General features: G+C 70.5%; 207 protein-coding genes, 3 tRNA genes, 5 pseudogenes and 1 riboswitch (2 of these 216 only partly in view). Of the genes and pseudogenes, 117 read left to right on the forward strand and 98 right to left on the reverse strand.

Annotated features, from left to right (window positions below; translation table 11 throughout):
* From D1369_RS23615 to D1369_RS23635, 5 genes are all read left to right on the forward strand, one after another.
* Window positions 1-554 carry the 3' portion of an MFS transporter gene (locus tag D1369_RS23615; protein WP_007382685.1) on the forward strand. Its footprint begins 970 nt before the window's first position, so the window shows 554 of its 1524 coding nt (coding positions 971-1524); the start codon falls outside the window, past its left edge; it ends in the stop codon at window positions 552-554.
* Between the two features lie 176 nt (window positions 555-730).
* Window positions 731-1492, forward strand: coding sequence for a DeoR/GlpR family DNA-binding transcription regulator (locus D1369_RS23620; protein ID WP_007382684.1), 762 nt, complete (start codon window positions 731-733; stop codon window positions 1490-1492).
* Complete coding sequence (gene pfkB / locus D1369_RS23625; protein ID WP_007382683.1) at window positions 1489-2436, forward strand: 1-phosphofructokinase; 948 nt, start codon at window positions 1489-1491, stop codon at window positions 2434-2436. Before D1369_RS23620 ends, pfkB begins: the two co-directional genes overlap by 4 nt.
* A 178-nt stretch (window positions 2437-2614) precedes the next feature.
* Window positions 2615-4666 carry a fructose-specific PTS transporter subunit EIIC gene (locus D1369_RS23630; protein WP_118082595.1) on the forward strand — a complete coding sequence of 684 codons (2052 nt, stop codon included), beginning with the start codon at window positions 2615-2617 and terminating at the stop codon, window positions 4664-4666.
* A 98-nt stretch (window positions 4667-4764) separates the two neighbouring features.
* Entirely contained in the window at window positions 4765-5019 is a 255-nt protein-coding gene (locus D1369_RS23635) for a hypothetical protein (RefSeq protein WP_007382681.1), read from the forward strand.
* A gap of 18 nt (window positions 5020-5037) precedes the next feature.
* On the opposite strand, the gene D1369_RS23640 is transcribed toward D1369_RS23635, so the two are convergent.
* The 5 genes from D1369_RS23640 to D1369_RS23660 all read right to left on the reverse strand — a co-directional run bounded on the left by D1369_RS23640 (window position 5038) and on the right by D1369_RS23660 (window position 10895).
* Complete coding sequence (locus tag D1369_RS23640) at window positions 5038-5784, reverse strand: DUF6227 family protein (protein ID WP_118082596.1); 747 nt, start codon at window positions 5782-5784, stop codon at window positions 5038-5040.
* 177 nt (window positions 5785-5961) lie between these two features.
* Window positions 5962-7185, reverse strand: coding sequence for an Ig-like domain-containing protein (locus D1369_RS23645; RefSeq protein WP_007382679.1), 1224 nt, complete (start codon window positions 7183-7185; stop codon window positions 5962-5964).
* A 348-nt stretch (window positions 7186-7533) separates the two neighbouring features.
* Window positions 7534-8342, reverse strand: a protein-coding gene (locus D1369_RS23650; protein ID WP_106433498.1) for an IS5 family transposase whose coding sequence is annotated in 2 segments (ribosomal slippage) — window positions 7534-7992 and window positions 7995-8342 — 807 coding nt in all. Because the reading frame shifts where the segments join, the coding sequence is not laid out codon by codon here.
* A gap of 224 nt (window positions 8343-8566) precedes the next feature.
* The gene (locus D1369_RS23655) at window positions 8567-9592 is read right to left on the reverse strand and encodes a P1 family peptidase (protein WP_037900437.1); all 1026 of its coding nucleotides are present in this window, start codon (window positions 9590-9592) and stop codon (window positions 8567-8569) included.
* Between the two features lie 85 nt (window positions 9593-9677).
* Window positions 9678-10895, reverse strand: coding sequence for a low temperature requirement protein A (locus D1369_RS23660; RefSeq protein WP_037900434.1), 1218 nt, complete (start codon window positions 10893-10895; stop codon window positions 9678-9680).
* Between the two features lie 137 nt (window positions 10896-11032).
* On the opposite strand from D1369_RS23660, the gene D1369_RS23665 reads away from it, so the two are divergent.
* Window positions 11033-11215 (forward strand): hypothetical protein, encoded by a 183-nt coding sequence (locus tag D1369_RS23665; RefSeq protein WP_007382674.1) that lies wholly within the window; start codon window positions 11033-11035, stop codon window positions 11213-11215.
* Window positions 11216-11243: 28 nt separating this feature from the next.
* Here the strand turns inward: D1369_RS23665 and mscL are convergent, their stop codons facing one another.
* From mscL to D1369_RS23695, 6 genes are all read right to left on the reverse strand, one after another.
* Window positions 11244-11711 carry a large conductance mechanosensitive channel protein MscL gene (gene mscL / locus D1369_RS23670; protein WP_007382673.1) on the reverse strand — a complete coding sequence of 156 codons (468 nt, stop codon included), beginning with the start codon at window positions 11709-11711 and terminating at the stop codon, window positions 11244-11246.
* A 138-nt stretch (window positions 11712-11849) separates the two neighbouring features.
* Window positions 11850-12383 (reverse strand): hypothetical protein, encoded by a 534-nt coding sequence (locus tag D1369_RS23675; protein ID WP_007382672.1) that lies wholly within the window; start codon window positions 12381-12383, stop codon window positions 11850-11852.
* 186 nt (window positions 12384-12569) lie between these two features.
* Window positions 12570-13403, reverse strand: coding sequence for an S-methyl-5'-thioadenosine phosphorylase (locus tag D1369_RS23680; RefSeq protein ID WP_007382671.1), 834 nt, complete (start codon window positions 13401-13403; stop codon window positions 12570-12572).
* Between the two features lie 98 nt (window positions 13404-13501).
* Window positions 13502-13822, reverse strand: a complete 321-nt coding sequence (locus tag D1369_RS23685) for an FmdB family zinc ribbon protein (protein WP_007382670.1) — start codon at window positions 13820-13822, stop codon at window positions 13502-13504.
* Window positions 13823-13889: 67 nt separating this feature from the next.
* The gene (locus tag D1369_RS23690; protein ID WP_007382669.1) at window positions 13890-15158 is read right to left on the reverse strand and encodes an MFS transporter; all 1269 of its coding nucleotides are present in this window, start codon (window positions 15156-15158) and stop codon (window positions 13890-13892) included.
* 206 nt (window positions 15159-15364) lie between these two features.
* Window positions 15365-16900, reverse strand: a complete 1536-nt coding sequence (locus D1369_RS23695) for a potassium/proton antiporter (RefSeq protein WP_037903400.1) — start codon at window positions 16898-16900, stop codon at window positions 15365-15367.
* Between the two features lie 268 nt (window positions 16901-17168).
* Here D1369_RS23695 and D1369_RS23700 point away from each other — a divergent pair, with 268 nt between their 5' ends.
* Window positions 17169-20003 (forward strand): penicillin acylase family protein, encoded by a 2835-nt coding sequence (locus D1369_RS23700; protein ID WP_007382667.1) that lies wholly within the window; start codon window positions 17169-17171, stop codon window positions 20001-20003.
* A 43-nt stretch (window positions 20004-20046) separates the two neighbouring features.
* On the opposite strand, the gene D1369_RS23705 is transcribed toward D1369_RS23700, so the two are convergent.
* Window positions 20047-20670 carry a 5-formyltetrahydrofolate cyclo-ligase gene (locus tag D1369_RS23705; protein WP_118082597.1) on the reverse strand — a complete coding sequence of 208 codons (624 nt, stop codon included), beginning with the start codon at window positions 20668-20670 and terminating at the stop codon, window positions 20047-20049.
* Window positions 20671-20761: 91 nt separating this feature from the next.
* On the opposite strand from D1369_RS23705, the gene galU reads away from it, so the two are divergent.
* The 7 genes from galU to D1369_RS23740 all read left to right on the forward strand — a co-directional run bounded on the left by galU (window position 20762) and on the right by D1369_RS23740 (window position 26302).
* Window positions 20762-21664, forward strand: a complete 903-nt coding sequence (galU, locus tag D1369_RS23710; RefSeq protein WP_007382665.1) for a UTP--glucose-1-phosphate uridylyltransferase GalU — start codon at window positions 20762-20764, stop codon at window positions 21662-21664.
* Window positions 21665-21668: 4 nt separating this feature from the next.
* Window positions 21669-22991 (forward strand): gephyrin-like molybdotransferase Glp, encoded by a 1323-nt coding sequence (gene glp / locus D1369_RS23715; protein ID WP_118082598.1) that lies wholly within the window; start codon window positions 21669-21671, stop codon window positions 22989-22991.
* Window positions 22992-23053: 62 nt separating this feature from the next.
* Window positions 23054-23533, forward strand: coding sequence for a cyclic pyranopterin monophosphate synthase MoaC (gene moaC, locus D1369_RS23720; protein ID WP_007382662.1), 480 nt, complete (start codon window positions 23054-23056; stop codon window positions 23531-23533).
* Window positions 23530-24036: a MogA/MoaB family molybdenum cofactor biosynthesis protein gene (locus tag D1369_RS23725; protein WP_007382661.1), complete on the forward strand. Its 507-nt coding sequence runs from the start codon at window positions 23530-23532 to the stop codon at window positions 24034-24036. Before moaC ends, D1369_RS23725 begins: the two co-directional genes overlap by 4 nt.
* Window positions 24033-24671 carry a GNAT family protein gene (locus D1369_RS23730; protein WP_007382660.1) on the forward strand — a complete coding sequence of 213 codons (639 nt, stop codon included), beginning with the start codon at window positions 24033-24035 and terminating at the stop codon, window positions 24669-24671. The genes D1369_RS23725 and D1369_RS23730 overlap by 4 nt, the downstream gene beginning before the upstream one ends.
* A 205-nt stretch (window positions 24672-24876) precedes the next feature.
* Window positions 24877-26139, forward strand: coding sequence for a gephyrin-like molybdotransferase receptor GlpR (glpR, locus tag D1369_RS23735; protein WP_007382659.1), 1263 nt, complete (start codon window positions 24877-24879; stop codon window positions 26137-26139).
* 89 nt (window positions 26140-26228) lie between these two features.
* Window positions 26229-26302 (forward strand) — tRNA-Ala (locus D1369_RS23740).
* Between the two features lie 60 nt (window positions 26303-26362).
* On the opposite strand, the gene D1369_RS23745 is transcribed toward D1369_RS23740, so the two are convergent.
* A complete protein-coding gene (locus tag D1369_RS23745; protein WP_037900431.1) occupies window positions 26363-26839 on the reverse strand; it encodes a GNAT family N-acetyltransferase in 477 nt (158 codons plus the stop codon).
* A gap of 29 nt (window positions 26840-26868) precedes the next feature.
* On the opposite strand from D1369_RS23745, the gene D1369_RS23750 reads away from it, so the two are divergent.
* Window positions 26869-27672 carry an exodeoxyribonuclease III gene (locus D1369_RS23750; protein WP_037900428.1) on the forward strand — a complete coding sequence of 268 codons (804 nt, stop codon included), beginning with the start codon at window positions 26869-26871 and terminating at the stop codon, window positions 27670-27672.
* On the opposite strand, the gene D1369_RS23755 is transcribed toward D1369_RS23750, so the two are convergent.
* Window positions 27669-28316, reverse strand: coding sequence for a MerR family transcriptional regulator (locus tag D1369_RS23755; protein ID WP_007382656.1), 648 nt, complete (start codon window positions 28314-28316; stop codon window positions 27669-27671). The genes D1369_RS23750 and D1369_RS23755 overlap by 4 nt on opposite strands.
* Window positions 28317-28466: 150 nt before the next feature.
* Between D1369_RS23755 and D1369_RS23760 the strand changes: the two genes are divergently transcribed.
* The 4 genes from D1369_RS23760 (at window position 28467) to D1369_RS23775 (ending at window position 32032) form a co-directional block, all read left to right on the forward strand.
* Complete coding sequence (locus D1369_RS23760) at window positions 28467-29963, forward strand: NAD(P)/FAD-dependent oxidoreductase (RefSeq protein ID WP_037900426.1); 1497 nt, start codon at window positions 28467-28469, stop codon at window positions 29961-29963.
* On the forward strand, window positions 29960-30877 hold the full coding sequence (locus tag D1369_RS23765) for an alpha/beta hydrolase (RefSeq protein WP_007382654.1): 918 nt from the start codon (window positions 29960-29962) through the stop codon (window positions 30875-30877). Before D1369_RS23760 ends, D1369_RS23765 begins: the two co-directional genes overlap by 4 nt.
* A complete protein-coding gene (locus D1369_RS23770; protein ID WP_007382653.1) occupies window positions 30874-31758 on the forward strand; it encodes an SDR family oxidoreductase in 885 nt (294 codons plus the stop codon). Before D1369_RS23765 ends, D1369_RS23770 begins: the two co-directional genes overlap by 4 nt.
* An 88-nt stretch (window positions 31759-31846) precedes the next feature.
* Window positions 31847-32032, forward strand: a complete 186-nt coding sequence (locus tag D1369_RS23775) for a hypothetical protein (protein WP_007382652.1) — start codon at window positions 31847-31849, stop codon at window positions 32030-32032.
* Between the two features lie 132 nt (window positions 32033-32164).
* Here the strand turns inward: D1369_RS23775 and D1369_RS23780 are convergent, their stop codons facing one another.
* On the reverse strand, window positions 32165-35374 hold the full coding sequence (locus D1369_RS23780) for a S41 family peptidase (protein ID WP_007382651.1): 3210 nt from the start codon (window positions 35372-35374) through the stop codon (window positions 32165-32167).
* Between the two features lie 185 nt (window positions 35375-35559).
* Here D1369_RS23780 and D1369_RS23785 point away from each other — a divergent pair, with 185 nt between their 5' ends.
* A complete protein-coding gene (locus D1369_RS23785; protein ID WP_007382650.1) occupies window positions 35560-36165 on the forward strand; it encodes a TetR/AcrR family transcriptional regulator in 606 nt (201 codons plus the stop codon).
* A 112-nt stretch (window positions 36166-36277) separates the two neighbouring features.
* On the forward strand, window positions 36278-38527 hold the full coding sequence (locus tag D1369_RS23790; RefSeq protein WP_007382649.1) for an MMPL family transporter: 2250 nt from the start codon (window positions 36278-36280) through the stop codon (window positions 38525-38527).
* Window positions 38528-38569: 42 nt separating this feature from the next.
* Here the strand turns inward: D1369_RS23790 and D1369_RS23795 are convergent, their stop codons facing one another.
* Entirely contained in the window at window positions 38570-39211 is a 642-nt protein-coding gene (locus D1369_RS23795) for a GNAT family N-acetyltransferase (RefSeq protein ID WP_037900423.1), read from the reverse strand.
* Window positions 39212-39312: 101 nt separating this feature from the next.
* Here D1369_RS23795 and D1369_RS23800 point away from each other — a divergent pair, with 101 nt between their 5' ends.
* The 6 genes from D1369_RS23800 to D1369_RS23825 all read left to right on the forward strand — a co-directional run bounded on the left by D1369_RS23800 (window position 39313) and on the right by D1369_RS23825 (window position 46216).
* Entirely contained in the window at window positions 39313-39822 is a 510-nt protein-coding gene (locus tag D1369_RS23800) for a YbaK/EbsC family protein (protein ID WP_037900421.1), read from the forward strand.
* Window positions 39819-40664 carry a DMT family transporter gene (locus D1369_RS23805; protein ID WP_007382646.1) on the forward strand — a complete coding sequence of 282 codons (846 nt, stop codon included), beginning with the start codon at window positions 39819-39821 and terminating at the stop codon, window positions 40662-40664. The genes D1369_RS23800 and D1369_RS23805 overlap by 4 nt, the downstream gene beginning before the upstream one ends.
* Window positions 40665-40839: 175 nt before the next feature.
* Window positions 40840-41781 carry an ABC transporter ATP-binding protein gene (locus tag D1369_RS23810; protein ID WP_007382645.1) on the forward strand — a complete coding sequence of 314 codons (942 nt, stop codon included), beginning with the start codon at window positions 40840-40842 and terminating at the stop codon, window positions 41779-41781.
* Window positions 41778-43133 (forward strand): ABC transporter permease, encoded by a 1356-nt coding sequence (locus tag D1369_RS23815; RefSeq protein WP_007382644.1) that lies wholly within the window; start codon window positions 41778-41780, stop codon window positions 43131-43133. The genes D1369_RS23810 and D1369_RS23815 overlap by 4 nt, the downstream gene beginning before the upstream one ends.
* A 4-nt stretch (window positions 43134-43137) precedes the next feature.
* Window positions 43138-45876: a bifunctional YncE family protein/alkaline phosphatase family protein gene (locus tag D1369_RS23820; protein ID WP_007382643.1), complete on the forward strand. Its 2739-nt coding sequence runs from the start codon at window positions 43138-43140 to the stop codon at window positions 45874-45876.
* Between the two features lie 64 nt (window positions 45877-45940).
* Window positions 45941-46216, forward strand: a complete 276-nt coding sequence (locus tag D1369_RS23825) for a DUF1876 domain-containing protein (RefSeq protein WP_007382642.1) — start codon at window positions 45941-45943, stop codon at window positions 46214-46216.
* A 3-nt stretch (window positions 46217-46219) separates the two neighbouring features.
* On the opposite strand, the gene D1369_RS23830 is transcribed toward D1369_RS23825, so the two are convergent.
* The 6 genes from D1369_RS23830 to D1369_RS23855 form a co-directional block, all read right to left on the reverse strand.
* Window positions 46220-47380, reverse strand: a complete 1161-nt coding sequence (locus D1369_RS23830) for a serine hydrolase domain-containing protein (protein ID WP_037903396.1) — start codon at window positions 47378-47380, stop codon at window positions 46220-46222.
* Between the two features lie 34 nt (window positions 47381-47414).
* Window positions 47415-47861: an organic hydroperoxide resistance protein gene (locus D1369_RS23835; RefSeq protein ID WP_007382640.1), complete on the reverse strand. Its 447-nt coding sequence runs from the start codon at window positions 47859-47861 to the stop codon at window positions 47415-47417.
* 139 nt (window positions 47862-48000) lie between these two features.
* Window positions 48001-48462: a MarR family transcriptional regulator gene (locus D1369_RS23840; protein ID WP_007382639.1), complete on the reverse strand. Its 462-nt coding sequence runs from the start codon at window positions 48460-48462 to the stop codon at window positions 48001-48003.
* Entirely contained in the window at window positions 48459-49217 is a 759-nt protein-coding gene (locus D1369_RS23845) for an ABC transporter ATP-binding protein (RefSeq protein ID WP_082319409.1), read from the reverse strand. Before D1369_RS23845 ends, D1369_RS23840 begins: the two co-directional genes overlap by 4 nt.
* Complete coding sequence (cbiQ, locus tag D1369_RS23850) at window positions 49205-49966, reverse strand: cobalt ECF transporter T component CbiQ (RefSeq protein ID WP_007382637.1); 762 nt, start codon at window positions 49964-49966, stop codon at window positions 49205-49207. Before cbiQ ends, D1369_RS23845 begins: the two co-directional genes overlap by 13 nt.
* 1 nt (window position 49967) lies before the next feature.
* Complete coding sequence (locus tag D1369_RS23855; protein ID WP_007382636.1) at window positions 49968-51008, reverse strand: energy-coupling factor ABC transporter permease; 1041 nt, start codon at window positions 51006-51008, stop codon at window positions 49968-49970.
* A gap of 168 nt (window positions 51009-51176) precedes the next feature.
* On the opposite strand from D1369_RS23855, the gene D1369_RS23860 reads away from it, so the two are divergent.
* Window positions 51177-51524, forward strand: a complete 348-nt coding sequence (locus D1369_RS23860) for an SsgA family sporulation/cell division regulator (RefSeq protein WP_007382635.1) — start codon at window positions 51177-51179, stop codon at window positions 51522-51524.
* Between the two features lie 13 nt (window positions 51525-51537).
* Here D1369_RS23860 and D1369_RS23865 read toward each other — a convergent pair whose 3' ends face one another.
* The 3 genes from D1369_RS23865 to D1369_RS23875 all read right to left on the reverse strand — a co-directional run bounded on the left by D1369_RS23865 (window position 51538) and on the right by D1369_RS23875 (window position 56789).
* Window positions 51538-53205: a penicillin-binding transpeptidase domain-containing protein gene (locus D1369_RS23865; protein ID WP_007382634.1), complete on the reverse strand. Its 1668-nt coding sequence runs from the start codon at window positions 53203-53205 to the stop codon at window positions 51538-51540.
* 96 nt (window positions 53206-53301) lie between these two features.
* Complete coding sequence (locus tag D1369_RS23870) at window positions 53302-54924, reverse strand: penicillin-binding transpeptidase domain-containing protein (RefSeq protein ID WP_007382633.1); 1623 nt, start codon at window positions 54922-54924, stop codon at window positions 53302-53304.
* Window positions 54925-55049: 125 nt separating this feature from the next.
* A complete protein-coding gene (locus tag D1369_RS23875; protein ID WP_007382632.1) occupies window positions 55050-56789 on the reverse strand; it encodes a phospholipid carrier-dependent glycosyltransferase in 1740 nt (579 codons plus the stop codon).
* 86 nt (window positions 56790-56875) lie between these two features.
* On the opposite strand from D1369_RS23875, the gene rsmI reads away from it, so the two are divergent.
* The 8 genes from rsmI to D1369_RS23915 all read left to right on the forward strand — a co-directional run bounded on the left by rsmI (window position 56876) and on the right by D1369_RS23915 (window position 65482).
* On the forward strand, window positions 56876-57736 hold the full coding sequence (gene rsmI, locus D1369_RS23880; protein WP_037900417.1) for a 16S rRNA (cytidine(1402)-2'-O)-methyltransferase: 861 nt from the start codon (window positions 56876-56878) through the stop codon (window positions 57734-57736).
* Between the two features lie 234 nt (window positions 57737-57970).
* Window positions 57971-58366, forward strand: coding sequence for a hypothetical protein (locus tag D1369_RS23885; protein ID WP_037900415.1), 396 nt, complete (start codon window positions 57971-57973; stop codon window positions 58364-58366).
* A 46-nt stretch (window positions 58367-58412) separates the two neighbouring features.
* Window positions 58413-59297, forward strand: a complete 885-nt coding sequence (locus D1369_RS23890) for a TatD family hydrolase (RefSeq protein WP_007382629.1) — start codon at window positions 58413-58415, stop codon at window positions 59295-59297.
* A gap of 100 nt (window positions 59298-59397) precedes the next feature.
* Window positions 59398-60774 (forward strand): resuscitation-promoting factor, encoded by a 1377-nt coding sequence (locus tag D1369_RS23895; RefSeq protein ID WP_037900414.1) that lies wholly within the window; start codon window positions 59398-59400, stop codon window positions 60772-60774.
* Window positions 60775-60939: 165 nt separating this feature from the next.
* Entirely contained in the window at window positions 60940-61830 is an 891-nt protein-coding gene (rsmA, locus tag D1369_RS23900; RefSeq protein WP_007382627.1) for a 16S rRNA (adenine(1518)-N(6)/adenine(1519)-N(6))-dimethyltransferase RsmA, read from the forward strand.
* Complete coding sequence (locus tag D1369_RS23905; protein WP_007382626.1) at window positions 61827-62726, forward strand: 4-(cytidine 5'-diphospho)-2-C-methyl-D-erythritol kinase; 900 nt, start codon at window positions 61827-61829, stop codon at window positions 62724-62726. Before rsmA ends, D1369_RS23905 begins: the two co-directional genes overlap by 4 nt.
* 49 nt (window positions 62727-62775) lie before the next feature.
* Window positions 62776-64578, forward strand: coding sequence for an ABC-F family ATP-binding cassette domain-containing protein (locus D1369_RS23910; RefSeq protein ID WP_007382625.1), 1803 nt, complete (start codon window positions 62776-62778; stop codon window positions 64576-64578).
* 217 nt (window positions 64579-64795) lie between these two features.
* Window positions 64796-65482, forward strand: coding sequence for a response regulator transcription factor (locus D1369_RS23915; RefSeq protein ID WP_007382624.1), 687 nt, complete (start codon window positions 64796-64798; stop codon window positions 65480-65482).
* A 377-nt stretch (window positions 65483-65859) separates the two neighbouring features.
* Here D1369_RS23915 and D1369_RS23920 read toward each other — a convergent pair whose 3' ends face one another.
* The gene (locus tag D1369_RS23920; RefSeq protein ID WP_007382623.1) at window positions 65860-66147 is read right to left on the reverse strand and encodes a hypothetical protein; all 288 of its coding nucleotides are present in this window, start codon (window positions 66145-66147) and stop codon (window positions 65860-65862) included.
* A 20-nt stretch (window positions 66148-66167) separates the two neighbouring features.
* Entirely contained in the window at window positions 66168-67865 is a 1698-nt protein-coding gene (locus D1369_RS23925) for a sodium:solute symporter family protein (protein WP_007382622.1), read from the reverse strand.
* A 111-nt stretch (window positions 67866-67976) separates the two neighbouring features.
* Between D1369_RS23925 and galT the strand changes: the two genes are divergently transcribed.
* The 4 genes from galT to D1369_RS23945 all read left to right on the forward strand — a co-directional run bounded on the left by galT (window position 67977) and on the right by D1369_RS23945 (window position 72058).
* Window positions 67977-69062 carry a galactose-1-phosphate uridylyltransferase gene (galT, locus tag D1369_RS23930; RefSeq protein ID WP_007382621.1) on the forward strand — a complete coding sequence of 362 codons (1086 nt, stop codon included), beginning with the start codon at window positions 67977-67979 and terminating at the stop codon, window positions 69060-69062.
* The gene (gene galE / locus D1369_RS23935) at window positions 69059-70027 is read left to right on the forward strand and encodes a UDP-glucose 4-epimerase GalE (RefSeq protein WP_007382620.1); all 969 of its coding nucleotides are present in this window, start codon (window positions 69059-69061) and stop codon (window positions 70025-70027) included. The genes galT and galE overlap by 4 nt, the downstream gene beginning before the upstream one ends.
* Window positions 70027-71181, forward strand: coding sequence for a galactokinase (gene galK / locus D1369_RS23940; RefSeq protein WP_007382619.1), 1155 nt, complete (start codon window positions 70027-70029; stop codon window positions 71179-71181). Before galE ends, galK begins: the two co-directional genes overlap by 1 nt.
* 88 nt (window positions 71182-71269) lie before the next feature.
* On the forward strand, window positions 71270-72058 hold the full coding sequence (locus D1369_RS23945; RefSeq protein WP_007382618.1) for a hypothetical protein: 789 nt from the start codon (window positions 71270-71272) through the stop codon (window positions 72056-72058).
* On the opposite strand, the gene D1369_RS23950 is transcribed toward D1369_RS23945, so the two are convergent.
* The gene (locus D1369_RS23950; RefSeq protein ID WP_007382617.1) at window positions 72048-72506 is read right to left on the reverse strand and encodes a GNAT family N-acetyltransferase; all 459 of its coding nucleotides are present in this window, start codon (window positions 72504-72506) and stop codon (window positions 72048-72050) included. The two genes, D1369_RS23945 and D1369_RS23950, sit on opposite strands and share 11 nt — an antisense overlap.
* 274 nt (window positions 72507-72780) lie before the next feature.
* Between D1369_RS23950 and D1369_RS23955 the strand changes: the two genes are divergently transcribed.
* On the forward strand, window positions 72781-73548 hold the full coding sequence (locus D1369_RS23955) for a response regulator transcription factor (protein ID WP_037900409.1): 768 nt from the start codon (window positions 72781-72783) through the stop codon (window positions 73546-73548).
* Here the strand turns inward: D1369_RS23955 and D1369_RS23960 are convergent.
* A complete protein-coding gene (locus D1369_RS23960; protein ID WP_007382615.1) occupies window positions 73507-74004 on the reverse strand; it encodes a MarR family transcriptional regulator in 498 nt (165 codons plus the stop codon). The genes D1369_RS23955 and D1369_RS23960 overlap by 42 nt on opposite strands.
* A gap of 89 nt (window positions 74005-74093) precedes the next feature.
* Here D1369_RS23960 and D1369_RS23965 point away from each other — a divergent pair, with 89 nt between their 5' ends.
* The 3 genes from D1369_RS23965 (at window position 74094) to D1369_RS23975 (ending at window position 75368) form a co-directional block, all read left to right on the forward strand.
* Window positions 74094-74894, forward strand: a complete 801-nt coding sequence (locus D1369_RS23965) for a trans-aconitate 2-methyltransferase (protein ID WP_037900406.1) — start codon at window positions 74094-74096, stop codon at window positions 74892-74894.
* Complete coding sequence (locus tag D1369_RS23970; RefSeq protein WP_050789710.1) at window positions 74894-75130, forward strand: hypothetical protein; 237 nt, start codon at window positions 74894-74896, stop codon at window positions 75128-75130. Before D1369_RS23965 ends, D1369_RS23970 begins: the two co-directional genes overlap by 1 nt.
* 64 nt (window positions 75131-75194) lie before the next feature.
* Window positions 75195-75368 (forward strand): CsbD family protein, encoded by a 174-nt coding sequence (locus D1369_RS23975; protein ID WP_082319408.1) that lies wholly within the window; start codon window positions 75195-75197, stop codon window positions 75366-75368.
* A gap of 65 nt (window positions 75369-75433) precedes the next feature.
* Here the strand turns inward: D1369_RS23975 and D1369_RS23980 are convergent, their stop codons facing one another.
* The 4 genes from D1369_RS23980 to D1369_RS23995 all read right to left on the reverse strand — a co-directional run bounded on the left by D1369_RS23980 (window position 75434) and on the right by D1369_RS23995 (window position 77846).
* The gene (locus D1369_RS23980) at window positions 75434-75730 is read right to left on the reverse strand and encodes a hypothetical protein (RefSeq protein ID WP_007382611.1); all 297 of its coding nucleotides are present in this window, start codon (window positions 75728-75730) and stop codon (window positions 75434-75436) included.
* A gap of 28 nt (window positions 75731-75758) precedes the next feature.
* On the reverse strand, window positions 75759-76049 hold the full coding sequence (locus D1369_RS23985; protein WP_007382610.1) for a hypothetical protein: 291 nt from the start codon (window positions 76047-76049) through the stop codon (window positions 75759-75761).
* A gap of 109 nt (window positions 76050-76158) precedes the next feature.
* On the reverse strand, window positions 76159-76839 hold the full coding sequence (locus D1369_RS23990) for a TetR/AcrR family transcriptional regulator (protein WP_037900403.1): 681 nt from the start codon (window positions 76837-76839) through the stop codon (window positions 76159-76161).
* The gene (locus D1369_RS23995) at window positions 76836-77846 is read right to left on the reverse strand and encodes a fatty acid desaturase (protein WP_007382608.1); all 1011 of its coding nucleotides are present in this window, start codon (window positions 77844-77846) and stop codon (window positions 76836-76838) included. The genes D1369_RS23990 and D1369_RS23995 overlap by 4 nt, the downstream gene beginning before the upstream one ends.
* Before the next feature lie 308 nt (window positions 77847-78154).
* Between D1369_RS23995 and ppc the strand changes: the two genes are divergently transcribed.
* The gene (gene ppc / locus D1369_RS24000; protein ID WP_007382607.1) at window positions 78155-80896 is read left to right on the forward strand and encodes a phosphoenolpyruvate carboxylase; all 2742 of its coding nucleotides are present in this window, start codon (window positions 78155-78157) and stop codon (window positions 80894-80896) included.
* A 61-nt stretch (window positions 80897-80957) separates the two neighbouring features.
* On the opposite strand, the gene D1369_RS24005 is transcribed toward ppc, so the two are convergent.
* From D1369_RS24005 to D1369_RS24035, 7 genes are all read right to left on the reverse strand, one after another.
* On the reverse strand, window positions 80958-81647 hold the full coding sequence (locus tag D1369_RS24005) for an LPXTG cell wall anchor domain-containing protein (protein ID WP_007382606.1): 690 nt from the start codon (window positions 81645-81647) through the stop codon (window positions 80958-80960).
* Between the two features lie 138 nt (window positions 81648-81785).
* Complete coding sequence (locus tag D1369_RS24010; protein ID WP_161263272.1) at window positions 81786-82277, reverse strand: hypothetical protein; 492 nt, start codon at window positions 82275-82277, stop codon at window positions 81786-81788.
* A gap of 64 nt (window positions 82278-82341) precedes the next feature.
* Complete coding sequence (gene pth, locus D1369_RS24015; protein WP_007382604.1) at window positions 82342-82944, reverse strand: aminoacyl-tRNA hydrolase; 603 nt, start codon at window positions 82942-82944, stop codon at window positions 82342-82344.
* A gap of 228 nt (window positions 82945-83172) precedes the next feature.
* Window positions 83173-83766: a 50S ribosomal protein L25/general stress protein Ctc gene (locus D1369_RS24020; protein ID WP_007382603.1), complete on the reverse strand. Its 594-nt coding sequence runs from the start codon at window positions 83764-83766 to the stop codon at window positions 83173-83175.
* 184 nt (window positions 83767-83950) lie between these two features.
* Window positions 83951-84931 carry a ribose-phosphate diphosphokinase gene (locus D1369_RS24025; protein ID WP_007382602.1) on the reverse strand — a complete coding sequence of 327 codons (981 nt, stop codon included), beginning with the start codon at window positions 84929-84931 and terminating at the stop codon, window positions 83951-83953.
* Between the two features lie 133 nt (window positions 84932-85064).
* Window positions 85065-86513, reverse strand: coding sequence for a bifunctional UDP-N-acetylglucosamine diphosphorylase/glucosamine-1-phosphate N-acetyltransferase GlmU (gene glmU, locus D1369_RS24030; RefSeq protein WP_007382601.1), 1449 nt, complete (start codon window positions 86511-86513; stop codon window positions 85065-85067).
* Between the two features lie 111 nt (window positions 86514-86624).
* A tRNA-Gln gene (locus D1369_RS24035) sits at window positions 86625-86699 on the reverse strand.
* 207 nt (window positions 86700-86906) lie between these two features.
* Between D1369_RS24035 and D1369_RS24040 the strand changes: the two genes are divergently transcribed.
* Window positions 86907-88214, forward strand: coding sequence for a histidine kinase (locus D1369_RS24040; protein WP_007382600.1), 1308 nt, complete (start codon window positions 86907-86909; stop codon window positions 88212-88214).
* A 29-nt stretch (window positions 88215-88243) separates the two neighbouring features.
* Here D1369_RS24040 and D1369_RS24045 read toward each other — a convergent pair whose 3' ends face one another.
* Both D1369_RS24045 and D1369_RS24050 read right to left on the reverse strand, forming a co-directional pair.
* Window positions 88244-88738 (reverse strand): SUKH-3 domain-containing protein, encoded by a 495-nt coding sequence (locus D1369_RS24045; protein ID WP_007382599.1) that lies wholly within the window; start codon window positions 88736-88738, stop codon window positions 88244-88246.
* Between the two features lie 92 nt (window positions 88739-88830).
* Window positions 88831-89403, reverse strand: coding sequence for a YwqJ-related putative deaminase (locus D1369_RS24050; protein WP_202477013.1), 573 nt, complete (start codon window positions 89401-89403; stop codon window positions 88831-88833).
* Between the two features lie 325 nt (window positions 89404-89728).
* Here D1369_RS24050 and D1369_RS24055 point away from each other — a divergent pair, with 325 nt between their 5' ends.
* From D1369_RS24055 to D1369_RS24065, 3 genes are all read left to right on the forward strand, one after another.
* Window positions 89729-90724: an SMI1/KNR4 family protein gene (locus D1369_RS24055; RefSeq protein WP_007382597.1), complete on the forward strand. Its 996-nt coding sequence runs from the start codon at window positions 89729-89731 to the stop codon at window positions 90722-90724.
* 9 nt (window positions 90725-90733) lie between these two features.
* Window positions 90734-93163 (forward strand): SUKH-4 family immunity protein, encoded by a 2430-nt coding sequence (locus D1369_RS24060; RefSeq protein WP_007382596.1) that lies wholly within the window; start codon window positions 90734-90736, stop codon window positions 93161-93163.
* A 219-nt stretch (window positions 93164-93382) separates the two neighbouring features.
* Window positions 93383-94270: a cellulose-binding protein gene (locus D1369_RS24065; RefSeq protein ID WP_118082599.1), complete on the forward strand. Its 888-nt coding sequence runs from the start codon at window positions 93383-93385 to the stop codon at window positions 94268-94270.
* A 229-nt stretch (window positions 94271-94499) separates the two neighbouring features.
* On the opposite strand, the gene D1369_RS24070 is transcribed toward D1369_RS24065, so the two are convergent.
* The 3 genes from D1369_RS24070 to D1369_RS24080 all read right to left on the reverse strand — a co-directional run bounded on the left by D1369_RS24070 (window position 94500) and on the right by D1369_RS24080 (window position 98271).
* On the reverse strand, window positions 94500-96107 hold the full coding sequence (locus tag D1369_RS24070; RefSeq protein WP_007382594.1) for a cation acetate symporter: 1608 nt from the start codon (window positions 96105-96107) through the stop codon (window positions 94500-94502).
* Window positions 96104-96511, reverse strand: coding sequence for a DUF485 domain-containing protein (locus D1369_RS24075; protein WP_007382593.1), 408 nt, complete (start codon window positions 96509-96511; stop codon window positions 96104-96106). The genes D1369_RS24070 and D1369_RS24075 overlap by 4 nt, the downstream gene beginning before the upstream one ends.
* Window positions 96512-96762: 251 nt before the next feature.
* Window positions 96763-98271, reverse strand: a complete 1509-nt coding sequence (locus D1369_RS24080; RefSeq protein WP_086023205.1) for an MFS transporter — start codon at window positions 98269-98271, stop codon at window positions 96763-96765.
* Between the two features lie 414 nt (window positions 98272-98685).
* Here D1369_RS24080 and D1369_RS24085 point away from each other — a divergent pair, with 414 nt between their 5' ends.
* The 4 genes from D1369_RS24085 to D1369_RS24100 all read left to right on the forward strand — a co-directional run bounded on the left by D1369_RS24085 (window position 98686) and on the right by D1369_RS24100 (window position 106864).
* On the forward strand, window positions 98686-99474 hold the full coding sequence (locus D1369_RS24085) for an ABC transporter ATP-binding protein (RefSeq protein WP_007382591.1): 789 nt from the start codon (window positions 98686-98688) through the stop codon (window positions 99472-99474).
* A complete protein-coding gene (locus D1369_RS24090) occupies window positions 99471-102050 on the forward strand; it encodes an ABC transporter permease (protein WP_037900390.1) in 2580 nt (859 codons plus the stop codon). Before D1369_RS24085 ends, D1369_RS24090 begins: the two co-directional genes overlap by 4 nt.
* Before the next feature lie 472 nt (window positions 102051-102522).
* Window positions 102523-106053: a transcription-repair coupling factor gene (gene mfd / locus D1369_RS24095; protein WP_037900388.1), complete on the forward strand. Its 3531-nt coding sequence runs from the start codon at window positions 102523-102525 to the stop codon at window positions 106051-106053.
* A 202-nt stretch (window positions 106054-106255) separates the two neighbouring features.
* Window positions 106256-106864, forward strand: a complete 609-nt coding sequence (locus tag D1369_RS24100; protein WP_007382588.1) for a nucleotidyltransferase family protein — start codon at window positions 106256-106258, stop codon at window positions 106862-106864.
* A gap of 90 nt (window positions 106865-106954) precedes the next feature.
* Here the strand turns inward: D1369_RS24100 and D1369_RS24105 are convergent, their stop codons facing one another.
* Window positions 106955-107140 carry an antitoxin gene (locus tag D1369_RS24105; RefSeq protein ID WP_037900386.1) on the reverse strand — a complete coding sequence of 62 codons (186 nt, stop codon included), beginning with the start codon at window positions 107138-107140 and terminating at the stop codon, window positions 106955-106957.
* A 188-nt stretch (window positions 107141-107328) separates the two neighbouring features.
* Between D1369_RS24105 and D1369_RS24110 the strand changes: the two genes are divergently transcribed.
* The 4 genes from D1369_RS24110 (at window position 107329) to D1369_RS24125 (ending at window position 120620) form a co-directional block, all read left to right on the forward strand.
* Window positions 107329-107517 carry a hypothetical protein gene (locus D1369_RS24110; RefSeq protein ID WP_007382586.1) on the forward strand — a complete coding sequence of 63 codons (189 nt, stop codon included), beginning with the start codon at window positions 107329-107331 and terminating at the stop codon, window positions 107515-107517.
* A gap of 7 nt (window positions 107518-107524) precedes the next feature.
* A complete protein-coding gene (locus tag D1369_RS24115; RefSeq protein WP_240436092.1) occupies window positions 107525-108328 on the forward strand; it encodes an HNH endonuclease family protein in 804 nt (267 codons plus the stop codon).
* A 626-nt stretch (window positions 108329-108954) separates the two neighbouring features.
* Window positions 108955-119955, forward strand: a complete 11001-nt coding sequence (locus D1369_RS24120) for a LamG-like jellyroll fold domain-containing protein (protein WP_162951033.1) — start codon at window positions 108955-108957, stop codon at window positions 119953-119955.
* Complete coding sequence (locus tag D1369_RS24125; protein ID WP_007382584.1) at window positions 119952-120620, forward strand: hypothetical protein; 669 nt, start codon at window positions 119952-119954, stop codon at window positions 120618-120620. Before D1369_RS24120 ends, D1369_RS24125 begins: the two co-directional genes overlap by 4 nt.
* 207 nt (window positions 120621-120827) lie before the next feature.
* Here the strand turns inward: D1369_RS24125 and D1369_RS24130 are convergent, their stop codons facing one another.
* A complete protein-coding gene (locus tag D1369_RS24130) occupies window positions 120828-121136 on the reverse strand; it encodes a transposase (protein ID WP_007382583.1) in 309 nt (102 codons plus the stop codon).
* A 19-nt stretch (window positions 121137-121155) separates the two neighbouring features.
* A pseudogene (locus D1369_RS24135) lies at window positions 121156-121487 on the reverse strand (integrase core domain-containing protein); the annotation flags it as partial.
* Between the two features lie 167 nt (window positions 121488-121654).
* On the opposite strand from D1369_RS24135, the gene D1369_RS43055 reads away from it, so the two are divergent.
* The gene (locus D1369_RS43055; protein ID WP_158680132.1) at window positions 121655-121909 is read left to right on the forward strand and encodes a hypothetical protein; all 255 of its coding nucleotides are present in this window, start codon (window positions 121655-121657) and stop codon (window positions 121907-121909) included.
* 277 nt (window positions 121910-122186) lie between these two features.
* Here the strand turns inward: D1369_RS43055 and D1369_RS43975 are convergent.
* Window positions 122187-122343, reverse strand: a pseudogene (locus D1369_RS43975) (transcriptional regulator); the annotation flags it as partial.
* A 69-nt stretch (window positions 122344-122412) separates the two neighbouring features.
* Here D1369_RS43975 and D1369_RS43060 point away from each other — a divergent pair.
* The 3 genes from D1369_RS43060 (at window position 122413) to D1369_RS43065 (ending at window position 125008) form a co-directional block, all read left to right on the forward strand.
* Window positions 122413-123000, forward strand: a complete 588-nt coding sequence (locus tag D1369_RS43060) for a hypothetical protein (RefSeq protein ID WP_158680131.1) — start codon at window positions 122413-122415, stop codon at window positions 122998-123000.
* A 529-nt stretch (window positions 123001-123529) separates the two neighbouring features.
* Complete coding sequence (locus tag D1369_RS24150) at window positions 123530-124108, forward strand: suppressor of fused domain protein (RefSeq protein WP_007382581.1); 579 nt, start codon at window positions 123530-123532, stop codon at window positions 124106-124108.
* A 429-nt stretch (window positions 124109-124537) separates the two neighbouring features.
* A complete protein-coding gene (locus D1369_RS43065) occupies window positions 124538-125008 on the forward strand; it encodes a hypothetical protein (RefSeq protein WP_158680130.1) in 471 nt (156 codons plus the stop codon).
* A 264-nt stretch (window positions 125009-125272) separates the two neighbouring features.
* Here D1369_RS43065 and D1369_RS24155 read toward each other — a convergent pair whose 3' ends face one another.
* From D1369_RS24155 to D1369_RS43980, 3 genes and pseudogenes are all read right to left on the reverse strand, one after another.
* Window positions 125273-126304, reverse strand: coding sequence for a hypothetical protein (locus D1369_RS24155; RefSeq protein WP_037900374.1), 1032 nt, complete (start codon window positions 126302-126304; stop codon window positions 125273-125275).
* Between the two features lie 90 nt (window positions 126305-126394).
* A complete protein-coding gene (locus D1369_RS24160) occupies window positions 126395-126628 on the reverse strand; it encodes a DUF397 domain-containing protein (protein WP_007382579.1) in 234 nt (77 codons plus the stop codon).
* 8 nt (window positions 126629-126636) lie between these two features.
* A pseudogene (locus tag D1369_RS43980) lies at window positions 126637-126753 on the reverse strand (transcriptional regulator); the annotation flags it as partial.
* On the opposite strand from D1369_RS43980, the gene D1369_RS44560 reads away from it, so the two are divergent.
* Window positions 126709-126843, forward strand: coding sequence for a hypothetical protein (locus tag D1369_RS44560; protein WP_272920903.1), 135 nt, complete (start codon window positions 126709-126711; stop codon window positions 126841-126843). The pseudogene D1369_RS43980 and the gene D1369_RS44560 overlap by 45 nt on opposite strands.
* A gap of 156 nt (window positions 126844-126999) precedes the next feature.
* A complete protein-coding gene (locus D1369_RS24170) occupies window positions 127000-127266 on the forward strand; it encodes a hypothetical protein (protein WP_007382578.1) in 267 nt (88 codons plus the stop codon).
* A gap of 308 nt (window positions 127267-127574) precedes the next feature.
* On the opposite strand, the gene D1369_RS24175 is transcribed toward D1369_RS24170, so the two are convergent.
* The 4 genes and pseudogenes from D1369_RS24175 to D1369_RS24190 all read right to left on the reverse strand — a co-directional run bounded on the left by D1369_RS24175 (window position 127575) and on the right by D1369_RS24190 (window position 129360).
* Window positions 127575-127769, reverse strand: coding sequence for a hypothetical protein (locus D1369_RS24175; RefSeq protein WP_240436093.1), 195 nt, complete (start codon window positions 127767-127769; stop codon window positions 127575-127577).
* 359 nt (window positions 127770-128128) lie between these two features.
* A pseudogene (locus D1369_RS43985) lies at window positions 128129-128266 on the reverse strand (transcription termination/antitermination protein NusG); the annotation flags it as partial.
* Window positions 128267-128307: 41 nt separating this feature from the next.
* Window positions 128308-128517 (reverse strand): DUF397 domain-containing protein, encoded by a 210-nt coding sequence (locus D1369_RS24185; protein ID WP_007382575.1) that lies wholly within the window; start codon window positions 128515-128517, stop codon window positions 128308-128310.
* 6 nt (window positions 128518-128523) lie between these two features.
* Entirely contained in the window at window positions 128524-129360 is an 837-nt protein-coding gene (locus tag D1369_RS24190; protein ID WP_037900371.1) for a helix-turn-helix transcriptional regulator, read from the reverse strand.
* 216 nt (window positions 129361-129576) lie between these two features.
* Here D1369_RS24190 and D1369_RS24195 point away from each other — a divergent pair, with 216 nt between their 5' ends.
* On the forward strand, window positions 129577-129993 hold the full coding sequence (locus D1369_RS24195; protein ID WP_007382573.1) for an ATP-binding protein: 417 nt from the start codon (window positions 129577-129579) through the stop codon (window positions 129991-129993).
* 45 nt (window positions 129994-130038) lie between these two features.
* Here the strand turns inward: D1369_RS24195 and D1369_RS24200 are convergent, their stop codons facing one another.
* Complete coding sequence (locus tag D1369_RS24200) at window positions 130039-130482, reverse strand: hypothetical protein (protein ID WP_007382572.1); 444 nt, start codon at window positions 130480-130482, stop codon at window positions 130039-130041.
* Between the two features lie 173 nt (window positions 130483-130655).
* On the opposite strand from D1369_RS24200, the gene D1369_RS24205 reads away from it, so the two are divergent.
* The 16 genes from D1369_RS24205 to D1369_RS24280 all read left to right on the forward strand — a co-directional run bounded on the left by D1369_RS24205 (window position 130656) and on the right by D1369_RS24280 (window position 148693).
* The gene (locus D1369_RS24205) at window positions 130656-131612 is read left to right on the forward strand and encodes a hypothetical protein (protein ID WP_007382571.1); all 957 of its coding nucleotides are present in this window, start codon (window positions 130656-130658) and stop codon (window positions 131610-131612) included.
* The gene (locus D1369_RS24210; RefSeq protein ID WP_007382570.1) at window positions 131609-133366 is read left to right on the forward strand and encodes an insulinase family protein; all 1758 of its coding nucleotides are present in this window, start codon (window positions 131609-131611) and stop codon (window positions 133364-133366) included. The genes D1369_RS24205 and D1369_RS24210 overlap by 4 nt, the downstream gene beginning before the upstream one ends.
* Before the next feature lie 416 nt (window positions 133367-133782).
* Window positions 133783-134607 (forward strand): glycoside hydrolase domain-containing protein, encoded by an 825-nt coding sequence (locus D1369_RS24215; RefSeq protein WP_007382569.1) that lies wholly within the window; start codon window positions 133783-133785, stop codon window positions 134605-134607.
* An 84-nt stretch (window positions 134608-134691) separates the two neighbouring features.
* Window positions 134692-135159: a hypothetical protein gene (locus tag D1369_RS24220; protein WP_202477012.1), complete on the forward strand. Its 468-nt coding sequence runs from the start codon at window positions 134692-134694 to the stop codon at window positions 135157-135159.
* A 6-nt stretch (window positions 135160-135165) separates the two neighbouring features.
* The gene (locus D1369_RS24225; RefSeq protein ID WP_063649613.1) at window positions 135166-135816 is read left to right on the forward strand and encodes a hypothetical protein; all 651 of its coding nucleotides are present in this window, start codon (window positions 135166-135168) and stop codon (window positions 135814-135816) included.
* A gap of 295 nt (window positions 135817-136111) precedes the next feature.
* Window positions 136112-136747, forward strand: coding sequence for a SurA N-terminal domain-containing protein (locus tag D1369_RS24230; RefSeq protein WP_118082602.1), 636 nt, complete (start codon window positions 136112-136114; stop codon window positions 136745-136747).
* A gap of 76 nt (window positions 136748-136823) precedes the next feature.
* Window positions 136824-137828 carry a nucleoside triphosphate pyrophosphohydrolase gene (locus D1369_RS24235; protein ID WP_007382566.1) on the forward strand — a complete coding sequence of 335 codons (1005 nt, stop codon included), beginning with the start codon at window positions 136824-136826 and terminating at the stop codon, window positions 137826-137828.
* Window positions 137829-138151: 323 nt separating this feature from the next.
* Entirely contained in the window at window positions 138152-139438 is a 1287-nt protein-coding gene (locus tag D1369_RS24240; RefSeq protein WP_007382565.1) for a cytochrome P450, read from the forward strand.
* Between the two features lie 192 nt (window positions 139439-139630).
* Window positions 139631-140608 carry a transglycosylase family protein gene (locus tag D1369_RS24245; protein WP_007382564.1) on the forward strand — a complete coding sequence of 326 codons (978 nt, stop codon included), beginning with the start codon at window positions 139631-139633 and terminating at the stop codon, window positions 140606-140608.
* Window positions 140609-140767: 159 nt separating this feature from the next.
* A riboswitch (cyclic di-AMP (ydaO/yuaA leader) is annotated at window positions 140768-140980 on the forward strand.
* A gap of 3 nt (window positions 140981-140983) precedes the next feature.
* Window positions 140984-141676 (forward strand): transglycosylase family protein, encoded by a 693-nt coding sequence (locus D1369_RS24250; RefSeq protein ID WP_007382563.1) that lies wholly within the window; start codon window positions 140984-140986, stop codon window positions 141674-141676.
* A gap of 292 nt (window positions 141677-141968) precedes the next feature.
* The gene (gene eno, locus D1369_RS24255; protein ID WP_007382562.1) at window positions 141969-143255 is read left to right on the forward strand and encodes a phosphopyruvate hydratase; all 1287 of its coding nucleotides are present in this window, start codon (window positions 141969-141971) and stop codon (window positions 143253-143255) included.
* A 101-nt stretch (window positions 143256-143356) separates the two neighbouring features.
* Complete coding sequence (locus tag D1369_RS24260) at window positions 143357-143833, forward strand: septum formation initiator family protein (protein ID WP_007382561.1); 477 nt, start codon at window positions 143357-143359, stop codon at window positions 143831-143833.
* Between the two features lie 64 nt (window positions 143834-143897).
* Window positions 143898-144503 carry a DUF501 domain-containing protein gene (locus D1369_RS24265; protein ID WP_007382560.1) on the forward strand — a complete coding sequence of 202 codons (606 nt, stop codon included), beginning with the start codon at window positions 143898-143900 and terminating at the stop codon, window positions 144501-144503.
* On the forward strand, window positions 144500-145441 hold the full coding sequence (locus D1369_RS24270; RefSeq protein WP_007382559.1) for a Ppx/GppA phosphatase family protein: 942 nt from the start codon (window positions 144500-144502) through the stop codon (window positions 145439-145441). The genes D1369_RS24265 and D1369_RS24270 overlap by 4 nt, the downstream gene beginning before the upstream one ends.
* A 432-nt stretch (window positions 145442-145873) precedes the next feature.
* A complete protein-coding gene (locus D1369_RS24275; protein ID WP_082319404.1) occupies window positions 145874-147250 on the forward strand; it encodes an NAD(P)/FAD-dependent oxidoreductase in 1377 nt (458 codons plus the stop codon).
* 144 nt (window positions 147251-147394) lie between these two features.
* The gene (locus tag D1369_RS24280) at window positions 147395-148693 is read left to right on the forward strand and encodes a class I SAM-dependent methyltransferase (protein ID WP_082319563.1); all 1299 of its coding nucleotides are present in this window, start codon (window positions 147395-147397) and stop codon (window positions 148691-148693) included.
* A 69-nt stretch (window positions 148694-148762) separates the two neighbouring features.
* On the opposite strand, the gene D1369_RS24285 is transcribed toward D1369_RS24280, so the two are convergent.
* Complete coding sequence (locus tag D1369_RS24285; protein WP_007382556.1) at window positions 148763-151291, reverse strand: FtsX-like permease family protein; 2529 nt, start codon at window positions 151289-151291, stop codon at window positions 148763-148765.
* On the reverse strand, window positions 151291-152061 hold the full coding sequence (locus D1369_RS24290) for an ABC transporter ATP-binding protein (protein WP_007382555.1): 771 nt from the start codon (window positions 152059-152061) through the stop codon (window positions 151291-151293). The genes D1369_RS24285 and D1369_RS24290 overlap by 1 nt, the downstream gene beginning before the upstream one ends.
* 390 nt (window positions 152062-152451) lie before the next feature.
* On the opposite strand from D1369_RS24290, the gene D1369_RS24300 reads away from it, so the two are divergent.
* Window positions 152452-152535: transfer RNA gene (locus tag D1369_RS24300), tRNA-Leu, on the forward strand.
* A gap of 49 nt (window positions 152536-152584) precedes the next feature.
* Here D1369_RS24300 and D1369_RS24305 read toward each other — a convergent pair.
* Together D1369_RS24305 and D1369_RS24310 are read right to left on the reverse strand one after the other, a co-directional pair.
* Window positions 152585-152845, reverse strand: coding sequence for a hypothetical protein (locus D1369_RS24305; protein ID WP_240436094.1), 261 nt, complete (start codon window positions 152843-152845; stop codon window positions 152585-152587).
* Between the two features lie 679 nt (window positions 152846-153524).
* On the reverse strand, window positions 153525-153920 hold the full coding sequence (locus tag D1369_RS24310; protein ID WP_007382553.1) for a helix-turn-helix transcriptional regulator: 396 nt from the start codon (window positions 153918-153920) through the stop codon (window positions 153525-153527).
* A 229-nt stretch (window positions 153921-154149) separates the two neighbouring features.
* Here D1369_RS24310 and D1369_RS24315 point away from each other — a divergent pair, with 229 nt between their 5' ends.
* The 6 genes from D1369_RS24315 (at window position 154150) to D1369_RS24340 (ending at window position 160072) form a co-directional block, all read left to right on the forward strand.
* Window positions 154150-154368 (forward strand): hypothetical protein, encoded by a 219-nt coding sequence (locus D1369_RS24315; protein ID WP_033415699.1) that lies wholly within the window; start codon window positions 154150-154152, stop codon window positions 154366-154368.
* A gap of 52 nt (window positions 154369-154420) precedes the next feature.
* Complete coding sequence (locus D1369_RS24320) at window positions 154421-154639, forward strand: hypothetical protein (RefSeq protein WP_007382551.1); 219 nt, start codon at window positions 154421-154423, stop codon at window positions 154637-154639.
* A gap of 108 nt (window positions 154640-154747) precedes the next feature.
* Window positions 154748-156676, forward strand: a complete 1929-nt coding sequence (locus D1369_RS24325) for a membrane protein (RefSeq protein WP_037900364.1) — start codon at window positions 154748-154750, stop codon at window positions 156674-156676.
* A gap of 337 nt (window positions 156677-157013) precedes the next feature.
* Window positions 157014-157688 carry a hypothetical protein gene (locus D1369_RS24330; RefSeq protein WP_037900362.1) on the forward strand — a complete coding sequence of 225 codons (675 nt, stop codon included), beginning with the start codon at window positions 157014-157016 and terminating at the stop codon, window positions 157686-157688.
* Between the two features lie 166 nt (window positions 157689-157854).
* Window positions 157855-159030 (forward strand): 4-hydroxybenzoate 3-monooxygenase, encoded by a 1176-nt coding sequence (locus tag D1369_RS24335; protein WP_007382548.1) that lies wholly within the window; start codon window positions 157855-157857, stop codon window positions 159028-159030.
* Window positions 159031-159178: 148 nt separating this feature from the next.
* Window positions 159179-160072 carry a Bax inhibitor-1/YccA family protein gene (locus tag D1369_RS24340; protein WP_007382547.1) on the forward strand — a complete coding sequence of 298 codons (894 nt, stop codon included), beginning with the start codon at window positions 159179-159181 and terminating at the stop codon, window positions 160070-160072.
* Between the two features lie 74 nt (window positions 160073-160146).
* On the opposite strand, the gene D1369_RS24345 is transcribed toward D1369_RS24340, so the two are convergent.
* A complete protein-coding gene (locus D1369_RS24345; RefSeq protein WP_007382546.1) occupies window positions 160147-160377 on the reverse strand; it encodes a DUF4287 domain-containing protein in 231 nt (76 codons plus the stop codon).
* A 104-nt stretch (window positions 160378-160481) separates the two neighbouring features.
* Here D1369_RS24345 and D1369_RS24350 point away from each other — a divergent pair, with 104 nt between their 5' ends.
* Window positions 160482-160793 carry a hypothetical protein gene (locus D1369_RS24350; RefSeq protein WP_082319403.1) on the forward strand — a complete coding sequence of 104 codons (312 nt, stop codon included), beginning with the start codon at window positions 160482-160484 and terminating at the stop codon, window positions 160791-160793.
* An 11-nt stretch (window positions 160794-160804) separates the two neighbouring features.
* Here D1369_RS24350 and D1369_RS24355 read toward each other — a convergent pair whose 3' ends face one another.
* The 3 genes from D1369_RS24355 to D1369_RS24365 form a co-directional block, all read right to left on the reverse strand.
* A complete protein-coding gene (locus D1369_RS24355) occupies window positions 160805-161596 on the reverse strand; it encodes a hypothetical protein (protein WP_007382544.1) in 792 nt (263 codons plus the stop codon).
* A 278-nt stretch (window positions 161597-161874) separates the two neighbouring features.
* Window positions 161875-163095 carry an acetyl-CoA C-acetyltransferase gene (locus tag D1369_RS24360; RefSeq protein WP_007382543.1) on the reverse strand — a complete coding sequence of 407 codons (1221 nt, stop codon included), beginning with the start codon at window positions 163093-163095 and terminating at the stop codon, window positions 161875-161877.
* A gap of 156 nt (window positions 163096-163251) precedes the next feature.
* The gene (locus tag D1369_RS24365; protein WP_007382542.1) at window positions 163252-164280 is read right to left on the reverse strand and encodes an SGNH/GDSL hydrolase family protein; all 1029 of its coding nucleotides are present in this window, start codon (window positions 164278-164280) and stop codon (window positions 163252-163254) included.
* Window positions 164281-164441: 161 nt separating this feature from the next.
* On the opposite strand from D1369_RS24365, the gene D1369_RS24370 reads away from it, so the two are divergent.
* Complete coding sequence (locus tag D1369_RS24370) at window positions 164442-165830, forward strand: cystathionine beta-synthase (RefSeq protein ID WP_007382541.1); 1389 nt, start codon at window positions 164442-164444, stop codon at window positions 165828-165830.
* A gap of 350 nt (window positions 165831-166180) precedes the next feature.
* Here the strand turns inward: D1369_RS24370 and D1369_RS24375 are convergent, their stop codons facing one another.
* Window positions 166181-167035, reverse strand: a complete 855-nt coding sequence (locus tag D1369_RS24375; protein WP_007382540.1) for a helix-turn-helix transcriptional regulator — start codon at window positions 167033-167035, stop codon at window positions 166181-166183.
* A 150-nt stretch (window positions 167036-167185) separates the two neighbouring features.
* On the opposite strand from D1369_RS24375, the gene D1369_RS24380 reads away from it, so the two are divergent.
* Window positions 167186-167950, forward strand: a complete 765-nt coding sequence (locus tag D1369_RS24380) for an SDR family oxidoreductase (protein WP_007382539.1) — start codon at window positions 167186-167188, stop codon at window positions 167948-167950.
* An 8-nt stretch (window positions 167951-167958) separates the two neighbouring features.
* Here the strand turns inward: D1369_RS24380 and D1369_RS24385 are convergent, their stop codons facing one another.
* The 5 genes from D1369_RS24385 to D1369_RS24405 form a co-directional block, all read right to left on the reverse strand.
* Complete coding sequence (locus tag D1369_RS24385; protein ID WP_007382538.1) at window positions 167959-168402, reverse strand: hypothetical protein; 444 nt, start codon at window positions 168400-168402, stop codon at window positions 167959-167961.
* Window positions 168403-168478: 76 nt separating this feature from the next.
* On the reverse strand, window positions 168479-169414 hold the full coding sequence (locus D1369_RS24390; RefSeq protein ID WP_007382537.1) for an ABC transporter substrate-binding protein: 936 nt from the start codon (window positions 169412-169414) through the stop codon (window positions 168479-168481).
* A gap of 11 nt (window positions 169415-169425) precedes the next feature.
* Window positions 169426-170088: an ABC transporter permease gene (locus D1369_RS24395; RefSeq protein ID WP_007382536.1), complete on the reverse strand. Its 663-nt coding sequence runs from the start codon at window positions 170086-170088 to the stop codon at window positions 169426-169428.
* Window position 170089: 1 nt separating this feature from the next.
* On the reverse strand, window positions 170090-170731 hold the full coding sequence (locus D1369_RS24400) for an ABC transporter permease (protein ID WP_007382535.1): 642 nt from the start codon (window positions 170729-170731) through the stop codon (window positions 170090-170092).
* Window positions 170728-171762, reverse strand: a complete 1035-nt coding sequence (locus D1369_RS24405) for an ABC transporter ATP-binding protein (protein WP_037900355.1) — start codon at window positions 171760-171762, stop codon at window positions 170728-170730. Before D1369_RS24405 ends, D1369_RS24400 begins: the two co-directional genes overlap by 4 nt.
* Window positions 171763-171903: 141 nt before the next feature.
* Here D1369_RS24405 and D1369_RS24410 point away from each other — a divergent pair, with 141 nt between their 5' ends.
* From D1369_RS24410 to D1369_RS24420, 3 genes are all read left to right on the forward strand, one after another.
* The gene (locus D1369_RS24410) at window positions 171904-173421 is read left to right on the forward strand and encodes an aromatic amino acid ammonia-lyase (protein WP_007382533.1); all 1518 of its coding nucleotides are present in this window, start codon (window positions 171904-171906) and stop codon (window positions 173419-173421) included.
* Window positions 173422-173438: 17 nt separating this feature from the next.
* On the forward strand, window positions 173439-174290 hold the full coding sequence (locus tag D1369_RS24415; RefSeq protein ID WP_037903384.1) for a MurR/RpiR family transcriptional regulator: 852 nt from the start codon (window positions 173439-173441) through the stop codon (window positions 174288-174290).
* 83 nt (window positions 174291-174373) lie between these two features.
* The gene (locus D1369_RS24420) at window positions 174374-174967 is read left to right on the forward strand and encodes a hypothetical protein (protein WP_007382531.1); all 594 of its coding nucleotides are present in this window, start codon (window positions 174374-174376) and stop codon (window positions 174965-174967) included.
* A 22-nt stretch (window positions 174968-174989) separates the two neighbouring features.
* Here D1369_RS24420 and D1369_RS24425 read toward each other — a convergent pair whose 3' ends face one another.
* The 5 genes from D1369_RS24425 to D1369_RS24445 form a co-directional block, all read right to left on the reverse strand.
* Window positions 174990-175364 (reverse strand): hypothetical protein, encoded by a 375-nt coding sequence (locus D1369_RS24425; protein ID WP_007382530.1) that lies wholly within the window; start codon window positions 175362-175364, stop codon window positions 174990-174992.
* A gap of 20 nt (window positions 175365-175384) precedes the next feature.
* Window positions 175385-175906, reverse strand: coding sequence for a roadblock/LC7 domain-containing protein (locus tag D1369_RS24430; protein WP_007382529.1), 522 nt, complete (start codon window positions 175904-175906; stop codon window positions 175385-175387).
* 34 nt (window positions 175907-175940) lie between these two features.
* Complete coding sequence (locus D1369_RS24435) at window positions 175941-176888, reverse strand: hypothetical protein (protein WP_037900349.1); 948 nt, start codon at window positions 176886-176888, stop codon at window positions 175941-175943.
* Window positions 176885-177301 carry a hypothetical protein gene (locus D1369_RS24440; RefSeq protein ID WP_007382527.1) on the reverse strand — a complete coding sequence of 139 codons (417 nt, stop codon included), beginning with the start codon at window positions 177299-177301 and terminating at the stop codon, window positions 176885-176887. Before D1369_RS24440 ends, D1369_RS24435 begins: the two co-directional genes overlap by 4 nt.
* 169 nt (window positions 177302-177470) lie before the next feature.
* Window positions 177471-178904 carry a diaminopimelate decarboxylase gene (locus tag D1369_RS24445; protein WP_037900346.1) on the reverse strand — a complete coding sequence of 478 codons (1434 nt, stop codon included), beginning with the start codon at window positions 178902-178904 and terminating at the stop codon, window positions 177471-177473.
* A gap of 189 nt (window positions 178905-179093) precedes the next feature.
* Here D1369_RS24445 and hutU point away from each other — a divergent pair, with 189 nt between their 5' ends.
* Genes hutU through hutI form a run of 4 tightly spaced genes read left to right on the forward strand, consistent with a single transcriptional unit; the run spans window position 179094 to window position 184658 of the window.
* Window positions 179094-180758, forward strand: a complete 1665-nt coding sequence (hutU, locus tag D1369_RS24450) for a urocanate hydratase (protein ID WP_007382525.1) — start codon at window positions 179094-179096, stop codon at window positions 180756-180758.
* Window positions 180759-180814: 56 nt separating this feature from the next.
* Window positions 180815-182017 carry an allantoate amidohydrolase gene (locus D1369_RS24455; protein ID WP_106433595.1) on the forward strand — a complete coding sequence of 401 codons (1203 nt, stop codon included), beginning with the start codon at window positions 180815-180817 and terminating at the stop codon, window positions 182015-182017.
* Window positions 182014-183375 carry a formimidoylglutamate deiminase gene (locus D1369_RS24460; protein ID WP_007382523.1) on the forward strand — a complete coding sequence of 454 codons (1362 nt, stop codon included), beginning with the start codon at window positions 182014-182016 and terminating at the stop codon, window positions 183373-183375. The genes D1369_RS24455 and D1369_RS24460 overlap by 4 nt, the downstream gene beginning before the upstream one ends.
* Window positions 183372-184658, forward strand: a complete 1287-nt coding sequence (gene hutI / locus D1369_RS24465) for an imidazolonepropionase (RefSeq protein ID WP_007382522.1) — start codon at window positions 183372-183374, stop codon at window positions 184656-184658. Before D1369_RS24460 ends, hutI begins: the two co-directional genes overlap by 4 nt.
* A 25-nt stretch (window positions 184659-184683) precedes the next feature.
* Here hutI and D1369_RS24470 read toward each other — a convergent pair whose 3' ends face one another.
* Both D1369_RS24470 and D1369_RS24475 read right to left on the reverse strand, forming a co-directional pair.
* Window positions 184684-186189 (reverse strand): RICIN domain-containing protein, encoded by a 1506-nt coding sequence (locus tag D1369_RS24470; RefSeq protein ID WP_118082603.1) that lies wholly within the window; start codon window positions 186187-186189, stop codon window positions 184684-184686.
* A gap of 166 nt (window positions 186190-186355) precedes the next feature.
* Window positions 186356-187270 (reverse strand): RNA polymerase sigma factor SigF, encoded by a 915-nt coding sequence (locus tag D1369_RS24475; protein ID WP_007382520.1) that lies wholly within the window; start codon window positions 187268-187270, stop codon window positions 186356-186358.
* A gap of 238 nt (window positions 187271-187508) precedes the next feature.
* Between D1369_RS24475 and D1369_RS24480 the strand changes: the two genes are divergently transcribed.
* The 5 genes from D1369_RS24480 (at window position 187509) to D1369_RS24500 (ending at window position 192095) form a co-directional block, all read left to right on the forward strand.
* Window positions 187509-187889 (forward strand): STAS domain-containing protein, encoded by a 381-nt coding sequence (locus tag D1369_RS24480; RefSeq protein WP_007382519.1) that lies wholly within the window; start codon window positions 187509-187511, stop codon window positions 187887-187889.
* 225 nt (window positions 187890-188114) lie between these two features.
* Entirely contained in the window at window positions 188115-188609 is a 495-nt protein-coding gene (locus tag D1369_RS24485; protein WP_118082604.1) for an ATP-binding protein, read from the forward strand.
* A gap of 174 nt (window positions 188610-188783) precedes the next feature.
* Window positions 188784-189476 (forward strand): LPXTG cell wall anchor domain-containing protein, encoded by a 693-nt coding sequence (locus tag D1369_RS24490; protein WP_007382517.1) that lies wholly within the window; start codon window positions 188784-188786, stop codon window positions 189474-189476.
* 259 nt (window positions 189477-189735) lie between these two features.
* Window positions 189736-190794 carry a hypothetical protein gene (locus D1369_RS24495; protein ID WP_202477659.1) on the forward strand — a complete coding sequence of 353 codons (1059 nt, stop codon included), beginning with the start codon at window positions 189736-189738 and terminating at the stop codon, window positions 190792-190794.
* Entirely contained in the window at window positions 190791-192095 is a 1305-nt protein-coding gene (locus D1369_RS24500; RefSeq protein ID WP_162951035.1) for a hypothetical protein, read from the forward strand. Before D1369_RS24495 ends, D1369_RS24500 begins: the two co-directional genes overlap by 4 nt.
* 98 nt (window positions 192096-192193) lie before the next feature.
* Here the strand turns inward: D1369_RS24500 and D1369_RS24505 are convergent, their stop codons facing one another.
* Window positions 192194-193738, reverse strand: coding sequence for an oligopeptide:H+ symporter (locus tag D1369_RS24505; protein WP_007382514.1), 1545 nt, complete (start codon window positions 193736-193738; stop codon window positions 192194-192196).
* A 296-nt stretch (window positions 193739-194034) separates the two neighbouring features.
* On the opposite strand from D1369_RS24505, the gene D1369_RS24510 reads away from it, so the two are divergent.
* Complete coding sequence (locus D1369_RS24510; RefSeq protein ID WP_007382513.1) at window positions 194035-194712, forward strand: response regulator transcription factor; 678 nt, start codon at window positions 194035-194037, stop codon at window positions 194710-194712.
* Between the two features lie 44 nt (window positions 194713-194756).
* Window positions 194757-196031 (forward strand): ATP-binding protein, encoded by a 1275-nt coding sequence (locus tag D1369_RS24515; RefSeq protein WP_007382512.1) that lies wholly within the window; start codon window positions 194757-194759, stop codon window positions 196029-196031.
* A gap of 177 nt (window positions 196032-196208) precedes the next feature.
* Here the strand turns inward: D1369_RS24515 and D1369_RS24520 are convergent, their stop codons facing one another.
* Window positions 196209-196724, reverse strand: a complete 516-nt coding sequence (locus tag D1369_RS24520) for a GtrA family protein (RefSeq protein WP_037900334.1) — start codon at window positions 196722-196724, stop codon at window positions 196209-196211.
* A gap of 178 nt (window positions 196725-196902) precedes the next feature.
* Between D1369_RS24520 and D1369_RS24525 the strand changes: the two genes are divergently transcribed.
* The 4 genes from D1369_RS24525 (at window position 196903) to D1369_RS24540 (ending at window position 201010) form a co-directional block, all read left to right on the forward strand.
* Entirely contained in the window at window positions 196903-198042 is a 1140-nt protein-coding gene (locus D1369_RS24525) for a 5-(carboxyamino)imidazole ribonucleotide synthase (protein ID WP_037900332.1), read from the forward strand.
* A gap of 20 nt (window positions 198043-198062) precedes the next feature.
* On the forward strand, window positions 198063-198560 hold the full coding sequence (purE, locus tag D1369_RS24530) for a 5-(carboxyamino)imidazole ribonucleotide mutase (protein ID WP_037900329.1): 498 nt from the start codon (window positions 198063-198065) through the stop codon (window positions 198558-198560).
* Window positions 198557-199744 carry a dipeptidase gene (locus D1369_RS24535; protein WP_007382508.1) on the forward strand — a complete coding sequence of 396 codons (1188 nt, stop codon included), beginning with the start codon at window positions 198557-198559 and terminating at the stop codon, window positions 199742-199744. The genes purE and D1369_RS24535 overlap by 4 nt, the downstream gene beginning before the upstream one ends.
* A 153-nt stretch (window positions 199745-199897) precedes the next feature.
* Entirely contained in the window at window positions 199898-201010 is a 1113-nt protein-coding gene (locus D1369_RS24540) for a dipeptidase (protein WP_118083151.1), read from the forward strand.
* A gap of 258 nt (window positions 201011-201268) precedes the next feature.
* Here D1369_RS24540 and D1369_RS24545 read toward each other — a convergent pair whose 3' ends face one another.
* Both D1369_RS24545 and D1369_RS24550 read right to left on the reverse strand, forming a co-directional pair.
* Complete coding sequence (locus D1369_RS24545) at window positions 201269-201652, reverse strand: VOC family protein (RefSeq protein ID WP_007382506.1); 384 nt, start codon at window positions 201650-201652, stop codon at window positions 201269-201271.
* A gap of 28 nt (window positions 201653-201680) precedes the next feature.
* Window positions 201681-202040, reverse strand: a complete 360-nt coding sequence (locus D1369_RS24550; RefSeq protein WP_007382505.1) for a VOC family protein — start codon at window positions 202038-202040, stop codon at window positions 201681-201683.
* 117 nt (window positions 202041-202157) lie between these two features.
* Between D1369_RS24550 and D1369_RS24555 the strand changes: the two genes are divergently transcribed.
* Window positions 202158-202661 (forward strand): CGNR zinc finger domain-containing protein, encoded by a 504-nt coding sequence (locus D1369_RS24555; protein WP_007382504.1) that lies wholly within the window; start codon window positions 202158-202160, stop codon window positions 202659-202661.
* A 9-nt stretch (window positions 202662-202670) separates the two neighbouring features.
* Here D1369_RS24555 and D1369_RS24560 read toward each other — a convergent pair whose 3' ends face one another.
* The 6 genes from D1369_RS24560 to D1369_RS24585 form a co-directional block, all read right to left on the reverse strand.
* On the reverse strand, window positions 202671-203339 hold the full coding sequence (locus tag D1369_RS24560; protein ID WP_007382503.1) for a cupredoxin family copper-binding protein: 669 nt from the start codon (window positions 203337-203339) through the stop codon (window positions 202671-202673).
* Window positions 203336-203794, reverse strand: coding sequence for a hypothetical protein (locus D1369_RS24565; protein ID WP_007382502.1), 459 nt, complete (start codon window positions 203792-203794; stop codon window positions 203336-203338). The genes D1369_RS24560 and D1369_RS24565 overlap by 4 nt, the downstream gene beginning before the upstream one ends.
* A 111-nt stretch (window positions 203795-203905) precedes the next feature.
* A complete protein-coding gene (locus D1369_RS24570; RefSeq protein WP_118082606.1) occupies window positions 203906-204904 on the reverse strand; it encodes a cupredoxin family copper-binding protein in 999 nt (332 codons plus the stop codon).
* A 27-nt stretch (window positions 204905-204931) separates the two neighbouring features.
* Window positions 204932-206230, reverse strand: a complete 1299-nt coding sequence (locus D1369_RS24575) for a copper resistance protein CopC (RefSeq protein WP_118082607.1) — start codon at window positions 206228-206230, stop codon at window positions 204932-204934.
* The gene (locus D1369_RS24580) at window positions 206227-206874 is read right to left on the reverse strand and encodes a hypothetical protein (RefSeq protein WP_007382499.1); all 648 of its coding nucleotides are present in this window, start codon (window positions 206872-206874) and stop codon (window positions 206227-206229) included. Before D1369_RS24580 ends, D1369_RS24575 begins: the two co-directional genes overlap by 4 nt.
* Window positions 206875-207181: 307 nt before the next feature.
* Complete coding sequence (locus D1369_RS24585) at window positions 207182-208525, reverse strand: UDP-glucose/GDP-mannose dehydrogenase family protein (RefSeq protein ID WP_007382498.1); 1344 nt, start codon at window positions 208523-208525, stop codon at window positions 207182-207184.
* Window positions 208526-208703: 178 nt separating this feature from the next.
* On the opposite strand from D1369_RS24585, the gene D1369_RS24590 reads away from it, so the two are divergent.
* From D1369_RS24590 to D1369_RS24600, 3 genes are all read left to right on the forward strand, one after another.
* The gene (locus D1369_RS24590; RefSeq protein ID WP_007382497.1) at window positions 208704-209861 is read left to right on the forward strand and encodes an acyl-CoA dehydrogenase; all 1158 of its coding nucleotides are present in this window, start codon (window positions 208704-208706) and stop codon (window positions 209859-209861) included.
* A gap of 193 nt (window positions 209862-210054) precedes the next feature.
* Window positions 210055-210417 carry a four-helix bundle copper-binding protein gene (locus tag D1369_RS24595; protein WP_007382496.1) on the forward strand — a complete coding sequence of 121 codons (363 nt, stop codon included), beginning with the start codon at window positions 210055-210057 and terminating at the stop codon, window positions 210415-210417.
* 351 nt (window positions 210418-210768) lie between these two features.
* On the forward strand, window positions 210769-211032 hold the full coding sequence (locus tag D1369_RS24600; RefSeq protein WP_007382495.1) for a hypothetical protein: 264 nt from the start codon (window positions 210769-210771) through the stop codon (window positions 211030-211032).
* A gap of 53 nt (window positions 211033-211085) precedes the next feature.
* Here D1369_RS24600 and D1369_RS24605 read toward each other — a convergent pair whose 3' ends face one another.
* Window positions 211086-212390, reverse strand: a complete 1305-nt coding sequence (locus D1369_RS24605) for an LCP family protein (RefSeq protein ID WP_037900328.1) — start codon at window positions 212388-212390, stop codon at window positions 211086-211088.
* Window positions 212391-212508: 118 nt separating this feature from the next.
* Here D1369_RS24605 and D1369_RS24610 point away from each other — a divergent pair, with 118 nt between their 5' ends.
* A complete protein-coding gene (locus D1369_RS24610) occupies window positions 212509-213072 on the forward strand; it encodes an acyl-CoA thioesterase (protein ID WP_007382493.1) in 564 nt (187 codons plus the stop codon).
* Between the two features lie 20 nt (window positions 213073-213092).
* A pseudogene (locus tag D1369_RS24615) lies at window positions 213093-213278 on the forward strand (acyl-CoA thioesterase); the annotation flags it as partial.
* Window positions 213279-213328: 50 nt separating this feature from the next.
* Here the strand turns inward: D1369_RS24615 and D1369_RS24620 are convergent.
* On the reverse strand, window positions 213329-214789 hold the full coding sequence (locus D1369_RS24620; protein ID WP_050789708.1) for an LCP family protein: 1461 nt from the start codon (window positions 214787-214789) through the stop codon (window positions 213329-213331).
* A gap of 132 nt (window positions 214790-214921) precedes the next feature.
* On the opposite strand from D1369_RS24620, the gene D1369_RS24625 reads away from it, so the two are divergent.
* Window positions 214922-215950, forward strand: coding sequence for a glycosyltransferase family 2 protein (locus D1369_RS24625; RefSeq protein ID WP_007382490.1), 1029 nt, complete (start codon window positions 214922-214924; stop codon window positions 215948-215950).
* A 6-nt stretch (window positions 215951-215956) separates the two neighbouring features.
* On the opposite strand, the gene D1369_RS24630 is transcribed toward D1369_RS24625, so the two are convergent.
* The 6 genes from D1369_RS24630 to D1369_RS24655 form a co-directional block, all read right to left on the reverse strand.
* The gene (locus tag D1369_RS24630) at window positions 215957-217498 is read right to left on the reverse strand and encodes an LCP family protein (RefSeq protein WP_037900324.1); all 1542 of its coding nucleotides are present in this window, start codon (window positions 217496-217498) and stop codon (window positions 215957-215959) included.
* Between the two features lie 165 nt (window positions 217499-217663).
* The gene (locus tag D1369_RS24635; protein WP_082319402.1) at window positions 217664-219397 is read right to left on the reverse strand and encodes an LCP family protein; all 1734 of its coding nucleotides are present in this window, start codon (window positions 219395-219397) and stop codon (window positions 217664-217666) included.
* A 161-nt stretch (window positions 219398-219558) separates the two neighbouring features.
* A complete protein-coding gene (locus D1369_RS24640) occupies window positions 219559-221163 on the reverse strand; it encodes an LCP family protein (RefSeq protein ID WP_037900322.1) in 1605 nt (534 codons plus the stop codon).
* Between the two features lie 100 nt (window positions 221164-221263).
* Window positions 221264-223009 (reverse strand): LCP family protein, encoded by a 1746-nt coding sequence (locus tag D1369_RS24645; protein ID WP_082319401.1) that lies wholly within the window; start codon window positions 223007-223009, stop codon window positions 221264-221266.
* Window positions 223010-223162: 153 nt separating this feature from the next.
* A complete protein-coding gene (locus D1369_RS24650; protein ID WP_007382485.1) occupies window positions 223163-224347 on the reverse strand; it encodes an LCP family protein in 1185 nt (394 codons plus the stop codon).
* Window positions 224348-224553: 206 nt separating this feature from the next.
* Window positions 224554-225288 carry a TIGR03089 family protein gene (locus D1369_RS24655; protein ID WP_037900317.1) on the reverse strand — a complete coding sequence of 245 codons (735 nt, stop codon included), beginning with the start codon at window positions 225286-225288 and terminating at the stop codon, window positions 224554-224556.
* A gap of 129 nt (window positions 225289-225417) precedes the next feature.
* Here D1369_RS24655 and D1369_RS24660 point away from each other — a divergent pair, with 129 nt between their 5' ends.
* Together D1369_RS24660 and D1369_RS24665 are read left to right on the forward strand one after the other, a co-directional pair.
* A complete protein-coding gene (locus tag D1369_RS24660) occupies window positions 225418-226875 on the forward strand; it encodes a peptidoglycan recognition protein (RefSeq protein ID WP_037900314.1) in 1458 nt (485 codons plus the stop codon).
* A gap of 187 nt (window positions 226876-227062) precedes the next feature.
* A complete protein-coding gene (locus D1369_RS24665) occupies window positions 227063-228145 on the forward strand; it encodes an NDP-sugar synthase (RefSeq protein ID WP_007382482.1) in 1083 nt (360 codons plus the stop codon).
* Between the two features lie 199 nt (window positions 228146-228344).
* Here the strand turns inward: D1369_RS24665 and D1369_RS24670 are convergent, their stop codons facing one another.
* Entirely contained in the window at window positions 228345-229352 is a 1008-nt protein-coding gene (locus D1369_RS24670; RefSeq protein ID WP_007382481.1) for a DNA-3-methyladenine glycosylase, read from the reverse strand.
* A 108-nt stretch (window positions 229353-229460) separates the two neighbouring features.
* Window positions 229461-230686, reverse strand: partial view of a coenzyme F420-0:L-glutamate ligase gene (locus D1369_RS24675; RefSeq protein ID WP_007382480.1) — the 3' portion only. Its footprint extends 91 nt past the window's final position; the window shows 1226 of its 1317 coding nt (coding positions 92-1317); the start codon falls outside the window, past its right edge — the gene reads right to left on this strand; the stop codon is at window positions 229461-229463.

Consider the following 230686-nt stretch of genomic DNA (forward strand, 5'->3'; position numbering starts at 1 on the left):
CCGGGGTGCCGTTCTCGCTCGCGGTCTCCACGGCGGCGGGGCTGTCGGTCCAGAAGCTCGTGCCGCGGTTCGGGCGCGGGGTGCTCCAGGCCGGTGCGCTGCTGATGGCGGTCGGTGTGCTGCTCTACCTCTGGGAGGCCGAGCGGTACGGCATGTCGATCAGCTCGTGGCAGATGGCGCTGCCGCTGGTCGTGATGGGCGTGGGCATGGGGCTGATCGTCGCGCCGCTCACCGACGCGGTGCTCTCGGAGGTGCCGCGCGAGCACGCCGGTTCGGCGTCGGGGCTGATCAACACCGTGCAGCAGATGGGCAACGCGCTGGGGCTCGGGCTGGTGTCGGTGGTGTTCTTCGGGGTCATCGGCGACGACCTGAGGCCGGAACAGGTGGGCCCGGCCTTCGTGGACGCCTTCCAGCACGCGCTCGGGTGGGTCGCCGCGGTGATGGGCGTGATCTTCCTGCTGATGTTCGCGCTGCCGAAGCGGCCCGTGTTGCAGGGGGAGGGGGCCGCCGGGCTTCCCGCGGTGGAGGAGAAGGAGCCGGAGCTCGTGTCCTGAGGCACGGGGTGAAGGGCCCGGTACCCGCTGGGGTACCGGGCCCTTTTCCGTACTCACCCCCCCCGGGAAGTCCGTTCATGCCCGGATGGGGTCCGAAACTGTTTACTTTCTGGAAATCCGGGCGTAGCCTCCCCACTGAAACCACACGTTCGGGCATCAGTCGGAGGTGAGCGGACATGTACGCACCGGAGCGACAGCAGGAGATCCTCCGGCTCGCCCGCGACGGCGGGCGGGTGGACGTCGTCTCGCTGGCCGAGGAGTTCCAGGTCACCGCCGAGACCATCCGGCGCGACCTGAAGGCCCTCGACCGCGCGGGACTGCTGCGCCGGGTGCACGGCGGGGCCATCCCGGCCGGACGTCTCGACTTCGAGCCGGACCTCGCCGAGCGCGAGACGACCGCGGCCGACGAGAAGGACCACATCGCCAAGGCGGCCCTCGCCGAACTGCCGACCGAGGGCACCCTGATCCTCGACGCCGGCACGACCGTGGCCCGCCTCGCCGCCGCCGTCCCGCTGGAGGCCTCGCTCACCGTCGTCACGCACAGCCTGCCGATCGCGGCCCGCCTCGCGGACCACCCCGGCATCCAGCTCCACCTCGTCGGAGGGCGGGTACGGCACCGTACGCGCGCCGCCGTCGACGCCTGGGCGCTGCGGGCGTACGGCGAGATCCGGGCCGACGTCCTCTTCGTGGCGGCCAACGGCTTCTCCGCCGAGCACGGCCTCACCACCCCCGACCTCGCCGAGGCCGCGGTCAAGCGCGCGGCGATCGCCGCCGCCCGCCGCGTGGTGCTGCTCGCCGACTCCGCCAAGCACGGCCAGGAGCACTTCGCCCGCTTCGGTGACCTGAGCGATGTGGACCTGCTGATCACCGACAGCGGGCTGAGCCCCGAAGACACCGTCGCCATCGAGCGTGGCGGCACGGAAGTAGTGCGCGCATGATCCTCACCGTCACCCCGAACCCGTCCCTGGACCGTACGTACGAGGTCCCGTCCCTGGAGCGCGGCGAGGTCATCCGCGCCACCGGTGAACGCATGGACCCCGGCGGCAAGGGCGTCAACGTCTCGCGGGCCGTCACGGCCGCCGGACAGCGCACGGTCGCGGTCCTGCCCCTGGGTGGGGCGCCGGGGGCCCTCGTCGCCGACCTGCTCGACGCGCAGGGCATCGAGGTCGCCCCGGTCCCGGTCGCCGGGGCGACCCGGTCGAACATCGCGCTCGCCGAGTCGGACGGGGTGCTCACGAAGATCAACGCGCCGGGCCCCGAACTGTCGGCCGCCGAGCAGGAGTTGCTGCTGGAGACGGTCCGCACGCAGTCGCGTGACGCCGCGTGGATCGCGTGCTGCGGAAGCCTGCCCCGGGGCCTCGCGCCCTCCTGGTACGCCGAGGTCGTCGCGCGGGCGCACGCCGGTGGTGCGCGGATCGCGCTGGACACCTCGGGGCCCGCGCTCCTGGCGGCACTGCGCGAACGGCCCGACGTGGTGAAGCCCAACGCCGAGGAGCTCGCGGAGGCCGTCGGGCGCCCCCTGTCCACGGTGGGCGACGCGGTGAAGGCGGCCGAGGAACTGCGGGAGATGGGTGCGCGGGCGGTCCTCGCGAGCCTGGGTGCCGACGGACAGCTGCTCGTGGACGGCTCGGGCGCCTGGTTCGCCAGCGCGCGCGTGGCGGCCGTACGCAGCAATGTCGGCGCCGGCGACTCGTCGCTGGCCGGCTTCCTGATCGCCGGCGGCAGCGGCCCCGAGGCGCTCGCCTCCGCGGTCGCGCACGGCGCGGCGGCCGTCCAGCTGCCCGGCAGCGTCATGCCGACGCCGGACGACCTGGACCCGGCCGCGGTGACGGTCACGGCCGAGGTGCCGGTGGACCGGGTGCTGAAGGAGCCGGTGTCATGACCGGCCCGGTCAAGGTGGCGTCCGGTACGACGGACCTGCGTGCTGTCGGTACGGCCGGGTCGGCGCTGTTACTCCCCGCCCGCACCCCCCTCCCCCCGAACCCCCACCGCACCATCCCCGTCCCCACCCCTCCCGCCCATCCCACCCCCCGGGCGATACGCGTGCGAAGGAGCCCGCGATGAGCGACATGATCACCGCGGACCTGGTCGATCTCGACCTGTCCGCCGACACCAAGGAAGCGGCGGCCCGTGCCCTCGCCGAGCGCATGGTCGCCCTGGGCCGGGTGACCGACCTGGAGGGCTTCCTCGCCGACGTGGCCGCCCGCGAGGCCCAGATGCCGACCGGCCTCGACGGCGGCATCGGCATCCCGCACTGCCGCAGCGAGCACGTCACCGAGCCGACGCTCGCCTTCGGACGCAGCTCCGCCGGGATCGACTTCGGCGCGCCGGACGGACCCGCCGACCTGATCTTCCTGATCGCCGCACCGGCCGGCGCGGACGACGCCCACCTGACGATCCTGTCCTCCCTCGCGCGGCAGCTGATGAACGCCGAGTTCACGGAAGCGCTGCGGTCGGCCGGGGACGCGGCGGGCGCGGCGGCACTGATCCGCGGCGACGAGGCACCGGCGGCCGCCGAGGCCACGCCGGGTGCCACCGAAGACTCCGTTGCGGCATCGGCGGCGGCCTCCGCCGATGCCGCAACGGCCACTCCCCACGTTCCCGAGGCCCCCTTCCGGATCGTCGCCGTCACCTCCTGCCCGACCGGTATCGCCCACACCTACATGGCGGCCGAGTCGCTGGAGAACGCCGGCCGCGAGGCGGGCGTCGAACTCGTCGTCGAGACCCAGGGCTCGGCCGGATTCGAGCGGCTGGACCCGGCGGCCATCGCGGCGGCGGACGGCGTGATCTTCGCCCACGACGTCCCCGTACGCGACAAGGACCGCTTCGCCGGCAAGCCCACCGTCGACGTCGGTGTGAAGGCGGGCATCAACCGCGCCGCCGAACTCATCACCGAGGTCCGCGGGAAGGCGGAGCGCGGCGAGGTGACGGCGGGCGCCGGCGCGGGTGCGGGGACGCCGGTCGAGCGGGCCGGCGAGTCCGGCGACAGCTACGGCACCAAGCTCCGCAAGTGGCTGATGACCGGCGTGAGTTACATGGTCCCGTTCGTCGCAGCGGGCGGCCTGCTGCTCGCCCTCGGGTTCGCCGTCGGCGGCTGGCAGATCGCGAGCGCGCCCTCGGTCATGAAGCACTTCTCCTGGACCGAGATCGACAGCTGGGGCGCCCTGCTGTTCCAGATCGGCCAGGTCGCCTTCGGCTTCCTCATCCCGGTGCTCGCCGGATACATCGCCTACGGCATGGCGGACCGCCCCGGTCTCGTCCCCGGCTTCGTCGGCGGAATGATCGCCTCCAACATCGCCGCGGGCTTCCTCGGCGGTCTGGTCGCCGGTCTGCTGGCGGGTGCCGTGGTCCTCTCGATCCAGCGGATCAAGATCCCGCCGGTGCTGCGGGGCATCATGCCGGTGGTCGTGATCCCGCTGATCTCCTCGCTGATCGTCGGCTTCCTGATGTTCGTCGTGATCGGCAAGCCCATCGCCGAGGCCCAGAAGGGCATGACGGACTGGCTGAGCGGCCTCTCCGGCACCAACGCGATCCTGCTCGGCGTCCTCCTCGGCCTGATGATGTGCTTCGACCTCGGCGGCCCCGTCAACAAGGTCGCGTACGCCTTCGCCACCGCCGGAATCGCCGTGCAGGACCCGAGCGACTCCGCGATGAAGGTCATGGCCGCCGTGATGGCCGCGGGCATGGTCCCGCCGCTGGGCATGGCTCTGGCCACCACCGTCCGCAAGAAGCTCTTCACCGAGACCGAGCGCGAGAACGGCAAGGCCGCCTGGGTTCTGGGCGCGTCCTTCATCTCCGAGGGCGCTATCCCGTTCGCGGCGGCCGACCCGCTGCGGGTCATCCCGGCCTCGATGGCGGGCGGCGCGGTCACCGGCGCTCTGTCGATGGCCTTCGGCGCCACCCTGCGCGCCCCGCACGGCGGCATCTTCGTGGTCCCGCTGATCGGCAGCCCGTTCCTCTACCTGATCGCCATCGCGGCAGGCGTGTGTGTCACGACCGCACTGGTGGTCGTCCTGAAGAGCATGCGCAAGCCGGCACCGGGAACGACGGCCACCGCGGCCCCGGATGCCGCCGCTCCGGCGGCCGAGCACAAGCAGCCGATAGCCGCCTGACGCTGCCCCTTTGGGGCGGCTGTGAGCTGTTCACGGCAACTGCGAGATACGTCACGGTCCGGGACCAAAGTCCCGGACCGTGGTGTCTACTGGAACGCATGCCTGAGCACGTCTCCGTCTACCAGTTGCTTGGTGTCACGCTTCTCGTCCTGGTGGCCTTCGCCTGGACGGCGGGGTTGGCCTACCTGCTGCGGCACGGCCGCCACGAGGCCGTCGCGTGGCGCGTCGACCACGGCCTGCCCGCCTTTCCCCGCCAGCGCCAGGCCGCTCCCGGCCACGAGTCCGTCCAGCTGACCCCGGCCGAGGAGGACGCGTTCGCGGGTCTGGTACGACAGCTCGGCGGCCGTCGCTGAGCGGAACCGCCGGCCCGCTCAGGAGACCCGAGCAGCGCGCCGCTCCATGGCGTCGCGGGCCGCGTCCTCGGTGACGTACACCTCGCACATGTGCCGCCCGTCGGGCGTCGCCGTGTGCTCTACCTCCCACAGGGAGATCTCCGCCCCGTCGCGCAGCAGGAACGCGTGCTCGTAGAGCGAGAAGCCCAGCCCGGCGCGCCCCGCCCGGCACGGGCGCCCGAACGCCTGCGTGATCCGGTGCGCGAACGCCTCCGCCAGCAGCGCGGCCGTCTTCGGGCCGGGCCGGTCCGTGTTCTCCGCGCGGCGCAGCAGCCGGCGCGCGTGGTCCGCCGAGTCGTCCGGGACGTAGGCGTGCCGTGGCAGGTGCACGGGCGAGAGCTGCACCGTCACCGGCAGCTCGAAGTCCGGGGTGTCCGGCGGCAACGGCAGCCGCGCGGTCGCCGCACGCAGCTCCTCCTCGTCGACGTACACCTCGTGCTGCGGGACGCTGTCCCGCCCGGTGTTGTGGACGAGCTCCCACAGAGTCAGCGCCGAGCCGTCGGCGAGCAGCCAGGTGTGCCGGTACGTCTCCCGGTGCAGCCCCGCGCTGTGGTGCGCGGAGTGCAGCGAACTGTCGTACGCCAGCGCGCAGTCCAGTCTGCGGATCGTCTCGTCGGGCAGCTCGAAGGAGTTCAGGGCACGGCCGAGGAGCCGCGCGAGGTGCTCCTCCGGAGACTCGGGCGACTCGGGTGGTTCGTACGCTGCCGTCTCGTACGGAACGCTCAAGGTTTCTCCCGGCGTTGCTGCATGTCACCTTGTGGGTGCATACCGTAGCCCCTCGGTCGGACATCATGTCCGGGAACCGAGAAAACGTACGCCCGGAAAACGTCCGGGCCGCGCAGGATGTTCCCGCGCGTCCCGACGAACCGTCAAAACCCCCCGGTCAGAGGCTGCTTGGAGCGATCAGGAGGTACCGGCGGCACTCCCCGCGACCCACTCGTTCCATGACATGTTCCAACCGTTCAGCCCGTTGTCGGGGGCCACCGTCTTGTCCGGGGAGTTCTTCACGATCACCACGTCCCCGACCAGCGAGTTGTCGTAGAACCACTTGGCCGGGGTGTTCGCCTGCCCGCCCTTGACGTCCCGCAGTCCGACGCATCCGTGACTGGTGCCGGTGCGTCCGAAGGGCGGATTCCCCTGGTTGTACCAGTAGTTGCCGTGGATGAAGGTCCCCGACTGCGTCAGCCGCATCGCGTCCGGGACATCAGGAATGTCGTACGCGTTGGCCAGCGCGACCGTCCGGCTGTCCATGCGGATCTTCTTGTACTTCTCGGAGATCACCATCTGCCCGTTGTAGGTGGTGAACTCGGGGCTGCCCGTCGAGATCGGCACCGACTTCACGGTCCGCCCGTCCCGCACGACCTTCATGGTCTGGGTGTCGGCGTCCACGGTGGACACCTGCGAGCGCCCGACCGTGAAGCTGACGGTCCTCTCCTGCACGCCGGTGACGCCGTCGGCGGCCTTGACCCCGTCCAGGTCGATCTTCATCGTGACCTTGGAGCCGGCCTTCCAGTACTCCTCGGGCCGGAAGTCGAGCCGCTGCGCCCCGAACCAGTGCCCCACCACCTGCTGCCCGCTGCTGGAGCTGACGGTGATGTGCGACTGCACGGCCTTCTTGTCGCTGATCGCCTTGTCGAAGCTGAACGACACCGGCATCCCCACACCGACCGTCGTCCCGTTGTCCGGCGTGTACGTCCCGATGAAGCTGTTCGCCTTCGAGACGGTCGTGAACACCGACTTCGCGGTCACGGCCTTGCCGTCCGAGTCCTTGGCCGTCGCGGCTATCTCGTACTTCGTCCCCCGCTCCAACTGCTCCTCGGGCTTCCAGCTCCCGCCGCCCGCGGCCAACGCCCCCGGCACCTCCTGCCCCGTGCCCGCCACGGTCATCTTCACGCCGGTCAGCGTGCCGTCGCTGACCTTCACGCCGGTCCTGTTGATCGACGCACCCGTCGAACCGTTCTTGGCGGAGATGGCGATCTCCGCCGCGGACGTCTTCGCGGGGTCCTTGCCGCCCTTGCCTTCACTCTTGTCGGAGTCGCCTCCGCACGCGGTGAGGGTGAGGGCACCGACCATCAGGACGGCACAGGCCCCCAGTGCGCGCCGCGCTGCTATGTCCGGCGATGTCACTGGCTGCTCCAGATTCATGCGATATGCGTGGCCCGCTCCACCCGGTGAAGAAAGAGGGACCCGGTCCCTGCCCGGGTTCCCTGACAGCGAGACGAATGCGCTTGAGTTGGGGCGTGGCGCCTACGAGGGTGCCGGGTTCGGTTGTGGGGCGGCTGCGGGCCGGTGGGGGCTGGTCGCGCAGTTCCCCGCGCCCCTGGGTGGGTGCAGTCGCCGACGCCACGATGGACCGTTTGCCGGACCGCGCGCCACGGTGGGCCGTTGGCCGCGTACGGCGGGAAGGGGACGGGGTGGGGGGTGTCCGCCCGCAGCGGCCGGCGTCCGTTACAGGGCACCGTTTAAGAGGTCATTTCAGTTGGTGAGTCGGCGGTGACATATGAGTGTCGCGGCGATGGCGGTGAAGGCGAGGAAGTGTTCAGGCTTGCGCTCGTAGCGGCGGTGCAGGCGTCGGCAGCCGGACAGCCAGGACACGGTCCGCTCCACGACCCAGCGGTGCCGGCCCAGGCGTTGGGATGACTCGATGCCTTTACGGGCCAGGCGGTGCCGGATGCCACGGGACGCCAGCCATCGTCGCAGGTGGCGGTAGTCGTAGCCCTTGTCCCCGTGCAGCTTGCCGGGCCGTCGGCGGCGGGGACCGCGACGTGAACGGATCGGCGGGATGCCGCGGACCAGCGGTATCAGTGCCTGGCTGTCGTGGAGGTTCGCCGCGGAGATGCCGATCGACAGAGGCAGACCACGGCGGTCCACGATCAGGTGGATTTTCGAACCCTTCTTGCCGCGGTCGGTCGGATTCGGTCCCGTCAGCTGCCCCCTTTGAGGGCCCGGACGCTGACGGAGTCGATCGCGCACCGCGACCAGTCCAGTCCGCCGCGGGAACCAAGTTCGTCCAGGACCAGCCGGTGGAGCTTGGCCCACACCCTGGCCTCGGTCCACTCGGTGAACCGGCGAAAGGCGGTCACGCCCGACAGGCCGAAGCCCGGCGGCAGTTGGTTCCAGGTGCAGCCCGAGGTGGCCACGAAGATGATCGCGGCCAGCACTTCACGGTCCCCTCGCCGCCGATGCCCTCCACCCTGCGGGCGTTCCGGGGCCGGCGGGACCACCCGCTGGAACAACTCCCACAGGTCCTCCGGCGCCAACCGTTCGACAAGCGCAGCAGTCATCACCTCAGACTGCCGCAAGATCACACCAACTGAAATGACGTCTAAGCAGCAGCAACCGCCGGACCGAGGACGGATACCCCCCACCCCGGCCCCGACCCACCCACCAAACCCGAAGCGCTACACACGCCCCCACCGAAGCCGCAGCTGCGCCGCAGGCATCCAGGGGCGCGGGGAACTGCGCAACAACGCCCGCCCCCACCAACCCGCACAGGCCGCCGCGGGCATCACTCCCCGTACAACTCCCTATACGCCGGCCACACCCCACCCACCCCCTCCACCGACTCCGCCGCCCACACCGCCCGCACGATCGCCCGGGTCACCACATCCGCCCCCGCCGCGAGCACGGAGTTGAGCGCGAGCGGATCCCCGGCGTCGAGCGCCCGCACCCCCGTGGCCAGGGCGAACACCGTGTCGCCGTCATGCAACAGGTGCACCGGCCGCACGGCACGCGCGATGCCGTCGTGCGCGGTGCCCGCGACCTTCTGGGCCTGGGCCTTCGACAGTTCCGCGTCCGTGGCCACCACAGCGAGCGTGGTGTTCAGCGGCGGCGCCGCGTTACTCGCCGCGGTCTCGGCGAGCCGCCGGCACGCGGCCTCATGCACCCGCTGCTCCGGATACCGCACCCGCCCCTGGAACAACTCCCCGTACAGAACCCCCGTCTCCGGATCAACCACCGCCCCCGCCGCGTTGGCCACCACCAACGCCGCCACGGTGATCCCCGAGGGAAGAACGACACTCGCCGTCCCCACCCCGCCCTTCATCGCCCCGACCGCGGCGCCCGTCCCCGCCCCCACGCACCCCTGCGCCACCTCCGCACCGAAGGCACTCGCCGCGGCGGCCTCGACGGCGGACCGCCCGGTCGCCGCGTCCGGCCGGGCCCGGAAGTCGCCACCCCGACCGAGATCGAAGACGCAGGCGGCAGGCACGACCGGCACGACATGCGAGGGATCCGGCCCGACCCGCACCCCGCGCCCCTGCTCCTCCAGCCAGGCCATCACCCCGGAGGCCGCGTCCAACCCGTACGCGCTGCCCCCGGTCAGCACGATCCCCTCGACCTTCTGCACCAGGTTGCGCGGATCGAGCGCGTCGGTCTCCTTGGTGCCGGGACCTCCGCCGCGCACGTCCACCGCGGCGACGGCCCCGCCCTCCGGGGCGAGCACGACGGTGGTACCGGTGAGCCAACCGCCGCCGGTGCGCGTCGCATGCCCCACGCGCACCCCGGCCACATCCGTCAGAGCGTCAACTGTCATGGGACCAGTTTCGTCCAACCACCACCCCGCCCACCGAGGCCACGTGACCACACGGTCACACGGTCGCACGGCACGCGGCGCACGATCACCCCGCCCGAACCGACCCCCCACGCTCCCGCGCCACCCGCGCCACCCGCGCCACCGTCCGCGCGGTCAGCGTCGTCCCCGTCACCACGGCCAGCGCCGCCACGATGCCCGCCGCGAGCACCGCCCAGTCGCCCAGGAAGGTGCAGCAGATCACCAGCAACGCCGTGACCGGCAGCACCAGTTGCTGGGCGATGCCCACCTTGAAGTACCGCGAGTGCAGGAGCCAGACCGTGAGCAGGTAGAGCGAGGTCGGCAGGGTCACCGCGGCCGACGCGGCCAGGGTCGAGATGTGCGCCTTGCCGACGGCCTGCTCCACGGCCACCTCCAGGCCTGCCCCGATCGCGGCGGCCGGGGCGAACACCAGATAGTGGCCGTAACCCCACAGGAACGCCTGCTTGTTGGAGCGCAGATGGCCGTGGATGGGAACCACGAAGTAGATCCACCAGGCGGCGAAGATGATGAGCAGTCCGCCCGCGGCGATCGGCAGCAGCTCGCCCAGCGCGTCGTGCTCGTCGATGCCGGTCTTCACGGCGACCGTCGCGGCGGCGATGGTCTCGCCGAGCACGATGATCGTGAACAGCCCGTACCGCTCCGCGATGTGGTGCGGATGCCACGAGGTCGGATGGTCCCTCTCGGCGAAGGGCGGCACGCACATCTCCAGCACCGCCATCACCAGGAAGACCCAGGCCCGCCCGCCCTCGGGCAGCACCAGCAGCCCCAGCCAGCCGACCTGGCACAGCAGCACGCCGAACACGTACCGCAGGGCCATCGTCCGCTCCGCGCCCTGCGTCGAGCGCGCCACCCGCAGCCACTGCGCGATCAGCGCCAGCCGCATGATCACATAGCCCAGCCACACGGCCAGGAACTCGTGGTCCTCGAACGCCCGGGACACCCCGGCCGCCAGCACCAGGACACCGGCGATCTGGATCAGGGTGACGACCCGGTAGAGCGCGTCGTCGTTGTCGTACGCCGAGGCGAACCATGTGAAGTTCATCCACGCCCACCAGATGGCGAAGAAGAGCATCGCGTAGTTGAGGATCCCCTCGCCGGCGTGCCCCTCGGCGACCGCGTGCACCAGGCCCACGCCCGCCTGGGCGATGGCCACGACGAAGCACAGGTCGAAGAAGAGCTCCAGCGGCGAGGCGACCCTGTGGGCCTCGTCCCTGCCGCGGGCGGTGAGTCTGCGCAGTGGACTGCGCGTCGTACTGGACGTCATGGGGCCAAGCACAGCAGAAACCGTTCGGAAACGCTTGCGGTCCGGTCACCGGCGACGGCGGGCCGGGAAGCCGGGCCGGGACCGGGGTGGGTGGCCGCTCCCACGGTGGGCGCCCGGCCGGGCCGTACCCTGGGTGCATGAGTAGCGCCCCCCGCCCCGAGCCCCGCGAGCCGAAGCCCGCGCTGGTCTTCGACGATCCGCTGGACCAGCAGTCCTCGGACGACACCGACCGCGGCTGGGGCGACCGGCCGCGCTCCGAAAGCGACAGCGCGGCCGACCTGAAGCGCTTCCTCGACGAGAAGCCGCCCCACCACCTCTGAGCGAGGCGCACGGCCGTGATCGATACAGCTAGCGCCCGTCGTGGCCCGAGCCCCGCTGGGCGATCAGGGCGTCGCGGATCTCCTTGAGGACCTCCAGCTCGGTCACCTCCATGACCTCCTGCGTGCCCTCCTTCGCCTTCCGGCGGGCCTCCATCCGGGCCAGGTACTTGGACATCGGCAGGACCATCAGGAAGTAGACGACAGTCGCGGTGATCACGAAGGTGAGCGTGGCGCCGAGGACCGAGCCCCAGAGGATCCGGACGCCCGTCGCGTTGTCGCCGACACCGGTGCACGGGCCCTTGATGCACGAGTTGTAGGTGTCCAGGTTCTTGGTGCCGATCGTCCCCACCAACGGGTTGATGATCCCCTTCACCACCGAGTTGACGATGTTGGTGAAGGCGGCGCCGATGACCACCGCGACTGCCAGATCGACGACGTTCCCGCGCATCAGGAAGGCCTTGAAGCCCTCCCAGACGCTCGGCTTCTTCTCGCTCACCCAGAGGCCTCTTCTCGCACGAACAGCTTGTGGAACAAACAGCTCCGCAACCTACGTCAACGCGAGGTGACCCTGTCCAATGGGGTAGCTCGAAAGGGGGCCTTGACAGAGTTCCCCGCAACACAGGGGCAGCACGGTTCAACACAACGTCACCGCCAGCCGGGCCGTCGCGCTCGCGCCCGCGAGGCGTGCCGCCGTCGACCGCGGCACCGAGAGCACGACGAGCGCCCCGCCCTCGGTCGCCCCGTCCACGGGCTCCGGCACCTTCGTCACCCGGGCCCCGCGCGCCACCACCCGGGCGTCACCGCCCAGCGCCGACTCCTCGGCGGCGATGACGTCGACCCGGTCCCCGGGCCGCAGCAGCCGGACCGTCGCGGCGTCGGCGATCCGTACCGGCGCGGACACCGTCCGCACGGCCCGGTGCTCGCGCACGGACTCCGTCGCCGGATGCCCCCGCGCCCCGTCGTCGCCCCCCGGGCCCGCCGCCACCAGCGCGGCCGCGGTGACGGCCAGCCCGAGGGCCACGGCACGCCTCCGGTGCCGTACGAACCGACGCAGCTGATGGCCGCCGCGCACCCGCACCGGGGCGAAGTGCGGGACCTCGCAGGTCGGGGGAGCGTCGGTGCCGGGCGGGCACGGAACGAGGGGAGAGGGGGACGGAGCGAAGGACATGAGGACCACCACCGGCGACGAGACATCGGCTTGCGCTGCCAACGATGAGGCTTCGCGCCGCATCCCGCCGAGGCCGGTGGACTACCGCCCGGTTGTGGAAAACTCCCTCACCCGAACGGGAACGTCCGCCCAGAACATCCGTCGAGAACGTCCGCCCAGAACGTCCGTCGCGAACGTCCCTCCCCGCTACGGCAGTTCGAACCCCGGATCCATCCCGCCCAGCGCGTTCACGCACAGACAGTCCCGCTCCCCGTCCGAAGGCAGTGCCGCCACCGCGTCGAACAGGACACCCCGCAGCCGGTCCACGTTCGCCGCGAACACCCGCAGCACCTCGTCGTGCGAGACGCCCTCACCGGTCTCGGCACCCGCGTCGAGGTCGGTGACCAGGGTCAACGACGTGTAGCAGAGCTCCAGTTCACGGGCCAGGGCCGCCTCGGGGTGGCCGGTCATGCCCACCACCGACCAGCCCTGCGCCTGGTGCCACACCGACTCGGCGCGGGTCGAGAAGCGCGGCCCCTCGACCACGACCAGCGTGCCGCCGTCCACCGCCTCCCAGTCCCGTCCGCGGGCCGCCTTCAGCGCGGCCGCCCGCCCGACCGGGCAGTACGGGTCGGCCAGGGACACGTGCACCACGTTCGGCACGGTGCCGTCCGGCAGCGGCAGCCCGTCGAAGTACGTCCCCGCCCGCGACTTCGTGCGGTCGACCAGCTGGTCCGGCACGAGCAGCGTGCCCGGGCCGTACTCGGGACGCAGACCGCCCACCGCACACGGCCCGAGGACCTGCCGCGCCCCCACCGACCTGAGCGCCCACAGATTGGCCCGGTAGTTGATCCGGTGGGGCGGCAGATGATGGCCGCGTCCGTGCCGGGGCAGGAACGCGACCCGCCGGCCGGCCACCTCGCCGAGGAAGAGGGAGTCGCTGGGCGGGCCGTAGGGGGTGTCCACCTGGACCTCGGTCACGTCCTCGAGGAACGAGTAGAAGCCCGACCCGCCGATTACGCCGATCTCTGCGTTCGCCATGCCCAGCACAGTATCCGGCCCTGAAAACCCCCGGCGACCGGCTCGGGGAACGCCGAGAACCCCGCCGTCCTAGGACGGCGGGGTTCCGGAAGTGAGACCTACGCTGCGGAGCTGCTGCTGGACGAGGACGAGCTGCCCGAGCTTGACGACTTCGTTTCCGAGGAGGACGACTTCGACTCGGACGACGAGGTGGACGTCGACGGCTTCGAGGACGACGACGCCGGCGAGGTGCTCGACGAGGAGCCACGGCTGTCGTTGCGGTAGAAGCCGGAGCCCTTGAAGACGATGCCGACCGCGGAGAACACCTTCTTGAGGCGACCCTGGCAGTTCGGGCACTCGGTCAGAGCGTCGTCGGTGAACTTCTGCACCGCCTCGAGGCCCTCGCCGCACTCGGTGCACTGGTACTGATAGGTGGGCACTGTCTTCCTCCTGGCACTCTCACTCAATGAGTGCTAACGATGGTCCATAGTGACGTATTCCTGAGAATCAGTCCACTGCCACCGGCACTCGGTGACCGACGCCACGCGCGACGGTACGGCCGCGGGGCCGCGTCGCGAGGCGGGAACGCAGCGCCACCAGGGTCACCAGGGCGAGCAGGGTGCCGCCCATCGGCACCAGGAACCCGGCGCCGCCCCAGAATCGGTCCTCCAGCTGCCCGGCGATCGTGACGGCGGCCGCCTGGCCGAGCGCCACCGCTCCGGTCAGCCAGGTGAAGGCCTCGGTGCGGGCGCCGGCCGGGACCAGGTTCTCGACCAGGGTGTAGCCGGTGATCAGGGTGGGCGCGATGCACATGCCGACCAGCAGGCCGAGACCGGCCAGGACGAGCACCGAGTGCGCGGCCCACAGGCCGGAGGCCGTCAGCGCGAGGGCGCCGTAGCCGACGAGCAGGCGTCGCTGGGGGGCCACCTTCCAGGCGATGGCACCGCAGACCAGGCCGGAGAGCATGTTGCCCGCGGCGAAGACGCCGTACAGGACACCGTTCAGGCCGGGCTCGCCGATCGACGCGCTGAAAGCGGCCAGGGAGACCTGCATGCCGCCGAAGACGGAACCGATGCCCAGGAAGGTCACGATCAGGACGCGCACCCCGGGGACGCGCAGCGCCGAGGTGTGCTCCACGCGTGCGTGCCCTTCGGCCGCGGCGACCGTCGGCTGGGTGCTCTTCTGCGCGGCGAACAGCAGACCGCCCAGCAGTGTCAGCGACGCCTCCGTCAGCAGTCCCGCGGCGGGGTGGACGGCGGTGCACAGGGCGGTGGCCAGCAGTGGGCCGAAGACGAAGGTCAGCTCGTCCGTGACGGACTCGAAGGCGGCCGCCGTGGTGATCAGGGGGGAGTCCTGGAGCTTGACGCCCCAGCGGGCGCGCACCATGGGCCCGATCTGCGGCACGGAGGCGCCGGTGGGCACGGCCGCGACGAACAGCGCCCACAAGGGCGCGTGGGTGAGGGCGAGAGCCGTCAGGGACAGGCCCGCCAGAGTGTGCGCCAGGACCCCGGGGATCAGCACGGCGCGCTGCCCGTAGCGGTCCGCGAGACGGCCGCTGTAGGGCGCGAACACCGCCATGGAGACACCGGTGACGGCCGCGACGGCGCCCGCCGCGCCGTACGAGCCGGTGGTGTGCTGCACGAGCAGCACGAGGGAGAGGGTGAGCATCGCGAACGGCTGGCGTGCCGCGAAGCCGGGGAGCAGGAACGTCCAGGCGCCGCGGGTGCGCAGCAGCTGTCCGTATCCCGGGCGGGAGGAGGTGACCGTGGATGCCACGGCCCGTGCCTTTCTGCCGCCTGGTAGCGCGGCCCCTTGGCAAAGGGGGCGCCGAGAGCTGTCCTCTTGCGCGGACTGCGGTAGATGCCGAAGACCACGTCACGAGGGACGTCCCGGCCGCCATACGGTCGCGCCAGCTCTGCGTCAGGCAGAGTTGGTTCGATCAGGAGTGCGCCCCCATCGTACAGGGGGCGCGAAACACGCTGTTAACGAGCGCTGTCGGTGCCGCCCGTGCCGAGCCAGTCGGCCAGCTTGCCGCCGTGGCCCACCGCGCGCAGGCGCCGTTCGGCGGCGTCGCGCACCGGGTCGGTGGCGACGACGAGCAGTTCGTCCCCACGCCGCAGCACGGTCGTGGGCAGCGGAACGAACGATTTTGCATCGCGCACGACCAGGGTGACCGCGGCCCCGGCCGGCAGCCGCAGCTCGTTGACCTCGACGCCGTGCATCCGGGACCCCTCGGGGATCGCGACGGACAGCAGGTGCCCGCGCAGCCGCTCCAGGGGCGCCGACTCGATGCCGAGGTCGGCGGCCTCGGAGTCCCCGCCCAGGCTCAGCTTGCGCGCCAGCCAGGGCAGCGTCGGGCCCTGCACGAGGGTGTAGACGACGACCAGGACGAAGACGATGTTGAAGACGCGACGGCTGCCCTCGACGCCGCTCACCATCGGGATCGTCGCCAGGATGATGGGAACGGCGCCGCGCAGCCCGGCCCAGGACATGAGCGTCTGCTCCTGCCACGGCACCCGGAACGGCGTCAGGCACAGGAAGACGCTCAGCGGCCGCGCCACCATGGTCAGCACCAGCCCTATGACGAGCCCGGGCAGGACGTCGTCGCCCAGCTCGTGCGGGGTGACCAGCAGGCCGAGCAGGACGAACATGCCGATCTGGGCGATCCAGCCGAGTCCGTCGGCGAAACCGCGGGTGGCGGGCCAGTGCGGCAGCTTGGCGTTGCCCATCGCCATGGAGGCGAGATAGACGGCGAGGAACCCACTGCCGTGCGCCAGCGCGCCCGCCGCGTATGCGGTGACGGCGATCGCCATGACCGCGATCGGATAGAGGCCGGAGGCGGGCAGGGCGACGTGCCTGAGACCCCAGGAGCCCAGCCAGCCCACCGCGATGCCGAGGGCGGCGCCGATGGCCAGTTCAAGGGTTATCTCGGCGATCAGCGTGTACCAGTGCTCGACCGGACCGGTCTGGGAGAAGGCGACCACCAGGATGACCACCGGGGCGTCGTTGAAGCCGGACTCGGCCTCCAGCGTGCCCGTCACGCGCGCGGGCAGGGGGATCTTGCGCAGCACCGAGAAGACCGCCGCCGCGTCCGTCGAGGAGACGACCGCGCCGATGATGAGCGCCTGGCGCCATTCCAGCCCGATGAGGTAGTGCGCCGCCGTCGCCGTGACCCCGACGCTCACCGCGACCCCGACCAGCGCCAGCGCGGTGGCGGCCGGCAGGGCCGGCTTGATCTCCTTCCACTTCGTGCCGAGCCCGCCCTCGGCCAGGATCACGACCAGGGCCGCGTACCCGATGACCTGGGTCAGCTCGGCGTTGTCGAAGTGGATGTCGCCGATGCCGTCCTGGCCCATGGCGATGCCGATCCCCAGGTACACGAGCAGGCTGGGGAGCCCGCTGCGCGAGGAGATCCGGACCGCGGCCACGGCGACGAGCAGGACGAGCGAGCAGACGAGCAGGAGCTGGTTGAGATGCTGGACAGTCAGTGGCCGTTCCCTTCCCTGGCTCACTCGCATCACGCGCGCGTGAGTCATGTACATAGGACACGAAGCGGTGAGGCTCCGCATCCAAGTACTTCGTTACCTTACCTAACTCTTGACGATTTCTTGACGCTTCGCGAGGCAAGATCGAACGCTCGTCCGCGTTCGTTCCCCACTCCGCGTCAAGTCCGCCTGGGCCCTGCGCCTATGGTTGCTCCAGCGCGCAGAGCCTGCGTCACATCCCAGGCTCCCCGCCCACAGCACAGCCCGCCCTGCCGCTCGCGTTAGGACAGCAAGGACAGCGATGCCCCCCACCACCACCGCCTCATCGGGTCAGCAGCCCGGCAAGTCCGGCAGGAAGAAGGGGCGCAGAGCCCGCCTGATCGTTCTCGTGCTCGTACTGGCCCTCGTCGGCGCGGTCGCCTACGGCGGGTACTGGTCGGTGAGCACCGTCCGCGCGTCCTTCCCGCAGACCAAGGGCTCGATCGAACTCGAGGGCCTGTCGGGCCCCGTGGACGTCAAACGCGACAGTTACGGCATCCCGCAGATCTACGCCTCCTCCGACGCGGACCTGTTCATGGCGCAGGGCTACGTCCAGGCGCAGGACCGGTTCTACGAGATGGACGTACGCCGGCACATGACCTCCGGGCGTCTGTCGGAGATGTTCGGCAAGGGCCAGGTCGACGACGACGAGTTCCTGCGCACGCTGGGCTGGGACCGGGTGGCGAAGAAGGAGTACGACACCAAGCTGTCGGCCTCCACCAAGAAGTACCTCCAGGCCTACGCCAAGGGAGTCAACGCCTACCTCCAGGGCAAGAGCGGCAAGGCGATCTCCCTGGAGTACGCGGCGCTCGGCTTCAGGAACGACTACAAGCCCGAGAAGTGGACCCCGGTCGACTCGGTGGCGTGGCTGAAGGCGATGGCCTGGGACCTGCGCGGCAACATGCAGGACGAGATCGACCGCGCCCTGATGACCAGCCGCCTCGGCCCGAAGCAGATCGCCGACCTGTACCCGCAGTACCCGTACAGCCGCAACCAGGCGATCGTGCAGGAGGGCCAGTACAACGAGCTGACCCAGACCTTCGAGCAGAACGGCAGCTCGCAGGAGAACGGCCTGTCCGGCACCGGCACCGGCACCTCGACCGGCGGCACCGGCACCTCCACGAGCGGCTCCGGAACGTCCACGGGCGGCACCGCGACGGGCACGTCGGCCTCGACCTCGTCGTCGACCGCCTCGGCCCTGCAGAGCCAGCTCTCGGGCCTCTACAACGTCCTGGACGACGTCCCCACCGCCGTCGGCGTCAACGGCCAGGGCATCGGCTCCAACTCCTGGGTCGTCGACGGCTCGCACACCATCACCGGCAAGCCGCTGCTGGCCAACGACCCGCACCTGTCGGCCTCCCTGCCGTCCGTCTGGTACCAGATGGGCCTGCACTGCCGGACCGTCTCCAGCAAGTGCCAGTACGACGTCTCCGGCTACACCTTCGCGGGCATGCCCGGCGTGGTCATCGGCCACAACGCGAAGATCGCCTGGGGCATGACGAACTCCGGCGTCGACGTCACCGACCTCTACCTGGAGAAGCTCTCCGGCGACGGCTACCTCTACGACGGCAGGACCAAGCCCTTCACCACGCGCGAGGAGACCATCAAGGTCGCCGGCGGCACGTCCAAGAAGATCGTCGTGCGTGAGACGAACAACGGCCCCCTGCTCTCCGACCGCTACGACGAACTCGTCAAGGTCGGAAAGAAGGCCACCGTCGACAACGCGGCCCCTGACCGCGGCGACGGCTACGGCGTCGCCCTGCGCTGGACCGCGCTCGACCCCGGCACCTCCATGGACGCCGTGTTCGCGATGGACAGGGCGTCGAACTGGAGCGAGTTCCGCGCGGCGGCGGCCCTGTTCGACGTGCCCTCGCAGAATCTCGTCTACGCCGACTCCGAGAACATCGGCTACACGCTGCCCGGCCGCATCCCGATCCGCGCCAAGGGCCACACCGGCGCCATCCCGGCCCCGGGCTGGGACCCCAAGTACGCCTGGACCGGCAAGTACATCAAGCAGGACGAACTGCCCTACGAGTACAACCCGGAGCGCGGCTACATCGTCACCGCCAACCAGGCCGTGGTCGACAAGGACAAGTACCCCTACACGCTCACCACGGACTGGGGCTACGGCACCCGCAGCCAGCGCATCACCGACCTGATCGAGCAGAAGATCAAGGGCGGCGGCAAGATCTCCACCGACGACATGCGCCAGATGCAGCTCGACAACAGCAGCGAGATCGCCAAGCTGCTGGTGCCCAAGCTGCTGAAGATCGACGTCGAGGACAAGGACGTCCGGCAGGCGCAGGAGCTCCTGGAGGGCTGGGACTACACCCAGGACGCCGACTCGGCCGCGGCCGCCTACTTCAACGCCGTGTGGCGCAACATCCTCAAGCTCGCCTTCGGCAACAAGCTGCCCAAGGAGCTGCGGGTCAAGGGCCAGTGCCTGTGGGTGGACCCGGTCAACACCGTCGGGCCGGCCGACGAGGCGGACAAGGTCCGCGAGTGCGGTCAGCGCGACGCCGACCAGGCGCAGCCCGACGGCGGTGACCGCTGGTTCGAGGTCGTGCGCAAGCTCATGGACGACGAGAACAGCGACTGGTGGAAGACCCCCAAGGGCGTCGGTGACCGCCCCGCGGCCACCAACCGCGACGAGCTGTTCAAGCGCGCCATGATCGACGCCCGGTGGGAACTGACCGCCAAGCTCGGCAAGGACATCGACACCTGGAGCTGGGGCCGGCTGCACCGCCTGTTCCTGAAGAACCAGACGCTGGGCATCGAGGGCCCCGGCTTCCTCCAGTACATGCTCAACCGCGGCCCCTGGAAGCTCAGCGGCGGCGAGGCGACGGTCAACGCGACCGGCTGGAACGCCGCGGGCGGCTACGGCGTCGTCTGGGTGCCGTCGATGCGCATGGTGGTCAACCTCGGCGACCTCGACAAGTCGAAGTGGATCAACCTCACCGGCGCCTCCGGGCACGCCTACAGCGCGCACTACACCGACCAGACCGGCAAGTGGGTCAAGGGTGAGCTGCTGGACTGGTCCTTCTCGGACGAGGCCGTCGACAAGAACACGACCGACAGCCTGGTGCTGAAGCCGTAGGCCGAAGAAGGGCCCCTCCACGCGTGCGTGGAGGGGCCCTTTCTCATTCCGGGTCCTGGAAGCGGCGCACGCCCGACGGCGTCACCACCGCGTGCACCGGGCGGTCGTGTGTCTCCTCCGGGACCTGCGCGACGACCTCGGAGTCGTACAGGAGCACCACCAGCGCCGGCCGTGCGCCCGCGCGCTCCAGGCGCGCGAGCACCCGGTCGTACGACCCCCCGCCGCGCCCCAGCCGCATCCCGCGCCCGTCCACCGCGAGGCCGGGCAGCAGCACCACGTCGGCGCCGGTCACGGCGTCCGGGCCCAGACGCTCGCCGGAGGGTTCGAAGAGGGTCATCTTCCCGCCGTGCTGGACGCGCGCGAGAGAGCCCTCGCCGGTGTAGGCGCCCCAGTCCAGGTCGTTGTCCGGCAGCAGCGCCGGGAGCAGGACCCGCACGCCCCGCTCGCGCAGCGCGTCCAGGAGCGCGAGCGTGCCGGGCTCGCTCCCCACGGAGACGTACGCCGCCACCGTGCGCGCACGCGCCAGCTCGGGCAGTCCAAGGGCCCGGCCGGCCAGCGCGGACGCCGCTTCCCGCACGTCATCGGCCGTCAACCTGTTCCTCACCGCCAGGTACGCTCGACGCAACGTTCGCTTGTCAGGCTTGGTGGGACGTCCGACATGACTCAAAGTCTGCACCCGTACCTTTCAATACGCTCATATAAGAGCTTATTAACCGGATCCCCAGATTCCAGGCAAAGGCACCGGATAAGGTGCGGACATGACTCAGTCGCACCCTCGGATCAGCAAGGCTGTCATTCCGGCAGCAGGGCTCGGCACCCGCTTCCTGCCGGCCACCAAGGCCACTCCCAAGGAGATGCTGCCGGTGGTCGACAAGCCGGCGATCCAGTACGTGGTCGAGGAGGCCGTCTCGGCGGGTCTCGACGACGTCCTCATGATCACGGGACGCAACAAGCGCCCCCTGGAGGACCACTTCGACCGCAACTACGAGCTCGAGTCCGCCCTCCAGAAGAAGGGCGACGCCGGTCGCCTCGCCAAGGTCCAGGAGTCCAGTGACCTCGCCACCATGCACTACGTGCGGCAGGGCGACCCCCGCGGCCTCGGCCACGCGGTCCTGTGCGCGGCCCCCCACGTGGGCCACGAGCCCTTCGCCGTCCTCCTCGGCGACGACCTGATCGACGCCCGCGACCCCCTGCTCAAGCGGATGATCGAGGTCCAGGAGCAGCACGGCGGCAGCGTCATCGCGCTGATGGAGGTCGCGCCGGAGCAGATCCACCTCTACGGCTGTGCCGTCGTCGAGGAGACCGAGGACAGCGACGTCGTCAGGGTCAGCGGCCTCGTCGAGAAGCCGGACGCCGCCGACGCCCCGTCGAACTACGCGGTCATCGGCCGCTACGTCCTCGACCCGCGCATCTTCGACGTACTCCGCAAGACCGAGCCCGGCCGGGGCAACGAGATCCAGCTCACCGACGCCCTCCAGCAGCTCGCACAGGACGAGAAGGTCGGCGGCCCGGTGCACGGCGTCGTCTTCAAGGGCCGCCGCTATGACACCGGAGACCGCGGCGACTATCTGCGTGCCATTGTCAGACTCGCGTGCGAACGTGAAGACCTGGGCCCGGACTTCCGGACCTGGCTTCGCAGTTACGTAGCCGAGGAGATGTAGGCATTTGAGCAGCGCCGCGCCCCGCCCCGCCGACCAGGACCACCTCTGGTCGGTGGACGAACACCTGGAGGACATCCTCGCGACCGTCCGCCCCCTCGAACCCATCGAGCTGCAACTGCTCGACGCCCAGGGCTGCGTCCTGGTCGAGGACGTCACGGTCCCGGTGTCCCTGCCCCCGTTCGACAACAGCTCCATGGACGGGTACGCGGTACGGGTCGCGGACGTGGCGGGCGCGAGCGAGGAGTTCCCAGCTGTCCTCGACGTCGTCGGGGACGTGGCGGCGGGCCAGGCCGAGCTGCTGCACGTCGGCCCCGGGCAGGCCGCCCGCATCATGACCGGCGCCCCGCTGCCGCCCGGCGCCGAGACCGTCGTCCCCGTCGAATGGACCGACGGTGGCCTCGGCGAGGGCCCGGTCAGCGGGATGCGCGCCCGCAGCCTCGCCCCCGAGGGCGCCGAAGGGCAGGTGCACGTGTACCGGCCCGCCGAGGCACGCGCGCATGTGCGCGCCCAGGGCAGCGACGTCCGGGCCGGCGACCGCGCCCTGGACGCCGGCACCGTCCTCGGCCCGCCGCAGATCGCCCTGCTCGCCGCCATCGGCCGCGGCACCGTACGCGTGCGCCCGCGCCCGCGCGTGGTCGTCATGTCCACCGGCAGCGAACTCGTCCAGCCCGACGAGGGCCTCGGCACCGGCCAGATCTACGACTCCAACAGCTTCGCCCTCACCGCGGCCGCCCGGGATGCCGGGGCCATCGCCTACCGGGTGGGCGCCGTCGCCGACGACGCCGAGACCCTGCGCTCCACCATCGAGGACCAGCTCGTCCGCGCCGACCTCATGGTCACCACGGGCGGCGTGAGCGTCGGGGCGTACGACGTCGTCAAGGAGGCCCTGTCCTCCGTCGCCGACGAGGACGAGCCGGGCAGCGGCGTCGACTTCCGCAAGCTCGCCATGCAGCCCGGCAAGCCCCAGGGCTTCGGCTCCGTCGGCCCCGACCACACCCCGCTCCTCGCCCTGCCGGGCAACCCGGTGTCGTCGTACGTCTCCTTCGAGCTGTTCGTCCGCCCCGCGATCCGCACACTGATGGGCCTCGACGACGTCCACCGGCCGCGGACCAGGGCCACGCTGACCGCGAAGAAGGCGCTGACCTCGCCCAAGGGCCGCCGGCAGTTCCTGCGCGGTACGTACGACGACGGCTGCGTCAGCCCGGTCGGCGGCGCCGGCTCCCACCTGGTGGCCGCCCTCGCGCAGGCGGACGCGCTGATCGTCGTACCGGAGGACGTGGAATCCGTCGAGCCCGGTACCGAGGTCGAAGTGGTCCTGCTCGGCTGAGCACCCCTGGTTGGCGGTACCGTGTCGCGCACAACAGGCCGGACCGGGAGCGCCGCACAACCATGAGTACGCAGGACCGACTGACGCACATCGACGAGGCGGGGGCCGCCCGCATGGTCGATGTCTCCGGCAAGGACGTCACCGCACGCACCGCGCGCGCGAGTGGACGCGTCCTCGTTTCGCCCCGAGTGATCGAGCTGCTGCGCGGCGAGGGTGTCCCCAAGGGCGACGCCCTGGCCACCGCGCGGATCGCGGGCATCATGGGGGCCAAGCGCACCCCCGACCTGATTCCGCTGTGCCACCCGTTGTCGGTGTCCGGTGTGACACTGGACCTGTCGGTCGCGGACGACGCCGTGGAGATTGCGGCCACCGTGAAGACGACGGACCGCACGGGCGTCGAGATGGAAGCCCTCACCGCGGTCTCCGTCGCCGCGCTCACCGTGATCGACATGGTCAAGGCGGTCGACAAGGGAGCGGTCATCACGGACGTACGGGTCGAGGAGAAGACGGGCGGCAAGTCGGGCGACTGGAGCCGGGCATGACGTATCGCGCTCTTGTGGTCACCGCCTCCAACCGGGCCGCCGCCGGGGTCTACGAGGACAGGGGCGGCCCGCTGATCGCCGAGGGCCTCGGCGGTTTCGGCTTCACCGTCGAGGGGCCGCAGGTCGTCCCGGACGGGGACCCGGTCCGCGACGCCCTGCGTGCGGGCGTCGCCGCCGGATACGACGTCGTCGTCACCACCGGCGGCACCGGCATCTCGCCCACCGACCGCACCCCCGAGGCCACCCGCGAGGTGATCGAGTACGAGGTGCCGGGCATCGCGGAGGCCATCCGGGCGTTCGGACGGGACAAGGTGCCGACCGCCGCGCTCTCCCGGGGCCTGGCCGGGGTGGCGGGACACACGCTGATCGTCAACCTGCCGGGTTCCAGTGGCGGGGTGAAGGACGGACTGGCCGTCCTGGAGCCCCTGTTGATCCACGCCGTCGACCAGATCCGCGGCGGCGACCACCAAAGACCCGATGCCGGCAGTGGGGGTGCGAGCTGAACAGCCCGTCCTGGCCCGCCGTACTGGCGGACGGCGATGTCGTCCTGAGGCCGATAAAGATGCGCGACCAGCGGGTCTGGCGCGAGGTGAACCGGCGCAACCGGGACTGGCTGCGCCCCTGGGAGGCGACCATTCCGCCGCCCACCCCGAGCGGCCCGATCGCACACCGGCCGACCTACCGCCAGATGGTCCGGCACCTGAGGTCCGAGGCGAACGCGGGACGGATGCTGCCGTTCGTCATCGAGTACCGGGGCCAGTTGGTCGGGCAGTTGACGGTCGCCGGGATCACCTGGGGCTCGATGTGCTCGGGACACGTCGGCTACTGGGTGGACCAGTCGGTGGCCGGGCGCGGAGTGATGCCGACCGCCGTGGCGCTTGTCGTGGACCACTGTTTCCGCACTGTTGGTCTGCACCGCATCGAGGTCTGCATTCGTCCCGAGAACGTGCCCAGCCGACGCGTCGTGGAGAAACTCGGATTCCGCGAGGAGGGGCTGCGGCCGCGCTATCTCCACATCGACGGGGCCTGGCGGGACCATCTCGTGTTCGCGCTCACCGCGGAAGAGGTGCCCGAAGGGTTGCTCAGGCGCTGGCAGCGGGCACGCTCCCGCAGTACGCCGCACGACAATCCCGCATAGCGGTCCGGCGGACCCCAGGAACACAGAAATTGAATAAGTGTTCGAAAATGATCGGTGCATGACCGTCTCAGGGCATTGAATTCGCGACTGAGGTGGCCTGCTGATCGGATCGATCACAAAAAAAGCTCGAAATATCAGCCAGATCGTGCGACACACCGGCGCAATTGGCAGATGGCCTCACGCAAACCCCTCTACCGTGTGAGGCGTGAGCAGCAGCGGCCTCATCTACGCAGTCATTGTCGGGGCCTGGGCCGCCTACTTGGTGCCGATGTGGCTCCGTAGGCAGGACGAGCTGAACGAGGCCCGTCCGACGGAACGCTTCAGCACCGCCATCCGGTTGCTCTCCGGAAGGGCGGGCATGGAGCGTCGGTACGCCAAGGACCTGCGCGCGCGCTCCACCGACGAGGGGGAGCGCGGCGCCGACGAACCGGATGTCGTCACCGAGTCGGTGGACGTCCGGGCCTTCGCCATGCCTCCGACCCGTCCGCAGACCCAGGCGACGGTCCAGCCGTCGGCTTCCGAACGCCGGGAGGCGGCGCGCGAGCAGGCGCGGGAAGCCGACCGGGAAGCGGGACACGGCGACCCGGCGCGCGAGAAAACGAACGCGCCGGCGCCCGAACACGGCGGCGCCCCGACGCGGAAGCAGACACCCGCGTCCGCCGCCCGGCGCACGGCCGCCGCGGAAGCGGCCGCGGCGCGCGCCCGGCGGACGAAGGTACTCGCGCGCCGACGGCGCACCACGGTGATGCTCTTCCTCGCCTTCACGCTCGGCGCGATCGTCGCCGCCGTCGGAGGACTCGCCTTCCTGTGGGCTCCGGGCGTCCCCGCGGTGATGCTCAGCGCGTACATCGCCCACCTGCGCTCCCAGGAACGCCGCCGTTTCGCCTACCAGATGGACCGGCGCCGGGCCGAGCTCGCCGCCCAGCACCTGCGCGAGCGGGCCCGCCAGCCGCGCCGCCGCGCGTCCGTGAGCACCGGCGTGGACGCCGACGAACCGGACGGGGGACCAGGAGCGGATACCGATCCCGGACTCTCCGCGCTCGCCGCCGACCGGCGCGCCCTCGTCGAGCAGACCGACCACGCCGAGTGGGTCGACCAGCAGCGCGAACGGCAGCGCAGGCCGGGACACGGGGACAGCTGGGACCCGGTCCCGGTACCGCTACCGACGTACGTGACCGCGCCGGTCGCCCCGCGGGCCACCGCGGACGTGGACCTCGGCGCCCCGGACGCGTGGAGTTCGGCCCGGTCCAGTGCCGTGGCCCCCGAGCAGTCCGGCCAGGAGACGGCGCCCGTCGCGGAGGACGGGGGATCGGAGGACCCGTCCGCCGACGAGGAGGACAGGCCCGGGGCGGACGGACGCACCGACGCCCGCCGCGCCGCCTCCGCCCGCCGGGCACGCGAACGCGGCCGCACCCCGCTCTTCGACCAGTACGAGGAAGGCGACCGGCCGCGCGCGGCCAACGAGTGAGCAACGGCGCCGGGATCGCCGCGCCCTGACCAGCCCGGAACGGATTTCCAAGCACCCGGACGGGGATGCTAGAGTTTCACTCGTTGCAAGGGCCTGTGGCGCAGTCCGGTAGCGCACCTCGTTCGCATCGAGGGGGCCAGGGGTTCAAATCCCCTCAGGTCCACGCATCATGAAGACCCGCTCCTGATTCAGGAGCGGGTCTTCTGTCATGTGTACTGCCCTCTCACAGCGCCTTCGCGAAGCAGCGGCTGTCCTCGTGGAAGCGGTAGTAGCCGAACTTCACGCAGGGCTCGTAGCCGCTGGACGTGTACAGGGCGATGGCCTCCGGCTGCTTGATGCCGGTCTCCAGGACCATGCGGCTGCGGCCGGCCGCGCGGGCGTGGTCCTCCAGGGCGGTGAGGATGCGGCGGGCGAGACCCCGGCCGCGCATCTGCTCGATCACGTACATGCGCTTGAGCTCGGCGTCGCCGTCCAGGTTGCCCTCGCCGTTGGCGTTCTGGGCGCGCCAGCCGCCCGTCGCGACGGGGCTGTCCCTTTCGTCGTACGCGATCAGATACACGCCGTTCGGGTGCTCGAAGTCCGCGGGGGCCAGCTCGGTGGCGTCGCCGCCGTCGCCGTAGCGGACCTGATACTCGGCCTGGACCTGGTCGTTCAGCTTCACGGCGTCGGGGTGGTCGAAGGGGACACGGCGGATCATCATGCCCTCCAGTGTGCCGGTATCGTGCCGGGGTGCTCACTGTGACCTCCGCCAATGTGAACGGACTGCGCGCCGCCGCGAAGAAGGGCTTCGTGGAGTGGCTCGCGGAGACCTCCGCCGACGTGCTCTGCCTCCAGGAGGTGCGCGCCGAGCCGCAGCAGCTGCCCGAGAGCGTCAGGGCTCCCGAGGGCTGGCACGTGGTGCACGCGCCCGCCGCCGCCAAGGGCCGCGCCGGCGTCTCCCTCTACACCCGCCGCGAGCCCGACCGGGTGCGGATCGGCTTCGGCTCGGCCGAGTTCGACACCAGCGGGCGCTACGTCGAGGCCGACCTGCCCGGTGTCACCGTCGCCTCCCTCTACCTGCCCTCCGGTGAGGTCGGCACCGAGCGGCAGGACGAGAAGGTCCGCTTCATGGACGAGTTCCTCGTCCACCTCAAGGACCTGCGGACCCGCGCCGCCGCCGACGGCCGCGAAGTCGTCGTCTGCGGCGACTGGAACATCGCCCACCAGCAGGCCGACCTCAAGAACTGGCGCGCCAACCAGAAGAGCTCCGGCTTCCTGCCGGAGGAGCGGGCGTGGCTGAGCCGCGTGCTGGAGCCCACCGACGGCGGGTACGTCGACGTCGTACGGTCGCTGCACCCGGACGTGGAGGGGCCGTACTCGTGGTGGTCGTACCGGGGGCGGGCTTTCGACAATGACAGCGGTTGGCGCATCGACTACCACGTCTCCACGCCGGGGCTCGCCAGCAAGGCGGTGAAGGGGTTCGTGGAGCGCGCCGCGACGCACGCCGAGCGCTGGTCGGACCACGCGCCGGTGACCGTGGTCTACGACCTCTAGACCTGCGGTTTCCGCAACCGCCGGTCCAGCGCCAGCGACAGTTCCGCCTCCACCACGCTCCGCGCCAGCGGGCGCAGGCGGTGGAGGTCGTCCTCGCTCGCGTGGCGCAGGACCAGTTCGGCGAACATCTCGGCCAGGGCGTCGACGTGTTCGCGGACCTGTTTGCCGGCGGTGAGGACCTCGGCGAGGGGGATGCCCTCGCGGACCAGGGTGGAGGAGACGTCCAGGAGGCGGCGGCTGATGTGGACGATCTCGTCGCCGTCGGTGCCGAGGTAGCCGAGGTCCAGCGCGGCGGCGAGGTTCTCGGGGGTGACCTCGCCCTCGAAGCGGGCGGCGAGTTCCTCGGGGGTGAGGCGGACCGGTTCCTCCTCCGTGGGAGGTGTCACGCCGAGGACGTCGGCGACGTCGCGGCCGTGGTCGAGGGCTTCCGCCAGTTCCGCGATGCCGGTGAGGGTGTGGCCGCGCTCCAGGAGTGTCGCGATCGTGCGCAGACGGGCCAGGTGGTGGTCGCCGTACCAGGCGATGCGGCCCTCGCGGCGCGGGGGCGGGATGAGTTTGCGTTCGCGGTAGAAGCGCAGGGTGCGCACTGTGATGCCGGCCAGGCGGGCCAGTTCCTCCATGCGGTATTCGCGCTTGTCCGTCACGCCCGCAGCCTATGTTGTACCGCCGGTACCCGCGGCGGCAGCCGCTGATGTAAACGTCCCTCTCCCGCCCCCTACCCATCGGTACGCAGCTGCTCTACCCTCCCATTGCGCCAGTGTTCACTGGCAGAGTCGGGCAGGGAAGGCATCGGCATGGCCGAACACGAGCATGTGCGGGTGGCGGTGGTCGGGTCCGGGTTCGGGGGGCTGGGCGCCGCCGTACGGCTGCGGCGGGAGGGCGTCACCGACTTCGTCGTGCTGGAGCGGGCCGACAGTGTGGGCGGTACCTGGCGGGACAACAGCTATCCGGGGTGCGCGTGCGATGTGCCGTCCCATTTGTATTCGTTCTCCTTCGCTCCCCATCCCGACTGGCCGCGCACCTTCTCCGGGCAGGAGCACATCCGCGCCTACCTGGAGCATGTGACGGACGTCTTCCGGCTGCGCCCGCACATCCGCCTCAACTCCGAGGTGCGGCGGATGACCTGGGACAGCGAGAAGCTGCGGTGGGACATCGAGACCGCGAGCGGCTCGCTCTCGGCCGACCTCGTCGTCTCCGCCACCGGGCCGCTGTCCGATCCGAAGATCCCCGACATCCCGGGGCTGGACTCCTTCCCCGGCAAGGTCTTCCACTCCGCCCGCTGGGACCACGACTACGACCTGCGCGGCAAGCGGGTCGCCATGGTGGGCACGGGCGCCTCGGCCATCCAGATCGTGCCGGCCGTCCAGCCCCTCGCCCGCAACGTCACCCTGTTCCAGCGCACTCCGCCCTGGGTGATGCCCCGCATGGACCGGGCGATCAGCGGCGCCGAGCGCTGGCTGCACCGCCAGCTGCCCTTCACCGCCCAGGTGAGGCGCGGACTGCTGTGGGGGATCAGGGAGTTGCAGGTCCAGGCGTTCGCCAAGCGTCCCAACGAGCTGGGCGCCGTGGAGCAGTTGGCCAAGCGGAACATGGCCCGCGCCATCAAGGACCCGGCACTGCGCGCCAAGCTCACCCCCGACTACCGCATCGGCTGCAAGCGGATCCTGCTGAGCAGCACGTACTACCCGGCGCTCGCCCAGCCCAACGTCGACGTGGTCGCGAGCGGGCTCAGCCGTGTCGAGGGGTCGACCCTCGTCGCCGCCGACGGCACCAAGGCGCAGGTTGACGCGATCGTCTTCGGTACGGGCTTCCATGTCACCGACATGCCGATCGCCGACCGGGTCGTCGGCGCGGACGGGCGGACGCTCGCCGAGGCGTGGAAGGGCGGGATGGAGGCGCTGCGGGGTGCCTCCGCGGCCGGTTTCCCCAACTGGATGTCCGTCATCGGGCCCAACACCGGCCTCGGGAACTCCTCGATGATCCTCATGATCGAGTCCCAGCTGAACTACCTGGCCGACTTCGTACGGCAGCTCGACGTCCTCGGGGGGCGTGCGGCCCTCGACGCGCGTCCCGCCGCCGTGGCGGCCTGGAACCACCGGGTGCAGGAGCGCATGAAGCGCACGGTGTGGAACACCGGCGGCTGCACCAGCTGGTACCTGGACGCGAACGGCCGCAACAGCACGATCTGGCCCGGTACGACGACCGAGTTCCGGCGGGCGACCCGGCGGGTGGACCTCGCCGAGTACGAGGTGCTGCGGGTGCCGGCGCACGCGGAGGTGAGCGCCGTATGAGCCGCCTGACGCATGTCCTCTCCGGTCCGTACGCCCCGCCCGCCCCGGTGCGTGAACTGACCGTTCTCTGCGCCGACGGCGCCCGCCTGCACGTGGAGGTGCACGGCCCCGAGGGCGCGCCCCCTGTCGTGCTCGCCCACGGCTGGACCTGTTCCACCGCGTTCTGGGCCGCCCAGATCCGTGAACTCGCCGTGGACCACCGGGTCGTCGCGTACGACCAGCGCGGTCACGGACGCAGTCCGGCGAGTCCGGCGTGCAGTGCGGACGGGCTCGCCGACGACCTCGAAGCCGTGCTGGAGGCGACCCTCGGGCCGGGCGAGAAGGCGGTGATCGCCGGTCACTCCATGGGCGGGATGACGGTGATGGCGGCGGCGGAGCGCCCGGGGTTCCGGGAGCACGCGGCGGCCGTCCTGCTGTGCAGCACCGGTTCGTCGCGGCTGGTGGCCGAGTCGACCCTGGTACCGATCCGGGCCGGACGGCTGCGCACCTGGCTGACCCGGCGCGTCCTCGGGGCGCGGGCACCGCTCGGGCCGGTCACGCCGCTGGCCCTGCGGATCCTCAAGTACGGGACGATGGGCCCCGGTTCGGCCCCGCACATGGTGGAGGCGTGCGCGCGGATCGTGCACGCCTGTCCGCGCAAGGTGCGCTACGCCTGGTCGCAGGTCCTCGATCTGCTCGATCTGGATCACGGGGTACGGCAGCTCACCGTGCCGACGGCCGTCGTCGTCGGTACGGCCGACCGGCTCACCCCGCCCGTGCACGCACACCAGTTGGCCGCCGCGCTGCCGAACTGCCTCGGGGTGACCGAACTTCCCGGCCTCGGCCATATGACACCGGTCGAGGCGCCCGAGCTGGTCAGCGCGCGGATCCGGGAACTCGTCAGCACGTACGTCCAGGTCAAGGAGGGCGCATGAGCAGGGTCGGACTCGAAGGACAGGTCGCTGTCGTCACCGGAGCCGCGCGGGGCGTCGGGGAGTTGCTCGCCCGCAAGCTGTCCGCGCGCGGGGCGAAGGTCGCGCTGGTCGGCCTGGAGCCGGACGCGCTCAAGCAGCTCTCCGGGCGGCTGCACGGCGACAGCGACCACTGGTACGCCGACGTCACCGACCATGCGGCGATGGCCCGGGTCGCGCAGGAGGTCAAGGCGCGGTTCGGGAAGGTCGACATCGTGGTCGCCAACGCCGGGGTCGCGACCGGCGGCCCCTTCGTGGACTCCGATCCGGAGGCGTGGCGGCGGGTGATCGAGGTCAATCTCATCGGATCGGCCGTCACCGCGCGGGCGTTCCTGCCGGTACTGATGGAGAGCCGCGGGTATCTGCTGCAGATCGCCTCCCTCGCCGCGATCACCCCGGCGCCGATGATGACGGCGTACTGCGCCTCCAAGTCCGGTGTGGAGGCGTTCGCGCACAGTCTGCGGGCCGAGGTCGGCCACCGGGGCGTGCGGGTCGGGGTCGGGTATCTGTCGTGGACCGACACCGACATGGTGCGGGGCGCCGACCAGGACGCGGTCATGCGCGAGCTCAGGCAGCGGCTGCCGTGGCCGGCGAACAAGACGTATCCGCTGGGGCCGGCCGTCGAGCGGATCGTGGCCGGGATCGAGCGGCGGTCGAGCCATGTGTACGGGCAGGGATGGCTGCGCGGGATGCAGGGGATGCGCGGGTACCTGCCGGGGCTCATCGGGACCGTCGGACAGCGGGAGATGCGGCGGTTCGGACAGCGGTTGGAGGGACTGCGGATCGGACTCGTCGGCGCAGGTGGGGCGGCGGACGAGGAGGCTCGCGCTACGCACCGTAACTGATCGAAATGCGTTCTTTGTCCGGGCGTGTGAATCTGGTCGAGGCCCCGGCCAGGGGCTCTTCCCCTCACCCCCACGGGAGTGAACCCACATGGGTATGAAGGACCAGTTCCAGGACAAGTCCGAGCAGTGGCAGCAGCAGGCCAAGCAGAAGGCCCAGGAGGGCCGGGAGCGGGGTCGCCGCGGCGAGCAGGACAGTGAGCGCATGCGTGACGAGGAGGCCGAGCGGCTCCAGCGCGAGGAGCAGGAGCGGCTGGACCCCGACTACGACATGTAGTCACTGCTTGAAGTGTGGGGTGTCCTCTGTTGGTTGGAGGGCGCCCCACACTTGTCGTTGTTCGGCTGCCGGCCGGTGGGGGTTCTCGCGCAGTTCCCCGCGCCCCTGAAAAGCAAAACCCCCGCGGCCCTCTCAAGACCTCGGCGGCAACTTCGGCCTCGACCTGTCCGGTACGTCCCGGTAGTCCGGCGGTGTTGCAGGGGGGTTGGTTTCCAGGAGGTCCAGCGCCAGCGTGACCGCGTCGTCGAGTTGGGCGTGCCGGCCCTCCGCCCAGTCCAGGGGGGTGCGCAGGATCTCCAGGTCCGGGGTGACGCCCTGGTTCTCGATCGACCAGCCGTACGCGTCGAACCAGGCCGCGTTCATGGGAACCGTGATCACCGTGCCGTCCCCGAGCTGGTGGCGGCCGGTCATGCCGACCACTCCGCCCCAGGTGCGCTGGCCCACCACCGGGCCGAGCCCGAGGAGTTTGAAGGCCGCCGTGATCATGTCGCCGTCGGAGGAGGTCGCCTCGTCGGCCAGGGCCACCACCGGCCCGCGCGGGGCGTTCGAGGCGTACGACACCGGCTGGGCGTTTCTCGTCAGGTCCCAGCCGAGGATCGTGCGGGTGAGTTTCTCCACGACCAGCTCGCTGATGTGGCCGCCCGCGTTGCCGCGTACGTCCACGATGAGCGCGGGGCGGGAGACCTCCATGCGCAGGTCACGGTTGAACTGGGCCCAGCCCGAGCCGCCCATGTCGGGGATGTGCAGATAGCCGCAGCGGCCACCGCTCAACTCCCTTACCACGGCCCGGCGTTTGGCCACCCAGTCCTGGTAGCGGAGCGGTCGCTCGTCGAGAAGCGGGACCACCGCCACCCGGCGGGAGCGGCCCTCGCCCTCGGCCGGGGTGAAGGTCAGCTCCACGGTCGTACCGCCCGCCGCCGCGAGCAGGGGGGAGGGGCCCGCGAGCTCGTCGACCGGGCGGCCGTCCACGTGGGTGAGGACGGCGCCCTCGCGGATGCCGGTGCCGGCCAGCGGGGAGCGGGCCTTGGAGTCCGAGGAGTCGCCGGGGAGGATGCGCCGGACGGTCCAACCGCCTTCCCTGAGGACGAAGTTGGCGCCCAGCAGGCCCTGGCGGCGCTGGTAGTGCGGGGGTCCCTCGTTGCGGCGGGCGGCGGTGACGTAGGCGTGGGAGGTGCCCAGTTCGCCGAGGACCTCGCGCAGGAGGTCGGCGAACTCGTCGGGGGAGGCGACCCGTTCGAGCAGCGGGCGGTACTGGTCGAGGACCGCGTCCCAGTCGATGCCGCACATCCCCGGCTCCCAGAAGTACGCCCGGATCAGCCGGCCCGCCTCCTCGTAGGCCTGGCGCCACTCGGCGGCCGGGTCGACCTCGTGGAGGATGCGGCGCAGGTCGATCCAGACGGTCGAGTCGCTGTCGCCGGACTCGGTGGCGGGGGTGGCGCGCAGGTCGCCCTCGTCCACGAGGACCAGCCGGGAGCCGTCGCCGCTGACCGCGAACCAGTCGAGGTGCTCGACGAGTTCGGTCTTCTTCGCCTTGCCGATGGCGAAGTGTTCGAGGGTGGGGCGCTCGGAGGTGTCGTCCGGGTTGACGAAGGTCTCGCCGAGGGCGCCCGAGATCGGCCAGCGCAGCCAGACCAGGCCGCCGCCCGAGACCGGGTGCAGCGCCGAGTACTTGGAGGCCGGGACCGGGAACGGGGTCACCCGGCTCTCCAGCCCTTCGAGTTCGACCGTCACGGCCCCGCCGTCGCCGCTCTCGTCCTCGACCGGGTCCAGCCCTCCGGCGGCCGGGCGGCCCTCCGGGTTCAGGGCGAAGGGGGAGGGGGTCGCCGAGGACAGGGGGACCAGGTAGGGCCGGCAGCCGAGCGGGAACGACAGGTCGCCGGTGTGGACGTCGTACACCGGGTCGAAGCCCCGCCAGGAGAGGAAGGCCAGGTAGCGGCCGTCCCGCGTGAAGACCGGGTTCTCGTCCTCGAAGCGGCCGTTCGTCACGTCCACGATCAGACGATCCTTGATGCGGGCCATCTTGATCTGGCGCAGGGAGCGGCCGATGCCGGGGTGCGACCACGTCAGCCAGGTGCCGTCCGGGGAGAAGGCGAGGTCCCGGACGGGGCCGTTGACGGAGCGGATCAGCTCGGTGACTTCCTCATCGGAGTCCTCCGTCGCGTCCAGGAGCAGCAGGCGTCCGTCGTGCGAGGCGATGGCCAGGCGTTCGCCCCTCGGGTCGGAGACCAGCTCCAGGACCCGGCCCAGCTCGCCCGAGGCCAGCCGTCGTGGCGCGCGGTCACCGGTCGCCCGTGGCAGGTACGCGATCTCGACCGCGTCCTCGCCCTCCGCGTCCGTCACATACGCGACCTGGCCGACGGAACCGAGCATCTCCGGGAGCCGGACCCGTACCCCCGGGGTGTCCGTGATCGTGCGCGCGGGGCCGTCCCGGTGGGTCAGCCAGTACAGGCTGCCGCGGACGACGACGGCGCTCGCGCGGCCCGTCTCGTCGACGGAGATGCCGTCCACGTGCTGGGCGGCGGGCACCTGGTACGGACGGCGTCCCGCGCGCGGCCCACTCAGCCGTACGTCGAGCTTGCGGGCCTCGGCCGAGAGGTCGTCGACGATCCACAGGTCGCCCCCGCACTGGTACACCACCCGGGTGCCGTCGCTGGAGGCGTGCCGGGCGTAGAAGGCGTCGTGGTCGGTGTGGCGGCGCAGGTCGGAGCCGTCCTGGGCGCAGGAGTAGAGGTTGCCGACGCCTTCGTGGTCGGAGAGGAAGGCGATGCGGTCGCCGACGAACATGGGGGAGTGGAGGTGGCCGCCGAGGCCTTCCAGCAACCGCTCGCCGTGCAGCCACAGGCGGCCCGTCGCGCCGCCCCGGTAGCGCTTCCAGGCGGCCGGTTCGTGCGGTGGGGTGCCGGTCAGCAGGAGGGTCTTGCGGTCGGCGACCTGGATGTCGGAGACCGGGCCCCAGGGGAGCTTGCGGCCGGGGGAGCCGTCGGTGGGCACTTTGTAGGCCCAGGTGAAGTACGAGAAGGGCTCGCCGTGGGAGGCGACGGCGAGGATGGTGCCCTGGGCGGACCAGCCGCAGACCTGGGTGTCCGCGGAGCCCCAGTAGGTGAGCCGGCGGCCCGGCCCGCCGTCCACGTCGGCCAGGTGGATCTCGGGCACGAGAGTGCGCCAGCTCGTGTACGCGATGTGGCGGCCGTCGGGCGAGAAGCGCGGGTGACCGACCTTGGTGCGGTCGACGGTCAGGCGCCAGGCGCGGCCGGGGCCGTCGAGAGTGGCCAGCCAGAGGTCGTCCTCGGCGACGAAGCACAACAGGTCGCCGCTCAGATGCGGAAGGCGCAGATAGCTCACCTCCCCATGCTTTTCCGGGGGATGGACCGGAGCAACTTGTGAAAAATCGACCGACGGTGACCTGTGACGGGCCTGCGGTGACCCACGACACGAACGAAACCGTTTCGTTTCGCTGAAGAATGCGCTACATTCGTGTCGTACGAAACGGTGTCGTTCGAAGTTCCGGAGCGGAAAGGGTGAGTGACATGACCGAGGTCTCGACCGCGCGTCGCAGCCGCATCACCCCCGAGCGTGAGGCCGAGCTGTACGAGGCCGTGCTCGAACTGCTCAGGGAGGTCGGCTACGACGCGGTCACCATGGACGCCGTCGCGGCGCGCACCCGTTCCAGCAAGGCCACGCTCTACCGCCAGTGGGGCGGCAAGGCCGAGCTGGTCGCGAGGGCGGTGCGGCACTCCAAGCCGGGCGGTATGGGTCTCGACGAGATCGACACCGGGTCGCTCCGGGGTGACCTGCACGCACTCACCATGCGCTCGGACGACTGCACGATGGAGCAGAACTCCGCGCTCATGCGAGGTCTGGCCATGGCCATCCACGGCAACCCGGACCTGCTGAAGGCGTTCCGGGAACATCTCATCGAGCCGGAGACGGCGGAGTTCCGCCGCCTGGTGCAGCGGGCGATCGACCGGGGCGAGGTCCGCGAGGACAACCCGGCGATCGATTTCATGATCCACATGATGATCGGCGGGTTCGCAGCCCGCACGATGATCGACGAGCTGCCGCCGACCCAGGCGTTCCTCCTTTCGTACATCGACGCCGTGGTCCTCCCCGCACTCGGCGTTCCCACCGCCTGACCCTCCCCAGCAAGCCCTCCCCAGCAAGCCCTCCACCTGACGTAACCGCTCACGTCGTCGGGCTGATCACCCCTGCCCTGAAGAACCACGACCTGACCGGGAGCACGCCTTCGTGGCCACTTTCCTCTACCGACTCGGCCGGCTCGCCTACCGGCGACGGCACTTCGTCGCCCTCATGTGGGTGGCCCTGCTGACGCTCGCGGGCGTCGGCGCGGTCAACGCGCCCGCCGCCGGATCGACCTCCTTCTCCATTCCGGGCACGGAGGCGCAGAAAGCCTTCGACCTGCTGGAACAGCGCTTCCCCGGGGCCAGCGCCGACGGCGCGACCGGGCGCATGGTCTTCAAGGCGCCCGGTGGCGAGAAGATGACGGACGCCGCCAACAAGGCGATCGTCGCGAAGACCGTCAAGGAGCTGAGCGACGGCTCCGAGGTCGTCTCCGTCACCGACCCGTTCACGACCCACGCGGTGAGCAAGGACGGCACGGTCGCCTACCTCTCGGTGAAGTACGACGCCCCCGCCGTCGGCCTCAAGGACGCGACCAGGGACGCCCTGGAAACCGCCGGTGACGGCGCCCGGGCCGCCGGCCTGACCGTCGACGTCGGAGGCGACGCGCTCCAGGCCAACCCCGACGCCGGGGGAGCCGGCGAGGCCGTCGGTCTCGCCATCGCCGCGGTCGTCCTGGTCATCACCCTGGGTTCGATGATCGCGGCCGGGCTGCCGCTGCTGACCGCGATCATCGGTGTCGGGATCGGCGTCTCCACCATCACCGTCCTCGCCAAGGCGCTCGACCTCGGTGACACCACGTCCACGCTCGCGGCGATGATCGGCCTCGCGGTCGGCATCGACTACGCGCTGTTCATCGTCTCCCGCTACCGCGCCGAACTGGCCGAGGGCCGCGACCGCGAGGAGGCGGTGGGCCGGGCCACCGGCACCGCCGGTTCCGCGGTCGTCTTCGCGGGCCTGACCGTCGTGATCGCACTGGCCGGTCTCTCGGTCGTCAACGTGCCGATGCTGACCAAGATGGGCCTCGCCGCGGCGGGCACGGTCGTGATCGCCGTCCTCATCGCGCTCACCATGATCCCGGCGCTGCTCGGATACGCGGGCCGGAAGGTGCGCCCGGCGGGCGAGAAGGGCAGGAAGCCGGCCGGGAAGGCCGCCGGTTCGGGGAAGGCCGCCGGTTCAGTGAAGCCGGTGGAGTCGGTGAAGCCGGCGAAGCCCAACCTGGGAACCCGCTGGGCGAGCTTCGTCATCCGTCGCCCGGCCGCCGTGCTGCTGCTCGGCGTGCTCGGCCTCGGCGCCGTCGCGCTCCCGGTCAGCCAGCTGGAGCTGGGCCTGCCCGACGACGGTTCGCAGCCGACGTCCACGACCCAGCGCCGCGCCTACGACCTCCTCTCAGAGGGCTTCGGACCCGGCTTCAACGGACCCCTGATGATCGTGGTCGACGCCAAGGACAGCGACGACCCGAAGGCCGCGGCCGCCACGGTGAGCGACGGGATCAAGGGCCTCAAGGACGTCGTCACGGTCACCCCGGCGACCTTCAACAAGGCCGGCGACACCGCGACCATCACGGTCGTCCCCGGCTCCAAGCCGTCCTCGACGCAGACCGAGGACCTGGTGCACGCCATCCGGGACGACGTCGCGTCCAAGGCGGACGCGGACGTCCTGGTCACCGGCACCACCGCCCTGAACATCGACTTCTCGCAGAAGCTGAGCGACGCGCTCATCCCGTACCTGGCCCTGGTCGTGGGCCTGGCCTTCCTGCTCCTGATCGTGGTCTTCCGTTCGATCCTCGTCCCGCTGAAGGCGGCCCTCGGCTTCCTGCTGTCGGTGCTCGCCGCGCTCGGTGCCGTGGTCGCGGTCTTCCAGTGGGGCTGGCTCGGCGGGCTGCTCGGTGTCGAGGAGACCGGCCCGATCATGTCGATGATGCCGATCTTCATGGTCGGCGTGGTCTTCGGCCTCGCGATGGACTACGAGGTGTTCCTCGTGACCCGGATGCGCGAGGCGTACGTCCACGGCGAGTCCCCGAGCCAGGCCATAGTCACCGGGTTCAAGCACAGCGCCCGGGTCGTGGTCGCCGCCGCGGTCATCATGATGGCCGTCTTCGGAGGGTTCATCAGCTCCGGTGAGTCGATGATCAAGATGATCGGCTTCGGCCTCGCGGTCGCCGTCTTCTTCGACGCGTTCGTCGTCCGCATGGCGATCGTCCCGGCGGTCCTCGCCCTCCTCGGCCGCCGCGCCTGGTGGCTGCCGAAGTGGCTGGACCGCGCGCTGCCCAACGTCGACGTCGAGGGCGAGGGACTGCGCACCCAGGCCGAGAAGGACACGGATCCGGACGAGGACCGGGAGCTGGTACGCGTCTGACGCACCCCGTGTGAGAGGAACAGGCCGGTGAGGGGAATGCCCTCACCGGCCTTCTTCTGCCGTGGACCGGCCCAGATAGGTGACCGGCCCGGGATGCGGTACGGCGATCTCGTGGAAGCCGAGACGGTCGTAGAAGGCGCGGGCGGGCGTGTTGGCGCTCACCATGGACAGGTGCACGGCGGCCACGCCCCGCTCGTGCAGCGCGCGCAGGAAGGTCTCCATGAGCGCCCGCCCGTACCCGCGCCCCTGCCAGTCGGGGAGCAGGTCGATGTGCAAGTGGGCCGGGTAGGCGGCGACTTCGGGCACGAGCATCCGCTCCGGGCGGTGCAGCAACGCCACGATCTCCTCGTCGGGGCTGCGCGGCGGGTGGCGGGGCTCCGGGTAGCGGCCGGCCACCAGGGGCAGCCACTTCGCGCGGTAGTCCGCCACGAACCGGGGCGTGTCGGCGGTGCCCAGGACGTACCCCACGGCCTGCCCCGCCCCGTCGTCCAGCACGAAGGCCAGCTCCGGTTCGAGGTGCACGTACGGCGCCGCGAAGGCCGCCGGGAAGACACCGGGGTCCTGGTAGTGCGGCCGGCTGTCCCGGCCCGCGTGGGCGGTGCGGACACAGATGTCCTCGACGGCCTCGCGGTCGTCGGGGCGATAAGGGCGTACGGCGGGAGACGGGGTGGGTGGTGGGGTCATCGCAGCATCCTGCACGACGGGAGGGGCGGGGGCCCCGGGATCCCCTGAAACACGGCCAACCCGGTCGCGTGCCCCGTACACCCACCGCTAGCGTGCCCTGCATGACGACCACCGACGCCGACGGCTCCGAGGCCGCCCACCCCCGTTTCGCCGAGGCCCTGCGCGCGCTCGGGCTCGATGAACTCACCGCGCGGGTCCGCCGCTTCCCCGACGCCACCCGTACCGCCGAAGAGGCCGCCGCGGCCGTCGGGTGCGAGCTGAGCCAGATCTGCAAGTCGCTGATCTTCGCCGCGGACGGGGTTCCGGTGCTGGTGCTCATGGACGGTGCCTCCCGCGTCGACCTCGAACTCGTCCGGCGGGAGCTCGGCGCCGACAAGGTCACCCGGGCCAAGGCCGATGTCGTACGGGAGACGACCGGGTACGCCATCGGGGGCGTGCCGCCCTTCGGGCACCGTACGACGACCCGGGTGCTGGCCGATCGGTCGCTGCTCGGCCATGACCTCGTCTGGGCCGCCGCCGGCAATCCGCACGCCGTGTTCCCCATCGCGCCCGAGGACCTGGTGGCCCACGCCGGTGCCACTGTCGTGGACGTCCGCGAGCGCACCCCGTGACGCCTCTCGTCACGGCCGCCGTGCTGCTCGCCGCCGTCACGCACGCCAGCTGGAACGCCATCGCGCACCAGATCACCGACAAGCTGGTCGGGTTCACGCTGATCTCGGGCGGGGGGATGCTCATCGGGCTGGCGATGACCTCGTTCACCGCGGTGCCGGCGGCGGAGGCGTGGCCGTATCTGCTCGGCTCGGCCTGCATCCACATCGCGTACTACGCGCTGCTGATGAAGTCCTTCCGGCTCGGGGACTTCGGGCAGGCCTATCCGATCGCGCGCGGCACCGCGCCCCTGGTCGTGACCGTGCTGGCGGCCCTGTTCGCGCACGAGGTGCCGGACGGGTGGGCCGCCGCCGGAATCGCCCTGTCCTGCGCGGGACTCGCCGGTGTCGCCCTGTGGGGGCTGCGCGGCCGTCGGCCCGACTGGCGGGCGATCGGCGCCGCGTTGGCGACCGGGCTGACCATCGCCGCCTACACCGTCGTCGACGGGCTCGGCGTGCGCGCCTCCGGCTCCTCGCTCGGGTACATCGCCTGGCTGATGGCGGTGCAGGGCATCGTGGTCCCGGCGTACGCGCTCCACCGGTGGCGTGGCCGGTTCGTCGCCGTCCTGCGGCCGTTCGCCCGGGTCGGTCTCCTCGGCGCCGCCCTCTCCGTGGCCGCGTACGGGCTCGTCCTGTGGGCCCAGACCAGGGCGGAGCTCGCTCCGGTCGCGGCCCTGCGCGAGTCCTCGATCATCGTGGGCGCGGCCATCGGCGCCGTGTTCTTCAAGGAGCGGTTCGGCGCGCCGAGGATCGCGGCGGCCGGGCTGCTCGTGGTGGGTATCGGGCTGATGCTGCACGCCGGTTAGCCGTCCGGCCCGGGGGGTTTGTCCCAGGCGCTGCCCAATTGCGGCTCAACGTCGGCACTTTGTTTGCCTACTTGCCCATGTTTTGACGGTCCGTTCCATGAGCGTTCAGCCCGCCGTCCGTGGCGGGGGTGTGTGCCGTCCCTAGGGTCCCTGCGTACTTCGGAAGAAGGGGACCATGGACACACTCCACGCAGTCCGGGCCCGCGGGATCACCAAGTGCTTCGGTGACGTCGTGGCGCTCGACGGCGTCGACCTCGATGTGACGCGGGGGCAGATCCACGGCCTGGCCGGGCCGAACGGTGCCGGAAAGACGACCCTGCTGGGGCTGCTGCTGGGACTCGCCGTCGCCGACGCCGGCCGCCTGGAGATCCTGGGGACGCAGGTCGGGCGGGCGTTCGCCGCTCCCGACGGGGTCGCCGGGTTCGTGGACGGGCCCGGTCTCTACCCTTCGCTCACCGCCCGGCAGAACCTCGCCGCGCTGGCCGAACTCCGCGGCCGCGACGCGCGTACGGCCGGCATCGACGACGTGCTCGACCAGGTCGGGCTCACCGACGTGGCCGACGACAAGGCCCGCGGCTTCTCCCTCGGCATGCGCCAGCGGCTCGGCCTCGCCGCCGCCCTGCTGACCCGCCCGCGGCTGCTCGTGCTCGACGAACCGTCCAACGGGCTCGACCCCGCGGGCAAACGGCAGGTGCACGGTGTCCTGAACCGGCTCGCCGCGGACGGCACGAGTGTCGTGGTCTCCAGTCACCGTATGGACGACCTGGAGGCGCTGTGTTCCGAGGTCACCATCCTGGCCACGGGACGGGTCGTGTTCTCGGGCCCGCTCGGGAAACTGGCCGCCGAGAGCCGTGAACTCGACTACCGGGTACGGACGTCCGACCCGCGGGCCGCGCGGCGGCTGGCCGAGGGCATGGACGGGATCCGGATCGTCGACGACGCCGGCACCCGGCAGGACACCGGACCGCTCGTCGTCCGCGCGCTGGTCCCCGCCCTCGACGACCTGGTGGCGCGGCTCGTGACGTCGGGCGTCGCGGTGCGTGAACTGGCGCCCGTGGTCCCGCCCTTGGAGGCCGCGTTCCTGGCCCTGACCGAGGACCGGGAGGAACGCCGATGACCACCACCGTCGCCGCGGCCGTCACCCCTGTCCACTCCGGGCCTGCCCCGGTGTCCCGCAGCTACCGCTTCGAGCTGGTCAAGCTGGTCTCCCAGTGGCGCATCCGCCTCCTCGTCCTCGCCTGCTGGATCGCGCCGGGACTCTTCGTCGCCGGGGTGAGCGGGCAGAGCACGCTGCCCTCCGACACCCTCTTCGGCCGCTGGATGCACGCCACCGGGTGGGCCGGACCGCTGGTGATGCTCGGTTTCGCGGGCACCTGGGCCCTACCCCTGCTGACCTCGGTGGTCGCCGGTGACATGTTCGCCGCCGAGGACCGGCTCGGCACCTGGCGGCACCTGCTGGTCGCGGTCCGCTCACCGCGGCGGATCTTCGCGGCGAAGGCGCTGGCCGGCCTCACAGTCATCCTGCTGCTCGTGGCCGGGCTGGCCTGCTCCAGCACCGTGGGCGGACTCGCCTCCGTCGGAAACCAGCCGCTCGTCGGCCTCGACGGCCATCTGTTGACCCCCTCCGATGCCGCGGGGAAGGTCCTGCTCGCCTGGGTCGCCGCCCTCGCCCCGACCCTGGCCCTCGCCGCGATCGGCCTGCTCGGGTCGGTCGCCCTCGGACGGTCCCCGACGGGGCTGCTGCTCCCGCCGCTCGTCGCGCTCGGCATGCAGGTCGCCCAGATGCTGCCGCTGCCCGTCGCCGTACGCCTCGCCCTGCCCGGCTACGCCTTCATCTCCTGGAACGGCCTGTTCACCACCCCGGTCCAGCTCGCCCCGCTCCTGATCGGCGTCGCCGTCAGCCTGGCGTGGGCCGTGCTCGCGACCGTACTGGCCCATCTGCTGTTCCTCCGGCGGGACTTCACCAACCTCGCCTACGACGGTGCCGGGCGCCGCGCCTTCACGGTGGGCGTGCTGCCCTTGGCCGCGCTGACCGTTCTCACCGTCGCGGGGATCGCCGTCGCGACCGACTCGACGGGCATCACCCAGGCCAAGGTCCAGCGCTCCCTCGCCACGGCCTTCGCCCATCTCTACCGCTTGCAGACCGAACAACTCCACCGCCCCGCCGTCACCGAGGCACAGCTCAGGACTTCGGCGGCGTGCACCAAGAGCGACGGCCAGGCCGCTCAACAGGGGGCGGGCAATGACTGGCGGTGTGTCGTGACCTGGCACCTGCCCGGCGTACCGGTGGCGGGGACGGCTGTCTATCAGCTGGACGTCGGATCGGACGGGCGGTTCGTCGCCGACGGCGACGGACCGAAGGAAGTGAACGGCTACTTCCTGGTGCGGACCTCCACCGGGGACGCGCCCAACCCGCTGTGGCAGTTCGACGGCAACGTCGAGCTGCTGGACACCACCTCGAAGGGATAGTCCCATGCAGGTAACACGCCGGCGCCGGAGCAGCGAGAAGGTCAGACGCCTCAGCCGCCGGAGCACGCTGGTGACGGCCGGTATCGCCGTCGCCCTCGGCGTCACCGGCACCGCGGTCGCCTCCACCTACCAGTTCGGCACCCAGCAGGTCGCGCAGGACACCGCCAGGGGCCAGGTCATCTCCAGCGACCAGTACCTCAAGCCGTACGGCAGCCGGACCGTCATCAACGACGGCAAGATCATGTCGTCCACCGTCAGCCCGGACGGCACCCACCTCGCGGCCGCGGTCGCCGACGGCGACGCCGCGCTGGTGATCATGGACCTGGCGACCGGCCAGGTGAAGCAGAAGATCGGCGCCAACGCGGCCGACGACCTGCGCATCAGCAGCTCCGCGGTCGGCCAGGAGGGTCCCGCCTACTCTCCCGACGGCAAGTACCTGTGGCTCGGCCAGGCCACCGGCTACACCAAGTTCACCGTCACCGCGGACGGCGCCCTCGCCGACCCGGTGGCCGTCCCGATCCCGACCGCCGGTTCCCAGCAGGCCCTTGTGGGCGCGGCGGTGTTCTCACCCGACGGCTCCACCGTGTACGCGGCGGTCAACGGCCAGAACAAGGTGGTCGCCCTCGACGCGGCCACCGGAACCGTCCGGCAGAGCTGGGCAGTCGGCAACGCCCCGCGCGGCCTCGCCCTGGTCGGCGGCACGTTGTACGTCAGCAACGAGGGCGGCCGCCCGGCCAGGGCCGGCGAGACCACCATGAACTCCTACGGCACCCAGGTGCCCGCCGACCCGGACACCGGCGCCGCCACCACCGGCACGGTCAGCGTCATCGACACCGCGAACCCGTCCGCCGCGGTCCGCTCCATCGACGTCGGTCTGCACCCGACCGCCGTGTACGCGAAGAAGGGCGCGGTGTTCGTCACCAACACCGCCGACAACAGCGTCTCGGTCATCGACACCCGCAAGGGCAAGGTCGTCCAGACCATCGCCACCCAGCCCTGGCCCGAGGCGAAGGTCGGCTACGAGCCCGACGCGGTCACCCTCACCGACGACGGCCGGCTCCTCGTGACGCTGGGCCGCGCGAACGCCGTCGCCGTCTACCGCTACAAGTCCCCGCAGGAACCGGCGAGTTACGTAGGTCTGCTCCCGACCGACTACTTCCCCGCCGAGATCACCACAGTCGGCAAGCAGGTCGTCGTCTCCAACACCCGGGGCATAGACGCCCGTCGCCCCACCACCGCCTCCGGACACGGCACCCACGACACCACGTCCAGCCTCACCGAGTTCACACTGCCGAGCGACTTCGTCGTCAGGGCCCAGACCGCCAAGGTGTTCCAGCAGAACGGCTGGACGCCCGGCTCGGTCACCACGGCCAAGGGCACGAGCCACGCCAAGCCCCTGCCGGTCCCCGCCCGTCTCGGCGACCCCTCGACGATCAAGCACGTCTTCCTGCTCGTCAAGGAGAACCGCACCTACGACCAGGTCTACGGCGACCTCCCGCAGGGCAACGGCAACCCGGCGCTCACCACCTTCGGCGCGAACGTCACCCCCAACCAGCACGCCCTGGCCCAGCAGTTCGGCCTCTACGACAACTTCTACGACATCGGCACCAACTCCGCCGAGGGCCACAACTGGCTGATGCAGTCGGACAACCCGGAGTACACCGAGTCCTCCGCCGGTGAGTACACGCGCAGTTACGACACCGAGAACGACGTCCTCGGTCACCAGAAGTCCGGCTTCATCTGGACCGGCGCGCAGGCGGCCGGCAAGTCGGTCAAGGACTTCGGCGAGTTCCAGTCGACCGAGTCCAAGCCGGCCGGTGCCACCTGGCAGAACCTGTACTGCGACAGCAGGAACATGGCCGCGACCGGGGCGCAGACCGAGTACCCCATCCAGACCGGCTCGGCGATCCCCTCCCTCAACAAGGTGTCGGTGCAGGGCTTCCCGATGTTCGACCTCGACGTCCCGGACATCTACAAGGAACAGATCTGGCAGCAGGACTTCGAGAAGAACGGCCCGGCGAACCTGAACATGTTCTGGTTCTCCAACGATCACACCGGCGGCCCGGCCAACGCGGCCGCCGAGGTCGCCGACAACGACCTCGCGGTCGGCCGGATGGTCGACGAGATCTCCCACAGCAAGTACTGGAAGGACTCCGCGATCTTCGTCGTCGAGGACGACTCCCAGAACGGTCTCGACCACGTCGACGGCCACCGCGCCCCGGTCCAGGTCATCAGCCCCTACGCCCGGCACGGCACCGTGGACAGCCACTACTACACGCAGATCACGATGATCCGCACGGTCGAGCAGATCCTCGGGATCCACCCGATGAACCAGAAGGACAGCGCGGCCACCCCCATGTACGGGGCGTTCACCGCGAAGGCGGACCCCACCCCGTTCACGGCGGTCCCCAACCGCACCTCGCTGACCCTCGGCGTGAGCCCCACGCCCTCCTGCGGCCCGGACACCCCGGCCGCCCAGGACGCCGACGCGGCGCCCGCGCCGACCTCGGCGGCGGTGCCGAAGGCGAAGCAGGAGCTCGCCGCACAGTGGAAGACCTGGGCCGCGCACCAGCGGCTGACCGGCGCGCACGCCGTGCCGGACTACGCCAACGCCGAGCAGATGAACCGCTACACCTGGTACCAGACGCACGACTGGACCAAGCCGTACCCCGGCGACAGGAAGGTCTACCCGCCCGCCGAGGTACCGGGCGCCTACCTCCCGTCACCGGAGTCCGACGGCTGAGCACCCTGTGCGCCGCCGCCCGCCGAGGAGCACCCTGGAAGCACACGCTTCGGAGGTGATCGTCATGACACACACCGCTGTGGGATGGCACATCGAGCTGGAGTTCCAGGAGGACGACCAGCACACGCGGGCGGCGGCGATGGTACGGCTGCCGGACGGCACCGAGGTACGTGCGCACGGGCACGCCACCCGCCACCGGTCCGACAGCAATCAGCCGAGGGTGGGAGAGGAGGTCGCCGGCGCGCGGGCGCTGAACGAACTCGCGATGCAGTTGCTCACCAAGGCGCACGACGAGATCGACGAGGCGTCCGGGCGGAGGTCCCACTCGATCAACGTGTAGCGGTCACAGGGCCGCCCGCACTGCCCTGACCAGCGCCTGCGCCCGGGGGTCCGCGGTGACCGTCTTGCGGAAGCCGTTGGTGACATAGCCGAAGGCGACGCCGGTCTCGGGGTCGGCGAAGCCGAGGGAACCACCGCGGCCGGGGTGCCCGAAGGAGCCCGCGCCGAGGAACGGCGAGGCGCTGCCGTGCAGCATGTAGCCGAGGCCGAACCGGGTGTTGACGACCAGGACACGGTCGGGGCCCGCCGACTCCTCGGCACGGGCGAGCGCGACCGTGGCCGGGTCGAGGAGCCGAACCCCGTCCACCTCTCCGACCAGCGCCGCGTAGATCCGCGCCAGCCCGTCGGCCGTCGCGATCCCATTGGTCGCGGGCAGGGCGCTCGCCCGGTACGCCGGTGCGTTCTGGTCGGGGAAGGGCGTGATCGCGGCGAAGGCGCGGCGGGTGAGGGAGCCGGGGTCCTCGTAGGCCTCGGTGACGGACCGCTTGGGGCGGGCGCGCAGGCCGCCGACCGGCTCCGGCCCCTCGACCCGGCCGACCCGTCCCGTCCGTCCGGCCGCCTCCTCCTGCGCCGGCAGCCCGAGCCAGAACTCGGCGCCCAGCGGCCCGGCGATCTCCCGCGCGATCCACTGGCCGGCGCCGAGCCCGGTCACCCGCCGCACCAGCTCGTCCAGCATCCAGCCGTACGTCAGCGCGTGGTACCCGTGGTCCGTGCCGGGCTCCCAGACGGGCGCCTGCGCGGCGACCGCCTCGGGACCCTTCAGCGGGTCCAGGGCCTCCTCGGGGGTGAGCGGCCGGTCGATCACCGGCAGCCCGGCCCGGTGGTTCAGCATCTGCCGGACCAGCACGCGCTCCTTGCCGCGCGCCTTGAACTCCGGCCAGTACTCGGCCACCGGCGCGTCCAGGTCCAGCTCCCCGCGCTGGTGCAGCAGCAGGGGTACGGCGGCGGCGACGCCCTTGGTCGCCGAGCGCACGACCTGCGCGGTGCCGTGCCGCCAGGGCTCGGTGCCGTCGATGTCCCTGGTGCCGGCCCACAGGTCGACGACCTTGTGCCCGTCCCGGTACACGGCGACCGCCGCGCCCCGGTCCCCGAGCGCCTCGAAGTTCCGCGCGAACACGTCCCGGACCGGCTCGAAGCCCTCGGCGACTGTGCCGTTCACGTCCACGCCGTACTCCTCCTGCTGCCGCTCGGTGCCTGTCTCAGCCAAGCAGAATCGTCACGTCGATGTTCCCGCGGGTCGCGTTCGAGTACGGGCAGACCTCGTGGGCCGCGTCCACCAGCTTCGCCGCCAGGCCCGCGTCGAGGACCGGAAGGGAGACGCTCAGGGCGACCGCGAGGCCGTAACCGCGGTGCTTGTTGGGGCCGATGCCGACCTTCGCGGCGACCGTGGAGCCGGTCAGGTCGTAGCCCTCGCGGTTGCCGACGAGGATGAGCGCGTTGTGGAAGCAGGAGCTGTAGCCGGCGGCGAACAACTGCTCCGGGTTGGTGCCGTCGCCGTCCCCGCCGAGCGCCGGCGGCATCGCGACCTTCAGCTCGATCTGGCCGTCCTGGCTGGTGACGAAGCCGTCGCGGCCGCCGTGGGCGGTGGCCTCGGCCACGTACATGATCTTCGTCGGCCGGGTGTCGACGGCGGTTTCCTCAGGCATGGCTGGTCTCCCCCCGGAGAAGTGTGCACAAGTACATCGTGCACAAGGTACCGGCCGGTAGGTCGGCGTCGGGTTACCAGGGGGTAGTGACTTCGGGTAACAGAAGGTCAGATGGCCAGAAGGTCAGATGGCCAGAAGGTCAGCGGGGGCGCTCGGCCGCCGCGTCCGCCCGGTGCGCGAGCCGCCACAGCTCCTCGCGCAACCGCGCGGCCTCCGTGCCGTCGAGATCCGTCGCCGCGAGCAGCGCGCCGGGGACACGCGTCGCGCGCTCCCTGAGTTCCTCCCCGTGTCCCGTGCACGCGACGAGCACCGAGCGCTCGTCGGCCGCCGCGCGCTCCCGGCGCACGAGCCCCGCGGCCTCCAGCCGCTTGAGCAACGGCGACACCGTGCCGTAGTCCAGCCGCAGCGCCCCCGCGAGCTCCTTCACGCTGGTCTGCCCGCGCTCCCACAGCACCAGCAGCACGAGGTACTGCGGGTAGGTGAGCCCGAGCTCGTCGAGGAGCGGCCGGTACGCGGCGGTCACCGCACGCTGGGCGGCGTACAGCGCGAAGCACAACTGGTCGTCGAGCAGCAGTGATCCGGTGTCCTCTTCGTTCGTCACGCGCCCATTGTCACGGACCGCGGATCGAATCCGAAGGGCAACTCCAGCCGGTGGGCGCGCATCAGCTCGTCGTCGGCGAGGAGTTCGGCGGTCCTCCCGTCCGCGGCGATCGTGCCCTCGCTCAGGATCAGCGAGCGCGGGCAGAGCTCCAGCGCGTAGGGCAGGTCGTGCGTGACCATCAGGACCGTGACGTCCAGCGAGCGCAGGATGTCGGCCAGTTCGCGTCGCGAGGCCGGGTCAAGGTTGGAGGAGGGCTCGTCCAGGACGAGGATCTCCGGCTCCATGGCGAGCACGGTCGCGACGGCCACCCGGCGCCGCTGGCCGAAGGACAGGTGGTGCGGGGGCCGTCCGGCGAAGTCCGCCATGCCGACCCGCTCCAGAGCGGTCCGCACGCGTGCCTCCAGCTCGTCCCCCTTGAGCCCGGCCGCCGCCGGTCCGAACGCCACGTCCTCGCGCACGGTCGGCATGAACAGCTGGTCGTCGGGGTCCTGGAAGACGATCCCGACCCTGCGCCGGACCTCGGCCATGTGCTTCCGGTCCACGGGCAGCCCGGCGACCTTCACCGTGCCCACCCCGCCGCTCAGGATGCCGTTGAGGTGCAGCACGAGGGTGGTCTTGCCGGCGCCGTTCGGGCCGAGCAGCGCGACCCGCTCGCCGCGCGCGATCGAGAAGTCCACCCCGAACAGGGCCTGGTGCCCGTCGGGGTAGGCGAAGGCCAGTCCGGTCACTTCGAGGGAAGCTGTCACAGGGTCCATCCCACCACGCAGACGACGAGGGCGGTCACGGGGAGCGCGAGGGCGTACGACCACTGCGCCCGGGACGCGGTCACCTCGTCGATCACCGGCATCGAACCGGCGTAACCGCGGCTGACCATGGCCAGGTGCACCCGCTCGCCGCGTTCGTAGGAGCGGATGAACAGCGCGCCGGCCGACTTCGCGAGGACACCCCAGTGCCGGACGCCGCTCGCCTCGAACCCCCGCGACTCCCGCGCGATCCGCATCCGCCGCATCTCGTCGGTGATGACATCGCCGTAGCGGATCATGAAGGACGCGATCTGGACCAGGAGGGGCGGGAGCCTGAGCCGTTGCAGTCCGAGCAGCACCGAGCGCAGTTCGGTGGTGGACGCCAGCAGCACCGACGCGGCGACGCCCAGCGTGCCCTTGGCGAGCACGTTCCAGGCGCCCCACAGACCGCTCACGCTCAGGGACATGCCGAGCACCTCGACCCGCTCGCCCTCCGCGACGAACGGCATCAGCACCGCGAACGCCACGAACGGCACCTCGATCAGCAGCCGCTTCAGCAGGAAGCCGGCCGGCACACGCGCGGCGTACGCGACGACGCCCAGCAGGACGGCGTACAGGCCGAACGCCCACATCGCCTCGCGCGGGGTCGAGACGACCACCACCACGAAGCCGAAGGCCGCCGCGAGTTTCGTGTGCGGTGGCAGGGCGTGCACCGGCGAGTGTCCGTGCCGGTAGAGCCGGTGCGCGTGTCCGGCGCCCACGTCAGACGCCCGTCCCGACGGGCGTGGTGTCGGCGGTACGGCGCCGGCGCACCGCCCAGAACACCGTGCTGCCGGCGACGACGGTCACGCCGACGCCGATCACACCCGCCAGCCCCCCGGACAGGCGGGCGTCCTCGACGTCCTTCACGCCGTAGTCGGCGAGCGGGGAGTCCGAGGTGGCGTGCTTCTCGGTCTTCGCGTCGATGCCCTTGTCGGCGGCGACCTTCTCCAGCCCGTCGGGGCTGGCGGAGGCGTAGAAGCTGACGAACCCGGCGAGGACCAGGGAGGTGACCAGGCCGGTGATCCACACCTTGCGGTGCGAACGGGCGGCGGCGACAGGCGCGGTGTCCGGCACGTCGACCAGCTCACCGTCCACCCGCAGCTTCAGCTTCTGCTGGAGGCCGCGGGCGCCGTACACCAGGTCGGGGCGTACCGCGACGACGGCACCGACGGTCAGCGCGGTGATGGCCGCCTCGCCGATGCCGATGAGGACGTGGACGCCGATCATCGCGGTGGCGACCTTGCCGATGGAGACGTCGGTGGTGCCGCCGACGGCGTAGATCAGGGTGAAGGCGACGGCCGCGGCGGGCACGGAGAGCACGGCGGCCACGAAGGCGGCGGCGGTGATGGAGCCGCGCCGGCGCGGGAGCACCTTCACCAGGGCGCGGAAGACGGCGTACGCCACGACCGTCGTGACGACGGCCATGTCGGTGATGTTCACGCCGAGCGCGGTCAGGCCGCCGTCCGCGAAGAGGATGCCCTGCATGAGCAGGACCACCGAGACGCACAGGACGCCGGTGTAGGGGCCCACGAGGATCGCGGCCAGTGCTCCGCCGAGCAGATGTCCGCTGGTCCCCGCGGCGACGGGGAAGTTCAGCATCTGCACGGCGAAGATGAACGCCGCGACCAGGCCCGCCAAGGGCGCGGTGCGCTCGTCCAGTTCACGGCGGGCGCCGCGCAGGCTCACCGCGACGGCGGTCGCGGCGACCACGCCGGTCGCCGCCGAGATGGGGGCGTCTATGAATCCGTCAGGCACATGCACCGTTCGATGATAGTGGCTTGTTGCGAACTCTTTGCAAGAGAGGCAAGCCAGGAACAGCAACTCGCAGGCTTTCGGTCCCGGGGGCGGAACACAGGAAATGTGCGACGCTGGAGAGGGAATGGATGCACAGCTTCCGCACAGGTTACGCAGCGTGAGAGGCCCGTCACGATGTCTGTAGTCGAACAGTACGCGCGAGCCCACATCGTTTCGGACGCGGACATCGCGGAGGACGAGGCGGTCCCGGTGGTCCTGCGCTACGACCCGGAGACCGACCCCCGTTCGGTACGGATCGGCCTGCCGGGCACCCACGAATGGACCTTCTCGCGGGCGCTGCTGGAACAGGGACTCAGGGCCCCGGCCGGCAGCGGCGAGGTCCGGGTGTGGCCGTGCGGACGGGTGCAGGCCGTGGTGGAGTTCCACTCACCGCAGGGCGTGTCGGTGGTGCAGTTCGAGCAGAAGGCACTGCTCAGGTTCCTGCGGCGGACCTATATGGCCGCCGCGCCCGTCCGGGGCTGACCGCTGTAAGGGTTCAGCCGCCCAGCTTCAGCAGGGTCGCGACGATCGGGCCCGCCGTGTCGCCGCCGTGGCCGCCCGCCTGGACGACGCCGGCGGCCGCGAGGTCGCCCCGGTAGGCGGTGAACCAGCCGTTCGGCTTCTTCTGGCCGTCGACCTCCGCGGACCCGGTCTTCGCGCCGACGTTGCCGTAGACGCCGGACATCGCCTCGGCCGCCGTGCCGTAGCCCGCCGTGTACGCCATCAGCTCACGCAGCTGAGACAGCGTGCCCGAGGACATCGTGCGCGAGGCGGTGGCCAGCGTGCGGTGGTCGACCGAGGGCGCGACCAGATAGGGCTGCTTGAAGGTGCCCGACTCGACGGTGGCGGAGACCGACGCCATGTTCAGCGGGTTCATCCGGACCCCGCCCTGGCCGATGAGCGAGGCCGCCTTCTGGGCCGCGCTCTGCACCGGCACCGCGCCGTCGAAGGACGGGACGCCGATCGCCCAGTTGTCCATGGACAGACCGAAGACCTGCTGGGCCTGCTTGGTCAGGCTGTCGTTGTCCAGCTTGCCCGCCTGGCTGATGAAGGCGGTGTTGCAGGAGCGGGCGAAGCTCGCCTTGAAGGTGCCGCCCTTGATCTCGAACTTGTCGTCGTTCTGGAACTTCCAGCCGCCGTACGTGAAGTACTTCGGGCACGGGTGCGCCTTGTCCGGCGACGCCAGGTCCTTCTCGATCAGCAGCGAGGAGGTGATGACCTTCATCGTGGAGCCCGGCGCCAGGGAGCCCTGGAAGGCGGTGTTGAAGCCGTGGCCGGCGTTCGCCACCGCGAGGATCTCGCCGGTCGACGGGCGCAGGGCGACCACCGAGGACCGCGCCTGCTTGGCGACCTGCGCCTCGGCCGCCGCCTGGAGCGTCGGGCTCAGGGTCGTCCGCACGGTGCCGGGGGTGCCCTTGCTGAGCTCCACCAGCGTCTTGTCGGAGGACTTGGAGTCCTTCCCGCGGATCACCCTCAGCTCGATGCCCGCCTTGCCGCCGGCTTTCTTGCCGTACTTCTCCCGCAGGCCGTCCAGGACCGTGCCCAGCGACGGGTACTTCGCCTCGGTGATCTCGCCGCCGTCCCGGTCGACCGCTTTGATCGGAGGGGTCCCGGACTCGCCGGTGACAAGGGTGTCGCCGTCCTTGAGGTCGGGGTGGACGACCGAGGCGGTCCAGTCGACCTGCGGCTTCCCGGTGGCGGTGTTGCGGACCACGGTGAGCGAACTGGCGTACGTCAGCGGCTTGCTGAGGCCCTTGTACGACACCGTTGCCTTGACGGAGAAGGGCACTTTGCCGCCGGTGGGGGTGCCCGGGGTGAGGGTGGCACCGGTGAGGTGGGCGTCCTTGGTCCAGCCGGTGAGCAGGGTGGTGGCGGCCTTGGTGTCGCTGGTCGCGGCGGCGGCCGTGCTCACCCTGCCCTGCTGCCAGGAGGTGAGGAAGGCGGTCGCGGTGGTGGTGACCTCGGTCGTCGAGAGCGGGCCGGTCTTGACCTTCGGCTTGTGGTCGGCCGCGGACGTGTTCTGCGTCCGCTCGTCGGCCGCGGCCCCGGCGCCGTACAGCGCGTAGACGCCGACGGCGGCGCCGCCGACGACCACGGCGATCATCCCGCCGACCACGGCGGGCTTGGTCTTCCGTCGCTCGGCGACGCGCCTTCTGTTACCCACGACTTACGCTTCCTCCGCGCTGTTCCAGGGTCCCCGTTGCCCTCATGCACCTCAACGACTGCAACAGACTAGAGTCCCTGTCCCGCACGGGTGACGTCAGCCTGCGGCTCGTAGCACAGCTGCGACAATCGGGCCCGCCGCGTCGCCGCCGTGGCCGCCCTCCTCCGTCATGGCCGCCGCGGCCATGTCGTTGCGGAAGCCGGTGAACCAGCTGTTGGACACCTGCTGCCCGTCGACCTCAGCGGACCCGGTCTTCGCGCCGATGTCCCCGTGCAGCCCCGCCATCGCCGTGGCCGCCGTGCCCTGGGTCGCGGTCAGCTTCATCATCTGCTTCAGCTGGGAAGCGGTGTTGTACGGCAGCCCCTTGGCGGTGGCCAGTTCGCGGTCGTCGAGCTTCGGCGAGACGAGATAGGGCTGACGGAAGGCGCCGGTGATGGCGGTGGCCGTGACCGACGCCATGTTCAGCGGGTTCATCTGGACCTGGCCCTGGCCTATCGCGTTCGCCGCGCGGTCCGGGCCGCTGACCGCGGGCACCTTTCCGTCGAAGGAGACGACGCCGGTCTTCCAGTCCTCGCCGATCCCGAACCGGTTCTGGGCCTCCAGCGTCAGCGACTCGTCGGTGAGCGGCTTCTCGTCGATCAGCTTGATGAAGGCGGTGTTGCAGGACCGCATGAAGCTGTTGGCGAGGCTGGCGCCCTCGTTGGGCTTCATGTTGGTGAGGTTCTTGAAGGTCTGCCCCTGCCACACGGCTTCGGGCGGGCAGGGCGCCGGGCCGTTCATCGAGGTCACGCCGTTGTCGATGAGCATCGCCGCGGTGATGATCTTCATGGTGGAGCCGGGGGCCTTGGTGCCCTCGAAGGCCGCGTTGAAGGCGTCCGTACGGTTGTTGGCCACGGCCAGCACCTCACCGGTGCTGGGCTTGACGGCGACGACCGACGACTGGCCGTACAGCTTCACCGCCTTCTCGGCGGCCGCCTGCGCGCTCGCGCTGATCGTGGTCTGCAGCTTGCCCGCCCTGCCCTCGGCGAGAGTCAGCAGCGAGGTGTCGGGGCTCTGGTCGGGGTGCTTGATGACCAGCTCGATACCCGGGGTGCCGCCGGCCTTGTCCCCGTACTTCTCGCGCAGCGCGTCCAGCACCGGGCCGAGCGACGGGTACTTCTCCTTGGTCAGCACCTTGCCGCCGCGGTCCACCGCCTCGATGGCCGGGTTCGCGGACTCGCCGGTGACGAGCCGGTCGTCCCGCTGGAGCTTCGGGTACACCACGGAGGGCTGCCAGTCGACGAGCGCCTTGCCGGTGGTCACTCCGCGCACGACCGTCAGCTTGCTGCTGTACGCGAGCGGCTTCGACTTCCCGTCGTACGACACGGTCGCCTTCACGCGGTACGGCACGGTCGCGCCGGTCGCCCTGCCGGGCGTGATGCGCACGTGGCCGATGTGGGCGTCCGTCCCGTAGTCCGCCAGCAGCACCTCGGCCGCCGTGTTGTTGTTCGTCAACGCGGCCGCGCTCGCCGCGTCGCCCTTCTGCCAGGCGGCGAAGAAGCCCTTGGAGGTCTCCTTGATCTCGTCCTCGGTGGGCGGCCCGCTCCGCTTGGCGTCCCCGACCCCACCGCTCCCGTCGTCGCTCAACGCCGACACGAAGTTGTACGCCCCGTACCCGGCCCCGCCGACCATCACGGCGAACACCGTGCTGACGACAGCGACCTTCACCCCCTTGGCCATGGTCTGGCCCCCTCCCCGTTTTCCCCGTTGTTGTGGGCAGCCTAAGCGGGAGGTGTGACGAGCGGGGTAAGAGTTTCCTGATTGGCCGAAGCGGGTGCTCAATCACATACGTGAATGATGGCCCGCTAGACCCACGTGTCCAGCCACATCCGCGACCGCCAGTTGTCGATCGGGATCGCCGTTCCCGTGTACAGCGGCCAGAAGTAGATGAAGTTCCAGGCGATCAGGAGCACCAGGACACCCGCTGCCGTCGCGCCCGCAACCCGGCGGGTGTCGGAGGCGCGTGGCGGGCCGATGAGGGCGCCGATGAGCATCGCGACGGCGAGACAGAGGAAGGGGAGGAACACGATCGTGTAGAAGAAGAAGATCGTGCGTTCCTGGTAGTTGAACCAGGGCAGGTACCCCGCCGCGATACCGCAGGCGATGGCGCCCGCGCGCCAGTCGCGGCGGAAGAACCAGCGCCACAGGACGTAGAGGACCGCGAAGCAGGCCGCCCACCACAGCAGGGGCGTACCGATGGCCAGGACCTCCCGCGCGCACTTCCCGCCCGCGTCGACCGGGCAGCCGTCGGTGCCGGGCGTGGGCGACTCGTAGAAGTACGACACCGGGCGGCCGTCGACGATCCAGCTCCACGGGTTGGACATGTACGTGTGCGGCGAGGACAGGCCCACGTTGAACTTGTAGACCTCGTGCTCGTAGTGGACCAGGCTGCGCCACCAGTCGGGCAGGAAGGTCCAGCTGCCGCCCTTGCCGTCGGTCGCCGCCCAGTTGCGGTAGTAGCCGCCGGTGCCGTCCGCGGGGGAGAGGATCCAGCCGATCCACGAGGTGAGGTAGGTGACGACCGCGACCGGCACCATGGCGACGAACGCGATGCCGAAGTCGTACTTGAGGACCGCCAAGTAGGGGTGCCGGGCGCCGGCGACCTTGCGGGAGCCGACGTCCCACAGCACCGTCATGATGCCGAACGCGAAGAGGAAGAAGAGGCCGTTCCACTTGGTGCCCATGGCGAGGCCCAGAAGCAGGCCGGCCAGCCAGCGGTAGGGGCGCAGGCCCAGGAACAGGGTGTCCGCGATGTGCGCGTCGGGGCGCACGAGGCCGTAGGAGTCGACCGGCAGCGCGGCCGCGAGTTTCTCCCGGGCCCGGTCGCGGTCGATGACCAGACAGCCGAACGCGGCCAGCACGAAGAACATCAGCACGCCGTCGAGCAGCGCGGTCCGCGCCATCACGAACGCCAGACCGTCCACGGTCATCAGCGCGCCCGCCAGACAGCCGAGGAACGTGGAGCGGAAGATCCGCCGCCCCACCCGGCACACGATCAGCACCGACAGCGTCCCCAGCAGGGCCGTCATGAAGCGCCAGCCGAACGGGTCGAACCCGAACATCAGCTCGCCGAGCCCGATGACGTACTTGCCGACCGGCGGATGCACCACATAGGCGGCGTCCGTCGGCAGCGCCACATGCCCGTTCGAGGACAGGATCTGGCTGTCGACGTTCTTGCCCCAGCTGAGCTCGAAGCCGCGGTGGACGAGTGCCCACGCGTCCTTGGCGTAGTACGTCTCGTCGAATATCACCTTCTTGGGGCTGCCCAGGTTCCAGAACCGCGTCAGCCCCGCCACCAGCGTCACCAGCAGCGGTCCCAGCCAGCCCGACCAGCGCGTGACCCGCTCGGCGAGCGCCCCGGGCACGCCCAGGACCTGCCACATCCGCGCAGAGGGAACGACGAAGGACGGCACCAGGCGCTCGCGCACGTCGCTTCCGGCCTCGGCCGTGTAGCCGAAACGGCGCAGCCTCTGCTGCCACGACGGCCGCCGGTCCTGCGGGGCCTGGTCCTGCCGGGTGTCCGTGGAGGACGCGGTACTGGTCACGGCGCCATCGTAAGGAACAGCGCTGTGTGAGTCCCGTGCATGGGCGGATGCGTCCGCTTCGGGGCGCTGCTGGGAGGATGGGGGACGTGACTGGAACCCTTGTCCTGGCGGGCACCCCCATTGGCGACATCGCGGACGCTCCGCCCCGGCTCGCGGCGGAACTGGCCGGGGCCGACGTGGTCGCGGCCGAGGACACCCGGCGGCTGAAGCGGCTGACCCAGGGGCTCGGCGTGACGCCCAAGGGGCGGATCGTGTCGTACTTCGAGGGCAACGAGGCCGCCCGCACCCCCGAACTCGTCGACGAACTCCTCGGCGGCGCGCGCGTGTTGCTCGTCACCGACGCCGGGATGCCGTCGGTGTCCGACCCCGGGTACCGGCTGGTCGCCGCGGCCGTGGAGAAGGACATCCGGGTCACCGCCGTACCGGGGCCGTCCGCCGTGCTCACCGCGCTCGCGCTGTCCGGGCTGCCCGTCGACCGGTTCTGCTTCGAGGGCTTCCTGCCGCGCAAGGGCGGCGAGCGGCTCTCCCGGCTGCGGGAGGTCGCCGACGAGCGGCGCACCCTCGTCTACTTCGAGGCCCCCCACCGGCTCGACGACACGCTCGCCGCCATGGCCGAGGTGTTCGGGGCCGAGCGGCGGGCGGCGGTGTGCCGGGAGCTGACGAAGACGTACGAGGAGGTCAAGCGGGGGGAGCTGGGCGCGCTCGCCGAGTGGGCCGCGGACGGCGTCCGGGGGGAGATCACCGTCGTCGTGGAGGGGGCGCCCGAGAAGGGGGCCGGGGAGATCGACGCCGAGGAACTGGTGCGCAGGGTGCGGGTCCGGGAGGAGGCGGGGGAGCGGCGCAAGGAGGCGATCGCCGCGGTGGCCGTCGAGGCCGGAGTGCCCAAGAGGGTCGTTTTCGATGCCGTCGTCGCCGCGAAGAACGCCCCTGTCCGACCCGCCCCATGAGGTGGGTCACACCCCCTCTGAGCAGGGCGCATGACTTCTGAGCGTGCGCCCCATGTGCGGGCAAAGCGGTGTCTCGGAATGCAAAGCTCCACGCGGCCGGACGGGCCGTTTCGGCAAGGAAGGTCCAAATCGGCTCCAACAGTCGACAGGCCTGTCGCCATCGTGCCCCGGCAGGCGTCCACTGGGGTGAGGGACGTACCCGTCCTTCGAACCAGCGGACACGCAGGAGCCGGCATGAGCGAGATCGCAGGGCACCCCGGTGCGACAGCTGTCGTCAACGAGTCCTACTCCTTCGCCTGCATGCGTTGCGGGCACGGGTGGGAGCAGTCGTACGAGATAGAGCACCACATCGACGGCGACGGCCGGGAGTTCGTGCGGTACATGGTGGACGGGCGGGTCGTGCCCTCTCCGCTCTCCAGGCCCGCGTGCGCGAACTGCGACCACCACGTCGTACGGATCATGCGGCCCGGTCGGGTCGCGGCCACCCGTGACGCGGCGCACCGTCAGCACAGCACGCCGCCCGCCGGGCCCGTGGAGGCACCGGCGGCCCGCACCGCGCAGGGGCCGGGCGAGGAGCACCACTGGCACCTGGCCGACCTGCTGCACGTCTTCCAGCGCAAGGCGAGCTGACCGCACCGGAATCCGGGTGGGCATGCCCCTTTCGTAGGATCGGGGCATGCCTTCGAACAGCCCCCGCGAGAAGAACGCGGCCCCGCCGCTCCCGGAGCCCCTGCGGGTGCCGGTCGCCGACTCCCACACCCACCTGGACATGCAGGACGGGACCGTGGAGGAGGGGCTCGCCAAAGCCGCGTCGGTCGGGGTGACCACGGTCGTCCAGGTCGGCTGCGACGTACGGGGCTCCCGGTGGGCGGCCGAGACGGCGGGCCGGTACGACGCCGTCCACGCCACCGTCGCGCTGCACCCCAACGAGGCGCCCCGGATCGTCCACGGCGACCCCGACGGCTGGTCCCGGCAGGGAGCCCGCCAGGCCGGCGGCACCCAGGCCCTCGACGAGGCGCTCGCGGAGATCGACCGGCTGGCCGCACTCCCGCAGGTCAAGGGCGTCGGCGAGACCGGCCTCGACCACTTCCGCACCGGGCCCGAGGGCAAGGAGGCGCAGGAGGCGTCCTTCCGCGCCCACATCGAGATGGCCAAGCGGCACGGCAAGGCGCTCGTCATCCACGACCGCGACGCCCACGCGGACGTCCTGCGCGTGCTCAAGGAGGAGGGCGCCCCCGAGCGCACCGTCTTCCACTGCTACTCCGGCGACGCCGAGATGGCGGAGATCTGCGCGGCCGCCGGATACTTCATGTCCTTCGCCGGCAACGTCACCTTCAAGAACGCCCAGAACCTGCGGGACGCGGTGGCCGTGGCGCCCCTCGAACTCCTCCTCGTGGAGACCGACGCGCCGTTCCTGACGCCGGCGCCGTACCGCGGACGGCCCAACGCCCCCTATCTCATTCCGGTCACGGTGCGCGCCATGGCCGCCGTGCGCGGCATCGACGAGGACGCGTTGGCCACGGCACTCGCCGCCAACACCGCACGCGCCTTCGGATACTGACCCTCTCGAACGTAACTCCGGGTAGTCGCGTCGCTTTGGAGAGTGACGACCGCTCCGCTAGGTTCTGTGGGCCCGATCCGGACCCCTGGAGCGTGTCGTCGTGAGCAACTCGCAGTACGAGACGTACGAGGCCTACGAGACGTACGGCCCGCCCGAGCCGTACGAACCCTCGGCGTACGGCGGTCCCGACGCGCCGCCCACCGGTCCGGACACCGCGCGGACGCTCGACTACGGGGTGTACGGAGCGCCGGACATGGCGCGCACGCGGCCCTACGAGGACACCTACCGGCCCGCGTACGAGATGCCGGAGTCACCGCTCCCGCGCCAGGCCGCGGTGGGCCGCCGGGCCGCCCGCCGGCGCAGGACGCGGTACGCCGAGCGGCCGGACAGCGCGATGCGCCGACTGCTTCCGCAGGCGCTGGTCGTCGCGTTCCTCGCCGGCGGTACCACCGCGTTCGTCGCCAAGGACAAGGCGATCGAGCTCACCGTCGACGGCAAGCCCAGGACGCTGCACACCTTCGCGGACGACGTGACCGAACTGCTCGCCGAGGAGGGAGTCGCGGTGGGGGCGCACGACGTGGTCGCGCCCGCCCCCGGCGAACAGCTCGCCAGCGGGGACGAGGTCGCGGTGCGGTACGGGCGTCCCCTGCGGCTCACGCTGGACGGGCACCAGCGGGAGGTGTGGACCACGGCACGGACGGTGGACGGGGCCCTCGAGCAGCTCGGGGTGCGTGCGCAGGGCGCGTACGTGTCCACCTCGCGCTCCCGGCCGATCGGGCGGGAGGGGCTCGCCCTGGACGTACGGACCGAGCGGTCCGTGACGGTCATGGCCGACGGCCGGGCGCGGACGATCCGGACGAACGCGGCGACCGTGGCGGAGGCCGTCGAGGGGGCCGGGGTCACGCTGAGCGGGATGGACACCACCTCGGTGGCGCCGGGGAGTTTTCCCCGGGAGGGGCAGACCGTCACGGTGCTGCGGATCACCGGGTCGAAGGAAGTGCGCGAGGAGCTGATCCCCTTCCGGGAGGAGCGGAGCGAGGACGCCTCCCTCTTCAAGGGCACGGAGGTCGTGGACCAGGCGGGGACACCAGGGGTGCGACGGGTCACATACTCCCTCAGGACCGTCAACGGGGTCAGGCAGAAGCCACGGAGGATCAGGGTCGAGACGGTCCGGGAACCGCGCACCCAGATCGTGAGAGTGGGCACGAAGCCGAGGCCCACCTCCGTGCAGGGCGCGGACCACCTGAACTGGCAGGGACTCGCGCACTGCGAGTCCGGCGGCCGCCCGAACGCGGTGGACCCCTCGGGGACGTACGGCGGCCTCTACCAGTTCGACACGAGGACCTGGCAGGCCCTCGGGGGCTCCGGCCGCCCCCAGGACGCGCCGGCGGTGGAGCAGACGTTCCGGGCGAAGAAGCTGTACGTACGGCGGGGGGCGAGCCCCTGGCCGCATTGCGGGGCCCGGTTGCATGGATGAGTGACGGGCGGGCCGGGGCCGGGCGGGGGTGTCGTCTCCCGACCGCCCCGCCCGGCGGCAGACTGCCCGCGGCTGAGCCGACCTGGGAGCGCGGGGCTGTGTCAATGGGTGGCTCCGCCACGTGGGCGCGACCAGCCCCCACCGGCCCGCGGCTAGGCTGTCCACGTGAGCAGCCCCTCCCCAGACACCCTCCTTGGCCCCGCCGACATCCGCGAACTCGCGGCCGCCCTCGGCGTACGCCCCACCAAACAGCGCGGCCAGAACTTCGTGATCGACGCGAACACGGTCCGGAAGATCGTCCGCACCGCCGGCGTCCGGGACGACGACGTGGTCGTGGAGGTAGGCCCCGGCCTCGGCTCGCTCACCCTCGCACTCCTCGAGACCGCGGACCGCGTCACCGCCGTGGAGATCGACGACGTACTGGCCTCCGCGCTGCCCGCCACCATCGCCGCCCGCCTGCCCGACCGCGCGGACCGGTTCGCCCTCGTGCACTCCGACGCCATGCACGTCACCGAGCTGCCGGGCCCCGCGCCCACCGCGCTCGTCGCGAACCTCCCGTACAACGTCGCCGTACCCGTGCTGCTGCACATGCTCGACACCTTCCCGAGCATCGAGCGCACCCTCGTCATGGTCCAGGCGGAGGTCGCCGACCGGCTCGCCGCACCGCCCGGTTCGAAGGTGTACGGCGTCCCGTCCGTGAAGGCCAACTGGTACGCCGAGGTCAAGCGGGCCGGGTCGATCGGCCGCAATGTCTTCTGGCCCGCACCGAACGTCGACAGCGGGCTCGTCGCGCTCACCCGCAGGACCGAGCCGATCAGGACCACCGCGTCGAAGCGCGAGGTGTTCGCCGTCGTGGACGCCGCCTTCGCCCAGCGGCGCAAGACCCTGCGGGCCGCGCTCGCCGGGTGGGCGGGTTCGGCCGCGGCCGCCGAGACGGCCCTCGTGGCGGCCGGGGTCTCGCCCCAGGCCCGCGGCGAGTCGCTCACCGTCGAGGAGTTCGCGCGGATCGCCGAGCACGCCGAACACGCAGCGAACAAGGAGCCGGTCCAGCAGTGAGCGTCACCGTCCGCGTCCCCGCCAAGGTCAACGTCCAGCTCGCGGTGGGCGCCGCCCGCCCCGACGGCTTCCACGACCTGGCCAACGTCTTCCTCGCGGTCGGCCTCCACGACGAGGTGACCGTGACACCCGCCGACGGGCTCCGCGTCACCTGCGCGGGCCCGGACGCCGGCCAGGTGCCCCTGGACCGTACGAACCTGGCGGCGCGCGCGGCGATCGCCCTCGCGGAGCGCCACGGCCTGGAGCCCGACGTCCACCTCCACATCGCCAAGGACATCCCCGTCGCCGGCGGCATGGCGGGCGGCAGCGCGGACGGCGCGGGTGCGCTGCTGGCCTGCGACGCGCTGTGGGGGACGGGCGCCTCCCGTGCCGAACTGCTCGACATCTGCGCCGAGTTGGGCAGTGACGTGCCGTTCAGCCTGGTGGGCGGCGCCGCGCTCGGAACCGGACGCGGGGAGAAGCTGCGCCCCCTCGACGTCGGCGGCACCTTCTCCTGGGTGTTCGCGATGGCGGAGCGCGGGCTGTCGACCCCGGCCGTCTTCCGGGAGTTCGACCGGCTCACCGCGGGCCTCGACGTCCCCGAGCCCGTCGCCTCCGAGGCACTGCTCGACGCGCTGGCGGAGGGCGACCCGGACGCGCTCGCCGCCGCCGTCTCCAACGACCTCCAGCCCGCCGCCCTCTCGCTCTTCCCGGAACTCGCCGACACCCTCGCGGCCGGCAGCGCCGCGGGCGCCCTCGCCGGGCTCGTCTCGGGCTCGGGCCCGACCACGGCGTTCCTCGCCCGCGATCCCGGCTCGGCGGCGAAGATCGCGGACGCGCTGCGCGCCTCCGGCACGTGCCGGGCGGTGCGTACGGCCTCGGGGCCCGTGCCGGGTGCGACGGTGATGGGGGCGTAGCGGTCGGACTACCCTGGAGGGTCGATCGATCCCCCTGGGCAGGAGAGAAATGGCCGTCAATCTGGTCAATGTCGAGAACGTCAGCAAGGTGTACGGCACCCGTGCGCTGCTGGACGGTGTCTCGCTCGGCGTCTCCGAGGGCGATCGCATCGGCGTCGTGGGCCGCAACGGCGACGGCAAGACCACCCTGATCCGCATGCTCGCCAAGCTGGAGGACGCCGACACCGGACGCGTCACGCACTCCGGCGGCCTGCGCCTGGGCGTCCTCACCCAGCACGACTCCCTGGACCCCACGGCCACCGTCCGGCACGAGGTCATCCGCGACATGGCCGACCACGAGTGGGCCGGCAACGCCAAGATCCGCGACGTGCTGACCGGACTGTTCGGCGGACTCGACCTGCCCGGCTTCCCGCAGGGCCTCGACACCGTCATCGCGCCGCTCTCCGGTGGCGAGCGCCGCCGTATCGCCCTGGCCAAGCTGCTCATCGAGGAACAGGACCTGATCGTCCTCGACGAGCCCACCAACCACCTCGACGTCGAGGGCATCTCCTGGCTGGCCAAGCACCTGCGCGAGCGGCGCTCGGCGCTCGTGTGCGTCACCCACGACCGGTGGTTCCTCGACCAGGTCTGCACCCGCATGTGGGACGTGCAGAAGGGCGATGTCTTCGAGTACGAGGGCGGTTACTCCGACTACGTCTTCGCGCGGGCCGAGCGCGAGCGGATCGCCGCCACCGAGGAGACCAAGCGGCAGAACCTGGTCCGCAAGGAGCTGGCCTGGCTCCGACGCGGTGCCCCCGCCCGTACGTCCAAGCCGCGCTTCCGCGTCGAGGCCGCCAACGAGCTCATCAAGGACGTGCCGCCGCCGCGGGACAGCAGCGAGCTGATGAAGTTCGCCTCCTCGCGGCTGGGCAAGACCGTCTTCGAGCTGGAGGACGTCACCGTCCAGGCCGGGCCCAAGGTCCTGCTCAAGCACGTGACGTGGCAGCTCGGCCCGGGCGACCGGATCGGTCTCGTCGGGGTCAACGGCGCCGGGAAGACGTCCTTGCTGCGGGCCATGGCCGAGACCGCGCGGACCGAGGGCGAGAAGCAGCCCGCGGGCGGACGGGTCGTGGTCGGCAGGACCGTCAAGCTCGCCTATCTGTCGCAGGAGGTCGCCGAACTCAACCCCGCGCTGCGGGTGCTGGAGGCCGTCCAGCAGGTGCGGGAGCGCGTGGACCTCGGCAAGGGGCGCGAGATGACCGCCGGGCAACTGTGCGAGACCTTCGGCTTCAACAAGGAGAAGCAGTGGACGCCGGTCGGGGATCTGTCCGGCGGTGAGCGGCGGCGGCTCCAGCTGCTGCGGTTGCTGATGGACGAGCCGAACGTGCTGTTCCTGGACGAGCCGACGAATGATCTGGACATCGAGACGCTGACCCAGCTGGAGGACGTTCTCGACGGGTGGCCCGGCTCGATGGTCGTCATCTCCCACGACCGGTTCTTCCTCGAGCGGACGACCGACCGGGTCTTCGCGCTGCTCGGGGACGCCACCTTGCGGATGCTGCCGCGGGGCATCGACGAGTACCTGGAGCGACGGCAGCGGATGGAGGAGGCGGCCGCGGCTTCGGCGCCGGTGGTGGTGAAGCCGGTGGCCGAGAAGAGCTCCGCGGACCAGCGGACCGCGAAGAAGGAGCTCCAGAAGATCGAGCGGCAGCTCGACAAGATCTCCGAGAAGGAGACCAGGCTGCACGCCCAGATCGCCGACAACGCCACCGACTTCGCGAAGGTGGCCTCCCTCGACGCCGAACTGCGGGACCTCGCCGGGGAGCGCGAGGAGCTGGAGATGCGCTGGCTGGAGCTCGCCGAGGACGCGTGAAGGTGCGGCACATCCTCCTCGAACGACAGGAAAGCCAGGAATTCAGCACTTCCGGGACACTTCTCACCGGTAGGGGAAGCGCAACGTCGAACTAGCGTGTAGCTTCCGGGGGCATGAAGGGCGGGGGTGCTGGGAGAAGGCCTCTGCCTGTGCGGATCAGTGGGCAGCCATAGTGGGGCATTCACGCGGATCCATGGGGGGACTGGGGGGTTGCTCGATGGGAGTTCGGCTCATGGTGGTCGACGACCACCGATTGCTCGCCGAGGCGCTGGCCTCGGCGCTGAAACTGCGCGGGCACCGGGTGCTCGCGGCGGCGGCGCCTGCCGCGGGGGCGGCGGAGCTGGTGATCAGCCGGGCGCCCGAGGTGTGCCTGCTGGGGACGGCCACGCCGGCCGAGCCGGGGATGTTCGACCCGGTCGTGAAGATCAAGCGGGAGCGGCCGCAGGTGGCGGTGCTGGTGCTGGGTCCGGTGCCGAGTCCCCGGGGGATCGCGGCGGCGTTCGCGGCGGGGGCGTCGGGGTACGTCCGGCACGACGAGCGGATCGAGGGGGTCGAGCGGGCGATCATGAAGGCTCGGGCGGGGGAGGCGGCGGTTGCTCCGCAGTTGCTCCAGGGGGCGTTCAGTGAGCTGTTGAACCCCGCGGCCCAGCCGGACGACGAGGGACAGCGGTTGCTGCAGATGCTGACGCCCCGGGAGGTGGAGGTGCTGGTGCGGGTGGCCGACGGGGAGGACACGCGGCTGATCGCGGCGGGGATGGGGATAGCGCCGTCCACGGCGCGGACGCATGTGCAGCGGGTGCTGATGAAACTGGGGGTGGGGTCTCGGTTGGAGGCGGCGGCGTTGGCGGCTCGGACGGGGTTGTTGGATCGGGCTGGGCCGGTGGGGGGGCCTCCGGCGGTTTGACGGTCGGGGTGCGGGTTCGGTGGGGGCGGGCGTTGTGCGCAGTTCCCCGCGCCCCTGGGTGCCTGCGGCGGCCTGCGCGGCCTCGGTGGGGCTTGTGTAGCGCGTGCGGTGTGGTTTGGGGTCGGGGCCGGGGTGGGGGGTGTCCGTCCTCGGTCCGGCGGTTCTGCTGCTTGAGCTGTGCTCGGTGCCGGACGCCGGCCGCTGCGGGCGGACACCCCCCACCCCGTCCCCTTCCCGCCGTACGCGGCCAACGGCCCACAGTCCATTCCGACGCAGGGTGACCGCAACTCCTTACGGGCGCGGGGAACTGCGCGACCAGCCCCCCACCCCCGCAGCCGCCCCACGACCGAACCCGGCACCCCCATAGGCGCCCGGCCCTACTCCTCGGGCGTCTCCGCCTCCACCCGTGCCACCGGCTTCAGTTTCAGCCAGAGCAGGAAGAAGATGCCGAGGATCAGCATTCCGAGGCCGGTCCAGAGGTTGATGTTGATGCCCTCCGACTTGTCGAGGGAGGAGTCGGAGGGGTTGATGCCGGCGATCGTCACGATGATGCCGTAGAGGACGAACAGGCCGCCGATGATGCGGCGCAGGTCGAAGATGCGGGCGGCCGTCGCCGACTTGGCCTGGAGTTCGGAGACTTCCCGCTGGACGTCGTGTTCGGACATGGTTTCTCAAGCCTCCGGGGTCAGAACGAGAACGGGATGTAGCAGGCGGCCGCGAGGACGACCGCGCCCCAGCCCAGCAGGGCCGGCCTGCGGTACCAGGCGTCGTCGCCGACGGCGGGGGGCTCGGACATGCCGGGGGACGTCGTGCCGTAGACGAGGCCCTGGAGTTCCTCGGCGGGCTTGGGGGCCGTGAACAGGGACACGGCGACCATCACGACCGCGCCCGCCACGAAGCCCACGATCGCGGAGACGAAGTTGGCGCCCTGGTCGGAGGGGATGTCGATGACGCCCTGCTTGTAGATCCAGAAGTAGTTCACCATCGCCGCCACCGTGCCGGCGAGCAGGCCCCAGAAGCCCGACTTCGCGGACGCGCGCTTCCAGAACATGCCGACGATGAAGACGACGAACATCGGCACGTTGAAGAAGGAGAACAGGGTCTGGAGGTAGCTCATGATGTTGGAGAAGGAGGAGGCGAGGAAGGCCGTTCCGACGGAGGCGCAGACGCCGATCACCGTGATCAGGCGGCCGAAGCGGACGTAGTACTCGTCCTCGCGGCCCCGCTGCACATAGCGGCCCCAGATGTCGTTCGTGAACACCGTGTTGAAGGACGAGACGTTGGCCGCCATGCCTGCCATGAAGGCCGCCAGGAGGCCCGTGACCGCGATGCCCAGGACGCCGTTCGGCAGGAGCTGTTCCATCAGGTACGGGATGGCGTCGTTGTACTGGTAGCCCGATTCGGCGGTGCCGAAGCCCGGGATCAGGGCCGCCGCCACCAGACCCGGGATCATCACCAGGAAGACGATGAAGACCTTCGGGTACGCGGCGATCAGGGGGGTGCGCTGGGCCGCGCTCAGGTTCTTCGCCGACAGGGCCCGCTGGACCTCCGCGAAGTTCGTCGTCCAGTAGCCGAAGGACAGCACGAAGCCGAGGCCCAGCACGATCGTCAGCCAGTTCGCGCCCAGCGGGTTGGCGCTGCCGATGCCCGTGCCGCCCCAGGCGGTGGTGAAGTTCGCGCCGTGCTCGGCCGTCAGCTTGTCCGTGAGGCCGCCCCAGCCGCCCACCTTCTTCAGGCCGAGAACGACCAGGGGGATCAGGGCCGCCAGGATCACGAAGAACTGGAGGACCTCGTTGTAGATCGCGGAGGACAGGCCGCCGAGGGTGATGTAGGCGAGGACGAAGGCGCCGGCCACCACGATGGCCACCCACTGCGGCCAGCCAAGGAGGGCTTCGACCACGATCGCGAGGGCGTAGAGGTTCACGCCCGCGATCAGGATGGCCGCGAAGGCGAACAGGGCCGAACTGAGCAGGTGCGCCCACTTGTCGAAGCGCAGCAGGAGCATCTCGGGGACCGAGCGCACCTTGCTGCCGTAGTAGAAGGGCATCATCACCAGGCCGAGGAAGACCATGGCCGGGATGGCGCCGATCCAGTACCAGTGGACCGTGTAGGCGCCGTACTGCGCGCTGTTGGCGGCCATCCCCAGGATCTCGGTCGCGGCCAGGTTGGCCGAGATGAAGGCGAGACCCGTGATCCAGGCCGGCAGCGAGCGTCCGGAGAGGAAGAAGTCCAGGCTCGTCTTCACCGAGCGGCGGGCCGCGAAGCCGATGCCGAGGACGACGACGAAGTAGATGCCGAGGATCGTGTAGTCGAGCCAGTTGGTGGGGAGCCTCAGCTCGGCCGCGAGATATGCGGTGTCTACGCCTTTTGTGGGGTTTTGCATAGTCAGCAATTGAACACCTCGACTGATGCGCTTTGTTTGATTCCGATGTTGACGTGGGTGGGTGGTTATGGTTACTTGTGTTTAGTTATGTTTGAGTGAAGGAGCCCAGCGGTGAAGAAGACCTCGACCCGGCTGGCCGACGGTCGCGAGCTCATCTACTACGACCTGCGCGACGACACCGTCCGCGACGCCGTGGACCGGCGTCCGCTGGAGCGGACTGTCACCACGTCGGAGGTTCGTCGGGATCCGCTGCTCGGCGACTCCGTGGCCATCGCCTCGCACCGGCAGGGGCGCACCTACCACCCGCCCGCCGACGAGTGCCCGCTGTGCCCCTCGCAGGGCGAACGGCTGAGTGAGATCCCGGACTCGTCGTACGACGCCGTGGTCTTCGAGAACCGTTTCCCCTCGCTGGCCGGCGACTCGGGGCGCTGTGAGGTCGTCTGCTTCACCTCGGACCACAACGCGTCCTTCGCGGACCTCACGCAGGAGCAGGTACGGCTCGTCCTGGACGCATGGACCGACCGGACGTCGGAGCTGTCGCATCTGCCCTCCGTGGAGCAGGTCTTCTGTTTCGAGAACAGGGGTGCGGAGATCGGTGTGACCCTGGGTCACCCCCATGGCCAGATCTACGCCTACCCGTTCACCACTCCGCGCACCGCCCTGATGCTGCGTTCTCTCGCGGCCCACAAGGAGGCGACGGGAGGGGAGAACCTCTTCGACGCCGTCGTGGCGAGCGAGCTCGCCGGTGAGCGGGTCGTCCTGGAGAGCGAGCACTGGGTCGCCTTCGTGCCCTACGCGGCGCACTGGCCGTACGAGGTGCATCTGTATCCCAAGCGCCGGGTGCCGGATCTGCTGGGCCTCGACGAGGACACCCGCACAGAGTTCCCCAAGGTCTATCTGGAACTCTTGAGGCGCTTCGACCGGATCTTCGATGGGCCGGGTGGAGGGAAGGAAGGTGCGGGCGAGCCTCCTACGCCGTACATCGCCGCCTGGCACCAGGCGCCGTTCGGTCAGTTGGAGGAGTTCGAGGGCGTCAACCGGGACGACTTCGCGCTGCATCTCGAGCTTTTCACCATTCGCCGTACGTCCGGCAAGCTGAAGTTCCTCGCGGGGTCCGAGTCGGGCATGAACGTCTTCATCAACGACATCCGTCCGGAGGCCGCGGCACAGCGACTGCGAGAGGTAGCGAGTTCATGAAGTACCTGGTGACAGGTGGCGCGGGGTATGTCGGCGGGGTCGTGGCCCAGCATCTGCTGGAGGCCGGCCACGAGGTCGTCGTCCTCGACAACCTCTCCACCGGCTTCCGCGAGGGGGTGCCCACGGGTGCCTCGTTCATCGAGGGTGACATCCGCGACGCCGCGAAGTGGCTCGACTCCTCCTTCGACGGCGTGCTCCACTTCGCCGCCTCCTCCCAGGTCGGCGAGTCGGTCGTGAAGCCCGAGAAGTACTGGGACAACAACGTCGGCGGCACCATGGCGCTGCTCGGTGCCATGCGCGAGGCCGGTGTCAAGAAGCTCGTCTTCTCCTCCACGGCCGCCACGTACGGGGAGCCCGAGGAGGTGCCGATCGTCGAGTCCGCGCCCACCAGGCCCACCAACCCGTACGGCGCCTCCAAGCTCGCCGTCGACTTCATGATCACCAGCGAGGCGAACGCGCACGGCCTCGGCGCCGTGTCCCTGCGCTACTTCAACGTGGCCGGCGCCTACGGCAAGCAGGGCGAGCGGCACGACCCCGAGTCGCACCTCATCCCGCTGATCCTCCAGGTCGCCCAGGGCAGGCGGGAGGCGATCAACGTCTTCGGCGAGGACTACCCGACCCCGGACGGCACCTGCGTGCGCGACTACATCCACGTCGCCGACCTCGCCGAGGCCCACCTCCTCGCGCTGAAGGCCGCCGAGCCCGGCGAGCACCTCATCTGCAACCTCGGCAACGGCGAGGGCTTCTCCGTCCGCCAGGTCATCGAGACCGTCCGCCAGGTCACCGGCCACCCGATCCCCGAGGTCGTGGCCCCGCGCCGGGGCGGCGACCCGGCCACCCTGGTCGCCTCCGCCGCCACCGCCCGCGAGAAGCTGGGCTGGAACCCGTCCCGCACGGATCTCGCGGGGATCGTCGCGGACGCGTGGGAGTTCGCACAGAGCATCAGCGCAGCAAGGGAGCAGTAGTGGCGGCACAGCAGGTCCGGGACGGTTTCGTCGAGCTGTACGGAACCGAGCCCGAGGGTGTCTGGTCGGCGCCGGGCCGCGTCAACCTCATCGGCGAGCACACCGACTACAACGACGGCTTCGTGATGCCCTTCGCGCTGCCGCACACCGCGGTCGCGGCCGTCTCCCGTCGCGAGGACGGCGTCCTGCGCCTGCACTCCTCGGACGTCGAGGGCGGTGTCGTGGAGCTGCGCCTCGACGAGCTCGCGCCGGAGAGCGACCGGAACTGGACCGCGTACCCGGCCGGTGTCGTCTGGGCGCTGCGCGAGGCCGGACATCCGGTCACCGGCGCGGACGTCCACCTCGCCTCGACGGTCCCGGCGGGCGCGGGCCTGTCCTCCTCGGCGGCCCTGGAGGTCGTCGTCGCGCTCGCGTTGAACGACCTGTACGACCTGGGCCTCCAGCGCTGGCAGCTGGCCCGGCTGTGCCAGCGCGCCGAGAACGTCTACGTCGGCGCCCCCACCGGGATCATGGACCAGACGGCGTCCGCCTGCTGCGAGACGGGCCACGCCCTGTTCCTCGACACCCGGGACCTCTCCCAGAAGCAGATCCCCTTCGACCTCGCCGCCGAGGGCATGGTCCTGCTCGTCGTCGACACCCGCGTCAAGCACGCCCACAACGAGGGCGAGTACGGCAAGCGCCGCGCGGGCTGCGAGCGGGGCGCGGCCCTGCTGGGCGTGGACGCGCTGCGGGACATCCCCTACGGCGAGCTCGACGCGGCCCTCGAGCGGCTCGGCGACGACGAGGAGGCCGTACGCCTGGTCCGGCACGTCGTCACCGAGGATGAGCGGGTCGAGAAGGTCGTCGCCCTGCTGGAGTCGGGCGAGACCCGGGCTATCGGCCCGGTGCTGATCGCGGGCCACGCCTCGCTGCGCGACGACTTCCGGATCTCCTGCCCGGAGCTGGACCTGGTCGTCGACACCTCCCTCGCCTCGGGTGCCCTGGGCGCGCGGATGACGGGCGGCGGTTTCGGCGGCTCGGCGATCGTGCTGGCGGAGGCGGCCGACGTGGAGACGATCACCAAGGCGGTCCAAGAGGCCTTCGCCGCAGCGGAGTTCACCGCTCCGCGGGTGTTCGAGGCGGTGCCCTCGGCAGGGGCGCGACGCCTGGTCTGAGACCGGCTGACCGCGGTTTTGCCCGGCTTGATCCGAACTTGGGGAAAGCCGGGCCTCTCCCTGACATGCGCCCCAGTAGCGTCGGAGCGTGAGTCGAGGGCGCCTTCGCATCCTGTCGGCGATCGGCATCGGCTGCTACGCGCTCGCCGCGATCGTCGGCTTCTTCCTCCTGGCGGACCACCAGGGCTACGGACTCCTGGTGCCCCTGTGGATCGCGCACGGGGTGCTCCTCGCCCTGCTGCTGACGAAGCTGTGCGCGGACGAGACGGGCGTGACCGCGGCGCTCCTTGTGGTGGGGGCCTCCCTGGTGGCCGTGTACATCGCCGACCTGGCCCGCGACGACCTCACCCTGGAGCGGCGGGGCGAACGGATCACCGCCACCGTCGTCCGGGACTGGCCCGCCCCGGACCGGGGGCGCGAGGCGGACACCTACGACTACGCCCTGGCGCGCCGCGACGGCACCAGGCTCCCGGGCCCCGCCCTGCGGGCCGGATCCGGCAGCTTCGCCGTCGGACAGAGCGTCACCGTCCTCGCGGACCCCGAGGGCGTCCTGCGTCCCCGGATCCCGGGCGACGCGCACGCGACCGGTCACGTCCTGGGTGTCGGGGCGTTCGCGCTGATGGCGCTCGGCGTGGTCGCGGCCACGACCCGCCGGGGCGCGGTCGTCGCCCGCCGGCGCGAGGAGCGGGCCAGGGTGGCGGACCAGGAACACACGCTCCGCGAGGCGCTGCGCACGGCCTCGGCCGACGACCACGGGGTCATCGAGGTGCACCCCGCGCACTACCCGGACGTCTCCCACCGCCGCGCGGCCGGCATCGCCGGGGAGCTGGGTCTGGCGCCGGCGGACGAGCCGGGCTCCTGGCGCTTCAGGCGGTGAGCTGCTTGGTGAGGGTGTACTCCGTGACCCCCGGCGGATAGTCCGGGATCACACACACCACCTCGTACCCCTGCTTCTGGTAGAACTCCGGCGCCTGGAAGTCCCAGGTCTCCAGGCGTACGGCGGTGCAGCCCCGGCCGCGCCGGGCCATGCGCTCCGCCCGTGCGAGCAACTGCGAACCCAGGCCCGCCCCGCGGTGCCGTCCGTCGACCCACAGGTACGTCACGTGCAGCCAGCTCGTCCAGGTGTGGCCGACCAGTCCGCCGGCGACGGCACCGGAGTCGTCCAACGCCCAGACGTGGAGCGGAAGTTCCCGCTCACCTGGGGTTCCGCGCAGCGCGCGCAGGACCGGGGAGACGGCCGTGTTGGTGTCCCGCAGCCGCTTGCGGAGCAGATCCTGCCGGGCTTTGTCGACTTCTGTCTCCAGACGAAACATGCGGCTCACCATAAACGCACCGGACAGCCAGTTCTGCAAATAACCTTCCGCTCCTGCCCCCCGGCCGTACCCTGATGAACAGCACCGGTGGGGGCCGGTGCTGATCAGGGGGGCGAGACAGTCGGGTACGGCGCCCGAAGTGGGGGTAGCAGTTCTTGCGCGGCGGCGGCCGTGCCGCCATCGTGCTTCGTGAGTCGTACCCGCGGCGGTGTCGTCTCCCGAGTCGTCCTCAGACGAAGACGATGGGGTATCCCCTGCTCTTCGAGAGCTTGGGGAAGGGGGTTTCGTGGTTCGCATCCGAGTCCTGGTCGTCGACGACCATCGCATCTTCGCCGAGTCGCTCGCCGCCGCGCTGGCGGCCGAGCCCGACGTGGAGGTCTCCGCGGCCGGCAGCGGTCCCGCCGCGCTGCGCAGTCTGGAGCGCGCGGCCGCCGAGGGCCGCCGTTTCGACGTGCTGCTCGTCGACGCAGACCTGGGCGGCAACGTCCAGGGCATCAGGCCCGCCATGTCCGTGCAGGACGGCAGCGAGGAGGGTCTCGTCGACGGCATATCGCTGGTCGCCGGGGTTCGTACGGGGCAGCCGGCGGTCCGGATCGTCGTGCTCGCCGAGAAGGACGATCCGCGGCGGGCCGCGCTCGCCCTGCAGGCCGGCGCGTCGGGCTGGGTCGCCAAGGACTGCTCGCTGTCCCGGCTGCTCACCGTCATCCGGGGGGTGCTGCGCGACGAGACCCATCTGCCGCCCGCCCTGCTCACCGGCGTGCTGCGGGAACTCACCGCCGCCCGCAAGCACCGCACCGAGAGCGAGCGGCTGGTGGAGTCCCTCACCCCGCGCGAGCGGGAGGTGCTGCGCTGCATGGTCGCCGGCCTGGGCCGCAAGGCGGTCGCCGAGCGGCTGTTCCTCTCGCCGCACACCGTCCGCACCCATATGCAGAACGTCCTCGGCAAACTGGGCGTCCACTCCACCCTGGCCGCCGTGGCTCTTGCGCGGCGCGCGGGCGTGGGGCCGGTCGACCTAGCCGGGGATGTTGTCGAACGGGGCGGTCAACTGGCGTAGCAGCCCGGCCAGTTCCCCGCGCTGGGCGCGGGACAGCTCGGCGAGGATCGCGCGTTCCTGTTCCAGCAGACCGGCGAGGGCCTGGTCCGCGCGGTCCTTGCCGTCCTCCGTGAGCCGGACCAGCACCCCGCGCCGGTCGCTCGGGTCGGGCAGCCGCTCCACCAGGCCCTTCTTGGCCAGCCGGTCGATGCGGTTGGTCATGGTGCCCGAGGTGACAAGGGTCTGCGTCAGCAGCTGGCCGGGGGAGAGCTGATACGGCGTCCCCGCGCGCCTGAGCGCGGTCAGCACGTCGAACTCCCAGGGCTCCAGACTGTGCTCCGCGAAGGCCAGCCGGCGTGCCCGGTCCAGATGCCGGGCCAGTCTGCTCACCCGGCTGAGCACCTCGAGCGGTTCCACGTCGAGGTCAGGGCGCTCCCGGCGCCACGCAGCGACCAGCCGATCGACCTCGTCCTCCATGACGATCAGTGTAGTGGTTGTGTCGATGTGAAGTCTCTTGACATCAAGTCTCTTGACATCAAGATAAATGGGCGGGGAAGGTGGACGGCATGACGACTCCCACCTGGGACCCGGCCCAGTACCTGCGCCACGCGGACCACCGCGCCCGCCCCTTCACCGACCTCCTCGCCCGCATCCCGGAACCACCGGGGGACGCGCCCCTGATCGCCGACCTGGGCTGCGGCCCCGGCAACATGACGGCGCTGCTCGCCGCGCGCTGGCCCACGGCCCGGATCACCGGCTACGACAACTCCGCCGAGATGCTCGACAAGGCACAGGCCGATTACGCCGGCCCCACGTCCGGGGGCGGGCGGCTGGACTTCGCCGACGCGGACGTCCGCACCTGGACGCCCGCACAGCCGTACGGCCTCATCGTCAGCAACGCCACCCTCCAGTGGGTGCCGGGGCACGTGGAGCGGTTCGCCGACTGGATCGCCGGGCTCGCCCCCGGCGGCACCTTCGCCTTCCAGGTGCCCGGCAACTTCGACTCCCCGAGCCACCGGCTGATGCGCGAACTCGCCGGGTCCGTGGGCCTCGCGGAGACCCTGCGCCACGACGACGCGGTCCTGCCGCCCGCCGCCTATCTGGCGGAACTGGCCGACCTGGGCTGCGCGGTGGACGTGTGGGAGACGACGTACGTGCACCTGTTGCAGGGCGAGGACCCGGTCCTGGACTGGGTCAAGGGGACCGGTCTGCGGCCCGTCCTGACCGCGCTCGCCGACGACCCGAAGGCCCGGGACGCCTTTCTCGCCGAGTACCGGGCGGCCCTGCGCGAGGCGTACCCGGCAGGGGCGCACGGCACACCGTTCCCGTTCCGCCGTATCTTCGCCGTCGCCCGCAAGGAGGGCTGATGCTCGCGGACGTGGACCACGTACAGCTCGCCGCGCCCCCCGGCTTCCCCAAGCCGCCGCTGCTCGCGGCCCGGGGCGGATGCTGGTTCCGGGCGGGGGCCGTGGAGCTGCACCTGGGGATCGAGGAAGGCTTCACCCCGGCGAGGAAGGCGCACCCGTGGGACGAGGGACTGCCCGGGCGGCTGCGGTTCTACTCCCGCGACCCCGTGGGCAACCGGCTGGAGTTCCTGGTTTGACCGGGGCGAGCCGGGTCACCCGCAGTGATGAGAGCGAAGTCGCCTATCGCTGGGAGTGAGAACCGTGGCAGGAGACCAGAAGGCCAAGGCCAAGAAGGAACAGGTCAAGGGCAAGGCCAAGGAGGTCGTGGGGCGCGCGGTCGGCAACGAGCAGATGGAGGCCGAGGGCCGGGCGGGGCAGTCGAAGGGCGACGCGCGCCAGGCCAAGGAGAAGGCGAAGGACACCTTCAAGCACTGACGGTACGAACACGGCCCGTGCACCGGTGAGGTGCACGGGCCGTTGTCGTACGGTCCGGTGACGGGTCAGCGCCACTCGGGCGGGATGTTCTTCACCTGCTCCAGGATGTCCCAGTCCTTGGGGCGGGAGCTGGGGGAACTCCAGGGAGCGCCCTGGCCGAGCCAGTGGCCGCGGTAGTTGCGCAGGCCCATCACGCTGATGTCGCTCACGCTGGGCTCGTTGAAGCAGCACGGGCAGAGGGCGCCCTCATTGGGCCAGCCATGTTCCCAGAACGGCTCCACGCCGTCGTCGTATCCGCAGACGCGGCAGACGGTTTCCCACTCCGGGCCGGGCGGCTGCGGTAGTTCCTGTTCAGACGGCATGGAGTCGATCTCCTTCGCGCCGGGTGCGCTAGCGCCACTCGGCCGGGACGGCGGACAGTTGCTCCAGGACGTCCCAGCCCGCGGGGCGGTTCTTCGGTACGTCCCAGGGGGCGCCCTGGGACACCCAGTAGCCCCGGGTCTCACGGACCTTGGACAGATGGTCGTCGCCGAGACCCGACTCGATGCCGCAGCAGTCGCAGATCACGTACTGCGGCACGCCGTGGGGGTCCCGCAGGAGCGAGCCGTCGTCGCGGCCGCAGACCCGGCAGACCGTCTCCGACAGGTCCTCCGCCGGCTGTCCGGTGTCCTGCGTCTGCATCTACCTGAGCTCCGTCGGTCGCGACTCGTACATGGTCTGCGCAGTCCCGTCCGGGTCCGTGGTGCCCTGACCGCCGTAGGGCGGGGGCCGCGTGGCCGGGCGCGCGGGGTCAGCTCTTCCGGCGTCCTATCAGACGCGGTTTCGCCTCCAGGCCGTCCAGGCCGTGCCACGCCAGGTTCACCAGGTGCGCCGCCACCTCCGCCTTCTTCGGGCGGCGCACGTCCAGCCACCACTGGCCGGTCAGGGCGACCATGCCGACCAGGGCCTGGGCGTACAGCGGGGCCAGCTTGGGATCGAAGCCGCGCCGCTTGAACTCGCGGCCCAGGATGTCCTCCACCTGGGTCGCGATGTCCGAGATCAGGGAGGCGAAGGACCCCGTGGACTGGGGGATGGGGGAGTCACGGACCAGGATGCGGAAGCCGTCCGTGTGCTCCTCGATGTAGTCGAGGAGGGCGAAGGCCGCCTGTTCGCACAGTTCGCGGGGGTGGCCTGCGGTCAGGGAGCTCGTCACCATGTCCAGCAGCCGGCGCATCTCACGGTCCACCACCACCGCGTACAGGCCCTCCTTGCCGCCGAAGTGCTCGTACACCACCGGCTTGGAGACGCCGGCCTTCGCCGCGATCTCCTCCACCGACGTCGCCTCGAAGCCCTTCGTGGCGAACAGCGTGCGGCCGATCTCCAGAAGCTGGGCGCGGCGCTCGGCCCCCGTCATCCGGGTGCGCCGCACGCGCCGCGGCTTCGCTTCGTTGCTCGGGGTACTGCTGGAGTCGGTCGCCACGGCGTCCATCATGCCGCCTCGGCGGCCTCCTTCTGGCGCCCGGAGCCGTCCCCGTCGTTGTTCCGGCGGGAATCGATACGCGAGCGTGACGGCCAGCGCACGTCGTACGCCCAGCCGAGCATCTCGAACCAGCGGATGATCCGCGCCGAGGAGTCCAACTGCCCGCGCATCACGCCGTGCCGGGCCGAGGTCGGGTCGGCGTGGTGCAGGTTGTGCCAGGACTCACCGCAGGACAGCACCGCCAGCCACCACACGTTGCCCGAGCGGTCCCGCGACTTGAAGGGCCGCTTGCCGACCGCGTGGCAGATCGAGTTGATCGACCAGGTCACGTGGTGCAGGAGGCAGACCCTGACCAGGGAGCCCCAGAAGAAGCCGGTGAACGCGCCCCACCAGGACATCGTCACCAGACCGCCGATCACGGCGGGCAGGGCGAGGGAGAGCATCGTCCAGTAGAGGAACTGCCGGGAGATCGCCCGGATGGCCCCGTCCCTGATCAGATCGGGGGCGTACTTTTCCTGCGGGGTGCGCTCCTCGTCGAACATCCAGCCGATGTGCGCCCACCACAGGCCCTTCATCAGCGCGGGAAGGGTCTCGCCGAAACGCCACGGCGAGTGCGGGTCGCCCTCGGCGTCCGAGAACTTGTGGTGCCTGCGGTGGTCAGCGACCCAGCGCACCAGCGGGCCCTCCACCGCCAGTGAGCCGGCGATGGCGAGCGCGATGCGCAGCGGACGCTTCGCCTTGAAGGAGCCGTGGGTGAAGTAGCGGTGGAAGCCGATCGTGACGCCGTGGCAGCCCAGGAAGTAGAAGAAGACCAGCAGACCGAGGTCCAGCCAGCTCACCCCCCAGCCCCACGCCAGCGGCACCGCCGCGAGGAGTGCGAGGAAGGGGACGACGATGAAGAGGAGAAGGGCGAGCTGCTCGACCGTCCCCTTCGTCTCGCCGCCGAGGGTCGCTGCGGGGTGTGGGGTGTCGTCGTTCGGCTTCGGGGCGTCTGCGATCACATCGGAGCGCGTGGTCATGAGCGTCCCCTGTGGGGTTTCGAGGGTTGAAGACAGGTGCCGGGCTGCGGGAATCCTTCTCGGGTTCCGTTACGACGGTCCCTACGGTTCCGTAACCTACGGCGTCGTAAGTATGGCAGCGCGGCGCCCGGCGGCAAGAGCCCGAGAGTCTGCGCGTCCGCATGGACACCTATCCTTGGAGTCGGTCGGACAGCGCGGTCCGCTCTGAATTGTTTCCCGGATGGCCCGGCCGTATGCGGCGGCTGCCGCACGACCGACCTCCGGGTTCCCCTCCCGGACGAGCTTCAACACTGCAAGGAGCCGCACCTGTGAGCAGTGCCGACGACCTGACCACGAGCGCCATGTCGACCAGTACCGAGCTGCGCGCCGACATCCGCCGGCTGGGTGACCTCCTGGGCGAGACCCTGGTCCGCCAGGAGGGCCCCGAGCTGCTGGAACTCGTCGAGAAGGTGCGCCGCCTCACCCGTGAGGACGGCGAGGCCGCCGCCGAGCTGCTGCGTGGCATCGAACTGGAGACCGCCGCCAAGCTGGTGCGCGCCTTCTCCACCTATTTCCACCTGGCCAACGTCACCGAGCAGGTGCACCGCGGCCGCGAGCTGCGGGCCCGGCGCGCCGCCGAGGGCGGTCTCCTCGCCCGTACGGCCGACCGCCTCAAGGACGCCGACCCCGAGCACCTGCGCCAGACCGTCGCCAACCTCAACGTCCGCCCGGTCTTCACCGCCCACCCGACCGAGGCCGCCCGCCGCTCCGTGCTGAACAAGCTCCGCCGGATCGCAGCCCTCCTGGAGACCCCGGTCATCGAGACGGACCGGCGCCGCTACGACACCCGTCTGGCCGAGAACATCGACCTCGTCTGGCAGACCGACGAACTCCGGGTGGTGCGCCCCGAGCCCGCCGACGAGGCCCGCAACGCCATCTACTACCTCGACGAGCTGCACGCCGGCGCGGTCGGCGACGTCCTGGAGGACCTGACGGCCGAGCTGGAGCGCGTCGGCGTCAAAATCCCCGACGCCACCCGCCCCCTGACCTTCGGCACCTGGATCGGCGGCGACCGCGACGGCAACCCCAACGTCACCCCCCAGGTCACCTGGGACGTCCTGATCCTCCAGCACGAGCACGGCATCAACGACGCCCTGGAGCTCATCGACGAGCTGCGCGGCTTCCTGTCGAACTCCATCCGCTACACCGGCGCCACCGAGGAACTCCTGGAGTCCCTTCAGGCCGACCTGGAGCGCCTGCCGGAGATCAGCCCCCGCTACAAGCGCCTCAACGCCGAGGAGCCGTACCGCCTCAAGGCCACCTGCATCCGGCAGAAGCTGGAGAACACCAAGACCCGCCTGGCCAAGGGCATCCCGCACGAGGACGGCCGCGACTACCTCGGCACCAGCGAGCTGCTGAGCGACCTCACGCTGATCCAGACCTCGCTGCGCGAGCACCGGGGCGGTCTGTTCGCGGACGGCCGGATGGACCGCACCATCCGCACCCTGGCCGCCTTCGGCCTCCAGCTCGCCACCATGGACGTCCGCGAGCACGCCGACGCCCACCACCACGCCCTCGGCCAGCTCTTCGACCGGCTCGGCGAGGAGTCCTGGCGGTACGCGGACATGCCCCGCGAGTACCGGGCCAAGCTGCTCGCGAAGGAGCTGCGCTCCCGCCGGCCCCTCGCGCCGACCCCGGCTCCGGTGGACGCGGCCGGCGAGAAGACCCTCGGTGTCTTCCAGACCGTGAAGCGGGCCCTTGCGGTCTTCGGACCCGAGGTCATCGAGTCGTACATCATCTCGATGTGCCAGGGCGCCGACGACGTCTTCGCGGCGGCGGTGCTGGCCCGCGAGGCCGGGCTGCTCGACCTGCACGCCGGGTGGGCGAAGATCGGCATCGTGCCGCTCCTGGAGACCACCGACGAGCTCAAGGCCGCCGACACCATCCTGGAGGACATGCTCTCCGACCCGTCGTACCGCAGGCTCGTGGCCCTGCGCGGGGACGTCCAGGAGGTCATGCTCGGCTACTCCGACTCCTCGAAGTTCGGCGGCATCACCACCTCGCAGTGGGAGATCCACCGCGCCCAGCGGCGCCTGCGTGACGTGGCGCACCGGTACGGCGTACGCCTGCGCCTCTTCCACGGCCGCGGCGGCACCGTCGGCCGCGGCGGCGGCCCCTCCCACGACGCCATCCTGGCCCAGCCCTGGGGCACCCTGGAGGGCGAGATCAAGGTCACCGAGCAGGGCGAGGTCATCTCCGACAAGTACCTCGTGCCGTCCCTGGCCCGGGAGAACCTGGAACTCACGGTCGCGGCCACGCTGCAGGCCTCCGCCCTGCACACGGCTCCCCGTCAGTCGGACGAGGCGCTGGCCCGCTGGGACGCGGCCATGGACGTCGTCTCCGACGCCGCGCACGCCGCGTACCGCAGGCTCGTCGAGGACCCGGACCTGCCGACGTACTTCCTCGCGTCGACGCCGGTGGACCAGCTCGCCGACCTGCACCTCGGCTCACGGCCCTCCCGCCGCCCCGGCTCGGGCGTCTCCCTGGACGGACTGCGGGCCATCCCGTGGGTGTTCGGCTGGACCCAGTCCCGGCAGATCGTGCCCGGCTGGTTCGGCGTCGGCTCCGGCCTGAAGGCCCTGCGCGAGGCGGGCCTGGACACCGTGCTCGACGAGATGCACGAGCAGTGGCACTTCTTCCGGAACTTCATCTCCAACGTCGAGATGACGCTGGCGAAGACCGACCTGCGCATCGCCCGCCACTACGTCGAGACGCTCGTCCCGGCCGAGCTCCAGCACGTCTTCGCCGACATCGAGGCCGAGCACGAGCTCACCGTCCGCGAGGTCCTCAGGGTCACGGGCGAGGACGAACTCCTCGACGCCACCCCGGTCCTCAAGCAGACCTTCGCCATCCGCGACGCCTACCTGGACCCGATCTCCTACCTCCAGGTGACGCTGCTCAAGCGCCAGCGCGACGCGGCCGCCGCCGGCGAGGAGCCCGACCCGCTGCTCGCCCGCGCCCTGCTCCTCACGGTCAACGGCGTGGCCGCGGGCCTGCGCAACACCGGCTGACCTCCGGATAGAAAAAAGCGGTGCCCCCGGAAACTCGGGGGCACCGCTTTTCGCTGCTACGTCAGGCCCGGCGCCGCCTGACGACGAGGTAACCGCCGGCCGCCACCAGCGCGGCCGCGGCCCCCGAGAGCAGGCCGACAGGAGCGCCGTTGCCGGTCTCCGCGAGGTCACCGGTGGAACCCTGCGCGGAAGCGGAGGAGGACACCGACGGGGAGGCCCCGGGCTCGGTGGACGCGCCGGCGGACTCACTGGGCCCGGCGCTCGGGGAGGCGGACTCGTCCGAGCCGGGAGTGCCGGAGGGCGACGCCGTCGGCGTGGCCGTCGTACCGCCGCCGCCTTCCTCGTCCTCGCAGTCCGTCCAGAACACCTTGTGCTTGGCGGCGCCCTTCTCTCCGTCGAAGTTCCAGAACAGCTTGTAGTGACCGTCGGGCAGCGACAGGTCCTCCGTACGGCCGTGGCCGTCGGAGTCCAGCGTGATCTCGCCGGACTTCACGGTCTCGCCCTTGACGTCGGCCGTCGGGGCCCAGGCCTCGATGTGCCAGTCGACCTCCTGGACGGCGTCGAAGCCGAAGGCGTCGAGATAGAAGGTGCAGACGTGCGGCTCGTTCTTGCGGAGCTCTTCGCCGGTGGTGGCGTCGTGGATCTTCACGGTGCCGTTGTCACCCGGAGGGGTGGCGTGGGCGACCGGGGCGACCAGGAAGGCCGCCGAGGCGACGGCGGACAGGACGCCGAAGCGGGTGCGGGTACGCATGGGGCAGTAGTCCATCTTCGAGAGTGAAACGGGAAGATGTGGAGGGTGTGGCTCAGCATCCAGGTGTGACTGACCTCCGGTCAATCACGAACAGAGAACACTCAGGTTCTCCACAGAAGCAGTGAACGGCGAAAGTCGTCAGATGGTCACGAAAGCCGCCGTGAGCAGTGCGATTCCCGACCCCGCCAGCACCCACGCGAACCGGGTCCTGCGCAGTCCGCCCGCCACGACCACCGACGCCAGCAGCAGCGCCCCGCCCATCGGCACCCACGCGTACAGCACCCCGGCCCGCCCCGACAGCACGACCTCGGCGCTGCCGGGCTTCACCACGACCGGGTAGGTCCGGCCCTTGCGCACCGCCACCGTCTTCTCGATGACGACCCGGTCCCGCGCCACGGACCCGTGCGACAACGGCGTGTACGGGCCGCTGCACACCTCCCGCGCGCACCGGGCCACCTCGATCGTGCCGTGCTCCCGCCCCTTGGTCAGCATCACGTACTGCGCGCTGCCCCAGGACGCCCACACCCCCGCGACCAGGATCAGCAGCGCGACCACACCCATCGACGCGAGCCGTCCGAACCGCAGCGCGGCGAGCGAGGCCCGGCGGGAGGTGAGGGTCGTGGCAGGCATGGCCGGGATCATTGGCCATGGCCCTGCGCGGGGTCAACTCGGGTCCGGCGGACCGGCGGACAAGTCAGGAGTTGTACGTGCTTTGCGCCCGCTCCAGACCCTCGATCACCAGCGCCTCCACCGCGTCGGCCGCACGGTCCACGAAGTAGTCGAGCTCCTTGCGCTCGCTCGACGAGAAGTCCTTCAGCACGAAGTCCGCGACCTGCATACGGCCCGGCGGGCGCCCGATCCCGAACCGCACCCGGTGGTACTCCGCCCCGAACGCCTTCGTCATCGACTTCAGCCCGTTGTGACCGTTGTCCCCGCCGCCCAGCTTCAGCCGCAGGACGCCGTAGTCGATGTCCAGCTCGTCATGGATCGCCACGATGTTGGCGACCGGCACCTTGTAGAAGTCCTTGAGGGCGTTCACCGGACCGCCCGACAGGTTCATGAACGACATCGGCTTCGCCAGGACCACCCGCCGGTTCGCCGGCCCCGGCGGCCCGATCCGCCCCTCCACGACCTGCGCCTGTGCCTTCCCGGCCCGCTTGAACCGGCCCCCGACCCGCTCGGCCAGCAGATCGGCCACCATGAAACCCACGTTGTGCCGATTGCCCGCGTACTCGGGCCCCGGGTTCCCGAGGCCGACGATCAGCCAGGGGGCGTTGGCGGGGGTACTCACGTCCATCTCTCCTCTGCACATGCCGCAGCCGCCGCCCCCGAACAGGGGGCGGCGGCTGGAGCGTATATCGCTGCCGCGGTGCCGGGCGCCGGGGAGGCGGCGGCACGACGGCCAGGGCCGCTTCGGCACATGGCCGACTGCGAGAATCCGTGCCTACAGGCCGGGTCGAGCGGGGGCTGGTGCGGGTCCCGCCGACGTCGGCATGATCCGCCGGACAGGCCCGAGGGCCGTCGCTCAGGCCTCGGCGGACTCGTCGCCCTCGGCGGTCTCGCCCTCGGACTCCTCGGCCTGAGCGGCCAGGACCTGGAGGACGACCGTGTCCTCGTCGACCGCCAGCTTGGTGCCCTTGGGCAGCGGGATGTCCTTGGCGAGGATGGAGTCGCCGGCCGACAGACCCTCGATGGAGACGGTGACGGACTCGGGGATGTGGGTGGCCTCGGCCTCGACCGGAAGCGCGTTCAGGACGTGCTCCAGCAGGAAGGCGCCCGGAGCCAGGTCACCCTCGGTCTGGACGAAGATCTCGACGTTGACCTGCTCGCCGCGCTTGACCAGCTGGAGGTCGACGTGCTCCAGGTAGCCCTTGATCGGGTCACGCTGCACGGACTTCGGGATGGCCAGCTCGTTGGTCTTGCCGTCGATGTCCAGGGAGATCAGGACGTTCGACGTACGCAGCGCGAGCAGCAGCTCGTGACCCGGCAGGGTCAGGTGGATCGGGTCGGAACCGTGACCGTACAGAACACCGGGGACCTTGTTGTCACGGCGGATACGGCGGGCGGCGCCCTTGCCGAACTCGGAACGGGTCTCGGCGGCGATCTTGACCTCGGACATGCGGATCACTCCTCGTAGAACTAAAGCGGACGTGGTCACCCGGCCACGAACGGCCTGCTACGAAGAGCGCGTCGATAACGGACCGCCGACACCTGCGCGAACAGGTACGGCCTCCCTCGCCGAGCAACTGGAGCAGTCTACTCGGAGAAGGAGGCCGTACCCAAAAGGATCTTCTGCAGAACCCTTACTGCTCGTCGAAGAGGCTGGTCACCGAACCGTCCTCGAACACCTCGCGCACCGCGCTCGCGATCGTCGGCGCGATCGACAGGACCGTCAGCTTGTCCAGGTCCCGGCCCAGCTCGCCCGGCGTCGGCAGGGTGTTGGTGAACACGAACTCGCCCACCCGGGAGTTCTTCAGCCGGTCCGCGGCCGGACCGGACAGCACACCGTGGGTGGCCGTCACGATGACGTCCTCCGCGCCGTGCGCGAACAGCGCGTCCGCGGCCGCGCAGATGGTGCCACCCGTGTCGATCATGTCGTCGACCAGGACACACACCCGGCCCTTGACCTCACCCACGACCTCGTGGACGGTCACCTGGTTCGCCACGTCCTTGTCACGCCGCTTGTGCACGATCGCCAGCGGCGCGCCCAGCCGGTCGCACCAGCGGTCCGCGACCCGCACCCGGCCCGCGTCCGGGGACACGACCGTCAGCTTGTTCCGGTCGACCTTGCGGCCCACGTAGTCCGCGAGCAGCGGAAGCGCGAAGAGGTGGTCCACGGGCCCGTCGAAGAAGCCCTGGATCTGGTCGGTGTGCAGATCGACGGTCAGCAGCCGGTCGGCACCGGCGGTCTTCATCAGATCCGCGATCAGCCGCGCCGAGATCGGTTCACGGCCGCGGTGCTTCTTGTCCTGCCGCGCGTAACCGTAGAACGGCACGATGACCGTGATGGAGCGGGCCGACGCACGCTTCAGCGCGTCGATCATGATCAGCTGCTCCATGATCCACTGGTTGATCGGAGCCGTGTGGCTCTGGATCACGAAGCAGTCGGCGCCACGGGCCGACTCCTGGTAGCGGACGTAGATCTCGCCGTTCGCGAAGTCGAAGGCCTTGGTCGGGACAACCCCGACACCCAGCTGCTGGGCGACCTCCTCGGCAAGCTCGGGGTGGGCGCGGCCGGAGAAGAACATCATCTTCTTCTCGCCGGTCGTCTTGATCCCGGTCACAGCACTGTCTCCTCAGAGGTGTCTCAGCCTGCTGGCCACAGACACGCCGCTGGGCGCGGCGGGCCGTCTCAGCTGGTGGGGGTGCGGATGTGCACTTATCACGGTACGACGACTTCGGCGCACCTGTTTCCGGTCAGTCCTCGCTCGCGCCCTCCCGGGAAGCCGCCTCGGCAGCCTTCGCCGCCGCGCTCCCCGGACGCTTCCGGGCCACCCAGCCCTCGATATTCCGCTGCTGGCCACGGGCCACGGCCAGCGAACCGGGCGGTACGTCCTTCGTGATCACCGACCCTGCGGCGGTGTAGGCACCGTCCCCTACCGTGACAGGCGCCACAAACATGTTGTCCGAACCCGTACGGCAATGCGACCCGACGGTCGTGTGGTGCTTGTCCTGACCGTCGTAGTTCACGAACACGCTCGCGGCGCCGATGTTCGAGTACTCACCGATCGTCGCGTCCCCGACGTAGGACAGGTGCGGGACCTTCGTCCCCTCCCCGATGGAGGCGTTCTTCGTCTCGACGTACGTCCCGATCTTGCCCTTCGCGCCCAGCCGGGTGCCGGGACGGAGATAGGCGTACGGCCCGACGGTCGCGCCGGCACCGATGTGAGCACTGTCGGAGACCGTGTTGTCGACCCGGGCACCGGCTCCGACGACCGTGTCCTTCAGCCGGCTGTTGGGACCCACCTCGGCGCCCTCGCCGACGTGCGTCGAACCGTGCAGCTGCGTGCCCGGGTGGACGACGGCGTCCTGGCCGAAGGTGACGGTGACGTCGATCCACGTGGTCGCCGGGTCGATGACGGTGACACCGGAGAGCATCGCGCCGGTCAGCAGCCGGTCGTTGAGAATCCGTCGCGCCTCGGAGAGCTGTACCCGGTTGTTGATCCCGGCGATCTCGCGGTGGTCGCCCGCGACGCAGGCGCCGACCCGGTGCCCGGCCGCACGGAGAATCCCGAGCACGTCGGTGAGGTACTCCTCGCCCTGGGAGTTGTCGGTGCGCACCTTGCCCAGCGCGTCCGCGAGCAACTGCCCGTCGAAGGCGAACACCCCGGAGTTGATCTCCCGGATCGCCCGCTGCGCCTCGGATGCGTCCTTGTGCTCGACGATCTCGGTCACGGCACCGGAGGTCTCGTCCCGCACGATCCGCCCGTACCCCGTCGCGTCCGGCACCTCGGCGCTCAGCACGGTGACGGCGTTGCCGTCCGCGGAGTGCGTGGCGGCAAGGGCGTTGAGGGTCTCGCCGGTCAGCAGCGGGGTGTCCCCGCACACCACGACGACGGTCCCGTCGACGCGGCCGCCCAGCTCCTCCAAGGCCATCCGGACGGCGTGGCCGGTGCCGTTCTGCTGCGCCTGCACGGCCGTTCGTACGTCGGCGTCGGTGCCGGCGAGGTGCGCGGTGACCTTCTCCCGGGCGTGCCCCACGACCACGACGAGGTTCTCGGGGTCCAACTCGCGGGCGGCGGCGAGCACATGCCCCACGAGGCTGCGGCCACAGATCTCGTGCAGGACCTTGGGTGTGGCCGACTTCATACGGGTGCCCTCACCCGCTGCGAGAACGACGACGGCTGCCGGGCGAATGGCGCTCACGGGATGCCCTTCGGCTGTGGAGGGGGAGGGTGACATCCGCAGGATACCGGGGCGTTTCCCGGGTGACATGGGAGTGGGCCCTGACAGAGCTGTCAGGGCCCGAACAGAGTGTGGCTCCCCCGCCAGGACTCGAACCCGGACAGATGGCACCAAAAGCCACAGTGCTGCCAATTACACCACGGGGGAATGATCCCGACGGAACCGGACATTCAGTCAGGTCGCCGAGTGGCGGCTCCTACTATGCCGTACCAGGCGCCCCTGATGCGACGGTACAGATCGGCTCGCCCGCGGACGTCCGCCGTGGTCCCGTGGTCGATCGGTCACTCCATGTGGTGTAGGCCAGTCGTCGAAATGCGCCGGAAAACCTGCGGGGGCCGAACGTAGGCTGGAGGCATGACCACGACGGGGGAAGACACCACCGCGGCACAGAAGGGGCCGTGGTGGTGGGCACGGTGGCGTAGTGCGGTGCTGGACGCGGGCCTGGCGTCGGCGTCCGCGGTGGAGTGTGCGTTCGAGGGGATCCGGTTCGCGGACGACGCGGGGATCCCGATGGCCGCGGGGATCGTGTTCGGGGTGCTGGCGGGATCGGTGCTGGTCGTCCGGCGCAAGTGGCCGATCGCCGTCGTGCTCGTCTCGATCGCCATCACGCCCGCCCAGATGGGCTACCTCATGGGCATCGTCGGCCTGTACACGCTCGCCGCGTCCGAGCTGCCGCGCCGGATCATCGGCTCGCTGGCGGGGATGTCCCTCGTCGGGATGCTGATCGTGATGTTCGTGCGGGTGCGCCAGGACATGGCGCACGGCGAACTGGACCTGGGGGACTGGTTCGTACCCTTCGCGTCGATCACGACCGCGATCGGGATGACCGCACCGCCCCTGCTGCTCGGTCTGTACGTCGGGGCTCGGCGCCGGCTGATGGAAAGCCTGCGGGAGCGGGCCGACGACCTCGAGCGGGAGCTCCAGCTGCTCGCCGAGCGCGCCGAGGAGCGGGCGGAGTGGGCGCGAGGCGAGGAGCGGACCCGGATCGCCCGCGAGATGCACGACGTCGTCGCGCACCGGGTGAGCCTGATGGTGGTGCACGCGGCCGCCCTGCAGGCCGTGGCCCGCAAGGATCCCGAGAAGGCCGTGAAGAACGCGGCCCTGGTGGGGGACATGGGCCGGCAGGCGCTCACCGAGCTGCGGGAGATGCTCGGGGTGCTGCGCAGCGGGGACGGGTCCGGGCGCCACGAGCGGGCGGCGGTGCCGCTCGTCGCGGTGGGGGTGGCGGCGGCCGCGGCGGCCTCGCGGGCGGTGGACGAGGCCGACGGGCCCTGCCTGGACGATCTGGAGACGCTGATCGGGCAGTCGGCCGCGGCCGGGATGGCCGTGGATCTGTCGGTGGAGGGTGACGTGCGGTCGTACGCCGCGCAGATCGAGCAGACGGCGTTCCGGGTGGTGCAGGAGGCGTTGACGAACGTCCACAAGCACGCGGCGGGTGCGAAGACGCACGTACGCCTGGCGCACCGGGTGTCGGAGATCGCGATGCAGGTGGAGAACGAACCGCCGCCGGAGATCTCGTCGCTCGCGTCGGCCAGGCTGCCGTCGGGGGGCAACGGCCTGGTGGGGATGAAGGAGCGGGTCTCCGCGCTGGGCGGAGTGTTCGTGTCAGGGCCGACGGAGGCCGGGGGGTTCCGGGTGTCGGCGGTGATTCCGGCGGCGTGACCGTCGTGGGGCCGTCGCCGTCGCTGCGGTCAGTCGGCGGTGAGGCGGGTGGGCTCGATGCCGGAGACGAGACCGGCGAGGGCCTGGTCGATGTCCGGGCCGAGGTACCAGTCGCCGGTGTGGTCGAGGGCGTAGACGCGGCCCTCGGCGTCGATGGCGAGGAGCGCCTGGGTGTCGGTCTCGGCGCCGACGGGGCAGACCTCGGTGTCGAGGGCGCGGCCGAGGTCGGCGAGGGTGCGGGCCATGTGGAGCCCGTGCAGCGGGTCGAGGTGGAGGTGGGCGGGCGCGACCTGGCGGCCGGGGCCGGCGGGGGTCAGATGGAGTCCGCCGAACTCCGCCCAGGCCTCGACGGCGGCCGGGAACACGGCGTGCCGGTGTCCGGCGGGCGAGATGTGCTCGCGCAGGGCGTCGGCCCAGATCTCGGCCTGCTTTATGTCCCAGCGTCCGGGCTGCCAGCCTGCGGCGCGCAGCACGGCGTCGACGGGGACGGGGAAGCGGGTGGTACCGGTGCGGTCGGGGTGCATCTGCCCTTCGCGTTCGTCGAGGTCATGGGTGGGCGCCGGGGGTGAGCGGGGGCGCCTTCGTGCGTGAGTACGGGTCGTGCGCGTGGGGGGTGTCAGCCGCCGGTCGCCGTTGGGTCGACGATGCGTACGCCGAAGTGGGCGCTGAGGGCGGTGCAGGCGCGGCAGGGGGCGGCGAAGCTGCCGTGCAGCGGGTCACCGTCCTCGCGGATGCGGCGGGCGGTGAGTTTGGCCTGCTTGAGGGCGCGGCGGGCCTCGCCGTTGGTCATCGGTTTGCGGGCGGCGCGCTTGCTGCGGGCGGCGTCGGCGGCGGCGATGTGTCGCGATATGAGCATGGTCTCGGCGCAGCGGCCGGTGAAGCGGTCGCGCCGGTCGCTGCCGAGGGTGTCGAGGAAGTCCTGGACGAGCGGGTGCAGCGGCGGGGCCTGGTCGCCGCGGGCGGCGGTGGAGGTGAGGGTGGCGCCGCGCACGGAGAGGGCGGCGGCGACGGTGGGCAGTATGCCGTCGCGGCGGTGGCGGAGGGTGGGCGCGTGGGGTCTCTCGGCGCTGCTCCAGCCGATGCGGGGATCGCCGTTGACGCCGGTGTGCGGGCTGCCGCTGGTGCCGGTCGTCGTGCCCGTGTGCGGCCCTGTCTGCGGTCCCGTCTGCGTCGTGTTCATGATCGTCATCCCCTCCCGAGCATCCCCCCGGAGGTCACAGACTGCCAAATGGCGTGGCTGGTGCGGAAGCTGGGGCGGTGCGACACGCCCGTGTTCGGTAACTCCGTCACGGTGGGGTGACGGCTGGTCACGGAAGCGGACAGGGCCTGGCCGGTGCCCGGTGACCGGTGTCGTCGTACCGCATAGGCTGTCGGCACCGCGATCCAAGTGGTCGCCGCGATGCGCGCGGTTGACGCGTGGAGACGGACGAGACAGTCGATACGGCGCGTGGTGGCCCTGCTTTGCCCAAGGGGTCGCCGCGGGTCGTACCAGAGCGCCGCAGGGGGCTTTCGCCATGACGACAGGTCGGCTCGGGCAACAAGCCGCGCCGCCGAACGCGGCCTATGCCGGGCAGGTCGTGCATTTCCCGGATCCGGTCCGGGCCGCGCGTCATCCCAGAGGGGTACGGGTGGACGAGCGTGGCTACCCCGACTTCTCGCCCTACGCGCGTGCCGCCGCGGAGATCGCCGAGCCGCCGGAGGGTTTCGGGGTCGACGAACTGCGGCTGACGGACTACGTGTCCGCGAACGCGGCGCTCGCGGCGACCGGTCACGAGCTGTGGGACACGGTGCCGGCGGTGGCGACCCCGCACGGCTGGACCTGGCACCACGTGGCGGCCTCGCGGCGCCTGGAACTGATCCCGGTCGAGGTGAAGGCCCTGCTGCGGCACCACGGCGGGATCGCGACGACACGTGTCGACCAGAGCAAGCGCGGGACGCGGCCGTTGCAGGAGACGCGTCCGGCGCACTTCGGGCTGCCGAAGTCGTCGGTGGCGGTGACGGAGTCGCAGGTGCAGGGGGTCGAGGAGGATCTCGGGTACCGGCTGCCGGGCGCGTACCGGTCCTTCCTGAAGGCGGCGGGCGGCTCGGCACCGGTGGGGGCCGCGCTGGACGCGGAGTTGGGACTCCTCGTCGACCAGCCGTTCTTCACGGTGCGTGACGAGGCGGCGGTCAACGACCTCGTGTACGTCAACAAGTGCCTGCGCGACCATCTGACGAAGGACTACCTCGGTGTGGGCTTCGTCCAGGGCGGTCTGCTGGCCGTGAAGGTGAAGGGCGAGGGCATCGGTTCGGTCTGGTTCTGCGCCTACGACGACGCACGCGACGTCGACCCTGCGATGCCGCCCGCCGAGCGCGTGGAGCGGCTGTTGCTGCCCTGCGGTGCGGACTTCGACGTGTTCCTGTCCCGACTGGCCGGTAATCCGCCGGAGTTGGAGACGGTGGCGAACCTGATGGTGGACGGCGGGTTCGCCCGTTCCGTTCCCGTGTCTTCTTCCGTGTCGGGGGAGTGAGCTTCAGCGATGGTGACGTTCGCGCAGGCGCAGGAGCGCGCGGAAGAGTGGATCAACGGGGATGTGCCGTCGTACCAGCATCGTGAGGTGCGGGTGCGGGAGTTCGACCTCGGGTTCGTGGTGTGGGCCGAGGACCGTGCGGAGGGGCCGCGTTCGGACGGGGGCGCGCAGCGGCTGGTGATCGCCCGGGACAGCGGGGAGGCCACGCTGTGGCCCTCGTTGCCGGTGGGCGAGGTCATTCGCCGGTACGAGGAGGAGTACGGGCGGGAGGACGGGGCCGGGGACGCGGGAGCGGCAGCGGGCGGTGCGGCCGCGTCCCGGGTCGATCTGAACCAGACGTCGTTCCTTCTGACACCGCCGGAGTGGTTGCAGGACGCGGCGGACAAGTTGGGGATCGCCGGGGCGGGTGCCGCGCCTGGCGTGCCCGCGAGGCCGTGGACCGGGACCGACACCAACGGGGGTGAGGACCTTTCCGTGGCGTTGCCGGACACGGTGTTCTCGGCGCCGGTGAACGACGGGGACGGCGCGGGGGAGGCGGCGGGGGTTTCGTCGGCATCGTCGGCCTCGGAGATCGTGGAGGTGTCGGAGGCCTCGGAGATCGCTGAGGTGTCGGAGCCCTTGGACTCCAGGACTGCACGGATTTCGAGGGGCGGCGGGTCGTCGTCGGGGGTGCGTGAGGAGGAGGGGGCGCCGGGGGGTGCGCCGTCTGGTGGGTCTTCGTACGGGTATCCGCAGGCTCCGGGGCCGGCTGCTTCGCCTACTCCGCCTCCGCCGGGCGGCTCTTCGTACGGGTATCCGCAGGGACCCGGTGGTTCCGGGGCGGGGGTGTCCGGGGCCCCTGCTGCTCCCAGGCCCGCGCCGAGCGCCGGGGACATCGCCGATGTCGCCACCAGCCGGTTGGCGCCTCCGTCGCGGGGGGCGCAGGCCGGGGGTTCGACCCCGCCGCCTCCGCCCGGTCCCCCAGGGGTGCCCGGTGCGCAGCCCGGGGGTGCGACTCCGCCGCCCGTTCCCGGGGCGCCGGGGGGCGGGTACGTGCCCACCCAGTTCGTGTCGGCGCCTGGTGTCGAGGGTCCCTCGTCGGGTGGGTCCGGATTTCCGGGTGCTCCCGGTGCCCCGGGAGGGCCTGGCGCGTCTCAGTTCCCCGGCGCGCCGCAGCCTCCCGGTCCTCCGGGTCCTTCCGGTCCCCCCGGGCTTCCCCGGACCGCGCCAGGAGCCGTGCATCACGCGGAAACCGTGTTGTCACCGCCTCCGGGGGGCGGCCCCGGCATGCCCCCGCCGCCGCAAGCCCCCGGAGCCGCTCCGGGCGCTCCGCAGCCGATGGCGCCCGGCACGATGCCGCCCCCGCCTCCCGGTGCCGTACCCTCCCCCGGTCCGGTGCCGCAGGGACAGCCGATGCCGGGGCACCCCGCGCAAGCGCACCCCGCCCCCGGTCCGCCCCCGGCCTACGGCTACCCCCAGCAGTCGCAGCCCACTGTCGGGCCCGGGTACCAGGCCGTGCTTCGGTACCGGGCGCAGGACGGGTCGGAGCAGCAGCTGATCCGGCGGTCGGCGCCCGGGACGCCGCACCCGGAGTGGCAGATCTTCCACGAGCTGCGCGGCATGAACGTACCCCCGGACCAAGTGCTGGAGCTCCACACCGAGTTGGAGTCCTGTGAGCTGCCGGGGGCGTACTGCGCGCGGATGATCCGGGAGCAGTGGCCGCAGGCGCGGATCGCGAGCATCGCCCCGTACGGCACGGATCACGCGAGCCGGCAGCAGGGCATGCAGCAACTGCTGGCACACCAGGGCGAGTTGCACCAGGTGGCCGACGGCCCGGCGCGCCCGGCACCGGTACGCGCCCCCCTGCCGCCGGTCCAGGCCGCGCCGCCGATCCCGCCGGAGGGTGTGGCGCAGGAGCTGGTCGGGGCCTTCGGTCCGGGGATCTTCCGGTTCGAGCAGGTCGCGGTGGACCGCCAGGGCGTGCCGCCGGTCGTCGCGCACTCGCTGGTCGTGGCCGGGCTGCCGTTCGACATGGGCCCGTTCTTCTGGGCGCAGGCCCAGCCGGGGCGGCCGGTGCCGACGCTGGCCGAGCTGGCCGCCGAGCGCGGGGTGCAGCCGGCCTCCGACGCGGGCTCGTACCTCGTCATGGGCAGCGACTTCGGCAAGGCGGTCTGCGTGCAGTACGGCACGGCGAACATCGTCGCCGTACCCGTGGAGGCCGGGCCGGGCGGTGCGCCCGTACCGCCGCAGTTCGTGAACACGGGGCTGCCCGAGTTCCAGCGCTGCCTGGCGCTGCTCGGCCGGATGTGGCGGCTCCGCTTCGGCCTGAACCAGGAGCAGGCGGGCCGCTGGACCGTCGACTTCCAGGCCCAGCTGGCCTCGCTGGACCCGGCGGCGCTGGGCTCGCCGGAGAGCTGGTGGTCGGTGCTGCTCGAACAGATGTGGGATGGGCTGCTGTGACGCCCCGCCGCCGCTGACCCACTCGCGCGGGGAGGGCCGGACCCGGTCATGTGACCGGGTCCGGCCCTTTTTGCATCTCCTCGATCATGTGACGATCCGTGATGACCGTCGTCGGTGTGCGGAGTGTCGCGTTATGAACATTTCCGTCCGATACATCAAGATGTGCGCGAAATCATCATTTCGCGTCCGTTCGTGTTGTCGGCGGAGAGGAATTCCAGGATGAGCAGCGCACCGGTGTCGCCCCCGGGGTTCGTGGCCGTACGGGGGCGCGGCTACCGCCCCGAACAGGTCGACGCGTACGCCGCCGCCCTGTCCCGGGACCGTGACGCCGCCTGGGAACGGGCCGCCCGGCTCACCGTGCTCGCCAGGGAGATGGAGGCCGAGGCGGTAGAGCTGAGGGAGGTCGTGTCCACGCTGGTCCCGCAGGCGTACGAGACCCTCGGCGAGGGCGCGCGACGGCTCTTCGAGCTGGGTCAGGAGGAGGCCGAGGCCGTCCGGGAGAGGGCGCGGCAGGAGGCGCAGCGCCTAGCGGACGAGGCGCGGGCGCACGCCGACGGCGTACGGGATGCCGCACAGGCGTACGCCGACTCTGTGCGCGCCGCGTCCGACGAGCACGCCCGTCAGCGGCTGCTCGTCGCGCGCGCCGCGGCCGACGAGATCCGTGTCACCGCCCGGCGTGAGGTGAAGGCGGGGCGCGGGGAGGCTCTTGTCGCGCTGCGTGACGTACGCCAGCGCACCATCGCGATGCTCGCCGAGCAGGCCAGGGAGCATGCGGAGCGGTGGGCCGAGGTGGAGCAGGCCGACGAGAAGCGGGCGGCCGAGGCGGACGCGCGGGTCGGCGAGCGGGTGGCGCGGGCGCAGGCGGCACTGTCGGAGGCGAAGCGGGGGTTCGCCGAGGCGGAGGCGTCGGTGGAGCAGTGCGAGGAGGACGCACGCGTGCGTGCGGCGGAGATCCTCGCAAAGGCGCGGGCCGAGGAGGAGCGGATCGCCGAGGAGACGGAGCGGGTGCTGCGCAAGCACGCGGAGCACCGGGACGAGGTGCAGGCCCAGATGGACCACGTACGCAGCAGCCTGACGGCACTCACGGGGACAGCGGCGACGGAGTGACAGCCGGGTCGACCAGGCCGGGAGGCCGGGACGGCCGGGACGTCGGGCGGGGCAGCCGGAGCAGCGGCTCAGGCCTGACGCCGCCCGCCTGCACCCACCCAGGGGCGCGGGGCTGTGTCGATATGCGGCTCCGCCGAGTGAGCGCGACCAGCCCCCACCACCCCGCACCCGACAGACGAGCCCGGCTCACCCCCACCCCCACCGACCCGCACCCGACAGGGCCCCCGGCTCACCCCCTCCGCACGGCCCCCGCCAGAATCCACCCCTCGACCGCCTCGTACTGCTTGCGCTGTTCCTCCGCCTTGTGCCGCCCCGAGACCACCGTCCCCAGCCATCCGAACAGGAAGCCCGCCGGAATGGACACCAGGCCGGTCGTGGTGAACGGCAGCCAGTTGAAGTCGGCCTCGGGGAAGGCGGACACGGGTGACCCGGAGACGAGGTTCGTCCCCGGCATGAGCGCCAGGACCGTGAGCGTGCCACCGATCAGAGTGCAGAGCAGGCCCGTTCGGGTGTAGCGCCGCCAGAAGAGGGTGTAGACGAGCGCGGGGGCCAGTGCGGACGCGCCGACGCAGAAGGACAGGATCACCAGCGGCTGAAGGCTGCGGTGCTGGATCAGCGTCGCGAGGAAGATCGTGGGGAGGCCGACCGCCAGCGCGGACACCCGGGCCAGCAGGATCTCGCGCTGCGGCGGCATCGACGGCGTCCGGGCGGCGAACACGTCGTGGGCGAGGGAGTTGGCGCAGGCGAGGATCATGCCGGCGACGGAGGCGAGCAGGGTGAGGAAGAGCGCCGTGGTGACCGTGGTGAAGAGAAACGTCTCACCGGTCGACACGTCGGGCCCGAACACCGCCCGGGAGCCCAGCAGATACGCCGTGTTGCCCTGCGGATCCGCCTCCGCGATCACCGTCCGCCCGATCATCGCCGTCGCCCCTACCCCGACGACCGTGATGACCAGGACGAACACGGCCACCGCCGACACCGCCCAGGACATCGAACGCCGTACCTGACGGGCGCTGGACGCGGTGTACATGCGCATGGTGACGTGCGGCAGACAGGCCCCGCCGATGACGACCGCGAGCTGCGAGGTGATCATGTCGACGCGTGGATACGGCCCGCCCGCGAACTCCAGCCCGGACTGCAGGAAGTCGGGCCCCACCCCGCTCTGCCGGGCCGCCGTGTCGAACAGTGCCGCCGGGTTCCAGTCGAACCGGTTCATGACCAGTACGGCGACCACGGCGCCGGATCCGAGGAGCATGACGATCTTCAGGATCTGGATGAGGGCGGTGCCCTTCATGCCGCCGATGGCCGCGTAGCTGATCATCAGGATGCCCAGGCCGATGATGAACCCCGTCTTCAGGGAGTCGCCGGAGAACCCGAGGATGAACGCCAGCAGTTGGCCGGCGCCGGCGAGCTGCACCAGCATCAGCGGGAGCAGTGCGGCGAGGGTGACCAGGCACGCGGCGACGCGCACCCCACGTCCCGGCATCCGGCGTGCGAGCGCGTCGCCCATGGTGAAGCGGCCCGCGTTGCGCAGGGGTTCGGCCAGCAGGAACATCAGCAGCATCAGCGACAGGACCGTGCTCAGCGCGAGGACGATGCCGTCGTAGCCGCACAGGGCGATGACCCCGCCCGTGCCGAGCACGGTCGCGGCGGAGATGTAGTCGCCCGCGATGGCGAGGCCGTTGCGCAGGGCGGACAGGGAGCTGTAGCCGGTGTAGAACTCGTCGAGGTCGTCGCCGTCCGGGCCGGTCATCACGCACAGCAGGAGGGTGACGGTGGCGACGGCGGAGAACGCCACCAGGCTCATCGCCTGCGCGGAGTCGCTGAAGCCGGTCATCGGGCCGCCGCCTCTCGCCTGGCGTCCACCTCGGACTGCTTGCGGATGCGGTCCGCGAGCGGGTCGACGTAGCGGCGCGCGGTGTGCTCGTACACGGCGATCGCCAGCCAGGTGACGGGCAGTTGGAGCAGGGCGAGGACCAGTCCGGTGGGCAGTCCGTCGGTGAGGCTGCTCGCCATGAAGGAGGGCGCGCACGCGGACAGCACGAGGAAGAACGTGAAGTAGCCGAGCGCGGTGAGCGTGGCGGTGCGCCGCTGCCAGCGGTAGGCGCTGCGCAGGATCCGCAGGTCGCTGTGGTGGCCGAGCGGGGAGCGGTGGCGCGAGGGGTGCGGGGCCGGTGCGGGCGGTGGGGCGGGGGGCTGCCAGGGGTAGGTGGGGTACGGCTGTGACGGGTCGCGGGACATCCCGTGCTCCTTGCGTGGCTCGGGCCCGGCGCGGCGGACCGCAGGGAGTTCTGGGGGGTGGAGGGGGAGCGGAGCCCCGCACGTTACTCGGCGGTTCGTAGTTGCACAGCCCTTTCGACAAACTGATCGGTCGGTATGCGCTTACTTCGCTGACCTGCGGTGTTACCCCGGTTAACTCAGACTTTTGGGCCTGGCGCAGTGTGCTCGGCCCCTTACGCGGGGTGCTGGAAGGTGCCGGGCGGACGGTCCGGTCACTGCTCCTCGAGGACCGGGAAGCGCCGCGGCGCCAGCACCAGCAGCACCGCGAACGCCAGGGCCGCCGCGCATCCCGCGCCCACGTACACCGCGTGCACCGCGTCCGCGATGGCCGCGCGGGTCGCCTCCGGGGCCGCGCCGGCGTCCAACGCGCGCGTGACGGAGTCCAGATCGCTCGCGCCGCCCAGGCGGCTCGCCAGCACCCCGTTCGCGACCGCGCCGAAGACCGCCGCGCCCACCGTCTGGCCGGTCTGGCGGCAGAACAGGACGGAGGCCGTCGTCGTGCCGCGTTCCGCCCAGCCGACCGTCGACTGGACCCCGACGATCAGGGGGAGTTGGAACAGGCCCAGCGCACCGCCCAGGAGCAGCATCAGCAGGGTGGGCTGCCAGGCCGCCCCCGGGTAGGGGAGGAGGGGGAAGGCGAACAGGATCAGGGCCGCCGTACCGATGCCCAGCATCGCCGTGTTGCGGAAGCCGATGCGCCGGTACACGTGCTGGCTCAGCGCCGCCGACACCGGCCAGCTCAACGTCCATACGGACAGCACGAATCCGGCGGCGACCGGGGCGAGGCCGAGCACCGACTGGGCGTACGTCGGCAGGAAGACCGTAGGGGCGACCATCAGGAGTCCCAGCGCGCCGAGGGCCAGGTTCACCGCGGCGATCGTGCGGCGGCGCCACACCCAGCCGGGGATGATCGGCTCGGCCGCCCGGCGTTCGATCAGGACCACGGCGGCCACCAGGGCGAGTCCGGTGCCGAACAGGCCCAGTGACGGCCACGACAGCCACGCCCACGCCACCCCGCCCTGCACGAGCGCCGTCAGCAGCACGCCTCCGCACGCGAACACCGCGAGCGCGCCCGCCCAGTCGACACGCGCGCGCGTGGCCGTCGTGTCGCGAGAGGCGCGCTGCGGCTCGTGCAAGTGACGGGCGATCAGCCACAGCGCCACCGCGCCGATCGGCAGGTTGACCAGGAAGATCCACCGCCAGTCCGCGTACGCCGCGAGCACCCCGCCGATCCCCGGGCCCGCGACCGCCGCCACCGCCCACACCGTGGACAGCTTGGCCTGGATCTTCGGGCGTTCCTCCAGCGGGTACAGGTCGGCGGCGAGCGTCTGGACCGTGCCCTGCAGGGCCCCGCCGCCGAGCCCCTGGACGATCCGGAACGCGATCAGCGCCCCCATGTTCCACGCCATCGCGCACAGCAGCGAGCCGAGCAGGAACACCGCCGAGCCCGCGATCAGCACCGGTTTGCGCCCGAAGGTGTCGGACAGCTTGCCGTACACCGGCAGGGTCACCGTCACGGCCAGCAGATAGCCGGAGAACAACCAGGAGAAGACGGAGAAGCCGCCCAGGTCGCCGACGATCTGCGGGACCGCCGTGGAGACGATGGTGGCGTCCAGGGCCGCCAGGGCCATCGCCAGCATGAGGGCCGCCACGACAGCCCCGCGCCGGTTCGTGGAGACGTGCCGCGCGGGCTCCCGTATCGCCGGCTTCGTGTCGTCCACGCGGATTCCTTCCCCCTGCATCTATCTTCCGGCGACCACTCTCCCACTTGCCCCTCACGTGGCGGCAGGGTGCAGGGTCGGTGGGGCGGAGGGTGGAGCCGACCCCTAGATCGTCTCCACCTGTCGGTGGACTGCCCCTAGGGGTACCTCCGTACCAGGGCTGGGGGAGGGTTCGTACCGCCGGAGGAGGAGAAGGGCCAAGGGCCTTCCTTAACCTGGCTTTACGCCGCTGGGGAGCGGTGGGGGAGGGACGACCGGATCGACGGGGGTGGGGTTTTCCCCCGTAGAAGAGGGTGCTGAGCACCAGCGCGCCGGACGTCCCGCGGCACCAGACTGAACGTCGTACCCAGGCAACGAACCGATCGCCACTGCTGATCGGACTGTTCATTCACTAACCGATATAGGAGACATACCGTGACATCGGCTGTAACCATCACCAGGCACGGGGGCACTGGCGGGCGTACGGCCGTTGCCGCGCGGGCGCGGCAGGTCGTCAAGGCGTACGGGTCCGGGGAGACCCGGGTCGTCGCCCTCGACCATGTGGACGTGGACATCGCTCGCGGGCAGTTCACCGCGATCATGGGTCCCTCGGGGTCCGGCAAGTCCACCCTCATGCACTGCCTCGCCGGACTCGACACCGTGACGAGCGGTCAGATCTACCTCGACGACACCGAGATCACCGGCCTGAAGGACAAGAAGCTCACGCAGCTGCGCCGGGACCGGATCGGGTTCATCTTCCAGGCCTTCAACCTGCTTCCGACGCTCAACGCGCTCGAGAACATCACGCTGCCCATGGACATCGCCGGACGCAAGCCGGACAAGCAGTGGCTCGCGCGGGTCGTCGACACCGTGGGGCTCTCGGACCGGCTCAAGCACCGGCCCACCCAGCTCTCCGGCGGACAGCAGCAGCGGGTCGCCGTGGCCCGGGCCCTGGCCGCGCGTCCCGAGATCATCTTCGGTGACGAGCCGACCGGAAACCTCGACTCGCGCGCGGGCGCCGAGGTACTGGGCTTCCTGCGCCGCTCCGTCGACGAGCTCGGGCAGACCATCGTCATGGTCACGCACGACCCGGTGGCCGCCTCGTACGCGGACCGCGTGCTGTACCTCGCCGACGGCCGGATCGTCGACGAGATGCACAAGCCGACCGCGGAGGCCGTCCTGGACCGCATGAAGGACTTCGACGCCCGGGGGCGCACGTCATGACCGTCATGAAGACCTCCATGCGCAACTTCTTCGCGCACAAGGGACGCATGGCCCTGTCGGCCGTCGCCGTCCTGCTGTCGGTCGCCTTCGTCTGCGGGACGCTGGTGTTCACGGACACCATGTCCACCACCTTCGACAAGCTCTTCGCGGCCACCTCCTCGGACGTGACGGTGAGCGCCAAGGGCGCCTCCGACAGCGGCGAGACCACCTCCGACAACGGCAGGCCGCCGGTCATGCCGGCCGCCGTGGTCGGCGAGGTACGCAAGGCGCAGGGCGTGAAGACGGCGGAGGGGACCGTCTTCTCGACCTCGGTGACCGTCGTGGACGCCGACAAGGACAGCCTCTCGCCGTCCGGCGGCGGCCCGACCATCGTCGGCAGCTGGAACGGCAACGACGCCCGCACCATGAAGGTGACCTCCGGTACGGCGCCGAAGAACTCCGGCCAGGTCATGGTCGACCAGGACACCGTCGACAAGCACCACCTGAAGCTCGGTGACGAGATCGGCGTGATCAGCGCGATCGGCACGCACACCGCGAAGATCTCCGGCGTCGCCGCCTTCCAGGTCACCAACCCCGGTGCCGCGATCTTCTACCTGGACACGAAGACGGCCCAGGAGACGCTGGTCGGCAGGACGGGCGTGTTCACGAACGTCAACGTCACGGCCGCCTCCGGGGTCACCGACGCCCAGCTCAAGAAGAACGTCGCGGCCGAGATCGGCGGCGGCTACAAGGTGCAGACGGCCAAGGAGACCGCCGACGCCAACCAGAAGGACGTCGAGGGCTTCATGAACGTCATGAAGTACGCGATGCTCGGCTTCGCCGGGATCGCCTTCCTCGTCGGCATCTTCCTGATCATCAACACCTTCTCGATGCTGGTCGCCCAGCGGACGAGGGAGATCGGGCTGATGCGGGCCGTCGGCTCCTCCCGCGGGCAGGTCAACCGGTCCGTGCTCGTCGAGGCGCTCCTCCTGGGCGTGTTCGGGTCGGTGCTGGGGGTCGGCGCGGGCGTCGGGCTCGCGGTCGGGCTGATGAAGCTCATGGGCTCCCTGGGCATCCACCTGTCGACCAGCGACCTGACCGTCGCCTGGACGACCCCCGTGGTCGGCCTGCTCCTCGGCGTGGTCGTCACCGTCCTCGCCGCCTGGCTGCCGGCCCGCCGCGCCGGCAAGGTCTCCCCGATGGCCGCCCTGCGCGACGCCGGCGCCCCGGCCGACGCCAAGGCGGGCCGCGTACGGGCCCTGCTGGGCACGGTGTTGACCGGCGCCGGCGCAGGCCTGCTCTACCTGGCCGCCACCGCCGACAAGGCCAAGGAGGGCTCCGCCTGGCTGGGCTTCGGCGTGGTGTTCTCCCTGATCGGCTTCGTCGTGATCGGCCCGCTCCTCGCGGGCGTCGTGGTGCGCGTCCTGGGCGCGCTCGTCCTCAGGATGTTCGGTCCGATCGGCCGCCTGGCCGAGCGCAACGCCCTGCGCAACCCGCGCCGTACCGGTGCCACGGGCGCCGCCCTGATGATCGGCCTCGCGCTGGTCGCCTGTCTGGCGGTCGTCGGCTCGTCCATGGTCGCCTCGGCGACGGACGAGCTCGACAAGACGGTCGGCACCGACTTCATCGTCCAGTCCGACAACGGGCAGTTGGTCACCCCGGCGGCGGTGAAAGCCATGAAGGACACGCCGGGCCTGGCGCACGTCACCGAGTACAAGATCGCGGAGGCCGACTACACGACCCCCGACGGCAAGACGCTCAAGGACACCGACGTCACGGCGGCCGACCCGACGTACGCGACCGACCTGCGGACCAAGACGGTGGCGGGCAAGCTCGCCGACGCCTACAAGCCCGACTCGATGTCCGTGCACGAGAAGTTCGCCAAGGCGCACGGCATCCACCTGGGCTCCAAGATCAAGGTGGCCTTCAAGGACGGTGCGACCGCGAACCTCACGGTCCGGGCGATCACCAGCAGCGACGTCGTCATCGACGCGGGCTCGAAGTACATCTCCATCGCCACGCTCGCCAAGTACGTGCCGGCCGACAAGATGCCGCTCGACCAGCTGGTCTTCGCCAACGCCAAGGACGGGCAGCAGGACGCCGCCTACAAGTCCCTGAAGTCGGCGATGCACGACTACCCGCAGTACACCGTGCGCGACCAGACCGACTACAAGGAGGCGTTCAAGGACCAGATCGGCCAGCTCCTGAACATGATCTACGGCCTGCTGGCCCTCGCGATCATCGTCGCGATCCTGGGTGTCGTGAACACCCTGGCGCTCTCGGTGGTCGAGCGGACCCGGGAGATCGGCCTCATGCGGGCGATCGGCCTCTCGCGGCGCCAGCTGCGGCGGATGATCCGCATGGAGTCGGTGGTGATCGCGCTCTTCGGCGCACTGCTGGGGCTGGGTCTGGGCATGGGCTGGGGCGCGACCGCCCAGAAGCTCCTCGCCCTGGAGGGCCTGAAGGTCCTGGACATCCCCTGGCCGACGATCATCGCGGTGTTCATCGGCTCGGCCTTCGTGGGCCTGTTCGCCGCCCTCGTCCCGGCGTTCCGGGCGGGCCGGATGAACGTCCTGAACGCGATCGCGACCGAGTAGCCACCCCTGGGGACGGGGGACGGGGGATGGGGGACGGGGAACGGGGGAACGCCCGGCGCCGAGAAGTCACGGGGGACTTCTCGGCGCCGGGTTCTGCGCTGTCCGGGGGGAGCCGGTGCGTGAGCTGCGGGGGTTGCTTCGCCGCTCACGGGGAGCCGGTGCGAGAGCTGCCGGGGGCTTGGTCGTCCACGGGCAGCTGTGTGTCGGGGGCTTGGTCCTCCGAGGGGAGCCGCCCGGGGCGTGGTCGTCCGCGGGGAGTCGCTGGGCAGCTGTGGGGGTTGCTTCGCCGTTCAGGGGAGCCGCTGCGGGTTCTTCTTCGTCCACAGGGCACCCGGCGGTGAGGCGGGGTTGTCCACAGGCTCCGACGGCGGGGCCGACGCCGTCGTAGGCTGGAGACCCCCCGGCCCTTCGTTGTGTCGGGCCCTTCGCGTTGCCCACCCCCCAGAAATCCCCCGGACGAAAGCCGCCCAGAATGAGCCTGCACGGTCTGCTCGACGCCGTCGTCAAGGACCCCGCCCTCGCGGAAGCGATCACGGCGGCCCAGGACGGCAACCGCATGCACGTCGACCTGGTCGGCCCACCGGCGGCCCGCCCCTTCGCGATCGCCGCCCTCGCGCGTGAGGCCGGCCGTCCCGTGCTCGCGGTGACCGCGACGGGCCGCGAGGCCGAGGACCTGGCCGCCGCCCTGCGCTCCCTGCTCCCCTCGGAGGGGGTCGTGGAGTACCCGTCCTGGGAGACCCTCCCGCACGAGCGCCTCAGCCCCCGCTCCGACACCGTCGGCCGCCGCCTCGCCGTCCTGCGGCGCCTGGCCCACCCGCGCCCCGACGACCCCGAGACCGGCCCGGTCTCCGTGGTCGTCGCACCCGTGCGCTCCGTGCTCCAGCCGCAGGTCAAGGGCCTCGGCGATTTGGAGCCGGTGGCGCTGCGGACCGGTCAGACCGCCGACCTGAACGCGATCGTGGAGGCCCTCGCGGCGGCCGCGTACGCGCGCGTGGAGCTCGTCGAGAAGCGCGGCGAGTTCGCCGTCCGGGGTGGCATCCTCGACGTCTTCCCGCCCACCGAGGAACACCCCCTGCGCGTCGAGTTCTGGGGCGACGACGTCGAGGAGATCCGCTACTTCAAGGTCGCCGACCAGCGCTCCCTGGAGGTCGCCGATCACGGCCTGTGGGCCCCGCCGTGCCGCGAACTGCTCCTGACGGACGACGTACGCGCACGTGCGCGTGCCCTCGCCGAGCAGCACCCGGAGCTCGGCGATCTGCTCGGCAGGATCGCCGAGGGGATCGCCGTGGAGGGCATGGAGTCCCTGGCTCCCGTCCTCGTCGACGACATGGAGCTCCTGATCGACGTCCTGCCCAAGGGCGCCATGGCCGTCGTGTGCGATCCGGAGCGGGTCCGCACGCGTGCGTCCGACCTCGTGGCCACCTCGCAGGAGTTCCTCCAGGCCTCCTGGGCGGCCACCGCAGGCGGCGGCGAGGCGCCCATCGACGTCGGCGCGGCCTCCCTGTGGTCCATCGCCGACGTCCGCGACCGCGCGCGCGAGCTGGACATGATGTGGTGGTCCGTGTCGCCGTTCGCGGCGGACCTCGAACTGGAGGCGGACACCCTCAAGCTCGGCATGCACGCGCCCGAGACCTACCGCGGCGACACCGCCAAGGCGCTCGTCGACACCAAGGGCTGGCTCGCCGACGGCTGGCGCGCGGTCTTCGTCACCGAGGCGCACGGCCCCGCCGCCCGTACGGTCGAGGTGCTGGGCGGCGAGGGCATCGCGGCCCGCCTCGACGCGGAACTCGCGTCCCTGAGCCCGTCCGTCGTCCACGTGGCGTGCGGCTCCATCGAGTACGGGTTCATCGACCCGGCGCTCAGACTCGCCGTCCTGACGGAGACCGACCTGACCGGGCAGAAGGCGGCCGGCAAGGACGGCGCCCGGATGCCCGCGCGGCGCCGCAAGACGATCGACCCGCTCACCCTGGAGGCGGGCGACTACATCGTCCACGAACAGCACGGCGTCGGCCGCTACATCGAGATGGTCCAGCGGACCGTGCAGGGCGCCACGCGCGAGTACCTCGTCGTCGAGTACGCCCCCGCCAAGCGCGGCCAGCCAGGCGACCGGCTCTACATCCCCACCGACCAGCTGGAGCAGATCACCAAGTACGTCGGCGGCGAGGCCCCCACGCTGCACCGGCTCGGCGGCGCCGACTGGACCAAGACCAAGGCGCGCGCGAAGAAGGCCGTCAAGGAGATCGCCGCCGACCTGATCAAGCTGTACAGCGCGCGGATGGCTGCCCCCGGGCACACCTTCGGCCCGGACACCCCGTGGCAGCGGGAGCTGGAGGACGCCTTCCCGTACGCGGAGACCCCCGACCAGCTCACCACCATCGCCGAGGTCAAGGAGGACATGGAGAAGTCGGTCCCCATGGACCGCCTGGTCTGCGGCGACGTCGGCTACGGCAAGACGGAGATCGCGGTCAGGGCCGCCTTCAAGGCCGTCCAGGACGGCAAGCAGGTCGCCGTCCTCGTCCCGACGACCCTGCTGGTGCAGCAGCACTTCGGGACGTTCAGCGAGCGGTACTCACAGTTCCCCGTGGTCGTGAAGGCGCTCAGCCGCTTCCAGACCGACACCGAGGCGAAGGCCACCCTGGAGGGGCTGCGCGAGGGCTCGGTGGACGTCGTCATCGGCACCCACCGGCTGTTCTCCTCGGAGACCAAGTTCAAGGACCTCGGCCTGGTCATCGTCGACGAGGAGCAGCGCTTCGGCGTCGAGCACAAGGAACAGCTGAAGAAGCTCCGCGCCAACGTCGACGTACTGACCATGTCGGCCACCCCGATCCCGCGCACCCTGGAGATGGCGGTCACCGGCATCCGCGAGATGTCGACGATCACCACGCCCCCGGAGGAGCGCCACCCGGTGCTCACCTTCGTCGGGCCGTACGAGGAGAAGCAGATCGGCGCGGCCATCCGCCGTGAACTGCTGCGCGAGGGCCAGGTCTTCTACATCCACAACCGGGTCGAGTCGATCGACCGGGCGGCCTCCCGGCTGCGCGAGATCGTCCCCGAGGCGCGCATCGCCACCGCGCACGGCCAGATGTCGGAGCAGGCCCTGGAGCAGGTCGTCGTCGACTTCTGGGAGAAGAAGTTCGACGTGCTCGTGTCGACCACGATCGTCGAGTCGGGCATCGACATCTCCAACGCGAACACCCTGATCGTGGAGCGCGGCGACAACTTCGGCCTGTCCCAGCTGCACCAGCTGCGCGGCCGGGTCGGGCGTGGCCGCGAGCGGGGCTACGCGTACTTCCTGTACCCGCCGGAGAAGCCGCTGACGGAGACGGCGCACGAGCGGCTCGCGACCATCGCCCAGCACACCGAGATGGGCGCGGGCATGTACGTGGCGATGAAGGACCTGGAGATCCGCGGGGCGGGCAACCTCCTCGGCGGCGAGCAGTCCGGGCACATCGCGGGCGTCGGCTTCGACCTGTACGTCCGCATGGTCGGCGAGGCCGTCGCGGACTATCGGGCCTCCCTGGAGGGCGGAGTCGAGGAGGAGCCGCCGCTGGAGGTCAAGATCGAGCTCCCGGTCGACGCACACGTCCCGCACGACTACGCGCCGGGCGAGCGGCTGCGGCTGCAGGCGTACCGCGCGATCGCCTCCGTGAACACCGAGGAGGACATCAAGGCCGTACGCGAGGAACTCGTCGACCGCTACGGCAAGTTGCCCGAGCCGGTGGAGAACCTGCTGCTGGTCGCGGGCCTTCGGATGCTCGCACGCGCGTGTGGCGTCGGCGAGGTCGTCCTCCAGGGCACCAACATCCGCTTCGCACCGGTGGAGTTGCGCGAGTCGCAGGAGCTGCGGCTCAAGCGCCTCTACCCGGGCACCGTCATCAAGCCGGCCGCGCACCAGGTGCTGGTACCGCGCCCGAAGACGGCGAAGGTGGGCGGGAAGCCGCTGGTCGGGCGGGAGTTGCTGGGATGGGTGGGGGAGTTCCTCACGTCGATCCTGGGATCGTGACGGTCGTGACGGTCGTGTCGTGGCGTTGACGGGAGGTCCGGGGCCGGGCGTCGGTTGCGTGGACGCGATGGTGGGGTGACCGGCGGTCGGGCCGTCGGCCGCCTGCCCCGAGTGGGCCGTGAGCGGCGCGTCCCCGATCGCGGGGCTCTCGTCGGAGACGGCGCCGGGCATCGGCAAGGTCTGACCGTGATAGTCAGGACGGATGCTCGGACGACTCCCCCTTCCGGAACAACTCGACGCGTTCCGTTCCGTGCTCGGCCGGAACGAGATTCTGACCGAGGTGATGTCCAGGACGGCGACGCTCGATCTGCCGGGCTGGTACGTGACGGCGGGCTGCCTGTTCCAGACCGTGTGGAACGTGGTCACCGGCAGGCCCCCCGCCCAGGGCATCCGGGACTACGACGTCTTCTACTTCGACGACACCGATCTGTCCTGGCAGGCCGAGGACGCCGTCATCAAGGCCGGGCAGGAGGTGTTCGACGACCTGCGGGCCGAGGTGGAGATCCGCAACGAGGCCCGGGTGCACCTCTGGTACGAGCGGAAGTTCAACGTGCCCTGCCCGCCGTACGACTCCACCGAGTCCGCCATCGACCGCTTCGCCGCGACCACGTGCTGTCTGGGGGTACGGCTGGAGCCCGACGGGGAATGGCGGGTCTACGCCCCCCACGGGCTGTCCGACGTGTTCAACCTCGTGGTCCGGCCCAATCCGGTGCTCGCCCCTAAAGAGGTCTACGAGGCCAAGACCGCGCGCTGGAAGGAGGAATGGCCCGAGCTCACGGTGCTGCCGTGGCCGGCCGACCCGCCGGCATGACCCCCGCCGAACCGCCATGACCGTCAGGAACGCGAGGCCGCCCGCGCGAGGCGAAGGCTGCGCGGACGGCCCCGGCGTGGAGGGGAGCCGTTACGGCTGTTCGGGCCTGTCGCGATCCATGCCGAGCGGTCCTTCGATCTTCTGCTGCGCGTCGTCGACCTGGCTCTCGTACTTGTTGCCCGTTCTGTCGTTGGCCTTCCGTTCCGCCATGTCGGACATGTCCTTGGTCTTGTCCTGCATCTGGCGGTTGCTCTTGAACCTGTCGAAGATGCCCATCCAGAGCTCCTTCCGGAAGCGACTCAGCAATGACGATACGGCCGATATGTCGGCAATGCCCACTCGAACGGGTCGTGGCCCGGACCTCCTGAATGCCGCAGTGCGCCCGCTCGCTACGGTGTGCGAGACGTCGTCCGGGGGAAAGCGCTCCCTGCGGGGACGGACCGGTTTCAAGGGGAGGGGCGCACGTGATGCGTCTGAGGGGCGGGGCCGCGGCCGCCGTCGTGCTGGTGTTCGCCGTGGCCGGGTGCAAGGCGGACACGACCACAGGGTCCGGCGGGCCCGAGGGCCGCGCCACCCGAACCGCCCGCGCCCTTCGCCGGGTGGCCCAGGTGTTCGTGCAGTTCAAGTCGGGAGTCGTGAGCTGTGCTTACTGAGCGGGACGTGAGGCACAAGGGTGCCGGGAACATACGCTTCGTCCGCGCCGCGGCGGTGGCAGCCGCCGCCGTTCTCCTCTGTTCGGGATGCAAAGATCTCGGCGCCGACGGCTCCTCGACGGGTGCGGGTGCGGGTGCGGGTGCGGGCGCGGGTGCAGGCGCGGCTGCGCCGGATGGACGGGCGGTCAGTCCGCTCAAGAATCCCGATGGCACGAAGCCAGGCCTCGCACCCGTGACGACGGGCGCGGACAGGGCTGCGGCGCGCAAGCTCATCGAGGAGTTGTCCACAAAGGGGCGGGGTCCCAAGACCGGCTACGCCCGCGACAAGTTCGGGTACGCCTGGATGGACACGGCCGACGGGGTGCCGTTGGCCAGGAACGGGTGTGACACGCGAGACGATCTCATCCATCGTGATGGCCTGAACCTTCGTTTCCGAGCCGGTTCAGACTGCGTGGTCATCGCCATGACGCTGCACGACCCGTACACCGGGACGACCATCGAGTGGCGCAAGCAGCAGGCCTCTGAGGTGCAGATAGATCACGTGGTGCCGCTGTCCTACAGTTGGCAGATGGGTTCGTCGCGCTGGCCGGAGAACAAGCGCAAACAGCTTGCGAACGACGTGCTCAATCTGATCCCGGTCCAGGGACGAGCCAACTCGGCCAAGGGTGATTCCGGACCTGCTGCCTGGCTGCCGCCCAACAAACAGATCAGGTGCGCCTACGCGGTCCGGTTCGCTCAGGTCGCCATCAAGTACGAGATGCCGGTTACCGCACCGGACAAAGAGATGATGCTGCGCCAGTGCGGCGGTTGACGAGCGGCACGGGTTTCTCAACGAGGCTGGATCGGCTGATGCCCGGCAGCGGTCCGTGACCGGCCTCATGTCGCTCCGGGCCTCCGGGCCTCCGGGCTGAGCAGCGCCACCGTGTGGCGGGCCAGGACCGGCACCGTGAGCAGTGCCACGAATGCGCGCACGCCCCACCACCCGGCCTCGCCGTACGCAAGGCGTACCCGGGGCTGATGGGCGACCATGCCGGCACGGGTTCGCCGCGGCCTGTTGACCGCGCACGCGCCGGACCCGCGATCGCCACCCGGAGCATCCCGTCGGGGAAGGTCGTCGCCACCCGGGCCATCCCGACGGGGAAGGTCGTCACCGGCGGCCCGATCGCCACGTCATGCCCATTGACCCGCACGTGACCGCCTGATGCGCCCTCGTCAATGGAACCGCAAAGGTTTCCAAAAGGAGCAAAGGGGCGCCCGGAGCAAAGTGGACAGGTTCTGCAAGGAACGGTCAAACGCCACTCAAGTTCGCTCATTTGCTCTATTCACTCTTTGTTTACAACGGGCAAGATCTCTCCGTTTCCTCCGGCCTCTCTGTCAGTGACCAACTGGTGTCGGGCCCTGCCCCGTTGTGCCCATCCGAGTCCGGGAGTCCCAGCCGTGCGCGTTCGGCCCTTCAGCCGTGTCCGCTCCACCCGCCGTACACGGCGCGCCCGTCGCGGTGTCGCGCTACTCCTGCTGACCGTGTTCGCCTGCATGTGGACGACACAGTCGGCGATGGCCGCCGGGGCCGAACTGCACACGGTGGACCTCTCGTTGCCGCGTCTGTCCTCGCTCACGGCCTGGCTGAAGGACCCGCACTGGGGCCGGCTGCCGGCGCAGGAGTCGGGCACGGCGGCGGGCAAGCGGCACCATGTGCCGGCCTCGGCCACCGAGGCCCACCGGGGCGTGGGCCGTCAGCCGGGCAAGGGCAAGGGCGAGCTCTCCGCGTACCACGCGCACCAGGCGTCAGTGAAACGGGGCAGGAGCGCCGTCGGCGGCAGCGGCTTCAACGCGAAGACCAGCAAGCGGGACGCCGGCAAGTCCTCACGCACCGACACCGTGTACGACAACGCCGACGGAACGACCACCAGACGGATCTACCCCACGACCGTCAACTACCAGGTCGGCAAGGGCAGATGGGCGCCCATCGACGTGGACGTCCGGGCCGGGCCGGACGGGCGCTGGTACGAGAAGGCCAACTCCGTCGGCGTCGACCTCGCCCCGCAGGCCGATGACTCCGACCTCGTCTCCCTGGCTCCCGACGCACAGCACTCCGTCGCCTACGAACTGAAGGGCGCACAGTCCGTCAAGGGCACCGCCGACGGCTCGCGCGTCACCTACGCCGGTGTCCTCGCCGACACCGATCTCCAGGTCGCCCCCACCGCCACCGGTGTGAAGGAAGCGGTCGTCCTGCACTCCGCGGACGCCGGCAACTCCTGGACCTTCCCGCTCCACCTCAAGGGACTCACCCCGGTCCAGCACAAGGACGGCTCGATCGTCCTGCGCGACGGCGCCGGGAAGACCGTAGAGCGCATCCCTTCGTCGTACGCCTACGACTCGAGGGTCGATCCGCGCTCCGGTGACCCCACCACCACGCGCGACGTGACCACGACCCTCGTGCGGAGCAGCGGCGGCTACGCGCTGAAGATCACCCTCGACGAGGCCTGGCTGAAGGACGCGCACCGCGTCTTCCCCGTCACCGTCGACCCGACCGTCACCGACGGCTGGACGACCACCTACGCGGAGTCGGGCGCGGCCGGCGACCACTCCTACGAGCAGACGATCAAGGTCGGCTCGTACGACTCGGGCACGCACTCCGCCGCCGGTTACGTCAACCACTGGGACACCGCCTGGGACGCGAGCGGCGCTACCGTCACGTCGGCCACGCTGCACCTGTTCGACACCTGGGCCTCGACCTGCACCGCCGAACGGTTCGACGTCGCCCTGGTCACCCAGGCGTGGACGCCCGAGGGCGTCACCAGTTACCCCGGCCCGACCTACGGCTCCTCCATAGGCAACGCGACCCCGACCGTGCCCAACGCCTGCGCGAACACGGCCGCGGACCGCTCGGTGGGCGACTGGGTCAGCGTCTCCCTGACGACCTCCGCGATCCAGGGCTGGTTCAGCGGCTCCACGGCCGACCACGGCCTCGCGGTGTACGCGTCGAACAGCGACGCCCTGCACTGGAAGCAGTTCGGCTCGTTCAACGATCCCTCGCTCGGCCCCTACATCGTCGTCAACTACACCGGGAACACCGCCCCGCAGCTCTACGAGCAGTTCCCCGCCGACAACGCGGTCGTCGGCACCACCACCCCCGAACTCACCGCCTGGGCGGGCGGCGCCAACTCCAGCGGTAGCGCCGGCCAGTACCAGTTCAAGGTCTACGACGCGAACAACGCCCTGGTCGCCGACTCGGGCCTCGTCTCCACCGGCGACTGGACCGTGCCGGCCGGGAAACTGGCCTGGGGCAAGAACTACACCTGGCAGGTGCAGGCGTACGACTCCACGACCGGGCTCTACTCGCCCGCCGATCCCTACGAGCTGTCCGTCCAGGTGCCCCAGCCCGTGATCACCTCCGGGCTGTCGCAGAACAGCAGCGACCACGGCTTCGACGCGTCCATCGGCAACTACACGACCTCCGACACGGACGCCTCGATCTCGACCGTCGGCCCGTCCCTGGACGTCGAGCGCGACTACAACTCCCGTGACCCGCGCTGGACCGGCGCCTTCGGAGCCGGCTGGTCGTCCATCCTCGACGCCCGCGCCACCGAGCAGTACAACGCCGCCGGGACCGTCACCGGCGTCAACGTCACCTACCCGGACGGCTCCCAGGTCGGCTACGGCAAGAACAGCGACGGCACCTTCGCACCGGGGACCGGCCGCTGGGCCACGTTCACCACGGTCACCGGCGGCTACCGCCTGACCGACAAGGACGACACGGTCTACGCCTTCACCACCTCACTGGGTTCGGGCGGTTACGGCCTCACCACCGTCACGGACGCCAACGGCCGTGCCATCACGCTGACCTGGACCAGCGGACACGTCACCAAGATGAAGTCCGCCGTCTCGGGTCGCTCCCTGAACTTCACCTGGTCCCCGCCGACCGGCGCCCTGGCCACGCACGTCGCCACCGTCACCACCGACCCGGTCACCAACGGCGACTCCACGACCGTACTGACCTGGACCTACGGTTACTCCAGCGACCGGTTGACGACCGTGTGCGCCCCGCTGTCGACGACGAAGTGCACGACGTACGGCTACACGACCGGCTCGCAGTACCAGAACGCCTCCCTCGACCTCGACCCGAGCGCCGCCTGGCCGCTCACCGAGAGCTCCGGCACCACCGCCAAGGACGCGGTGCTCTCCAACGAGGGCACCAAGAACGCCACGTACGAGAACGTGACGCTCGGCGCGGCCGGCCCGCTCACCGGTTCCTCCTCCACCGCCGCCTCCTTCAACGGCACCACCTCCGACGTCGCACTGCCCAAGAACACCGGCAACGACACCGATTCGGGCGCCCTGTCCCTGTGGTTCAAGACCTCGGCCGGACCGGGCGTGCTCTACTCCTACGCCTCCCAACCGATCGGCTCCGGACAGGCCGCCGGCTTCTACACCCCGTCGATCTACGTCGGCACCGACGGCAAGCTGAACGCCGAGTTCTGGTACAGCGGCGGCATCAACCCGATCGTGTCCTCGGCGTCCGTGGCCGACGGCAAGTGGCACCACGTGGTGCTGAGCGCGGCGGGCAACTCGCAGTCGCTGTTCCTGGACAACACGAAGGTCGGTTCCCGCTCCGGCACCGTATCCATCAAGAGCGCGGTGGCCTTCGGCAAGAACCAGGTCTTCAACTACCTCGGCACCGGGTTCCTCGGCGGTAACTGGCCGGACGAGCCGCACAGCAGCTCCAGCGACGCCACCGGGTACGCGACGTACTTCACCGGCTCGATCGCCGACGTCGCCTGGTACGGACGGCCGTTGGTCGCCGCCGACGTCAACTCCCTCTACCAGTACGGCACCCACTCCGCGAACCTGCTCACCTCGGTCAAGCGGCCCTCGGGCAAGACCTTCGCGGCGATGACGTACGACCCGGCGACCACGACGCTGACCCAGCTCACCGACGAGAACGGCGGCGTCTGGAAGCTCGCCGCGCCCACGGTCACCGGCTCCAGCCAGACCTACCGGGGCGCGGTGCTCGGCGCGGGGCCCGCCGGTTACTACCGGCTCGGTGAAGCGGCCGGGGCGACCACGGCCGTCAACGAGGTGCATGGCGGCAACGGCACCTACAGCGCCGTGACGCTCGGCGCGACGGGCCCCTTCAGCGACGCCAAGGCCACGACCTACAACGGCAGCACCTCGTACACCGAACTGCCGACCTCCGTGCAGTTCGGCACCAGCGACCGCAGTCTCGAACTCTGGTTCAAGACCGCGAGCCAGGGCGTCATCGTCGGTGCCCAGTCGGCGGCGATATCCGGCGCGACCGCCACCTCCGGCACCTACGCGCCCCTGCTGTACGTCGGCACCGACAACAAGCTGCACGGCCACTACTACTCGGGCAGCGGCTCCGCCACGACCGCGTTCGGCTCGACCGGGACGGTCACCGACAACACCTGGCACCACGTGGCCCTCACGGCCTCCGGCGCCACCCAGACCCTGTACCTGGACGGCGTCAAGCAGGCCGCCTACTCCGGCACCCCCGCCGACCAGACCTACAACCACGTCTACCTCGGCGCCGGGTTCTCCAAGGCCTGGCTCAACTCCCCGGCGGACGTCAGCCACTTCACCGGTTCCATCGCGGACGCCGCCTTCTACCACTCGGCGCTCACGGCCGCCGACGTCGCCGCACACGTCGAGGCCGCCAGGAACTCCACCGGCCTGCTCCCCGTCGAGACGGTCAAGGTGACCTCGCCGACGACGTCCACGCTGACCTACACCTACGACGTCACCAACGGCAACCGCGCCCTGACCGAGACCGACGGCCTCGGCAACAAGACCAGCTTCGGCTACGACACGGCCGGTTTCGAGCACACCGTCACCGACCCCAACGGCGCGGTCACCACCACCGGCCACGACGTCCGCGGCAACATCGTCTCGTCCACGAACTGCCAGGACCAGGTCGCGAACAAGTGCAACACCGAGTACTACACGTACTACCCGGACGACACGACCGCCCAGCTGACCACCGCCGACCCGCGCAACGACCAGCTGCTGACCGAGCGTGACGGCCGCTCGGCGTCCGCGACCGACACCACTTATCTGACGTCGTACACCTACGACTCGGCGGGCAACCAGACCGTCGTCACCGGCCCGGCCGTGCCCGGTTTCCCGAGCGGCCGTGCGACGACCACCGTCTACAGCGACGGCACCAGCACCTACCCCTCCGCCGACGGCGGGGTGGTCCCCAAGGGCCTGCCGGTGAAGACCGTCAGCCCCGGCGGCGCGGTCAACTCGGTGTCGTACTTCTCGAACGGCGACGTCGCCTCCACCACGGACGCCATCGGTCTGGTCACGTCGTACACCTACGACGGTGTCGGCCAGGTGCTGAGCCAGAAGGTCGTCTCCGACACCTACCCGAACGGGCTCACGACCACCTACACGTACGACAAGAACGGCCAGGTGACCTCCGAGAGCGACCCGCAGATCACCGACCGCGTCCAGGGCGCCACGCACGCGGCCGTCTCCGGCACGGTCTACGACGACGACGGCGACGTCCTCTCCCAGACCGTGTCCGACGCCACGGGCGGCGACGCCTCGCGCACCGAGACACAGACCTACGACGCCTACGACCGGCTGCTGACCGAGTCCGACGCCAACGTCGCCGCGGGCACGTCCTACGGCAACACGACGACGTACACCTACGACACCTCCGGCAACAAGACCAAGGAGGTGACGAGCGCCGGCAACGAGACCGACTACACCTACGACGACAACGGCAACCTGCTCACCCAGGCCCTGATGTACACCGGCGACCCGGTCAGCCCGCAGACCGCGACCTCGCTCGTCGAGTCCTCCCGCGCCTACGACCCGGCCGGGCGGCTGGCCTCGATCACCGACGCGCTGGGCGCGAAGACGTCGTACACCTATACCGACGACGGCCTCACGGCGACGGTGAAGAAGACCAGCTCCGACGGGTCGAGCACCTACACCCTGGAGTCGGACACCTACGACGCGGCCGGCAACCTGCTCGCCCAGACGACCGACAACGGCGAGAACGTCACCCAGTACACGGTCGACGCCTCCGACCGCACGACCTCCACCACCGTCGACCCGACCGGAGTCGACCGCGTGTCGACCGTGTCGTACACGCCGGACGACCAGGTTGCGTCGGAGAACGATCACGACGCGACCGGTTATGACCGCACCACGACCGACACGTACGACGACATGGGCAACGTCCTCAGCGAGACCCTGTACGGCGACGCCTCCGGCCACCCGGCCGGCTGGTGGAAGCTGAACCAGACGAGCGGCCGCAGCGTCACCGACGCGTCCGGCACCGGCAACACCGCCACCGCCGGATCGGGCGTGACCTGGTCGGACGACGCCGCCCAGTTCAGCGGCGACACCAGCGGCAACGGCGACATCATCGCCACCAACAGCCCGGTCCTGGACACCAGCGCGTCCTACACGGTCTCCGCATGGGTGAAGCTGTCGGACACCTCGACCTTCCGCACCTTCGTCTCCCAGGGCGGCACCAACCGCTCCTCCTTCTACCTCCAGTACGCCTCCAGCACGGGCGTCTTCCGTCTCATCTCGCCCAGCCAGGACACCTCCGCCGCCCCGTCGGCGTACTACACCGCCGCCGCCTCCGGCACCCCCGCGCTGAACACCTGGACCCACCTGGTCGGCGACTTCGACGCGTCGACGGGCACCATGAGCCTGTACGTCAACGGCGCCCTCGCGGGCTCCGCCAGCAACGCCGCACCGTGGAGCGGCTCCGGCCCGCTGTCCATCGGCGGCGCGAAGACCGCCGGCGGCACCGTCAGCAACGCCGTCAACGGTGCGGTCAGCAACGTCCAGACCTACCAGCGGGCGCTGTCGGCGAGCGAGATCTCCTCCCTCTACGGCAAGGGCCGCAGTGGGGGCACGGTCGGTTCCTCGGACCAGCAGACCACCAAGTACACATACGACAAGCGCGGCCTGCCCCTGTCCGAGACGGACCCCGAGCAGCACACCACCAACTACGACTACGACGAGGCCGGCAACCTCGCCGCCACCACCGCACCGGCGGTCCAGGCGGAGGCCGACGGCACCGCCGCGAACGCCGTGACGGTCCGTCCGGTCACCTACAGCGGCTTCAACACCTTCGGCGAGGCCGTCGCCGAGAAGGACCCGAACGGCCTGGTCACCACGTCGGCGTACGACGCCGACGGCAACAAGGTCAGCGAGACCCTCCCGTCGTACACCCCCGCGGGGGCGTCGACTCCCAACGCGGGCACGACCGTCTGGACGTACGACAGCGAGGGCAACCAGACCGGCCAGACGACCCCCGGCGGCAAGACCACCTCCTACCTCTACGACCAGATGGGCGACCTCGCCCAGATCACCGAGCCCGACGGCACCAAGACCCACGCCACCTACGACGCCAACGGCGAGCAGCGCACGGCGACGGACGGCACGGGCGCGCAGACCCAGGCGACCTACGACTACCTGGGCCGCCAGATCACCTCCACCACCCTTGAGCGCTACCCGTCCACGCGCACACTGACGACGAACTACTCCTACGGCGTCACCACCGGCAACCCCTACGGTGCGCACACGGCGTCGGTGCAGAGCCCGGGCGGCGTGACGACGTCGTACGCCTACAACCGGGCGGGTGACGTCACCTCGGTGACCGACGGCGCGGGCAACTCGACCTCCTACGCCTACGACTTCGAGGACAACAACACCAAGACGACTCTGGCCGACGGCAGTTACACGGTCACCGACTACAACGTCGACGACGACCCGACGGCGACCCGCAGCTACGACTCCAACGGCACCTATCTGTACGGCACTTCGCAGCAGTACGACGGCAACGGCAACCTGGTCGCGGCGACGGACGCCAACCAGCACACCACGCACTGGACGTACGACGCGGCGGGCACGATCACCCAGCAGGTGGAGCCGGTCGACGCGACGACGTCGATCACCACGTCCTTCGGCTACGACCAGGCGGGCAACCGCACGCGCTTCACGGACGGCCGAGGCAACTCCTGGCGCTACGGCTACACCCCGTGGGGCCAGCAGGAGAAGGTGATCGAGCCGACGACGTCCCAGTACACCTCGGCCGCCGACTCCACGACGACCCTGGCCTACGACGCGGACGGCAACACCACCTCGGCCACCGCGCCCGGCGGTGTCACGACGTCGATGACGTACGACGCCAACGACCAGCTGAAGACGCTGTCGGGCTCGGGCGCGGAGGCGGCCTCGGCGAAGCACACCTTCTCCTACGACGCGGACGGCCGGGTGACGTCCGCGGACACGGACGAGGCGGGCACGACCGGCGCCGTGGACCACCAGGCGTCCACACACGACGCGTTCACCTACGACGACCGCGGTGACGTCCTGTCCGCCTCCGGTTCGGCGGGTTCGTCGAGCTTCACGTACGACAACAACGGTTCGATGCTGAGCCGGACGGACGCGGCGGGCACGCAGTCGTACGGCTACGACACGGCGGGCCGGCTGTCCTCCCTGGACGACGCGGCGAGCGGCACCCATCTGACGTACACCTACGACCAGTTGAACAACGTCAAGACCGTCAAGTACGGCAGCACCGGCCAGACCCGCACGCTCAACTACAACAGCGCGCACGAACTGTCCAGCGACGTCCTGGTGCAGGGCGCCTCGACCCTGTCGAGCTTCACCTACGGCTACGACAACAACGGCAACCTGACGTCGAAGACGACCGCGGGCGTGACGGGCGCGTCGGCGAACACGTACACCTACGACTGGTCGGACCGCCTGACCTCGTGGAACAACGGCACGACCACGACGGCGTACCAGTACGACGCCTCGGGCAACCGGGTACGGGTCGGCTCGGACGTGTACACGTACGACGCCCGGGACCAGCTGACCTCGGACGGCACACACGCGTACACCTACTCGGCGCGCGGCACGATGACGCAGGAGTCGTCCACGGCTGGCGGCACGGTCGGGTACAGGACGGACGCGTTCGGCGGCCAGATCGTGGCCGGCGCGCAGTCGTACACGCTGGACGCCCTGGGCCGGAACATCACCGACACGGACACGGGTGCGTCCACGACCCGGACCTTCACCTACTCGGGCGCGGACAACACGATCGCGACGGACGGCGACGCGTCGTACACCTACGACCCGTCGGGCGGCCTGGTCGGCGTGAAGCAGACGGGCGCCTCATCGGGAGCCCTGGCCCTGACGGACCTGCACGACGACGTGGTGGGCACCTTCACGTCCGGTGCCACCTCACTGTCGGGCTCGGCGACGTACGACCCGCTGGGCAAGGTGACGTCGGTGGCCTCGCTGATCGGTCACCTGGGCTTCCAGTCGGGCTGGACGGAACCGGGCACCGGTGATGTGGGTACGGCCTCACGCTGGTACAGCCCGGCGACAGGCGAGTTCCTGAACAAGGACAGCGTGTCGCTGAGCCCCACGCCGGATTCGGTGGCGGCGAACCCGTTCGCGTACGTCGACGACAACCCCATGGTGGGCACCGACCCGTCAGGTCACTGCTCCATGTGGAGCCTCTCGTGCGATGTGCAGGCCGTAAAGCACGTGGCCAAGAAGGTCAAGCATGCGGCGAAGGCCGTGTACCACGCGGCCAAGCACGTGGCCCGCAAGGTCGTGCACGCGGTCAAGCACGCGGCGCACAAGGTGGTGCACCAGGTGCGGGACGTGTACCGGGCGACGCAGCGGGTGACGCGGCGGGTCTACCACTACACGGCCCGGCACGTGAAACGCATCTACCACGCGTCGGTTCACGCGGTCCATACGGCGTATCACAAGGTGTCGAAGGTCGCGCACCGCGTGGTCCACGCGGTGAAGAAGGCGGCGCACAAGGTCGCCCACGCGGTGAAGAAGGCGGCGAAGGCGGTCGCGCATGCGACGCGTACCGCGTATCACGCGACGGTCAAGGCGGTGAAGACGACCGCGAAGTTCGTGAAGAACCACGCGGCGGCGATCACGTCGATCGTGGTCTCGACGGCGGTCTTCGCGGGCTGTGAGGCGGCGACGTGGGGCGTGGGCACGATCGGCTGCGCGGCCTTGGCGGGCGCGGCGGGTTCCCTGGTCGAGCAGGGCTTCAAGTGCGCGGACAACGGCGGCAGCGACTGCAGTGTCGGAGCCTTCGCGGGCTCGGCGGTCGAGGGCGCGGTGGCCGGTGCGGTGGGCGGCGCGCTGGGTTCCCTGGGCGGCAAGCTCCTTGCCAAGGCGGCACCGAAGGCGATGGAGGTCGTCGGCGGGCTGTTCGGCAAGGGCGCGACCGAGGCCGGGGAGGCCGGGGCGGCGGACGCCACGGACGAGGCGGCTTCGGCGGCGGAGTCGGAGGGGGCGGGGTCGAGGTCGCAGTCCCATTCGTCGGAAGACGGGGGCGGGAGTTGCCCGATCCCGCACAGCTTCACCGGCGCGACGCGGGTGCTGCTGGCCGACGGTTCGACGAAGGCGATCGAACAGGTGAAGGTGGGCGACACGATCGCCAACTCGGTGCCGGGCGTGGCGGGTACGCAGGCGCACAAGGTCACCGCGGTGATTGTGACGCACACGGACCATGACTTCGTGGACCTGACGGTGAAGGCGACGGCCGGCTCCACTGCCAAGCAGAGTGCGAAGGCTGGAGCGAAGTCGCTGGCCAAGAAGGTTGCCCGCAAGGCGGCGTTCGGCCTGGCGGCATCGGCGGCGGTGCTGGGTGCGCTGGGGGCGAGTCACAGCCACGGTGCCGCTCAGGGGCCGACGACCAAGACGGTCGCGGCGGTCTCGTCCTGGCAGAGTGCCAAGGCGGCTGCCGGTACCACCTCCGATGCGCGGGGTGCGCACCTGGTGACGACCTTCCACCACCCGTTCTACGACGAGACCGAGTCGGCGTTCGTCGACGCGAAGGACCTGAAGGCTGGCGACGTCCTCCAGACGCCGACGGGAACGGCTGAGATCACCGGTGTCCGGCTGTACCACGCGAACACCACGACGTACGACCTCACCATCGGTACCCTCCACACGTACTACGTGGAGGCTGGCGACACACCGGTCCTGGTCCACAATTGCAGCGGAGGCGTTGCTCCGAACGGCGCCGCCTGTGCGTGCAATGGATCAACGGATCCGTCGAACGAGGACCTGATCCAGTCGATTGCCACCCGGGCCGAACGTAAGGTGGGAGGCAGTGGAGCCGTCAAGGGAACTGCGAAGCACGCCTATGCGGACAAGCTGCTGCAGCGATATCAGGGGATCTACGGGAATCGTGGACTCGTGACCGAGCAGAGCTACCTTGGCGGTGCGCCGGTTGCGCGAGGGACTGCTGGCAGTGCTCGGCCGGACGTCTATGACCCGGCCGAGGGGATCGTGTACGACTATAAATTCGTGATGAAGCCTGGGCGAGGAATCGGCAAATGGCAAGCGGATAAGAATGCCAACAATGTGCCTGGCGTGAATCTGACGATAGAGGTGAATCCATGAGCAAGTCCGAAGCGCCAACCGCCAAACGCGTCACCTCTGACTGGATGTCAACTCTTCCTGGCTTTGCGGCATGGCGCCCCTTGCGACTGCTCCGACGTATCGGTCCCGTCGTTCAGGGCGTTACTCTGGACCGCACAACGAGTGGAGACGGGTACTTTCCGACCGTGCACATTCATGCACTGGTTCGGGAGTTCCCGGTGGTCACACTGACGCTTGGCCAACGCCTGATAACTCCCTCTGGCGTTCAGGAGAGCATCCCGTTCGCGCTCCACTCCACTGAGTTTGGATCAGCTGCTCAGCGACTCATTGCACAGAGCGAGCTGTCACTGGAGGAGCCGCCGAGCATTTCGGAAATCGTCAATTCGCTGTACGAGTATGTGGCCGTGCAGCAAGATAAGGGGCTTCCTCCGGCAGTGAGAGAGCTGGAGGACGGAATTCTTGTCGCTGCGGCGGTCGGAGAGCGATCGCTCGTAGAGCGCGGGCTTGACTTGGCTCGCCAGATGGCGAATGTATGGCCCAAGTCCCGGCTTCCATTGGACTGGCAGGGGAGCGACGTCTGGTTGACCGGCCTGGAGCAACGCGTCGATGACTCCTCCGGCCTACAGGATGTAGTTGAGAGGCAGGTCGCCTTTCATAAACTGGCAAAGGTTCCGGATGCTCAATGAGTCGTTTTCATCCTGAATAGTCAGCCCTGGATCGACCTCGATTCGTCAGCGGTGATCCCTGCCTGGCGAGACGGTGGCTTCGCCCCGTTTGTTCCGTTGGTGGGCGGGTGGGGCCGTCGCGTGTCGCTGCGGCTGCGCAGCGTTCCACGGGTCCGGAGACTGCGGGTGTGGTTCTTCCTGGTTCTCGTCGGGACGGTTCTGTGCTGGTCAGGTGGTCTGGGGCAGGCTGGTGAGCCGGTTCCAGGCGAGGGTGAACGCGGTGACCCAGGGCCAGGACGCGTCGAGGCGGAGGTGCCGGATGCGGGCGTGGTGTGCGAGGCGGCCGGCCTGGTGATAGATCCGCATCCGCATGGTCTGGGGCTCGGCGTCGGCGAGGCCGTTCTGGTCGTGGAGGGCAAGGAAGCGGAGCCAGGCGTCGAGGTCGGCCGCGAGCATCCAGCTACGGTTTGTCGTCCAGGACTTGGCTGGCAGGTTGTGCCGGCCCATGGCCTTGTTCGTGCGGACGCGGTGAACCACCCCGGGTTTGTCGGAGACTCTAAAATGTGGCTGTGACCTGGGGTTTCTGGGTCGTCTGGTAGTGGCTGGCTTCGTATTCGGCGGGTGGGACGTGGCCTATCTCACCGTGCAGGCGGCGGAAGTTGTACCAGTCGATCCATTCGGCGGTGGCCAGCTCGACCTCGGCCAGGGTCTTCCAGGGCCGCTGGGGTTTGATCAGTTCGGTCTTGTAGAGGCCGATCGTGGATTCCATCAGGGCGTTGTCGTAGGCGTCGCCGACCGAGCCGATGGAGGCGGCGATGCCGTCGCGGTCCAGGGCTCGGCGAGCTTGAACGACGTGTATTGGGAACCGGCATCCGAGTGATGGATCAGCGGACCTCAGACTCGATGATTGACGAGGCCAGGCGGCAAGCTGGGACGGCTTCGTATCATGGTCGTCAGGCTGTATGGGAAGTTCCGAGTGACGCGGTGAAGGCTCAGGCGCTGCGATGGCTTGATGATGCCGGTGTGTCGACTATTAACATAAGGGTGGCACCGAGATGAATCTTGATCCGATCATTGTGGCAATGGTTAGCTGCGTCCAGATGCTTGACACGGCGGAAGCCGATGAGGTGGATCCGAGCTTTGCTGTGAAGGTTCAACAGGTAATGGGAGAATATCTACAGGAGATTCCCCGATCGGACGAGCCGGAATTGCGTGCGATGCTGCTGCGTATCGCGGGCAATATTTCGGCGGGAGAGCCGGATATAGCCAGGCATTTGAGGCGATGGGCTGGTAATCTCAGCGAGTCGTGAATCGGCCAAAATTCTTAGATGTGGAAGGCGTGGCCCTGAGGGGGCCTGTGGAAAGTTTGGAAAGCTCCGGAGCGTCGGAGACCATGGTCGATCCCCCGGCGAACGAGGACACGCTTTTCTAGGTTTCCAGCGTTCATCGTTCACGATGTGCCTGAGACGGGAAACGGATAAGGCGGTGACTCAGACGGAGAAGGAAGGGGTTGGAGCAAGGTGCTTCATCCCGGCCGACCAACAGACGACCAGCCGGCGCGTGATCAGTTGTTGACGTTCAACGTCGCACGTGCAGGAAGTCCACGTCCCAGTGGTGGGCCGCGTGGTGCTCCAGCTCGGCCAGTCCAGGAATGCGGTGGGCAGCAGTCCCCGTACTCCTCCCACCAGCCGAGTGTCCGATCGGCACCCATCGCAGCCAGGGCATCGACGAACTCGCCGTCTGAGCTATTGGCATCCATATGTGAGGTCGAGGGCCGGTTCTAATGGCTCCGAAGCCGTAACTGCAGTGACGGATGGCCCACTTTTTGATCAAAGGGGAGAAAATGCCTTCCAGTGGACGGCAGATTCATCTTCTCTTGTTGCCTGAAGATGAGGACCAAGTGCTGCAGGCGATTCAAGAAAAGTTTCCAGAAGTGAAACTTGTCGCCAATGTGCCATGGGTTGATGAGAGAACTCCCCCGGTGCGCGATTCGGTCGGGAACTGCGGGACTATTGCGACCATTTGGAATCCCATTCTGCACCCCAGATTGCCTGTAGGTGTCGGCCCCAACGGTATAATCACGGGACCGGGGGTCGGTCCTGTGGTTCAATGGGTGAGGAGTTTGGAGAAAAATACCGGAATTCTCGAATGTGGGCGTTGGGCGGCAGGGTTCAACAAGGAGAGGGATCCGGAAATGGCTTATTTCGTCGAGTCTCTATGGAGATTGCTGAACCGCTTCACTAGCAATCGGATGGTGCGCACAAGAGGGGCAGGTCTAGATGCTCCGGCCGTCGCTCCGGAGCGTCGTTTCAGAGTGGGTGAGATGGCTGCTGAGCGGGCGCTGCAAGGCGCGTTGACTCTGCGTGCAGGAGCGATGTATTTGCGCCCCGATGCTCCCTGAAGCATTGATCCGTCAGAATGTAGCGAGCTCGCCCGACATGGTGACTGTCGAGGTGTGGAATCCCTCATATCGGCACTCGAAGGTCTCACTGTCCGAAGTATTGGACGTGTACCGGTCGATTCCTTTGAGTGCGTCTATCGGTCTGACCTTGGCCGATGGGGAGGACGACTGTGTGATCGTGACAGTGGAACCAGGTTTCTCCACAGTCACGACCCTTCGGAACCGGACCTTCTATAATCTTCGGATGTCAGACGACTTGGACGAGGTGGGAATCATGGTGGCTGGTGAGGAGATCGGGTGGCCGAAGGGGTGTCTACTTCCCCGAGAGATGGGTATCCAGGTTCTCCTTGAGGGGGGCGATCGAGAGTCGATGTGGTCTCGGCGTGGATGGGTTGAGCAGTAGGTTCACCCACGAATTCTCGAACCACATCCATTTTTCGTCCGCGCTCGGTCGGCAGTCGATCGCAACATCATGCGGGGACGGAAAAGAGGTGATGAAGTACTTTTCGCAGTATGGGATGATCGCACGGTGAGCGATGCGAGGCCGCTGGCCGCGAAGGCCGTTGAATCACACGTCCGGGCGTTCTTCATGGGGCACGACGTGGAGGTTGTCGACTACGACCTCGGGCCGGAACGGCGAGAGGCAGTGCCCGATCTGAGAGTTCTCGTTGTGGAGCCCGGCCCCCGCAGCGACAGCTGGGCCTTTGTGACCGCCGGGTGCTGGGCCTCGATGGAGGGGAACGGTCACGGACTTGAGTTCGTCATGACCGCGCCCGTCCGCGACCAGCGGTTCATCGACCTTATGGCGATGATCGCCCACTACCACTGCGGAGGGCATCAACTCGCCCTGGAGCACAGCATGCCCATCGGTGAACCGTGGGTGCCGGGTTCGACCTGCGAGCACCTGCTGGTTAGCCTGCCGTATCTCCACGGCCCCGACCTTGAACACTGCCCGCTGCCTGGAGGACACGCCCGCATCCTGTGGATCCTGCCGGTGACAACCGCCGAAATCGAGTTTCGTAGGCGCCACGGGCACGAGGCGCTGGAGCAGCTCTTCGACGAGGCAGAGATCATCCCCACAAATCCCTTCCGGGCATCGGTCGTATGAGTTCCCCGCAGAGGCCGGTGAGGACGAGACGGGGCCTCCTGCAGGATCGGCCTTCCGAAGTATCTGCGATGAGTTCCACTGGGCCCTGTCGAAAAGGCCAGAGTTGACCCTCGGTGGGAAGCGGTTCCGAGGCATGAATGGCTAAGTCAATACCCCTCCTGAAAATTTAGTATGAGCTGGGACGCGTGGGTTCGCGTGCGCCGGCTCTGTTCGCAGCGAAAACAAATGGGTGATGAGAGAGACATGGGTATTCAGAGTGGCGACGCAGTAATCTTCTCTTGTGAGCAAGCGAATGCTCGAGGGATGATCGCACTTGAGCGATGCGAGGCTGACCGCGAAGGCTGACGTTGTTCTAGTCCGGAATCACCGTACGAACTTGATCTGGATGATCCGTCCGCAGATCATCGGAAACTCTGAGTGGAGGTTCTTGTGAATGACGTTATCCCTTGGGTCGGGATTGAGGGCGTCCATTTTGGCTCGTTGAGAAAGGATGTTCGTGAGAGGCTGGGGGATTGTTCTTCTTTCGAAAGAAGCCCAGGTGATTCGCTTATTGACTACTATCCTTCGATGGGGCTAATGCTGCACTTTGACAGAGCTGACCGCCTAGATTTTATCGAAGCGACAGTTGAATCCGAGCTTTCATTTTCTGGAATTAATCTCTCCGGAAGGCCTTTTGGTGAAGTCTTGGATGAATTGCGTTCAAATTCAATTGACTTCGTTCTTGATGGCGCCGGATGTGTCCTGACTGGGTATGGAATTGAGCTATATACTCCGGCCCCTGATGAACTTGATATTGATGTAGTAGGGGTGGCTCTGAGGGGTCTTATGGATAGTCGAGATAGCTCCGACGCTTCGGATGTCGTGATCGATCCTCCAGTGAGCGAGGACACGCTTTTCTGACGGGCCGCGCGGTCATTGGTTCTCAAGGCGGCGAGGAAGGTATCGAAGCTCTCGGCGTCGCTGATCGCCATCCGGGGTTCCAGTTGGCTAGACGGAACCGGCCACAGGCGACGTCGGCACGCTGGTACCACCTCAAAGTCGGTGCCCTCCATGTAGCGCTTCAGCTCGCGGAGGACCGCACGTGCCTGTAGATCTCGCTGTGGCCTCGTCCAACAGCCCCGGTGGCACCGCCGTTACGCGCGCGCCATGCCCCCTGGGCACGAGCTACTGGATGCTCCAGCGGTGCGGGTGCTCGGGATCGTTGGGACAGGCGAACACGTTCAGCTCACCCCAGCGGCCCACAGTGACCTCCGTGGGGGTGGCGCCCCGGTGAGTAGGCAGGTTCTGGTCCTCCAGCGGTTTCCAGCTGCCGCTGCCGCCGTCCCATTCCGAGCTGTCGATCGTCAGCAGCAGGTGCATCGGTGTCGCGCAGGTCAGGCAGTCCATGGAGTACGGGTCGGTCGTGTGCCAGGAGGCAAAGCCACCCACACGCCATCCGGGCGGGATGGACAGGTCGTACTGGTAGCCGAGCGGCTCTGTCGCGCTTTCGTCCGACCTCTGCTCCGCTTCCTCCTCAAGGGCCTCCTCCCAAGCGTCGATCCGGGCGCACAGTTCCTCGGGCAGAAGGCCGGCGAACGGGTAGGTGACCACCTGCTCCGGGTGCAGCACACAGGGTTGGGGCACGAAGCCGTCGGCCCCGACGACCAGCGGCTGCGGGGGCTCGTTCAGTACCTCACCGACTTCCCACGACCGCCGCCAGCGCAGGTGCAGCGCCAGGTCGTACCGACCCGGGCCGTGCGCGTCGAAGGGACACCAGAACACTTGGAGCAGATCGCAGTCGCCCGGCTCCGTCGGCAGGTCGGGCACATCCCGCCGGTACAGCTGCGCGAGGCCGATCATCGGCAGCGGGTCGGTGTCGGACGCCCCGGGGATCCGGTGCTCCCGGTGCAGCTCACCCAGGAGCTCCCGTTCCTCGTCCGTCGGGCCGGGAGCTTCCTCGCGGGACCACGCGGAAGCCAGAACCTGCCGATAGCGGCGGATGTCGGCCGGGCGTCGACCACGCCCACGGCCGTGAACCTCGCCGCACATCGGCCACGGCTCGTCCGCCGGCCACAACATCGGACCGCCCACGGAGCTGGCCGAAAGCTCTGGTCTTCCCGGCCGGGGATGGAGCCGAGTCGTCGTCCCCCGAAAAGCGGCCAGTTCCGGGAAGAGCGCCTCGACATCGAGAGGGCGCGGGGGCGTGGTCCTCGTCATGAAGGCGACTTTAGACGCCTGACATCCCCAGTCACCGAACACCCCAGGCAGCTCCCTCATTACCTTCTTGGTGGGCCTGCATGACGTTCGTCAACCGGTGTGTTGCTGACAACGGGTTTTCTGGGCGACGTTCTGCAATGACGTGGACTTGAGGGCCGTGAGGAAGGTGCTGAAGGCCGCGGTGGGGAAGGCGAGAGTGCCGTGGGCGGGGTTCTTGGAGTCGCGTACGGCCATGTGGGCTTGACGGTTCGCTATCTCCACGCATGCGTTGCCGTCGCCGCTGCCCGAGTAGGAGGACTTCCGCCAGTTGTCGGGGGTGTTCACCGGGTGCCTCACAGTTCCTTGGCCAGTCCGTGGATGAGGTCACGCGACCGTGCGGGGTCGAGTGACGCCCCCTCCACTCTATGGAAGAGCGTCCGAAAGACGCCGAGTTGGGCCTCGGAGCCAAGCTCCTTGCCAAGGCGGCGCCGAAGGCGATAGAGGTCGTGGGCGGCCTGTTCGGGAAGGCGGCGGAGGCGGGGGAGTCGGGGGCGGGCTGATGCCACGGACGAGGCTGCGGCTCAGGCGGAGTCGGAGGGGGCGGGGTCGAGGTCGCAGTCCCGGTCGGGTAGTTGCCGGGTTTCTCAGAAACACAGCTTCACGGGATCGCCCCAGGTGCTGATGGCAGACGGCACGACCAAGGCGATCGGCTGAAGGTGGGCGATACGATCGCCAACTCCGTGCCGGGGCTTGCGGGCACGGAGGCGCACAAGGTCACTGCGGTGATCCTGACGCACACGGACCATGACTTCGTGGACCTGACGGTGAAGGCGAGGGCCGGCTCCGCTGCGAAGCAGAGCGTGAAGGCGGGGGCGAAGTCGCTGGCCAAGAAGGTCGCCCGCAAGGCGGCGTTCGGGTTGGCGTCCCTCTCTCAGGTCGAAACGTCGGTGCCTTCCTCCGTGCCCATCACCGCAGTGGTCTGACCGCCCTGGGCTCGAGGGTGCGACAAGGAGTGGATTACCCGAGTGCGGTCCGCCGGCCTCGGCAGGTCGCTTGCGCCCTCTTGGTTGATCCCAACTAATTCCCGCCCCCGATAAGACCGTAGGACCGCAGGCCCTTTTCCAGAACGGCCAGGAAGTTTTCCGGTTCGGTTGGAGCGGCCACCACTCGGCCAGTCCGGCCCGTCTGATCCGTTCGCGGAACAGTGCTCTGCCGCGCTTCAGAAGCAACAGGAACGTGCTCGCATCCTTAGCGAAAGGCCGCTGCTGGGAGGCGGGCGGCAGGTGCGGGATCAATCGCTAACGTTCAACGCCGCGTACTCATCCACGCGGAGCCCGGCCAGCACTGAGCGGAGCCGATCCAGTACTGCAGCGCGATCGAGACTCTCCTTGATCTCCAGGTCGAGATGACAGCGTCCCATCCCACCGCCCGCGCCCGTGATCTCGCCGTCGGGGCCGAACGCGGCGTCCAACGCCTCGACAAGCACCGCGGGTCTCTCCTCTGCCCCGAGAACCATATCGATCCGGACTAGCCCCAGTTGACTTGGCGGCAGTCGCGTCGGAAGGACTCTTCCACGCCGGCCCAATCTTCCACGGGTTCGCCGATGCAGTTGATCTGCATGGCGGGATCGTCGGCAACGCGGATCATCACTCCACTTGAGTCAGTGGGTTCTTCGGTGGATTCATCGATATCGGCCAATTTGTCGACCCGGATGTAGCGGCCCGTATCGTAGCCAGAGATGATCCGTCCCACGACCCCGTAGTACTGCCTTGCACCCTTATGTGCGGCGATGGCTATTGAGCGGTCGTGAACTGCTGTCACCTGTAGCTCATTTGGTGGGCCCGTGAAGGAGAGTTCGACCGGAGCGTGGCGGCCGAATAGCTCGATCACCCCCTTGACCTTCTGCGACGGGGTGTCGATCTCGGTGACCGTCGCTCGCAGTGTCGCGAACGGGCCATCCGTGATGGTGACGGAGGCTCCCACGGCGATGTCTGGGGCCGGCATGGGCGGCGCTCCTCCCGGTCTCAGTTCGTCTCCACCGCGGCGTGCAGGTGTCCCGTATCTGTCCGGACGGTCTCGACGAAGGCGGCGAAGGCTCCCGTCCGGAACGTGAGCGTGGCCCGGCTCGGGGTCTTGGAGTCGCGTATGGATACGTGGGTGGGGGAGTTCGCGATCTCCACGCACTCGTTGCCGTCGTCTGGGCCTGAGTGGGACGACTTCCGCCAGTTGTCCATGAGGCATCACAGCTCTCTCGTCAGCCGGTTGATGAAGTCACGCGACCGTTCGGGGTCGAGTGACACGGCTTCCACTTTACGAAAGCGGGTTCGAAAGGCGCTGAGTTGTGCTTGGGAGTCGATGAAGGCCGATCCCTGGGGTACGTCTCGTACGACCGTGTCCAGCTTGGGCACAGGCCCGCCCACGTACGTCATCGTGCTGGCTGCTCTGGCGAAGCCGTCCAGGTCGAAGGGGAGTACGCGCACGGTGACGTTGCCCGCTCCGGACAGTTCCAGGAGTCTGGCGAGCTGGGTCCGGGAGACGGCGCGGTCGCTGACCCTGATGCGTAGGGCCGACTCGTGGATCACCAACTCGTAGGGAATGGTGATCTCCTGGCCGGCCATTCGGTGGCGGACCCGCAACTCAAGTTCATCGTCGGTCAGTTCAGGCACCCTCGCGGAGAAGACGGCGCGAGCGTAGTCCTCCGTCTGCAACAGGCCGGGCACGTACAGGATCGCGACGTCACGCCGGAATGAGGCGTGGTGGTTCAGTTCGGACAGGTCCAGAAACGACGTGGGCAACAGCCCCCGGTACTCCTCCCACCACCCGCGTGTCCGGTCGGTGGCCATCGCCACCAGGGCGTCGACGAAGTCCTTGTCCGTACAGGCGTAGTGGGACGCGAGGCGGCGTACCCGTTCCTCGCTCACCCCCACGAGTCCGGATTCGATGTGGCTCATCTGTACCCGGTTCGCCCCCAGCAGTGCCGCCGCCTCGACGGCGGTGAGGCCTGCCGCTTCGCGGAGCCTGCGCAGTTCGAGCCCCAGGCGCATTTGACGTGCGGTTGGTTCGCGCCTCTGGACCATCAATTGCTCCTCGTCCGGGGGTGATTACGGGATCAGCTTGCGTGGGGTTACAGGTTACCCCTACCGTCAGTGACGCGACGCACACACTGCGGCATGCCGGGATCCCGGAAGCGCACCGCTCCGTCCTGCCAGGGCGGCTGCGGCACTGCCACCGCCCGCCGTTGCCCGCCGCTCCCCGGTCCTCCGAGACCCCCACCCCAGAACCGGAGTCGACGCATGCCCGAAACCGACCCCCAGCAGCCCTGGGAGTACACCCTCCACATCCCGAACGACCCCCGAGCCGTCACCGTCTGCCACCGCACCCTGCGCCTGATCCTCACCATGCACGGCCTGATCACCCTCGTCGACGTCGCCGAGCTCCCCGCCACCGAGCTGGTCTCCAACGCCGTACGCCACACCAAGGGGCCCGTGGCCCTGCGTGTGCAGTGGTCGCCCGGCGTGCTGCGCATCGGCGCCTGGGATGCCGACCCCGAGCCCCCTGAACCGCCGAACGCGTGGGAGCAGGTCGCCGAGTCGGAAGGCGGCCGGGGCCTGGCCCTGGTGCGGGCCTGCGCCGATCAGTGGGGCTGGCAGCCGCTGTCCAGGCATGGACGTCGGGGCAAGTACGTATGGTGCGCGTTCGCCGCTGCCTGAAATAGAGGACCTTTCTCGGTCAGCACCTCAGCACTCCAGTGCGCCTCAGCGCGTCACCGGCAACGCCCCCACGAACCGCGGCCCATCCCCCCGATGCTGCACCGGAAACGTCACCTTCAGCCCCTGCTCCTGCCCCGCCACCGACAGTTGCGTGACGAACTGCAGCCCCAGGAAGGCCTTCTTCGAACCGCCCGTCGAGACGTACGGACGCGGCAGGTTCAACAGCAACTTGCCCGGTCTGCCGCCGCGGTTGCCGTCGAAGAACAGGACTCTCTGGTCGGTCAGGACGATGTACATGGGGCGTGGAGTGACCGTCGCCATCACCGTTCCGGCGCTCAACACGCCCACCACGGCAGCCGTCAAGGCCTGCTTGCGGACGGAGACCGAGCCGACGCCGGCGAGGGAGGTGAGTTCGATCCGCTCGTTCTGGAGGAGCAACGGGGCTGCCGCCTCCAGGAGTTGGCGGTTACGACGGGCGTTCAGCGACATGGAGTGGCCTTCCGGAAGGGTGGGCGGAAAAGTGCGAACGGTATGACGTCCCAGTGAACGGGAGTTGGCCGGAAGGTCTGTCGGCAGTCAAGCGCGGGTATGCCGTATCCCATCCCTGACCTGGGCTTTCCCCGCCGCGCTCCATGTCGCGGCGCTCGCTTAGGATCCGCCGCATGCCACCCGACCCCGGGCCCGCTCCCGAACCCGATTTCGAACTCGCCTCCGCCTACCCGGAGGTCACCTGGCTGCGACAGGCCGCCACCATCGCCGACTGGGCCTCGGTCCGGCAGTACCACGACAGCCTGCCGCCCGGTACCGACCGCGCCTTCGTCGTGCGGGTGCTGGCCGAGGTCGACGGTGTCGAGCACGCGCTGCGGCAGCAGGTGAGCGCGGCGCCGTGCGACGTGTTCGCGCTCACCGTGCTCGGTGCGCGGCTGGTGCAGACCGGATGGGGGATACGGACCTCGGCGCGGGCCCAGGATGTGAGCAGGGAACAGTTCGAGGCCTTCCACGCGTACCTGCGGGACGCGGAGCAACTGCTCATCCGCGCCACGGCCCTCGACCCGTCGTACGACGCCGCCTGGGCCGAACGGCTCAACACCGCCCGCGGGTTGTCGCTCGGGAAGAACGAGGCCCGGCGGCGCTACGACCGGCTGGCCAAGTACCACCCGCACCACTTCACCGGGCAGGCCCGCCTCCTCCAGAAACTCTGCGCCAAGTGGGGCGGCACCTGGGAGGAGGCGCACGGGTTCGCCCGCGAGTGTCTGCTGGCTGCCCCGGAAGGCTCGTTGAGCGGTGGCCTGGTCGCCGAGGCGCACATCGAGCACTGGCTCGACCTGAAGGGCGACGACAAGCGCGCCGAGTACCTGCGGCAGCCGCACGTCCACGCCGAACTCCTCGAAGCGGCTGGGAGGTCGGTGTTCCACCCGGCGTTCCGGCGCCCGTACGGCTGGGTCACCGTCCAGGGCGGCTTCGCCGCGCTGTTCTCCCTCATCGGCGACACCGAGCAGGCCGCCGCCCACTTCCGCGCCCTCGGCAACCTCGCCTCCGAATACCCGTGGGGCTACCTCGGCAAGCCCGCCGAGGCATACGTCCGACACCGCGACACCGCCCTGAGAGGCCGAAGATGAACCAACAGGCCCCGCAGGACGGCCAGTACGCTCCCTCTGCGATCCACCTCACCGAAGTCGAAGGCATCCCCACCCTCTTCGCCCACGCCCCCGGCCCCACCCGCGCCGGACTCGTCTTCCGCGTCGGGATGGCCGACGAGACCCTCGCCCGCGCCGGTGTCACCCACCTCGTCGAGCACCTGGCCCTGTACCGGCACGGCATCGCCGACTACCACTACAACGGTGCGACCAAGGCCGCCTTCACCCACTTCCATGTGGAGGGCGCCGAGCACGAGATCGTCGCCTACCTGCACGGCGTCTGCGGCTCTCTCGCCGACCTCCCGATGGAGCGTCTGGAGACCGAGAAGGAGATCCTGCGCACCGAGGAGTCCCGCCGCGAGCCCGGACAACTCCCGCTGTGGCGCTACGGCGCCCAGGGCTACGGTCTGGTCAGCTACCCGGAGTGGGGTGTCCCCGGCCTGCGTCCGGAGGACGTACGGCACTGGGCGCGGACCTGGTTCACGGGTGGCAACGCCGTGCTGTGGATCGCGGGCGAGCGCATCCCGGCGGGGCTCTCCCCGAAGCTGCCCCCGGGTCCACGGCACCCGCTGCCCGTCGTCACGTCCGCCCTCCCCGTCACGCCCGCCCACTTCTCCGACGGCCAGGGCGGTGTCCTGCTCGACGCCGTCGTCACCGACACCGCCGCCGCCCGGCTGTACGCGGGTGTCCTGGAGCGTGAACTCATCCGCTCCCTGCGCCAGGAGGGCGGCTACTCCTACACCGCCGCCACCGACCACACCTCCCGCCGCGACGGCCACGCCCTGCTCACCGCCTTCGCGGACGCTCTGCCCGCCAAGCAGGACGCGGTGCTCGGCGGCTTCGTCGACGTCCTCGCCGCGCTCCAGGCGGGGCATGTCGGACAGGCCGACCTCGACGTCGTACGGGCGCGTTCCGACGCGGCGCTGACGGCGGCCGACGGGGCCGTACGACGGTTGCCGGGCGCGGCGGAGGACCTGCTCGCCGGTCGGCCGCCCCGGAGCCTGGACGAGCTGCGCCACGAACTGTGGTCGGTGACGCCCGGCCATCTGCACGCGGTGGCCCTGGAGGCGGCGGGCACAGCCCTGCTGCAGGTACCCGCCGGGCACCGCGCCGACTGGGCCGGGTACGCGGAGGCGCCGACCCGGTCGACGTACGCCGTCACGGGGCGGCGTTTCGAGGCGCTGGCCAAGGACGGGTCGGCGCTGGTGGTGGGCGACGACGGGGTCAGCCTGACGGTGCGGGGGCGGGACGGCAGCGACGTCGCGGTGACTGTTCCGTACCGTGCGTGCGCGGCCGTGCTGAGCTGGCCCGACGGCGGTCGGCGGCTCATCGGTACCGACGGTCTCGCCGTCGCCGTGGAACCCGGTCTGCATGGTGTTGACGCGCACACGATGGCGGCGCTGGACGCAGCCGTACCGCCGCACACGCGCGTGCAGTTGCCGCCGCGGCAGCGGGTGCCGAGTGCGCAGGTCACCGAAGCGGCGGAGGTCCATGGGGCGTCGGCCCCCGCGCAGGCGGCGATCGGGCGCACCGGCGGGCAGACCGCCGGGCTGGTCGCGCTCAGCCTCTTCGGCGGGCTGTTCGCCTTCCTCGCGCTCGCGGTCACCGTCTTCGGCGGAAGCGACCCCGAGACCAGCACCGGTGAATGGATCGGCCTCGCGGGTTTCCTCTGGGCCGTCACCGGGTTGCTGGCCTGGCCCGCGATACGGATCCTCCGGCGCACCCGGCGGGCGTGACCTGTCGCAGACCCGGGTTTCGCAGTGGCGGTATCGGCCTCGGTATCGCCACCGAAGCCGGCGGCCGACGTGTTCTGGTCGACTTGGTCCCGTGTTCGCCAAGTTTGCGCCCGTATACGGAGTCTGCGAGGCCCGCGTTCCCTGGTTCAGGAGTTTTTGCCGTGACGTGAGGGAATCTTGTGGCGATCCAGGGACTCTGTTTCCCGGGCGAAAGGACGGCATCGGTTACGGTGCGATCCGCTCATGGTGCCCGACTTCCGTGTGCGCAGGAACAGTCCACGCAGAAGTCGTACGGCCGCCGTCGTACCGCCTCACCGTGCCGGACCCGCGCCGCCGCAGGGCAAGGGCACTTGGAATCTTCCGTCGGACGTGTACGCGACGTCGTACAGGTCCGCTTGTCATGAACAGGGGTGGGGATGGCAGACCATCGGCAGTCGAAGAAGCGCAGGTACATCTCGTGGGGTGTGGCCGGTGTCGTCGTCGTCGCGGGTGGCGGGATCGCCGCGACGACCTCGATGGCGGCCACCACCTGGCCCGCGCAGAAGACCTTCACGGGCCGTGCCTTCGACACCTGTGCCGCCCCCTCCCTCGCCGCGATGAAGGCCTGGCACACCGGTTTCTACGGCGCCGCCGCCGTCTACATAGGTGGCAAGAACCGCGGCTGCAGCCAGCCCAACCTCACCGCGTCCTGGGTCAAGTCCGTCAGCACGGTCGGCTGGAAGCTCGTTCCGCTCTACGTCGGCTCCCAGCCGTCCTGCGGCTCCGGCGGCTCGGTGAAGATCAGCGCCTCCACCGCGGCCTCCGTCGGCAAGAGCGAGGCGGATGACGCGGTGGCCAAGGCCTCGGCGCTCGGCATGAAGGCCGGCAGCCCGATCTTCCTCGACATGGAGGCGTACGACACGACGAACACCTCCTGCAACAACGCCGTGCTGACGTACGTCCGCGCGTTCGACAAGGAACTGCACGCCAAGACCTACCGGGCCGGCTACTACGGCTTCACCAGCTCCAGCGCCAAGGCGATCGCCACCGCGACCGACAAGACGGACCTGCCGGGCAACCTCTGGTACGCGCTGTGGGACAAGGTCAACACAACCACCTCGGACTGGCCCTGGGGCGCCACCCAGTACACCGGACACAGCCGGGCTCACCAGTACATGGTCAACAGCAAGGAGACCCGCGGCGGCTACACGATCACCGTGGACCGCGACGCGTGGGACGGGCCTGTCGCCATCACCGGCTGAGCACGCAACCGAGAGCCGAGGACCGGCAGAACTGAAAGCCCAGGACCGACGGTGCTGAGCGTCGAGGACCGAAAGGTGAGGGCGATGAGGATGCCGAGGCTGATCTCCGCGGTGCTGAAGCTGCCCGCCGCGCCGGTGCTGCGTCTGCCCGCCGTGCGCGCGGGCTTCGCCGCGCTGCCGGTGGTCAGCCTCGGCCTTCTCTGTCCCGTCCCGTCCCTCGTGCTCGCCCTGCGGCGCCGCAGGCGCCCAGACTGGCTGGCCTTCGCCGGCTTCAGCGCGGTCCTGGTGGCCTGGATCACCGAACTCGTGTTGACGCCGGACGACACACACGGCGCGTTGTTCGGGGCCGACCTGCTGCTGATCACCCTGTCGATGGCAGTCGCCTCGGTGCACGCGTGGACGGCCTGGCCCCGACGGGCGGGTCGGCGTGAGCCACGGTGGATCGGTGCGCGGGCCGGCCGTACGGCGGTCGACGAAGCGGCAGAGCGGTCGGGAGACGTGGACGTCGACCAGGTGGCCGACCGCCCGGTGCCCCTGCGCGTGGAGGAGTAGCACTACATGGTCAAGCAGGTTCGACAGGTCACGCGGACGCGGTCGGTCCGGGCCGAGGAGACGGGGCGGCTCGCGGCTGTGGGGCGTGCCACGGTGCTCGGGCTGCGTTCACTCAGCGGACGCAGTCTCGCCATGATCGGTACGGCGGTCGCCCTGGCCCTCGTGATGATCGTGACCGGGTTCTTCCTCCACCGGCACGGCAGCAGTCGCCCGCCGATCCCCGCCACCCGGGCCCGCCACTACACCGAGTCCGACGCGTGCCTCCTCACCGACCGGCACGGCATCAACGCCAAGGCCGCCGCGGCCGTCTGGCAGGGCATGCAGGACGCCTCCCACACGACGCACGCGCGCGTGAGCTACTCCTCGGTGACCGGAGAACAGAGCACCGCGAACGCCCGCCCCTTCCTCAACGCCCTGCTCCAGGGATCCTGCGAGGTCGTCCTCGCGGTGGGCGGCCCCGAGGTGAAGGCGGCGCAGGAGGCGACCCGGCGGTACGCGAAACTGGGTTTCGTGCTCGTGGGCAGTGAGAACGGCAGCGGCAGCGGTAGCAAAGGCAAGGCCGATACGAACGTGGCATGGGTGCCCGACGGCGACGGACTGCGCGCCGGTGTCGCCGCCGCGGTGCGGCAGGCCGTGGAGGCGGAGGCACAGGGCTGAGCCCACGGCCCGCCCCTTCGTAGACCCGCCCTGCCCGGAGACCCGCTCCCCCCTCGTACCCGTAAGCCGAGGTGCACATCGCAGCATCGGCCGTCCGCCCCGCCCCCGCGACCCTGCCCGCCCCGCGCCCTGCCCGCCCCGCGCCCCGCCCGCCCCGCGCCCCCGCCCGGGCGCGGCGGTGCCGGAACTCCCGGTGAATCGTTGGTCGAATGGGTTGGCCAGAGCCGGTCCCCTGCCTACCATCGATCACCGCAAGACTTTGTGCACCGTCGCACAATCTCCTCAGGAGGCCTCCTTGCACCGCCGTCGTCGCACCGCGCTCGTCCTCTCCGCCGCCCTCGCCGCCGCGGCACCCCTGCTCACCGCCTGCGGGAACGACGCGCATCCCGGCGCGGCGGCCGTGGTCGGCGGGCAGCGGATCACCGTCTCCCAGCTGGAGAACCGGGTGACCGAGGTGCGTGACGCGCAGCGGGCCGCCGTCACGGACGAGACGCAGTACAAGCAGGCCATCGCCAAGACCGGCACCCTCACCCGGGACGTCCTGCACGGCATGGTCCTCGACCGGGTACTGCACCGGGCGGCCGCCGACGCGGGCGTGTCCGTGACCCGCAAGGAGGTCCAGGAGCTGCGGTCCGGCCTGGAGGAGCAGGCGGGCGGCGCCAAGGGCCTGGAGACGACCTGGCTCCAGCAGTACGGCATCGCCCCCGAACGCCTCGACGAGAACCTCCGCCTCCAGCTGGAGGCCCAGAAACTCGCCGGAAAGCTCGGCACCGACACCAGCAACCCGGCCTTCTGGAACGCCCTGAGCAAGGCGTCCAAGCAACTCGACGTCGACCTCAACCCGCGCTACGGCACCTGGGACGTCAAGAAGAGCACCCGCGTCGACGCGAAGACGGCGTGGGTACGGGAGGTCAGCGCGACGGCCGGATGATCATACGATCGCCCCGCCGCCCCTGGCCTGTGGACAACCTGATCGCCCCGTCGGCGCCGTGCGTTAGCTTCGAACTGTGAACGCACCCGGCTTCGAGCCCGCCCCCGACCAGGACCCCGACACGGCGTCCGCCCCCGGCCGCATCGTCCTGCTCACCACCAGCCACCGCGTCGCCCCCGGCCTGCTGTCCTGGCCCGCCTGGCAGGCGCTGCGCGCCGCCGACCGGGTGCTGTGCGCCGACGGCGCCCACCCCCAGCTCCCGTATCTGCGGGAGGCGGGCATACGGGTCGACGAGACGTCCCCGACCGCGGAGGAACTGGTCGCGGCGTGCGCGGGCGGACACACGGTGGTCGTCGTGGCCACCGGCGAGGGCGAGCCGGCCCTCACGGACGGCCTCGCCCGCCTCGCCGGATCCGGCCGCCTCCAGATGCCCGAGCTGGAGCTCCTCCCCGCCTCCTACGACCTGCCCGGCGCCCGGCTCCTCGACCTCGTCCAGGTCATGGACCGCATCCGCACCGAGTGCCCGTGGTCCTCCCAGCAGACCCACAAGGGCCTCGCCAAGTACGGCATCGAGGAGGCGTACGAACTCGTCGAGGCCATCGAGGAGGGCGACCGCGACGAACTGCGCGAGGAACTCGGGGACGTCCTGCTCCAGGTCGTCTTCCACGCCCGCATCGCCGAGGAGGACCCGGACGCCCCCTTCTCCGTCGACGACGTCGCCGGCGGCATCGTCGCCAAGCTCATCCACCGCCACCCGCACGTCTTCGGCGACGAGACGGCCAGCACCCCCGAGGAGGTCAAGGCCCACTGGCTGCGCACCAAGGCGATGGAGAAGCAGCGCACCTCGGTCACCGAAGGCATCCCCCTCGGCCAGCCCGGCCTCGCCCTCGCGGCCAAGCTGGCGTCCCGGGTGCGGACGGCGGGCCTGGACGTCCCCCTCCCGAAGACGGAGGGCATCGGCTACGACCTCCTCACCCTGGCCACCCGCGCCGAGGCGGAGGGCGTCGACCCGGAGGCCGCGCTGAGGGCGGCGGCACGGGCGTACAGGGATGCGATCCGCCGGGTGGAGGACAGGAGCTGAACGCCGACGACGGGGCGGCAGGGCGATAGAGGTGGCCAAGGTCTCGGGCGGCGCTGTGGAGTCCCTCTGACCGGCCGCCGAAGGAGACCTGTGGGGCTGCCCCGGTTGCCGAGGAGACGGCCACACCTGACACCAGCAGGTCCGCCGGATTGCCCGGTACCGGGTCGGCACCGGAGTACATCCGTTCGCGACGACCGAATCCGGCCGGTGCGGGCCGCCTGCTTGCCGTGCCGCCAACCCGGCCGACACCTGCTCGCCTGCTCGCAACAAGCCCCGGCAAGGCCGCGCCACAGGGCCCCGGGGAACCCGGATACCGTCAAGGAGTGACCGACCAGCCCCCCGCCACCCCCGCCACCCCCGGCGCTCCCGCTCCCGACCTCTTCACCTGGGAGTTCGCCACCGACCCCTACCCCGCCTACGCCTGGCTCCGCGAGCACGCCCCCGTGCACCGGACCCGGTTGCCCAGTGGGGTGGAGGCCTGGCTGGTCACCCGTTACGTCGATGCCAAGCAGGCCCTCGCCGACCAGCGGCTCAGCAAGAACCCCGCGCACCACGACGAGCCCGCGCACGCCAAGGGCAAGACCGGTATCCCGGGGGAGCGCAAGGCGGAGCTGATGACGCATCTGCTGAACATCGACCCGCCGGACCACACCAGGCTCCGACGGCTGGTCAGCAAGGCGTTCACGCCGAGGAGGGTCGCGGAGTTCGCGCCAAGGGTGCAGGAGCTGACGGACCGTCTCATCGACGGGTTCGCGGCCACGGGCAGCGCCGACCTCATCCACGAGTTCGCGTTCCCGCTCCCCATCTACGCGATCTGCGACCTGCTCGGCGTCCCCCGGGAGGACCAGGACGACTTCCGTGACTGGGCGGGCATGATGATCCGCCACGGAGGGGGGCCGCGGGGCGGGGTCGCGCGGTCCGTGAAGAAGATGCGCGGTTATCTCGCCGAACTCATCCACCGCAAGCGGGAAGCGCTGTCCGACGAACCCACCCCCGGCGAGGACCTCATCTCCGGGCTCATCCGCGCCTCCGACCACGGTGAGCACCTCACCGAGAACGAGGCCGCGGCCATGGCCTTCATCCTGCTGTTCGCGGGTTTCGAAACCACCGTGAATTTGATCGGCAACGGCGTCCACGCCCTCCTCACCCACCCCGAGCAGCGCAACCGGCTTCAGGAGTCCCTGGCCCGGCGGGAAAAAGGCCTGCTGGAGACCGGCGTGGAGGAACTCCTTCGCTATGACGGCCCGGTGGAACTGGCCACCTGGCGGTTCGCCACCGAAGCCCTGCGGATCGACGGGCAGGACATCGCCGCCGGGGACCCGGTGCTCGTCGTGCTCGCCGCCGCGGACCGGGATCCGGAGCGGTTCGCCGACCCCGATGTGCTCGATCTGTCCCGTCGTGACAATCAGCACCTCGGGTACGGCCACGGCATCCATTACTGCCTCGGTGCCCCGCTCGCCCGCCTGGAGGGCCAGACCGCGCTCGCTACCCTCCTCACCCGCCTACCGGATCTGCAACTCGCGGTGGATTCGGCTGATTTGCGCTGGCGCGGGGGGCTCATCATGCGCGGACTGCGCACTTTGCCCGTGGAGTTCACGCCCGTCCGGTAATCGACCGAGGGGTCCGGCCTATCCCGGCGCGGAGCCGCGTAAACATGACGTGCCCTCAAGTCTGTGATCTTCACGTGATCTACGCGGCATTAACTTGTGACAAGTGATCGAATCCCTATACGTTCACGGACCAGCGCGGTGCCCCGCATCACCCACCACGCCAGTACTTGCTGTCTCGGGAAAGGTCCCTCCATGCTCTCCGGGAACGGTCGTCACCGTCGCCCCCGTCAGGCTCCGGCTCTCCTTGTGGCGGCCGGTGTGACGGGATCCGCCATCGCGATCCCACTGCTCGGAGCGACCGGGGCGAGCGCCGCCACCGGCACCACGTGGGACCGGGTCGCGGAGTGCGAGAGCGGTGGCTCCTGGAGCGCGAACGACGGCAACGGCTACTACGGCGGCCTCCAGATGTCCCAGGAGAACTGGGAGAAGTACGGCGGCCTCGAGTACGCCGAGACCGCCGACCTGGCGAGCCGCAACCAGCAGATAGCCGTGGCCGAGAAGCTCCTCGCGGACCAGGGCATCGCCGCGTGGCCGACCTGCGGTCTGCTCAACGGTCTCAGCAAGAACTCGGGCTCGGCCGACGTCGACACGGGCGTGGGGAGCGGTGCGCCCTCGGCTTCGACATCCGGTTCGTCCGACTCATCCGGTTCGTCCGGTTCCTCCAACTCGGCGGGCTCCGAGGAGTCTTCCGGTCTGCTCGACGCGCTGGACGGTTCGTCCGCGACGCCCTCGCCGTCGGCCTCTGCCTCCAGTGGCGACAGTTCGGCCAAGCCGGACAAAAAGAACTCTTCGGGATCCGGTGGTTCGGCTGCGAAGGAGACGCAGCCTTCCGACGGCTCGCCCGTGGTCAGTGCAGAAGAGGACGAAGCAGACAAGTCGTGGCAGGAGGGCAGCTCTTCGGCCCTCGTGGACGTCGGTGCCCTCGGCTCCGGCAAGCACCGCGGTGACAGCGCGCAGGAGAGTGCGACGAAGAGCACGGCCTCTGCCTCGGCCGGCCGGCATGCCGCCGCCACCTATGTCGTCCAGGAGGGCGACTCCCTCGTCTCCATTGCCGACTCCCTTGGGCTCGACGGCGGATGGCGCGCCCTCTATGCCGAGAACAAGGACCGCATCGGGGTCGACCCGAGCAACATCGTCGCCGGTCAGACGCTCGACACAGGGGCTGAATAGGGCTGAAAAGCCCAGAAAAACAGCGGGAGTTCACGTCACACTTCGCACTGAATGTCCACTTTGGTGAAAGTGTGGGATGAGTCTCAGAAGCCCTGATCGTCTTTGAAATTCCGCCGAGCGCGTGTCTACGGTCGTGACCGCTCGGCAACCCGAGCCCCGTCTGTCGCAACGCCGAATCCTGCCAGCGGCCGTACGGGAACAGTCGTCGCGTAAGCGCCGTAGGCAGGAGCGGGGGACCCAAGGTAAGTGCCGGGCCCAGCAGTTCACGCTGGACCGGCTTGGGGTGAAGCCGCGCACCGCAGGGTGTGCGACCGGGCAACTCAACCGGCCCGAACCCGACAGCTCACCTCGCAGGCGTCGGTGAGGGGATCCACCATGCTGTTTTCCGGCAAGGGCAAGCACCGTCGTCCTTCCAAGACCACCCGCGCCGCCGCTCTGGCCGGCGTCACCGGTGTCGCCATCGCCGCCCCGCTGATGGCGGCCGGCAACGCCTCTGCCGCCACCGCCTCCGAGTGGGACACCGTCGCCCAGTGCGAGTCCGGCGGCAACTGGTCCATCAACACCGGCAACGGCTACTACGGCGGCCTGCAGTTCTCGGCCTCCACCTGGGCCGCTTACGGCGGCACGCAGTACGCGTCGCAGGCCAACCAGGCCAGCAAGTCCCAGCAGATCGCCGTCGCCGAGAAGGTCCTCGCCTCGCAGGGCAAGGGTGCCTGGCCGGTCTGCGGCAAGGGCCTGTCCGGCGCCTCCTACAGCGGCAGCAGCTCGTCCTCCTCCAGCTCGAACTCCAGCTCCTCGAACTCGGGCACCAGCACCCGCTCGACCGGCGAGCAGAGCGCCTCGCGTTCCTCCGAGCGTCCGGCCGCGAAGAAGACCGTCACCACCCCGACCGGCAAGAAGGTCAAGAAGGGCGACGGCGAGTACAAGGTCGTCAAGGGTGACACCCTCAGCTCGATCGCCGAGAAGCACAAGGTCAAGGGCGGCTGGCAGAAGCTGTTCAAGCTGAACAAGGACATCATCGACGATGCCGACTTCATCTTCCCGGGCCAGCAGCTGCACCTGAAGTAAGACCCAGCTGAACCACAGGGCCCTCACAGTCGTGTCCTTCAGGATGAAGGCCTCGTGAGGGTCACCCCCCGTCCCCACGGGCTCCCCGCTCCGGTGCGTGTTCCCCCGTACGCACCGGGGCGGGGTTTTTCATGCCAGGCGCCGACCGGTCTTTGTTCAGTTCAGAAACAATTTACTCTCGGTTCTGTCCAGGGGGCGGTCCACACGGTGGCCGATCGCGCCGAGCCGGTTAGGCTCGGACTCGCAGAACCCACCGCGGTCCCGGCGGACCGTGTCACATCCCAAGAAGGAGATGCTCGTGCCGTCCATCGACGTCGTCGTAGCCCGGGAAATCCTGGACTCCCGAGGCAACCCCACGGTCGAGGTCGAGGTCGGCCTCGACGACGGCAGCACCGGTCGTGCCGCCGTCCCCTCCGGCGCCTCCACGGGCGCCTTCGAGGCCATCGAGCTGCGCGACGGTGACCCGAACCGCTACCAGGGCAAGGGTGTCGAGAAGGCCGTCCTCGCGGTCATCGAGCAGATCGGCCCGGAGCTCGTCGGCTACGACGCCACCGAGCAGCGCCTGATCGACCAGGCGATGTTCGACCTGGACGCCACCGACAACAAGGGCTCGCTCGGCGCCAACGCCATCCTCGGCGTCTCCCTGGCCGTCGCCCACGCCGCCTCCGAGGCCAGCGACCTCCCGCTCTTCCGCTACCTGGGCGGCCCGAACGCGCACCTGCTGCCGGTGCCGATGATGAACATCCTGAACGGCGGCTCGCACGCCGACTCCAACGTGGACATCCAGGAGTTCATGATCGCCCCGATCGGTGCGGAGTCCTTCTCGGAGGCGCTGCGCTGGGGCACCGAGGTCTACCACACCCTCAAGAAGGTCCTGAAGAGCAAGGGCCTGTCCACCGGTCTCGGCGACGAGGGCGGCTTCGCGCCGAACCTGGAGTCCAACCGCGCCGCCCTGGACCTGATCCTCGAGGCGATCAAGGAAGCCGGTTACATCCCCGGCGAGCAGGTCGCCCTGGCGCTCGACGTCGCCGCCTCCGAGTTCTACAAGGACGGCAAGTACCAGTTCGAGGGCAAGGACCGGTCGGCCGCCGAGATGACGGAGTACTACGAGGAGCTCGTGGCGGCCTACCCGCTCGTCTCCATCGAGGACCCGCTGTTCGAGGACGACTGGGCCGGCTGGAAGGTCCTCACCGACAAGCTGGGCGACAAGGTCCAGATCGTCGGCGACGACCTGTTCGTCACCAACCCGGAGCGTCTGGCCCGCGGCATCGAGGACGGTGCCGCCAACGCGCTGCTCGTCAAGGTGAACCAGATCGGCTCGCTGACCGAGACCCTCGACGCCGTCGAGCTCGCCCAGCGCAGCGGCTTCAAGTGCATGATGTCCCACCGCTCCGGCGAGACCGAGGACGTCACCATCGCCGACCTGGCCGTCGCCACCAACTGCGGCCAGATCAAGACCGGCGCCCCGGCCCGCTCCGAGCGTGTCGCCAAGTACAACCAGCTCCTGCGCATCGAGGAGATCCTCGACGACGCGGCGGTGTACGCGGGCCGCTCGGCCTTCCCCCGCTTCAAGGGCTGACCCCACCAGGGTCAATCCTGAGCCAGTCGTACGTACGTCCCCGTACCGGTCCCGTACCGTGTGCGGGGACGTACGCACGTAGAAGGGGAGGCGGCGAGCCGATGGCCGTGAAGGACCGGGACCGTTTCTCCACCACGACCAGGATCAGGCTGCTCGGTGAGCAGACCGCGGCCCGTGTCTACCGCTCCCAGACCAGACGGCAGGCCCGCCGCTCCCGGCTGACCGGCCGGGCCGCGCTGCTCGCCCTCGTGCTGTGCACGCTGGTGGTGGCGCTGGCGTACCCGATAAGGCAGTACGTCTCCCAGCGCGCCGAGATCGCCGATCTCCAGCGGGAGAAGGCGCGGGCCGCCCAGCGGGTCGAGAAACTGCGCGACCTCAAGGCGCGCTGGCAGGACGACGCCTACGCGGAGCAGCAGATCCGGCAACGGCTGCACTATGTGATGCCGGGGGAGACGGGCTTCATCGTCGTCGACCCGGACGCGGCGAAGCAGTCCCGCACCGACCAGGGCGCGTTCGACCGCCCCTGGTACGCGAACGTCTGGGACGGGGTCGACAAGTCCGACGCCTCCGACCAGTGAACCGACCTCAAGACCTGAAGACCTTTGAAGATCAGAAGATCTGAAGACCGATAGAAAGACAGGCATGGAAACGCCTCCGCCCTCCACCCCGCGCACCGAGCCGACCGACGCGGACGTCGAGGCATTCAAGCAGCAGCTCGGGCGGCCGCCGCGCGGGCTGCGGGCGATCGCGCACCGGTGCCCGTGCGGGCAGCCGGACGTCGTGGAGACCGCGCCCCGGCTGCCGGACGGCACGCCCTTCCCGACGACGTACTACCTGACGTGTCCGCGCGCCGCCTCGGCGATCGGCACGCTGGAGGCGAACGGCGTCATGAAGGAGATGACGGAGCGGCTGCAGACCGACCCGGAGCTCGCGGCGGCCTACCGGGCCGCGCACGAGGACTACATCGCGCGCCGGGACGCCATCGAGGTCCTGGAGGGCTTCCCGAGCGCGGGCGGCATGCCGGACCGGGTGAAGTGCCTGCACGTCCTGGTCGGTCACTCGCTGGCGGCCGGACCGGGCGTCAACCCGCTGGGCGACGAGGCGATCGCGATGCTGCCGGAGTGGTGGCGCAAGGGGCCCTGCGTGACGCCTTCCGGGCCGCCGACCGGTGAGGGGTGGCAGGTGGACGTCACCGAGGACGGCTCGGGCCACTTCGCCTTCAAGCCGGCCGAGGAGGGTGACCGATGACCCGAGTCGCCGCGGTCGACTGCGGTACGAACTCCATCCGCCTCCTCGTAGCCGACTGCGACCCGGAGACCGGTGAACTGGTCGATCTGGACCGGCGGATGACCATCGTGCGGCTCGGGCAGGGGGTCGACCGGACCGGGCGGCTCGCCCCCGAGGCGCTGGAGCGGACCTTCGCCGCGTGCCGGGAGTACGCGGCGGTCATCAAGGAGCATGGCGCCGAGCGGCTGCGGTTCGTCGCCACCTCCGCCTCCCGGGACGCCGAGAACCGGGACGACTTCGTGCGGGGGGTCCTCGACATCCTCGGGGTCGAGCCCGAGGTCATCACCGGGGACCAGGAGGCCGAGTTCTCCTTCACCGGGGCGACCAAGGAGCTCACCGGCAGCGACCACCTCGCCAAGCCGTATCTCGTGGTGGACATCGGCGGCGGTTCGACCGAGTTCGTCGTGGGCGACGACCATGTGCGTGCCGCACGCTCCGTGGACGTGGGCTGTGTGCGGATGACCGAGCGGCACCTGGTGCTGGACGGAGCCGTCAGCGACCCGCCCACCGCCGCGCAGATCGCCGCCATGCGGGCCGACATCGAGGCCGCTCTCGACCTCGCCGAGGAGACCGTGCCGCTGCGCGAGGCGCGCACGCTGGTGGGGCTCGCCGGGTCCGTCACCACCGTGTCGGCGATCGCGCAGGAACTGCCCGCGTACGACTCGCAGGCCATCCACCACTCCCGGGTCTCCCACGACCGGGTCCGCGAGATCACCGAGTGGCTGCTGCGCTCCACCCACGCCGAGCGCGCGGCCGTGCCCTCCATGCATCCGGGGCGGGTGGACGTCATCGGTGCCGGGGCCCTCGTCCTGCTCACGATCATGGAGCGGATCGGCGCCGAGGAGGTCGTCGTGAGCGAGCACGACATCCTCGACGGCATCGCGTGGTCCCTCGCGTAGCCCCCGCCGGGCACCTCTGCTGAGCAGGCAGAACAACGTATGAGCACGTTCGAGGGGCCCTTCGGGGCCCCTCTTTGACGTGGCGCCGAGAAAGTTCGTGAAGTTCTTCACAAGGAATTTGGCCCTGTCGGACGACGAATGGGGTCCGGTTGGCCCTTCCGGGGGTTCAACACCCGTGTGAACACGTTCAAAATGGGGAGTTGCGGACCTCGGGAGGGGGATCCGCGAGGGGGCTACGAGGGTCCCTCACGGGTGCCGTTCCGGTGCAGAGAGGCAGCTCACGCGGCATTGACAACGGGTCGCCCTATACCGTGGTTCCCCTTCCGCGCCATGACGTGGATCACGCGAGCGGCGGAGGATAACACACACCTTCCAAGAGCTTGTGAAGGGGCGCACGAGCGACCCCCCTGGGGCAGGTGGATACTCGATGCCATGAGCACCACGGAGCGTCCCAGGATCCTCGTAGTAGGCGGTGGGTACGTAGGCCTGTACGCAGCTCGGCGCATTCTCAAGAAGATGCGCTACGGCGAGGCGACCGTCACGGTCGTCGACCCCCGGTCGTACATGACCTACCAGCCCTTCCTCCCCGAAACCGCCGCCGGCAACATCTCCCCGCGCCACGTCGTCGTCCCGCTGCGACGCGTGCTGCCGAAGGCGGAGGTGCTCACCGGCCGGGTCACCACCATCGACCAGGACCGCAAGGTCGCCACGATCGCCCCGCTGGTCGGCGAGGCGTACGAGCTGCCCTTCGACTACCTGGTGATCGCGCTCGGCGCGGTCTCCCGCACCTTCCCGATCCCCGGCCTCGCCGAGCAGGGCATCGGCATGAAGGGCATCGAGGAGGCCATCGGCCTGCGCAACCACGTGCTTGAGCAGCTCGACAAGGCCGACTCCACGACCGACGAGGAGATCCGCCGCAAGGCGCTCACCTTCGTCTTCATCGGCGGTGGCTTCGCGGGTGCGGAGACCGTCGGCGAGGTCGAGGACATGGCCCGCGACGCGGCCAAGTACTACACCAACGTCTCGCGCGAGGACATGCGGTTCATCCTCGTCGACGCCGCCGACAAGATCCTTCCCGAGGTCGGCCCCAAGCTCGGCCAGTACGGCAAGGAGCACCTGGAGAGCCGGGGCGTGGAGATCTACCTCTCCACCTCGATGGACTCCTGCGTCGACGGCCACGTGGTCCTCAAGAACGGCCTGGAGGTCGACTCCAGCACCATCGTGTGGACCGCCGGCGTCAAGCCGAACCCGGTCCTCACCCGCTACGGCCTTCCGCTGGGCCCGCGCGGTCACGTGGACACCGCCCCGACCCTCCAGGTCCAGGGCACCGACTACATCTGGGCCGCCGGCGACAACGCCCAGGTCCCGGACGTCGCCGCCCGCAAGGCCGGGGTCGAGAACGCCTGGTGCCCGCCGAACGCCCAGCACGCGCTGCGCCAGGCCCGGGTCCTCGGCGACAACGTGATCTCCGGGATGCGGGGCTTCCCGCAGAAGGAGTACAGCCACTCCAACAAGGGTGCTGTCGCGGGTCTCGGCCTGCACAAGGGCGTGGCGATGATCGTCATGGGCAAGATGAAGATCAAGCTCAAGGGCCGTCTCGCCTGGTACATGCACCGCGGCTACCACGGTCTGGCCATGCCGACCTGGAACCGCAAGATCCGTGTCTTCGCCGACTGGACCCTCGGCATGTTCCTCAAGCGCGAGGTCGTCTCCCTCGGCGCCATGGAGAACCCGCGCGAGGAGTTCTACGAGGCCGCGCGCCCCGTGCCGGCCGCCGAGCCGAAGAAGACCGAGGCGAAGGCCTCCTGACCGGTACCGGTCGCTGAACGAACCGAAAGGCCCCCTGCCATCCGTGGTGCAGGGGGCCTTTCGGTGCTTTCGGGAGTGACCATGGCCGTGGCGTTGTTTACCGAGGTGGACAATTCCGGGATCCTCGTCACGGAGGTGTGCGCCATGGCAGATGCCGCGCTGCGGCTCAGAGCCCTCTTCGAACAGTTGCTGGGAGTACCGCTACCGGTGCGGATCCGCGCCTGGGACGGTTCGGAGGCCGGACCGCCCGACGCGCCCGCGTTGGTCGTGCGCAACCGGCGTGCCGTGCGCCGACTGCTGTTCAAGCCGGGCGAACTGGGGCTGGCCCGCGCCTGGGTCGCCGGGGACCTGGACATCGACGGTGACCTCTACACCGCCCTCGCCCTGATCTCGGGGCTCGTCTGGGAGCGCGGGGAGGACGCAAGGACCCTCTTCCAGGCCCTGCGCGAACCCGAGGTGCGCTCCGCCGTCCGCGGACTCGCCGCCCTCGCCGGGCCGCCGCTGCCGCCCGCCCCGCCGCCCGAGGAGATCCGCCGGGTCCGCGGCCATCTGCACACCAGGCACAGCGACAAGCGGGCCATCAGCCACCACTACGACGTCGGCAACGGCTTCTACGAGATCGTCCTCGGCCCGGCGATGGTGTACTCGTGCGCCTACTGGCAGGCCCCCGAACCCGAGGGCACGCTGGAGGACGCCCAGCGCGACAAGCTCGACCTCGTCTGCCGCAAGCTCGGCCTGACAGCCGGGCAGCGACTCCTCGACGTCGGCTGCGGCTGGGGCTCGATGGCCATCCACGCCGCCCGCGAGTACGGCGTGAGCGTCGTCGGCATCACCCTCTCCCAGGAGCAGGCGGCCTACGCCCGCAAGCGCGTCGCCGAGGAGGGGCTCACCGACCGCGTCGAGATCCGGGTGCAGGACTACCGGGACGTCACCGACGGGCCGTACGACGCCATCTCCTCCATCGGCATGGCCGAACACGTCGGCGCCGAACGGTACCTGGAGTACGCCGAGGACCTGTTCAAGCTGCTGAGGCCCGGCGGGCGGCTGCTCAACCACCAGATCGCCCGGCGCCCCCAGACCGACGAATCGGCGTACCACGTCGACGCGTTCATCGACGCCTATGTCTTCCCCGACGGCGAACTCGCTCCCCTCGGGACCACCGTGACCATGCTGGAGCGGGCCGGCTTCGAGGTGCGGGACGTCGAGTCGATCCGCGAGCACTACGCCCACACCCTGCGCCGCTGGGTCACCAACCTGAAGGCCCAGTGGCAGCGGGCGGTCCGGATCGCCGGACCCGGGCGGGCCCGCGTGTGGCTGCTGTACATGGCCGCCAGCGCCCTCGCCTTCGAACGCAACCGCATCGGCGTCAACCAGGTCCTCGCCGTCAGGTCCCCCGAGTCCGGCGCCTCCGGGCTGCCGTTGCGCGCCCGCACCTGGAACTGAACGGCGAAAGGGGCCCGTCACTGGGCAACGGGCCCCAACTGCCTCAAGGCTTGCCGACCTTGCTCTGCGTCACTCGGCCTTGATCGCCGCCAGCATGTTCATGCGGGCCGCCCGCCGGGCCGGCCACAGCGCGGCGAGGATGCCGACCGTCGCCGCGAGCAGCAGGAACACCGCCATCCGGGCCCACGGCAGGACGAGTTCGTAGGTCGCCATCTTCGTGCCGAGCAGCTCACCGGCCGCCCAGCCGAAGAAGACGCCCAGTCCGATCCCGAGGACCCCGCCGAACAGGGAGATGACCAGGGACTCCAGACGGACCATCCGCTTGATGCCCTTGCGGTCCAGGCCGATCGCGCGGAGCATGCCGATCTCCTGGGAGCGTTCGAAGACCGACATGGCCAGGGTGTTGATGACCCCGAGGACCGCGACGATCACCGCCATCGCCAGCAGGCCGTAGAGCATGTTCAGCATCAGCGTGAACATCTGCGCGATGGACTCGGAGAGGTCCTTCTTGTCCTGGACCTTGATGGCCGGGTTGGAGCCGAGGGCCTTCTCCAGCCTGTCCTTGGTCGCGTCGGACGTGCCGTCGGACGTCTTCAGCATGACCTGCATGTCGGAGACGTCGCTCAGATGCGGGGTGAGCGTCGCGCTGTCGACCATGATGCCGCTGATCAGCTCGTTGCCCTCGTAGACCCCGGCGACCGTGAGCTGCTGCGCCTTGCCGTCCTCGTAGTGCACGGCGAAGGCCGAACCGGCCTTCCAGCCGCGGGACTTGGCGGTGTCCTGGTCCACGACGACCCGGTTGCCGCCGACCTCGAAGGTGCCGCTGTCGACCTTCAGGTCGGTCAGCTTCCCGATCGCCGAGCCGTTGACACCGGTCAGGTACTCGGTCTCGCCCTCGATACGGGAGGCCGCGTTGCGCAGCGGGCTGACGGCGGTGACGCCGTCTACCTTCGCCAGCTTCTTCTCGACGTCCGGCGAGAGCTCGTTGCCGTTCGCCATGGAGACGACGTAGTCCGCCTTGACGGCCGCCGACGCCATCTTGTCGATCGACTTCTGCAGGCTGCCCGCCATCACCGTCATGCCGGTGATCAGGGTGAGACCGATCATCAGCGCGGAGGCGGTGGCGGCCGTACGGCGAGGGTTGCGCACCGAGTTCTGGCGGGCCAGCTTCCCGGAGACGCCGAAGACGCGCAGGGCAGGGGCCGCCGCCGCGATCAGCGGACGGGACAGCAGGGGGGTGAGGATGAAGACGCCGATGATCAGCAGGACCGCGCCCATGCCCATGGGGGCCTGGCCGTCCGAGCCGTCCATCGTCGTGGCCGCCAGGATCACGGCGACGCCCGCCCCGCTGAACAGCGCGCCCAGCGTGTTGCGCAGCACCAGCGACTTGGTCGTCGCCTTCGCGTGCACGCTGCTCATGGCCGCGACCGGCGGGATCTTCGCCGCCCTGCGGCCCGGCAGCCAGGCCGCCAGCATGGTGATCAGGACGCCGACCGCGAGGGCCGTGCCGACCGTGCCCGGCGTGATGACGAGCGGCCCGTCCGGCACGGTCGCCCCGAGCGCGCCCATGAGGGACCTGAGCCCGGCGCCGATGCCGATGCCGGCCACCAGACCCGTCACGGCGGCGATCAGGCCGACCACGAACGCCTCGACCAGCACCGACCGCGTGACCTGGCGACGGGACGCGCCGACCGCCCTGAGCAGCGCCAGCTCCTTGGTGCGCTGGGCGACCAGCATGGTGAAGGTGTTGGCGATGATGAAGGTGCCGACGAACAGCGCGATGCCGGCGAAGACCAGCAGGCCCTGCTTGAGACCGGACATGGAGGAGGAGATCAACTCGGCCTGGTTGTCGGCGAGTTCCTTGCCGGTCTCGGTCTCCACGAGGTGTGCGGGCAGCGCCTTCTCCAGCGCGGCCTGCAGCGCGGTCTGGGAGGTGCCGGAGGCCGCCTTCACGTCGATCTCGTCGTACGTCCCCGGCTTGCCGAACAGCTTCTGGGCGGTGGCCGTGTCGAACAGCGCGAGGCTGCCGCCGGCCGCGACATTGCCGTCGTCGGTGGTGAAGATGCCGGTGACGACCGGCCTGAGGACCGGGCCGTCGACCGAGATGCGCACGGTGTCGCCGACCTTGTAGCCGGCCCGCTTCGCGGTCTCCGAGTCGATCGCGACTTCGTTCGCGCCGTGCGGTGCGGCGCCCTCGGCCAGCGGGTACCGGGGGTCCTTGGCTCCGTAGTAGTTGCCGCCCTGCGACTGGAAGCCGCCGCCGATGAGCTTGCCGTCCTTGTCGGCGATGGCGGTGAAGCCGCTCACGACGCCGATGGCGTTCGCGGCCCCGGGAACCTCGGCGCTCTTGTCGAGCAGCGTCTGGGTGAGCTCGTGGCTCTTGCCGATCGTGTTGCCCTTGTCCGCCTCGGACTTGGCGGTGACGGCGACGTCGACCTGGTCGAAGCCCTTGGCCGAACTCTTCTGGTAGGCCTCGGAGATGGTGTTGGTGAAGACGAGGGTGCCGGACACGAAGGCCACGCCGAGCATCACGGCGAGCACGGTCATGAGCAGTCTGGCTTTGTGCGCGAGGACGTTGCGCAGGGCGGTGCGGAACATCAGGAGGTACGGCCCTTCGCGTCGAACTGCTTCATGAAATCGAGCACGTTGTCGGCGGTGGGCTTGTACATCTCGTCCACGATCCGGCCGTCCGCGAGGAAGACCACCCGGTCCGCGTACGCCGCGGCCACCGGGTCGTGGGTCACCATGACGACCGTCTGCCCCAGCTCCCGTACGGAGTTGCGCAGGAAGCCCAGCACCTCGGCGCCGGAGCGGGAGTCGAGGTTTCCGGTCGGCTCGTCACCGAAGATGATGTCGGGCTTGGACGCGAGGGCCCGGGCGACGGCGACGCGCTGCTGCTGGCCGCCGGAGAGCTGGGCGGGGCGGTGGCTGAGCCGGTCCCGCAGACCGATCATCCGGATGACCGAGTCCAGCCACTCCTTGTCCGGCTTGCGGCCCGCGATGTCCATCGGGAGCGTGATGTTCTCCAGGGCCGTCAGGGTCGGCAGCAGGTTGAACGCCTGGAAGATGAAGCCGATCTTGTCCCGACGCAGTTTGGTGAGCTGCTTGTCCTTCAGGGAGCCCAGCTCGGTGTCGCCGATGCGGACCGAACCGGAGGAGAAGGTGTCGAGTCCGGCCACGCAGTGCATCAGCGTGGACTTGCCGGAGCCGGAGGGGCCCATGATCGCGGTGAACTCGGCCTGCCGGAACTCGACGGTGACCCGGTCCAGGGCGACCACCTGGGTCTCGCCCTGTCCGTAGATCTTCGACAGATCCGTGGCGCGCGCGGCCACGGTGGTGGTCCGGCCGGCGACTGGAGTGGTGGTCACGGGATGGAACTCCTAGCGGGACGACATCGTTGAAGGACGTCTTCCATCGTGGTGGCCGGAGCCCGTCGTGTAGTCAGCCGCAGTTCTGGTTCCGAAGGCAGACTTTGGAGGGACCGCGCCGCCCGGTGTCATACCTGGGGATGACGGCGGTCCCTGATCGGGGAATCTGCAGAGAACAGGTGGAGCGTCCTCGTTCGGGCGGTGAAATTCCGTCATTCCGCATGCGCGGCCGGGGGTCGCACGGAACGCTATTGGCAAGTGCGGATGGCGTGTTCCACGGTCTGATGCACCCTCAGACGTCAATAAAATAAGACAACATCGGTCCGCCCGACCACTGTTCGGGGGATGTACCCCGATAGGCTCGGAACCTCGACGCGGAGCCCATGGCCTGCCCGGATGGTGGAATGCAGACACGGCGAGCTTAAACCTCGCTGCCCCTTCGCGGGCGTGCCGGTTCAAGTCCGGCTCCGGGCACTTTCCCGCCCACGTGATGACTTCTCACGCGTGGGCCGGCCTCCCGTCTTCAACCCTCGTAGACGGTCAGTACGGCACCGTCGATCTCGATGCGGCGGCCGGCGCGCAGGCCGTCGCGGCGCAGTGTTCTCAGACAGGTGTGGAACAGCGGCAGCTCGTCCGCGTCCAGGACGGCGGCGGCCAGTTCCAGGAGTTCGGTCACCGACTGGTCGGTCAGTACCTCGGGCAGCTCACCGGAGAGCAGTACGACCGATTCTCCGGCGGGCCCACGGACCACGGCCGTGGCCGGTCCGCCATGCACCAACAACACATTCCCCCCTGGGAGCCCGGGGTCGTGCGGCTCTCGCTCCTCGGGCAGGACGAGAGACTAGCGGGGGCTGCCGACGCTTTCGGCCACAGTCGAAATTCTTTTTCCGACTCCACGGAAGAGTGAACATCCCCGATCGCAGAGCGCCGGGACCCGGGTTCCGGACGGTCACTTCCTTGGCCAGGGGTGTGGGGCGTGGGGGTGCGGGGGTGCGCTCGGGGTGGGGCGAAAGCGTGACCGAGGCGGCACCGGCCGGGTGCTTGCGTGACTCCGGGTGCTGCGGCCCGGTGGGGTGCTTGCGTGGCCCTCGGGTGTGCCGGCCTGCGCGGTCGTTCGCGTGGGGGTGGCCCGGGGCGGTTGCGTGTGTGGCTCCAGGTGCTGTGCGGCCTGGACGGGCGCCTACGTGGCCCCGGGTGCTGCGGCCTGGACCGGCGCTTGCGTGACCCTCTGGGTGTGCCTGCCCGCGCGGTCGTTCGCGTGAGGGTGGCCCGGGGTGGTTGCGTGTGTGGCCCCGGGGGCTGCGGCCCGGATGGGCGCCTGCCTGCCTCCACGTGCTGCGGCCCGGTCGGGTGCCTGCGTGATCCGCAGGTGTGCCCGCACGCGCGGTCGCTCGTGTGGTGCTGGAGTCGGTGGGCGACGGGTGCTTCGGGGTGTGGGGCCGGTGCTCGTGCGTGGGGCGGGGTTACTTCTTCGGGGTGCGGTCCAGCAGGGACTCCACGAGGGCGGCCACGTGGCGGCGGTCGTCGGCCGAGAGTTTCTGGAGGCTGGCGATCAGGAGGTCCACCTCGGGATCGGCCGGGCGGGCGGCGGTGCCCTCGGCGTCCTGGGCGGCCGGTGTGCCGTACACGTGGATGCCGCAGGCCTCAGCGGCGGCGCGGCGGACGGTGTCCAACGGGAGTTCCAGCCCCTTGGACAGTCCCTCCAGGGTCGTCGCCTGGGGCATGCGGACGACGCGGTCGGTGGTCGCCAGGTGGTGGACGGTGGAGCGCGGGACGCCACCGCGGCGCGCCACGTCCCCGTAGGACCAGCCCTTGCGGTCCAGGCGCTCACGGATCAACTGCTGGAGTGCGTTGGCCACGGGTGGGTCACTTCCTGCTCGCCGCTCGGCGGAACCGTCCATGTCGGGGCCGATTCTACGGGCGCCCCCACCCGCCGCCGAAAGGGTGATTCCCCGAACGGGTTGCGCAGTGGCCCCGCGAGGCCCTAGTGTCCAATCTCGTTGGACAGCACGTCCGACCAGGTTGGACAGAGTGTGGGGGGAACCTGACTCGGTCCGACCGGAAATGCCCATCCCTGAGGGGGAATTGATCATGATGGACGCTCACGAGCTCGAGGCTGAGTCCGCGGAACTGCTGCCGGGCCGCGAGGCTCTCGGTCGTCTGAAGTTCAGCTTCAACAAGACGACCAACGTCACCAAGCACATCGCCAACGTCGAGGCGCACAACTCCTCCGTGGCCGTCAACGACCACTCCTTCGCCTCGGCCGCCGCCTCGCAGGCCGGCCAGACCATCACGGTCACCCAGTAACACCCGCGCACCACCTCGAACCCGATCCGCATCACCTGAAAGGACGTCCGTCATGAGCATGGACATGCACGAGCTGGAGACCGAGTCCGCCGAGCTGCTGCCGGGCCGCGAGGCTCTCGGTCGTCTGAAGTTCAGCTTCAACAAGACGACCAACGTCACCAAGCACATCGCCAACATCCAGGCGGACAACCAGTCCGCGGCGCTCAACGACCACTCCTCGTACTCGGTCGCCGAGTCGCAGGCGTCGCAGTCGATCGTCGTCAAGCAGTAGCACCGGCGTGAGAACGGCCGTCGGGGTGGGCCGCCCGTACCAGCGGTGCGGTCCACCCCGACGGCCATGCAAGGGGGGAAACGGGGAGGACGTGGGGGGAGACCACATATGACAGTGCTCGGAGACGGGCCCCCGACGCTGTACGACTCCGGGCCGGTTCCGGGGCCGGGCGGCTGGCCGGTGACGTACGAGCAGGTGGCGACGGGCAGCCTGCCGGTCGTCGAACTCCGGCTCGTGCCTCGGCTGAGCGCGGGACTGCGACTGCACGGCGAGTACCAGGGGTCGGGTTTCACCGAGCCCAAGTACATCGCCCGTCGGGGGGACGGGCAGGTCGTCCAGCTGTCGCGGTTGCTCTACCTCGTGGCGTCGTCCGTCGACGGCGTCCGGGACACCGAGTCGATCGCCCACCGGGTGAGCGCGAGATTCGGTCGCGAGGTCAGCGGCGAGAACATCCGCTTCCTCGTGGAGAAGAAACTCGAACCGCTCGGCGTGACGGTCCCTGAGGGCCAGGAGAGCGACGAGGTCGACGCCCCGCGCTCCGACCTGCTGCTCGCCCTCAAGGGCCACCGGGTCGTTTTCGACGAGCGGCGCACGGCACGGATCGCGGGGCTGTTCGCGTGGCTGCACCGGCCGGTCGTGGTCGCGGCCGTGCTCCTCACAGCCGTCGCCATGGATGTGTGGCTGTTCGGTTTCTTCGGGGCGATCGAGCCGGTCCTGGAGGTCCTGGACCAGCCGGTGCTGATCCTGATCGTGTTCGCGCTGACCGTGGCCTCGCTCGTCTTCCACGAGTTCGGCCACGCCTCCGCGTGCAGATACGGCGGTGCCCGGCCCGGCTGCATCGGCTGCGGGATCTTCCTCATCTGGCCGTCGATGTACACCGACGTGACGGACGTGTACCGGATCGGACGCGGCGGCCGGATCAGGACCGACCTGGGCGGGGTCTACTTCAACGTCGTCTTCATGCTCGGCATGGCCGGGCTGTACTTCGCGACGGGGGAGCAGTTCTTCCTCGCGGCGGTGTATCTCGGGCACTTCGAGATCCTCGAACAGCTGATGCCGGCGGTACGGCTCGACGGCTACTACATCCTGGGCGACCTCGCCGGCGTCCCGGACCTCTACGGCAAGATCAAGCCGATCCTGCTCAGTCTGGTCCCGGGGCGGAAGGGACGGGCCGCACGCAAGGAGGTCGCCGGGCTGAAGAAGTCGGCGCGGACCATCGTGGCCGCGTGGGTGCTCACCATGGTGCCGCTGATCATCGGCGAGATGGGCTACGGGCTGTGGAACCTGCCCCGGATCATCGCCACGATGACCCGGTCCATGGTCGAGCAGTTCTCCGGCACCGGGGCGGCCTTCGCGGCCGGCCAGGTCGTCGAGGGGCTCGTCGGGGTCCTCGGCTGTCTGATGCTGCTGATCCCGATGGGCGGTGTCGTCTATCTCTCCGTGAAGATCGGGGGGCGGATCCTGCGGGCCGCGAAACGGTCCACGGCGGACCGGCCCCGGTTGCGGGTGGCGCTGTGCGCGGTGGTGCTCGCCGGGCTGGCAGGTCTCAGCTATGCGTGGACGTCCGGGCTGACACCCCAGCCGCTCCCGAAGAAACCCCCGATCGCACCGATCCTCCAGCCCGGGGTGTCGACGGAGGAACCGCAGCCCCGGCAGGCCACGACGCCGGACGGGGACGCCTCGACCTCGGACAAGGGCACCGCGGAGGACCCGGCGGGCCCGGGCCCGGGCGCGGTCCCGTCCTCGGCGGCGGGCCGCTCTCCGGGCTCGGACGCGCCCACCCCCGGGACGTCCACCGGCACCTCGGCGTCCGCCTCACCGGCGTCGTCCGCGGCAGCACCGGGCTCGGCGAGCGGAGGCACCTCCCGCGGGCCGGCGTCCCCGACGCCGGGCACGTCGACGGCCCCGGAACCGTCCTCACCGGGCACGGGCCCGACCGTCCCCGTCTCGTCCCCGACCCCGTCGGAAAGCATCCCGCCCTCACCCACGGACACTCCGCCCCCGCCACCGGCCAGCGGTTCGCCGGGGGCGTCCTGACGGGAGGGCCGGTCGGTCCATCCCGGTCGGCGGGTGGCGCCGGGTGGCGCTGAGGGGACTGCCTTCGGGCGGTCGGGCGGTCCGGCAGTCCGGTCTCCGCCGGGGCCGTCGGCTCGCGGCCGCCCTCGCGGGGCGTGCCCTGCGGGTTCGTGATCGCAGCCGGTGGTTCGTGGTCGATGCCGGGGGCGCGGTCCGGGGTGACAGGCCGTCCCCGTCCTGGCCGGTCCGGGCCGTGGCACCGGAGCTCGCCCCGCCCTGCGCCGAGACGCTCGCGAGCCCCGCGTCTCCCACCCCCGTCCCCCACATCCGTATTCATCCATCCACCCAAGGAGATCCCTTGAGCAGCCACCGAAAACCCCGTACCTCCAGCCCGTTGACCCGCCGTGCCGTTCGCGTGGGGCTGTTCGCCGCCGGTGTCGCCGGTGTGGCGACCGCCGTGCCGGCCCAGGCCGCCACCGGCGGGCCCGCCAAGGTCGCCGTCGCGTCGGACCATGTCTTCAGCCACGCCGACCGCCACGACCACACGGAGGAGAAGGACTCGTTCACCATCCGCCAGTTCGGCACGGTGAGCGCCGCCTCCGTGCGCAACCAGGCCAACGCGGTCTCGTCGGCCTGCACCGCCGACGACGACTGCCGTTCCGTCGCGCTGTCGTTCCAGATCGTCACCGTCGCGGGCGAGCACACCCGCCTGAACGCCGTGAACCTCAGCGACGCCGTCAACAAGAGCTGCACCGGCTGCCAGACCCTGGCCGGGGCCTATCAGTTCGTGGTCTCCACCCCCGCCCCGCTCACCCTCGACTCCGCCCACCGCCGCCAACTCGCCGACGTCCACCGCCGGCTGGACGCCCTGACCCGCTCCGACATCCCCGCGACCGATCTGCGCACCCGGGCCGACGCCCTCGCCGCCGAGGTCAACTCCGTCCTTCGGGACGCCGTGGCCGACGCCCCGAAGGGCGACGCGCAGGACGACGTCACCATGCACCGCCACCTGGACGGCTGGCCCAGCCGCTGACCCGAACGGCCGTCCGGCCCGCGGCAGCCACCCGCGGGTCGGACGACCGCGCAGAACCGTTGACAGCGGCAGACCTCGCGGCGCAAACTCGGCGCACTAAAGTGAATAAAACTTCACTATGCGAACAAGCGCCATAACGCCATAAGGTCTCCGAAGGGAACGCCCGATGCGTACCACCGTCGGCATCATCGGAGCCGGCCCCGCCGGCCTCCTCCTCGCCCGGCTCCTCCACCACGCCGGCATCGACTCGGTCGTCCTGGAGAGCCGCGACCGCGCCTATGTCGAGCAGCGCCAGCGCGCCGGGATCCTGGAGCAGGGCACGGTCGACGTACTGCGCGCGGTCGGCGCCGGGGAGCGCATGGACCGCGAGGGACTCCCGCACGACGGCATCGAACTGCGCTACGACCGGAAGCGCCACCGCGTCGACTTCCCCGCCCTCACCGGCGGCCGGTCCGTGATGGTCTACGCCCAGACCGAGGTCTGCAAGGACCTCATCGCCCTCCAGCTCAAGGACGGCGGACCGCTGCTGTTCGAGGCGGAGGCCCTGGCCGTCGAGGGCGCCGACACCGACGCCCCGCGCGTCCGCTTCCGGCACGAGGGCCGCGAGGACGTCCTGGAGTGCGAGTACGTCGTCGGCTGCGACGGCTTCTGGGGCGTGGCGAGGAAGGCGATCCCCGCCGAGCTGGCCCGGGTCTTCGAGCGGACGTACCCCTTCGCCTGGCTGGGCATCCTCGCCGACGTCCCGCCCTCCCACGACGAACTCGTCTACGCCCGCCACGACCGCGGCTTCGCCCTGCTGTCCATGCGCTCCCCGTCCGTCTCCCGCCTCTACCTCCAGGTCCCCGAGGGCACCGACGCCCAGAGCTGGGGCGACGAGGAGATCTGGGACGAGCTGGAGCGCCGTTTCGAGACGGACGACGACTGGAGGCTCGACAGGGGGCCGATCACCCAGAAGTCCGTCACCCCCATGCGCTCCTACGTCCACGAACCCATGCGCCACGGCCGGCTCTTCCTCGCCGGCGACGCGGCGCACATCGTCCCGCCCACCGGCGCCAAGGGCCTGAACCTCGCCGTGGGGGACGTCGTCACCTTCGCGAGGGCGCTGACGCACCAGAAGGAGACCGGTTCGGCCGAACGCCTCGACGCGTACTCCGAGACCTGCCTGCGGCGGGTGTGGCAGGCCGAACGGTTCTCGTACGACATGACGAGCCTCCTGCACCGGGCGCCCGACGCCACTGGCTTCGAGGACCGGATGCAGCTGGCCCGGCTGGAGCGGATCGCCGGTTCGCGGGCCGCCGAGACCGACCTCGCCGAGGGGTACACCGGCTTCCCCTTCGGGTGAGGCCCCTCCAGTGCCGGGAATCACGCCTGCGCGTAGCGTGTTGGCCAGCACAACGAGGGAAGATCCTCCTCAAGCACTAGGGTCATTCCTTTGCCTACCCATTACTCTTGAGGGCAAGGTCCACACACGGTGGCCATGGAGGAGTGAAATGAGGAGCAGCAACCCGGTCTTCTCGCGACGGGGGTTCAGCCGCGACAACGGCTACGCGGGCTTCAACACCGCGCCGCAGGCCGGGGGCGCAGCCGTGGGCACGCAGGGCAGCCCCTACGCGCAGCCGCAGGGCAACCCGTACGCGACCAACCCCTATGCCCAGCAGGGTCTGCAGCAGGGCGCACCGCCGCAGACCCCGGTGACCACCGGCCGCATGACGATGGACGACGTCGTCCTGCGCACCGGCACCACCCTCGGCATCCTGATCGTCACCGCAGCCCTCGCCTGGGCGCTGCTGCCCGTCGACGACGCCAACATCGGCCGCTCGTACGGCATCGGCATCGGCGCCGCGCTGATCGGCATGGTCCTGGCGCTCGTGCAGTCCTTCAAGCGCAAGGCCACGCCCGCGCTGATCGTGTCGTACGCCGCGTTCGAGGGCGTGTTCCTCGGCGTCGTCTCCAGCGTCGTCGACCACCGCATCGCGAGCGGCGCGGCCATGCAGGCCGTGATCGGCACCCTGGCGGTCTTCGCCGCCGTACTGGTGGCGTACAAGGCCGGCTGGATCCGCGTGAACCGGCGGTTCTACGGCTTCGTCATGGCGGCCGCGCTGGGCTTCGTCCTGCTGATGGTGGTCAACATGCTGTTCGCCGTGTTCGGCGGCGGTGACGGCCTCGGCTTCCGCAGCGGCGGCCTCGGCATCCTGTTCGGCATCATCGGCGTGCTGCTCGGCGCGTGCTTCCTCGCCCTCGACTTCAAGCAGGTCGAGGACGGCATCGCCTACGGCGCGCCGAAGGAGGAGGCCTGGCTGGCGGCGTTCGGTCTCACGCTGACGCTGGTGTGGATCTACATGGAGTTCCTGCGACTCATCGCGATCCTCAACAGCAACGACTAGTCCTCGACGGTCGTTCGGGTCGTACGGCGAAGGGCCCCCGGTTCCGACCGGGGGCCCTTCGGCATGTGCGCAGCTCAGAAGTACCTGCGCGCGGCCCTCCTCAGGTCGTACTCGTGGATGATCGCCTTGGCGTGGCCGTACGCGAGGTTGTGTTCGTGGCGGAGCCAGCTGACCTTTTCCTCGAAGCGGAAGAGGGCCGGGCCTTCGTCGACGGTGCGCAGCCAGTCGGATACTTCACGACCGGTGCAGTGGGGGATGCGGGCGAGCAGGTTGCGGTGGGTCTCCTCGGAGAGGACGTGGGACATCGGCGCCTCCGGACGCAAAGGGGATGTAAGCCGGTCCTTCAGGTCACCGTGCCTGAGCGTTCGCCTGTTGGCAACAGTCCCGGTCGGACGCGTACGGTTGCCGGGTGGCTGATACTTCGCGTCTGACCCGGGCTGTGGACCACTTCGCCGACCGTCTGCGGGCCGCGCCGCAGAGCCGGTTGCAGCGGGGCGCGGCGGCCGAGGCGCTGGGACTGGCCCGGGAGTTGGCCCGCCGGACCCAGGTTCTGGAGGAGCCGGGGACCGAGCTTCGCGAGATGCCGGACGCGGGGATGTTCGCCGCCGCCGACCAGATCACCGTGGCCGTACACGACTTGGCTCTCGTCCTGACGGACGAGAGCCAAGTGGAAGAAGCACTGGAACTGGTGGCACAGGCCCAGAAGCGTGCCGGCGTGTGACGCCGTGACTCCTACAGGGACGCTATGACCCGGTCGGCGAGGATGTAGACGTTCTCCTCGCCGCACGCGAAGGTCAGCGTGTACGCGCCTGAGACGCCCGAGCCGCCCAGCAGGACCGGGCTCTCGCCCGCGCGCAGGGCCGCCGAGAGACGTTCGGCCGTCTCGCGGTGGCCCGGGGTCATGCACAGGGTCGTGCCGTCCGCGAAGACGTAGACGTCCAGGGTGCCGAGGGGGCCGGGGCGGACGTCGGCCAGCTCGGTACCGGACGCGGCCAGTTCCTCCAGGGTGGCCACCGTGCGTTCGTGGTCGCCCACGACCGGTGAACCGACCGGCACGAAGTCCGGGTGGGAGGGGTGACGGCGGCGGGCCGCGGCCAGTTCGGGGCTGTCGCCGGCGAACTCGTCCGCGTCGGCCGACGACTCCGACACCGGCTCCAGCGGCTCCAGACCCACGAAATCGGCCTGCCGGGGCAGGAACAGCTCGCTGTCGGGCAGCCCGAGCAGCGAGGGCGCCTCGGAGGCGTCACGGGCCTCCTGGGCGGCCCAGAAGGCCCGCGCCTCGGCGAGCTCGCGCTCACGCTCCTCGGCGAGGGCCGCGGCCACGGCGGCACGTATCTCATCGACGTCGGCGGCCGGACGCGCGGCCGGGACGAGACCCCGTACGTCCGCCGTGTTGTTCCTGGCGAGCTCGGCGTGCAGGGCGGCGACCTGTCGGCGCAGCACCATGAGGGTGCGCAGGACGGCGACGCCCACGGCGCCCGTGGCGGCCGTGGTGACCAACAAGGCGATCGGCATGGCGCTCACTGACGTACTCCCGGTTCAAAGTCGACCCCCGACTTCCTACATCAGCTTGAAGGGCGGACTATCCAGCTGTCAGTGCGTAACGTCACGAATCGGACAGGACTTTGGGTCCGGGGTTTGCTGGTGAAGTGGCCCTGAGCTGCGTAAATCCCTTCGGGAAGGGAGATAGGTCACATCCTGAGGGAGATTGGATCACAAATCGGCCCAGAACCTTGGAGTTTTCCCGGTTCTGGGCCAAAGAGTGACACCGAGTCCCCGTACGGACACGGAGAGTTGAGAGGTCAGCTCAGGCGCTCGATGACCATCGCCATGCCCTGGCCGCCGCCCACGCACATCGTCTCCAGGCCGAACTGCTTGTCGTGGAACTGGAGGGAGTTGATGAGCGTGCCGGTGATGCGGGCGCCGGTCATGCCGAACGGGTGGCCTACGGCGATCGCGCCGCCGTTGACGTTCAGCTTCTCCAGCGGAATGTTCAGGTCGCGGTAGGAGGGGATCACCTGGGCGGCGAACGCCTCGTTGATCTCGACCAGGTCGATGTCGTCGATCGTGAGACCGGCGCGGCGCAGGGCCTGGTTCGACGCGTCCACCGGGCCGAGGCCCATGATCTCGGGGGACAGGCCCGAGACACCGGTCGACACGATGCGGGCGAGCGGGGTGAGACCGAGCTCGCGCGCCTTGGTGTCGGACATGATCACGACCGCGGCGGCGCCGTCGTTGAGCGGGCAGCAGTTGCCGGCGGTGACCAGGCCGTCGGGGCGGAAGACCGGCTTCAGGCCCTGGACGCCGTCGAGCGTGACGCCGGCGCGCGGGCCGTCGTCCTTGGAGACCACCGTGCCGTCGGGGAGCGTGACCGGGGTGATCTCGCGCTCCCAGAAGCCGTTCTTGATGGCTTCCTCGGCGAGGTTCTGCGAGCGGACACCGAACTCGTCCATGTCCTGGCGGGTGACGCCCTTGAGGCGGGCCAGGTTCTCGGCGGTCTGGCCCATCGCGATGTACGGGTCGGGGAGCAGGCCGTCCTCGCGCGGGTCGTGCCAGGTGGAGCCCTCGGAGGCGGCGGTGGCGGCGGTGCGGGCCTGGGCCTCGTCGAAGATCGGGTTCGTCGTGTCCGGGAGACCGTCCGAGCTGCCCTTGGCGTAACGGGAGACCATCTCGACGCCGGCCGAGATGAAGACGTCGCCCTCGCCGGCCTTGATGGCGTGCAGGGCCATGCGGCTCGTCTGCAGCGAGGAGGAACAGTAACGGGTGATCGTGCAGCCCGGCAGGTGGTCCATGCCCATCTGCACGGCCACGATGCGGCCCAGGTTGTAGCCCTGCTCGCCGCCGGGGAGGCCGCAGCCGAGCATCAGGTCGTCGATGTCGCGCGGGTCCAGCTCGGGGACCTTGGCGAGGGCGGCCTGGATGATCGTGGCGGTGAGGTCGTCGGGGCGCAGGTCCTTGAGCGAGCCCTTGACGGCGCGGCCGATGGGGGAGCGGGCGGTCGAGACGATCACTGCTTCGGGCATCACGGCTCCATTGGCATGCGGGGTGTTCTTCCGGACGGGGCTCCTTGGGAAGTTACCCGTACGTATGGCCTGGGTCACGGGGGTGACGGTGTGACCTATGTCTAAGCGCTTGCTTTTCTCGAGCCTGCTCAGACCTCAGACCTCAGACCTGAGACCTCAGACCTCGGACGCGCTCGCGGGGGACGGCTCCGTCGCCCGGACCCGCCGCCTCCGCCTGCGCTTCAGCAGGGCCCAGGGACCCGTCGGGCCCGTCGGCATCGCCGCCGCGACCTCCGTGCCCGCCTCCGAGGCCGCTTCCGCCGCCGCCCTCGCCACCGGCAGGAAGCCCTCGCGGCGGGAGACGTCCGGACGGTCCTCGTCGGCCGGCCACAGACCCAGGGCCGCGCACACCGTCGGCAGGACCGCCATCGCCGCCGTCGCGTAACCCTCCGCCGAGGGGTGGTAGTGGTCGGGGCCGAACAGCTCGCGCGGGTTCGCCGCGAACTCCGGGCCCAGCAGGTCGCCCAGCGACACCGTGCGACCGCCCTGTTCCACCGCGCCGATCGTCTGCGCCGCCGCCAGCTGACGCGAGGCCCGCCGGGCCAGCCACCGCAACGGCTGCTGCACCGGCTCGATCGTGCCCAGGTCGGGACAGGTGCCGACCACGACCTCGGCGCCGGCCGTACGCAGCCGCCGTACCGCCGAGGACAGCTGCCGCACCGAACGCGTCGCCGGCATCCGGTGCGTGACGTCGTTCGCGCCGATCATGATCACGCAGATGTCCGGGACCCGCTCGGGATCCGCCAGCGTCAGCGCCACCTGACGGTCCAGGTCGTCCGAGGTGGCCCCGGGCAGGGCGACATTACGGAACTCCACCGGACGTTCCGCCACCGCCGCAAGCCCCGACGCCAGCAGCGCGCCCGGTGTCTGGGTCGCCCGGTGAACCCCCTGGCCCGCCGCCGTGGAGTCCCCCAGCATGGTCAGACGCAGCGGCGGATCGCCCGCGGAGGCGTAGACATGGCCGTACAGGCCCTCGGCCTGCGGGACGTGCGGCGTCGCGCCGTTGCCCACCTGCCGTCTGGCCAGCCGCGCCTCCGCCAGCAGCAGGCCCATGCCCGCCGCGCCGATCAGACCGATCCCGCCGCCGCCGTAGGCCGCGCCGGCCGCGATCCGCCGGGCCACCCTCGCCCTCGACATGCTCGTCATACGTAGCCGCCACCTCCGTCGTACCCGTACACCCACTCCTTGCCCCGCACGGACCGTGGCCCAATCCCAACGGGGAGTGAACGACCGTCATGGCGCCCGAACAGGCCATAGGCTGGCCGAACCACTAGGACCACTTCTTTTGCAAGCATCCGGAGACAACGGTGCAATTCCACGACTCGATGATCAGCCTCGTCGGCAACACCCCGCTGGTGAAGCTCAACAACGTGACCAAGGGCATCAAGGCGACCGTCCTGGCCAAGGTCGAGTACTTCAACCCCGGCGGCTCCGTGAAGGACCGCATCGCCCTGCGCATGATCGAGGCGGCGGAGGAGAGCGGCGCGCTCAAGCCCGGGGGCACCATCGTCGAGCCGACCAGCGGAAACACCGGGGTCGGGCTCGCCATCGTGGCGCAGCAGAAGGGGTACAAGTGCATCTTCGTGTGCCCCGACAAGGTGTCGACGGACAAGATCAACGTCCTGCGCGCCTACGGTGCCGAGGTCGTCGTCTGCCCCACCGCCGTGGACCCCGAGCACCCGGACTCGTACTACAACGTCTCCGACCGGCTGGTGCGCGAGACGCCCGGCGCATGGAAGCCCGACCAGTACTCCAACCCCAACAACCCGCTCTCCCACTATCACTCCACCGGCCCCGAGCTGTGGGAGCAGACGGAGGGGCGGATCACCCACTTCGTGGCGGGCGTCGGCACGGGAGGCACCATCTCCGGTACCGGCCGCTACCTGAAGGACGCCAGCGACGGCAAGGTCCAGGTGGTCGGAGCCGACCCCGAGGGCTCGGTGTACTCCGGCGGCTCCGGGCGGCCGTATCTCGTCGAGGGCGTCGGTGAGGACTTCTGGCCGACCGCCTACGACCGGACCGTCGCCGACGAGATCGTCGCCGTCTCCGACAAGGACTCCTTCCAGATGACCCGCCGCCTCGCCAAGGAGGAGGGCCTCCTGGTGGGCGGCTCCTGCGGCATGGCCGTCGTCGCGGCCCTGCGCGTCGCCGAGCGCCTGGACGAGAACGGCGTCGTGGTGGTCCTGCTCCCGGACAGCGGGCGCGGCTACCTCTCGAAGATCTTCAATGACGAGTGGATGGCCGACTACGGCTTCCTGGAGGACGAGGGCCCCAGCGCCCGCGTCGCCGACGTCCTCAACGACAAGGTGCACGGCGCCATCCCCTCCCTCGTCCACATGCACCCCGACGAGACGGTCGGCGAGGCCATCGAGGTGCTGCGGGAGTACGGCGTCTCGCAGATGCCGATCGTCAAGCCGGGCGCCGGTCACCCGGACGTGATGGCCGCGGAGGTCGTCGGTTCGGTCGTCGAACGCGAGCTGCTCGACGCCCTGTTCACCCAGCGGGCCTCGCTGGAGGACCCGCTGGAGAAGCACATGTCGGCCCCGCTGCCCCAGGTCGGCTCCGGTGAGCCGGTCGGCGACCTGATGTCGGTCCTCGGTTCGGCGGACGCGGCGATCGTCCTCGTGGAGGGCAAGCCCACCGGAGTCATCAGCCGCCAGGATCTGCTGGCCTTCCTCGCCAAGGGCGGGAAGTAGCGGCAAACGTCCGGTGAACCCCGGGTGCCGGAGGCGGTTTTGCGGTTTCCTACCGAAAGGATGGACTTCGTGGAACTGGTACGAGCGCGTCACGTCCTCGCAGCACACGCTTAACACGGGTCCGGCACATTGGTGGATGTCGGCAGGGCGGGAGCGGCTCCCCGCCCCAGCCGGCACCAAAACGTCCTAGGACCTCCGGAGCGGCTCCCGGACCTCCATGGACGCCGGACGTGAGACCTGGCCTGACCCGGTCGACGTCCCTCGCGGGGACCGCCGTCGTCCCGCCCCCCGTCAACGGGGGTGCGGCGGTCCCCGCGATATTTTTTGCGGGCGGCCTCAGCGAACGGTGCTCAGCGGGCGGGGCTCGATGCCCAGCTGCCCAGCAGTGCCAGCCGCTCCGCCGTCTCCGACCCCGGTTCCGGGGTGTAGACGAGCAGGCTCTGGTCGCCGTCTCCCGGGACGGCGAGGGTCTCGTAGGGGAAGACCAGCAGTCCCGCCACCGGATGCCGGACGCGCTTCACGCCGTAGGCGCACTCCTTGACCTGGTGGTCGGCCCACAGGCGGCGGAAGTCCTCGCTCTTGAGGGAGAGTTCGCCGACCAGCGAGGTCAGTTCGCGGTCGTCCTGGTGGTGGCCGGCCAGAACCCGCAGATGGGCCACGCACTGGGCGGCCACCGCCTGCCACTCCGGGTAGAGGTCGCGTGCGGCGGGGTCGAGGAAGACCTGCCGCGGGATGCTGCGCGTCCTGGCCGTCGTACCGCTGTAACCGAACACCGCGTCCGCCAGGGCGTTCCAGGCCAGGACGGTCATCCGGCGGTCGAGGACGAAGGCCGGGGTGCGGTCCATGCTGTCGAGCAGGAGCTGGACGCCCTCGCGGACGCGGGGGCTGGTGGGGCGTGCGGCCTGTCTGCGGGGGCGGGCCACCGCGTGCAGGTAGTCGCGTTCGGTCTCGTCCAGGCGCAGGACGCGCGCGACGGCGTCCAGGACGGCGTCCGAGACTCCCCCCGACTTCGTCCGGGAGGGGCCCCCAGGCCCTCGGCCCTGCTCCAGCCGGATGTAGTAGTCGACGCTCACACCGGCCAGCTGCGCCACTTCCTCCCGGCGCAGCCCGGGCACGCGGCGCCGCCCGTGCGAGGGCAGCCCCACCTCCTCGGGCTGGATGCGGGCGCGGCGTGAGCGCAAGAAGTCTCCGAGGTCCCCGTCCATGGGTTCGATCGTAGGGGAGGCGCGGGTCTCGAACCTGGTACTGGCAGACCCAGGAAAAGCGCATCCCTGGGTAGGGCGGCCCGGGCGCCGCAGGGTGGTGGACGAGGCCGGGGAGTCGCCCCGGCGGACATCGCACCGAGGAGCACCTCCATGTCGTACGAGAATCTGGCCGGACGTACCGCCGTCGTCACCGGGGCGGCGAGCGGCATCGGCGAGGCCACGGCCGTGCTGCTGGCCGAGCAGGGGGCGCGGGTCGCGCTGCTCGCCCGGCGCGGCGAGCAGCTGGAGGCGATCGCCGGGAAGATCCGGGCCGACGGCGGACAGGCCCTGGCCGTGGTCGCCGACGTCACCGACGACGCGTCCGTGGCGGCCGCCGTGGAGCGTGTGCACACGGCGTACGGGACCGTCGACCTGGTGGTCAACAACGCGGGGGTGATGCTGCCCAACCCGATCACCGACGCCCGGGTCGACGAGTGGCAGCGGATGATCGACACCAATGTCACCGGTGTCCTGCGGATCATCGGCGCGTTCGCCGGCGACCTGAACGAGGCCGCCGCGCAGGGGCGCAGCGCGGACCTGGTGAACGTCTCGTCCATCGGCGCCCACGTCACGGGCTTCACGAACTACGCCGTGTACGGGGCGACGAAGGCCGCGGTCACGCATCTCTCGGCGCTGCTGAGGAGCGAGTTCGGGCCGCGGGGCGTGCGGGTCACCAACATCGAGCCGGGGCTGACGGAGAGCGAGCTGGCCACGCACATCGACAACGACGGGCTGCGGGAGCAGATCGGTGGGATGGTCGAGGCGATGGGCACGCTGGCGGCCGCGGAACTCGCCGACGTCGTCGCCTATGTCACCAGCCGGCCCCGGCACGTCAACCTGCGCCAGGTCGTGGTGCTGCCGACCGCGCAGGTGTGAGCGCCGGGTCAGCCCTCCCAGTCGCTGCTCGGGGCGGACGGCTTGCCGCGCCGGCCGCCCCGGAAGAGGTCAGGGTTGACGCGGAGCGCCTGGAAGGCGTTGACGCCGACGATGCCGACCCAGGAGACCAGCAGGCCGGGCAGGTGGGCGACGCCGCCGCCGATCGCGGAGAGCGGGATCGCCAGCACCAGGGAGACGATGCCGAAGCCGAAGCGCTCGCCGAAGGAGTCGGTGGGCCTGGGCGAGCGGGCTCCCCGGGCGGTCACCATCTGCTGCTCGGCGAGCTGCCGGCGCAGCCGGCGGTCCACGGCGCCGTCGATCCGCTGGTCGACCTTCTCCAGGAACGAGTCGACCAGCGCGGACTCGTACTCCTCGCCCAGTTCCCTGCGGGCCTGCAGGGTGGCGTTGAGTTCCTTCTTGAGTTCGGGGTCCCGCGCATCCATTCCGGTCATGGGGTCCACGGTAGGCAGCGGGACCACCTGCTGCACTGGGGTTAGCCCCCCTGTTGCGGCGGGGGTCCTTCCCAGATCAGCCCGTGGTCAGCCCGTGCTGCTTCGCATACGCGTTCGCCACGTCCTCCGGGTCCTTCTTGTCGTTGTCGACCTGGCTGTTGAGCTGGGTGAGCTGCTCGGTGGTGAGGACGTTCCCGAGGCGGGCGAGGGCCTTGCGGACGGTGTCGTCGGCCTTGCGGTCGGCGATGAGGGGGACGATGTGCTGGCTGGGGATGAGGTTCTTCGGGTCGGTCAGCACCACCCAGTCGTGGGCCGCGATGTCGGTGTCGGTGGTGAAGAGGTTCGCCACGTCCACGTCCCCCTTCTTCAGGGCGCCCTTGACGAGCGGACCGTCCGAGTCGAGGGACTTGAACTCCTTGAACTCGACGCCGTACACCTCCTTGAGGCCGACCGCGCCCACCCGGCGCTTCTTGACCTCGGGCGCGGCACCGATGACCAGCCTGCCGTTCTGCTTGGCGAGGTCGGCGAGGGTGGCGAGGCCGAACTTCCTGGCGGTCGCCCGGGTGACGACGAAGCAGTCGGAGTCGGCCGCCTGGCCGTACGGGAGGACCTGGAGGCCGGCGGGCATCGCCAGGGTGAGGGCGTTCTGCATGGTGCCCGGCTCGGCGGAGGCGTCCTTGGGGGCCAGGTAGTTGAGGAGGGCGCCCTGGTACTCGGGCAGCAGGTCGATGTCGCCCGCCTTGAGGGCGGGGATCACGATCTCGCGGGTGCCGAGGTTGGGGCGGACCTTCACCTTCACGCCGGCCTGCTGGAGCACGGCCGCGTACAGGTAGCCGAGGACCTGGTTCTCGGTGAAGTTGGCGGTGCCGATGGTGACTCCGCCCTTGCTGGAGCCGCTGCCGCCGGAGGTGGTGCCGCCGCGGTCGAGGGAGGTGATGCCGCTGGAGCAGGCGGCGAGGGCGGGGACGGAGGCCGCCGCGAAGAGGCCGCCGAGGAGGGTGCGTCGGTTCATCGGAGGGGTCCTTACGCGGTGCGGTGACGGAAGAGGAAGCGCTGGAGGCCGGAGAGCAGCAGGTCGAGGGCGACGGCGATGACGGCGACCAGCACCGCCCCGCCGAGCACCTGCACGAGGTCGCGCTGGGCGAGGCCGTCGAAGACGTAGCGGCCCAGGCCGCCGAAGGAGACGTACGCCGCGATGGTCGCGGTGGCGACGACCTGGATGAGTGCCAGGCGCAGGCCGGTCATGATCAGGGGGAGGGCGAGGGGCAGTTCGACCTGGAACAGGACCTGGTGGCCGCGCATGCCCTGGCCGCGGGCGGCGTCCTTGACGTCCGGGTCGACGGCGGTCATGCCGGCGTAGGTGTTGGTGACGATGGCCGGGACCGCGAGGGCGACCAGGGCGACGTAGACCGGGAGCATGGACAGGCCGCCGGCCAGGAAGACCAGTACGACCAGGCCGACGGTGGGCAGGGCGCGGCCGAAGGACGCGAGGTTGATCGCGAGGAAGGCGCCCTTGCCGGTGTGGCCGATCAGCAGGCCGAGGGGGAGGCCGATCGCGGCCGCGACGAGGGTCGCGAGGAGCGAGTACTGCAGGTGCTCGGCGAGTCGGTGGGCGATGCCGTCGGTGCCGGTCCACTGGGAGCCGCTGGTCAGCCAGGTGCCGAGGTTCTTGATGAGTTCGTACATGTCAGGCTCGCCTCCGCCGCCACGGGGTCAGGACGTACTGGAGGGCCACCAGCAGGGCGTCCGCGACCACGGCGAGCAGGAGCGTGAGGACCACGCCCGCGATCACCGGGGTCGGGAAGTCGCGCTGGAAGCCGTCGGTGAAGAGCTGGCCGAGGCCGCCGTCGCCGATGTAGGTGGCGACCGACACGAGGGAGATCGACATGACGGTCGCGATCCGCACGCCCGCCATGATCACGGGCAGGGCGAGGGGGAGTTCGACGGTGAGGAGGGTGCGCAGCGGGCGGGTGCCCATCGCCTTCGCGGCCTCCTTCGTCTTCGCGGGGACCGAGTCGAGGCCTTCGACGGTGTTCCGCAGCAGGACGACCAGGGTGTAGACGGTCAGGCCGATCACGGTCGTGGTGCGGGTCAGGCCGCTGACCGGCAGCAGGAGCACGAAGATCGCGATCGAGGGGATCGTGAACAGGACGTTCGAGAGGCCGAGCAGGAAGCCGCGCAGGGGGCGGATCCGGTGCGCGACCACGGCCAGGGGGAGGCTGATCAGCAGGCCGAAGAAGACCGCTGAGAGCGCTGCCTGGAGGTGCGAGACCGTCAGGGTGGTCAGGTCGTCGGTGTGGCCGGATATCCACGACCAGTCGATGGTCATGCGGCCACCCGGGCTTCCGTGTGGGCCTGGCCGGCGTGCCGGTGGATGTCGTCGCGGGAGGTGACCCCGGTGAGGACGCCGTCGGCGTCGACGCGGGCGACCAGGCCGGTGGGGGAGGCGACGGACTCGTCGAGGGCGGCGAGCAGGGAGTCGCCGTCCTTGAGCGGTCGTACGGGCACTTCGGCGTCGTCGGCCGCCCAGTGCAGGGGCCTGCCCGCCGCGTCGCACACGAGGGACCAGGCGGTCCCTTCCGGTGCCGGGCCCTGCGGGACCGCGGCCAGGGTCTTCAGCGAGAGCAGCTTCAGGCCGCGCTCGGCGCCGAGGAAGTCGGCCACGAAGTCGTCGGCGGGGCGGGCGAGGAGCTCGGCGGGCGGGGCGCACTGGACGAGGTGGCCGCCGGTGCGGAAGATCGCGATGCGGTCGCCGAGACGGACGGCCTCGTCGACGTCGTGCGTGACGAAGACGATGGTCTTGTTCAACTCCTTCTGGAGTCTGAGCAGTTCGTCCTGGAGCTGGGTGCGTACGACCGGGTCGACCGCGCCGAAGGGTTCGTCCATGAGCAGGACCGGCGGGTCGGCGGCGAGTGCGCGGGCGACGCCGACGCGCTGTTGCTGGCCGCCGGAGAGCTGGTGCGGGTACCGCTTGCCGGACTCGGGGGTGAGGCCGACGGTCTCCAGCAGTTCCGCCGCCCGGGCCCGGGCCTTCTTGCGGCCGTGGCCGAGCAGGAGCGGGACGGTGGCGATGTTGTCCAGCACCGTGCGGTGCGGGAAGAGGCCGGACTGCTGGATGACGTAGCCGATGGAGCGGCGCAGTTCGGCCGCGTCCTGGCGGGTGACGTCCTTGCCGCCGACCTTGATGGTGCCGGAGGTCGGTTCGACCATCCGGTTGATCATCCTGAGGGTGGTCGTCTTGCCGCAACCGGAGGATCCGACGAGGACGGTCACGCCGCCTTCCGGCATGTCGAGGGTGAGATCGTGCACTGCTGTCGTGCCGTTGGGGAAGCGCTTGTGGACCGCGTCGAACTGGATCATGAGATGTCCCTTGCCCGGCTGTATAACGTCATGCAGAGTTCTTGGTACCTGAATAGGTTGTCAACGGTTCGGTGTTAATCCGAGGTAACGGATGACCGCCAGGCAAGATCAGATGTCCGCATTGAGGGGAGTTTGGACTAGATGTCGTCTCGGATCGTGGACACTTCTGATCCCGTCACCGTGGGCCACACCGGCCTGGTGGTCCTCGACGGGATCGGACTCGGCGTCCCGGACGTCGTCCGCCTCGCCGACGGGAGCGCGCGACCGGTGCCCGGGACCGACGCGATGAAGCGGGTCACGGAGTCCTGGGACGCCGCCCGCCAGATCGCCGCGACCGGACGCGTCTACGGCCGCTCGACCGGCGTCGGCGCCAACCGGAACGAGGACGTGCCCACCGAGGCGGCCGCCGAACACGGGCTGCGGCTGCTGCGCAGCCACGCCGGTGCCATCGGCGAGGAACTGCCCGCCCGGCAGGTCCGCGCGATGCTCGCGGTCCGGGCCAACCAGCTCCTGGCGGGCGGCGCGGGACTGCGGCCGACCGTCGTCACGGCCCTGTGCGAGGCCCTGGAGAACGGCGCGTACCCGGCCGTCAACGAGTTCGGCTCGGTGGGCACCGGCGACATCGCGGCGCTGGCCCAGGTGGGGCTGGCGCTGGCGGGGGAGCACCCCTGGAGGGAGGCCGGCGCCCCCGAGCCCCAGCCCCTCGACAACAACGACGCCCTCGCCTTCATCAGCAGCAACGCCCTCACCCTCGGCCAGGCCGCCCTCGCGCTGCACGAGTTGCGCGGACTCGTCGAGGCCACGCAGGTCGTCGGGGCGCTGTCACTGCTGGCCGTGGACGGGTCGCACGAGGCGTACGCCGCCCCGGTGCACGCGGCCCGCCCGCACCGCGGGTCCGCCGAAGTGGCCCGGCGGATGCGGAAGCTGATCGGGGCCGAGGACCGGCCCACCCCACCGCTCGGCCGCATCCAGGACCCGTACGGCTTCCGGTGTCTCCCGCAGATCCACGGGCCCGCCCAGGACGCGGCCGACGCCCTGGAGGAGGTCATCGCGATCGAGATCAACGCGGCCGCGGAGAACCCCCTCATCTCCCCCGAGGACATGGCCGCCTACCACCACGGAGGCTTCTACCAGGCCCAACTCGCCCTGGCCCTGGACCACTTCAGGCTTGCCCTCACCCAGGTCGCCCGGCTGTCCACGTCCCGGCTCTCCACCCTCAACGAGCCCGTCTTCACCCGCCTCAGGCCCTTCCTCGCCGACCAGGAGCCCGCCTCCTCCGGCGTGATGATCCTGGAGTACGCCGCCGGAGCCGCCCTCGGCGACCTGCGGGCCTTCTCGGCGCCCGCCTCGCTCGGCCACGCTGTACTCTCCCGAGGCGTCGAGGAACAGGCCAGCTTCGCCTCGCTCGCCGCACGCCAGACACTGCGCGCGTGCGGCGCGTACCGTCTCGTCGTCGGCTGCGAACTCGTCGCCGCCGTACGGGCGCTGCGCCAGCGCGGCCTCAGGCCCGACCCGGACCTGCCGGTGGGCCGGGCGCTGGAGCTCGCCGAGGCGGTGCTGGCGCAGGACACGGCCGACCGGCCGCTCACGGGCGACGTGACGGCGGCGGCCGCACTGCTCGACCGGTTCACGGACATCTGGAGGGGGATCGAGGCATGAGCGACATGGGCGGGGCGATGGGCGGGGCGGGTGTGGCGGACACTCCCGCGGGACGGCTTCAGGCACTGTTCGAAGGGCACCGGCTCACACCGACCCAGCGGCGCATCGCGCACAGCATGGTGCGGCGGGCCGCAGACGTGCCGTTCCTGTCCAGCGTGGAGCTGGCCGAACTGGCCGGGGTCAGCCAGCCCTCCGTCACCCGCTTCGCCGTCGCCCTCGGCTTCGACGGCTACCCCGCCCTGCGCCGGCACCTGCGCGAGGTCGCGCCCGCCGAGCAGAGCGCGGCCTCCGCGTCGTACAACGAGTACCAGCAGGCCGTCGAGGCCGAGATCGAGAACCTCAGGCACCTGGCGGAGGTCCTCGCCGACCCGCGTCCGGTGCAGAAGGCCGGGCGGCTGCTCGCCGCCTCACGGCCCCTGCCGGTGCTCGGGCTGCGGGCCGCCGCCTCCCAGGCGTACGGCTTCGCCTACTTCGCCGCCAAAGTCCACCCGGACGTACGGCTGCTCCACGAGGGCGGCACGATGATCCACGACCGGATCGACGCCGCCGTCCGCGCGGGCGCCTCGACCCTGCTGTGCTTCGCGCTGCCCCGGCATCCGCGCGAGGTCGTCGACACCCTCGCCTACGCCAAGGAGGCGGGCCTGAGCGTCGTCACCGTCGCCGACTCCGCCTTCGCGCCGGTCGCCAAGGTCTCCGACCTGCTGCTGCCCGCCGCCGTCGGCACCGGCCTCGCCTTCGACACCGCGTGTGCGCCGATGCTGCTGGGCCGGGTGCTTCTTGAGGCGATGTGCGACGACCTGCCGGACGCGCAGGCCCGACTGGAGGAGTTCGACGCGCGGGCCGCTTCCCGCGGACTCTTCGTCGAGTAGGGCGCTTTTTCACACTCGTCTCACGTTCGCCCGCTACCCTCCCCGACCGGCAGGACTGTGCCAGGACGACGAGGAGGCGGGACGTGGCACGCGGAGATCGCAGGGCTCAGGGGCTGGCTCGGGTGGCCGTCGTCGTGCGCGCCGGAGCCGCACCCCTGTGGTGGCTCGGAGTGTGCGCGGCGGGCGTCGGGCTGCTGATCCCGGGCCTGACCGGGCGCCGGATCGGGGTGATGGCGGGCGCCGCGCTGTTCATCGTGGCGGTGGCCGTGGTGTCGTACGGCCGCCGCAAGCGGTACACGACGCTGGGGCGGGCGGCCGCCCGCGCGGGGAAGCACGACGTGCTCCAGGACCGCGCGGTCAGTGTGCGCAACTGGCGCCGCGGGCACCGCTGGTGGCTGCTGCTGGCCTGGCTGACCGCGCTGGCGAGTTCGTTCGCGGTGCCGGTCGCGGGCGGCATGCTGCTCGCCGGGTGCGGTGCGGGCCTCTGGCTCAAGGCCGCCTGGCTCGGGCGGCGCGAGCGGGCCGAGGACGCGCTGCTGTGGGTGCGGGTCGACTGGCTCGACGCGAGCGGCGGACGCCCGGCCGGCAAGGTGGTCAGGGCGTACCGCAGCACGGGTATCGCGGCGGGCGACGCGGCCCCGGGAGGAGCGCGCCGCCGCACCGCGGCACTCGTCTAGTTCCGGTTCCGGTGCTCCCGGGTCATACCTCCAGCTCGGCCTCGATCGCCCGCAGCTGGTGGCGGGCCATCGCGAGGTTGGACCGCTTGGCGTCCAGGACCAGGTAGAGGAAGAGGCCGTTGCCACCGCGTCCGCTGATCAGGCGGATCAGGTGGTACTGGTCGGACAGGGTGATCAGGATGTCCTCGATCTGGGCTTTGAGGCCGAGGTGCTCCATCGTGCGCATCTTCGCGCGGACCACGTCGGTGTTGCCGGCGGCGGCCACGTTCAGGTCGAAGGCCTTGCTGCCGCCCAGGGTGCCGAGCGCCATGCCGCTGGTGTAGTCGACGAGCGCGACGCCGGTCGCGCCCTCGATGGAGGCAAGGGCCTCCTTCAGCGCGGTTTCGGTGTTGGCCATGACTGTGTCTCCTCGGTTGTCTAACTTTCGGTGGTGGTGCGGGCCGCCGTCGGTGCGGTGGCCGCGGCGCGGGCGTCCACGGGCTTGGCCCGGGACGTGCGGGCCGCTCTGGCACGTGCCGGAGCGGGCTTCGCGGGCGCCTTCGTGATGGCTTCGGTGGGCTCGGCGGCCGCGCTGTCGACGAGCTCCGCGATCCGGGCTCCCGCCCGACGGCCCTCCAGATGGAGGCGGCCGACGTTGACCCGGTCCTGCGCGAGCAGCGTGACGACGGCCCCGGCGCCCGCCGCGTACGTGGCGACGTAGCCGTACACGCCCCGTACGAGCAGTTCGCGCAGGTCCCCCTGGCCGGTCACGTCGGCCAGCTGGGCGGCGAGCGCCCGGGTGGTCCCGGTGAGCGCGGCCACCGCCTCCGGGGCGACGCCCGGGGTGTCCTGGGCCAGGACGAGACCGTCGGCGTCGGCCGCGAGGGCGCCGGTGAGCTGCGGCACCCGGGCTCTGAGCCGGCGCAGCTCCTCCAGGATCGCGTCCTGAGCTGCTGCCATCAGGTCTCTCCTCTCGGCACGGATCCGCTGTCGCTCAAAGGGCCTCCAGCGCATCCCTGAGCCTCTTCAGCAAGGTGATGTGGGGATCCATGGGCTCGACGGGTCCGACGGGGACGCCGTCGCCCGGCGGTCCGGGCCGGGGCTCGGTGAAGGACACCGGCGGGCGGGGCGAGACCACTCCGGCCGCCACCAGCCGCCGTATGTCCACCAGGGTGTGGAAGGCCGGGCGGCCCAGCTCACGCGCGATCTCCGACGCCGTGCGGATGCCGTCGACACGGGCCAGCACCGCCAGCCGCCGGGCCGGGAGCGCCGGGGACGCGGGGCGGTGCTCCCGGGCCAGCGGTACCTCGTCCGGCAGCGCGTCCGGCCAGATGCGATGCAGCAGGTCGCGGCGGCGCAGGGTCTCGCGCTCCAGGTCGGCTACCGGCACCGGCTGCGGGATGCCGGGGGTGCGGTCGGGTTCCCGGGGCGCGTCGGCGGGCGCTTCCTGTCCGTCCTCGGTGCCGTAGCGGAAGCGGCCCGGGGTGCTGCTCGGGGCGAGGGCGAAGTACGCCGCGTCGTACAGCGCGGTCAGCCGGCACAGCTCCAGGGCACCCGGGGTGAGCAGTCCGCCCGCGACCAGCCGGCGGCCCGCCCGGTGCACGACCTCGGCGCCGGTGAGACGACGGACCCCGGTGCCGGCACCGCCGGTGCTCGCGATGCTCTCGGCCAGGGCCTGCCGCCAGAGGCCGGCGTCCAGCGTGCCGTGGGCGGCGAGGAGGACGTCGGCGCCGGGGGCGGCCGGGCTCTCGGCGTGCACCACCTTGCCGTCGGCCAGGTGCAGGGTGCCGCGCTCGCGCACCAGGACGCCGGTGGCGCGCTCGGCGGCCAGCCGGGTCAGCATCGGGGAGACACCGCCCCAGCCGCGGTCCAGGGCGCCCGCCTTGTCGCGCACCGGCAACCGGGGTGGCGGGGTGGTGGGCATGGCGGGAAGCGTCGTCATCCGAGCTCCAGCCGTCCGGCCATCTCACCGAGCCGGATCCGGGCCAGCGCGAGGTTGCCCTCCGCGCGGGCCAGCCACAGGTGCAGGAACACACTGCTGTCGAAGGACGTCGGCACGAACCGCAGGACGTGGTAGCTGTCCCGGTTGCTGAGGATGAGGTCCTCGACCGGCGGGTCCGGCTCCTCCCCGGCGGCGCCCGGCTCGGCGGCCTGGGAACTCCCGGAGGCGAAGGCGCGCTGCTCGGCGGCGAGCCGGGCGAGCTCGGCGGCCTCCGCGGCGGCCGCCTCCTGGTCGCCGCCGGGGGACTCCCCGACGGCGCCCAGGGCCAGCCCGCTCGTCCAGTCGACCAGCGCGGCCCCCCGCGCACCCGGCAGCCGCATGGCTTCCAGCAGGCACTCGTCGATTCCCTGCACCGTGGCTCCCCTCCCACCTGGGGTTCGGCTGAGTGACGCCGAAACTACGCAACGTATGCACGAGGAGTGAGGGATCCGGCATTTTCCGGTGGAACATGCTCGGAGTGGCTAGAGTGGGTCAACTTGCCTGGTTCGGGGGCCTATTGATCGGCTGACCGGTCGGTGTGCGTCAACCGCTCCCGGATGCGTGCAGGGTGGTGAGCGCACCGGCGTGCGCCCCTCCGGACTCGGCCACGATCGAGGCGAGCGTCTGGGGATCCCGCACGGTCGCGAAGCGGACCCCTCCCGCGCGGTCGGGGGCGGAGTGGTCGGGGGCGAAGCCGTAAACGCCCGGCCGGGCCAGCGAGTTGTACGCGTAGTGGTGCGCGAAGTAGTACGCGCCCGTGTCCAGCGCCGCCACGTAGTCCCCTTGGTCGAGCAGCGGGAGCGCGCGCCCCTCGGCCAGCAGGTCGCCCGCGAAACAGGCGGGCCCCGCCACGTCCTGCACCACCTCGGGCCCGCTCCTGGGCCGTCCCTTGGCGTCGTACGCCGCGATCCTCAGCGGCCACGACCCCGGCACGTACACCGTCCGCGTCGCCACCTGCACGCCCGCGTGTGTCACCGCGATCGGGCGCCCGCCCGCGCTCTTGGCGTACTCCACCCGCGCCACGATCGTGCCGTGCTTGGCCAGCAGCGACCGCCCGAACTCGGTGACCAGCCCGTACCGCCCGTCGAACAGCCCCGGCACCGCCTCCCTGAGCGCCCGCGCGTACTCGGCGTACGTCGGTGTCGTCACGTCGGAGGCGAAGTTCACCGGCAGCCCGCCGCCGATGTCGATCGTGTCGATCTGCGGCCGCCCGATCCGCCGGTTGATCTCCTCGGCGAGCGCGTACGTCTCCGCGACCCCCTGGGTCATCAGGGACAGCGGGATGCCCTGCGAGCCGGTGTGCGCGTGCAGCCGGGAGAGCCAGGGCCGGTCGAGGTAGGCGCGCACGACCCACTCGCGCGCCCCTTCGTCGCGCAGCGCCACCCCGAACTTCGAGGTCGCGGTGGCCGTGGAGGTCGCCCCGATGGAGCCGCCGCCGACCTGCGGGTTGACCCGGATGCCGAGCGGGGAGCGGCTGACCGCCATGGGGGCCCCTCCCATGCCTTTCGGGCTATGGGGGAGCATGAGGCCGTCGATGCGGTCCAGCTCCTGCGGGTTGTCCGCGTTGACGGCGATCCCCAGCGCCAGCGCCTCCCTGAGCTCGGAGGGCGTCTTGGCGGGCGAGTCCAGGACGGTCCGGTCCGGTGAGAGCCCCGCCGCCCGCGCGAGCGCCAGTTCGCCCGGGCTCGCCACCTCCGCGCCGATGCCCTCCTCGCGCAGCAGCCGCAGTACCGGCACCAGCGGGCTCGCCTTCACCGCGAACGCGTGCAGCACCGGCGTGCCCGGCGCGGTGACCCCGTCGAAGGCGGCGCGGAGTTCGGCCGCGGACTCCCGGATGCCGGTGACGTCGAGGAGTCCGACGACGGGGGTGTCCGGCCCCAGCAGGCCCTGCTCCACGGCCGCCCGCACCGCCTCGTCCCGGCGGGCGGCCCGCCCCTCGCCGGTGCTGCCGTACTCGTCCATCACGTCCCCGTCCATCACGTCCCCGTCCTGCTCGTCACCCGTGCCTCGGATGTCCAGCCAGCATCCCTGTCCGGAAACATTCCTCTCCTACCGAGGCTGACGCGAGAACGTATTGACTAGTTCTATTCAGGAAGTCAGGATGTGAATATCGACAGCAACAACCGGCACGCGGCCATCCGCAGCACAGTCCCCAGGAGGCAGACCATGTCAGGACCCCGCCCCGTCCGAGCGCCGCGCGGCACGGAACTGACCGCCCTGGGATGGCAGCAGGAAGCCGCCCTGCGGATGCTGCAGAACAACCTGGACCCCGAGGTCGCCGAACACCCCGACCAGCTCGTCGTCTACGGCGGCACCGGCAAGGCCGCCCGTGACTGGCGCTCCTTCGACGCCATGGTCCGCACCCTGCGCACCCTCAAGCAGGACGAGACCATGCTGGTCCAGTCCGGCCGTCCGGTCGGTGTCATGCAGACCCACGAGTGGGCCCCGCGCGTCCTGATCGCCAACTCCAACCTCGTCGGCGACTGGGCCAACTGGGAGGAGTTCCGCCGCCTGGAGGCCCTCGGCCTGACCATGTACGGCCAGATGACCGCCGGCTCCTGGATCTACATCGGCACCCAGGGCATCCTCCAGGGCACCTACGAGACCTTCTCCGCGGTCGCCGCCAAGAAGTTCGGCGGCACCCTGGCCGGGACGATCACCCTCACCGCCGGCCTCGGCGGCATGGGCGGCGCCCAGCCCCTCGCGGTCACCATGAACGACGGTGTCGCCATCTGCATCGACTGCGACCCGCGTGCCATCGAGCGGCGCATCGAGCACCGCTACCTGGACGTGAAGGCCGACAGCCTGGAGCACGCCCTCCAGCTCGCAGTCGAGGCCCGTGACGCCCGCCGCCCGCTCTCCATCGGCCTGCTGGGCAACGCCGCCGAGCTGCTCCCGCGCATGCTCGCCGAAGGCGCGCCCATCGACATCGTCACCGACCAGACCTCGGCCCACGACCCGCTGGCCTACCTGCCGACGGGCATCGCCTTCGAGGACATGGCCGACGCCGCCGCCAAGGACCCGGCGGGCTTCACCACCCGGGCCCGCGAGTCGATGGCCCGCCACGTCGAGGCCATGGTCGGCTTCATGGACGCCGGCGCCGAGGTCTTCGACTACGGCAACTCGATCCGGGGCGAGGCCCAGCTCGCCGGGTACGAGCGGGCGTTCGCCTTCCCCGGGTTCGTCCCCGCCTACATCCGGCCGCTGTTCTGCGAGGGCAAGGGCCCCTTCCGCTGGGCCGCGCTGTCGGGTGAGGCCTCCGACATCGCCAAGACCGACAAGGCGATCCTGGAGCTCTTCCCGGAGAACGAGTCCCTCGCGCGCTGGATCAAGATGGCCGGCGAGCGCGTCCACTTCCAGGGCCTGCCCGCCCGGATCTGCTGGCTCGGCTACGGCGAGCGCGACAAGGCCGGTGAGCGCTTCAACGACATGGTGGCGAGCGGAGAGCTGGCGGCACCGCTGGCGATCGGGCGGGACCACCTGGACGCCGGGTCCGTCGCCTCCCCCTACCGGGAGACCGAGGCCATGCTCGACGGGTCCGACGCGATCGCCGACTGGCCGCTGCTGAACGCCATGGTCAACGTGGCCTCGGGTGCGTCCTGGGTGTCCCTGCACCACGGCGGCGGCGTCGGCATGGGCCGGTCCATCCACGCCGGTCAGGTCACGGTGGCCGACGGCACGAAGCTGGGCGGCGAGAAGGTCCGGCGGGTACTGACGAACGACCCGGGCATGGGTGTCATCCGGCACGTGGACGCCGGGTACGACATCGCGGAGTCCGTCGCCGACGAGCGGGGCGTGCGGGTCCCGATGCGCGAGGGTGAGGACGCGTGACGGTGGGCACCGACTCCGGAACGGCTCAGCACCCCCGTACCTCCTCGTTCCAGGAGATGTGGCGCGAGCTGCTCCCCGTCGGCCGGCACCCCGGCTCGCGCGGCTATCGCCGGTTCGCCTGGACCGGGGCCGACGGCGAGTGCCGGGCCTGGTTCAGGGAGCAGGCCGAAGCCCGCGGACTGACCTACGAGGTCGACCGGAACGGCAACCAGTGGGCCTGGCTCGGGGACCCCGCGCAGGGGGACGCCGTCGTCACCGGGTCGCACCTCGACTCCGTACCCGACGGAGGCGCCTTCGACGGGCCCCTCGGAGTGGTGTCCTCCTTCGCCGCGCTCGACGAACTCCGGGCACGGCGGGCCGAGTTCACCAAGCCGCTCGCCCTCGTCAACTTCGGTGACGAGGAGGGGGCCCGGTTCGGGCTCGCCTGTGTCGGATCGCGGCTCACCGCCGGACAGCTCACCGCCGAGCAGGCACACCTGCTGACCGACGGGGAGGGGGTCACGCTCCCGCGCGCCATGGAGGCCGCCGGATACGACCCCGACGGCATCGGCGGCGACCCGGAGCGGCTCGCCCGCATCGGCGCCTTCGTCGAGCTGCACGTCGAGCAGGGCAGGGCGCTGGACCTCTCCGGCGACCGGGTCGGCATCGCCAGTGCCATCTGGCCGCACGGGCGCTGGCGGTTCGACTTCCGGGGCGAGGCCAACCATGCCGGCACCACCCGCCTCGTGGACCGGCGCGACCCCATGCTGTCGTACGCCGAGACCGTGCTCGCGGCCCGCCGGGAGGCCGAACTCGCCGGTGCCGTCGCTACCTTCGGCAAGATCGCCGTCGAGCCGAACGGCGTCAACGCCATCCCGTCCCTGGTGCGCGGCTGGCTCGACTCCCGCGCCGCCGACCAGGAGAGCCTCGACCAGGTGGTCGGCGGGATCGAGAAGGCGGCCCGGGAGTACGCCGACGCCCACGGCATCGCCCTCGACATCGTCCGGGAGTCCTTCACCCCCGTCGTCGAGTTCGACCACGCCCTGCGCGACGAACTCGCCCGCATCCTGGGCACCGGCACCGATCTCAAGGTGCCGGTCCTGGGAACCGGAGCGGGACACGACGCCGGGATCCTCTCCGGGCACATCCCGACCGCCATGCTGTTCGTGCGCAACCCCACCGGCGTCTCGCACTCCCCGGCGGAGTTCGCCGCCGAGGACGACTGCGTGGCCGGAGTCCTCGCGCTCGCCGACGTACTGGAAGGGCTGGCCTGCAGGTGACAGCGAAGACGTACTGGCTGGAGCACGCCTGGCTCGACACCCACGTCGAGCCGGGCGTGGCGCTGACGGTGTCGACCAGCGGCTCCGCCGCGGGGGCGGACGGCCGCGTCACCGCCGTCCGCACCGGCACCGAGGTCCCGCCCCCCGGCGCCGAGATCCTGCGCGGACTGACCCTCCCCGGGCTGGCGAACACCCACTCGCACGCCTTCCACCGGGCCCTGCGCGGCACCGTCCAGGTCGGCTCCGGGACCTTCTGGACCTGGCGCGAGGTCATGTACGCCACCGCCGACCGGCTCTCCCCGGACACCTACCGCGACCTCGCCCGTGCCGTGTACGCGGAGATGGCGCTGGCGGGGGTGACGGCCGTCGGAGAGTTCCACTACCTGCACCACGCCCCCGGCGGCACGCCCTACGCCGACCCCAACGCCATGGGCGAGGCGCTGATCGAGGCCGCCGCCGACGCCGGGGTCCGCATCACCCTCCTCGACACGGCCTATCTCTCCTCCGGCTTCGGACAGCGGCCCGACCATCACCAGCTGCGGTTCTCCGACGGCAGCGCCCAGGCCTGGGCCGAACGCTGTTCAGTTCTCAAGGACCGGGATCACGCGAGGATCGGTGCCGCCATCCACTCCGTACGGGCCGTGCCCGCCGGGCAGTTGGCGACCGTGGCCCGCTGGGCCGAGGAGCGGCGGGCCCCGCTCCACGTCCACCTGTCCGAGCAGACCGCCGAGAACGACGCGTGCCGTGCCGCCCACGGGTGCACGCCGACCGAACTGCTCGCCGAGCACGGCGTCCTCGGGCCGCGCACCACCGGCGTCCACAACACCCACCTCACCGACGAGGACATCGCCCTGATCGGCGGCAGCGGCACCGGCACCTGCATGTGCCCGACGACCGAACGGGACCTCGCCGACGGCATCGGACCGGCCGTGGCCCTCCAGAAGGCGGGGTCACCGCTCTCCCTCGGCTCCGACAGCCACGCCGTGATCGACCTGCTCGAAGAGGCACGCGCGATGGAGCTCAACGAGCGCCTGCGCACCCGCACCCGAGGTCACTGGACGGCCGCGGCCCTGCTGAGGGCGGCCTCCGCCGACGGCCACGCGGCCCTCGGCTGGGACGGCGCGGGCACCCTGGAGCCCGGCGCGCTCGCCGACTTCACCACCATCGCGCTCGACTCGGTCAGGACGGCAGGGCCGCCTCCGCGACTCGGGGCCGAGACGGCCGTATTCGCCGCGTCGGCAGCAGACGTGTCGCACACGGTCGTGGGAGGTCGGCACGTCGTGCGCGACGGGGTCCACACGCTGGTGCCGGATGTGCCGAAAGCCCTCGCGGACGCCGTCGCCGCGCTGCACGGATGACTCCGGGCCGCCCGCCGCCGCCCGCCCCCGAACCCGCCCCCACCGCCGACCAGGCCACCGAGGACGCCATGAGCAACGCGACGAACGTCAGCCCCGCCCACTCCGCGAGCACCGCCAGCACGCTCATCACCAACATCGCAGCCCTGGTCACCAACGACCCCTCCTCCGGTGACGGATCCCCCCTCGGACTGGTCCAGGACGCGGCGATCGCCATCGAGGGCAACCGCGTCGTGTGGACCGGTGATCAAAGCAAAGCACCCGCCACTGACAACCGGGTCGACGCGGGCGGCAGGGCGGTCCTACCGGGCTTCGTCGACTCCCACAGCCACCTCGTCTTCGCGGGCGACCGCACCCAGGAGTTCAACGCCCGCATGTCGGGGCGGGCCTACAGCGCGGGCGGCATCCGCACGACGGTCGCCGCCACGCGGGCGGCGAGCGACGAGGACCTCGAACGCAACCTCACCCGCTACCTCGCCGAGGCCCTCCGCCAGGGCACGACGACCTTCGAGACCAAGTCCGGCTACGGGCTTACCGTCGAGGACGAGGCGAGGGCCCTGCGCATCGCCGCCGCCCACACCGACGAGGTCACCTACCTCGGCGCCCACATCGTGTCGCCGGACCACGCCGACGACCCGGCGGGCTACGTCTCCCTCGTCACCGGCGAGATGCTCGACGCCTGCGCCCCGTACGCCCGTTGGATCGACGTCTTCTGCGAGAAGGGCGCCTTCGACGGCGACCAGGCCCGCGCGATCCTCACGGCAGGCAAGGCCAGGGGCCTGCACCCCCGCATCCACGCCAACCAGCTCTCCTACGGCCCCGGCGTGCAGCTCGCCGTGGAACTCGACGCGGCCAGCGCCGACCACTGCACCCACCTCACCTCCGAGGACGTGGACGCCCTGGCGAACAGCCGTACGGTCGCCACGCTGCTGCCCGGCGCCGAGTTCTCCACCCGCGCCGAGTGGCCGGACGCCCGCCGCCTCCTGGACGCCGGCGTCACCGTCGCCCTGTCCACGGACTGCAATCCGGGCTCCTCCTTCACCTCCTCCGTCCCCTTCTGCGTCGCCCTCGCGGTACGCGACATGGGGATGACCCCGGACGAGGCCGTCTGGTCGGCCACGGCGGGCGGGGCGGCCGCCCTCCGCCGCGAGGACATCGGCCGGCTGACTCCGGGCGCCTACGCCGACCTGATCCTCCTGGACGCCCCGAGCCATGTGCACCTGGCGTACCGGCCGGGGGTGCCGCTGGTCAGCGGGGTGTGGCGGCGCGGGATGCGCGTGGTCTGAGCCTCAGGAGGCCCCGGCCGGGGCCTCAGGAGGCCCCGGCCCGCCACCGCTGCTCCGCACCCCCGGTCAGCGGTTGCAGCGAGACACCGTCCCCGCCCCCGGGCGTCACCCCGGTCGCGATGGCGATCGCCGGGCGGATCACCCCGTCGGGGTCGACCGTGAAGCGCAGGTTGTCGCCGTGGTCGCCCTCGACCGAGTCGCAGGACCAGATGCCGAGGCCCTTGTCGACGTCGCCACGGCTGTCGAGACAGAAGTCGGGATCGGCGTACGACTGGAGGACACCGCGGGCGGAGTCGACGCGCCAGCGCTGGGAGTTAGCCGCGGTGCAGGGGGCCGTGACGACGTCCGTGCCCTCCGTGACGTCACCGGAGACGTCCAGGCAGCGGCCCGTGGAGACGTTGACCACCTGGGCGTAGGAGCCGCCCGGCGCACGGAACGGGGGCGGGCTCGTCCGGCGGGGCGGTGCCGAGCTCTTCGTGGGGGAGGGGGAGGGCGGTCTCGTCGTCGGGGTGGAGGAGGGCGAGGGCGAGACCGTCGTCGTCACCGTCACCTGCGGTGGGCCGGGCAGAACCACGCCCGCTGAACCCGAGGCCGAAGCCGAGGCCGACGCGCCCGTCGGAGAGTCACCTCCCTGTGACACCAGGAACAGCAGCAGCGGCGCCAGAGCCACCCCCAGCGCCGCCGAGGCCAGGACGAGCCGACGCGGTCGCGGCCAGGTGCCGGACGGCGCGCGGGACCCCGCCCGGGGACGTGCCTCGGGCTCGGCCGCGCCCCGCCCCACGTACGCCGTCCCGCCCCACGGCAGCAGTCCCTCCGCGAGGGCCGCCCGCGGGGTGTCCCGCAGCGCGCACAGCTCCTCGTGGGCCGCCGTGCAGTGCGGGCAGCGGGCCATGTGGGCGTACAGGTCGGCGCTGGCGCGGGGGCTGTCCGGGCGTACGGACTCCTCGATGAGGCGGCTGAAGTCCGCGCAGTGGGGGTCGTCCGAGGCAGCGAGGCGGAGCCTCAGACACGCCCGGGCCAGGGACTGCAGGGCGCCCTCCGTGCCGTAGACCACGTCCTCGCGGGTGAGGCCCAGGTGCTCGGCGGTGCGGTGCTCCGGTTCGGCCTCCACCAGGCGGTACCAGACGAGGCCCTGGGTGCGGGCCGGCAGGGACTCGAAGGCGGCGAGCATGGGCGGCACCGGGCCGCCGGGCCCGGCCGTGTTCAGAAGCAGCAGGACGCTCGGGTCCAGGCCCGCCGCCCGGTCGTCCCCGGCCCACGCCGCCGTCGACCGGGCCGTCAGCAGCAGAAGCCGGTGGCGCCACGGAACCCCGGGGTCGACCCCGCGCGCGGTCTCCCGGGCGGCGAGGGTGAAGGTCTGCGCGGCCAGCTGCCGGGCGGCGGACTCACCGGCCGTGCAGAGGCGGGCGTAGGCGAGCACCGAGGGCTGGTGGCGGGCGCGCAGCTCCAGCAGGGCGGCGTACGCCGTGGCCGTGTCGGTGCGCAGCAGCTCCGTGAGCCGGGCGTCGGACGCCCCGTCGGGGCGAGTCATGCGCACCCTCCTCCTGACGTACCGGCCAGTCTGTGAGGGACCATAGTGAGGGAAGTGAACCCTTGGGGAAAGGGTTTCTCCCAGTAACCATGAGGCGTCCGGAACGCACGGTGCCCGGTGTCCGACCGGACACCGGGCACACGCGCAGGTCAGTGGTGCCGACGCGTCACTCCTCGACGGTCAGGCCCTTGCGCAGCCGTACCAGAGTCCGCGACAGCAGCCGCGAGACATGCATCTGCGAGATCCCGAGCTCCTCGCCGATCTCCGACTGGGTCATGCCCGCGACGAAGCGCAGCGAGAGGATCTGGCGGTCCCGGGAGGGGAGCTCGGCGATCAGCGGCTTCAGGGACTCGACGTACTCGATGCCCTCGAGCCCGTGGTCCTCGTAACCGATCCGGTCGGCCAGCGCGCCCTCGGAGTCGTCCTCCTCCGGCTGGGCGTCCAGCGAGGCGGCGGTGTAGGCGTTGGACGCCGCCATGCCCTCGACGACCTCCTCCTTCGACAGCCCGAGGCGGTCGGCAAGTTCGGCCACGGTGGGGGCGCGGTCGAGCTTCTGGGCCAGTTCGTCACCGGCCTTGGCGAGGTCGAGCCGGAGCTCCTGGAGGCGGCGCGGCACCCGCACCGACCAGGACGTGTCGCGGAAGAACCGCTTGATCTCGCCCACGATGGTTGGCATCGCGAAGGTGGGGAACTCCACACCCCTGCTGAGTTCGAAGCGGTCGATCGCCTTGATCAGGCCGATGGTGCCGACCTGGATGATGTCCTCCATCGGCTCACTGCGGGAGCGGAACCGGGAGGCGGCGAACTTGACCAGGGCGAGGTTCAGTTCGACGAGCGTGTTGCGGACGTACGAGTACTCGTACGTGCCCTCCTCCAGCGACTCCAGCCGCGCGAAGAGGGTCTTGGAGAGGGCACGCGCGTCCATGGCCCCCACCTCTTCGAAGGGCGGGATGTCCGGAAGCCCGGCGAGCACGTCGCCTTCGTTGTCCTGCTCGATGGGATCCAGATGTTCCGGGGGGGATGCCGACGTCGCCTGATGGGTATGCGAGGCGTCGAGCCGGGATGACATGATGTCCTCCATCGTTCTCGGCATAAGGCTGCCGAAGCCAGTTCGTGCACTGCGGTGTGCGGCGCCTCCAAAGCCGGCCGTGTCGAGTTCGTGTCTCTACTAGCCCTACCCGGTTTCCCGACACGACCGCAAGTGTGATCTGTGCGGTTATGTCCGTTTGTGGCTGATTGTTCGGGTGTCGGAGGGTGTGGAGAAGGCGTAATGTTCGAGGGCGTCATCGGCAGTCACGACGTCGGGAGAGAGAGACGGCATGGACCGCGGGACGGTCGGCAGCGCACAGTCTGGCCGGCTTCTGGTTGAGGTGCGGCAAGAGGGCTCCAGTGCCGTCGTGACTCCAGCAGGTGAGTTGGATCACCACACGGCCGATTTGTTGCGTGAGCCACTCGAGGAGTGCCTCGCCAAGGGGAAGAGCCGGCTTGTCGTCGACTGCACACGGCTGGAGTTCTGTGACTCCACCGGACTGAATGTGCTGCTGGGGGCACGGCTGAAGGCCGAGGCGGCGGGAGGTGGCGTACATCTTGCGGGCATGCTGCCGGTCGTGGCACGCGTCTTCGAGATCACGGGGGCCGACGCGGTCTTCACCGTGCACGCCACGCTGGAGGAGGCCCTGGCCGGTGAGTCCGGCGACTGAGGCGGCGAGCCGGGTGGCGGCCTCCGGTGGTCCGCTCATGTCCCGTTCGTCCCCTCCGGCCGGTGTCCATCGGGTGTCACACCCCTTATGGCGGACATACGTCCCGAATGGAGGGGTGTTCTACCCCTCCGCCCGGGCAGGAGACATCCGTACTGACTGTTCGGTGAGCGACCACGCAGCGACGTTTTGAATCGTGAACCGGTGAATCGGTGAGGTGAAGCGCTGATGAGCACCACCCGGCCCTACTCGCCGGGCGACCGTGACCCGGAGCCCGACGTGGAGCCCGGCGGCGAAGCCGAGGTGCCGACGGGACGGCAGGTCCGTCGGCTGAGCTTCGAGGGGGAGAGCGGGGTCGTCCCGCTCGCGCGCGACTTCACCCGGCAGGCGTTGTACGCGTGGGGGTGGCTGCCGGCGGCGTCCGCGGACCAGCGGGCCGCTGCGGAGGACGTGCTGCTGGTCGTCTCCGAGCTGGTGACGAACGCCTGTCTGCACGCGGAGGGCCCGGACCAGCTGGGGATCTCCTGTGACAACAAGGTGATTCGGGTCGAGGTCTCGGACCGCGGTTCCGGACAGCCGGCGCCGCGCACCCCGCACCGGGCGGGACGGCCCGGCGGTCACGGCATGTTCATCGTGCAGCGGCTCTGCCTGGACTGGGGCGTCGTCAGAGCGCCCGGACTGACGGGCAAGACCGTGTGGGCGGAGCTCGGCGCACCCGCCTAGCAGCCGTCCTGCCCTCTTGCGCGGGTGTTCCCCGATGTCCCCGGGGGTTCTCCGGGGCTTCCCCGTGTGTCCCCACAGTTCCGACACTTACTTTCTCTTCCTTCCTCCGGTGCCCCGGCGTACCTTGACGGCCGATCTGATGTGCCGTCAGGAACGAGTAAGGGGAGCGGAACCGTGTCGTACCCGAAACGAACCGCCGCGCTCGCGTCCCTCGCGGCTCTGGCCGGCTCGGCGGTGCTGATGGCCGCCCCCGCTGCCCGTGCCGCGGTCGTGAACGTCAACTACCAGTGCAAGACGCCGATCGGGGACAAGAGCGCCGTCTCGCCCATCGACATCAAGGGCGTCAAGAGCGGCAGCGGATACAAGATCACCATGTCGTGGCAGAAGGGCGTCTCGTCCAGCCCGGTCGATCTCGGCAAGGGCGCGATGAACCCGAGCGCCACCATCAAACTGGGCGGCGCGGACAGCGGGACGATGAGTGTGACCGGCCCCGCCAACCAGGCGGTGGTTCCGGCCAACACCCCCATCAAGATCAATGACCTGACCGGGACGTACACCCCGAAGAAGTCCGGCAAGGTCACCTTCACCGCGGGCGTGCTCACCATCAAGGCGCTCGGTACGACCACCACCTGCACGCCGACCAGCAGCCCCGGCGCCTCGCTGACCCTGAACGTCACCGCCGCCTCGGGCTCCTCCGGCGGCACCCGGAGCGACAGCGGCAGCGATTCCGCCGACGCCCTCCCGCAGACCGGACCCGAGGACTCGGCGATCGCCCTCGGCACGCTCGGCGGCACGGTGCTGCTCGCGGGCGCCGCGGGCACGCTGTGGCTGACCCGGCGCAACCAGGCGGCCCGCGTGCGCCGCTGAGCGGCCCGGTTCGCTCTCGTACGACCGTTGGAGCCGCCCATGCCGTCCATGCTGCCCGTACCGTCCACGCCGCCCGTACCGTCCACACCGTCCGCCGGACAGTCCGGCGCGTCCTGCGGCGTGGTGGCGGGCCGATACGGCGTCGAAGGCGTCGGACGTGCGGATCCGGGCCCGAATCCGCGCCCGAACCCCCCTGTTCGCAAGCCGAGTTGACGGGAGCGACGACGTGAGCCCGAGCGGCAAGGCGCGGTGGGCGGCGATGGCGGCGGTGTTCGCGCTGCTGCTCGCGCCCTTGGCGGAGACGGCGGCAGCGGCGGACGGGCCGCGCGTGCAGCTGTCCAAGTCCCAGGCGGGGAGCGGCGGTTCGATCACCGTGAGCGGCAGCGGGTGGCGTGCGCGGGCGCTGCTGATGATCCTGGTCTGCGGACAGGCGGTGCCCTCGCGCGGGGTGCCGGGCGGCACCAACTCCTGTGCCAACGCGGACGGCCGGGCCGTCACGACCGACTCGAAGGGGCGGTTCAGCAAGAAGCTGCCCGTCGCCGAGCCGCCGGTGCCCTGTCCCTGCGTGGTGCACGTGGCCACGGTGACCGGGGCGAAGGCCGAGGCCGACGCGATCTTCCAGGTGGCCGGGCACGCCGTGGAACCGCTGCCCGCCGAGACGGACGGCGGGCGGCTGTCCGTCCTCACCGACACCCGGCTCGACGGCTCCGGGAGCCTGCTGACCTGGTTCGGGGCACCCCCGGCCCGCACCCTCGTCTTCACCGTCGGAAACCTCGGCACCTCCGCCGTCAAGAACCCGGTCTTCCAAGTCGGCACCGCACACGGCGTGTTCGCCCCGCAGTGGGAGGAGCAGCAGTGGCGCGGCACGATCCGGCCCGGCGGAAAGGCGCGGATCGAACTGCCCGTCGAGCTCACGGGCGGCGCGCACGGCGCGTACACGGTGTCGCTGAAGTACGGCGGCAAGGTGCTGGCCGAGCAGCCCTGGGGGGTGGGCCGGCCCTGGGGCGTGACCCTGTTCTGGGTGCTGGTCTGCCTGGTCGTGCCGGCGGCACTGTTCCGTATCGGCATGGCGGTGGTGGACCGGGTACGGCCACGGCCCGCCGGAGGCCTCCGGCACCGCGGCCTGCGGCTGCCCGAACTCGCCCTGCGCCTGCCGGGTTTCAAGCCCTCCACGGCCGCTCACGCGGCCCCTGTGACGTCCGCTCTGCCGTGGTTCACCCCGGACGCCGATCCGGGCGCGGCCGGTGCCCGGCTCTCCGCACCGCACGACGACAGCCCGACGAGTCCCACGACTCCCACCAGAGAGGGTTCCACGTGAGCAAGCGAAGGAGAGTCCCACCGGCCGGCGGGCCGAGAAGAGCGGGCGCGGCCGGTGCGGCGCTGGTGCTGACCGGAGCGGGCGTGGTGCTCGGCCTCGCAGCCGGGCCCGCCCAGGCCGCGGAGGTGTCGTTCGCGACCCGGTGCGTGCCGCCCGCCGGCGTCGGCCTCGACCCCGTCAACGGCACCACCAAGGTCGAGATCACCGCGCCGGCCACCGCGAAGGTGGGCGACGAGATCGACGTGGTGTGGAAGTTCACCCAGGCCGCTTCCAAGAACCCGAACATCATCGATCTGCCGGCCAACTCGGTCCAGCCGACCGGCACGCTGAAGGCGTCCGGCGCGCAGAGCGCCGACCTCGCGATGACCGGTCCGCGCGAGAACCCGGCCATCCCCAAGGGCGGCGACATGGTGCTGTCCGACATGAAGGGCACGCTGAAGCTGACGGCGGCCGGGAAGGTGACGCTGACGCCGGGTGCCTACACGGTGAACGCGATGGGGACGAACACGGTGTGCACGCCGACGGAGACGGTGCCGGCGGCGGGGACGATCGACGTGGCGGCGGGGGACGGTTCACCGACACCGACACCGACGCCGGATCCGACGGACACCGCCACCCCCACCCCCACCCCGACCGACACGGCCACGGCGACCCCGAGCGCCACGTCCTCCGACGACGGCCAGACCGACTTCACCGGCAAGGCGGTCGACATCCCCTACACCTGCCAGTCGCCCCTCGGTGAGAAGAAGGCCACCTCCACGATCCAGATCAACGCCAAGAAGAACGGCGGCAGTTACGGCGTGACCGTGCAGTTCAAGAACTCCCCGATGGACAGCCCCGCCGACATCCCCGCGGACTCGGTCAAGCCCTCCATGGAGGTGGTTCTGGGCGGCGCCGACACGGGCTCGGTCCATGTCGAGGGTCCCACCAACTCCGCGGCCATCAAGTCGGGCGACCCGATAGAGATCCCGGACATGACGGGCACGTACAAGCCGGGCGCGACCGGTGAGTCGACGCTGTCGCCGGGCGTCCTGACGATCAAGGCCCTGGGGACGACCACGACCTGCACGCCGGACAAGACGGAGGTCTCCCTGACCCTGACGACGGAGGAGCAGGAGGGCGGCGCGTCCGGCGGCACCTCGGGTTCGGGTGGCACCGGCGGCTCCTCGACCGGCGGCGGCCTGGCGGCGACCGGCGCGGACGGCCACGCGGCCCTGAAGGCACTGGGCCTGGTGGCGGGCACGGCGGTGCTGCTGGGAACGGCCGTGTTCACGTTCCTGCCCGGGAGGCGGACCAGGTAACGCACCTCAGGGGCGCGGGGAACCGCGCACGGCACAGGAAACGACGGGGCTGTTGAAACCCAGGCGAGCTCCAACAGCCCCGTCGGCTCAGACCCGCGTCAGCGAACGTCACCCATCAGCGACTTCACCTTCCGCCGGTACATCCACACCGCGAACCCGGCGAGCGCCGCGAGCGCCGCCTCCCCGAACACCGCGGGCGTCCCGCTGAGGTCGGCCCCGGCGATCGCCGGGTTGGACAGCAGACCGGTGATCGAGTCGCCTGCGGTGACCGCGAGGAACCAGACACCCATCATCTGCGAGGCGTACTTCGCGGGAGCCATCTTCGTCGTCACCGACAGGCCCACCGGGGAGAGGCACAGCTCACCCACGGTCTGGATGAAGTAGATGCCCACCAGCCACATAGGGCTGACCGCGGTGCCGTTCGCCGCCATCGCGATCGGGATCAGGAAGAAGAAGAACGAGACACCGACCAGGACCAGGCCCATCGAGAACTTCACGATGGTGCTGGGCTCCTTGCCCTTGCGGTTCAGCCACACCCACAGCCAGGCGAAGACCGGGGCCAGCGCCATGATGAACAGCGGGTTCAGCGACTGGTACCAGGAGGTCGGGAAGTCGAAGCCGAGCAGGGAGTCCGCCGTCTTCTGGTCGTTCGAGCCGAACGCCTGGACCGTGGACGCGCCCTGGTCGTAGATCATCCAGAACACGGCGGCCGCGACGAAGAACCAGATGTAGCCGGACATCTTCGACTGCTCGGTGGCCGTGAGTTCCTTGTCCCGCTTGATGCGCAGCAGCACACCCGCCGGGACGACCAGACCGATGACGGTGAGCGGGATCATCGCCCAGTTCAGCGTGAAGTGACCGGTGAAGCCGACGACGCCGTAGAAGACGGTCGCGGCGATCAGCCAGAACAGGCCCTTGCGCAGCCAGGCCGCGCGCTCCTCGGCCGCCAGCGGCTTCGGGACGACGTTGCTGACCGGGCTCAGGTTACGGGTGCCGAGCAGGAACGCGGCCAGACCGATGGCCATGCCGACCGCGGCCATACCGAAGCCGAGGTGCCAGCTGACCTCCTGGCCGACGGTGCCGATGGCCAGCGGGGCGAAGAAGGCACCGGCGTTGATGCCCATGTAGAAGATCGTGAAGCCGCCGTCGCGGCGCGGGTCGTCCGGGCCGTCGTAGAGGTGGCCGACCATCGTGGAGATGTTGGCCTTGAGCAGACCGGAACCGGCCGCGACGAGCGCGAGGCCCGCGAAGAACGGCGCCTGGCCGCCGGGCACTGCCAGCGTGAGGTGGCCGGCCATGATCGTGACGGCGGCGATGGCCACCGTCTTGCGGGGACCCCAGACGCGGTCTCCGAGCCAGCCGCCGGGCATGGCGAGCAGATAGACCATCGCCGAGTAGACGGAGACGATCACGGTGGTGGTCGCCAGGTCCATCGCGAGGCCGCCGCCCAGGCTGCCCTTGCCGGCGTCGGGGCCGCCGGAGAGCAGGTAGACGGTGAGCAGGGCCTTCATCCCGTAGTAGGAGAACCTCTCCCACATCTCGGTCATGAAGAGTGTGGCCAGTCCGCGGGGGTGGCCGAAGAAGGCTTTGTCGGAACCGGGGGTGCCCGGAGTCACCGAGTCCTTCGTCAGGCTGGACGCCATGGTCGTTCCTTGCTGGTGGGGATTACCGCACACAAAAGAGACCTTCAGCGACGGATGCGCGCCAAAGGTCCCCACGATGCGACAGGCATTGATTCACCATACGACAGGATACGGACGGAAATGGAAGGACTTGAGAGCTGAATCACAGGTGACCGAGGAACCGTACACCCGGTTTCTAAGGTCCTTACCGGATCGGCACCGCACGGTCACAGGTTCACACCACATCCATGAAAGGTAAGAACCACTGGGTGGTGATCACACCCCAGCATCTGTCAGGAGCGGTCTACCATCAGCTCATGACCCGTGTACTGCTCGCCGAGGACGATGCGTCCATTTCGGAGCCGCTGGCCCGCGCCCTGCGCCGGGAAGGGTACGAGGTCGAGGTGCGTGAGGACGGCCCCACCGCACTCGACGCCGGAATGCAGGGCGGCATCGACCTGGTCGTCCTCGACCTGGGTCTGCCCGGCATGGACGGCCTCGAGGTGGCCCGCCGACTGCGCGCCGAGGGCCACGCCGTACCGATCCTCATCCTGACCGCGCGTGCCGACGAGGTGGACACCGTCGTCGGGCTCGACGCGGGCGCCGACGACTACGTGACCAAGCCCTTCCGGCTCGCCGAGCTGCTCGCCCGGGTCCGGGCCCTGCTGCGGCGCGGGGCGGCCGAGCCGGCGCAGCCGCCGGCCACCCACGGGGTGCGGATCGACGTCGAGTCGCACCGGGCCTGGATGGGCGACGAGGAACTCCAGCTCACGGCGAAGGAGTTCGACCTGCTGCGGGTGCTGGTACGGGACGCCGGACGGGTGGTGACCCGGGACCAGTTGATGCGCGAGGTCTGGGACACCACGTGGTGGTCGTCGACCAAGACGCTCGACATGCACATCTCGTGGCTCCGCAAGAAGCTCGGGGACGACGCGGCCAACCCGCGGTACATCGCGACGGTACGAGGCGTGGGCTTCCGCTTCGAGAAGAGCTGAACCCCGGGTACCCGTCGGGGTATCCGCCTGGCAGGTAAGAGGACATGCGCCGTCGACTGATCCAGTCCACGCTCGCCGTGGTGCTCGTGGTGATCGCCGTCTTCGGCGTCTCCCTCGTCATCGTCGAGACCCGCACCATCAGCAACAGTGCCCAGGAGCGGGTCGACTCCGAGGCGATCCGGCTGGCCGGGATCGTGGACAGCCGGCTGTTCGCCGCGGAGGACGTGACCGGGGAGATCCTGCGCGACCAGGTCGCGCAGGAACGGTACGCCGTGATCCGGATCCCCGGGAAGGACCCGATCGAGGTCGGCTCCAGGCTGTCGGGGCAGGTCATCAGCTCCACGCAGCGGGGCGAGGAGGGCGAGACGGTCACCGTGCAGGAGCCGCGCTCCTCGGTGACCCGCGAGGTCGGCCGTACGCTCCTGATCATCGGCCTGGTGGCGCTGCTCGCGGTGATCGCCGCGGTGCTGCTGGCGATCCGCCAGGCCAACAAGCTGGCCTCGCCGCTGACCGACCTCGCCGAGACCGCGGAACGTCTCGGCTCGGGCGACCCGCGGCCCCGGCACAAGCGGTACGGCGTCCCCGAGCTGGACCGGGTCGCCGACGTCCTGGACTCCTCCGCCGAGCGGATCGCCCGCATGCTGACGGCGGAGCGGCGCCTGGCCGCCGACGCCTCCCACCAGCTCCGCACACCCCTGACGGCCCTGTCCATGCGCCTGGAGGAGATCACCCTCACCGACGACCCGGACACGGTGAAGGAGGAGGCGAACGTCGCGCTGACCCAGGTGGAGCGGCTGACGGACGTGGTCGAGCGGCTGCTGACGAACTCCCGTGACCCCCGGGCCGGCAACGCGGTCACCTTCGACCTCGACGAGGTCATCCAGCAGCAGCTCGCCGAGTGGCGGCCCGCGTACCGCAGTGCCGGCCGGGCGATCGTGAGCTCGGGCAAACGCCATCTCACGGCCGTCGGTACCCCGGGCGCGGTGGCCCAGGTGCTGGCCGCGCTGATCGAGAACTCCCTTATGCACGGCGGCGGCACGGTGGCGCTGCGCACCCGCGTCACCGGCAATCAGGCCGTCATCGAGGTCACCGACGAGGGCCCCGGCGTTCCCGCCGACCTGGGCGCCCGCATCTTCGAGCGCACGATCAGCGGCCGCAACTCCACGGGCATCGGTCTCGCGGTGGCCCGAGACCTGGCGGAGGCCGACGGCGGCCGCCTGGAGATGCTCCAGGCCCAGCCCCCGGTCTTCGGCCTGTTCCTCTCCCGCACCCCGCTGAAGTCGGCGCTGCTGGACGAGGACGAGCCGACGGTGCGGTGAGCTGCGCGGGGGCCTCCGGCGGTTGAGCGGGTTCGGGTGCGGGTTCGGTGGGGGCGGGCGTTGTGCGCAGTTCCCCGCGCCCCTGAGTGCCTGCGGCGGCCTGTTTCGGTCCGGTGGGGGCTGGTGTAGCGCCTGCGGTTCGTCCTGGGTCGGCGCCGGGGTGGGGGGTGTCCGTAGTCAGAGGACTCGCTGACGGGGGCGGCCCTTGCGGGTGGCGGCCTGCTCGGCCTCCTCCAGGAAGGACTCCGCGCTCGCCACCGCCTCGCGGGCGGGGAGGGCCTTGAAGACCCAGCTGCGGTAGGACCAGAAGCGGAAGAGGGTCGCGATGCCGATGCCGACGAACTTGAAGATGTTGCTCTGCAGCGGGCTGTCCCAGCCGAAGCCGTAGGTCGCCGCGTACAGGATGCCGTTCTCGATGACCAGGCCGACCACGCTGAACAGCAGGAACAGGGTCAGTTCCTTCGTACGGCCGCTCTTGTCGCGGTCGCGGTACGTGAAGTAACGGAACCCTATGTAGTTGAAGACGATCGACACGACCGTGGCGACGACACTCGCCCGGACCACCGGAAGGTCGGTGAGATGCCGCACCACGTTGAAGACGACCAGGTTGACGAGGAGCCCCGCTCCGCCCACCGCACCGAATTTGGCGACCTCGCGAACGATCCTTCGCAACCCTGAGGAACCATGTCCCATGGTTGTACAGTCCCCCAGTCGGGTCGGTCAGTCGAGTGATTCCGTCAACTCAGCCATGCTAACCACCCCCCTCGCCTGTTGCCTGTGGATGAACTCACACCCAGGGAAACAACCTGGTAAGAGGACCGGTGAAAGGCGCGGGATTCGGCCGCCGTGGCTCGACCGATACCCTGGGGTCGTGACGTTCCCGGTAGTCGGCATGGTCGGCGGGGGCCAGCTCGCGCGTATGACACACGAGGCAGGCATCCCGCTCGGCATCAGGTTCAAGCTTCTCAGTGACACCCCTCAGGATTCCGCGGCGCAAGTGGTGAGCGACGTCGTCATCGGCGACTATCGCGACCTCGAGACGCTGCGCGAGTTCGCGCGCGGGTGCGATGTGATCACCTTCGATCACGAACACGTACCCACCGAGCACCTCAGAGCCCTGGAGGCGGACGGCATCCCCGTGCGCCCCGGCCCCGACGCGCTCGTGCACGCCCAGGACAAGGGCGTGATGCGCGCGCGGCTCGACGCGATCGGCGTCCCGTGCCCACGGCACCGGATCGTCAGCGATCCCGAGGACGTGGCGGCCTTCGCGGCGGAGGGTGACGGCTTCCCCGTCGTCCTCAAGACCGTCCGCGGCGGCTACGACGGCAAGGGCGTGTGGGTCGTGGACTCCGCCGAGGAGGCCGCCGACCCGTTCCGGGCCGGCGTCCCGGTCCTCGCCGAGGAGAAGGTCGACTACGTCCGCGAGCTCGCCGCCAACGTCGTACGGTCGCCGCACGGCCAGGCCGTCGCCTACCCGGTCGTCGAGTCCCAGCAGGTCAACGGCGTCTGCGACACCGTGATCGCCCCGGCCCCTGACCTGGACCGGACCCTCGCCCTCAAGGCCGAGGAACTGGCCCTCAACATCGCCAAGGAACTGGACGTCGTCGGCCACCTCGCCGTCGAGCTGTTCCAGACCCGCGACGGCCGCATCCTCGTCAACGAGCTCGCGATGCGCCCGCACAACTCGGGCCACTGGTCGATGGACGGCGCGATCACCTCCCAGTTCGCCAACCACGTCCGGGCCGTCCTCGACCTCCCGCTCGGTGACCCGCGCCCCCGCGCGAAGTGGACCGTCATGGTCAACGTCCTCGGCGGCGACTTCCCCGACATGTACTCCGCGTACCTGCACTGCATGGCCCGCGACCCCAAGCTGAAGATCCACATGTACGGCAAGGACGTGAAGCCCGGACGCAAGGTGGGCCACGTCAACACCTACGGCGACGACCTGGACGACGTTCTCGAACGCGCACGTCACGCTGCCGGTTACCTGAGAGGGACCATCACAGAATGAGCCCCGTTGTAGGCATCGTCATGGGGTCGGACTCCGACTGGCCCGTCATGGAGGCCGCCGCGCAGGCCCTCGACGAGTTCGAGATCGAGTACGAGGTCGACGTCGTCTCCGCGCACCGCATGCCGCGCGAGATGATCGCGTACGGCGAGCAGGCGGCCGAGCGGGGCCTGAAGGCGATCATCGCGGGAGCCGGAGGAGCCGCCCACCTCCCCGGCATGCTCGCCTCCGTCACCCCCCTCCCGGTGATCGGGGTCCCGGTCCCGCTGAAGTACCTCGACGGCATGGACTCGCTGCTGTCGATCGTGCAGATGCCGGCCGGCGTCCCCGTCGCGACCGTCTCCGTCGGCGGCGCCCGCAACGCAGGTCTGCTCGCGGCCCGCATCCTCGCCGCGCACGACGAGGAACTCCTCGGCCGGATGCGGGAGTTCCAGCAGGAGCTCAACGACCAGGCCACCGAGAAGGGCAAGCGCCTGCGGTCCAAGGTCGAGGGCTCCAACGGCTTCGGCTTCGGCAAGTGACGGCCACGGGACAGCTGGAGAGCGCCCGGGAACTCCTGCGCGAGTTCCCGGTCGTCGACGGCCACAACGACCTCCCCTGGGCGCTGCGCGAACAGGTCCGCTACGACCTCGACGCCCGTGACATCGCCACGGACCAGTCGGCCCACCTGCACACCGACCTGGCGCGCCTGCGGGCCGGCGGGGTCGGGGCGCAGTACTGGTCGGTGTACGTCCGCTCGGACCTGCCCGACGCGGTACCGGCGACGCTGGAACAGATCGACTGCGTACGGCAGTTGATCGCGCGGTACCCGGCACAGCTGCGGGCCGCGCTCACCGCCGCGGACATGGAGGCGGCGCGCGCGGAAGGCCGTATCGCCTCGCTCATGGGCGCCGAGGGCGGCCACTCCATCGCCAACTCCCTCGCCACACTTCGCGCGTTGTACGCGCTCGGTGTGCGCTACATGACCCTCACCCACAACGACAACGTGGACTGGGCGGACTCGGCGACGGACGAACCCGGCGTCGGGGGGCTGTCGGCGTTCGGCCGTGCGGTGGTCCGGGAGATGAACCGCGAGGGCATGCTCGTGGACCTCTCGCACGTGGCGGCGACGACCATGCGGGACGCGCTGGACGTGAGCGAGGCGCCGGTGATCTTCTCGCACTCCTCCTCGCGAGCCGTGTGCGACCACCCGCGCAACGTCCCGGACGACGTCCTGGAGCGCCTGCCGTCCAACGGGGGCATGGCGATGGTGACCTTCGTGCCGAAGTTCGTCCTCCAGGCCGCCGTCGACTGGACGGCCGCCGCCGACGAGAACATGCGCGAGCACGGCTTCCACCACCTCGCGACCACTCCCGAGGCGATGAAGGTGCACCGCGCCTTCGAGGAGCGCACCCCGCGCCCCGTGGCCACGGTCTCGACGGTCGCCGACCACCTGGACCACATGCGCGAGGTGGCCGGCGTGGACCACATCGGCATCGGCGGCGACTACGACGGCACGGCCTTCACCCCGGACGGCCTGAACGACGTCTCCGGCTACCCGAACCTCATGGCCGAACTCCTGGACCGCGGCTGGTCCCGCCCCGACCTCGCCAAGCTGACCTGGCAGAACGCGGTACGCGTGCTGGGCGCGGCGGAGGACGTGGCCCGGGAGCTCCGGTCGACGCGGGGGCCGTCCAACGCGACCCTCTCCGAGCTCGACGGCTGACCCGCCCGGGGCACCTTCGGCCTGGTGGTCGGGGTGGCGCACGGCACCCGAACCGCCGTACCCCCGAACGCCCCGCCCACCAGGAAGGCCCCCGCGCTCCGTGCGACGGTGACCGTACGGCGATCAGGAAGATCACGACGTATGGAGCCCGTCATGGCAGACCTCCAGGACGAACTGCATCCCCCGGCCGAGGTGGGAGAGCTGCCCCAGCTCCTCGGGGCCGTGCCGGAGCTGTGCGCGCCGGGCTCCGACCAGGCCGCCGGGCTGCTGGAGCGCGCCCGTGCCCTCCTCGCGGAGCACCCCGTCGCCGACGGTTACAGCGGGCTGCCCTGGGCTCTGAGGCACCTGCCCTGGTTCGACCTGGAGGTCGGTGAGAGCGCGGTGGACACGGATGTGCCGAGGCTCAGGGAGGGGCACGTGGGCGCTCTGATGTGGTCGCTGCACCTGCCCGAGGGGCTCGACGGGGACCGTGCCGTCGGCGCCACCCTGGAACAGCTCGACCTGGTGAAGACCGTCGTACGCAACCACCCCGAGGGCCTGCGCCTGGCCCGCACCGCGGGACAGGCCACCGACGCCCGCAACTGCGGCCGTGCCGCCGTCCTGCTCGGCCCCGCGGGCGCCGCCGCCCTCGGCGACTCGCTCGGCATCCTGCGCTCCCTGCACGCCCTCGGCCTGCGCGCCCTCACCCTGACCGGGGTGTCCTGGGCGAGCGCGGCGGGGCTCACCCGGTTCGGCGAGGAGGTGCTGCGCGAGATGAACCGGCTCGGAGTCCTCGCCGACCTCTCCGGCGCCTCCGACGCGACCGTCCGGCGCACCCTGGCCGTGTCCAAGGCGCCGGTGCTCTGCAGCCGCTCCGCCGCCCGCGCCCTGCGGCCCCATCCGGCCAACCTCCCCGACGACCTGCTCGCCGAGCTGGGCGCCGCCAAGGGCCTGTGCATGGTGCCGCTGACCGCCGAGCAGACCGGCCCGACGGTCCGGGACGTCGCCGACCACCTCGACCATGTGCGCGCGGTGGCGGGCGCCGAATGCGTGGGCCTGTCCGGCACCTACGACGCCGGCACCGCCCACCCGCAGGAGCTGGGCGACGCCTCCTGCTACCCGCACCTCGTCGCCGAGCTGCTGCGCCGGGGCTGGGACGAGGCCGACATCGCGCTGCTGACCTGGGGCAATGTCCAGCGGTTGCTGCGCGAGTCCGACTTCACCGCACGGGCGGCGCAGCAGCGGCGCGAGCCGTCCACGGCGAAGATCGCCCAGCTCGACGGATAGCCGGGTCGACGGGCGGCGCGGTGCGGGATCGGTCCGGCGGCGACGTGTGACGGCCAGGGCCGGGCGGAGGGCCATGGCGCGGTGTGGGACCGGTCCTGCGGAGGCGGGCTCGACGGATAGCCGGGTCGACGGGCGGCGCGGTGCGGACCGGTCCGGCGGCGGCGGGATCGCCTGGCCGGGCGGATGGCTCGCGTGGCCGTACGGGACCGGTCCGGCACGGGCGTCGGTCGGGGTCGGTGGCCGGCCGACGGGTCGGCGCTACAGCGGGTCGATCCGGCACAGGCAGAAGGGGTGGCCCGCCGGGTCCGCGTAGACCCGGAAGTCCTCCTTGTCCTCGGCGTGCAGCAGCCGCGCGCCCAGCTCCAGCACCTTGGCCTCGGCCGCGTCGATCTCCTCCCACGTGGTCCCGCCGTCGAAGTCGAGGTGGAACTGCTGGGAGTTGCGGTCCGCCCGCGGCCACTCCGGCGGAGTGAGCCCCGGGGCGCTCTGGAAGGCCAGCCGGGGACCGGCCGGGACTCGCAGGACCACCCAGTCCGGGTCGTCGTCCTCCGGGGTGCCGCCCACGATCCCGGCGTAGAAACGGGCGAGCGCCCGGGGGTCGGGGCAGTCGATCACGACGGAACGGAAACGTGCGACAGTCACGAGAGGTCCTCCTGGTTCGACCGGCGGTTCAGCAGGCGCAGAGGCAGAACGGGTGCCCCGCCGGGTCCGCGTACACACGGAAGGTGCGGGAGCGGTCCTCGGTGTCCAGCGGCTTCGCCCCGAGCGCCAGCACCTCCTTCTCGGCCGCGTCCAGGTCCGGGACGGTCAGGTCGAGGTGGAACTGCTGCGAGGCGTCGGGGGCGGGCCACTTCGGCGGTACGAAACCGGGGGCGGCCTGGAAGGCCAGCGACGGTCCGCCGGGGGTCCTCAGGTCCACCCAGTCCCCCTCGCCCTCGACGGTGCCGCCGAGGACACCGGCGTAGAAACCGGCGAGCGCGCCGGGGTCGGGACAGTCCAGTACGACGGCTCCGAGTTCGGCGATGGCCATGCTTCCTCCTTGAAGCGGGGGTTACCTGTAGAGGCGGGTAACCAGTAACGGTTACCGCATGCTCCCGCATCGGGGGTAACGTCGCAAGGGAATTCCCTAGCTAGGTAGCGTGCAGCCATGAGTGAGCGATCGCCCGCGCCCGGGGGGCTGGCCCTGGTCGAGTCCCTGGTCAACACGGTGGACCTGGAGTCGGGCGCCGATTCGCTGGACACGGCGGAGGGCCGGGCGCGCGTCGGGATCACCGAGGGGGAGCTGGCGCAGGCGCGTGAGCTGCGGGAGTCCCTGCGGGTCGCTCTGCTGGCGCACGCCGGGCATCCGCCGCATCGGGCGGTGACACCGCTGGGGGAGTTGCTGGCGGCGGCGCCCCTGTTCCTGACCGTGGCCGCGGCGGACGGCTCGGCCGCCCTCGCCCCCGTCGACGCCCGGCCCCTGCTCTCCCGCGTCGCCGCCGCCGTCGCCGAGTCGCTGGTCGCGGGGACGTGGCTCCGCCTGAAGGCCTGCGAGGCCGTGGACTGCCACTGGGCGTACTACGACCGGAGTCCGGCGGGGCGGGGGCGGTGGTGCTCTATGCAGGTGTGCGGGGCGCGGGCGAAGATGCGGCGCTACCGGGCCAAGGGGTGAGTTCTGCCGTCAGGACTCCTCCCTCCGCGCCTGGGACGTCCTGGAGCCGACCAGCAGGAGGCACAGGACCGCCACCCCGGCCACCAGGCCGGCCAGGACCAGCAGCGGGTCCAGGGGGCGGCCCGTCGAGGCTGCCGTCTGGGTCACGGGCTGCTGTGTCACCTGGGGTGCCGCCTGCTGCGCCGTCTGCGGTACGGCCGCCTCGGATGCCGTGGGCGACGGGGACGCGGACGGCATCGTCATCGCCGGTGCCGAGTGCGCGGTGTGCGACGGGGCCCGGGCCGGTGTCGTGTGCGCGTGCTCTCCCGGTGCCGCCGAGGTCCTGGCCGGAGCCGGTGCCGGTGCCGCCCGGACCGTGATCCCCGCCGTCATGTCCGGGTGGACCGTGCAGACGTAGCCGTAGGAACCGGCCGTGGCGAAGGTGAAGCTCCAGCTCTGGCCCTTGTTCAGCATGGGGGAGTGGATCGAGAGCGGGCCGGAGGTGGTCTTCACGTCGTGCGGGGCCGTGTCGTAGTTGGTCCACGTCACCGTGGAACCGGCGGGCACGCTCAAGGACGCCGGCGCGAAGGCGTACCCCTTCATGGCCACCGAGTAGCTCGCCGCCGACGCCTGTCCCGACGGCAGCAGCCACACGGCGAGGAGGGCGAGCGCCGCCGCGGCCCGCAGCAGCCCCCTCATGCGAACTCCGCCGCGACGAGCAGCCGAAGACGCGTGGCCGGCAGCCGCCACGGCAGCCGGAATCCGGTTGCCCGGCGCAGCAGCCGGTAGGACAGCCGGGCCGTGCCCACGACGAGCATCCGGTCCTCGGCGCGGTCGAGCACGCGCATCCGCAGCAGGACGGGGAAGGCGATGTCGTCGAGGGCGAGGTCGGCGGTGAGCTGGAGGCGGTCGCCGGGCAGGTCCTCGGCCCGCTCGGAGGTGAGCACGGCCCGCAGCTCGCTGTCGTCGAACTCGAAGCGGAACGCGGGGTCATGGGCGTCCGGGGATGTCTCCAGCGACGCTCCGGCGAGGGGTATCCGCCGCCGCCGTACCGGCAAAGGCCCGTACCAGGCGGTGAGTTCGGCGAGCGAGCGGCCGGGGGCCACGGTGAGCCGGCGGGGCGGAGGAACGGTGGGCAGGGTGACGGTTGTCATCCCGAACTCCTTGGAAAGCGGTTCCCGAAATGTGGTGAGGGTGTGGAGAATGGCGGTGGACGCCGTTCCGGCCGGCTGAGCCCCGGCCGGAACGGCGTCCACCCATGCATGTCAGCAGCTGGTGGTGAGGAAGTCCGTGGTGGGCGTGAGCAGGTGCTCGGCCCAGACGGTGTGCATCTTCACGTAGGCGTCGGGGTTCAGCAGATCGGAGACCTGCTGTCCGAGCGACTCCTCCAGGTGCGCGGAGTTGATGTGGGCCAGCAGCACGCTGAGCGTGCTGTCGAGCACCGTCCCGCCGTCGTTGACGGCCGGCTTGAGGATGCTCTCGATCCACACCGTGTGCATCTTGATGTACGAGTCCAGCGCCAGCGCGTCCTGCACCTGCTGGCCGGGCGACTCCTCCAGGTGCGCCGAGTAGAGGTGCCGGAGGATCGGCAGCAGCTCATTGCGGATGCTGGTGCACTGCTCGCCGCCACCGCTGGTGGGCGTGGCCGTCGGCGTCGACGTCGGCATCGGCATGCCGGGTGACGTGGGGGTCGCCGTCGGCGTGGCCGTGGGGCCCGTCGTCGGGGTCGCCGTAGGTGCCGTCGAGGTGGGCGTCGGCGTGGGCGTCGTACCGCCGCCGCCACCGCCGGAGGCCGCCACCACCTTCACGGACGACACCATGTCCGGGTGCACCGCGCAGTAGTACTCGTAGGTGCCGACCTTGGTGAAGGTGTACGACCACGAGTCGCCCTTCTGCAGGGTCCCCGAGTCGAAGGCCACCGGGGCCTTCGTCGTGGTCACCGTGTGCGGCGCGCTGTCGTGGTTGGTCCACCGGACCGTCTGGCCCACCTCGACGACGAGCTGCTTGCCGTCGCCGAACTTGTAACCCGTGATGTCGACCTGGTAGTCGGGGGTGGCGGCGGCCTTCATGGCGGCAGCGGCGGCAGCGGGCGCCTGAGCCGCGCCCGCGGCCTGCTGCGAGGCCGCCGTGGAACCCGTGGCCGCGCTCAGCAGCCCGAGACTGAGCACGGCGGCGAGGGCCGCGCCGAGGCCGGCGAACAGCAGGGACCGGTTCCCGGTCGGCGACTTGCTTCGCCGGCCGGCGGTCTCGTCTTTGCTTCTCACTGCAACTCCTTTTGCTTTTGCGGGTGTTCAGCGGCCGGGGTCGGCCGTGACCAGCAGACTCGTCACGGCGAGCACGACGAGGACCAGCCCCGTCTCGGCCGCGACCGAGTAACCGAAGGGCCGCACGGTGGCGGCGTCGCCGCGCAACAGCACGGCGAGATCGAGACGGGTGCGCACCCACTGGCGGCTCGCGTACGCGGCGAGCAGGACGCACCCGAGGACGGCTGTCTTGACGAGCAGCAGATGCCCGTAGGAGGTGTGCAGGAGGCCGTCGAAGGACCCCACCACCTGCCATGCGAGCACCAGCCCGGCGCCGACGATGCCCGTGACGCTCAGCGCCGCGAGCCGCGCGTAGCCCGGCACCACCTCGGCCAGCTCCGCGGGCCGCCGGCGCGGCAGCACCGCCAGCGCGAGCATGGCGAGCCCGCCGATCCACAGCGCGGCCCCGAGGAGGTGCACGAAGTCGGCGACGGCTCCCCAGGTCGGCGCGCTGCCCTCGGAGTTGTGGCCCGTCATGCCGGTCGTGCGCAGCAGCCCGAAGGCCACCGCGAGCGCGCCCACCCGCCAGCCGGGCGAGCGTGCGGCGCCCTGGAGCAGCGCGGCGAGCACCACGGCCGCGAGCACCCACATCAGGCCGCGGGCGGCGAGCACGACGCCGGGTTCGGTGGCCAGGACGTCCGCGTAGGTCGCCGGACGAAGGGCGTCCCGCAGGCCGCCGAGGGAGGCGTACGCGCCCTGCAGTCCCACGGCCGCCACGGTCGCCAGCAGCCCGGCCGTCCAGGCCAGCCCGAGCAGCGCCCGGGCCCGTGGCTCGTACGCCCCGCCCGGCCACAGCAGTGCGACGAACGCGAGCCCGCCGATGAACAGGGCGAGCGCGAGGTATCCGGCCCAGCGGACGGCGACGAGGCCCTTGCGCACCGAGGGGGACGGTGCGGGAGCGGCGGTCTGCGCCTCGTCGCCGCCGGTCCTGGCGGGGGCCGCCCCGACGGCGAAAGCGATACGTCCGGAGGAAGCGTGTCCGTCCCCCTCGTCCACGACGGACCACACCACCGCGAACTTCCCGTCCGCCGGGCTGCCGAGCGCGACCCGCACCACGTTGTCCTTCGCCGTCCGGGCCACCGGCAGCCGGTCCCCGTCCACCGTCAGCACCCGTACCCGGGCCAGGTCGACGACCTCGTCGAAGGTGAGGGTGAGGTGGTCGGGAGCCTTCGCGGGCGTGGCGCCGTCCTTGGGGGAGGAGCTGACCAACTCGGTGTGCGCGGAGGCGGGTTGGGCGGCGCCGAGAAGGGCGCAGAGGAGAGCGGCGAGGACGAGCAGTGGCCTCATGGCGTCACCTCCGGCCGCGGGGAGGCGGAGGGGGAGCCGGCGAGGGCCCCGCCGAGCAGTCCGGAGACGGGGGCGAGGCCGACGCAGGGCGAGGGAGAGGGCGTCGGCGAGGGGGACGCGGTCGCACCGCCCAGGAGGCCGAGGACGGGCTCGGTGAGGCCGACGAGCAGCGGTTGTACGAGGGCGACCTCGCCGTCCTCGCAGGTGGCCGAGGAGGAGGGGGTGGGGGTGGGAGTGGGGGGAGTGGGGGTGCCCGCGGGCGGCGAGCTCTCGTGCCCGGTGTGACCGCCGCCCTGCCCACCGCTCCCGTCGACGGGGCCGGTGCCGGTCACGCCGCTTCCGGTGTCGCCGTATCCGATGTCCGACCCGGTCCCGCCGTATCCGACGTCCGCACCGGCGCCGCCGTACCCCGGCAACGCGCCGGAACCGGTGGGGACTTGGCCGGCAGCCGGGGCGGTCGCCTCCGGTGCCGTGGCCGCGGGCGACGAGACCGGGGGTACCGCGGCCTCGGCCGCACCGGAGGCGGTGGGGGCACCGATGCCCGACGCGTATCCCAGCACGATCACCACCGCGGCGACGAGTGCCCCGGCGACCAGCTCGTCGCGGTGATCACGCGGCCATTCCACCCCGCGAAAGAGGGGCATGACTCACTCCTGACATGCTCGCATCAATCCGGCCGAAGAGTCCGGCGATGACGAACAGTGGAGTGGAGGGCGGATTCCGCTTGACTACGCACCGGTTAACCGGTCGTTGCCTACCTCTCCTTCATGGGGGTGTGGTCTGTGAGGACGGGCAATTCGTCACCGTACTCGAATGCAAATCGAACTCGTGTTGGCGATTCCGGGGAGGCGGCATATGCCAGGCTGCGGAGCCCGTCCTGCGCGTGCTCAGCTCCTGCGCGTGCTCAGCCGGGGCCCGGGCGAGGCCCCGCCCCGCCGCCCCCGCCTTCGCTCAGGCCGTCGGGCGCCCCATCGCCCGGTACGTCCAGCCCGCCTTCCGCCACAGCGCCGGGTCCAGGGCGTTGCGGCCGTCGAGGACGACCTTCGCCGCCGCGACCTCGCCGAGGGCGGCCGGATCCAGTTCGCGGAACTCCCGCCACTCCGTGAGGTGCAGTACGACGTCGGCGCCCCGGACCGCGTCCACGGCGGTGTCGGCGTAGCCGAGGGTGGGGAACAGGCGGCGGGCGTTGTCCATGCCCTTCGGGTCGTAGACGGTGACCTGGCCGCCCTGGAGGTGGATCTGCCCGGCGACGTTCAGCGCGGGGGAGTCGCGGACGTCGTCCGAGTCGGGCTTGAAGGTGGCGCCGAGCACCGCGACCCGCTTGCCGAGGAACGGCCCGCCGCCCAGTATCTGCCGGGCCAGCTCCACCATCTGCCCGCGCTGGCGCATGTTGATCGAGTCGATCTCGCGCAGGAAGGTCAGCGCCTGGTCCGCGCCGAGCTCACCCGCACGGGCCATGAAGGCGCGGATGTCCTTGGGCAGACAACCGCCGCCGAAGCCGATCCCGGCCCGCAGGAACTTCTTCCCGATCCGGTCGTCGTACCCGATGGCCTCGGCCAGCTTGGCGACATCACCGTCGGCGGCCTCGCAGACCTCCGCCATCGCGTTGATGAAGGAGATCTTCGTGGCCAGGAAGGAGTTCGCGGAGGTCTTCACCAGCTCGGCGGTCGGGAAGTCGGTCACCACGAACGGCGTGCCCTCGCCGAGCGGCGTCGCGTACACCTCGCGCAGCAGCTTCTCCGCGCGCTCACTGCGCACGCCGACGACGATCCGGTCCGGGTGCAGCGTGTCGTCCACGGCGAAGCCCTCGCGCAGGAACTCCGGGTTCCAGGCCAGTTCGGCGTCGGAGCCGGCGGGGGAGTGGTCGGCCAGATAGCGGGCCAGCCGGTCGGCGGAGCCCACGGGCACGGTCGACTTGCCGACGACGAGCGCCGGGCGGGTCAGGTGCGGGGCGAGGGAGGCGAACGCCGAGTCGACGTACGCCATGTCGCAGGCGTACTCGCCGTGCCGCTGCGGAGTGTTCACGCAGACGAAGTGCACGTCTCCGAAGGAGCCGACCTCTTCCCAGTCCATGGTGAAGCGCAGCCGGCCGGTGGAGCCCTCGATCCCGGCGACATGCTTGCGCAGCAGGTCCTCCAGGCCCGGCTCGTACATCGGGACCTCGCCCCGCTGGAGCATCTCGATCTTCTCGGGCACCACGTCCAGCCCCAGCACCTCGAAACCGAGCTCGGCCATGGCCGCGGCGTGGGTGGCGCCCAGGTAGCCGGTGCCGATCACGGTGATCTTGAGGGCCATGGAGACTCCAGAAAGGGGGACGGGCCAGTGCGCGCCCGAGCATAGTCGGAGGGTGCGACGGGCAGTTTTCCCGCTGTCGCCAAGCTCACGTATCCGTCCTGTGGGCCGGGCCCTAAAATTTGAGTTACTTAACGGTAATTAGCACAGGCATCACAGCGTCCTTGGAGCGTGAGAGACCTTGGCCGGAACGGCTGACTTCGACCTGTACCGCCCGTCCGAGGAGCACGACATGCTCCGGGACGCCATCCGCTCGCTGGCGGAGGCGAAGATCGCGCCCTATGCCGCCGCGGTCGACGAGGAGGCCCGCTTCCCGCGCGAGGCGCTGGACGCGCTGGTGGCCAACGACCTGCATGCCGTGCACGTCCCCGAGGAGTACGGCGGCGCGGGCGCCGACGCGCTGGCCACGGTGATCGTCATCGAGGAGGTCGCGCGCGTCTGCGTGTCCTCGTCCCTGATCCCCGCGGTGAACAAGCTGGGCTCGCTCCCGGTGATCCTCTCCGGCTCGGACGAGCTGAAGAAGAAGTACATGACCCCGCTCGCCAAGGGCGACGCGATGTTCTCGTACGCCCTCTCCGAGCCGGACGCCGGTTCCGACGCGGCTGGTATGAAGACCAAGGCGGTCCGCGACGGCGACCACTGGATCCTCAACGGCGTGAAGCGCTGGATCACCAACGCCGGCGAGTCCGAGTACTACACGGTGATGGCCGTGACGGACCCCTCGAAGCGCTCGAAGGGCATCTCCGCCTTCGTCGTCGAGAAGTCCGACGAGGGCGTCTCCTTCGGCGCCCCCGAGAAGAAGCTCGGCATCAAGGGCTCCCCGACCCGCGAGGTCTACTTCGACAACGTCCGCATCCCCGCCGACCGCATGATCGGCGAGGAGGGCACCGGCTTCGCGACCGCGATGAAGACCCTGGACCACACCCGCATCACCATCGCCGCCCAGGCGCTCGGTGTCGCCCAGGGCGCCTTCGACTACGCCAAGGGCTACGTCCAGGAGCGCAAGCAGTTCGGCAAGGCCATCGCCGACTTCCAGGGCATCCAGTTCATGCTCGCCGACATGGCCATGAAGATCTCCGCCGCCCGCGCCCTGACCTACCAGGCCGCGGCCGCCTCGGAGCGCCTCGACAAGGACCTCACCTTCCAGGGCGCCGCGGCCAAGTGCTTCGCCTCGGACGTGGCCATGGAGGTCACCACGGACGCGGTCCAGCTCCTCGGCGGGTACGGCTACACCCGTGACTACCCGGTCGAGCGGATGATGCGGGACGCGAAGATCACGCAGATCTATGAGGGCACGAACCAAGTCCAGCGGATTGTCATGGCGCGCAACCTGCCGTAAGCCGTAGTCGGGCCGACCGGCCCGACCGGCCCGACCAAGCCCCCGGAGGTGTTCCGGGGGCTTTTGTCGTACCTCGGGTGAGACATTTCGGGGCGGATTGTTCGGGTCCGCCCGATGGCGCCCCGCCGGGGAGGGGCGTAGGACGGAAGGGCACGGAGCCCGTCCCGGGCTCCCGCGTCCCCCAGGAGGAGCCATGACCCAGGCCGAGAGCATGTCCGCGATGAGCAAGGAGATGCAGGACTGCGTGGCGGCGTGCATGGAGTGCCACAGCGTGTGCGAGGAGACCATGAGCTCCTGCATGCAGATGGGCGGCCAGGCCCAGATGCAGATCATGCGCGCGCTCATCGACTGCGCCGACATGACCCGCATGTGCGCGGACATGATGATGCGCCGCTCGCCGCTGTCGGCGGAGATGTGCGCGATGTGCGCCAGGGCGTGCGAGATGTGCGCCGAGGCGTGTATGTCCATGCCGGACGATCCTCAGATGATGCGCTGCGCGCAGGCGTGTCGCCGCTGTGCGGAGACCTGTCGGGCGATGGCGGGCATGGCGATGTGACCACGGCCGTGGTCGGGGGCACCCTAGGTGCCCCCGACCGTGCCTGCGGCAGGCCGGCGTCATGACGCATGCGACGGAGACCTTCGACGCGACCGAGCGCGGGCAGCTTCGCGCGGCTGTGCGCCCACCCTGTGGAGACCCATCTGGATGCCGCCGGGGTCAAGGCGGGGACGCGCGTCCTGGACGTCGGCACCGGTACCGGTACGGCGGCCCGGACCGCAGGGGTCGACGCACGGATCGGCGTACTGCCCGAACTTCCATACGCGGAGGCCGAGTTCGACGCTGTCGCCGGCAACTTCGTCCTCAATCACGTCGGCCGCCCCCCGTGCTGCGCTCGCGGAGCTGCGGAGGGTGTTGCGGCCGGGCGGCACGGCGGCCCTGACCGTGTGGGCGGGCGGCCGCCAGAGCGGGATGGAACTGCTCGGCAGAGCCTGCGAGGCGGCGGCGGTATCGCCCCACCACCTGCCCCGCCTAGCCCCCGGGGAGGACTTCGGCCGTACGGCGGAGGGGTTCGCGGCGCTGCTCGCGGAGGCCGGCCTCACGGACGTCCGGTGCGCGAAGATGGGCTGGGCGCTGCCGTACACCGCGCTGCTCGGCTCCGGGCGGCGGGCGTAGGCCGGACGTGACGAGGGGCCGGCCCGCCGGACCGGCCCCGATGGCTCCTGGCCTCAGTTGCCCGAGACAGTGACCTTCTCGTCGTTGTTCAGCTCCTGCACCAGCTGCTTCACCTTCGCCTTGTCCCAGACGAGGTTGCCTCCACTGGACCCGGAGATCGGCATGTTCAGCGAGGTGCCGTCGCCGCCGTTGACGCCCTTCATCGCGAAGAACATGGACCCCAGGTCGTACAGGCCCATGTCCTTGTCGACGATGAGCGAGTCCAGGCCCGCGCCGAGCGTCGGGTAGAGCTTGAAGGGGTTCAGGACCGTGCCGGGGGTGGCCACCTGATGGGCGAGGGCCGCGAGGAACTTCTGCTGGTTCTTGGTGCGCTGCAGATCGGACGCGGCGAACGCGTGCCGGGTGCGGACGAAGGCGAGGGCCTGGTCGCCGTTCAGCGTCTGCTTGCCCGCCTTGAAGTCGGCGCCGGAGTACTTGTCCTTGAACCCCTTGTCGATGTCGATCTCGACCCCGCCCACCGCGTCCACGATGCTCGCGAAGCCCGCGAAGCCGATCTCGACGTAGTGGTCGATCTTCAGGCCGGTGTTGTACTCCACCGTGCGCACCAGCAGCTCGGGCCCGTCCTCGGCGTAGGCGGCGTTCAGCTTCACGTGCCGGCCCGTGCCCTTGTAGGTCTTGCCGGACTCGGAGCCCACGAAGGTCGGGATCTCCACGTCCGAGTCACGCGGCAGCGAGATCAGCGTGTCGCCGTTGCTGCCGGTGTGCAGGATCATCATCGAGTCGGTGCGCTTGCCCTCGGCGGAACCGGTGTGCAGCTGCTTCTTCTGCTCCGAGGAGAGCCCGGCGCGGCTGTCGGAGCCGACGATCAGGTAGTTGGTGCCGTCGCCCCCTTCCGGCCGGTCGATGACCTTGGACAGGTCGACCTCGCGGTTGAGTTTGGAGTCGGCCCAGAAGTAGGTGCCGACGGTCGTCACGACCAGCCCGGTGATCACGACGATCGCGGTCCACTTGATCCGCTTGCGCCAGTTCGGCGCGGGCCGCGGACCCCGGCCGCCGCCCGGGTCGCCGGGGCCGTCGTAGCCACCGCCGCCGGGGCTGCCGTAGACCTGGCCGGTGTTGTAGCCGCTGTCGTAGTCACCGCCGTAGCCCTGGCCGTCGACATACGACGGCTGCTGCGGCACACCGTTGCCGTACGGCGGCGCGGACGGCCCCTGGCGGCCGTACGCCCCCTGCCCGGGCGCCCCCTGTCCACGGCGGACCTGCCGCATGACGCGGGCGCTCTCGGGCTGTGCGCTCGCGCTGCCGCGTCCGTACCGGTCGCGGTCGTCGCCGGACCATCCCTCGGGCCAATCGTTCATGGGGCCCAGTGTGCAGGTACCGGCTGTGCCCTATACAAGGGTCGTCGGAAAATCAGGGCAGCGCTGTTGCCAAGCTGACACAAATTCCCGAATTGTCACCAGGCATAGGGTGGGGGCCATGACAGACCAGGCCACCACCACCGCCGCCGAACCGGGAACTCCGGAGATCCCGGGCAAGCCCACCTCGGCGTCCCGCACCACGCTGAGCCACATCATGACCCAGGCCGACACCAACCTTCTCGGGACCGTGCACGGTGGCGTGATCATGAAGCTGGTGGACGACGCGGCGGGCGCGGTGGCCGGCCGGCACAGCGGCGGGCCCGCGGTCACCGCCTCCATGGACGAGATGGCGTTCCTGGAGCCGGTCAGGGTGGGTGACCTCGTCCATGTGAAGGCGCAGGTCAACTGGACCGGCCGGACCTCGATGGAGGTCGGTGTGCGGGTCCTCGCCGAGCGCTGGAACGAGTCCACGCCCGCCACCCAGGTCGGTTCCGCCTACCTCGTCTTCGCCGCGGTCGACGCCGACGGCAAGCCCCGTCGGGTCCCTCCGGTGCTCCCGGGGACGGAACGCGACGAGCGCCGCTACCAGGAGGCCCAGATCCGCCGCACGCACCGCCTCGCGCGGCGCCGGGCGATCATGGAGCTGCGCGAGAGGCGGGCGGCCGAGGGCTTCGACGACTGAGCCCGCGCAGGTGGCCCGTCCACCTCGTCTTCGCCGCGGTCGACGCCGACGGCAAGCCCCGCCGGGTCCCTCCGGTGCTCCCGGGGACGGAACGCGACGAGCGCCGCTACCAGGAGGCCCAGATCCGCCGCACGCACCGCCTCGCGCGGCGCCGGGCGATCATGGAGCTGCGCGAGAGGCGGGCGGCCGAGGGCTTCGACGACTGAGCCCGCGCAGGTGGCCCGTCCACCTCGTCCCCCCGTCCCCCCGGTTTCCCCTACACGCAGCCCACCTCGTCCCCCGTCACCACGCCGAACTCCCCCTGCAGCTCGTCCTCGGCCCGTACCTTCCGTACGCGCTCGAAGTCCGCGCCCGCCAGCACCTTCAGCACCGCGCCCTGACCCTTCACCGCCCGCAGCTCGCTCCCGGGCAGGGCCGCCGCCAGGGAGCGGGCCGAGCGGTCCCAGCGGGGGTCGTAGGCGATGACCGTGCGCTTCAGGGTGCGGTCGGCCGAGTTGGCCGGGATCCCCGTCGTACGGAATCCCGTCGACGCCAGCGCCGCGTCCACCCGCTTGCCGAGTCCGCCGGTCGCCGTGCCGTTCTCCACCTGGACGCGGATCTGCTGCGGGGACACCGGGACCAGCAGCGCCTTGTCCTTCGGCTTGTGCGCGGCCAGCGGCTGGTCCTCGCGCAGGGCATGGAAGAGCCGCGCCGACTTCACCGGGTCCCACTTCAGGGTCGAGCCCACGCCCTTCACGGCGTATCCCATCTGCCCGATCGGCACGGTCGTGAACTCCGACGAGGAGGGGGAGAAGTTGCGCATCGCCCGGCCCAGGTCGAGCAGCTCGTCCGTGCCGAAGCCCTTGTCGGCGCGTACGGAGCCGAGGACGGCCCGGGCCACATCGCGGAACTTCATCGGGTTCAGGAGCACGCCGGAGGAGGTGGCCCGCTCGATCAGCGCCGCGAGGAAGCGCTGCTGCCGCTTCATCCGGCCGAGGTCGGAAGAGCCGTCGGCGTGCCGGGAACGGACGTACTGCAGTGCCTGTCCGCCCAGCAGCCGGTGCCGGCCGGCCGCCAGGTCGAGGCCGGTGTACGTGTCCTTCAGCGGGTCGGCGTTGCAGATCTCGACCCCGCCGAGGACGTCCACCGTCCTCATGAAGCTGGTGAAGTCGACCTCCAGATAGTGGTCGACCTTCACGTGGGTCATGTCCTCGACGGTCCGGACCGTCAGCTGCGGCCCGCCCTCCGCGTACGCCGCGTTGATCTTGATGGGGTGGCCGCGGTGGCGCTCCCCGGTGGTGGCGTCGACGTGCGCCGGTGTCATCGCGTACGAGTCCCGCGGCAGGCTCACCACGCTCGCCCGCTCCCGGTCCTCCGAGATGTGCACGATCATGATCGTGTCGGTGCAGTGGCAGGGCGCCCCGCCCAGCCGGTACTTCTGCCGCTCCGCCTCGGTGATCTTGTCGCGGCCGTCGGTGCCGACCAGCAGCACGTTCATGCCGTGTCCGGCGCGCGGCCGGTTCTTCATGTCCTTGAATGGATCCACCCGCGTGATGTCCGCGTCGAGGCTGGTCATCACCGCGTGCCCGATCCCGGCGGAGGCGAGCACGACGACGGACAGCGTGGTCGCCGCCCGCATGGCCCAGCGGGGCCGCCTGCGTCGCACGGGTGGCCGGGAGGGCCGGCGCTGCGGAGGGCGAGGGCGGGCGGCGGAGGGCCGGGGAGACGTGGCGGGCATGGGGGGACACCTCCGCGAGGAACAGCCGAACGAGGGATCTTGAGCACCGTAGGCCCATACGATCTGCGACGACCGGCACCGCCCCGGGCGGGGCGCGATGGTGTCCCCCGTTCGCGGTAACGTGAGCCCCCTATGAACGCCAAGCCCGACGTGCGGCCCCCCGCCGTTTCTGTGATCATGCCCGTCCTGAACGAGGAACGGCATCTGCGCGGAGCCGTCCAAGCGATCCTCGCGCAGGAGTACGCCGGCGAGATGGAGGTCGTGATCGCCCTCGGTCCGTCCACGGACCGCACGGACGAGATCGCCGCCGAGCTCGTCGCCGAAGACGCGCGCGTGCACACCGTCCCCAACCCCACCGGCCGCACCCCCGCCGCCCTCAACGCCGCGATCAATGCCTCCCGCCACCCGATCGTCGTCCGCGTCGACGGCCACGGCATGCTCTCGCCGAACTACATCGCGACCGCCGTACGGCTCCTGGAGGAGACCGGCGCGCAGAACGTCGGCGGCATCATGCACGCCGAGGGCGAGAACGACTGGGAGCACGCGGTCGCCGCCGCGATGACCTCGAAGATCGGTGTCGGCAACGCGGCCTTCCACACGGGCGGCCAGGCGCAGGCCGCCGAGACCGTGTACCTCGGGGTGTTCCGGCGCGAGGCCCTGGAGCAACAGGGCGGCTACAACGAGGAGTTCATCCGCGCCCAGGACTGGGAGCTCAACTTCCGGATCCGTGAGGCGGGCGGGCTCATCTGGTTCTCGCCCGAGTTGAGGGTGTCGTACCGCCCGAGGCCGAGCGTGAAGGCCCTCGCCAAGCAGTACAAGGACTACGGCCGCTGGCGGCACGTCGTCGCCCGCTACCACGAGGGCTCCATCAACCTGCGCTACCTCGCCCCGCCGACCGCGGTGTGCGCGATCGCGGCCGGGATCGTGGTCGGTGCCGCGCTGACGCCGCTCGGCTTCGTGATCCCCGGCGGCTACCTCGCGGCGATCGTCCTCGGCTCGCTGCCCGCGGGCAAGGGGCTGCCGCTGAAGGCACGGCTCCAGATCCCCGTCGCCCTCGCCACCATGCACATGTCGTGGGGCTACGGGTTTCTGACCAGCCCGCGCTCGCTCGCCAGGCGGGTCATCGCCTCGCGCCGGCCCGCGGTGCTGAACAAGGTGTGAGTCGCATCACCAGGTGAACCCCGGGTTGACGTGCATGCAGGCCGAGTCGTCCGCCCCGTTGAGGGCCTCAGCCGTCTTCGGGGTGGAGTTGTCCTCCTTGGCCGCCTTGTACGTCGTACCCTCGCGCCAGTCGGCGCCCACGACGAGCGTGACCCCGGAGACGTCGGTCGACTTCTTCACCGAACTCGTCGGAATGCCCAGGGACTTGGCGACCGCCCGGGCGTCACCCTCCAGCTCGGCGCTCGGATAGCGGATGAGGGTCTTCGCCTCGCTCAGGGAGGCGGACCGGTCGGAGGCCGCCTTGGCGAAGCCCTTCTCCACCAGCAGCCCGGCCACCGTGCTCGCGCGTCCGCGCGCCGCGGCCAGGCTGTCGGTGCGGGTGCCGTTCTGGACCAGGACCCCGATCTCGTCCTTCGCGGCGGCCGGGTCGGCGGAGGCGTCGTCCGCCTTCTCGGCGGTCGCCTTCTTCGCGTCCTTGCCGTCCAGCGCGATGTCCTCGCGCACCAGCCGGAAGAGCTGCTCGGCGTCCTCGGTGGGCTCCACCCGTGCGCCGACGTAGCGGTTCGGCATGGTCGTCATGGTGATGCGCTCCGGCTCGACCCTGCGCAGCTCGTTGCTGAGGTCGTAGAGCTTCTTCACGGTGCCGAGCCCGGTGTCGACGGTGACGGCCTTCGTGGCCTGCTCGGCGAGCTTGCGCAGCTTGTTGGGGCTGCTGAGGGTGGCGTTGGCGCGCAGCTCGCGGACCATCGAGTTGATGTACATGTGCTGGGCCTTGGCGCGGGCGAGGTCGCTGCCGTCCTCGAAGCCGTAGCGGGTGCGCAGCCACTGCAGGGCCTGCTCGCCCTTGACGGACGTGGTGCCCTTCTCCAGCTTCAGGCCGGAGCCGTGCCCCTGGCCGTCCCGCGAGTGGATGTTGGCGTCCACGCAGACCGGCACCCCGCCGATGGCGTCGGCCATGGACACCACGCCGGAGAAGTCGACCATCATGAAGTGGTCGATGTGGATGCCGGTGAGCTCCTGCCAGGTGGCCACCGTGCAGCCCGGGCCGCCGTGGCCGAGGCTCTGGTTGGTCATCACCCGCCCGTTGCTCGCCGCGTACACCTTGCCGTCGTCCGGGTCGGTGCACTTGGGGATCTTCACGAGGGTGTCGCGCGGCATGCTGACGACCGAGAGGTTGCTGCGGTCGGCCGACAGGTGCAGCAGCATCTGCACGTCGGCGAGCGGAGTGGAGCCGAAGGTCTCCTTGGCGCCCCCGAGTTCCTGGTTCTCCTTGCTGTCCCGGGCGTCGGAGCCGATCAGCAGGATGTTCAGCGGGGTCTGGCCCGCGGCGTTCGGCGTCGGCTCGGCGACCTTGTTGTCGCCCAGGTTCAGGTCGTCCTGCTCGATGTTGGCGTTCAGGTGCCGGTAGTAGAGGTAGCCGGACCCGGCCACCGCGAGTATCAGCACCGCGAGCGTCGCCGACGACCATCTGAGCAAGCGGTGCTTGCGCGGCGCCCTGCGGCTGCCGTGCCCGCTGTCCCCCTCGGTCGCCGGCCCGACTTCCTGCACGCTGTATTGCGTTGTCAACGTTCCCGTCCTCCCCACCCACCCACCCCACCGGACCCCTGGCCATGCCACGGGCCCGCCGCACGTCTTAGACATACGACGGGCCCGTGAGGTTGCCCTACGAACCTGTGCGAGACCTGGGGGCCGACGCGTGGTCTCCGGTGGGCCTCAGCTCGCGCACTGCACCTTGTCCGCCGTGGACTTCTCCACGTCCGGGGTGGCCGCCGTGGCGGAGTTGAGCTTCACACCCGCGCCCTTGAAGTCCTTGCCCAGGGTCAGGGTCATGGCGGGCAGGCCCTGGGAGTTGGTGACGCTCTTGCCGGGCTTCAGCGCCGAGCCGGACAGCCCCATGATGTCCGCCAGCCGACGCGCCTGGTCGGCCTGGTCGGGGGCGTACTCCAGGGTCGTCTTCGCGAGCGCCGCGTCGGCGTTGCCCGCGTTCTCGGACTTGGTCACGCCCGCCTCCGTCTGGAGGTAGGAGAGCTGCCGCTGGGCGCTGCCGCCCGCCGCACCGCCGTTGAAAATGCGCACCCGTACGTCGGAGGCGGCGGACTTGGTGCCCTTGAGCCGGGCGGCGACCTCCGCCTTCTCCTTCTTCTGCTGCGCCTTGACCTCGGTGAACGAGACGTCGTTGTTGATCGCGTCGATGACCTGGGGAGCCCTCGACTCGTCGATGACCACCGTCACCGGCTTCGGCTCGGCGGGATTGTCCTTGACCGGGATCGTCATGAAGGTGATGTTCTTCGTCGGCACCTTCTTCAGCTCCAGGGCGATGTCCTTGAGCGTGCCGACCTTGCCGATCGCCTTGTCGACGGTCAGCGCGTTGGTCGCGGCCTCCGCCAGTTTCAGCAGCTTGGTGGGGCTGGTGAGGGTGTCGCCCGAGGTCATCTTGCGCATCAGCGAGCCCAGGAACTGCTGCTGCACCTTGATCCGGTCCAGGTCGCCCTCGTTGCCGAAGGCGTGCCGGGTGCGCACGAAGGCGAGGGCCTGCTCGCCCTCCACCTTCGACGTGCCCGCGGGCAGGACGAGTTTCGACTTCTTGTCGTCGACGGCCTTCTCCACACAGACCTCGACCCCGTCCACCGCCGTGGTCAGGGTCTTCACGGCGTTGAAGTCGGCCATCACGAAGTGCTGGGGCTTGATGCCGGTGGCCGCCTCGACCGTGCGCATCGTGCAGCCCGGGTCCCGGCCTCCCTCACCGAGGCTCCTGTTGAAGCGGACGTCGTCCTGCCCCGTGACGACCTTGGTGGTGCCGTCCTCCTGTTTGGTCTCGCAGTCCGGTATGTCGACGATCAGGTCGCGCGGGATGCTCAGCGCGGTCGCGTTCGTCCGGTCCTTGGAGACGTGCAGCAGGATGTTGGTGTCGGCGTGGCCCACGCTGCCCGCGTCGCCGTAGCCTGCGTTGCCCTCACCGGTGCGCTTGTCGGTGCCGATGATGAGGATGTCGAAGGCCTCGTCCTTGCTAAAGTTGCTCGCGGCCGCGTCGCCGACGTCGGTCGTGCCGACGTTGCCCTCCAGGTGCTTGAGGTAGAACCAGCCCGTGGTGGCACCGGCGACCAGGACGAACGCCATCGTGCCGCCGGTCCACAGCAGCGCCTTCTTCGCCGACGACTTCTGCTTGCCGGGCCGGCGTCCGCGCCGCCCCGGCAGCGGCTCCTCGGGCGGCGCGCCCCGGCGCCTGCGCGGCGGCGGGACGTCCCGGCCGGGGGCCACGGGGGTGGGCGTACGGCCCCGCGGTGCTCCTGGCCGGCTCGGTGAGGGGGCGGAACCACGCGGACCGGGGACGGCCGACTGCGGTGCGGAAGGGGTCAGTCGCAGTTCGTACTCACCGGTGTTCGGATTGAGCACCCACTGGTCTGCGGGGTCGACGTCGTCCGCCCGCCCACGGCCTTGTGCGTCCACGGTTGTCCGAATCCTCCGTCAGGGCCACGCGGCGATCGCTGGATCGCTCACACTATCTGCCCTGTTGGGCCTTGAGCGACGTGAGTTGTTCCCGTGCCGATTCTGTAAGCAGGTACGTACGCCCGGCCCCCTCCGTTCGGCGCCGGGCACGTTCCGTTCGACTACCACTGGTAGACCGAGTACACGTCCATGCACTGCCCGGTGTCCGAACCGTTGATGGCGTCCGCGTTGCCGGGCACCTCGCCGGCCTTGGCCTCGGACTGCTTCGGATACGCCGTCCCGGTACGCCAGTCGGCGCCCACGACCACGGTCACCCCGGAGACGTCGGTCGACTTCTTCACCGAACTCATGGGGATTCCCAGGGACTTGGCGACGCGCTGGGCGTCGCCCTCCAGATCGGCGCTCGGGTAGCGCACGACGGTCCGGTCCTCGGAGAGCCCCGCCGAAGCGTCCTTGGACGCCTGCGAGAAACCTTTCCGCACGAGCTCCTCGGCGATCGTGCCGGCGCGTCCGCCCACCGGGCCGAGCGTGGAGGTCGCCGTCGCGTTCTGCACGAGGACCCCGATCTCGTCGTCCGGCGCGGAGGGGGCTTTCGTGGGCCGGGTGGTCTTCTTCCCGCCCGAGGACGCCTTGCCGTTCTTGTCGAGGGGCACGTCGTCGCGGAGCATCTCCCACAGCTTGTCGGCGTTCGAGCCGTCGGGCACCACGTGATCGCTGTTGCGCGGGTCCTGGACGTTCGGCATCGTCACCGAGGTGATGCGGTCCGTCGGCACCGACTTGAGCTGCGTGCCCAGGTCGTAGAGCTGCTTGACCGAGCCGATCTCCTCGGACACCTGGAGGGACTTCGTGGCCGCCTCGGCGAGGTCCATCAGCCGCGGGGTGTCGGTGAAGACGTTCTGCCCCTTCAGCGTACGGATCATCGAGTTCAGGTACATGTGCTGGGCCCTGGCCCGCATCAGGTCGCTGCCCCAGGCGTGCCGGGTGCGCAGCCACTGCAGGGCCTCCTTGCCCTTGACCTTGTGCGCTCCGGCCTTCATCTTCAGCCCGGAGCCGCCGGGCACGTCGGGCGTCGGGCGGTCCCACACGTTCTGCTTCACACAGACGGAGACCCCGCCGATGGCGTCCGCCATCCGCACCACACCGGAGAAGTCGATCGTCATCCAGTGGTCGATGTAGACGCCGGTGAGGTTCTGCCAGGTGGCGAGCGTGCAGCCGGCGCCGCCGCGGGCCAGGGAGGTGTTGATGATGTCGGTGGTCGCCGGGTAGGTCTTGCCGGTGTCCGGGTCCGTGCACTTGGGGATGTCGACCCGGGTGTCACGCGGAATGCTCACCATCGCGGCGCTCTTGCGGTCCGCGGAGAGGTGGATCAGCATCTGCACGTCGCCCAGCGGCGGGTTGCCGCGGTTGTCCCTGCTGCCGCCGAGCTTCACGTTCTCGTCGGAGTTACGGCTGTCCGAGCCGATCAGCAGGATGTTGAGCGGCGTCTGCCCGGCCGCGTTGGCCTCGGCCTTGTGCGCCTTGGAGTCACCGCTGCTGCGCTCGCCCTTGCGGATGTTGCCGTTGAGATGCTGGTAGTAGAGGTATCCGGCGCCGGCCGTGCCGAGTATCAGCACGGCGAGCGTGGTCGCCGACCATCTCAGCACCCGGTGCTTGCGCTGGGCCCTGGCCCGCCGCCGCCCGTGCCGCCCGGGTTTCTCCGGACCGGGCCCCTGGGCGGGCCGTACATCCGCCCGCGCCCCCTCCTCGTGCACACTGCTGTGCCCCATCCCCTGTCTCCCCACCCTCACACGCCGAACGAACGAAAAGACCTGCCGTACGACTGGTTAGACGCACGACAGGCCTCTTAGGTCACCGCGGAGCCGGCTCTCACTTGGCGCACTCGACCTTGTCGGCCGTGGACTGCTGCACCCCCTCCGGGGCCTTGGTCGCCGTGGTGAAGGACACCCCGGCGCCCTTGAAGTCCTTGCCCAGGGTCAGGGTCATCGTGGGCAGGCCCTGGGAGTTGGTGACGCTCTTGCCGGGCTTCAGCGCGGAACCCGACAGGCCCATGATGGCCGCCAGTCTGCGTGCCTGGTCGGCCTGGTCGGGGGCGTACTCCAGGGTCGTCTTCGACAGCGACACGTCCGCGTTGCCGGCGTTCTCCGACTTCAGTACGCCCTCCTCGTTCTGGAGGTACTCCAGCTCGGCCTGCGCGCTGCCCGCCGCAGCACCGCCGTTGAGGATGCGCACCCGCACCTCGGACGCGGCCGACTTGGTGCCCTTGAGCCGGGCCGCGGCCTCCGCCGCCTCGGCGTTCTTCGACGCGCTGGCCTTCTTCTTGACCTCGGTGAACGACACGTCGTTCTTGATCATGTCGAAGACCGTGGGAGCCGTCGCGTCGTTGAGGACGACCGTCGCCTTGACCTTCTCCGCCGGGTTGTCGACGACCGGCACGGTGGTGAACGTCAGGTTCTTCACGTTCAGCTTGCCCAGCTCCAGGCCGAGGTCCTTCAGCTTGCCGATGCTGTCCAGCTGCGAGTCGACGGTCAGCGCCTTGGTGCCCGCCTCGGCCAGCTTCAGCATCTTCGCCGGGTTGGTGAGCGTGTCGTTCGACTTCAGCTTGCGCATCAGCGCGCTCAGGAACTGCTGCTGGAGCCCGATCCGGCTCAGGTCACCGCCGAAGCCGACCGAGTGCCGGGTGCGCACGAACGCGAGGGCGTCCTCACCCGAGATGGTGTGCTTGCCCTTGGACAGCTTGAGCTTGGAGTCCTGGTCGTCGATGTCCTTGGCCAGACAGACCTCGACCCCGCCGACCGCCGTGGTCAGCGTCTTGACCGCGTTGAAGTCGGCCACCATGAAGTTGTCGGCCTGGATGCCGGTGAGCTCGGTCACGGTCCGTACCGTGCAGCTGGGGGTGCGTTCGTCCTGGCCCAGGCTGGTGTTGAAGCGGACGTTGGCCGTGCCCGGGATGACCTTGGTGGTGCCGTCCTCCTGCGTGGTCGGGCAGTCCGGCACGTCCACGATCAGGTCGCGCGGGATGCTGAGCGCGGTCGCGTTCGTGCGGTCCCTGGAGACGTGCAGCAGGATCGTGGTGTCCGCGTGCCCGACGCTGTCCTTGTCGCCGTAGCTGTCGTTGCCCTTGCCGGTGCGCTTGTCGGTGCCGATCAGCAGGATGTTGATCGCCTTGTCGGACTGGAAGCCGCCGGTGCTGGCGCCGTCGTCGGAGACGGAGGTGATGTTCCCGTTGAGGTGGCGGATGTAGAGGTACCCGCCGCCCGCGGCCGCGACCAGCACGAAGGCCATCGTGCCGCCGGTCCACAGCAGCGCCTTCTTCGCCGAGGACTTCTTCTTGACGGGCCGGCGTCCGCGCCGGCCCGGCAGCGGCTCCTCGGGCGGCGCGCCCCGGCGCCTGCGCGGCGGCGGGACGCCACGGCCCGGGGCCACGGGAGTGGTCGTACGACCGGAGGGCACGCCCGACCTGCTCGGGGAGGGCGCGGATCTACGGGGACCGGGAACACCCGACTGCGGTGCGGAAGGGGTCAGTCGCAGTTCGTATTCACCGGTGTGCGGGTTGAGTACCCACTGGTCGGCGGGGTCGATGTCGCCCGCCCGCCCACGGCCTTGTGCGTCCACGGTTGCTGAATCCTCCGTCGGCCGGATGCACCGGATCGCTCACACTAGCCGTCCGATTCGCCGACAGGTTACGGCGGTGACGAATTCCACGCCCCTACAACCGGGCAATCCGCCCATTTGCTCGGACACCGCTTCGCCGCCTTGGGAAATGCTTTACCCGCAGGTGTCCTCGGCGGCCGTGTTGCCGCGGAAGGCGGGGACCTCGCCGCCGTTCTCAGTTTCTTCATAGGGTTCTTCGTCGTGAGAATGTTCTGAAACCTTCGGGGCTTTCTTCGTCACCTTCACCGGTTCGTCCTTGCGCAACCGTTCGAAAAGCCGCCGGGCTTCGGGTTCGACGAGTTGATCACGATTGGCGTCGTAGACGTACGACTCCCGCGGAACGGTAAGGAATTGCACACGCTCCGTGGGGATGTCCCGCAGGCCGCGCACGAGTTCGTACAGCCCGCGCAGGCTCGCCAGACCGGGATCGGTGGTGAGCGAGGAAGTCGCCGCGTCCAGCACGGGATAGAGCTTCACCGGATTCAGCAGAACGTCATTGCTCTGCACCTTGTGGACGAGTGCCCCGAGAAAGCGCTGCTGGCGGTCCATCCGGTCGGTGTCGCTGCCGTTGCCGAGGGACTTGCGGGCGCGCACATAGCCGAGCGCCTCCTCGCCGTTGAGCGTCACCCGCCCCGCCGGGAGCCGCAGCTCGGCGGCCTTGTCGTCGATCGGTTCGGCGAGGCAGACCGCCACCCCGTCGACGGCGTCCACCATGTCCTTGAACCCGTGGAAGTCGACGACCATGTGGTGATCCACGCGAATGTTCGTGAGTTTCTCGACGGTCCGGATCGTGCAGGCCGAACCGCCCTTCTGGAAGGCGTAGTTGAACATCGCGAACATGGGCTCGCTCCGGGTCCCGTCCCGCCCCAGGCAGGCCGGCACGTCCACCATCAGGTCCCGGGGCAGCGACACGGCCGTCGCGGCGCGCCGCCCGGCGGCCAGATGCAACAGGATCGTGGTGTCCGACCGCTCGGTGCCCGAGTCCCGCCCGTACTGTCCGTTGCCGTCGCCCGACCGCGAGTCGGACCCGATCAGCAGGATGTTCTGCGCGCCCTTGACGAGCGAGGTCGGGCGCTCCTTCTCGTACCGCGCGAGCTCCGCGGCGGCGGCGTCGTCCGCGGTGATGTTCCCGTCGAGCTTGGCGTAGACGGCCCACCCGGTGCCGCCGGCGGCGAGGACGACCACGCCGACACCGAGTCCGACACCGCCCAGCCGGCGCCGCCGACGCCGGCGTATGAGCCCTTCGCCGTGGGCCGACGCCCCGAGGCCGGGCCCGAGGGAGCGAGCACTGTCGGTCACGAGCGGGTCCCCTCACGGCCTACGGGAGTGAGCGCGGTCTGCTTCTACGACCATGGCGTGGAAGGGCTGAGAGGGGCGTCCGCTACTGCTCCACCCGGGTGACGGCACCCACTCAGGGGCGCGGGGCTGTACCGATATGCGGCTTAGCCGCGTGGGCGCGACCAGCCACAGGCGACCCGCACCCGCCAACCGGACGCGCCTCTCTCTCAGCGGCGCACCACACCCACCCGCTCATCCTCGATCCGCTTGGCGAGAGCTTCCTCACCCAACCGCTCCAGATGCCGGCACAACACCACGGACCCCCCGTTGGCGAGCGGCCCGTACAACCCCGCGCACACCCCGTCCCACGTGTCGTACGACAACCCCGACAGCACGCGATCCCCGGCCCCCTCGGCCCGAGCCAGCTCCACGACCTCCGCGCCGCTGAACTCCCGCCCGGCGACGACCAGCGCGGGCTCGTCCGGATCGACCGGAGCGAAGGGCGCGAACCGGTCCCCCTGCCCCGGCACCTCCACGGCGTAGTCGACGAAACCCTCCGGCGTCTGCGGGAACCGCCCGCCCAGCGGCCGCAGCGCCAGCGCGACGCGCTCCCCGGAACACGCCCGAGCCGCCTCCAGCGTGTCCGGCCCGCTCACGACCACGTCGGCCGCGGCCGGATCCCCGCCGACATCCGCGACCACCCCCACCGACGCACAGGCCAGCAACCACACGGCCGTCTGCCAGTGCGCGGGCAGCAGCAGCGCCACCCGGTCGCCGGGCGCCACGGCGAGGTCGCCCTGGAGCAGGTTCGAGGTCTTGGCCACCCAATTGGCGAAGGTGGCCACGGACAATTCGACACGTTCGCCCGTGGCGTCGTCGTAGAAGGTCACCAGGGGGCGGCCGGGGTCCGCGGCGAGCGCGGAACGCAGCAGGTCGGCAGGGGTGCGATCGGTGGCGTTCACCCGCGAAAGCGTACGCGGGCACGCGGCCGGACACCCCTGGGCGGGGCCACCGGTTCGGCGCAACGGCACCCGACGGTCCGTCAGTTCCCCGATGGACAGATTTATATGACTATGTCCAGGATCGGGGGCATGCGTGGACTTCTTGCTTCCTCGATCGGCGTCACCTGCGCGGCCGCCCTCGCCCTGCCCCTCACCTCGACCGCCGTCGCGGCGAGACCGGTGTCCCCGGCGGCCGTGAGACCGGCCACGGGTGCGGAAGCCCTCGGCGGCACCCAGTCGCTGCCCCTCGCGCCTCTCGCCTCCCGTGACCGCACCCTCGCCCCGGTCGCCGAAGAGGGCCTGCCCCGCCGGGACGTACGGCACTTCTCCCTCGTGGGCGTGATCTGGGACGACCCGGACACCGTGCTGCACGGCCGCGTCCAGGTCCGCACCCGAGCGGCCGGCACCGACACCTGGTCGCTCTGGCAGGACCTGGAGACCCACAACGACGACGCCGCCGACCCCGGCACGGCCGAGCGCACCTCCGGCCGCGTCCACGGCGCCACCGCACCGCTGTGGGTGGGCGACTCCGACGGAGTGGAGGTACGGGTCCGCGCCGAGGCCGACCGCAGGACCGAGGACACGGCCCGCGGCTCCCGTACGGCGACCACGACCGGCCCGCTTCCGACGGGGCTGCGTCTGGAACTCGTGGACCCGGGGGAGAGCGCGCCGGAGGCCGCCCGGCAGGACGGCGCGGCGGGCGCACCCCAACGCGCAGTCGCACCCGGCTCAGCGCCCTACTCCGCCCCCCGCTCAGCGCCCCGCTCCGCGCCCACCGCCGATCCCACCGAGGTCCTCGCCGCGATGGACGCCTCCGCCGCCAACGCCGATCTCGCCGACTTCGGCGCCACCGAGATCCCTGCGCTGGACCGGCAGCAGACCGAACAGGAGCTGTTCGCCCTGCGCGCCGGGGAGTTGACGGGGCAGCAGCGGGTGAAGCCGTACATCGGGCCGCGCCCGCGCATCGTCACCCGGCACGGCTGGGGCGCCGACGAGGGGCTGCGCGAGCGGACGTTCGTCTACACGAAGAAGGTCAAGGCGGCCTTCGTCCACCACACGGCGTCCGGCAATGGATACAGCTGTACGCAGGCGGCTTCGCTCATTCGCGGTATCTACCGGTACCACGTCAAGAGCATGGGCTGGCGGGACATCGGCTACAACTTCCTCGTCGACAAGTGCGGAAACATCTACGAGGGCAGGGCGGGCGGGGTGGCGAAGCCGGTCCTCGGCGCCCACACCCTCGGGTTCAACTCCAACAGCATGGGGATCGCCGTCCTCGGCAGCTTCGGCTCCAAGAAGCCGCCCGCCGCCGCGACGAGGGCCGTCGCACAACTCGCCGCGTGGAAGCTCGGCCTTCATGGCGCCAACCCCAAGGGCAAGACGTATCTGAAGTCGGGCGGTGGCAACCGCTATCCGAAGGGTAAGAAGGTACGACTGAACGTGATCTCCGGTCACCGGGACGGCTTCGCCACGGAGTGCCCCGGACGGCAGCTCTACCGCAAACTCGGATCCACCCGCACGACAGCCGCCCGTCTCCAAGGTCGTTGACGGTCGCTGGGGACCGAGGAGAGTTCGCAGGGGATTTCGCAGGGGAGTTCGTACCACCCGTTTCACCGCCGTCGGGGGGCAGGCGCGCATGCTGTACGGCCGCCCGAAGGTGCCGCACCACGGTCTGCATACACTGGCCGGTCGAAAGACAGTTCGGGCCGGTCCCGGCAGGAAGCGGAGACGACAGGTGACAGAAGCGATCCTCCTGGTCGGCGGCAAGGGCACGAGGCTGCGACCTCTCACGGTCCACACCCCCAAGCCCATGGTCCGCGCGGCCGGCGTCCCCTTCCTCACCCATCAGCTGGCCCGAGCGAGAGCGGCGGGCGTCGACCACATCGTCCTCGCGACGAGCTACCTCGCGGAGGTCTTCGAGCCGTACTTCGGCGACGGCTCGTCCCTGGGCCTCCACATCGAGTACGTCACCGAGGTGGAGCCCCTCGGCACGGGCGGCGCGATCCGCAACGTGGCCGCCCGTCTGCACTCCGCCCCCGACGACCCGGTGCTGATCTTCAACGGGGACATCCTGACCGGCCTGGACATCGGGGCGCTGGTGCGCACGCACGAGAGCACGGGCGCCGACGTCTCCCTCCACCTCACGAAGGTGACGGACCCCCGGGCCTACGGGCTGGTCCCCACCGACGAGACGGGCAGGGTCCTCGCCTTCCTGGAGAAACCCCAGACCCCCGAGGAGATCGTCACCGACCAGATCAACGCGGGGGCGTACGTCTTCCGCCGCTCGGTCATCGACACGATCCCGCAGGGCCGCCCGGTCTCGGTCGAACGCGAGACCTTCCCCGAACTCCTGTCGGCCGGGGCCCACCTCCAGGGCATGGTGGACTCCACGTACTGGCTGGACCTCGGCACCCCCGCCGCCTTCGTCCGCGGCTCGGCGGACCTGGTCCTCGGCCGCGCCCCCTCCCCGGCGGTACCCGGCCGCTGCGGCGACCGCCTGATCCTCCCCACGGCAAGGGTCGCCCCCGACGCCAAGCTGACGGGCGGCACGGTGGTCGGCGAGGGCGCGTACGTCGCGGAGGGCGCCAGAGTCTCCGGCACGACGATCCTCCCGGGCGCGGTGATCGAACCGGGCGCCGTCATCACCGACTCCCTGATCGGCACCAGGGCCCGAGTGGGCGAACGCTCGGTCCTCACCGGCACGGTCATCGGCGACGGCGCGATCATCGGCGCCGACAACGAACTGAGGGACGGCGCGCGCATCTGGTGCGACGCGAAGATCCCGGCGGGAGCGGTCCGCTTCTCGTCGGACCAGTAGGTGCGATTCAGCCGGTGAATCCAGCCCCTCCGGGTCCGGCGTAGAGCGCAGGTCCGCGAATCCAGCCCCTCCGGCGTTTGAGGAGCGGGGGTCCGGGGGCGGAGCCCCTGGAAGCGGGGTCGAAGGGGCGGCAGCCCCTTGAGGACGGGACGGGTAGGGGCGGCGGGGGCGAAAGAATCCCCACGGCGCCCCACACCGGTCACAACCGCCCGATGTCCCCCCGGGTCATCTTCGGCGCCCGCCTGGCAGGCGTACACCCGCTCAACAAGATCAACCGAGCCGCCCGATGCCGCTGCCCCGCATACGGCTCCAGCAACGACAACATCACGGCGTCATCCGCGTCCCGATCCCCCGCGAGCGCGAACCCCACGATCCCCGGCAGATGCAGATCCCCCACGGTCACCGCATCCGCCGCCCCATGACTGCGCTGCACCACCTCCGCGGAGGTCCACGGCCCCACTCCCGGCACGACCTCCAACCGCGCCTGCGCAGCGGAAGGAGACATCCCCACCGCCTCCTCCAACCGCGCGGCCACCCGCACACAGCGCAAAATCGTCGAGGCCCGCTTGTTGTCCACCCCGGCCCGGTGCCACTCCCACGACGGAATCAACGCCCACGTCCGCGGCGCCGGCATCACCCACAGCCGTCCACCCGCCGCGGGCCCGGGCGCCGGCTCCCCGAACTTCCGCACCAGCAACCGCCACGCCCGATACGCCTCATCGGTCGTGACCTTCTGCTCCAGCACGGAAGGGATCAACGACTCCAGCACCAGCCCGGTCCGCGTCAGCCGCAACCCCGGCCGCCGATGCCAGGAGTGCGCCACGACCCGGTGCCGGGGCACGAAGGCAGCGGGATCGTCCGCGGCCCCGAGCAGCTGCGGCAACTGCGAGAGCAGCCACTCACCCCCCGGCCCCCACGCCTCGCCGCGCACCTCACCGCCGTACACGCACACCCGCAGCGTCCCCGGCCCGGCCGGGGTGAGACTGGCCCGCCACACGGACCCGTCCGGAAGAGCCCGGAAGGTGGGATCCGCGGGCCCCCGCCGCAGTGCGCCGAGCACCAGCCCGAGATCGACGGGCCACCCCGGCGTCCACCTCCGCACCAGCGGGGCCGCCACCCGCGCCGCTTCCCGCCGTGCGGCGGGCACGACGACCTCCCCGCCGCGCACGGTCGTACGGGTGGGTCGCGGAGTGAAACGTCCTGCCACGAATGAAGTCCTGAGCTACGAGAGGAACCGGGAGAAGCCCTACGAGACTAGGCGCAAGCCGAGGCCCACCACCGCACCTCACCACATCAGGCGCACATCAGGCGCACGTCACCGCACCTCGATGAAGCTCCCCGCGTCCCGCTCCGGCCGGGGCCGGGGCTCCTCCGCCGGATGTCCCACCGCCACGGCCCCCATCGGATCCCAGTCCTCCGGCAGCCCCAGCACCTCCCGCACCACCTCGCGGCAGAACATCGTGGACGACACCCACGCCGACCCCAGCCGCTCCCCGGCCAGCGCGACGAGGAAGTTCTGCACCCCGGCTCCCGAGGCGACGACGAACATCTCCCGCTCGGCCGCGTCCCGCCGCACATCGCCGTACGTGTGCGACCCGTCCATCACCAGACAGGGCACGACGAGATACGGGGCGTTCCGCAGGACGTCGCCCCGCCGCACCCGCTTGGCTATGGACTCCTCGGACTTCCCGTCCCGCCGCAGGTCGGCGATCCAGGCGTCCCGCATGGCGTCCAGCAACCCGGTCCGCGCGCTCTCGGACTCCAGCAGCACGAACCGCCACGGCGTGGTGTGGTGCGGCGCGGGTGCGGTGACCGCGAGCGCCACCGCCCGCCGCACGGCCCCGGGGTCGACGGGCTCGTCGGTGAAGGCCCGTACGGTGCGACGCTGGGCGACCGCTTCCCGCACCGCCTCCGAGGTCCCCAGCCGGAACATGTCGTCGCGGGCGTCACGCACCATGGCCCGCGCCCCCTGCCCGTGCTCCCCGGCCACGACGTGCGCCAGCCCGCGCACGACGGCGACGGGCAGCCCGGCGGCCTTGCCCTTGACGAGATCACCGGCGGCGGCCAGTTCGTCGGCCGTCGCCACCACGGTCGCGCTCAGCGGATTGCCGTACGCGTCCGTCCCGCCCCGCAGATCGTCCAGCACCCGCACTCCGGCGGCGCCGATCGCGACATCGGTGAGCCCGGCGCGCCACGGCCGCCCGAAGGTGTCGGTGACGAGGACCCCGACGTCGACGCCGAGGGCGTCCCGCAGCCCGGACCGGATCGCCCGCGCGGACGCGTCTGGGTCCTCGGGCAGCAACAGCACGGTCCCCGAAGGGGTGTTGGAGGCGTCCACCCCGGCGGCGGCCATCACGAGCCCCTGCCGGTTCTCGACGATCCGGAGCGGCCCGCGCCGCGCCACGACCCGTACGGTCTCGGCGTCGATCGCGGCCTCCCGGTCGTCCGCCTCGACGACCCGCCCCTCCGCCTTGGACACGATCTTCGAGGTGACGAGGAGGACGTCCCCGTCGGCCAGCCCGGGCTCGGCGGCGGCGATCA

Origin of the sequence: Streptomyces sp. CC0208 (genome assembly GCF_003443735.1) — a bacterium.
In the GTDB taxonomy this organism is placed as follows: domain Bacteria; phylum Actinomycetota; class Actinomycetes; order Streptomycetales; family Streptomycetaceae; genus Streptomyces; species Streptomyces sviceus.

Excerpts from the sequence above, each read along its gene's own strand:
- D1369_RS24565 (WP_007382502.1), bottom strand. The coding sequence starts at position 203,794 with ATGACAACCGTCACCCTGCCCACCGTTCCTCCGCCCCGCCGGCTCACC.
- galU (WP_007382665.1), top strand. The coding sequence starts at position 20,762 with ATGACTCAGTCGCACCCTCGGATCAGCAAGGCTGTCATTCCGGCAGCA.
- D1369_RS24190 (WP_037900371.1), bottom strand. The coding sequence starts at position 129,360 with ATGGTCCAGAGGCGCGAACCAACCGCACGTCAAATGCGCCTGGGGCTC.
- D1369_RS24340 (WP_007382547.1), top strand. The coding sequence starts at position 159,179 with ATGAGGAGCAGCAACCCGGTCTTCTCGCGACGGGGGTTCAGCCGCGAC.
- eno (WP_007382562.1), top strand. The coding sequence starts at position 141,969 with ATGCTCGTGCCGTCCATCGACGTCGTCGTAGCCCGGGAAATCCTGGAC.
- D1369_RS23970 (WP_050789710.1), top strand. The coding sequence starts at position 74,894 with ATGCTCGCGGACGTGGACCACGTACAGCTCGCCGCGCCCCCCGGCTTC.
- D1369_RS23950 (WP_007382617.1), bottom strand. The coding sequence starts at position 72,506 with ATGGTGAGCCGCATGTTTCGTCTGGAGACAGAAGTCGACAAAGCCCGG.
- D1369_RS24075 (WP_007382593.1), bottom strand. The coding sequence starts at position 96,511 with ATGTCCCGCGACCCGTCACAGCCGTACCCCACCTACCCCTGGCAGCCC.
- D1369_RS24470 (WP_118082603.1), bottom strand. The coding sequence starts at position 186,189 with ATGACTCGCCCCGACGGGGCGTCCGACGCCCGGCTCACGGAGCTGCTG.
- D1369_RS24395 (WP_007382536.1), bottom strand. The coding sequence starts at position 170,088 with ATGTACGAACTCATCAAGAACCTCGGCACCTGGCTGACCAGCGGCTCC.
- D1369_RS23890 (WP_007382629.1), top strand. The coding sequence starts at position 58,413 with ATGCCTTCGAACAGCCCCCGCGAGAAGAACGCGGCCCCGCCGCTCCCG.
- D1369_RS23725 (WP_007382661.1), top strand. The coding sequence starts at position 23,530 with ATGACGTATCGCGCTCTTGTGGTCACCGCCTCCAACCGGGCCGCCGCC.
- D1369_RS24105 (WP_037900386.1), bottom strand. The coding sequence starts at position 107,140 with ATGGGCATCTTCGACAGGTTCAAGAGCAACCGCCAGATGCAGGACAAG.
- D1369_RS24505 (WP_007382514.1), bottom strand. The coding sequence starts at position 193,738 with ATGGCGTCCAGCCTGACGAAGGACTCGGTGACTCCGGGCACCCCCGGT.
- D1369_RS24040 (WP_007382600.1), top strand. The coding sequence starts at position 86,907 with ATGACCACGACGGGGGAAGACACCACCGCGGCACAGAAGGGGCCGTGG.
- D1369_RS24320 (WP_007382551.1), top strand. The coding sequence starts at position 154,421 with ATGAGCATGGACATGCACGAGCTGGAGACCGAGTCCGCCGAGCTGCTG.
- mfd (WP_037900388.1), top strand. The coding sequence starts at position 102,523 with ATGAGCCTGCACGGTCTGCTCGACGCCGTCGTCAAGGACCCCGCCCTC.
- D1369_RS23920 (WP_007382623.1), bottom strand. The coding sequence starts at position 66,147 with ATGTCCGAACACGACGTCCAGCGGGAAGTCTCCGAACTCCAGGCCAAG.
- D1369_RS24060 (WP_007382596.1), top strand. The coding sequence starts at position 90,734 with ATGGTGACGTTCGCGCAGGCGCAGGAGCGCGCGGAAGAGTGGATCAAC.
- D1369_RS24265 (WP_007382560.1), top strand. The coding sequence starts at position 143,898 with ATGGAAACGCCTCCGCCCTCCACCCCGCGCACCGAGCCGACCGACGCG.
- D1369_RS24245 (WP_007382564.1), top strand. The coding sequence starts at position 139,631 with ATGCTCTCCGGGAACGGTCGTCACCGTCGCCCCCGTCAGGCTCCGGCT.
- D1369_RS24360 (WP_007382543.1), bottom strand. The coding sequence starts at position 163,095 with ATGCCCGAAGCAGTGATCGTCTCGACCGCCCGCTCCCCCATCGGCCGC.
- D1369_RS23985 (WP_007382610.1), bottom strand. The coding sequence starts at position 76,049 with ATGCAGACGCAGGACACCGGACAGCCGGCGGAGGACCTGTCGGAGACG.
- D1369_RS24445 (WP_037900346.1), bottom strand. The coding sequence starts at position 178,904 with ATGGACGGGGACGTGATGGACGAGTACGGCAGCACCGGCGAGGGGCGG.
- D1369_RS24270 (WP_007382559.1), top strand. The coding sequence starts at position 144,500 with ATGACCCGAGTCGCCGCGGTCGACTGCGGTACGAACTCCATCCGCCTC.
- D1369_RS23800 (WP_037900421.1), top strand. The coding sequence starts at position 39,313 with ATGACGACCACCGACGCCGACGGCTCCGAGGCCGCCCACCCCCGTTTC.
- D1369_RS24010 (WP_161263272.1), bottom strand. The coding sequence starts at position 82,277 with ATGCCTGCCACGACCCTCACCTCCCGCCGGGCCTCGCTCGCCGCGCTG.
- D1369_RS23655 (WP_037900437.1), bottom strand. The coding sequence starts at position 9,592 with ATGACAGTTGACGCTCTGACGGATGTGGCCGGGGTGCGCGTGGGGCAT.
- D1369_RS24510 (WP_007382513.1), top strand. The coding sequence starts at position 194,035 with ATGACCCGTGTACTGCTCGCCGAGGACGATGCGTCCATTTCGGAGCCG.
- D1369_RS23995 (WP_007382608.1), bottom strand. The coding sequence starts at position 77,846 with ATGACCACGCGCTCCGATGTGATCGCAGACGCCCCGAAGCCGAACGAC.
- D1369_RS24475 (WP_007382520.1), bottom strand. The coding sequence starts at position 187,270 with ATGGAGGACATCATGTCATCCCGGCTCGACGCCTCGCATACCCATCAG.
- D1369_RS24415 (WP_037903384.1), top strand. The coding sequence starts at position 173,439 with ATGGGCGGGGCGGGTGTGGCGGACACTCCCGCGGGACGGCTTCAGGCA.
- D1369_RS24560 (WP_007382503.1), bottom strand. The coding sequence starts at position 203,339 with ATGAGGGGGCTGCTGCGGGCCGCGGCGGCGCTCGCCCTCCTCGCCGTG.
- D1369_RS24100 (WP_007382588.1), top strand. The coding sequence starts at position 106,256 with ATGCTCGGACGACTCCCCCTTCCGGAACAACTCGACGCGTTCCGTTCC.
- D1369_RS24050 (WP_202477013.1), bottom strand. The coding sequence starts at position 89,403 with ATGACGATCATGAACACGACGCAGACGGGACCGCAGACAGGGCCGCAC.
- D1369_RS23665 (WP_007382674.1), top strand. The coding sequence starts at position 11,033 with ATGAGTAGCGCCCCCCGCCCCGAGCCCCGCGAGCCGAAGCCCGCGCTG.
- D1369_RS24640 (WP_037900322.1), bottom strand. The coding sequence starts at position 221,163 with ATGGGGCACAGCAGTGTGCACGAGGAGGGGGCGCGGGCGGATGTACGG.
- D1369_RS24485 (WP_118082604.1), top strand. The coding sequence starts at position 188,115 with ATGAGCACCACCCGGCCCTACTCGCCGGGCGACCGTGACCCGGAGCCC.
- D1369_RS24610 (WP_007382493.1), top strand. The coding sequence starts at position 212,509 with ATGACAGACCAGGCCACCACCACCGCCGCCGAACCGGGAACTCCGGAG.
- D1369_RS24660 (WP_037900314.1), top strand. The coding sequence starts at position 225,418 with ATGCGTGGACTTCTTGCTTCCTCGATCGGCGTCACCTGCGCGGCCGCC.
- D1369_RS24045 (WP_007382599.1), bottom strand. The coding sequence starts at position 88,738 with ATGCACCCCGACCGCACCGGTACCACCCGCTTCCCCGTCCCCGTCGAC.
- D1369_RS24260 (WP_007382561.1), top strand. The coding sequence starts at position 143,357 with ATGGCCGTGAAGGACCGGGACCGTTTCTCCACCACGACCAGGATCAGG.
- D1369_RS24275 (WP_082319404.1), top strand. The coding sequence starts at position 145,874 with ATGAGCACCACGGAGCGTCCCAGGATCCTCGTAGTAGGCGGTGGGTAC.
- D1369_RS23695 (WP_037903400.1), bottom strand. The coding sequence starts at position 16,900 with ATGCGAGTGAGCCAGGGAAGGGAACGGCCACTGACTGTCCAGCATCTC.
- D1369_RS24575 (WP_118082607.1), bottom strand. The coding sequence starts at position 206,230 with ATGAGGCCACTGCTCGTCCTCGCCGCTCTCCTCTGCGCCCTTCTCGGC.
- galE (WP_007382620.1), top strand. The coding sequence starts at position 69,059 with ATGAAGTACCTGGTGACAGGTGGCGCGGGGTATGTCGGCGGGGTCGTG.
- D1369_RS24205 (WP_007382571.1), top strand. The coding sequence starts at position 130,656 with ATGCCACCCGACCCCGGGCCCGCTCCCGAACCCGATTTCGAACTCGCC.
- D1369_RS24430 (WP_007382529.1), bottom strand. The coding sequence starts at position 175,906 with ATGGCAGCAGCTCAGGACGCGATCCTGGAGGAGCTGCGCCGGCTCAGA.
- D1369_RS24195 (WP_007382573.1), top strand. The coding sequence starts at position 129,577 with ATGCCCGAAACCGACCCCCAGCAGCCCTGGGAGTACACCCTCCACATC.
- D1369_RS43060 (WP_158680131.1), top strand. The coding sequence starts at position 122,413 with ATGGCCCACTTTTTGATCAAAGGGGAGAAAATGCCTTCCAGTGGACGG.
- D1369_RS23870 (WP_007382633.1), bottom strand. The coding sequence starts at position 54,924 with ATGGCCAAGGGGGTGAAGGTCGCTGTCGTCAGCACGGTGTTCGCCGTG.
- D1369_RS24365 (WP_007382542.1), bottom strand. The coding sequence starts at position 164,280 with ATGACGAGCATGTCGAGGGCGAGGGTGGCCCGGCGGATCGCGGCCGGC.
- D1369_RS24380 (WP_007382539.1), top strand. The coding sequence starts at position 167,186 with ATGTCGTACGAGAATCTGGCCGGACGTACCGCCGTCGTCACCGGGGCG.
- D1369_RS23765 (WP_007382654.1), top strand. The coding sequence starts at position 29,960 with ATGAGCCGCCTGACGCATGTCCTCTCCGGTCCGTACGCCCCGCCCGCC.
- D1369_RS24375 (WP_007382540.1), bottom strand. The coding sequence starts at position 167,035 with ATGGACGGGGACCTCGGAGACTTCTTGCGCTCACGCCGCGCCCGCATC.
- D1369_RS24495 (WP_202477659.1), top strand. The coding sequence starts at position 189,736 with ATGGCGGCGGTGTTCGCGCTGCTGCTCGCGCCCTTGGCGGAGACGGCG.
- D1369_RS24595 (WP_007382496.1), top strand. The coding sequence starts at position 210,055 with ATGACCCAGGCCGAGAGCATGTCCGCGATGAGCAAGGAGATGCAGGAC.
- D1369_RS24070 (WP_007382594.1), bottom strand. The coding sequence starts at position 96,107 with ATGACCGGCTTCAGCGACTCCGCGCAGGCGATGAGCCTGGTGGCGTTC.
- D1369_RS24480 (WP_007382519.1), top strand. The coding sequence starts at position 187,509 with ATGGACCGCGGGACGGTCGGCAGCGCACAGTCTGGCCGGCTTCTGGTT.
- D1369_RS24540 (WP_118083151.1), top strand. The coding sequence starts at position 199,898 with ATGGCAGACCTCCAGGACGAACTGCATCCCCCGGCCGAGGTGGGAGAG.
- D1369_RS24220 (WP_202477012.1), top strand. The coding sequence starts at position 134,692 with ATGAGGATGCCGAGGCTGATCTCCGCGGTGCTGAAGCTGCCCGCCGCG.
- D1369_RS24585 (WP_007382498.1), bottom strand. The coding sequence starts at position 208,525 with ATGGCCCTCAAGATCACCGTGATCGGCACCGGCTACCTGGGCGCCACC.
- D1369_RS24435 (WP_037900349.1), bottom strand. The coding sequence starts at position 176,888 with ATGACGACGCTTCCCGCCATGCCCACCACCCCGCCACCCCGGTTGCCG.
- pth (WP_007382604.1), bottom strand. The coding sequence starts at position 82,944 with ATGGACGTGAGTACCCCCGCCAACGCCCCCTGGCTGATCGTCGGCCTC.
- D1369_RS24345 (WP_007382546.1), bottom strand. The coding sequence starts at position 160,377 with ATGTCCCACGTCCTCTCCGAGGAGACCCACCGCAACCTGCTCGCCCGC.
- D1369_RS24405 (WP_037900355.1), bottom strand. The coding sequence starts at position 171,762 with ATGATCCAGTTCGACGCGGTCCACAAGCGCTTCCCCAACGGCACGACA.
- D1369_RS24005 (WP_007382606.1), bottom strand. The coding sequence starts at position 81,647 with ATGCGTACCCGCACCCGCTTCGGCGTCCTGTCCGCCGTCGCCTCGGCG.
- D1369_RS23785 (WP_007382650.1), top strand. The coding sequence starts at position 35,560 with ATGACCGAGGTCTCGACCGCGCGTCGCAGCCGCATCACCCCCGAGCGT.
- D1369_RS24625 (WP_007382490.1), top strand. The coding sequence starts at position 214,922 with ATGAACGCCAAGCCCGACGTGCGGCCCCCCGCCGTTTCTGTGATCATG.
- D1369_RS23825 (WP_007382642.1), top strand. The coding sequence starts at position 45,941 with ATGACACACACCGCTGTGGGATGGCACATCGAGCTGGAGTTCCAGGAG.
- D1369_RS23820 (WP_007382643.1), top strand. The coding sequence starts at position 43,138 with ATGCAGGTAACACGCCGGCGCCGGAGCAGCGAGAAGGTCAGACGCCTC.
- D1369_RS24125 (WP_007382584.1), top strand. The coding sequence starts at position 119,952 with ATGAGCAAGTCCGAAGCGCCAACCGCCAAACGCGTCACCTCTGACTGG.
- D1369_RS24285 (WP_007382556.1), bottom strand. The coding sequence starts at position 151,291 with ATGTTCCGCACCGCCCTGCGCAACGTCCTCGCGCACAAAGCCAGACTG.
- moaC (WP_007382662.1), top strand. The coding sequence starts at position 23,054 with ATGAGTACGCAGGACCGACTGACGCACATCGACGAGGCGGGGGCCGCC.
- D1369_RS24580 (WP_007382499.1), bottom strand. The coding sequence starts at position 206,874 with ATGCCCCTCTTTCGCGGGGTGGAATGGCCGCGTGATCACCGCGACGAG.
- D1369_RS24020 (WP_007382603.1), bottom strand. The coding sequence starts at position 83,766 with ATGTCCGAGGTCAAGATCGCCGCCGAGACCCGTTCCGAGTTCGGCAAG.
- D1369_RS23795 (WP_037900423.1), bottom strand. The coding sequence starts at position 39,211 with ATGACCCCACCACCCACCCCGTCTCCCGCCGTACGCCCTTATCGCCCC.
- D1369_RS23775 (WP_007382652.1), top strand. The coding sequence starts at position 31,847 with ATGGGTATGAAGGACCAGTTCCAGGACAAGTCCGAGCAGTGGCAGCAG.
- D1369_RS23845 (WP_082319409.1), bottom strand. The coding sequence starts at position 49,217 with ATGGACCCTGTGACAGCTTCCCTCGAAGTGACCGGACTGGCCTTCGCC.
- D1369_RS23675 (WP_007382672.1), bottom strand. The coding sequence starts at position 12,383 with ATGTCCTTCGCTCCGTCCCCCTCTCCCCTCGTTCCGTGCCCGCCCGGC.
- D1369_RS24280 (WP_082319563.1), top strand. The coding sequence starts at position 147,395 with ATGGCAGATGCCGCGCTGCGGCTCAGAGCCCTCTTCGAACAGTTGCTG.
- D1369_RS24425 (WP_007382530.1), bottom strand. The coding sequence starts at position 175,364 with ATGGCCAACACCGAAACCGCGCTGAAGGAGGCCCTTGCCTCCATCGAG.
- D1369_RS24385 (WP_007382538.1), bottom strand. The coding sequence starts at position 168,402 with ATGACCGGAATGGATGCGCGGGACCCCGAACTCAAGAAGGAACTCAAC.
- D1369_RS24055 (WP_007382597.1), top strand. The coding sequence starts at position 89,729 with ATGACGACAGGTCGGCTCGGGCAACAAGCCGCGCCGCCGAACGCGGCC.
- D1369_RS24455 (WP_106433595.1), top strand. The coding sequence starts at position 180,815 with ATGTGGCGCGAGCTGCTCCCCGTCGGCCGGCACCCCGGCTCGCGCGGC.
- D1369_RS23635 (WP_007382681.1), top strand. The coding sequence starts at position 4,765 with ATGCCTGAGCACGTCTCCGTCTACCAGTTGCTTGGTGTCACGCTTCTC.
- D1369_RS23700 (WP_007382667.1), top strand. The coding sequence starts at position 17,169 with ATGCCCCCCACCACCACCGCCTCATCGGGTCAGCAGCCCGGCAAGTCC.
- D1369_RS23760 (WP_037900426.1), top strand. The coding sequence starts at position 28,467 with ATGGCCGAACACGAGCATGTGCGGGTGGCGGTGGTCGGGTCCGGGTTC.
- D1369_RS23915 (WP_007382624.1), top strand. The coding sequence starts at position 64,796 with ATGGGAGTTCGGCTCATGGTGGTCGACGACCACCGATTGCTCGCCGAG.
- D1369_RS23745 (WP_037900431.1), bottom strand. The coding sequence starts at position 26,839 with ATGATGATCCGCCGTGTCCCCTTCGACCACCCCGACGCCGTGAAGCTG.
- D1369_RS23630 (WP_118082595.1), top strand. The coding sequence starts at position 2,615 with ATGAGCGACATGATCACCGCGGACCTGGTCGATCTCGACCTGTCCGCC.
- D1369_RS24065 (WP_118082599.1), top strand. The coding sequence starts at position 93,383 with ATGAGCAGCGCACCGGTGTCGCCCCCGGGGTTCGTGGCCGTACGGGGG.
- D1369_RS23770 (WP_007382653.1), top strand. The coding sequence starts at position 30,874 with ATGAGCAGGGTCGGACTCGAAGGACAGGTCGCTGTCGTCACCGGAGCC.
- pfkB (WP_007382683.1), top strand. The coding sequence starts at position 1,489 with ATGATCCTCACCGTCACCCCGAACCCGTCCCTGGACCGTACGTACGAG.
- D1369_RS24090 (WP_037900390.1), top strand. The coding sequence starts at position 99,471 with ATGACCGTCATGAAGACCTCCATGCGCAACTTCTTCGCGCACAAGGGA.
- D1369_RS24225 (WP_063649613.1), top strand. The coding sequence starts at position 135,166 with ATGGTCAAGCAGGTTCGACAGGTCACGCGGACGCGGTCGGTCCGGGCC.
- D1369_RS24550 (WP_007382505.1), bottom strand. The coding sequence starts at position 202,040 with ATGGCCATCGCCGAACTCGGAGCCGTCGTACTGGACTGTCCCGACCCC.
- D1369_RS23910 (WP_007382625.1), top strand. The coding sequence starts at position 62,776 with ATGGCCGTCAATCTGGTCAATGTCGAGAACGTCAGCAAGGTGTACGGC.
- D1369_RS24335 (WP_007382548.1), top strand. The coding sequence starts at position 157,855 with ATGCGTACCACCGTCGGCATCATCGGAGCCGGCCCCGCCGGCCTCCTC.
- D1369_RS24410 (WP_007382533.1), top strand. The coding sequence starts at position 171,904 with ATGTCGTCTCGGATCGTGGACACTTCTGATCCCGTCACCGTGGGCCAC.
- D1369_RS44560 (WP_272920903.1), top strand. The coding sequence starts at position 126,709 with ATGGAAGAGCGTCCGAAAGACGCCGAGTTGGGCCTCGGAGCCAAGCTC.
- D1369_RS24555 (WP_007382504.1), top strand. The coding sequence starts at position 202,158 with ATGAGTGAGCGATCGCCCGCGCCCGGGGGGCTGGCCCTGGTCGAGTCC.
- D1369_RS24155 (WP_037900374.1), bottom strand. The coding sequence starts at position 126,304 with ATGACGAGGACCACGCCCCCGCGCCCTCTCGATGTCGAGGCGCTCTTC.
- D1369_RS23965 (WP_037900406.1), top strand. The coding sequence starts at position 74,094 with ATGACGACTCCCACCTGGGACCCGGCCCAGTACCTGCGCCACGCGGAC.
- D1369_RS24400 (WP_007382535.1), bottom strand. The coding sequence starts at position 170,731 with ATGACCATCGACTGGTCGTGGATATCCGGCCACACCGACGACCTGACC.
- D1369_RS24200 (WP_007382572.1), bottom strand. The coding sequence starts at position 130,482 with ATGTCGCTGAACGCCCGTCGTAACCGCCAACTCCTGGAGGCGGCAGCC.
- D1369_RS23990 (WP_037900403.1), bottom strand. The coding sequence starts at position 76,839 with ATGATGGACGCCGTGGCGACCGACTCCAGCAGTACCCCGAGCAACGAA.
- D1369_RS24215 (WP_007382569.1), top strand. The coding sequence starts at position 133,783 with ATGGCAGACCATCGGCAGTCGAAGAAGCGCAGGTACATCTCGTGGGGT.
- D1369_RS23810 (WP_007382645.1), top strand. The coding sequence starts at position 40,840 with ATGGACACACTCCACGCAGTCCGGGCCCGCGGGATCACCAAGTGCTTC.
- D1369_RS23835 (WP_007382640.1), bottom strand. The coding sequence starts at position 47,861 with ATGCCTGAGGAAACCGCCGTCGACACCCGGCCGACGAAGATCATGTAC.
- purE (WP_037900329.1), top strand. The coding sequence starts at position 198,063 with ATGGGGTCGGACTCCGACTGGCCCGTCATGGAGGCCGCCGCGCAGGCC.
- D1369_RS24250 (WP_007382563.1), top strand. The coding sequence starts at position 140,984 with ATGCTGTTTTCCGGCAAGGGCAAGCACCGTCGTCCTTCCAAGACCACC.
- D1369_RS24185 (WP_007382575.1), bottom strand. The coding sequence starts at position 128,517 with ATGGACAACTGGCGGAAGTCGTCCCACTCAGGCCCAGACGACGGCAAC.
- D1369_RS24520 (WP_037900334.1), bottom strand. The coding sequence starts at position 196,724 with ATGGGACATGGTTCCTCAGGGTTGCGAAGGATCGTTCGCGAGGTCGCC.
- D1369_RS24210 (WP_007382570.1), top strand. The coding sequence starts at position 131,609 with ATGAACCAACAGGCCCCGCAGGACGGCCAGTACGCTCCCTCTGCGATC.
- D1369_RS23960 (WP_007382615.1), bottom strand. The coding sequence starts at position 74,004 with ATGGAGGACGAGGTCGATCGGCTGGTCGCTGCGTGGCGCCGGGAGCGC.
- D1369_RS23660 (WP_037900434.1), bottom strand. The coding sequence starts at position 10,895 with ATGACGTCCAGTACGACGCGCAGTCCACTGCGCAGACTCACCGCCCGC.
- D1369_RS24390 (WP_007382537.1), bottom strand. The coding sequence starts at position 169,414 with ATGAACCGACGCACCCTCCTCGGCGGCCTCTTCGCGGCGGCCTCCGTC.
- hutU (WP_007382525.1), top strand. The coding sequence starts at position 179,094 with ATGTCAGGACCCCGCCCCGTCCGAGCGCCGCGCGGCACGGAACTGACC.
- D1369_RS23620 (WP_007382684.1), top strand. The coding sequence starts at position 731 with ATGTACGCACCGGAGCGACAGCAGGAGATCCTCCGGCTCGCCCGCGAC.
- D1369_RS23925 (WP_007382622.1), bottom strand. The coding sequence starts at position 67,865 with ATGCAAAACCCCACAAAAGGCGTAGACACCGCATATCTCGCGGCCGAG.
- D1369_RS24325 (WP_037900364.1), top strand. The coding sequence starts at position 154,748 with ATGACAGTGCTCGGAGACGGGCCCCCGACGCTGTACGACTCCGGGCCG.
- D1369_RS23815 (WP_007382644.1), top strand. The coding sequence starts at position 41,778 with ATGACCACCACCGTCGCCGCGGCCGTCACCCCTGTCCACTCCGGGCCT.
- D1369_RS23680 (WP_007382671.1), bottom strand. The coding sequence starts at position 13,403 with ATGGCGAACGCAGAGATCGGCGTAATCGGCGGGTCGGGCTTCTACTCG.
- D1369_RS24620 (WP_050789708.1), bottom strand. The coding sequence starts at position 214,789 with ATGCCCGCCACGTCTCCCCGGCCCTCCGCCGCCCGCCCTCGCCCTCCG.
- hutI (WP_007382522.1), top strand. The coding sequence starts at position 183,372 with ATGACTCCGGGCCGCCCGCCGCCGCCCGCCCCCGAACCCGCCCCCACC.
- D1369_RS24605 (WP_037900328.1), bottom strand. The coding sequence starts at position 212,390 with ATGAACGATTGGCCCGAGGGATGGTCCGGCGACGACCGCGACCGGTAC.
- D1369_RS23980 (WP_007382611.1), bottom strand. The coding sequence starts at position 75,730 with ATGCCGTCTGAACAGGAACTACCGCAGCCGCCCGGCCCGGAGTGGGAA.
- D1369_RS43055 (WP_158680132.1), top strand. The coding sequence starts at position 121,655 with ATGAATCTTGATCCGATCATTGTGGCAATGGTTAGCTGCGTCCAGATG.
- D1369_RS23885 (WP_037900415.1), top strand. The coding sequence starts at position 57,971 with ATGAGCGAGATCGCAGGGCACCCCGGTGCGACAGCTGTCGTCAACGAG.
- D1369_RS23860 (WP_007382635.1), top strand. The coding sequence starts at position 51,177 with ATGTCTGTAGTCGAACAGTACGCGCGAGCCCACATCGTTTCGGACGCG.
- D1369_RS24515 (WP_007382512.1), top strand. The coding sequence starts at position 194,757 with ATGCGCCGTCGACTGATCCAGTCCACGCTCGCCGTGGTGCTCGTGGTG.